A 223,970-nucleotide genomic window follows, 5' to 3' on the forward strand; every position below is an offset into this window, starting at 1 on the left:
GCGTCGTCGGCTCGCGCCGCGCCTACGCGTCGTCGTTCTCGAGCTCTGCCTGGACCTCGGCCGACAGATCGAAGTTGCTGAAGACGTTCTGCACATCCTCGCTGTCCTCGAGCGCATCGATGAGGCGGAACACCTTGCGGGCGGTCTCGGCGTCGATCTCGACCTTGAGGTTCGGCACGAACTCGACGTCGGCCGACTCGTACTCGATCCCGGCGTCCTGCAGGGCGGAGCGGACGGCCACCAGGTCGCTCGCCTCGGTGATGACCTCGAAGCCCTCGGCGTGCGGTTCGATCTCCTCGGCGCCGGCCTCCAGCGCCGCCATCATGACGTCGTCCTCGGTCGTGCCCTCGGAACCGACGACGATGACGCCTTTGCGGCTGAAGTTGTACGCGACGCTGCCCGGATCGGCGAGGGTGCCGCCGTTGCGGCTGAGCGCGGTGCGTACCTCGGCCGCTGCACGGTTCTTGTTGTCGGTCAGACACTCGATCATGAGGGCGACGCCGTTAGGACCGTAGCCCTCGTACATGATCGAGGTGTACTCGACGGCCTCACCGCCGATGCCGGCGCCGCGCTTGATGGCGCGGTCGATGTTGTCCTTGGGGACCGAGGTCTTCTTCGCCTTGAGCACCGCGTCGAAGAGCGTCGGGTTGCCCTGCAGGTCGGCGCCGCCCAGCTTGGCCGCGACCTCGATGTTCTTGATGAGCTTGGCCCAGGACTTCGCACGGCGCGCGTCGATGACGGCCTTCTTGTGCTTGGTCGTGGCCCACTTGGAATGCCCGGACATAAGTCTCCGCTCGTCGTCTGCGCCCCGGAACGCCGCCCAGGGCGTCGTCCAGTCTATCGAACCGTGCCGCGGCACCGCTGTCGCCCCGCTCGCGCAGGCGTTCGCGCGAGGTCAGGCACCTGCGTGCGCACGCGCCTGAACTCGCGCCGATGCCTGAACCCACGACACCGTCAGCGGCGGGCGACCCGGTCGAGGAAGCGCCGGTGGAACCGCGTCTCGTTCGTGATCTCCGGGTGGAAGCTGAGCCCGAGCAGCCCGTCCTGCTCCACTCCGACCACGCGGCCGTCCGGCAGCGTCGCGAGCACCGAGGCCCTCGGCCCGACCGCCTCCACGACGGGTCCGCGGATGAAGGCCGCCGTCACTGGCTCGTCGAACGCGGGCACGGTCAGCTCGGCCTCGAACGATTCGGCCTGACGCCCGAACGCGTTGCGCCGCACGACGGCATCGAGTCCGCCGAAACTCTGCTGTCCTTCGATCGCGTCGACGACCTCGTCGGCCAGCAGGATCAGCCCCGCGCAGGTGCCGAGCATCGGCATCCCGTCGGCGATCGCGTCGCGGATCGGCTGCTGCAAACCGAACAGTCGGGACAGCTTGTCGATCACGGTCGATTCGCCACCGGGGAGCACGAGACCGTCGACGCGCGCAAGCTCCTCGGCCCTACGGACCAGGGTGACGTCGGCGCCGAGCACTTCCAGGAGCGCGGCGTGCTCCCGCACATCGCCCTGCAGGGCGAGGACGCCGACGCGCGGGCTACCAGCCACGCTCGGCGAGGCGGTGCGGCGCAGGCAGGTCGCTCACGTTGATGCCGACCATAGCCTCGCCCAGCCCGCGGGACACCTCGGCGATCACCTTCGGGTCGTCGAAGAACGTGGTGGCCTTGACGATGGCCTTCGCGCGCTCGGCCGGGTTTCCGGACTTGAAGATGCCGGAGCCGACAAACACGCCGTCGGCGCCGAGCTGCATCATCATCGCCGCATCGGCCGGGGTCGCGACGCCTCCGGCGACGAAGAGCACCACGGGGAGCTTCCCGGTCTCGGCGATCTCCGCGACGAGCTCGTACGGTGCCTGCAGCTCCTTCGCGGCGACGAACAGCTCATCCTTCGGCAGCGCGGTCAGCGCGGCGATCTCTCCCCGGATCTTCCGGATGTGCTTCATGGCCTCGGAGACGTCCCCCGTGCCGGCCTCACCCTTGGAGCGGATCATCGCAGCGCCCTCGTTGATGCGGCGGAGCGCCTCCCCCAGGTTCGTGGCGCCGCAGACGAACGGCACGGTGAAGCCGAACTTGTCGATGTGGTTCACGTAGTCGGCGGGCGAGAGCACCTCGGACTCGTCGATGTAGTCGACGCCGAGTTCCTGCAGCACCTGCGCCTCGACGAAGTGGCCGATCCGCGCCTTCGCCATGACGGGGATGGAGACCGCGTCGATGATGCTGTCGATCATGTCGGGGTCGCTCATCCGGGAGACACCGCCCTGCGCGCGGATGTCCGCGGGGACCCGCTCCAGCGCCATCACGGCGACGGCACCGGCGTCCTCGGCGATCTTCGCCTGCTCGGCGGTGACGACGTCCATGATGACGCCGCCCTTGAGCATCTCGGCGAGACCGCGCTTCACGCGTGCGGATCCGGTGGTGGGCTGCTCGGTCATGGGGGTCTCCTGTCGGATGATCCGAAATCGGTTTTGATCTAGATCAAAGGTAGCACTGTCCGATCCACCTAGAATCTCGGAGGAGGATCATGAGCGAGCAGATCAGGGGAACCACCGCGGCGGAGATCGCGGACAGCGTGCGCGCCCTCCGGGACCGCGGCACGCTCCGGCCCGGCGAGGTCCTTCCTCCCGTGCGCGAGCTCGCGGCGACCCTCGGGGTCAACCGCAACACGGCGGTCGCCGCCTACCGCCAGCTCGCGCAGGCGGGACTCGTGCATTCGCGCGGGCGCGCGGGCACGGTCGTCGCCGGCGTCGACGTCGTGCCGCAGGAGGGCTACGCACCGGACACCGTGCTCCGCGACATCGGCACCGGCAACCCTGACCCGGCCCGCATCCCCGACCCGTCGCAGGCGCTCGGCACGATCGGTCGTCGTCCCGTGCTCTACGGGGAGCCGGTGATCGACCGCGGTCTCGAAGCGTGGGCGCGGGAGTGGATGGGTGCCGACCTCCCCGGTCACGACTTCCGGGTCACCGTGACCAGCGGTGCGGTGGATGCCGTCGAACGCCTGCTCGCGCAGGCGCTCATGCGTGACGACGCCGTGGCACTCGAGGACCCCTGCTTCCTCGCGAGCATCCACACCGTGCGGCTCGGCGGGTATCGCGCCATCACAGTCCCGGTGGACAGCGAGGGCATGACGGTCGACGGTCTCCGCGCCGCTCTGGACGCGGGCGTCCGCGCCGTGATCTGCACCCCGCGCGCGCAGAATCCGACGGGGGTGAGCCTCTCCCCCGCCCGCGCGGAGGCGCTGCGCGGCGTGCTCGCCGACCACCCGTATGTGCTCGTCATCGAGGACGACCACTTCTCTCTCCTCTCCCAGCGTCCCTACGAATCGCTGATCGGCCCCGGCCACCAGCGGTTCGCCCTGGTGCGCTCGGTGTCGAAGTTCCTCGGGCCTGACATGTGCCTGGCGCTCGCGGCGACCGACCCGGAAACCGCAGAGCGCCTGGCGATGCGGCTCAGCCCCGGCACCACGTGGGTGAGCCACCTGCTGCAGCGCCTCACGCTCGCCCAGCTCACCGACCCCGACGTCCGCGAGGAGATCGCGGAGGCGGGCCGGCACTACGCCGCGCGGAACGCCGCGTTCGCGGGACGCCTGCGCGCGGAGGGGATCGACGCGCCCGACCCGGACGGCCTGAGCCTGTGGGTCGGATTCGAGAAGCCCGCGCGCACGGTCGCCGACCACCTCATGCGGCGCGGCTGGCTCGCGCGCACCGGCGACGACTTCGCGCTCGACGAGCGCGCCGAGCCCTCGCATCACCTCCGACTCACCGTGCACGACCTCGCCGAGGACGACACGGAGACCCTCATCGCCGACCTCGTCGCCGCCGGACGATGATCACCCGACGCGGGCATCGACCCGCCCAGAATGAAAGGGACCGGGTATGAAGATCCTGTCCATCCAGTCCGCCGTCGCATACGGTCACGTCGGCAACTCCGCCGCCGTCTTCCCGCTGCAGCGCATCGGCGTCGAGGTGCTGCCGGTCTATACCGTGACGTTCTCGAACCACACCGGCTACGGCGCCTGGCGCGGCCCGCTGATCGACCCGGCCGACGTCGGCGAGGTCATCACCGGCATCGAGGAACGCGGCGTGTTCGGTTCCATCGACGCCGTGCTCAGCGGCTATCAGGGCAGCGAAGGCATCGGCGACGTCATCATCGACGCGGTCGCCAGGGTGAAGGCGGCCAACCCCGATGCGCTGTACGCGTGCGACCCGGTCATGGGCAATGCCAAGTCCGGCTGCTTCGTGGCTCCGGCCATCCCGATCCTGCTCCGCGAACGCGTGGTTCCCGTGGCCGACATCATCACGCCGAACCAGTTCGAGCTCGGCTTCCTCACCGAGACCGAGCCCGACACGCTCGAGTCCACCCTCGCGTCGGTCGACCTCGCGCGGGCGATGGGGCCGCGCACGGTGCTCGTCACGAGCGTCGAGCGGCCCGACCGGGAAGAGGGCACGATCGAGATGCTCGCCGTCGACGATGCGGGCGCCTGGCTCGTGCAGACCCCGCACCTGCCGATGAAGGCCAACGGCTCCGGAGACGTGACGGCCGCGCTGTTCACCGCGCACTACGTCGCGACCGGCAGCGCGCAGACCGCTCTGGAGCGCACCGCCTCGAGCGTCTACGACCTGCTTCAGGCCACGCTCGACTCGGGCGAGCGCGAGCTGCAGCTCGTCGAGGCGCAGGAGTTCTACGCGAACCCGCGGATGCAGTTCACCGCCCGCCAGGTGCGCTGACTCCTCCCCGACCCTGGGTCCCTGAGCCTGTCGAAGGGCCGGGTCACGACGCTTCGACAGGCTCAGCGACCCAGAGGCGGCTCAGCGACCCAGAGGCGGCTCAGCGATCGGCGGCGGGCCAGGCCTCCGCGACGGCCTCCCGCACCTCACCGAGGAGCTGCGGGAGCGCCTTCGTCTTGGCGATGATCGGGAAGAAGTTCGCATCCGAGCGCCACCGCGGCACCACGTGCTGGTGCAGATGCGCGTCCACGCCCGCTCCGGCCACCGCGCCCTGGTTCATCCCGAGGTTGAAGCCGTCGCAGCCGGAGACCTCGCGGAGCACGCGCATCGCGGTCTGCGTGAGCGCGCCGATCTCCGCGACCTCCTCGGGCGTCGCCTGGTCGTAGGTGGCGATGTGCCGGTACGGGCACACGAGCAGATGCCCCGAGTTGTACGGGAAGAGGTTCAGCAGCACGTACGCGGTCTCCCCGCGCGCCACGATGAGCCGCTCGGCGTCCGGGTACTTCGGCGCCTCGCAGAACGGGCATTCCTCGCGCAGCGGTTCCGGCCCGGCCTGGATGTACGCCATCCGATGCGGGGTCCACAGCCGCTGGAACTCGTCGGGCACCCCGACGAGACGGGAGGCGTCCTCGAGGTCCGCCTCACCGCCCGTCATGCGAGGTCTCCCGCCTTCAACACCAGCGCGTGCGACGCGATGGCGGCGCTGATCCGGCGCACGGCGTCGGCGACCGGCACGCCGTTCTCCTGCGTGCCGTCGCGGAAGCGGAACGACACGGTGCCCGCGGCGCGATCCTGCTCCCCCACGATGAGGATCAGCGGGACCTTCGCGGTGGTGTGATTCCGGATCTTCTTCTGCATGCGGTCGTCGGAGTGATCGACGTCGGCCCGCACGCCCGCCGCGCGCAGCTGCGCGATGACGTCGTCCAGGTAGTCGCCGTACTGCTCGGCCACCGGCACACCCACCACCTGGCTGGGCGCGAGCCAGAGCGGGAAGTCGCCGGCGTAGTGCTCGAGGAGGATCGCGAAGAAGCGCTCGACGGAGCCGAGGAGCGCCCGGTGGATCATCACGGGGCGGTGCTTCTGCCCGTCGGGACCGGTGTACTCCAGCTCGAAGCGGTCGGGCTGGTTGAAGTCGAGCTGGATGGTCGACATCTGCCAGGTGCGGCCGATGGCGTCGCGGGCCTGCACCGAGATCTTCGGGCCGTAGAAGGCGGCGCCGCCCGGGTCGGCCACGAGCTCGAGACCGGACTCTATCGCGACCTCGCGCAGCGTGTCGATCGCCGTCGACCACTGCTCGGGCTCGCCCAGGAACTTCGGGTTGCCCTCCTCGTTCGTCGAGAGCTCGAGGTAGAAGTCGTTGAGGCCGTAGTCGCGGAGCAGGTCGAGCACGAGGTTCAGGTTGGTGGTGAGCTCCTCTTTGACCTGGTCCTGGGCGACGTAGATGTGCGCGTCGTCCTGGGTCAGGCCGCGCACGCGGGTGAGCCCTGACAGCGTTCCGCTCTTCTCGTAGCGATAGACCGTGCCGAACTCGGCCAGACGCAGCGGCAGCTCCCGGTAGGAGCGCCCGCGCGAACGGAAGATGAGATTGTGGAACGGGCAGTTCATCGGCTTCAGGTAGTAGTCCTGGCCCTGGCGGGTGACGTTGCCCTCGTCGTCGACGACCTCGTCGAGGTGCATCGGGGGGAACATGCCGTCCGCGTAGGTCTGCAGGTGCCCCGACGTCATGAAGAGATCCTTCTTCGTGATGTGCGGGCTGTTGACGAGGTCGTAGCCGTTGCGCAGCAGGTGCTTGCGCAGGTTCTCCTCGATCTCGTAGCGGATGATGCCGCCCTTGGGGTGGAACACCGCCAGTCCCGAGCCGATCTCGTCCGGGAAGGAGAAGAGGTCCATCTCGGCGCCGAGCTTGCGGTGGTCGCGGCGCTCGGCCTCGGCGATGCGCTCCTGGTAGGCACGGAGCTCGTCCTTCGTCGGCCATGCGGTGCCGTAGATGCGCTGGAGCTGCGGGTTCTTCTCACTCCCCCGCCAGTACGCGGCGGCGATGCGGGTGAGGTCCCAGCCGTTGCCGATCATGCGCGTGTTGGGCAGGTGCGGACCGCGGCAGAGGTCCTTCCAGACGACCTCGCCGTCGCGGGTGGTGTTGTCATAGATCGTGAGCTCGCCCTCGCCCACCTCGACGGAGGCCCCCTCCGCGATCTCGGCAGCACCCTGGGTCCCTGAGCCTGTCGAAGGGCCCTTGAGCCCGATGAGCTCAAGCTTGAACGGCTCGTCCGCCAGCTCCGCACGAGCCTCCTCATCCGTCACGACGCGACGGACGAAGCGCTGGCCCTCACGGACGATGCGCTGCATCTCCTTGGAGATCGCCTTGATGTCCTCCGGCGTGAACGGGGTGTCGACACCGAAGTCGTAGTAGAAGCCGTCGGTGATGGGCGGACCGATGCCGAGGTTCGCCTGCGGGTTGATCCGCTGCACCGCCTGCGCGAGCACGTGCGCGGTCGAGTGACGCAGGATGTTCAGGCCGTCGGGGCTGTCGATCGTGACGGGCTCGACGTCGTCGGTCTCGGTGACCGTCGCAGCGAGGTCCTTGAGGACGCCGCCGACGCGCATGGCGACGACGTTTCGGTCAGAGAACAGGGCGAAGCCGTCGGTCGGCTGGGCGTTTTCAGGCACTGATCACTCCATCTGGGTCTGGATCTAGGCTACTCGTCCGCTCGCGGGTCGCCGACCGTCACGCGGCGGTCTCCGACAGCGGATCCGCGGCCACCGGCGCGAAGATGATGATCGCCGCCCCGGCCAGCGCCACCACGGAGCCGATGACGTCCCACGAGGTGGGGCGGAATCCGTCGACGATGACGCCCCAGGCGAGGGATCCGGCGATGAAGATCCCGCCGTACGCAGCCAGGACGCGGCCGAAGTTCGCATCCGGCTGCAGAGCGGCGATGAACCCGTACGCACCGAGCGCCATGACCCCGAGGACCGCGAACAACCACCCGCGGTCTTCCTTCACCGCGTGCCAGATGAGCCAGGCACCGCCGATCTCGGCGACGGCGGCGAGGAGGAAGAGGACGGCGATGCGCAGCACGGTCATCGCCTCAGTGTGACAGCCGCGGCGTCCGACGGGGACGGTAGCGTGGGCGCATGACACGGACGATCGCCCGCTGGCTCCTCGCGCTCGCCCTCGGGGCGATGGGCGTGCTGCACTTCACCCAGACCCGCGGGTTCCGGGTCGTCGTGCCCGACTGGGCGACCCACCTGACCCGGATGGACAAGGACACGATCGTCCTGGCGTCGGGTGCGGCCGAGGTCGCGCTCGCCGCGGGGCTGGTGGCACTGCCGCGAGAAAGACGGAAGATGGGGTGGGCGACAGCGGGGTTCTTCGCCGCGGTCTTCCCCGGCAACTGGCACCAGTGGCGCACCGGGCGATCGACGCCGGGACTCGATACGGACCGACGGCGGTTTGGCCGCCTGTTCCTGCAACCTCTGCTGATCGCCTGGGCCCTGTGGGCGACCCGATGACCTCGCCTTCGATCGTCTGGTTCCGCGACGATCTCCGCCTGGCCGACAACCCCGCGCTGCGTGCCGCCGTCGAGCGCGACGAACCAATCATCGCGCTCTTCGTCCTCGACGAGGAGTCCCCCGGCATCCGTCCGCTGGGCGGCGCGGCGCGCTGGTGGCTGCACCATTCGCTGGCCTCGCTCGCCGAGCGGCTGCAGGAGAAGGGGGCGACGCTGGTGCTGCGGTGCGGGCCCGCCGACCGGATCGTGCGGGAGCTGGTTGCGGAGTCGGGCGCCGGAGCGATCTTCTGGAACCGCCGCTACGGGGCGGCCGGGCGCGAGATCGACGCGGGGCTGAAGGCGGCGCTGCGCGACGACGGTCTCCAGGTGGCGTCTTTCGCGGCGTCGCTTCTGCACGAGCCGTGGACGGTCACCACCGGGAGCGGCACGCACTACTCGGTCTTCACGCCGTTCTGGCGGGCCTGCCTGGCCCTCCCGGCCCCGCGCGCCCCGCTCCCTGAGCCTCGAGAGCTCCGCGGCGACGGCAGGCGGCTCCGCTCCGACGCGCTGGACGACTGGAGGCTCCTGCCCACCGCCCCAGACTGGGCGGGCGGTCTGCGCGATACCTGGGAGCCCGGCGAGCCCGCCGCGCGCCGCCGATTGCGGAATTTCCTCGCCGAAGACCTCCGCACGTACGACCACGCTCGCGACGCGCCGGCTGCCGGTGCCACCTCCCGGTTGTCCCCGCGTCTGCGCTGGGGCGAGCTCAGTCCGTTCACCGTGTGGCACGAGGCGATCGAGGTCGACGGGGCCGGCGGATTCCTCTCGGAACTCGGCTGGCGCGAGTTCGCCTGGCACACGCTGTTCCACTTCCCGGATCTCGCGACGAAGAACCTGCGGCGCGAGTTCGACGCGTTCCCGTGGCCTCCCCTGGACCCCGCGCGGCTGGAGCTCTGGCAGCACGGCGAGACCGGAGTCCCCCTCGTCGACGCGGGCATGCGCGAACTCTGGCACACGGGGTACATGCACAACCGGGTGCGGATGGTCACGGCATCGTTCCTCGTCAAGAACCTCCTCATCGACTGGCGGCTCGGCGAGGAGTGGTTCTGGGACACGCTGGTGGACGCCGACGACGCGAGTAATCCGTTCAACTGGCAGTGGGTCGCGGGCTCCGGTGCCGACGCCGCCCCGTACTTCCGTGTGTTCAACCCGGAGCTGCAGGCCAAGAAGTTCGACGGCGAGGGGCAGTACATCGGCCGCTGGGCTGCGGGCGCCCCCGCCGAGCCGATCGTCGACCTCGGTGAGACTCGGAAGGCAGCGCTCGCGGCCTACGACGTCGTGAAGCGCTCCGGCGCACCGCGGAGCTGACGCCTGGCTCACGCCCGCGGCCACCGCCGGCGCATGGCAGACTGGTGCCCGTGAGCCCGTCCCGCAAGCCCGCCGTCGTGCGGGGCTTCGCGACCTCGTCGCTCGCGATCTTCGTGGCCCTGGCGGGTCACGTGAGCGGCGGCGGAGAGATGCCGGGCCCTCTGGGCATCCTGGTGCCCTGGCTGTTCGCCTTCATGGTGAGCGTGCTCCTCGCCGGACGAAGGCTCTCCCTCACCCGGCTCACGCTCTCGGTGGTCGTGAGCCAGTTCCTCTTCCACGTCCTCTTCGTGCTCGGCACGGTCAATCCGTCCGGCGCGGCGATCCGTCACGTGCACGGCGCTCCGCTCGTGCTCCCCGCAGCCGAAGGCTCTGCGGTCGTCGCGAGCGGGGATGCCGCGATGTGGCTCGGACATGCCCTCGCCGCGGTCGTCACGGTGACGGCGCTCCACCGCGGGGAGCGGCTGCTGCTCACCCTGCGCGCTCTCGCCGTCCGTCTGGTCCGCTGGGTGCGTCGGCGTGCGGACGCGACGCTCGCCCCGCGCGCCGCTGCTTCTCCGTTCCGCCTCGCCGGGCTCTTCCTCGTGCCGGCGGGCCGTGGTCTTCGCCTCCTCACTCCGCTTCTCGGGCGCGCCCCGCCCTCTCTCCCCGCGCTCTGATCCGCGCCCGCGGCCTCCCGCCGTGCGGTGCGTCCTCGCGCCGTCCGCTGTGACGCGCGTCCGAACGCAGGTACCCGCGTCGCTCGGCGACGTCTGAAGAGAGGCTCTTCCATGTCCCCTGTCCGCAGATTCGCGGCCGGGGCGGTGCTGGCGGCTGTCGCGATCCTCGCGACGGCAGCGCCGGCGACCGCCCATGACCAACTCATCGAGAGCAGCCCCGCCGACGGGGAACGGCTCGACACCGCGCCCGTCAGCGTCACGATGACGTTCTCGGGTGAACTCCTCGTCCTCGACGAGTCGACCGCCGGGGCCGTCGTCCTCGTCGTCGACGCGGAGGGCGAGGACTGGGCGACGGGCGAGGTGGAGGTGCGCGGACGGAACGTCACCGCTGCCCTCCTGCCCGACATGCCGGACGGCGGGTACCAGGTGCGCTGGCAGGTCGTCTCCGAGGACGGACATCCGATCGCGGGGGTCATCCCCTTCGCGATCGGTGACGCCGTCCCGCTGGCATCGACAGGGAACCCGGAGTCGAGCGCGTCCGCCACGGGCGGATCGTCGACCGCATCGGATCAGAACGCAGACGAGACGGGCGGCCCGATCCGGGTCCTGCTCGTCGGCGGGGCAGGCGCGGCACTCGCCGTCGCCGCCTTCGCCCTCCTCCTCATCCTCCGCCGCCGCCGCGCGGCGGCCGTGCCGCCGGAATCCGGCGACGACACGGCAGAGAACTCCTGAAAGGCATCATCATGAACACTCGCACTTCTCTCCCCCGCTTTGGCGCGGCGATCCTCCTCTCGCTGGTCGCGCTCACCGGGTGCACCGCGCCCACAGAAACCGAGACCCCGACCAGCACCCCCGCCAGCGACGCTCTCCGGATCGACGACGCCTGGGTCAAGGCGGCCGACGAAGGCATGTCCGCGGCTTTCGGCGTGCTCGTCAACGAGGGCGAGGAGGACGTGACGGTGACATCGGTCACCTCCGCCGCCTCGCCGATGATCGAGCTCCACGAGACCGTGGAGAACGAGGCCGGGGAGATGGTCATGCGGGAGATCGCCGGGGGCTTCGTCGTCCCCGCCGGCGGCAGCCTCGCCCTCGAGCCCGGGGGTAACCACATCATGATGATGGACCTCTCCGAGCCTCTGAGAGCCGGTGACGAGGTCGCTTTCACCGTCACCCTGTCGGACGACTCCACGTTCGAGTTCGCCGCACCGGTGAAGGACTACTCCGGCGCGAACGAGAACTACGACGGCGCCGACGACCACGAGGGCATGGACCACTGATGTCCGCGCGCGTCTCGGGCGCGCGCACCGGCCGCACCGGCTCGACCCGGCGGCAGTTCCTCCTCGGAGGGGCTGTCGCCGGTGTCGGCGCCGCCGTCGCGGTCGGGGCCGACCTCGCCCTCACGCGGGCGGACACGGAGGCTCCCGCGGCCCCCGCACCGCTCAACGGCTCCCTCACCGTCCCGTTCCACGGTGTCCATCAGGCCGGGATCGACACCCCTGCCCAGGCGCACGGCTCCTTCGTGGCGCTCGACCTCCGGCCGGAGGTCGACCGCGACGCGCTCCGCCGGCTCCTGCGGATCCTCACGGACGACGCAGCGCGGCTCACCCAGGGACGCGGGGCGCTGGCGGACTCCGAGTCGGAGCTCGCCGTCGCCCCTGCCCGGTTGACCGTCACGTTCGGCTTCGGCCCGGCGCTCGTGGCACGAGCGGGCGGCAATACCCCCGCGTGGCTCGCTCCGCTGCCCGCGTTCCGCGTTGACCGCCTGCAGCCGGAGTTCTCGGACGGAGACCTGCTCCTGCAGATCGCCGCCGACGACCCCCTGACCGTCGCGCACGCGCAGCGCATGCTCCTGAAGGACGCGCGCGGCTTCGCGACCGTCCGATGGATCCAGCAGGGCTTCCGCCGGGCACACGGCACTGAGCGACCGGGCACGACCATGCGCAACCTCTTCGGCCAGGTCGACGGCACGAGCAATCCGCAGCCGGGGACCGCGGACTTCGACCAGGTGGTGTGGAGCGATGACGGCTGGCTGGCCGGCGGCACAGGCATGGTCCTGCGCCGCATCCGCATGGACCTCGACGCCTGGGACCGCCTGGATCGCGGAGGCCGCGAGGCCTCGGTGGGGCGGACGCTCCGCGACGGTGCGCCGCTCACGGGGACGTCGGAGTTCGACGAGCCGGACTTCGACGCGACGACGGCCATCGGGTTCCCCGTCATCCCGGCGTTCGCGCACATCCGGCGCGCACGCGGGGACGGGACGGAGCGCATCTTCCGACGGGCGTACAACTACGACGAGCGCCCGGCCGGAGACGGCGTCTCCGAATCCGGGCTGCTCTTCGCCGCGTTCCAGGCCGACGTCGCGCGGCAGTTCGTCCCGATGCAGCAACGGCTCGACGAGCTCGACCTGCTCAACGAGTGGACGGTCCCGATCGGATCCGCCGTGTTCGCGGTGCCCCCGGGGTGCGCGGAGGGCGGCTACATCGGGGAGACGCTGCTCGACTGAGGTCGAGGACTCAGTGGGGTCCGCGTCGCCGGGCGGCGGCGACCGCGGGCCCCACACCGTCCAGGACGGGCTCTCCGTGGCCCGTCAGGACGACCCGCGCGCTCGTGCGCGCCAGGGTGTCCAGCGAATCCATCGCCTCCGCGGTGTCGGCCGTGGCCGCCCTGGCGACGATCTGGGGTCCGGTCTCGCCGGTGTACGGGTCGAGCGTCACGAGGGCGTCGCCGGCGATGAGCACCCCGGACTCCTCGAACAGGTATGCGCAGTGCCCTTCCGTGTGCCCGGGAGTCCACAGCGCGAGGGGGGTCCCAGGGGCGTCGATCGGATGCTCGTGTCTCACGCGCGGCTGCGCCTCGACGCCGCGGACGTTCAGGGCTCCGGCGAGTGCCATCCGGGTGATGGTCGGGATCCCCCGCGGATGGGTGAGCACGTAGGGGACGCGCGGTGAGGCCGGACGGTAGCTGTAGGGATGACGGGCCAGTTGTGCGTCGCGAGGGTGGACGAACACGGAGACCCCTTCCTCGTGCAACGCGCACGCGACACCGACGTGGTCGAAATGCCCGTGCGTCAGGACGACCGCATCGATGTCGGACTCCGTCGCCCCGAGGTGGCTGAGCAGGTCGCGCAGCACGCCCCTGCTCCGCGGCAGTCCCGCATCGAACAGCGTCAGCCCGTCCGCGGTCTGCACGAGGTAGCAGTTGACGTCCGCCACGCTGATGCCGAAGAAACCGGGAACGACCTCCGTCCACTGCCGCCCTCTGCTCATCCCCGGTCCTCCTCGTCGTCGGCGGGTCCGCGACCCGCATCGAAGTTGCGCTCGTACCGCTCCCTGGCCTCGAGCAGCACGTGTGCGCCGATCACGGCGATGGGTTCCACCTCCCGCAGCAGCGGCTCGCAGTCGGGCCCCCGGCCGCAGTGCTCGCCTCGCAGGACCCAGGCGATGCGCTGCGGATCCTTCTCGGCGAGGTGTCGGTACTGACAGAGCTGGCGCGCGAGCCAGTCCTCCAGCGGACGCGTCCACCAGCGCTCGGCATCCAAGGGATTGACGGAGAGGCCGGGAAGCTCGAGTCCGCTCTCGGTGTCGACGCTGGAACGGCGTGCATCCGCATCCGGCCCCTCCGAGTAGCGGACGTGCAGGCCGGGGCATGCGCGGACGACGGCGGCCAGCTGCGCCAGATGGTCGATGCGTCGCAGCCCGGTCGCCGCGTCGCGATCGGGAGCAGAGACGGGCCCGCAGGTGCGGTCGAGAGCAGCATCGGTCATGGCCCGAGCGTAAGAAGCGGCCGTGACGACGCCGAGGGGGATTGACAATCCGGGCATCGAGCGCATTATCGCCGGAGCGCTCGCGGACGCGGGGGAAGCTACCGCGCCGCTTCCGCCGCGTCAATGCCCTCTCAGCCCGTACCCCGGGGTTCTACCTTCGGGCAACCGCACCCACCTTGGAGGGATCATGAGCGACACCACCCACACCACCCGCTACGCCGAGACACCGATCCAGAAGACGGCGCTGATCGTCGGCATCGTCTTCCTCATCGTCGGCATCGCCGGCTTCATCCCGGGCCTGACCCACTCGGCCGAACACCTGCACGGTGCCGGAGCAGCATCGGAGGCCCTGCTCCTCGGCCTCTTCCAGGTCTCGGTCCTGCACAACGTCGTGCACCTGCTGTTCGCCGTCGCGGGCATCGCGCTCGCCGCCTCGCCGCGCGCCTCCCGCCTCTACCTCATCATCGGCGGGCTCGCGTACCTCGTCGTCTGGCTGTACGGCCTCATCGCGGTCGGCAACGAGCAGCTGAACTTCCTGCCGGTGAACAACGCCGACAACTGGCTCCACCTCGGTCTCGCGATCGGCATGGTGCTGCTGGGCATCTTCGTCAGTCGAGAGCCGCGCGTCCCGCGGAACGGCGCCGGCACCGCGCGCGTCTGACGCTCGGTGCACCACGTCGCGACGCCTCCTCCTCGCCTCGCGGAGGGGGCGTCCGTGCTGTCGCCGTCCCGTGCCCTACGCCCCGTCGAGGTTCCCGGTGACGGCGCTCCCGGCGGGCTCCGGCACGAGATACAGACCACCGGGCGAGTTCGCCGTGTACGCCAGCGCGTCGACCCAGGCCCGGTTGATCTCCGGCTGGCGGCTGCCGACGTACTTGAACACCATGGAGCTCCCGGCGTGGAGCCAGACGGTGATCCGTCCGCCCCCGATGCTGGCGTCCTCCTTCCAGGTGTACGGGAAGGGCTCGCCCCGCCGCAGCTTCGCGGTCATCACCAGCTGCAGATGCCGCAGCGCGCGGTCCTCGACCTCGACCTTGGTGCTTCCGTCGTAGATGAATCTGCCCATGTCCGCCCTTCCTGAGATGATCGCCACGAGATCTCGTCCCACGGAGGTGCGATCGTCGACCGCTGGTGGTGATGTCCGTCCACCCTGTCACCGGCACCGCACCCGGGAAGACGAAGACACCGTTGTGCGGACAGGAAACGAACAGTTCGTGCGAGCGGTGTCCACTCCCCGGTTATGCCTCCACCGGCTGCACGGCGTTCCCCCAGACCCAGCAGCGGTAGGTGCGCTCGCCGGCACGGAACTCGATGCCCGCCGCGAGCGGAGTGGAGCGGACGACCTTGGCCTCCACGCGGATCGCCTCCGGGCCGAACCGCACCCACGCCCGCACCCGCCGCTGGAGCGCGTGCGGATAGACGGTGATGGCGGATTCGCGCAAGGCGAGCTCGCGATCGGACAGGGACTGCAGGGGGCCGCGGCGTGCGGCGGCCTCGATGGCCTGATGCTGCGACCGCATGTCGTTGTACGCGGAGAGCGCGCGACCCGAGTTCCCCACACCGGCTCCTTCCTCCGGCCTCTTCCAGGATACCGATATTCGAACACATATTCGAACTCGATCCCGGCGGCGCCGACTCGGAAATTCGCGCCGAGGTCGCAGGGCTCCGCCGTGAGGCTGCGACCTCGCGCAGATCTGCGACGTCGCGCGCGGGCAAGAAAAAACCCCCGGCAGAACCGGGGGTTTCAGGTGGTGCGCGATACTGGGATCGAACCAGTGACCTCTTCCGTGTCAGGGAAGCGCGCTACCGCTGCGCCAATCGCGCCCGTTGGGGCTATTCAGTTTTCCCGTGAGGTGGCGACGGGATTCGAACCCGTGTAAACGGCTTTGCAGGCCGGTGCCTAGCCGCTCGGCCACGCCACCGTGTGGATTGACCCCACGTGCCGCCGATCTTCGAGAAGATCTACTGCACTCGAGCGGATGACGAGACTCGAACTCGCGACCCCAACCTTGGCAAGGTTGTGCGCTACCAACTGCGCTACATCCGCATTTTGTTCCCGGTTGCCCCGGGCACTTATGAAACATTAGCCGATGATCCGCGCTCCGCCAAACCCGTGGCGAATCTCGCGCGTGTCTCCCCGACTGGTCATCGGGGCACTCGCGGGTCGGGTAGTATCGGTTGACGTACCCCGCGGGTATGGGCGATTGGCGCAGTTGGTAGCGCGCTTCCTTCACACGGAAGAGGTCATCGGTTCGAGTCCGGTATCGCCCACAGAATCCCTCCGAAGGCCCCGGTCACCCGGGGCCTTCGGTGTTTCCAGCGGTCACAGGACCCTGCCGTCCCCCGGGCGCGAGACACGCAGCCACCGGTAGCCGTAGGCAGGAAGCTCCAGCTCCACCCCGCCGTCGTCGTCGAGGGGCACGCGCCGCGCGTCGAGGAGGTCGACCAGGGTCGTGCCCGCGGGCTCCTCCCCCAGCCGGAACCGCGTCGTCGCCGGCCGTTCCGCGAAGTTGTGGACGGCGATCGTGCGTCCCACATCCGCCTCCAGGGAGTGCACCAGCAGCGCCTCCTGCGGCTGGTCGATGACGCCGAACGTGCCCCACCCGAGCTCGGGCGACACCCGGTAGCGCGCGATCAGGTCGCGGACGAAGTGCAGCAACGATCCCCTGTCCTCGAGCTGCGCGGCGGCGTTCACGTGCGCCGGGGCATAGCCGTCCGCGGGAAGCGGCGCCACCAGACGCGAGGGGCGGGCGTCGGAGAAGCCGCCATTGCGATCCGCCGACCACTGCATCGGGGTGCGTACGGCCTGCCGCCCCTCGATGGCGATGTTCTCGCCCATCCCGATCTCCTCGCCGTAGAACAGCACCGGCGTCCCGGGGAGGGTGAAGAGAAGGCTGTAGGCCATCCGGATCCTCCGGGGATCGCCTTCCAGCATCGGCGGCAGCCGTCGGGTGATCCCGCGCCCGAACACCCGCTGCCGCTCGTCCGGGGCGAAGGCCTCGAAGACCTCCTGGCGCTCGGCGTCGCTCAGCTTGTCGAGGGTGAGCTCGTCGTGGTTCCGGAGGAAGTTCGCCCACTGCACCTCCGGCCCGAGAACCGGGCGGGCCGTGAGCGCCTCGACGAGCGGCGCGGGATCGCGGCGGGCGAGCGACAGATAGAGCGCCTGCATCGCCACGAAGTCGAACTGCATGGTCAGCTCATCGCCGTCCGCGCCCCCGAAGTACGCCCGCTGCTCCTCGTACGGGAGATTGACCTCGCCGAGCAGGATCGCCTCGCTGGACCGACGCTGGAGGAAGCGTCGCATGTCCCGCAGCAGCTCGTGCGGGTCGGGGAGGTCGGCCGTCTTCGGGACTTCGAGGAGGAACGGCACGGCGTCCACCCGGAAACCCGAGATGCCGAGCTGCAGCCAGAATCCGATCACCTTCGCGATCTCATCCCTGACCACGGGATTGGCGATGTTGAGGTCGGGCTGGTGCTCGTAGAAGCTGTGCTGGTACCACTGCCCCGACTTCTCGTCCTTCGTCCAGATCCCGTCGGCCTGCCCGGGGAACACCGTGTTCTTCTGGCCCTTCGGCGGCGCCTCGTCGCGCCACACGTAGTAGTCGCGATAGGGCGAGTCGACACTCCGGAGCGCCGCGCGGAACCACGGGTGGCGGTCGGAGGTGTGGTTGACGACGAGGTCGACGATCACCCGGATGCCGCGGTCGCGGGCCGTGCGGATCACCTCCACGAGGTCGCCGTGGGTGCCCAGACGAGGGTCCACGCCGTAGAAGTCGCTGACGTCGTAGCCGTCGTCGAGGTCGGGCGAGGGATAGAACGGCATGAGCCACAGGCACGTCACGCCCAGCTGCGACAGGTAGTCGATCCGCTGCGCGAGGCCGCGGAGGTCGCCGACGCCGTCGCCGTCCGCGTCCAGGAAGGTCTCCACGTCGAGGCAGTAGACGACGGCCGTCTTCCACCAGAGGTCGCTCGTATCGGTGATCTTCATGTGCGCTCCCTCAGGGCGGGCAGGATCTCGGCGGCGGCCGCCTTCAGGAATCCGGTCTGCTCCCGACCGACGTGGTGCAGGTAGATCCGGTCGAAGCCGATGCCCACGAGCTCCGCCAGTCGTCCCGCGAGGGAACGGGCGTCATGATCGACGAGGACCGCTCGTCGCAGGGCTGTCTCGTCGACCTCGCCGACGGCAGCATCGAAGTCCTCCGGCTGTTCGATGTTCCACGCCAGCGGCGGCGTGACGATCCCCTGCCGCCACTGCTCCTTCGCGACCGTGTACGCCTCGGCATCGTCGGCGCCCCAGCTCACGTGCGTCTGCAGGATGCACGGCCCCTGTCCTCCGGCCGAGCGGTAGGCCTCGACCACCCTCCGAAGCGCGGACGGCTCCTGGGCGACGGTCGCGAGCCCGTCCGCCCACCCGGCCGCCCACTCCGCGGTCTCGGGGCTGACCGCGGTGGCGAAGAGGGGCGGCGGCTGCGCCGGCCGGGTCCAGACCCGGGCGCGGTGCACGCGCACGAGACCGTCGTGGTCGACCTCCTCTCCGGCCAGCAGTCGACGGATCACGTCCACGCTCTCACCCAACCGCGCGTTCCGGACGTCCTTGGCCGGCCAGACGTCGCCCGTCACGTGCTCGTTCATGGCTTCCCCGCTGCCGAGCGCGGCCCAGAACCGTCCGGGGAACATCTCCTCCAGTGTCCCGAATGCCTGCGCGACGATCGCGGGGTGGTACCGCTGTCCCGGCGCGTTGACCATGCCGATCGGGAAGCGGGTGCGGGCCAGCGCCGCGGCGATCCAGCTGAACGCGAATCCCGACTCCCCCTGCTCGGGCAGCCACGGGGCCAGGTGATCGGAGCACATCGCCCCGTCGAAGCCGGCCCACTCCGCGCTGACGACCGCGTCGAGCAAGGCGCTGGGCGGGATCTGCTCATGGGAGGCGTGGAATCCGATGAAGACCATAGGCCGAGTCTGGCAAGGGACGACGCTCCGCGGCAGTGGTTGACAGGAGCGCCGGCTGCTGCCAAGTGGCAGCGATGTCCGAGGGACGACGTACGCTGCTCCGGTGCCGAAACCCTGCCTTCTCCCCGGACCCTGCCCGCTGTGCGGCGGTCTCACCGGGCTGCGGACGGACGATGCGTGGCACTGCGCGCTCTGCGACTGGCGCTACGGGGACTCCCCCGACCCCGACCTGCCGTTCCCGCGGATCGACGTCGTGTACTACCTCCGTTACGACCGCAGGGTGAAGATCGGCACGAGCAGGCAGCCACGGCGCCGCCTCGCGAGCATCCGTCATGACGAGCTCCTCGCCTTCGAGCAGGGCGACCGGGTGCGCGAACAGCAGCGGCATCGCGAGTTCGCCTCCGCCCGCGAAGGCGGCGAGTGGTTCACTCTGACGCCCGAGATCCGCGCTCACATCGCCCGCTTGCAGCAGGGCGGCGACCCCTGGCACCAGTACGCCCGCTGGATCAGCGCCGCTCTCCGGGGCTGAGCCGCCTATCACCACGCGTCCGATCGCACCAGGGGATCCCGACCTTCGTGGACGGCAGGCAGACTCGCCCATGAAAGGGCGCACCCGGCGCCCCGCGTGAGAGGACAGACATGAACGGACGAGAGAACATCCCCGCCGACGACGTCAGCGCGCAGGATCCGCTCGCCGGCGACGGGAGCGGCGACCCGAACAGCGACCGCCAGTTCCTCCAGGACCTGCCTCCGGCCCAGGTCGACACCGAGCAGCAGCAGGAGCATCAGGCCGAGGCCGACGACGAGGAGTAGTCCTCGCGACGACGAGGGGCGACCGGATCGGCATCCGGTCGCCCCTCGTCGTGTCCGGCGTCAGGCGGTCGCCGCGCGTCCGCGCGTGCTCTGCGGCTGGGGCTGGGAGAACAGCACGACGACGATGACGGCGGCACCGACGACGACGTGCGGGAGCCAGACGTTCAGCGCCTCGTCCGCGAAGCCGAACAGCCACGGCGACAGGGCGAGGAAGAGGCTTGCGACGATGTCGAAGACGAGGTGCACGGGCATGGGGATCAGCCCGAACGGACCCCACTCGTACTTCGTGAAGAGGCTGTAGACGATGAGACCGATGCCGAGGACGATCGGGATGACGACGGGGGCTCCGCCCATGCCGGCGAAGCCGAAGAGCCAGGGCGCGGCGATCAGGGCGATTCCGACGACGTAGTCGAGAACTCCATGGACCTTGGTCGGGATGAAACGCATGATTCCTCCTTGGGTGCCGCCGGCGGCGACTCACAGGAAGGTTCGGAGCCCTGCCCCCATCGGATGGGAACGTGGCGTCCGCCTCAGCTCTGTGCCCACCCGTATCGCCGTTGGAGCGCCGCGGCGACCCGGGCGTACCGGGTACGGTCCAGGGCCGCCGCCTCCCGGCGCAGACCACGCTCGTGGACGCTGTAGAGCTGTTCGATGTCGACCCAGGACTCGCGGCCCTGCCCGTCCCACTCCCCGCTCCCGATCGAGAGGTAGTCACGGTCGCCGTCGTGCGGCCTGCTGGTCATCCGCACCGCGTACACCCGCTCGGACGACTGCCGTCCGATCACCAGCACCGGTCGGTCCTTGCCTCGGCCGTCGTTCTCCTCGTACGGCACCCAGGTCCAGACGACCTCGCCCGCATCCGGGGCCCCGTCCCGCTGCGGCGCGTAGGACACGCGGACGGCCGGCATGCGCCCGGCATCGAGCCGCACGGTCTCGGTCCCGCGGGCGCGTCCCGGCTCGACGCCGGCATCCGATGCCGACCGCCGCTCGCGCTCCTCGGCCGTCCGCAGACGCGCGTCCGGGCGCCGCGGACCGGGAGAGGTCCGCGACGCCCGGGGGGAGCCCACTGCTCGGCGCAGGAGATCCGCGAGTGTCTTCAGGATGCCGTTGCTGGTCGTGCCCACACGGTCACCCTAACCGTCGTCACGCGTTCGCGAGAGCGTAGCCCTCCTCGCCGTGGACGACCTGGTCGACACCGGCGATCTCGTCCTCGTTCGTGATGCGGAACCCGATCGTCTTCTGGATCACGAAGCCGATCACCCAGGCGACCACGAAGGAGTAGATCAGCACGCCGGCGGCGGCGATCACCTGGACGGCGAGCTGGCGGGCGTCGCCGCCGACGAACAGGCCGGTGCCGGTCGCGAAGAAGCCGAGGTACACGGTGCCGATGAGACCGCCGACGAGGTGGATGCCGACCACGTCGAGCGAGTCGTCGAAGCCGAGGCGGAACTTCAGCTCCACGGCGAGGGCGCAGACGATGCCGGCGACCGCGCCGAGCAGGAGGGACCACCCGGGGGTGAGGTTGGCGCACGCCGGGGTGATCGCCACGAGACCCGCCACCGCGCCGGAGGCGGCACCGACGGACGTGGGCTTGCCGTCCTTGATGCGCTCGATGAGGATCCAGCCGAGGATCGCGGCCGCGGTTGCACCGAGCGTGTTCAGACCGATGAGGCCGACGCCGCCCATGTCCTCGGCGAGCCACTCCGCACCGGCGTTGAAGCCGAACCAGCCGAACCACAGCAGCGCGGCACCCAGCAGGGTCAGCGGCACGTTGTGCGGCTTGAGGATGCCCTTCTGGAAGCCGATGCGCTTGCCCAGCACGAGAGCGAGGGCGAGGGCTGCGGCACCCGCGTTGATGTGCACGGCGGTGCCGCCGGCGTAGTCGATCACGCCGATGCCGCTGTCCTCGCCGAACAGGGTGGTGCCGAGGTTCATGATCCAGCCACCGCCCCAGACCCAGGCGGCGACCGGGAAGTAGCCGACCGTGGCGAAGACGCCCGCGAAGATCAGCCAGCTGCCGAACTTCGCCCGATCGGCGATCGCCCCGGAGATGAGGGCGACGGTGATGATCGCGAAGGTGGCGCCGTACGCGACGCTGAGGAGGGCGACGTTCGATCCCTCACCCGAGGCGAGACTGGACAGGCCGATGTCCGCGAACGGGTTGCCCGCGAAGGCCGTCGGGCTGTCGACGGCGCTCATCGAGAAGCCGAACAGAATCCACAGCACGGCGACGAGTCCGATCGAGCCGAAGCTCATCATCATCATGCTGACGACGCTCTTCGCCTTGACGAGACCGCCGTAGAAGAACGCGACGCCGGGCGTCATGAGCAGCACCAGTGCCGTCGCGGTGATCGCCCACGAGATGTTGCCGGGAGCATCCATAGGAAAACCTCACATCCGAAGTAGTTGAGAGCTTCAGTGTGACCACGGGCGATTTCGCCCATGCGTGAGGTTTGTTTCCCCGCGGTTACAGCCGGGCTCCGGGTGTGAACATCGCGTTACGCCGGCCTGCGGGCTTACGCAGAATGCGTGAGTGCGTTGAGCCGGGAGATGGCGCGCAGGTACTTCTTGCGGTAGCCGCCGGCGAGCATCTCGTCGGAGAACACGGCGTCGAGCCCGAGGCCCGTCGCGAGGATCGGGATCTGGGCGTCGTAGACGCGGTCGACGAAGGCGACGAACCGCAGGGCCTCGGACTGGTCGGTGAGCTGGCGCACGCCCCGCAGCCCCACCCGGTGCAGGCCGTCGATGAGCCGGATGTAGCGCGAGGGATGCACCTGCGCCAGGTGCCGGATGAGGTCATCGAACGCGTCGTCCGAGACGGCGCCGTCCGCCGCGGCGGCGTCCACGGCGCTGCTGTAGGCGGCATCGTCCAGCGCCACGGCGTGACCGTCGATCGCGCGCTGCCGGAAGTCGACGCCGTCGATGCGCAGGGTCTGGAAGCTGTCCGACATCGCGTGGATCTCGCGGAGGAAGTCCTGCGCGGCGAAGCGCCCCTCGCCGAGCGCGTTCGGCGGCGTGTTGGACGTGGCCGCGAGCCGGGTGCCGGTGGGCACGAGCTCCCCCAGCAGGCGCGTCATGACCATGGTGTCGCCCGGGTCGTCGAGCTCGAACTCGTCGATGCAGAGGAGGTCGGCGCCCTTGAGGAGGTCGACGGTGTTCTTGTAGCCGAGGGCACCCACCAGGGCGGTGTACTCGATGAACGAGCCGAAGTACTTCCGTCGAGCCGGCATCGCGTGGTAGATCGAGGCGAGCAGATGGGTCTTGCCCACGCCGAAGCCGCCGTCGAGGTAGACGCCGGGCTTGAGCTCCGGCTCCTTCTTGGCCCGGCTGAACAGACCGCCGCGCTTGACGGGAGCACCGCGTCCTGCGAAGCGGAGCAGCGTCTGCTTCGCCTCCTCCTGGGACGGGTAGGCGGGGTCCGCCCGATAGCTGTCGAACGTGGCGTCGTCGAACTGCGGCGGCGGCACGAGGCTCGCGAGCATCTCGGGTCCGCTGACCGTCGGCGTGCGCTCGGTGAGGTGGACGGTTCCGGTGCGGGTGGTCGGGTCGGTCATCACGGTCCTGAATCAGGCAACGGCCTGTGTCGAAGTCTTACGGATCGGGTCCCGGGGGCGCGCGGAGGATCTATCGTCGAAGGGACGGATCCACACTACGCCGTCCGCACCGCCCGCTCGCCCGCTCACCGCTACGGAGACCCCATGGCCATCGAGTTCGACTCCTCCTCCCCCAAGTTCGCCGAGTACGCCGAGCCCGGCCGCCTGGTGACGACCGAGTGGCTCGCCGCCCACCTGGGAGAGCCCGGCCTCGTGGTCGTCGAGTCGGACGAGGACGTCCTCCTCTACGAGACGGGCCACGTTCCCGGAGCGGTGAAGGTGGACTGGCACACCGAGCTCAACGACCCGGTGGTGCGGGACTACGTCGACGGTGAGGGCTTCGCCGAGCTGCTCAGCCGCAAGGGCATCGCCCGCGACGACACGGTCGTGATCTACGGCGACAAGAACAACTGGTGGGCCGCCTACGCGCTGTGGGTGTTCTCCCTCTTCGGCCACGAGGACGTGCGCCTCCTCGACGGCGGTCGTGACCGCTGGATCGCGGAGGGCCGCGAGCTGACCCGGGAGGCGACGAACCGTCCCGCCACGGAGTACCCGGTGGTGGAGCGCGACGACTCGGTCATCCGCGCCTACAAGGAGGACGTGCTCGCCCACCTCGGCAATCCGCTCATCGACGTCCGTTCGCCGGAGGAGTACAGCGGCGAGCGGACCACGGCTCCGGCCTACCCGGAGGAGGGGACGCTGCGGGCCGGCCACATCCCCACCGCGCAGAGCGTGCCGTGGGCGAAGGCCGTCGCCGAGGACGGCGGCTTCAAGAGCCGTGCCGAGCTCGACGCCATCTACCGCGACGGCGCCGGGCTGCAGGACGGCGACGACGTCGTGGCCTACTGCCGCATCGGGGAGCGCTCGAGCCACACCTGGTTCGTGCTCAAGCACCTCCTCGGCTTCGAGAACGTCCGCAACTACGACGGCTCGTGGACGGAGTGGGGCAGCGCCGTGCGCGTCCCGATCGTGACGGGCACAGAGCCCGGGACCGTCTGAGGTGGGAGAATGGCGGGGATGAACGCCTCCGCCCTGCCTGACACTCTCGCCGAGATCCGCGACGGATTCCTGGAGACCCCGGAATCGGACCGCTTGCTGCTACTCCTGGAGTATGCGGACGAGCTGCCCGCCGTCTCCGATGAGGTGGCGGCGCATCCGGAGATGTGCGAGCGCGTCGCGGAGTGTCAATCGCCGGTCTACATCTACGTCGAAGTCCACGACGACGTCGTGACCATGCACGCCACGGCTCCGGAAGAGGCGCCGACGACCCGGGGGTTCGCGAGCATCCTGGTGCAGGGCCTCACCGGACTGACGGCGGACGAGGTCCTGGCGATCCCCGAGGACTACCCGCAGTCGATCGGGCTCACGAAGGCGGTGTCACCGCTGCGGATCGGCGGCATGACCGGCATGCTGATGCGCGCCAAGAACCAGGTCAGGCAGAAGCGCTGAGCCCCTGCGCCGCCAGCCACTCCGTGATCGCGGTGGTCCAGCCCTTCTCGTCGTAGTTCCAGAGCTTGGTGTGCCTCGCGACCGTGAAGCGCGGCATGGTGACGAGTTCCGGCCGCGCCTCCTGCAGGGCGTGTGAGGCGTCCGCGGGGACGAAGCCGTCGTCGTCGCTGTGCAGGATGAGGATCGTCGCGTGCAGTTCGTCGGCACGGGCGACCATATCCAGGCGGTCGAACAGGATGGGTTCGTCCGCGCCGCTGAGCTTCGCCGTGAGCGGCAGCTGCAGCGCCCCCATCGCGAGGGCGGGAAGGGGTTCACGCACCCGGGCGACCCGAGCCTGGAAGCGCAGCACGGTGCGCCAATCCACGACCGGCGACTCCAGAATGATGCCCGCGATGCGGTCGCGATAGCCGGAGTTGACCGCGGCCTGCAACGACACGGCGCCGCCCATGGACCAGCCCATCAGCACGACCCGCTCCGCGCCGTGACGCAACGCATAGGCGATCCCGGCGTCCACGTCCCGCCACTCCGACGCCCCGAGGGCGTAGGCGCCCGCCTTGGTCCGCGGCGCCTCGCCGTCGTTGCGGTACGACACGACGAGCGTGGGCAGCCCCGCCGCATGCAGCACCGGCACGGCACGGAGGCATTCCGCCCGCGTCGTGCCGCGACCGTGCACCTGGATGACCCAGGTCGAGGAGTCCCCCGGGAAGAACCACGCGGGGCACGGTCCGGCCGGAGAGCCGATGAGCACGTTCTCCCATCGCAGGTGCAACTCGCTCGGCGACGTGTAGTAGCTGCCGCTGAACGAGGCTCCGCGGTCCACCCGGGCTCCGGGTTCGATCTTCGTGAGGAGCTTGCGCCGCACGGTGGTGCTGTCCGCGCTGAGCACCGCGCCGAGCTTGACGTAGCCGTACGTGCCCGTGGTGAAGAGGCCGTATCGCCCCGGCAGCTCGGTGTCGAGGGTGCGGCGGAGTTCGATGGTCTGCGCCCCGGTGTCGATCGCGAGGATCTCCGTGTCCTGGACGCGGCTTCGCAACGGGGTGACGACCCGACGCGCCACCGCGATCACGAGGATCCCGACGGTGGCGCCCAGGGCGAGGAGCGCGGGGACAACGATCGCAACGGCGTGCCTGAGACTCTTCATCGCCTTCCGACTCTAGCCTGTTGCCGTGACCGCACACCCCGAGGCCGGGACGCCCTTCGACGCCGCCGTCGCCGAACTGCGCGCGACCGCGTTCCGCGACGACATCGCGGTCCGCGAGATCCCCACGCCGCAGAACCTCGCGCCCTTCGCGATCGCCCTGTCCGCCGACGTCCGCCCGGGCGAGGACGGCGACTCCGTATACGGGACCGGACGGTTCATCCTCCTGCACGATCCCGACGAACCGGATGCCTGGGGCGGCGCCTGGCGCATCGTGATCTTCGCCCAGGCTCCGCTGGAGACCGAGATCGGCACAGACCCCCTGCTCGCCGACGTCACCTGGTCGTGGCTCGTCGACGCGCTGGATTCTCGAGACGCGATCTACCACTCCCCGTCCGGCACGTCGACGAAGACGCTGTCGAAGGGATTCGGCGGCCTCGCCGACGAGGGAGACGGTGCACAGATAGAATTGCGGGCGTCCTGGACTCCGGAGGGCCCGTTCCGACCGCACGTCGAAGCATGGGCCGAGCTGGTCGGAATGCTGGCGGGGCTTCCGCCGGGTTCCGAGGGCATCGCCGTGATCGGCGCGCGAAAGGCTGTACGTGACTGAATACTCCGTGATCTCCGAAACCGAGGAGTTCCGCGCCGCCTGTGCTGCGCTCGCCGCAGGCACCGGCCCGGTCGCCGTCGATGTCGAGCGGGCGTCCGGCTTCCGCTACTCGCAGCGGGCCTATCTGGTTCAGGTGTTCCGGCGCGAGGCCGGGGTGTTCCTGTTCGACCCGCCCGCGATCGGCAACTTCGCTCCCCTGCAGGAGGCCATCGGCGACGTCGAGTGGGTGCTCCACGCGGCCAGCCAGGACCTCCCGTCGCTGCGCGAGCTGCACCTGGAGCCGAAAGAGATCTTCGACACCGAGCTCGCGTCCCGCCTGCTGGGTCACGACCGGGTGGGTCTGGCCGCCGTCGTCGAAGACACGCTCGGCATCACCCTGAAGAAGGAGCACTCAGCAGCCGACTGGTCGACCCGTCCGCTGCCCGACTCCTGGCTGGACTATGCCGCGCTGGACGTGCTGCACCTCGTCGACGTCCGTGACGCCCTCGTCGCCGAGCTCGAAGAACAGGGCAAGACCGCGTTCGCCGCGCAGGAGTTCGCCGCCACCCTGGCGCGCGCCCCGAAGGCCCCGCGCGAAGACCCCTGGCGGCGGCTGAGCGGGCTCCACCAGGTGCGCGGCGCCCGCAACCTCGCCGTCGCCCGCGCCCTGTGGGAGGCGCGCGAGATGTACGCGCAGCAGCAGGACATCTCGCCCGGGCGCCTCGTGCCCGACCGCTCCCTCGTCGCCGCCGTCCTCGCCAACCCCGCCTCCAAGCAGGCTCTCGCGGGAGTCAAGGAGTTCCAGGGTCGCGCGAGTCGCACCCAGCTCGACCGCTGGTGGCAGGCGATCGTCGACGGCCGTGCCGCCGAGACGCTGCCGCGCGAGCGTGTGCCCAGCGACGCGCTCCCGCCGCCCCGCGCCTGGGGCGACCGCAACCCGGAGGCGGACGCCCGCCTGAAGGCCGCCCGTCCCGCCGTCGAGGCCGTCGCGGAGGAGCTGGGTATGCCCACCGAGAACCTCCTCACGCCCGAGTACCTCCGCCGGGTCGCGTGGGACGGCCCGGGCACGACGGCGGAAGAGATCGGCGCCGCACTGTCCGCACTCGGGGCCCGCCCCTGGCAGGTTGAACAGACTGCACAGAAGATCGCCGACGCCTTTGTAGAGGCGGCGCAATCGCCGGACACCACGTCCGCGACGGCTTCGTAGGTTCGATCCAACCGATTCCTCCCGGTTTCCGGCCGTTCATAGACTGAGGCCACCGCACTAACTTGGAGGCAGAGTGGCCGAGATCTCGGACGTCTTCTTCGTCGATGGAGTGCGCACCCCCTTCGGGCGCGCCGGCGAAAAGGGCATGTACTGGAACACCCGCGCGGATGACCTCGCCGTGAAGGCGACCATCGGCCTGATGGAGCGCAACGCGGCCGTGCCGGCGGACCGCATTGACGATGTCGCCATCGCCGCGACGAGCCAGACCGGCGACCAGGGGCTCACCCTCGGGCGGTCGGTGGCGATCCTCGCCGGACTCCCCCAGACCGTCCCCGGACTCGCGGTGGAGCGCATGTGCGCCGGCGCGATGACGAGCGTGACGACCATGGGCGCCTCGATCGGGGTGGGCATGTACGACCTCGCCCTCGCAGGCGGCGTGGAGCACATGGGCCACCACCCGATCGGCGCGAACGCCGACCCCAACCCGCGTTTCGTGGCGGAGAAGATGGTCGACCCTGGCGCCCTCAACATGGGCGTCACCGCGGAGCGCATCTTCGACCGCTTCCCGCACCTCACCAAGGAGCGCTCCGACCGCTACGGCATGCGCAGCCAGCAGAAGGTGCAGGCGGCGTACGACGCCGGCAAGATCCAGCCGGACCTCGTGTCCGTCGCGATCAAGGGTGCCGACGGTGCCTGGGGCCTCGCCACCGAGGATGAGGGCCGCCGTCCGCAGACCACGATGGAGGACCTCGCCGGCCTCAAGACTCCCTTCCGCCCGCACGGTCGCGTGACCGCCGGAACCTCGTCGCCGCTCACCGACGGCGCGACGATGTCGCTGCTCGCCGGCGGCAGCGCGGTCAAGGAGCTCGGACTCGCGCCGAAGATGCGGATGGTCTCGTTCGCCTTCGCCGGGGTGCAGCCCGAGATCATGGGCATCGGCCCGATCCCGTCGACCGAGAAGGCGCTGAAGAAGGCCGGCCTCGACATCTCCGACATCGGGCTGTTCGAGCTCAATGAGGCGTTCGCCATCCAGGTGATCTCCCTCCTCGACCACTTCGGCATCGACGACGACGACCCCCGGGTGAATCCGTGGGGCGGCGCGATCGCGGTCGGCCACCCGCTGGCCGCTTCCGGCGTCCGCCTCATGATCCAGCTCGCGGCGCAGTTCGCGGAGCGCCCCGACGTGCGATACGGCCTGACGGCGATGTGCGTCGGTCTCGGCCAGGGCGGCTCGGTCATCTGGGAGAACCCGCACTACGACGGAAAGAAGAAGAAGTGAGCTACGACGACGTCGACTTCTCGCCCATCCAGGCGCTCACCGAGGGAGAGGTCGTCACGCACTCCCCCGTGCGCGACATCCGCCTCGCGTCGGGCAAGGTCCTCGCCCTGATCACGCTGGACAACGGTCGTGACCACACCCGTCCGAACACCCTGGGTCCTGCCACCCTCACCGAACTCGGCGCGACGCTGGACGGCCTCAAGGCCCGCGCGGCGGCCGGCGAGATCCAGGCGGTCGGCATCACCGGCAAGCAGTACATCATGGCCGCCGGCGCCGACCTCTCGGACATCAGCAAGGTCGGCTCGCGCGACAACGCGCGTCTGATCGCCCAGCTCGGCCACAAGGTCCTCGGGAAGCTGAGCGAGCTCGGCGTGCCGTCGTTCGCGTTCGTGAACGGCCTCGCGCTCGGCGGCGGCCTGGAGATCGCCCTGAACTCCACGTACCGCACGGTCGACGCCTCGGCCGCGGCCGTGGCGCTGCCCGAGGTCTTCCTCGGCATCATCCCCGGGTGGGGCGGCGCCTACCTGCTGCCGAACCTCATCGGCATCGAGAACGCCCTCGAGGTGGTCATCTCCAACCCGCTCAAGCAGAACCGCATGCTGAAGCCGCAGCAGGCCTTCGACCTGGGCATCTTCGACGCCATCTTCCCCGCGGCGAACTACCTCGAGAACTCGCTCGCCTGGGCGGACGCGGTCCTCGCCGGCACGAAGGTCGTGCGCAAGAACGAGCCGGGCAAGATCGAGCGCCTCACCAAGTGGCCGATCGCCATCAAGATGGCGCGGGGCATGCTGGAGTCCAAGATCGGCACCGTGCCGAAGTCGCCGTACGCGGCTCTCGAGCTGCTCGACAAGGCGAAGAGCGGCACCAAGGCGGAGGGCTTCGCCCGCGAGGACGAGGCTCTGGCGGAACTGGTGACCGGCGATCAGTTCGCCGCGTCGATGTACGCCTTCGACCTCGTGCAGAAGCGCGCGAAGCGTCCGGTCGGCGCCCCCGACAAGGAGCTCGCGAAGAAGGTCACCAAGGTCGGCATCATCGGTGCGGGTCTCATGGCCAGCCAGTTCGCGCTGCTGTTCGTGCGCAAGCTCCAGGTGCCCGTGCTGATCACCGACCTCGACCAGGCGCGCGTCGACAAGGGCGTCGCCTACATCCACGAGGAGATCGGCAAGCTGGAGGCCAAGGGCCGGGTGGACGCGGACACCGCGAACAAGCTGCGCGGTCTCGTCACGGGCACCACCGACAAGAGCCTCTACGCGGACTGCGACTTCGTCATCGAGGCGGTCTTCGAAGAGGTCGGCGTCAAGCAGCAGGTCTTCGGCGAGATCGAGAAGATCATCGCGGAGGACGCGGTGCTCGCCACGAACACCTCGTCGCTCTCGGTCGAGGAGATCGGCGCGAAGCTCGCCCACCCGGAGCGGCTCGTCGGCTTCCACTTCTTCAACCCGGTCGCGGTCATGCCGCTGATCGAGATCGTGAAGACGCCGACGACCGCCGACACCGCCCTGTCGACGGCGTTCGTCGTCGCCAAGAACCTCGGCAAGAACGCGGTGCTCACCGCCGATGCCCCGGGCTTCGTGGTGAACCGTCTGCTCGCGAAGGTCATGGGCGAGGCGGCGCGCGCCGTCTACGAGGGCACCCCGATCGCCGACGTCGAGAAGGCGTTCGCGCCGCTCGGCCTGCCGATGGGCCCCTTCCAGCTCATCGACCTCGTCGGCTGGAAGGTCGCCGCGCACGTGCAGGACACCATGGTGCGCGCGTTCCCCGACCGGTTCTACGCCAACGAGAACTTCCATGCCCTGGCCGAGCTCGACCAGGTCGTCGAGAAGGACAAGGGCGGCCGGGTGGTCGGCTGGACGAAGCAGGCCGAGAAGGTCCTGGCGCCCGCCGTCGGCAAGAGCCCGGCGTCGGCGGCCACGATCCTGCAGCGCGTGCAGGACGGACTCGCGACCGAGATCAAGCTGATGCTCGACGAGGGCGTGGTGCCGGAGGTCGAGGACATCGACCTGTGCCTCATCCTCGGCGCCGGCTGGCCGTTCATCGATGGTGGGGCGTCGCCGTACCTCGACCGCGAGGGGGCCTCCGAGCGCGCGTTCGGCGGCTCGTTCCACACGCCGCAGATCCGCGGTATCGAGAACCGCTGATCAGCTCTCCGCAGGGGGTCGCGCCATGGGCGCGGCCCCCTGCGTCGTCCCCGATGCCGGCCGAGTATCCGGCTCGCCGCGTCGTGGCCAGTGCGACAGGGCGTGCTCCGCGAGGGCGGTGATGGTCAGGGACGGGTTCACCCCCGGATTCGCGGGTACGGCGGCTCCATCGACGACGTGCAGCCCCGGGTGTCCCCAGACGCGCTGATACTCGTCCACGACCCCCTCCTCCGGCGAGCCGGAGATCACCGCCCCGCCGAGGAAGTGCGCGGTGAGCGGGATCCCGAAGACCTCCGGCCAGGAGCCGCGCGGCTCGGTGGGCACTCCGCCCTCGCGCTGCAGGCGGGCAGCGATGGCACGGGCGGCACGATGCGCCTCGGGGAGGTGGCTGGGGTTCGGTGCGCCGTGCCCCTGGGCGCTCGTGAGCTGCACGCGCCCGAAGCGCCGCGGCAGCGACAGCGTGAGCGAGTTGTCGGCGGTCTGCATGACGAGCGCGATGATCCCCCGCTCGCTCCAGCGCCGGAGGGAGGCGAGGTGGAGGGCCCGCGCGGGACGGCGCAGCACCTGCCCCGCGAGCGCGACCAGGCGACCCGGCAGGGCGCGGTCACCGGGGACCAGCACGGTGGCGAGAGCGCCCATCAGGTTCGATCCCGGACCGTAGCGGACGTTCTCGACATGGGTGCGGTCGTCCACGTGGAAAGAGGTGGTGATCGCCACGCCCCGCGCCAGCTCCACCCGCTCCGGCACGCGAACCGCGACGGCGCCGTCCAACGCTTCCGAGTTCGTCCGGGTGAGCCGGCCCACGGCATCGGAGATCCGCGGGAGCGCGCCAGACGCCTTCATCCGATGGAGGAGCTGCTGGGTGCCCCAGGTCCCCGCCGCCAGCACGACCTCTCGCGCGGTGACGGTCTGCTCACGCCGCCGGAACCAGGCACCACTCCGTCGTGTCGTGACGGAGAAGCCGCCGTCCGGCAGCTCACGCACCTCGGTGACGGTGCGCAGCGGCTCGATGACCGCCCCGCGGCGCTCGGCCAGGGCGAGGTAGTTCTTCACGAGGGTGTTCTTCGCGCCGACGCGGCAGCCGACCATGCAGTTCCCACAGAGCGTGCAGCCCGTGCGCTCCGGCCCCTCGCCGCCGAAGAACGGATCGGCGACCCGCTGCCCCGGCTCCCCGAACCACACGCCGACCGGGGCTCGGCGAAAGGTCGCACCCACCCCGAGGTCCTCCGCGGCTCCCGCCATGATCCGCTCCACAGGACCCTCGTGCGGATAGCGCTCCACCACGCCGAGCATGCGCTTGGCCATGGCGTAGTGCGGGGCCAAGGCCGCCCGCCAGTCTCGGATCGACGCCCACTGGGAGTCGGCGAAGAATGCCGCGCCCGGTTCGTACAGCGTATTCGCGTAGTTGAGCGACCCACCGCCCACGCCCGCCCCCGCGAGGATCATGACGTGCGGGAGCCGGTGGATGCGCTGCACCCCGAAGCACCCGAGCGCCGGTGCCCAGAGGTAGCGACGGACGTCCCAGCTCGTCTTCGCGAAGTCCTCGTCGGCGAAGCGCCGCCCGGCCTCGAACACACGCACGCGGTAGCCCTTCTCCGTGAGCCGGAGGGCCGCGACGGAGCCGCCGAAGCCCGACCCGACGATGACGACGTCCTCATCGAACATGCGCGTCCCTCCGCTCCGCCCGGGTCATGACGGTCAGTGCCCCCGCCCAGACCGAGATCGTGCAGGAATCCTCCCCCACGCGCTCGCCGTCCGCGTAGGCCACGAGGCCCGGAGCGGAGACCGTGACGGTGCGGGCGCGGAGGTGCTGCACCTCGGGCCGCGCGAGGTGCATCCCGCGCAGGAGGAGGGGGAACAGGCGCAGCAGCCGGAGGCGGCCGAGGGGGCCCACGGCGACGACGTCGAGGGCGCCGTCGTCCGGGGCCGCGCCCACGCAGACCGGCATCCCCCCGCCGTAGCTGGCCGTGTTCCCGACCGCCACGAGGGTGCCGCGGGCCGGGGTCATCGGGCCGTCATCGGCACGGATCGTGAAATCGAGGGGACGCAGCCGGATGAGCTCGATCAGCAGCGCGAGGTAGTAGCGCAGCGCGCCGGAGGGCCAGCGGAGACGGTTGGTGCGATCGCTCACCCGGGCGTCGAAACCCAGAGCCGCCACGGTGAGGAACAGCGAGGTGCCCGTCGCAGTCCGCACCTCGCCGACGTCGAAGGCACGGGGCACGCCGGTCAGCGCGAGCTCGACCGCCTCCGCCACGTCCGCGCGCGGCAGCCCGAGAGCGCGCGCCAGATCGTTCCCCGTGCCGGCGGGGACGACCGTGACCGGGACGCCCGAGGCACACACGAGCTCGAGGATGCCGGAGAGGGTGCCGTCGCCGCCGACCACGACGAGTCCGTCGGGTGCCGCGTCCAGCGCGGCCCCGGCCAGTCGCCTCGTGTCCGCAGCCGACTCTCCGACGTAGACGCGGACGACCGCGCCCCGCTGCCGCAGATGATCGAGCGCCTCCTGCGCGACGCGCTGTCCGCGGCCCTTGCCGGACAGCGGGTTCGACAGCACCGCGATGTGACCCATGTCAGACGGTCGCCCTGTGCCCGCCGTCGACGAGGACGGCGCCCGGGTTCATGATGCCGCGAGGATCGAGTTCCCGCTTCACGGCCGTGAGGATCCGCACACCGGCGTCCCCGATCTCCTGTGCGAGCCAGGGGGCGTGATCGCGACCCACGGCGTGGTGATGACTGATCGTCCCGCCGTTCGCGAGGATCGCGTCGTTCACCCTGCCCTTCACGACGGTCCAGGCGCCGAGCGGATCCTGTCGCAGCCCGGCGAGCACCGTGAAGTAGAGGGACGCGCCGGTCGGGTACACGTGCGAGACATGACACATGACGTACGAGCGGGCGTCCGCCGCGTCGAAGCCGTCCCGCAGCGCCCCCTCGACCGCTTCCTTCAGAGTGCGCAGGTTCGACCAGGTGGTCGCGGTCTCCAGCGTCTCGCAGAACACCCCGGCATCGAGCAGTGCGTCACGCAGGTATGGACCGTCGAAGCGTCCCGCCGCCCATTCCTCCGCGTCGCCGGTGCCCGCAGACCGTCCACCCGCCGCGGCGAGGATCTCCGCGGTCCGGTCCCGGCGTGCCGCGGCGTCGTCGCCCTCGAACACCGTCACGACGCTCGCCCCCTTCGCAAGAGCCTTCCCGATCCGGCCGACCTGGGCGAGGCTCACGGCGGTTTCGGCTTCATCCGAGAGCCGGATGACCGTGGGGCCGGCCCCCTGCTGGACGACCCGGCGGAGCGCATCGGCGCCGCGGTCGAAGTCCGGAAAGGTCCACGACTCGAAGATCCGCGCCGTCGGTACCGGGTGCACGCGGACGCGGACCTCCGTGATCACGCCGAAGATCCCCTCGGAGCCCAGGAAGAGGCGGAGGAGATCCGGCCCGGCCGCCGATCCCGGCGCGCGGCCGAGGTCGAGATCCCCCGTGGGCGTCGCGACGCGGATCCCGGTCACCATCGCGTCGAAGCGCCCGTTGCCCGCCGAGTTCTGTCCGGACGACCGAGCGGCGGCGAAACCGCCGATGGTCGCATACCGGAAGCTCTGCGGGAAGTGCCCCAGCTCGAACCCGTGCGCCGACAGCAGCGCTTCGGCCTCGGGTCCGGTCGTGCCTGCTGCGAGGGTCGCCTCGCCGCTCACTTCGTCGAGCCGGAGCAGCCCGGAAAGCCGGCGCAGGTCCAGGCTGAGCACCGCACGATGTCGGCCGGTCTCCGGGTCCAGCGCCCCGACGACGCTCGTTCCCCCGCCGAAGGGGATCACGGCGATCCCGCGCTCCCCCGCCAGCGCGAGGCAGGCGCGGACGGCGTCGTGGTCCGCGGGGAACACGACGGCATCGGGGGCGTCCTGCTCGACAGCCCGCCGCCGCAGGAGATCGGGCGTGGAGCGCCCCCCGGCATGCCGAAGGCGCATCGACGTCGTGGCATCGACTGCGTCGGGACCGACCGCGGCCACCAGCGCGTCGAGATCATCGACCGTCAGCCGGGAGGGCCGTACACGCACGTCGTCCAGCGCGGGCGGACGCGGCGGGCGGGGAACACGGCCCAGCAGCAGGGGCAGCAGGCCCCGGACCGCGAGAGGGAGGTCCTTCGCCCTTTCCGGGTCGCCCCAGCCGTTCCAGCGCATCTCGGGCCTGTCGGCTCCTCTGCCGTTCCGCTGCTCCATGGGTTACAGTGTGACACATCATGGAAGAACGTCAACCTCCGGATGTTCCCTCGGAAGCCTTCACTCCCGCCTGGGATGCCACGCAACGCCGAGTCCTCGACGCGGCGGACGACCTGCTCGTCCGCAGCGGTGTCCACGGTGTGACCATCGCCGCACTCGCCCGGCGCTCCGGCCTCAGCCGTCCCACCATCTACCGAACCTGGCGCGACGCCGACGACGTCGTCCGGTCCGCGCTCCTGCGGCGGGTCGCGGACCTCCTCCAGGAGTTCCCGGCGAAGGTCGAGTCCCGGGATGCGCTCGTCGCCGATGTGCTGCGGTTCACCTCCCTCTTCCGGGCTGACCCGGTGTACGGCCGTCTCCTCGAGGAGGAAGCCGAGGCGTTCACGCGCTACACGCTGCACCGGGTGGGCTCCAGCCAGCGGCTCATCCTCCGGTGGCTGGCCGACGCGATCGCAGCGGCACAGGCCCAGGGTTCGGTGCGCGCGGGCGAACCCGGCGAGATCGCCGTCATGCTCCTGCTGATCGCCCAGTCCGCCGTGCTGTCGCACGGCACGGTGGCCGACCTCATCGACGAGCAGGCCTGGGAACGCGAGCTCCGCGCCGCGCTGGACGGCCACCTGCGGCCATGACCTCAGCCTCGACCGCTCTCCACGCGGCGCGCCGCCGAAGCGAGCTCGCGGCCGCGGCCGACGACACGTGCGACCTCCTCGTGGTCGGTGGCGGGATCACCGGGACGGGCGTGGCCCTGGACGCCGCGTCGCGCGGTCTCCGTGTGACCCTCATCGAGGCGGAGGACCTCGCCTTCGGGACAAGCCGATTCAGCTCGAAGCTCGTCCACGGCGGCCTGCGGTACCTCGCGACGGGCGACGTGGCGACGGCGCGCGAGAGTGCGCGGGAGCGGCATCTGCTGATGTCGGTGATCGCACCCCACCTCATCCGTCCGCTCGGACAGCTGCTCCCGTTCGCCCCCGGTGTCAGCGGCCGCCAGCGGGGGGCCGGGGCGGCGGGGATGGCCATGGGGGACCTCCTCCGCCTGCAGGCGCGCACGAGCGCGAAGACCCTCCCGGGGCCGCACCCCGTCGGGACGGCGAGGGCCCTGCGCCTGTTCCCCGCCCTGAACCCCCGCGGACTGCGCGGCGGCATGGTCACATACGACGGCCAGCTGTCCGATGACGCCGCCCTCGTCGTGGCTGTCGCCCGCACGGCTGCCGGTCTCGGCGCGCGGATCCTCACGCGAGTGCGCGCCGAGCGGCTGCACGCCGACGGGGCCACGGCGACGGACATGCTCACCGGGGAACGCATCTATATCCGGGCACGGGCGGTCGTCAACGCCACCGGGGTGTGGGCGGCGACCCTCGACGACGGCCTCACTCTGCGCCCGAGCCGCGGCACCCACATCGTCCTGGACGCCGCGGATCTCGGCGATCCGGCCGCTGCGCTGACCATCCCGCTGGAAGGTTCCATCAGCCGCTACGTGTTCGCCCTGCCACAGCGCGGCGGGCGTCTCATCGTCGGTCTCACCGATGTCGACGCGCCGGGCCCTATCCCCTCCGTCGCCGAGCCCACCGAGGCCGAGATCAGCTTCCTCCTGGAGACGCTGAACCGCCTGCTCGCGGTGCCAGTGGCGCGGGACCGCGTCCGTGGGGCCTTCGCCGGCCTCCGCCCGCTCGTAGACACCGGAGCAGCCGAGACCGCGGACGTCTCCCGTCGTCACCTCGTGCGCGCCTCCGAGTCCGGCATCATCTCCGTCCTCGGCGGCAAGCTGACGACCTACCGCCGGATGGCGGAAGATACCGTGGACCTGGCGGTGCAGCAGCGAGGCCTCCTGGCCGGTCCCAGCAGCACCGCGACGCTGCGCCTGATCGACGATCCCGCACCGGGTGACGGCTCGCAGGACGGCATCGCCGAGGGCACCACTCTCTCCCGCGCCGCCGTCGAGCACGCCGTCCGATTCCAGGGCGCGCTCACGGCAGCCGATGTGCTGGACCGCCGCACGCGGATCGGACTCATCCCCGACGAGCGCGCCCGCGCCCTTACCGTAGTGGAACAGATCGTCGCCGAGACGGTGGCCGACCTCGGCTGACCGACGGGGAGTCCTGCTCGGGAAACGCGTCAGTGGCGCTCGTGGAGCGGGAGCTCGATTGCGCCGGTCTCGCCGGCGTGGCGGGCCTTCGGGATGCGGGTGCCCAGCACCTGTGCCACGACGTCCTGGGCGATCTTCGAGGCCGTGAGCCCGGCGTCGGCGAGGATCTGATCACGCGAGGCGTGGTCGATGAACTCATCGGGAAGACCCAGCTCGTCCACCGCCGTGTCGATGCCCGCCTCGCGGAGCACCTGCCGCACGCGCGTGCCGATGCCGCCCACGCGGATGCCGTCCTCCAGCGTGATCACCAGGCGATGCCGCGCCGCGAGCTCGACGACCGAGGGCTGCACCGGGATCGCCCACCGCGGGTCGATCACGGTGGCGCCGATGCCCTGGGCGCGCAGCCGCTCCGCCACGTCGACGGCCAGGGAGGCGAAGGGGCCGATGGCGACGATGAGGACGTCTTCGCCCTCGCCGCGCGCCAGCACGTCCACGCCGTCCGAGAGGCGCTCGAGCGCCGGCAGATCGGCGGAGACGTCGCCCTTCGGGAAGCGGATGACGGTCGGAGCGTCCTCGACGGCGACCGCTTCGTCCAGCGCCTCGGTCAGTCGTGCACCGTCACGGGGTGCGGCGATGCGGATATGCGGGACGATCTGCAGCATGGCGAGATCCCACATGCCGTGGTGGCTGGGACCGTCGGGACCCGTGACGCCGGCCCGATCGAGCACGAAGGTGACGCCCGCGCGGTGCAGCGCGACGTCCATGAGCACCTGGTCGAACGCACGTCCCATGAACGTGGCGTACACGGCGACGACCGGGTGCAGGCCGCCGTAGGCGAGTCCGGCGGCCGAGGCCACCGCGTGCTGCTCGGCGATGCCGACGTCGTAGACACGGTCGGGGAAGCGCTCCGCGAAGGGAGCGAGACCGGTGGGCCGGAGCATCGCCGCAGTGATGGCGATCACGTCCGAGCGGCGTTCCCCGACCTTCACGAGGGCGTCGGAGAAGACGTCGGTCCACCCGCGGCCGCCCGAGGACAGCGTCTCCCCCGTCGTCGGGTCGATCTTTCCGACCGCGTGGAACTGGTCGGCCTCATCGTCACGGGCCGGCTGGTAGCCGCGGCCCTTCTCGGTGATCGCGTGCACGATGACCGGAGCGCCGTACGACTTCGCCAGTTCCAAAGTCTCCAGCAGGGCCGGAAGGTCGTGACCGTCGACCGGACCGAGGTACTTGATGTCGAGGTTGGAGTACAGCGCCTCGTTGTTCGTGAACCGGGAGAGGAAGCCGTGAGTGCCGCCCCGCACGCCGCGGAACACCGCGCGGCCCACCGGCCCGAACGCGCGGAACAGGCGATCGGACTTGTGATGGAGGTCCTTGTAGGCCGCCGCGGTGCGGACCCGGTTGAGGAAGCGGGACATGCCGCCGATGGTCGGCGCGTAGGAGCGGCCGTTGTCGTTGACGACGATCACGAGGTTGCGGTCGTTGTCGTCGGAGATGTTGTTCAGCGCCTCCCACGTCATGCCGCCGGTCAGCGCACCGTCGCCGACGACCGCGACGACGTGTCGGTCCGCGCGACCCGTCGCGGTGAGCGCCCGGGACACACCATCGGCCCAGCTCAGCGAGCTGGAGGCGTGGGACGACTCGACGACGTCGTGGGGGCTCTCCGCACGCTGCGGGTAACCGGCGAGACCCTCCCGGACGCGGAGCTTCGAGAAGTCCTGACGGCCGGTGAGGATCTTGTGGACGTAGGACTGGTGGCCGGTGTCGAAGATGAAAGGATCGTCCGGAGACGAGAACACGCGGTGCAGGGCGATCGTCAGCTCGACGACGCCGAGGTTCGGACCGAGGTGACCGCCCGTCTGCGAGACGTTCTCGACGAGGAAAGCCCGGATCTCCGCAGCGAGTTCTTCCAGTTGCTCCGGCGAGAGTCGATCAAGATCACGCGGTCCAGAGATGCTCGGAAGAATGGGCATCTGCGCCTCCTCACAGGCCTCGGCAGAGCGTCCGAACGGGTGCGGACGTCTTCCCGATCCTACCGCTCGGAGCCGGGAATCCCCCGAGGGCGGGAGACCCTTGACACGCCGAAGGGGCCCGTGTCCGTGGACACGGGCCCCTTCGTCGTCGCGGCTCAGACGAGCGAGCGCAGCACGTACTGCAGGATGCCGCCGTTGCGGTAGTAGTCCGCCTCACCGGGGGTGTCGATGCGGACGACCGCGTCGAACTCCACCGGCTGCTTGCCCTCGGGCGAGTGCTCGCTCGGGGTGGCGGTGACCTTGACCGTCTTCGGGGTGACGCCGTTGTTGAGCTCCTCGAGTCCCGTGATCGAGACGATCTCGGTGCCGTCGAGACCCAGCGACTCCCAGCTCTCGCCGGCGGGGAACTGCAGCGGGACGACGCCCATGCCGATGAGGTTGGAGCGGTGGATACGCTCGAAGCTCTCCGTGATCACGGCCTTGACGCCCAGGAGGCTCGTGCCCTTGGCCGCCCAGTCACGGGACGAGCCGGAGCCGTACTCCTTGCCGCCGAAGACGACGAGCGGGGTGCCCTGCTCGGCGTAGTTCATGCACGCGTCGTAGATGTACGACTGCGGGCCGCCCGGCTGCGTGAAGTCGCGGGTGTAGCCACCCTCGACGACCTGTCCGTCGTTCACGGCCGAGACCATGAGGTTCTTCAGGCGGATGTTCGCGAAGGTGCCGCGGATCATGACCTCGTGGTTGCCGCGACGCGAGCCGAAGGAGTTGAAGTCCTTGCGGTCGACGCCGTGCTCCGTGAGGTACTGGGCCGCGGGGGTGCCCGGCTTGATGTTTCCGGCGGGCGAGATGTGGTCGGTGGTGACCGAGTCGCCGAGCGTCGCCATGACGCGCGCACCCTCGATGTCCTTCACCGGGGTGAGCTCCATCGTCATGCCGTCGAAGTACGGGGCCTTGCGCACGTAGGTCGAGTTCTCGTCCCACTGGAACGTGTCGTCGTCCGGCGTGGGCAGGTTGCGCCAGCGCTCGTCACCGTCGAACACGGTGGCGTACTGCTTGATGAACTGGTCGCGCGAGATCGACGAGTCGACGATCTCCTGCACCTCGTCCGGCGAAGGCCAGATGTCCTTGAGGAACACGTCGTTGCCGTCCGCGTCCTTGCCGAGCGCGTCGGTCTCGAAGTCGAAGTGCATCGAGCCGGCGAGGGCGTACGCGATGACCAGCGGCGGGCTGGCCAGGTAGTTCATCTTCACGTCCGGGCTGATGCGACCCTCGAAGTTGCGGTTGCCCGAGAGGACGGCCGTGACCGCGAGGTCGTGCGAGTTGATCGCTTCGGAGACCTCTTCGATCAGCGGACCGGAGTTTCCGATGCAGATGGTGCAGCCGTAGCCGACGGTGTAGAAGCCGAGACCCTCGAGGTCCTTGTCCAGACCCGACTTCTCGTAGTAGTCCGTGACGACCTTCGAACCGGGGCCGAGCGTGGTCTTGACCCACGGCTTCTGCTTGAGGCCCTTCTCCCGCGCCTTGCGGGCGAGGAGACCGGCGGCGATCATGACCGACGGGTTGGACGTGTTGGTGCACGACGTGATGGCGGCCAGCGTCACGGCGCCGTTGTCGAGGGTGTACTTCTCGCCCTCGGGAGTCGTGACCGGCACGGGGTTCGACACGTTGGCCGGCGCACCGCTGCTGATGTGCACGGGACGCGTGGTCGGCTCCTCCTCGCCGGGGACCTGACCGGGGTCGGACGCCGGGAAGGAGTGCTTGGACTCGAGGTCGACGATGTCGTCGCTGGTCGAGGCCGTGGCGTAGTTCAGAATGTCCTGCTCGAACTGCGTCTTCGCCTCCGAGAGGAGGATGCGGTCCTGCGGGCGCTTCGGGCCGGCGATCGACGGGACGACCGTGCTCAGGTCGAGCTCCATGTACTCGCTGAAGACCGGCTCGTGGGAGGCGTCGTGCCAGAGCTTCTGCTCCTTGGCGTAGGCCTCCACGAGCGCGACGGCCTCGTCGCTGCGGCCGGTGAGGCGCAGGTAGTCGAGGGTGACGTCGTCGATCGGGAAGATCGCGGCGGTCGAGCCGAACTCGGGCGACATGTTGCCGATCGTCGCGCGGTTCGCGAGCGGCACCGAGGCGACGCCCTCGCCGTAGAACTCGACGAACTTGCCGACGACGCCGTGCTTGCGCAGCATGTCGGTGATGGTCAGCACCACGTCGGTCGCGGTCACGCCGGCGGGGATCTCACCCGAGAGCTTGAAGCCGACGACGCGCGGGATGAGCATCGACACGGGCTGGCCGAGCATCGCGGCCTCGGCCTCGATGCCGCCGACGCCCCAGCCGAGCACGCCCAGTCCGTTGACCATCGTGGTGTGCGAGTCGGTGCCGACACAGGTGTCGGGGTAGGCCTGGAGGACGCCGCCGTTGGTGCGGTCGTAGATGACCTTCGCCAGGTGCTCGATGTTCACCTGGTGGACGATGCCGGTGCCGGGGGGCACGACCTTGAAGTCCTGGAACGCGGTCTGGCCCCAGCGCAGGAACTGGTACCGCTCGCCGTTGCGCTCGTACTCGATCTCGACGTTGCGCTCGAGGGCGTTCTCGGTGCCGAACAGGTCGGCGATGACGGAGTGGTCGATGACCATCTCGGCCGGCGAGAGCGGGTTGATCTTGTTCGGGTCGCCGCCGAGCGCCGTCACGGCCTCCCGCATGGTGGCGAGGTCGACGATGCAGGGCACACCGGTGAAGTCCTGCATGACCACACGCGCCGGCGTGAACTGGATCTCGGTGTTGGGCTCCGCGTTGGCGTCCCACGACCCGAGCGCCTCGATCTGCGCCTTCGTGACGTTCGCGCCGTCCTCGGTGCGGAGCAGGTTCTCCAGGAGGACCTTGAGGCTGAAGGGGAGCTTGTCGAAACCGGGCACCGTGTCGATGCGGAAGATCTCGTAGTCGGTGCTGCCGACCGTCAGGGTGCTCTTGGCACCGAAGCTGTTCACCGTGGACACGAATCCGTCTCCTTCTATTCGGATGGGAGCGACAGGCGCCTCCATCTTGCTCGCCGGTGCGGCCGCGCGGCTAGCAAGGGGGACCTAACCAGTCTGCTCCGCGCAGGTCACCGGCGAAAGCCCGTGATTTATCTTGATGTCGAGATAAATCTATCACGCCGCCGCGGGGTCGTCGTGCGACGACGCGCGGGGATAGAGCGCGCGGACGACCAGCCAGGTCACGGCGATCAGGGGCGCGAACAACGGCAGTCCCATCACGAGCTTGAGGGTCCCGAGGGCGGTGACGTCACCGGCCAGGTACAGCGGGAACTGCACGATCAGCCGCGCGAAGAACAGCGTGGCCCAGGCGATGCCGAGCCAGAAGAAGGCCCGCCGCTTGCGACGATCCGCACGCCAAGCGGTGCCCTCCCCCATGAGGAAGCCGACCGCGAGACCGATGACCGACCAGCCGACGAGAGCCGAGACGAGGATCGCCGAGCCGTAGACCGCGTTGGTGATGAGGCCGGGAACGAAGTTGTCCTCGCCGCGGCCCGTCCACAGCGCCAGACCGGCGGCGGCCACGGCCGCGATCAGTCCGCCGAGGGCGGCCGACGGCGGCGACTTCTGCACCAGCCGGACGACGGTGAACACGGCCGCCAGACCGACGGACACTCCGAGCGGCAGCAGCAGGGGCTCAGGCCGAAGGGTGAACAGGATCACGAACGCGAGGCTCGGCAGCACCGACTCCAGGATCCCGCGCCAGCCGCCCATGGCCGACCAGACCACCTTGTGCGTGCTCGCGCTTTCGGACGGGTCGAGCCCGGCCTTGCGCGCGGCGCCGCCGAGTGCTGCTCCGAGGATCTCCGACGCGCTCTGCGTGCGTGGCTCCTCGGCGTCCGGCGTGGTCACGCGGAGCCCGGCGTCGCCGGCATCTTCAGGGGAATGAGGTCGCGCGGCGGCATGGGCGCTCCCCCGCGGACGACGACGATCGAGCGGAAGAGGTCCTCGACCTTCGCCGCCGCCTCCGGGTCGGAAGCCGCCGCGCCGCCGATCACACCGCGCAGGAACCAGCGCGGGCCGTCGATGCCGATGAAGCGCGCGAGGCGCAGGCCGGAGCCTTCACTGGCGGTCGCGGGCACCTCCGCGAGGAGCTCCTTGCCGAGCGGACCCTCCCGCTCCTCGACACGACCGCCCTGCGCCTTCACCTGGTCGCGGAGCTGGACCCGCGTCTCATCCCACAGACCGCCACTCCGCGGAGCCGCGAACGGCTGCACCTGGAGCGACGACTCGGCGTAGTCGAGCCCGACCGCGACGATGCGCTTGCTCTGCTCCTCGACCTCGAGCCGCAGGTTCAGTCCCTCGCGCGGCAGGATCTTGATCCCGCCGAGGTCGATGTACGGGCGGACGGGGTTCGCCTCGGAGTCGTCGAACGGGCCCTCGGTGGCGCGGTTCTCGGGCGCCGACTTGGAAGGGGTGTCGTTGCTGTCGGTCATTTCGCCTGTCCTGCTTCGTTCTCGGGAGTCTGTGCCTGGTAGCCGGTCGAGCCGAATCCGCCGGCGCCGCGGACGCTGTCCGGAAGCTCGTCGACCGGGAGGAACCGGGCGCGGGTGACGGGCATCACGATGAGCTGTGCGATGCGATCGCCGACGGCGACATCGTACGCGCTGTGGATGTCCGTGTTGATCAGACTGACCTTGATCTCGCCCCGGTAGCCGGCGTCGACGGTGCCGGGCGAGTTCACGATCGAGATGCCGTGCTTCGCCGCGAGACCGCTCCGGGGCACCACGAAGGCCGCATAGCCGTCCGGCAGCGCGAGACGCACGCCCGTGGGCACGAGAGCCCGCTCCCCCGGCTCGAGCCGTACGGCCTCGGCGGCCACGAGATCGGCTCCGGCGTCGCCCGGATGCGCATAGCCGGGGACCACTGCGGCGATAATGGGGACATCAACGGAATCGGTCACCCCATGAGGCTAATGCAGAACCCCGCAACGGACGCACGTCCCCGCTACCACGAACGCCTGGCCCCCAGCCTGTGGCTGCTGGTCACGATCGCCCTGGCGGGACCGATGGTGTCCCTCATCTTCGTGCCGGTCGGCTCGACCTTCGCGCTGCTGCTCGGCGGAGCGGTGTCCGCGCTGCTCGTGGTGGCGGCCATCGCCCTGGCTCCGGTCGTCTCGGTGCAGGACGACGTACTCCGCGCCGGGCCTGCTCACATCGACGTGCGCTATCTCGGCGAGCCGATGGCGTTGACCGGCGAGGACGCGCGCAGCGCCAGAGGACCCGAGCTCCCCGCACGCGGCTGGCACCTCATCCGCGGCGGCATCGATGGAGTCGTCGTGGTGCCGAACACCGACGAGGCGGACCCCGTCGTCGCCTGGACGATCTCGACCCGCACCCCGGACCGTCTCGCCGCGGCCATCCGCGCCGCACGGGACTGACCGCACCCGCAGACGACAGCGCGCCCCTGACCTGGATGGTCGGGGGCGCGTGGGGCGTCGCTCAGAGGGCTGCTCAGGCAGCGCACTCCTTGCAGATGGGGCCATCGGGTCCCTCGTGGTCGAGCTGCGAGCGGTGCTTCACGAGGAAGCAGCTCATGCAGGTGAACTCGTCCTGCTGCGCGGGCAGCACGACGACATCCAGCTCGAGGTCGGAGAGGTCCGCGCCAGGGAGGTCGAAGCTCGACGGGTTGTCGGAGTCCTCGTCTCCGGTCGTGCCGGACAGCTTGTCCGGCACACGCTCCTTGAGGGCTTCGATCGACTCGGAGTCGTCTTCACTCTTTCGGGGAGCGTCGTAATCGGTTGCCATGCGGTGAATCTCCACTTTCATGGTGCGAGTGGGCGGGTGCGCCGTCGGGTAATCGGCGGCCATAGTTTGCATGACCGGCGGGCGTTTCGCAAATGCCCTCCCATGCGACAGGGCAAACTCACGGCACGCCCGCCGTATTCCCCGTTCCGGCCAGCCCGGCGTGACACCATGAACGCACACCCATCAGAGGGGCATTCGCATGGAAAACGTCACCATCGTCGGCACAGAGGCAGGAGTGCTCGTCCTCGCTACCGAAGCGGGCGAGCGGTTCGCGCTGCCCATCGACGCCGTGCTGCAGCGGGAGATCCGCCGCGCGACGCGCCAGGCCGAGCCGGCCGCCCAGAAGCTCGCTGCGAGTCCACGCGACATCCAGGCACAGATCCGCGCCGGTCTCACCGCCGCGGAGGTCGCGGAGCTCCTCGGGATCAGCGTCGACGACGTCGCCCGGTTCGAGGGCCCCGTCCTCGCCGAGCGCGAGCACATCATCGGCCAGGCGCTCGCCGTGCCCGTCCTCATCGGCAGCGAAGTCGAGCCGGATGCGCAGCCCACCTTCGGAGCCGCGGTCCGCGCCAAGCTCGCCGAGGTGGCCGCGTCGTCCGAACGCTGGGCCAGCTGGAAGGAGGAGTCCGGTTGGATCATCAAGCTGGAGTTCTCCGCCAACGACGTCGAGCATGACGCCCGCTGGAGCTTCGATCCGCGGCGCAGCGCCCTCTCCCCCCTGAACGCCGACGCCACGCAGCTCTCCCGCCAGGGTTCGCTCCCGGAGGGCCTCATCCCGCGCCTGCGGGCGGTGGAGGCGGACCGTGCCGCTTCCCCCTACAAGGACGACAGCCGCTTCGACTCCGGTGCCTTCGGTCCTCGTCTGGTCCCGGCTCCGGTTGCAGAGGCCGACGAGCCGGCCCAGCCCGAGCGGTCGGCGCCGGCGGTCCAGGACGCCGCGATCAACCGCGCACCCGACTCCGCCTCGACGAGTCCGGAGACCGCCGACCTCCTCGAAGCCCTGCGCCGCCGTCGCGGCCAGCGGGAACCGTCGCCGATCGAGCACGAGATCGAGGAGACTCCGGAAGAGTCCGACCCCATCGCTCTGTTCGCCGCCCTGGAGGAGCCGGACGACGAGCCCGAGGCCCCCGAGCCCGCGCCGCGTCAGCCTGCTTCCGGGGACAGCGACGGCAGCGGGCGTCGGCGCCGCCGGAACGCGATGCCGTCGTGGGACGAGATCGTCTTCGGAGCGCGCACCGACGAGTGATCGGTTCCCGGTCGAGCCTCAGGAGGCGAACGATCCGAACCGCAGGAAGGGAACCCGCGTCTCATCCGGCGTAAGCGCCCCGTGCTGCCCCACCATGCCGCGATTGCGCTGGTCGTCGGCAGTACCGTCGTAGAGTGCCCGGACTCCCGTGGCGATGACCAGGACGTCGCCGATGCGATCCAGGACCTCGTCTCGCACGACCGGACCGAAGAGCCCGGCCTCCACCGCCTCCGCGCGGGTGACGACATCGGCCGCGCCCTCGAGGTCGCGGCGAAGCCGCGTCGCAACCAGAGCGGCATCGGCGTCCGGCTCAGAGTAGAGGTGCAGCATGCGGGGTTCTCCGCCCACGTGACGGATTCCCGCGAGATGCGACTCCTCGAGCACTACCTGACGGTGGAACGGCACATCGACCATCCCGTGATCCGAGGTCACGACCACGCCGACCCGCGGGGGGACGCGGAGCGACAGCGCCCCGTCGATCCGCTCCAACGCGGCCACCCACTCGGCGGACGCGACACCGTGCTTGTGCCCCGCCTTGTCGACCTCGGGGAGGTAGCAGTACACCAGCGAGCCCGGATGGTCCGCGGCCAGCGTGTAGGCGACCTCGACCCGCTCCTCCGGCGTCGCGGCAGACACGAAGGTCGCTCCCCGCAACGTCGCCCGCGTGAAGCCGCTGTGCGCGTAGGTCGCGAGTCCGACGGCGAACGTCTCCTGTCCGACCGACGCCGCGCGCTCGAACACGGTGGGCGTCCCCTGCCAGGTGAGGGGATCCAGGCCGTCCGTCTCCCACCCGCTGAGCTGGTTCACGAGCACGTCCCGTTCCGGATCCCTGACCCGGTACCCGACGAGGCCGTGCTCCCCCGGCCAGGCACCCGTGGTGAGACTGGTCAGCGCCGCCGCCGTCGTCGTCGGGAACACCGTCTGGGCGACGTCCTTCTTGGTCATGGATGCGGTGAGCGACCGGGCATGACCGGCGTGGCCCCTGAGGCTGATCGCCCCGAGGCCGTCGATCACCACGAGCACGGCCGAATCGGCGCTCGGCAGCGTGGCGGATTCGCCTCGGAGAGCGGCGCACAGGTCGTCCGCCACCCCGACGACGCTCCGGGCGCCGGGCGGCACGGACGGTAGCATGAAGGACATCCGAGCCAGTCTGACACACGCTCCCGTACGCCCTCAGGAAGTCCATGCCGAAAACCCCGCCGCCCGAGCCCGTCGAGGAACGCATCCAGGACATCGATCTCTCTCACGAGATGCAGGGATCCTTCCTGGAGTACGCGTACTCCGTCATCTACTCGCGGGCACTCCCCGACGCCAGAGACGGCCTCAAGCCGGTGCAGCGCCGCATCCTGTTCCAGATGGCCGAGATGGGCCTGCGCCCGGACCGCGGTCATGTGAAGAGCGCCCGCGTCGTGGGCGAGGTCATGGGAAAGCTGCACCCCCACGGCGACTCGGCCATCTACGACGCGCTCGTCCGCCTCGCGCAGGAGTGGGCCCTCCGGGTGCCGCTCGTCGACGGTCACGGCAACTTCGGCTCCTTGGACGACGGCCCCGCCGCCGCCCGGTACACCGAGGCGCGCCTCGCCGCACCCGCGCTGTCGCTCACCGAGAACCTCGACGAGGACGTCGTCGACTTCATCCCGAACTACGACGGCCAGTTCCAGCAGCCGGCCGTGCTGCCCGCGGCGTTCCCCAACCTGCTCGTCAACGGTGCCAGCGGCATCGCGGTGGGCATGGCGACCAACATGGCGCCGCACAACCTCATCGAGGTCGTCGCCGCGGCGACCCACCTGCTCGAGAACCCGGACGCCACCACCGAGGATCTCATGGAGTACGTCCCCGGTCCCGACTTCCCGTCGGGCGGGATCCTCATGGGGCTCGATGGCGTGAAGGACGCCTATACGACCGGGCGCGGTGCCCTCAAGGTCCGCGGGCGGACGTCGATCGAGCCGCTGGGCCCCCGGCGCACGGGCATCATCGTGTCGGAGCTGCCCTACATGGTCGGCCCGGAGCGTCTCATCGAGAAGATCCGCGACGCGGTGCAGGCGAAGAAGCTGCAGGGCATCAGCGACGTCACCGACCTCACCGACCGGAACCACGGCCTGCGCGTCGCGATCGGGATCAAGACCGGATTCGACCCGAACGCCGTCCTGGAGCAGCTGTACCGGCTCACTCCGCTGGAGGACTCCTTCAGCATCAACAACGTCGCCCTCGTCGACGGTCAGCCCCGCACGCTCGGGCTCAAGGAGATGCTCAGCGTCTACGTGGGGCACCGCATCGAGGTCATCACCCGCCGCAGCCGGTACCGGCTCGCGCGCCGGGAGGAGCGCCTGCACCTGGTGGAGGGGCTCCTCATCGCGATCCTCGACATCGACGAGGTCATCCAGGTCATCCGCTCCTCGGACGACACGGAGCAGGCCCGCACCCGACTCCGGTCGGTGTTCGACCTCAGCGAGCCGCAGGCCGAGTACATCCTCGAACTGCGACTGCGCCGCCTGACCAAGTTCTCCCGCATCGAGCTCGAAGCGGAGCGGGACGCCCTCCTCGCGGAGATCGCGTCGCTGCGCGAACTGCTCGCCAGCCCGGCGCTGCTGCGCGCCGCCGTCGCCCAGGAGCTGGACGCCGTGGCGGAGGCCTACGGCACGCCGCGCCGCACGCTGCTGATGAACGCCGCCCCGCCGAAGCCCCGCGCGACGAAGGGCGCGGTGGATCTGCAGATCGCCGATGCTCCGACCACCGTGGTCCTGTCGACGACGGGCCGCGCCGTGCGCGTGGACCTCGGCGAAGGACAGGAGCTCACCGCCCCGGCCCGGCGGAGCAAGCACGACGCCATCCTCGCGACAGTCGAGACGACGGTCCGGGGCGAGGTCGGGGCGCTCACCAGCACGGGACGCGTCGTCCGCTTCTCCCCCGTCGACCTGCCCTCGGTGCCCGGCACCTCGGTGCAGCTCGCCGCGGGGACTCCGCTGCGCGACTACCTCGGGATCACGACCAAGGGCGAGCGCATCCTCGGGTTCGTCCGTTTCGACAGCGAGACCCCCGTCGCCCTCGGCACCGCTCAGGGCATCGTGAAGCGCATCGTGCCGTCGACCCTGCCCGTGCGGCCCGACCTGGAGGTCATCGGCCTCAAGGCCGGCGACGCCGTGGTCGGTGCGGCTGACGCTGCGGATGACGCCGACCTCGTGTTCCTCACCACCGACGCGCAGCTCCTCCGGTTCTCGGCTTCGACGGTCCGCCCCCAGGGCGCCCCGGCGGGCGGCATGGCGGGCATCAAGCTCGGCTCCGGCGCCTCTGTCCTCTTCTTCGGCACCGTCCGCCCGGACACGGAGGCCGTCGTCGCCACGGTGTCCGGCGCGGAGAGCATCCTGCCAGGCACCGATCCCGGCCGCGCGAAGGTCTCGGCCTTCACGGAGTACCCGTCGAAGGGCCGCGCGACTGGCGGCGTCCGCGCCCACGCCTTCCTGAAGGGCGAGGACCGCCTCACCGTCGCCTGGGTCGGCCCGAGTCCGGCACTGGCCGTCGACCCCACCGGCGCGGTGCGCAAGCTCCCGGACGTGGGGGCACGACGCGACGCCTCCGGTCAGCCGATCGACGGCGTCATCGGCAGCATCGGCCGCACGCTCGTCTGATCCGTTCCACGAAGAAGGGGACCCGGCCACGCCGGGTCCCCTTCTTCGTGACCTCTGCACTCAGGCGTCGATGGACTCGCGGGAGAGCTGGTCGGCGGAGTCGATGATGAACTCCCGCCGCGGGGCGACCTCGTTGCCCATGAGGAGTTCGAAGACGCGGCCCGCCGCCTCGGCGTCCTCCATCCGGACGCGGCGGAGCAGACGACCGGAGCGGTCCATCGTCGTGTTCGCGAGCTGCTCGGCGTCCATCTCGCCGAGACCCTTGTAGCGCTGGATCGGCTCGTGCCAGCGCTTGCCGGCCTTGCGGAGCTTCGCGAGCAGCGCGTGCAGCTCCTGCTCGCTGTAGGTGTAGATCGTCTCGTTCGGCTTGGATCCCGGATTGATGACGATGATCCGATGCAGCGGCGGCACGGCGGCGAACACCCGTCCGTTCTCGATGAGGGGCCGCATGTAGCGGAAGAAGAGCGTGAGCAGCAGAGTGCGGATGTGCGCGCCGTCGACGTCGGCGTCGCTCATGAGGATGATCTTCCCGTAGCGCGCGGCGTCGATGTCGAACGTCCGACCGGAGCCGGCCCCGATCACCTGGATGATGGACGCGCACTCGGCGTTGGACAGCATGTCGCCGACCGACGCCTTCTGCACGTTGAGGATCTTCCCGCGGATCGGCAGCAGCGCCTGGAACTCGCTGTTGCGCGCGTTCTTCGCCGTGCCGAGGGCCGAGTCGCCCTCGACGATGAAGAGCTCGCTGCGCTCCACGTCGTTCGTCCGGCAGTCGACGAGCTTGGTCGGCAGGGTGGACGACTCGAGCGCGTTCTTCCGGCGCTGCGTCTCCTTGTGGGCGCGTGCCGACACGCGGGCCTTCATCTCGGAGACGATCTTGTCGAGCAGCTGCGTGGCCTGGCTCTTGTCGTCGCGCTTGGTGGAGGTGAAACGCTGCTGAAGGTCCTTGCGCATCACCTGGGCCACGATCTGGCGCACGGCGGGCGTGCCGAGCACCTCCTTCGTCTGACCCTCGAACTGCGGCTCCGGTACGTTGACCGTGAGGACCGCGGTGAGGCCGGCGAGGACGTCGTCCTTCTCGAGCTTGTCGTTGCCGACCTTGAGCCGGCGGGCGTTCTGCTCGACCTGGCTGCGGAGCACCTTCAGCAGCTCCTGCTCGAAGCCCTGCTGATGCGTGCCGCCCTTCGGCGTGGAGATGATGTTCACGAAGGAGCGGATGCGGGTGTCGTAGCCGGTGCCCCAGCGCAGGGCGATGTCGACGGCGCAGACGCGCTCGACCTCGGTCGCCACCATGTGCCCGTCCGGCTGCAGGACCGGGACGGTCTCGGTGAACGTGCCCTCCCCCTGGATGCGCCAGGTGTCGGTCACCGGCGGGTCGACCGCGAGGTAGTCCACGAACTCGGAGATGCCGCCCTCGTAGAGGTACGAGGTCTCCACGGGGCCGGTCGGCGCACCGTCCTCCCCCACCCCGGCGCTCGCGGCGCGCTCGTCGCGCACCACGATCTCGAGCCCGGGGACCAGGAAGGCCGTCTGACGCGCCCGCGTCTCGAGCTCGGCGAGCTGGAACGCGGCGTCCTTGGTGAAGATCTGGCGGTCGGCCCAGTACCGCACCCGCGTGCCGGTGACGCCGCGCGGCGCCTTGCCGACGACGCGCAGCTCGCTGTTCTCCTCGAACGGGGTGAACGGCGCATCGGGCCGCTTCTCCCCCGAGTCCTGGAAGATGCCGGGCTCACCGCGGTGGAAGGACATCGCGTAGGTCTTGCCGCCGCGGTCGACCTCGACGTCGAGGCGCTCGGAGAGGGCGTTCACGACCGAGGCGCCGACGCCGTGCAGACCGCCCGATGCCGCATAGGAGCCACCGCCGAACTTCCCTCCGGCGTGCAGCTTCGTGTACACGACCTCGACGCCGGTCAGACCGGTCCGGGGCTCGACGTCGACGGGGATGCCGCGACCGCGGTCGTGCACCTCGACGCTGCCGTCGTCGTGGAGGATGACGTCGATCCGGGAACCGTTGCCGGCGACGGCCTCGTCCACGGAGTTGTCGATGATCTCCCAGAGGCAGTGCATGAGCCCGGGCGAACCGTTCGAGCCGATGTACATACCGGGGCGCTTGCGGACCGCTTCGAGTCCTTCGAGCACCTGGAGATGATGGGCGGAGTACTCGGCATTCACAATCTCCGAGTCTATTCGCGGGAGGGAGCCGCCCCTCGCAGACACTCCCCGGGGCGCCGCCTTCGCGGGTGCGCGCGTACGCGCTGAGCGAAACACGCCGTCGACCGGGCATGCCCCCAGGTGCAGCGTGGTTGTATTGAGCACGACCAACAAGGACGCCGACACCCGAGGAGGCCCCGAGATGAATGCAACGACCGAACGTGAGACCTCCGCTGTCGAGTACCGCCTGACCGCGATGGACCGCTGCGACTCGTGTGGAGCGCAGGCCTACATCGCCGCCGAGGTCAACGGTTCCGAGCTGCTCTTCTGCGCCCACCACGGCCGCAAGTACGAAGAGAAGCTGCGCAGCGTGGCCACGAGCTGGCACGACGAGACCGCCCGTCTCATCGAGACGGTCTGATCAGCGCCTGACCCGGCCGGGCCGGTTCAGTCCACGACCCTCCGCCGAATCCGCGGACCGAGGCGGGTGAGGATCTCCTCGCCCACCGTATCGATCCGCTCGGCGAGGGTCGTTGCTGTCTCCTCCCCCTGTGCGCCGGGGCCGAAGATCGTCACCTCGTCGCCGACCGCCATCCCCGGCCAGCCTTCGACCGTCATCGTGGCGACATCGATGGTCGACACCGCACGCGAGCCGGCGGGGGTGCCCACCGTCATCCCGGCCAGCGTGGAGGGGACGCCGTCCAGGCTCCCGACAGCGACGATCGCGTTCTCGCCCTCCAGCCGCACGACCGGCGCGACGAGACGCGCCGCGGGACGGATCCCGTCGAGGTCCGGGCCGTCCGCCGAGCGGACGCCGTAGCAGAACGCGCCGATCCGCGACACGGTCCCGCGCAGCTCGGGTCGCCACCAGGACGCGGCCGAGGCCGTGAGGTGCACAGACGCCGGCTGCGGCCCGGTCAGGCCGACCTGCCGGACGGCGTCGAGGAACACGGCCTGCGCCTCGTCGTCCTCGGCATCGCTCGCCTCGGCGATGTGGCTCCAGACGCCGACGAGGGCGAGTGCGCCGGAGCGCTCGGCGTCTCGGGCTTCGGCGACCGCGGCCGCCCAGTCCTCCGGGCGCACGCCGTTGCGATGTAGCCCGGTGTCGATCTTGAGGTGGATCCGTGCGCGCAAGCCGAGGACCTCCGCCCGCGCGGCGATGCGCCGGAGATACTCGACCGTGCCGACGCCGAGCTCGATGTCCTGCAGGAGCGCCTCGTCGATCTCCTCATCGGTCGAGGTCGCCCAGGCGAACACCGTCACCTCCCCGCCCGCGATGCGCCGGACCTCGACGCCTCCGCGCACGTCATAGCTGCCGAACGAGGTCACCCCGGCCTCGAGGGCCGTCTCGACCGCCCAGCGGAGCCCGTGGCCGTAGGCGTCGTCCTTGAGGACCAGCATCAGCGTGGAGTCGCCGAGGCGGTCACGGACCGCCGCGATGTTCGTGCGGAAGACGGCGCTGTCCAGACGCAGTTCGGGGCGCATCGGGCCTCCCATCATGCCTCCCATCCGCGCACGGCGTGCGCTCCCGGGACCGCGACGAGCTCGGCCGGGGTCATCCGAGTGAGCTCCGCCCAGCGCGCGATGGCGCCGGAGGCGGGTCCGGTCCCTCCGAAGTAGGTCACCGCGTCGCCCACCTCCGCGGGGGCGCCCTGGAGGTCGATGACGCAGACGTCCATCGCGACACGCCCGACGATGGGGTGCAGCGCGCCGTCGATCTCCACGTCCGCGTGGTTGCCCAGGGCCCGGACGACGCCCTGAGCGTAGCCGCCCGTCACGAGCGCGACCGTGGTGTCCGCCGCCGCCCGGAAGGTGTAGCCGTACGAGACGGCCTCTCCCGCCCGCAGGCGCTTGGTGGACATGACACGGCCGACCAGACGCATGACCGGAGGCGTCGTCGGGAGGCCCTCCGCGGACGGCAGCCCATAGAGGAGACGGGGATCGAGGTCCGGCTCTCCAGTGGTCGTGGCGGTGATGCCTTCGAGACGGAGCGCCTCGACCTCTCCGGGGGAGTCGACGAGGACCTCCTTCGCTCCTGCCGCGGTCACCGCCTGGGCGACGGCGAGCAGACCGTGACCCCACGCATCGCGCCGCAAGTCGGCCCGACGACCTCCCGCCTGGATCGCCGCGGACGCGCCGGCAGCGAGGGCCGAACGCGAGATCATCGCCTGCGGAAGCGCACTCGAACTCGTGTCACACACGTGCTCCAGCCTAGCTTCCGCGCTCCCAGGAGCCTGGGGGCTCCCCGCGTAGACTGGGACGTCGATCCCTAGACCCGGAGCTTCATGTCTCGTCTTTCTCTCGCGCCCCGCATCCGCTACCTCCTCGGCCGTGCCCGCCGCATCGACGTCGGTTCGGTGTTCGAACGCGCCAAGGAGGCCTCGGCCCAGCATCACCGGCCCGTGCCCACGATCGTCGCCGACATGCTCTGGTCGGCGGCCCGTCACAACGTCGGCTTCCAGGACTACATCGACTACGACTTCGCGATGCTGAACCGGGCCGAGCGTGAGACGTACATGACGCACCCCGTGTCCAACCAGCTCTCGCAGAAGTACGACCACCCCGACTTCCGCTGGATCTTCCAGGACAAGATCGAGTTCAACCGCAAGTTCTCCGCGCACCTGCACCGTGAGTGGATGGTGGTCGAGGAGGGGAACGCCGACGAGGTCCGCGCCCTGACGGAGCGCCTCGGCACGATCGTCACGAAGGAGCCGGTCGGCCAGGCCGGGACCGGTGTGCACCGGTATCACGCGGCCGACATCACGGACTGGACCGAGTTCCACCGCGGCCTCCTCGATCGCGGCGAGCTGCTGATCGAAGAGGTCATCCGCCAGCACGACGACCTCGCAGCCGTGTGCCCCGGGACCGTGAACACCACGCGCATCACCGCGTTCTTCGACGGCGAGAAGGCGCACATCCTCGCGATGGCGCAGAAGTTCGGACGCGGCGCGGTGAGCGACCAGATGACCTTCGGCGGCTTCTACACGATGCTCGACGAGAACGGGCACGCGGTGGGCGCCGGCTACGACTCGCACGGCCACGTCCACGAGACGCACCCGGACTCCGGGTTCCGTATCGCCGACTTCCAGCTGCCCTATATGGACGAGGTGCGGGCGTTCATCGATCAGGTCGCCCGCGTCGTGCCGCAGGTGCAGTACGTCGGCTGGGACGTCGTCGTGACCCCTGACGGCCCCGTGCTCGTCGAGGGCAACTGGGGCGCAGGCGTGTACGAGAACAAGCCCAGCATCACCGGCATCCGTACCGGGCACAAGCCGCGGTATCGCGAGGTCATCGGCTTCTGAGCCTGTCGAAGCGTCGACCCGGCCCCTTACGAACGAACCGGCCCCTTGCGTTCAAACGCAAGGGGCCGGTTCGTATGTGAAGGGGTGGTTCGACCCGCTCAGACCGCGCGGACGATGCCGAGCGGGGTGGACTCGAGGCCCTGCCCCAGCGGGTTGTCACCGAGGATCTTCACCAGCCGCAGCTCCCCCGCCTTGTCCAGCGTGGAGCCGAGGATGTTGCCGCCGAGATCGTTGATGTCGACCACGGCCACCTCCGCCTGACCGCCGATCAGCGTCTTCAGGTGCGCCGCGACCCGGTCCGGATCCTTCGGCCCGAGCACCACAGCCTCGTTGTACGGAGGGATGGTGTGCTTCGTCGGTCCGTCGATCGCGCGCGCCTTGTCCCCCGCGATGCGGTAGAAGTCGCCCTTGCGCCCGAACGCCTTGGTGATCGCCGAGACGGCCGCCGCGAAGAGGATGCGCGGCGTACCGCACTCACGCAGCGCCATCTCCATCGTCTCGGGCATGCCGAGACCGATGCCGTACGGCGTGCGCGTGACGTACTTCGACAGGAACAGCGCGAGCTTCCGCGGCTTGATCTCGTCCAGGCGGTAGGACCGCCCCTGCGTGATCGCGACGATCTTCTCGGTCACGAAGAGGAGGTCGCCCGGCTGGACGGCATCTTTGGCGTACTCCGTGATGATGGCGTCGAGATCGTCGTCCGGCATCACGACGCGGGTGCGCAGCGGGATCCGCGCGTAGCTCTTTCCGTCGACGCTCGTCTCGAGCGCCTTGCCCTCGTTCGCCTGCATCACTCGAGGTAGTCCCGCAGCGACTGCGAGCGGCTCGGGTGGCGCAGCTTGGCCATCGTCTTGGACTCGATCTGGCGGATGCGCTCACGCGTCACCCCGAACGTGTCACCGATCTGGTCGAGCGTCTTCGGCTGACCGTCGCCCAGGCCGAAGCGCATCCGGATCACGCCGGCCTCGCGCTCGGAGAGCGAGTCGAGGAGCTGCTCGAGCTGACGCTGCAGCATCGTGAAGCCCACGGCATCGGCGGGGACCACGGCCTCGGTGTCCTCGATGAGGTCGCCGAACTCGCTGTCGCCGTCTTCGCCGAGCGGCGTGTGCAGGGAGATCGGCTCGCGGCCGTACTTCTGTACCTCCACGACCTTCTCGGGGGTCATGTCGAGCTCGCGGCTCAGCTCTTCCGGGGTGGGCTCGCGACCGAGATCCTGGAGCATCTGGCGCTGCACGCGGGCGAGCTTGTTGATGACCTCGACCATGTGCACGGGGATGCGGATCGTGCGGGCCTGGTCGGCCATGGCACGCGTGATCGCCTGACGGATCCACCAGGTGGCATAGGTCGAGAACTTGAAGCCCTTGGTGTAGTCGAACTTCTCGACGGCGCGGATCAGGCCGAGGTTGCCCTCCTGGATCAGGTCCAGGAACTGCATCCCGCGTCCGGTGTAGCGCTTGGCAAGGGAGACGACGAGACGGAGGTTCGCGCCGAGGAGGTGGCTCTTCGCGCGCTGACCGTCACGGGCGACCCACTGCAGGTCGAGTCCGAGCTGGCTCGTCTTCTCGGCGGGAGACATCGCGGAGAGCTTCTCCTCCGCGAACAGACCCGCCTCGATGCGCATCGCGAGCTCGACCTCTTCGGCCGCGTTCAGCAGCGCGACCTTTCCGATCTGCTTCAGGTAGTCCTTGACCGGGTCGGCCGTCGCGCCGGTGATCTGGGTCGAGTAGACCGGGACCTCTTCGTCGTCCTTGGAGGAGATGACGATCGCACCGGTCGGCAGCGGCTCGGTGAAGGCCGGCTTCGCGTCGTCCTCCTCCTCGTCGCCCGCGGCGTCTTCGGAGCCCTCGGCCGCAGCGGCGTCGTCTTCCTCGACGACGTCGTCCGACTTCTTCTTCTTCGCGGGGGCGCGCTTGGCCGCGGCGCGCTTGGGCGCGGGAGCCGCTTCGGTCGCTTCGACGTCCTCGACCTCGGGATCCGCGGTGATCTGATCGGCCTTCTTCGTCCGCGTGTTCTTCGTCGTGGCAGGAGTCACGTTTCGCCTTTCACGGGGCCGCTGGGAGACCCCGGGACATTTCGGACACTAGTAAGACCCTTGTCAAGTCCAGCGCTCGAAAACACTGATTGACAACGGGTCGGACTCCTAGTATCGCACACGTATGGCGATGAGGACGCATTCGAGGGCGATCCGCTGCGAGAGATTCAGCCGCGCCCCGGCTTGTCCTCGTCGCCGGACGGACGCGAGGCGAGGTAGCGCTCGAGCTCGGCCGCAAGTTCATCGGCGCTGGGCAGGTCGCGTTCGCTGAACCCGCCCTCGTCGTACGAGTCGTCTTCGGGGTCGCGACCGGCCATGTAGGCGTCGTAACGACGTTCGAGGTTGTGCACCATCTGCTGCAGCTCGTCGTTCGCCGCGACCTGCTCGTCGACCCGGGCGATGTAGTCCGCGCGCCGCTCCTGCACCGCGTCGAGCATGAGCACGAGACCGGTCGACGCCATGAGCTTCTCTGCCGCCGCGCTGACCGCCTCCGGATTCTCCGTCTCGGCGAGGTAATGCGGCACCAGCAGCACGAAGCCGACGACGCGCTCGCCCCGCTCCGCGAACCGGAACTCGAGCAGGTGGCCGGCGGTGGCGGGCACCTGCGTGCGCGGACGCCATACGGAGTGTGACACCACGAGATCGCGCCGATTACCGCTCACCGTCGTCCCGATGGGACGCGTGTGCGGCACGGGCATGGCGATCGAGTGGACCCAGTGCAGTCCTGAGGCCTCGAATTCCGCAGCGAGATCCAGAACGGTCTCCGCGAAGGCGTTCCATGCGAAGTCGGGCTCATACCCCGTGAGCAGCAGGAACGGGCGTCCCAGCGCATCCGTGGCGAGGGAGAGCTCGAGGCGGGGCGGGCGGAACTCGGCGAGGTGGTCCTGGTCGAACGAGATGACCGGGCGGCGCGCGCGGTAGTCGAGGAGCACATCGTTGTCGAAGATCGCGAGCGGCTGCGGCGACGTCGTCTCCCGCAGGTGATCGATGAGCCCGGACACCGCACTGCCGGCGTCGGTGAACCCGGTGAGCAGCATCACGAGAGGCAGGCCGTGGGGCACCGCGGGGGCGTTCGCGACGCGTTCGTGGATCTCTCCGGAGAAGGGCATGTCTCCATGCTACGAGCCGCACCCGGAGCCGGGCTCTGACGTGTCTCGCTGAGAGCGAACACACCCCGGCCGCCGGACCGACGACCCCGGTGCGGAGATCCTAGGATGGAGAGCATGACGCTTCCCGTGCTCTCGCACACCACCGATCAGTTCCCCGGAAGCGCTGCCGATGCCGCAGTGCTCGTCGTCCCCGATCTCTCCGAGTCGGCCGAGTCGCTGGTGGCTCACCCCGGTCTCGCCGACGTCCTGGCGGGCATCGGCTTCACCGGCGCCGCCGGAGCGTTCGCGCGGGTCTACGCCCCCGAGGTGACGACCCTCCCCTTCGCGGTCGTCGGCGTCGGCTCTACCATCGACGACGCGTCGGTGCGGAGCGCCGCGGGCACGGCTCTTCGCTCTCTCACCGGCTTCGACACCGTCGCGCTCGGCCTCGCCTCCGGGCTCGAGGCGCACGCGGCCGCCGCGGCGGAGGGCGCCGTCCTCGGTGGCTACCGCTTCGATGACTACCGCGCCGAGAACGGCAGGAAGAAGCGGGCGACGGCGGTCGTCGTCCACGCCCCGCTCGACGACGCGACCGTCGCTCGCGCCCAGGCCACGGGCGAGGCTGTCGCCCTCATCAAGGACCTCGTGAACGTGCCCGCGGAGTGGCAGAGCCCCGCACAGCTCGCGCAGAGCGCCGCCGACAGCGTCGCCGACCTCGACGTGACCGTGCAGATCCTCGACGAGACCGCTCTCGCGGAACAGGGTTTCGGCGGCATCCTCGGCGTCGGCCAGGGCTCCGACCGCCCACCGCGTCTCGTCCGCCTCGACTACGCGCCGGCGGACGCGCAGCGCCACATCGCCCTCGTCGGCAAGGGGATCACGTTCGACACCGGTGGGCTCTCCCTGAAGCCGGCCGCGTCGATGGTCGGCATGAAGTTCGACATGGCGGGCGCCGCCACCTCTCTCGCCGCGCTCCGCGCCATCGCAGCCCTGCGACTTCCCGTGCACGTGACCGCCTGGCTCTGCATCACCGACAACATGCCGTCCGGCCGCGCCCTCCGCCCCGGCGACGTCATCCGCATCCTCGACGGCACCACCGTCGAGGTGCTGAACACCGACGCGGAAGGGCGCCTCGTCCTCGCCGACGGCCTGGTCGCCGCGAGCCGGGAGAACCCCGACGTCATCATCGACGTCGCGACCCTGACCGGCGCGATCGTCGCGGCCCTCGGCCACCGCCACACGGGTGTCTTCGGCGACAACGAGACGGTCGCGGAGTTCCTCGCCGCCGCTGCGCGCACGGGAGAGCCGGCGTGGCACATGCCCCTGCCCGCCTACATGGAGGAGACGCTGGACTCCCCCATCGCCGACATGATCAACGCCAACATGGGAGATCGGATGGGCGGCGCGTCCTTCGCCGGCCTCTTCCTGCGACGCTTCGTCGGCCGCACCTCGGACGCGGACGACGCGCCGCGCATCCCCTGGGTGCACCTGGACATCGCGGGCTCCGGTGAACACGCCGGCGCCCCCTACGGCTTCACCGAGAAGGGCCCCACGGGGGCGATGGTCCGATCGATCATCGCCTTCGCCGAAGCAGCATCCCACCCGGAGGCATGACACCCATGACAACCCACACCTTCGACATCGTCGTCCTGGGCGGCGGCAGCGGCGGGTACGCCGCGGCACTGCGAGCGAGCGAGCTCGGCAAGTCCGTCGCACTGATCGAGAAGGACAAGGTGGGAGGCACATGCCTCCACCGCGGGTGCATCCCCACCAAGGCGCTGCTGCACGCCGCCGAGGTGGCGGACCACGTGCGCGACGCCTCCTCCGTGGGAGTCACGGCCTCGTTCGGCGGGATCGACGTCGCCGGGGTGCGCACGTACCGCGAGGGCATCGTCGCCAAGAAGTACAAAGGCCTCGAGGGGCTCGTGAAGGCGCGCGGGATCACGACGGTCCCCGGGCTCGGCCGCCTGAACACGGACCGGAGCATCAGCGTGGGCGACGACGTCTACGTCGGCACCGACGTGATCCTCGCCACGGGCTCCTACAGCCGCTCGCTGCCGGGGCTCGAGATCGGCGGACGGATCCTGACCAGCGAGCAGGCCCTCGCCCTGGACGTCATCCCCGAGCGCGTGCTCATCCTGGGCGGCGGCGTGATCGGCGTCGAGTTCGCGAGCGTATGGCGCTCCTTCGGCGCCGAGGTCACCATCGTGGAGGCCCTGCCCCACCTCGTCCCGAACGAGGACATCGCGATGAGCAAGGGCCTCGAACGCGCGTTCCGCCGGCGTGGCATCCAGTACTCGCTCGGCGTGCGCTTCCAGACCGCCACGCAGGACGACTCGTCCGTGACTGTCACCCTGGAGGACGGCAAGGAGCTCACTGCCGACTACCTCCTCGTCGCCGTCGGCCGCGGCCCCGCCACCGCCGACCTGGGATTCGAGGAGGCCGGCGTGCGCCTTGACCGGGGGTTCGTGACGGTGGACGACGAGCTCCGCACCGGCGTCCCCGGCGTGTGGGCGGTCGGCGACATCGTCCCGGGTCTCCAGCTCGCCCACCGCGGGTTCCAGCAGGGCATCGCGGTCGCCGAGCGCATCGCGGGCCTCACCCCCGTGAACGTCCCTGACGTGCAGATCCCCAAGGTGACCTACTCCAGCCCCGAGGTCGCCTCGGTCGGTCTCACCGAAGAGGCGGCGATCGCGGCACATGGCGCCGACGCCGTCCACTCCTACGAGTACAACCTCGCGGGGAACGGGAAGAGCGAGATCATCGGCACGGGCGGCCTCGTCAAGGTCGTCCGCCTCAAGGACGGTCCCGTCCTCGGCGTGCATCTCCTCGGCGACCGCGTCGGCGAGCTCATCACCGAGGGGCAGCTCGCGGTCGCGTGGGAAGCCCACCCGGAGGACATCGCGCCGCTCATCCACGCCCACCCGACCCAGAGCGAGGCCCTCGGCGAAGCCTTCCTCGCGCTGGCCGGAAAGCCCCTGCACGCCCTCTGAGCACCAACCGGTGCCCGAGTCACTAAGCTAGACAAGCGTCATACAACTTCTGAAGGAGACTCAGTCATGAGCACATCCGTGGTCCTCCCCGCTCTCGGTGAGAGCGTCACAGAGGGTACGGTCACCCGCTGGCTCAAGCAGGTGGGAGACACCGTCCAGGCGGACGAGGGCCTGCTCGAGATCTCGACCGACAAGGTCGACACCGAGATCCCCTCTCCCGTCACCGGCGTCATCGAGGAGATCCTCGTCGCCGAGGACGAGACCGTCGAGGTCGGTGCTCTGCTGGCCCGCATCGGTGACGGCAGCGGCGCGGCCCCTGCCGGCGATGCCGCTGCCGCCGCCGAGGCCGCTCCGGCCGAAGCCGCCGCCCCCGCCGCTCCGGAGCCCGAGGCGGCTCCCGCAGCGGAGCAGCAGGCTCCCGCCGAGTCCGCTCCCGCCGAGGCCGCCCCTGCGGCTCCGTCCGGCGACGCGACCGACATCGTGCTCCCCGAGCTCGGCGAGAGCGTCACCGAGGGCACGGTCACCCGCTGGCTCAAGCAGGTCGGCGACTCGGTCGAGGTCGACGAGGCGCTCCTCGAGATCTCCACCGACAAGGTCGACACCGAGATCCCATCGCCGGTCGCCGGCGTGCTGCAGGAGATCGTCGCCGGCGAGGACGAGACCGTCGAGGTCGGCGCCGTGCTGGCACGTGTCGGTTCCGGTGCTGCTCCCGCGGCTCAGGCCGAGGCTCCCGCCGCGCCGCAGGCCGAGGCTCCCGCCGCGCCGGCTCCGCAGGCCGAGGCTCCCGCCGCGCCGGCTCCGCAGGCCGAGACTCCGGCTGCACAGCCCGAGGCTCCGGCTGCTCCTGCCCCGCAGGCCGCTGCTCCCGCCGCGCCGGCCCAGCCCGCTGCTCCCGCACAGCCCGCTGCTCCGGCACAGCCCGCGCAGGCCGAGGCTCCCAAGCTGTCGCTGCCGACCGAGAGCGACAACCTGTACGTGACCCCGCTCGTCCGCCGTCTGGCTGCGCAGCAGGGTGTCGACCTCGCCACGGTCAAGGGCACCGGCGTCGGAGGCCGTATCCGCAAGGAGGACGTCCTCAAGGCGGCCGAGACGGCGACCGCCGCACCGGCGGCCGCCGCGGCACCGGCTCCGGCACCCCTCGAGGTGTCGCCGCTGCGCGGGACCACTCAGCCGATGTCGCGCCTGCGCAAGGTCCTCGCCAAGCGCGCGGTCGAGTCGATGCAGCAGACCGCTCAGCTCACCACCGTGGTCGAGGTCGACGTCACCGCTCTCGCCGAGTACCGCGACAGCGTCAAGGCGTCCTTCCTCGAGAAGACGGGCGACAAGCTCTCCTTCCTGCCGTTCTTCGCGCTGGCGGCGGCGGAAGCCCTGCAGGCCTTCCCGATCATCAACGCGACGGTCGACGGCGAGCAGATCGTCTACCCGGCCTCCGAGAACGTCTCGATCGCGGTCGACACCGAGCGCGGTCTGCTCACGCCGGTGCTCCGCGACGCGGCGTCGAAGAACATCGCCGAGATCGCCCACGAGATCGCCGACCTCGCGGCGCGCACGCGCGACAACAAGCTGAAGCCCGACGAGCTCGCGGGCGGCACGTTCACGCTGACCAACACCGGTTCGCGCGGCGCGCTGTTCGACACCCCCGTGGTGTTCCTGCCGCAGTCGGCGATCCTCGGCACCGGCACGGTCGTCAAGCGCCCTGGCCTGGTCAAGGTCGGCGGCACGGACGCGATCGCGGTGCGCTCCTATGTGTACCTGGCCCTGTCGTACGACCACCGCATCATCGACGGTGCCGACGCGGCCCGCTTCCTCGGCGCTGTCAAGGCTCGCCTGGAGGCCGCGCAGTTCAGCGGTCAGCTCGGCGCCTGACTCGACGGCTTCGTCTCACCTCGGCTGGTCCGCGACGCGATATGCGTCGCGGACCAGCCATTTCTCTTCTATGCGCGCGAGAACGAGAGTGATCGCACCCTCCGTCCCCTCCTCGTCAGCGGACGATGACGGCACTTCCAGCACGGCGATGTCTCCATACCGATCGATGAGAGCGGCGTCCTGGACGTCGGCGGCTCCGGAGACGAGCGGGATGACCTCCGACGGGCTCGCCGCGACCGCGGAAGCGCACACCCGGTCCTCCTGAGCTTCGCACTCCTCGATCTGGGCCACGAGCCCCGGCAGGGCGAGCACCGGATCGTCGCCCGTCGGCGCCACCGGTGTGCGGGCCGCGGGAGCCGGCGACGGGGAGTCTACGTCCGCAGAGTCGGCCCCCGCTCGATGGGGCGAGGCCGAGGGCCGGCTCTCCGGGGGCCCGTCCGCCGGATCATCTCGCTCGTTAGGCCACAGCAAGCCGGCAAGCAGCACCACCACCGCGCCGGCACCGGCCACGGCGAGAACCCGCGGCCGTCGGGATCCGGTCCCCCGCTCCGGTGCGGCCCGGCGCGGCCTGCCGGCCTGCTGGCCGATGAGGGCTCGCGTCCTGCCGACGAGGCGGTCACGCAGAACGAGAATGTCGGCAACGATCCGTGTCGAGCGCGGTCCGCCCGCTCCTTCCACCCGCGCCCGGCGGTGCCGCAGTCGCGCACGGGCAACCGGCTCGACCCGGACGCGCCGCAGCGCCCCGGCAACCCCCGTCTCCACGGGAGGGCCTGCCCGGTCTTCGGCCGCCTCTTCCAAAGGTCGCGGCGCCGCCATCTCCAGGAGCTCGCTCTCCACCTCCTCGAGCAGCCGCCGTGGCACCCTGCGCTGTGCCGCGGCCGTGTCGATTCGATCCCGGGCGCGGTCGAGAGCCCGAGCCAGCATCTTGTCCATACACTCCGCGCGCAGCCGGCCTACGATCTCGGAGACGGCAGACGCCGCCTCCTGGCCGGGCCCGACCACGAAGAGCGGCCGGCCACCCTCGGTGAGCCACCATGTTCCCTGCGCCTCGACAGCCGGCGCCGGACCCAGTTCCGCCAGTCCGCGCAGCAGACTCACGACCACCGTGCCGATCTCCCCGGGCGGCAGCCCACCCTGTGTCCGGAGCCGTCGGTCCAGGTACGACTCCAGCCGCTCCGTGCACCAGGGAAGCAACACGTCATGCCCGTCCAGCCGTCGGGCGATGTCGACCGGAGCCGCGATGTGCTGAAAGCCCGCGTACCGCCAGCCCGCCCAGCCGGCGAAGCTCTCAGCGTCGGCGCGCACGAGCGGCCCGTCCGGTGAGGTCACGAGCGCACCGTGGAAGGGCCCTTCGGAGCGGTCGAGGAGACGGATCGTGCGGTGCGCCTGGGCGAGCACGGCCGGTTCCTGCAACGGAGTCTCACGCGCTGGTGTCATGTGGTCCATCCCACCCGACCCGCCGGACCCGCCGTGGCTGTTCGGTGCCGCCGGGAGGGGATCCGGTCGCGGTCCGAATTGTGCAGGAACGGTCACCCTCTGCTCTCCGCTGCACGCGAACGGCGGCATCGCAAGGCGCTCGGACTCGGTAGGCTGGTCTCCATGGCAAAGCGTGCTCCCGAACCCGAGAAGCGTCCTGGGTTCTTCTCCCAGATCAAGTCCCTCTTCCGGTTCACGCGCGAGGCCTACCCCTGGCTCCCCTGGGCGCAGGCCGCGATCCTCATCGGCGGCGTGCTCCTCGGTCTCCTGGCCGGCTACCTGATCCCGCCGTTCCAGGTGTGGACGCTCGTCCTCTGGGCGATCACCGGCCTCATGCTCGGCGTGCTCGGCGCCCTCTTCCTCATGACCAGGCTCTCGACCTCGGCCATGTACACGAAGATCGACGGCATGCCCGGTGCGACGGGTCACGTGCTCAGCACCAGCCTGGGTCGCCAGTGGCAGGCTTCCGAGACCCCGGTGGGCATCAACCCGAAGACGCAGGAGGCCGTGTACCGAACGGTCGGCCGCGGCGGCATCGTCGTCGTCGGCGAAGGCGCCCGCGGACGTCTCACGCGGCTGGTGAACGAGGAGCGCAGCCGGGCGCAGCGCGTCGCCCATGGCGTGCCGATCACGGTGCTCTACGTCGGGCACGGCGAGGACGAGGTCCCCATCGCCGACCTCGCGAAGACCATCAAGAAGCTCCCGAAGGCCATCGACAAGGCCACGATGGCGGCCGTCATCCGCCGCATCGACTCGGTCTCGCAGTCGCTGTCGTCGCTTCCCATCCCGAAGGGGATCGACCCGACGAAGGTGCGGGCGCAGCGTCCGCGCTGACCCGCTCCCCCGAACCGCGAAGCGCGGCCGTCCTCACCGAGGGCGGCCGCGCTTCTCTTATTCCGAGAGCGGCTGTTTGGGGAGACGGCGCACCTTCGCCCGGCGGCGACGACGCTCGGGGATCATGGAGCGCATCTCATCGAGCTTGCCGAAGCAGAACAGGCGGTCGTCGGGTTCGAGGACCACGTGCTTGCGCGGGTTCGGGATCACGCTCACCCCGCGGTGCAGCGTGAGGACGGTGATGTCGCGTTCCCACAGACCCGCCTCCCCCAGCGTCTTGCCGACGAGGTCGGCGGCGCCGTGGACCATGAGCTCGGCGACGCCGTATCCCGTGGAGACCGTGAGGCGCTGCCGCACGTCGATCTCCGGGAAGGCCACCTGACCGGCGATGTAGTCGATGATCGCGCCCGCGACGTCGAGCTTGGTCGCGGTCTCGATGCCCTGCAGGCCCGGGGAGGAGTTGACCTCCATCACCAGGGGTCCCTCGTCCCCCTCCAGCATGTCCACGCCGGCGACGCGGAGTCCCATGATCTGGGCCGATCGCACGGCGGCCCGCTCGTAGACCGGGTCGAGCTCGATCGCCTCGACCGAGCCGCCACGGTGCACGTTCGAGCGGAACTCGTCTCCGGCCGCCGAGCGCCGCATCGCCGCGACCACGCGGTCCCCGACGACGAGCGCGCGGATGTCGCGCCCCCGGCTCTCGGCGATGAACTTCTGGATGAGCACGTTCTGCTTGGTGGAGTGGAGCGTCTCGATGATGGCCTCGGCCACCTTCACCTGAGGCGCGAGGATGACGCCGATGCCCTGGGTGCCCTCGAGCAGCTTGATCACCACGGGAGCACCCCCGACGCGCTCGATCGCCGGTCGCACGTCGGCGCGGTTGCGCACGAAGGCCGTCGGAGGCATAGCGATGTTGTGCCGGGAGAGGATCTGGTTCGCCCGCAGCTTGTCGCGCGCGCTGGAGATGCCGTTCGCCGTGTTGGGGGTGTAGACGTCCATCTGCTCGAACTGCCGCACCACGGCGGTGCCGAAATACGTGATCGAGTTGCCGATGCGGGGCAGGATCGCGTCGTAGTCGCTGAGCTGCCGGCCCCGGTAGTGCAGGTCGGGCTCATCGGAGGTCAGGTCGATCGCGAAGCGCAGCGTGTTGAGCACCTTCACGTTGTGGCCCCGCTGCAGTGCGGCCGCGCGGAGGCGTTGGGTGGAGTACGCCTGCGGCGCACGGGACAGCACTGCGATCTTCACGGGGGATTTCCTGCCAGGATGTATCAGGTGAGTAGGTCTACCCATTCAAACACCCTTACGGGGTGGCGCGAGTGGGTGAGCCTGCCCGATCTCGGCGTCGACTGGATCAAAGCCAAGATCGACACCGGCGCCCGCACCTCGTCCCTGCACGCGTTCGACATCCAGGAGTTCGAGCGCGACGGCGAGGCGTGGGTGCGTTTCCGCGTGAAGCCCTGGCAGGACAGCCAGGAGGACGCGGTCGTCGTGGAGTCCCCCATCCACGACCGCCGAGCCGTCCGGAGCTCGTCCGGACACGCGCAGGAGCGTCTCGTCGTGCAGCTGATGATCCGGCTCGTCGACCGCGAGGTGATGGCCGAGGTCACGTTGAGCAACCGGGACGAGATGGGTTTCCGCATGTTGATCGGCCGCGAAGCGCTGCGTCGCGGTTACGTCGTCGATGCGGCGCGTTCCTTCCTCGGCGGCCGCGCACCCCGTGAGGCACGCCGGCGCAACCGCGGCCGCGCCTGAGCGTCAGGCGCGGATGAGGACCGTTCCCACGGCCTTGTCGTGCAGACCGCGCTGATCCGGGTCCCACACCACGGCCGGAATCACGATCAGCAGCAGCAGCGTGCGTACGATCGGGCGCCATAGGCCGACCCAGCCGCCGTCGAGACGGACGACGCGCATGCCGAGGATGCGGTGCCCGGGGCTGCCGCCCGCGGTCGGGATGAAGAGGATCTGCACGACGCCGAAGATGAGCAGCGTGGCGAACGGGTCGTACTGGAAGAACGCGACGGAGAGGATGACGGCTGCCGTCCAGTCGATCGCGAGGGCGCCGATCCGGCGACCGGGGCGGCCGATGCTTCCCGGTCCGGACTCCGGGAGTCCGAGTCGCTCACCGGGGTACGTGTTCACAGCATCCGTCACCCCTCCAGCCTACCGAGGCTGTGGATGCCCTCCGATCCTGCTCACGCTGTAACACGGACGAAACAAAGCGGATACCGTGGAGAAATCCCCCGTCCGTACTGTGCAAAGTGGCCCCGAAGCCATCGATCCGCATCACAGGAGTCGTACATGTTCAAAGATTCGTCCGAGGTACTGGCCTACATCAAGGAGAACGACGTCAAATTCCTTGACATCCGTTTCACCGACCTCCCTGGTGTGCAGCAGCACTTCAACATCCCTGCGGCGACGGTCGACGAGGCCTTCTTCACGGACGGACAGCTGTTCGACGGCTCCTCCATCCGCGGCTTCGCCAGCATCCACGAGTCGGACATGCAGCTCATCCCGGATGTGACGACGGCGTACATCGACCCCTTCCGCGAGGCGAGCACCCTCGTGATGATCTTCGACATCTACAACCCGCGCACCGGCGAGATCTACTCGAAGGACCCGCGTCAGGTCGCGAAGAAGGCGGAGAAGTACCTCACCTCCACCGGCATCGCCGACACCGCGTTCTTCGCTCCCGAGGCCGAGTTCTACATCTTCGACGACGTGCGCTACTCCGTGACCGCCGGCGAGAGCTTCTACAAGGTCGACTCCGAGGAGGCCGCGTGGAACACCGGCCGCGAGGAGGAGGGCGGGAACCTCGCCAACAAGACCCCCTACAAGGGCGGCTACTTCCCCGTCAGCCCGGTCGACAAGACGGCCGACCTGCGCGACGACATCACCCTCAAGCTCATCGATGCGGGCTTCATCCTCGAGCGCTCCCACCACGAGGTGGGCACGGCCGGCCAGCAGGAGATCAACTACCGCTTCGACACCATGGTGCACGCGGCCGACGACATCCTGAAGTTCAAGTACATCGTCAAGAACACCGCCGAGGAGTGGGGCAAGGTCGCCACCTTCATGCCGAAGCCGCTGTACGGCGACAACGGCTCGGGTATGCACACCCACCAGTCGCTGTGGAACGACGGCAAGCCGCTGTTCTACGACGAGGCCGGCTACGGTCAGCTCAGCGACATCGCGCGGTGGTACATCGGCGGCATCCTGGCGCACGCGCCGGCCCTGCTCGCCTTCACCAACCCGACGCTGAACAGCTACCACCGTCTGGTCAAGGGCTTCGAGGCTCCGGTCAATCTGGTCTACTCGGCCGGCAACCGCTCCGCCGCGATCCGCATCCCGATCACGGGCTCGAACCCGAAGGCCAAGCGCATCGAGTTCCGCGCCCCCGACGCCTCGGGCAACCCGTACCTCGCCTTCGCCGCGCAGCTCATGGCGGGCCTCGACGGCATCAAGAACCGCATCGAGCCGCACGAGCCCGTCGACAAGGACCTCTACGAGCTCCCGCCCGAGGAGGCCAAGAACATCCCGCAGGTGCCGAACTCCCTGCTGGACTCGCTCGAGGCGCTCCGCGCCGACCACCAGTTCCTCCTCGAGGGCGGCGTGTTCACCGAGGAGCTCATCGAGACCTGGATCTCCTACAAGTACGAGAACGAGATCCTGCCGATCGCTCAGCGCCCGCACCCGTTCGAGTACGAGCTGTACTTCGGAGTCTGAGCCGAACGCAGATCGCGAAAGAGTCCGTCCCCATCCGGGGGCGGGCTCTTTCGCTGTCCAGGGCCGGGCGATGACGGCAGCCTTATCCCTCCGTACTCATCCGAGGTTACTTCCTACGCATACACAGACATTTCGCTATCCTCTGACCACGTCTTCGCCTATGCTCGATCCCGCAGCCGGGGGGGCTCGCAGGAAGAGGGCGGCATGTCGCAGGACTACGAGGTCGACACGGACGTGTTGCGGACGATGGCGGCGAAGACGCGACGCATCATCTCAGACGTCGGGGCGACCGACCTCACCCCGCCGACGAGCGCCGGCCACGAGTGGGTGGTCGCGGCCTCTGAGCGGTTCGCCGAAGCCTGGTCTGCGGGCCTCGCGGCCCGGGTGACGGACTCCGACGCTTTCACCGAACGTTTGGCGACGACGGCCCGGATCTTCGACGAGGGGACGGATGCCGCGAAGGCCGAGGTCGACGCGATGATCTGGGAAGAGTGATGGAGCTCGGGCAGACCCGCTCCGCCGCCGCCCTCATTCCCGGCTCCCCCGGCGAGGTCCGGCAGACAGCCGAGGCGTGGAAGGCACACGGCTCGGCTGCAGCACGGGTGCACGACAAGCTCGCGACGCTCGACGATGAGGGCACCTGGACCGGCGAGGCCTACGACGCGTACTTGGCGCGCTTCGACCGTCAGCTGCTGCACTGGTCGAACGCCGGCGACGGGCTCCGCGAGGGCGCTCACGCCCTGTTCACCTGGGCGGATGCGCTGGAGTGGGCGCAGGAGGAAGCCGCGCGCGCCATCACCCTGTGGGACGAGGCCGAGCAGCAGGCCGCCACGGCGTTAGCCGCGCACCGCGCGTACGTCCGCGAGCTTCGGGTCGGGCAGGGTCTACGGCACCCGGACGTGGAGGTGCCGTTCGTCGACCCGTCCGGTCCGGCGCATGAACAGGCCAGAGAGGTGCTGTTCACCGCCCGGGCGACGCTGGAGGTCTTCGCCCGGGACTGCGCTGTCCGATTGGAGCAGGCTGCAGAGGCCGCGCGCATGCCGCTCACCGAGGCTGAGGCCGCGACCGCAGCCCAGCATGCCGTCACCGAGGCGGTGTTCACCCTTGCTGTCGTGCAGCCGTTCCAGGCCACGACGGACATGCTCGCCGTCTCCGCGCAGACGCTGTGGGAGCACCCGGACATCATCCTCGAACTCCTCGGCGGGGCTGCGACCTTCATCGGAGGCGCGGCACTCGCTGTCGGTGGCGGAGGTCTGACCATCACCGGAGCCGGCGCACTCGCCGGCGCACCCGCCATCGCCGCCGCAGGCCTCGGCGTCGCCGGCGTCGGTGCGGGACTCATCGGGGATGCAACCGGGCGGTGGTTCCGCGAAACCGACAGAGCCGCCGACTCCCGCAAGGGTGTCGATCGCGGGGATGGACGAGACTACGAGGGCAAATACGCAAACGGTCAGGAGGAAAAGCCGTGGGTCGACAAAGAGAAGATCGGACTCGACAAGTTCGCCGCTGAGGAGCAAGTGGAAGTGATCCGTATCAAAGCCAAGGTGGGCTACGACGGCGCGCCACAGGACGGCCGATACTATGACGGCCTCGTCCGAAACCCTGACGGGACGTTCACAGCCATCGAGGTCAAGTCCGGTGGTGCTTATGACGCGTATTTCCGGCCGGGGAGCACACAGCGCCAGTTCGACGCGCAAGTGAACGATGGGGCCGTCGCGAGAGGGCGGCTCAATGGTGAGAGTATCGAGATTTCTAGGGTGATTGTGAGAAGGGAACCATGAGCAGCTACGGACCGTTCGCAGAGAGAACCCCACGCGGCCAGGAAGGGTGGATTGAAGAGGTCTTTCGTCCGGTCCCGGATACTCTTCGGCTGAGGCTCGAAGCACTGGACGGCCTGGAGACATTCACCTACATCATCTGGCGGGGCAGCGACCCGACGAGCATCGTGGGGTTCGACTCCAAGCCTGGTGGATCCTTCATGCAGGCGGCGGGTTCAGCCGATCAGATGACCGTGGAGGTCCGGTTGGCAGGGCCTGACGGTCAGACCCGCCTGTACACGGTCGGTCGTCCCGAGCCTGCCGATGGGACGACGCTGATCCCGATCAGTCAGACCCGTGCGGTGCGCGTGTTCTCGAACGAGGTGTTCACCGCCGACGAAGCCGCGGTCATCTTCTACACCTACTACCTCACCGACGCCGTCGCTCAGCCGTACGTCCTCCGCGAGCTCGACCTCAGCCAAGAACTGTCGGAGCAACGATGAGAGTAGCGGTCCGTCACGACGCCATTAGCGACACGGTCGCGCGTCTCGCCCTCACCGTCCGGCAGTTCCAGGAGCGGCTCGACGCCCTCGACGCGGAGGCCGCTCGACTTCGATCCTCATGGTCCGGTGAGGCGCAGGCGGCATACGACCGCGCCCACCACGACTGGGACACCGCCATCCGCCGGATGAAGGCCGCCCTCGCCGAAGCCAACCGCCGACTCATCACCGCCAACGCCATCTCCATGGAGACCGCCAGCACCGCCGCCCGCCTCTGGCGGTAACGGTGCTCCGGGCATGGCCCGCGTCAGAACTCGTCGGCGACGATCTCGGCCTTGAAGCCCGCGGAGTTCTCCAGCCATCCGGCGTAGTGATCCGGCCCGCCCGCGTGCGGGTAGCGCTCCGCGTACAAAGGCCGCCAGCCGTGTTCTGGCGCCGCCGCCATGATCGCGTCCACACGGTCCCGCGGGCCCGCAGCGAAGGCGAGATGGTTCACGCCCGGGGCACGACGATCGTGTTCACTGCTGCTGAGGTTCGGGGATGTCGTGAGGGTGACATACGCGCCACCCGCCTCCCAGGACTCGCCCTCGGGCCATGCACCGGCGCGGACGAAACCCACCGCACCGAGCAGCCACCCCCACTCCGCTCGCGACGACACGAGGTCGGCGACCCAGACCTCCACGTGGTGAATCCCTGCCATCCGTCCAGTCTCTCAGCTCCCCGTGGATCCGCCATTGCAGGTGTCGGGCTCTACGTCAACCCCAACGCGTCGCTTTTTTTGCGCGGATACGGTGAATACATCGTCGGGATACCCGGTCCCGCCAGTGGAGGACGCCGTGATCACCCAGGAAGCCCCGCCCACCGCCGCGCTTCTGGACGGCCGCTACCGCCTGGCGGAGGCTGTCGGCATGGGCGGGATGGCGACCGTGTATCGCGCGGAGGACATCGCCCTCGAACGCACCGTCGCGGTGAAGATGTTCCGCGAGTCAGACGATGCCGTCGTGTCCGTGGAGCGGGTGCATTCGGAGAAGGCGCTCCTCGCGGGCCTCAACCACCCGGGCCTGGTCACACTCCTCGACGCGCACCTCGAGCCCGGACGACCGAAGTACCTCGTGATGGAGTACGTGCCGGGACCGACGCTGAGCAAGCGCATGGCCCGCGCGACGGTCCCACCGCGGGAGATCGCCACGATCGGGGCGGACATCGCCTCCGCCCTCCACGCCGTGCACAGCGCCGGCATCGTGCACCGCGACATCAAGCCCTCGAATGTCCTCCTCACGCCGCCCCTCGACACGAACGGCCGCTGGAGCGCGAAGCTGGCCGACTTCGGGATCGCCTGCGCCATCGACATGTCCCGCGTCACCACTCCCGGCATCGTCCTCGGGACGCTGACCTACATGGCACCGGAGCAGTTGCGCAACGGCGACATCCGTCCCGCGGTCGACGTCTACGCGCTCGGGCTCGTCCTGTTGGAGGCGCTCACCGGTAAGCCCGGCTTCGCTCCCACCCTCAGCGTCGAATCCGCCCTCGCCCGTCTCCACATCGCGCCGGAGATCCCGGCGGAACTGGGATCGGAGTGGGCCGCTCTGCTCAGCGCGATGACGGCGATCGACCCCGACGCACGGCCGCACGCTCTGGAGGTCGAGAGCGAACTTCGCCGGCTGATCGACCTCCCTTCGACCGAGGAGGTCGCCACGGACGTCACCGTGCCGCTTCCCGCGCCGACGGCAGGCACCCTCCCCCGCACCCGCGCCGAGGCCCGCGCCCGCCGTCGCGCCGCCTCGGCGCACCCCGCCGCGTCCCCGGCCGGGCGCACGCGCCGTCGTCGCGAGTCCCTGCTCATCGCTGCGGTGGTCGTACTCGGCGCGGTGACCACCGCCTCCGCAGCACTGCTCGGACACGGCGAGCAGGCCCTCGCCAGTTCGGGTGCCGTCTCCGACGGTGCCTCGAGGATCGTCGAGGACCTCCCGCCGGTCGAGCCGACTCCCGCGGACGCCGTCGTCGACTCGGAGCAATCAGAGACCGTCGCCGTGGAGCCGGTGGCCGCGACCCCGGTGACACGGACGGCACCGGTCACCGAGTCGGTCGCCGAGGATAGCCTGCCCGAGAACGCCGCACCGCAGGCGCAGGAGAACCGAGGCAAGAGCCCCGGCCGCGACCGCAACAACGGCAAGGGCAATAGCAGCCACTGATCCGACGCTTCCGACGCCCGCCGGGCCGGCGGGTGTCGCTGAGCAGCGCGCGGGACCGGGTGGAGGATGATCGAGTGTCGAGTATCGACAGAGGGAGGGGACCATGCGTCGCAGGAAGTTGATCGCACCGCCGGATCAGGCACCCAGCGTGTCCGCGCAGCGACGGTCGCCGTCGAGCGTGGTCGCCGGCGCCAGGGCGAACCCGTTCATGTTCGGTCTCCTCGGTGCCCTCGGGGTTCTCGTCGCGCTCATGATCGGCGGCATCGTCGGCCAGCTCGCCACCGTGCTGGTCTACATCGGCGTCGCGCTCTTCCTGGCGCTCGGCCTCGATCCGATCGTGCGGTTCATCGAGCGTAAGCTCCCCCGTCCCGCGGCGGTCGCCGTGGTCGTGATCGGCGTCCTCCTCGCCTTCGCCGGGATCATCCTCGCCATCGTCCCCACCCTCGTGGAGCAGATCGGGAACCTGATCAAAGACGGTCCGAAGATGATCAAGGACTTCACGAACAGCGCCTGGTTCCAGGACGTCAGCGGACAGTTCGGCGGCACGATCAAGGACGCGGTCGACGGTGTACTCGGCTTCGTGCAGAACCCGGACAACTTCCTCGACATCGGCGGCGGTGTCTTCGCCGTGGGCGCCGGGATCGCCGGCGGCCTGACGGGCATCACGATCGTTGTGATCCTCACGCTGTACTTCATGGCGTCGCTGCGCAGCATGAAGCGGGTGGCTGCCCGGTTCGTCCCGGCGTACCAGCGCGACACGTTCAGCGAGCTCCTGGAGGACGTCTCGAGTGCCGTCGGGCGCTACGTCATCGGTCAGGCGAGCCTCGCGCTCACCAACGGCATCCTGAGCCTCATCTTCCTCACCATCATCGGAGCGCCGGTGCCGGCGCTGCTCGCACTGATCGCCTTCATCGGATCGATGATCCCGCTCGTCGGAACCCTCTCGGCGTCGATCATCATCTCGCTCATCTGCCTGTTCGTCTCGCCGACGACCGCGCTGATCGCGATCATCTACTACCTGATATACATGCAGATCGAGGCGTACGTACTCTCTCCGCGGATCATGAACAAGGCCGTTGACGTCCCGGGCGCGCTGGTCGTCATCGCCGCAGTGGCCGGTGGCGCGCTCGGCGGGATCCTGGGTGCGCTCGTCGCGATCCCGGTGGCCGCGAGCATCATCATCATCGTGCAGAAGGTCGTCTTCCCCAACCAGGACAGGAAGAAGACGCCGCCCGCGGTGACCGTCGCCTGATCAGCGGACGAGGACGGCGCCCGGCTGCACACGGACGGTGAAGGCGTCGATCTCGCCGACCTCCTCGCCGTCGATCTCGAACATCTGCGGCGCGGCGAGCTGCACCCGGATCCGCTCCGCCGAGACATGGGTCGTGGAGTCGGTGCTGACCGCCTGATCGACGTTCCCGATCATGCGACGGATCCCGTTGTCCCAGACGACCGAGCGGACGGTGTCGAGCCACTGCAGCGCGCCGTCGGAGCTGATGAGCAGCATGTCGAGGAGGCCGTCGTCGAGGACGGCGTCCGGCAACAGGCGGATGCCGCCCTGGAGCATGCCGCAGTTGCCGACGAGCAGCGTGTGCCCGCGCACCTCCTCCGGCTCGTGGTCGTCGAGCTGCAGCGTGATGTCCGTCATCTCGGTGCCGGCGAGTGCCCGCCCCATCGCCTCCACGTAGGCGAGCCAGCCGGCGCGATCCTTGAGGTCGTCGTTGGTCTCCACGAGCATCTGCGCGTCGACCCCGAAGCCGACCATGACGGAGAAGGCGTGCTCCTCGCCGTCGAACTCCACCCAGCCGAGGTCGATGCGGTGGGGCTCCGAGTCGCGGATGTGCTCGAGCGCCGGCAGCACGCCCTCGAGCGGCACGCCGAGGTTGCGCGCCAGGAGATTGCCGGTGCCCTGCGGCACGATGCCGAGGGCGACATCGGTGCCGACCAGAGCCTCCGCGACCGCGCGGATCGTGCCGTCACCGCCGACTGCGATGACGAGGGCGCAGCCCTCCTCCACGGCCTTCGCCGCGACGCCGCGACCGGGGTCGTCCGGGGTGGTCTCCCCCCAGCGCACATCGGCTTCCTCGCCGAACGCGAGGGTCACCGCTTCCCCGAGGACATCCCGGTCGGACTTCGTCGGGTTCCAGATCACGCCGATGCGAGGAGAGGTCATACGCTCACTCTGAGCGACGGAGGACGATCGTGCAACTCGACCGGCCGTCTAGCCGTAGAAGAGCTGCTCGAAGGTCCGCCGGGCGCGCCGCGTAACCGCCAGATAGTCCTCCTCGAGCGGTGTCGCGGACCGGGGTGGATAGCCGAGCAGACGGGCCAGGGCATCCAGCTGACGGCGGTCAGCGGGGAGGACGTCGCTCGTCTGCCCCGTGAGCAGCGTGATGCCCGAACGGAGACGGCTCGACAGCAGCCAGGCGGCCCGCAGGCGCTCGGCGTCGTCCTCCCCGACGAGCCCGGCTCCGACCGCGGCGTCGAGCGCGTGCAGCGTGGACGTGGTCCGGAGACCCGGAACGTCGGTCGCATGCTGCAGCTGGAGGAGCTGCACGAGCCACTCCACGTCGCTGAGAGTCCCCGGCCCGAGCTTGAGGTGACGACGCGGGTCGGTGCCCTGCGGCAGCCGCTCCCCCTCCACGCGCGCCTTGATCCGCTTGATCTCCCGGAGGCCCTGAAGATCGACCGCCTCCGGGTACCGGATGCTGTCCGCGAGCTCCATGAACCGCCCGATGAGCTTCGTGCTCCCCGCGACACCACGCGCCCGCAGCAGCGCTTGCGCCTCCCACGACAGCGACCAGCGGCGGTAGTAGGCCGCGTAGGCGTCGAGGGACCGCACGATCGGACCGTTGCGCCCCTCGGGCCGCAGACCCGCGTCGAGGTCGAGAGGGAGGCGATGATCGGTGAGGTGCTCACGGAGTCCCGCCACGATCCTCGTCGCGAGCTTCTCCGCTCTGCCGGGGTCGACGCCGTTCGCGTCGTACACGTACAGCACGTCCGCATCGGACCCGAAGCCGAGCTCTGCGCCGCCGAACCGCCCCATGCCGATGACCGCGAAGTCGAGCGCTGCGTCCTCAGGCGGCACGACCTCGCGGACGACGGCGCGGAGGCCCGCCTGGATCGTCGCGTCCGTGATGTCGGTGAGCGCGGTGGCTACCTCCTCGATGGTGACGACGTCGAGGACGGCCGCCATCGCAGTGCGCAGGAGCTCGCGACGCCGCAGGGCCCGGACGGCCCGCAACGCGTCGGCGACCGTCTCATGGCGCGTCTGGATCGCTCGGGCCTCGTCGTCGAGCGCCTGCGCGCTCCGCGGACGCAGCCGCTCGGCGCTGTCCAGCCACGCCACCGATTCCGGGATCCACTCCAGCAGCTCGCCGATGTACCGCGACGACGACAGCAGTCGAGTGAGGCTCTCCGCCGCGCCGGAGGAGTCCCGCAGCATGCGCAGGAACCACGAGGTGTCCCCCAGCCGCTCGCTGATGCGGCGGAACGCGAGGAGGCCGTAGTCAGGATCGCTGCCGTCCGCGAACCAGCGCACCATGACGGGCATGAGGTGCCGCTGGATCGTCGCCTTGCGGCTGAGTCCGCGTGTCAGCGCGCCGATGTGGCGCAGCGCTCCCGCCGGGTCGCGGAACCCGATCGCGGCGAGCCGGTCGTGAGCCTGCTCCGCGGAGAGGGTGCGCTCCTCCTCGGGCAGTCCGGCCACAGCGCTCAGCAGCGGCCGGTAGAAGAGGCGGGTGTGGATGTCGCGCACCTCGCGGCGGACGCTCTCCCACCGCGCCCAGACGCCCTCTCCCGTCTCCGCCAGCTTCGTGCTGCGCGCCAGGATGCGCAGGCCGGCCGGCGTCTTGGGCATGAGGTGGGTGCGGCTGAGGTCGCGCAGCTGCAGACGGTGCTCCATGAGGCGCAGCACCCGATAGTCGTCCGCGAAGGTCCCCGCATCCGCGCGACCGATGTAGCCGCCGGCGACCAGGGCGTCCAGGCTCTCCAGCGTGCCACGCGTGCGCAGCGACTCGTCGGTGAGACCGTGCACGAGCTGCAGCAGCTGCACCGTGAACTCTATGTCGCGCAGCCCGCCCGCGCCGAGCTTGAGCTGGTACGGGGCGTCCTCCGGGTCGATGTGCTCCATGACCCGCTCGCGCATACGCTGGACGCTCTCGACGAACTCCTCTCTGGCGGCACTCGACCACACGCGCGGCTGCACCGCATCGATGTAGGCGGCGCCCAGGTCGGGGTCGCCCGCCAGCGGACGAGCCTTCAACAGAGCCTGGAACTCCCAGCTCTTCGCCCACCGGTCGTAGTACGCGACGTGCGACGCGAGGGAGCGCACGAGGGCGCCCTGCTTGCCCTCCGGGCGCAGCGCCGCGTCGACCTCCCAGAGCGGCGGCTCGACCTCGATGGCGCTGAGGTGGCGCATGGTGTCCCTGGCCAGACGCGTGGCGATGTCGATCGCCTGCGGCTCGGAAAGCGCCTCCTCATCCGTCGTGCCGCCGACGAAGATGACGTCGACGTCGCTGACGTAGTTGAGCTCCCTCGCGCCGGCCTTCCCCATGCCGATCACGGCCAGCTGGGTGGCAGCGACGACATCGCGACCGGCGGACGGCGCCTGGCGGGTGCGGGCGATCGCGAGCGAGGCCTCAAGGGCGGCGCCGGCGAGATCCGCGAGGGAAGCGGCCACCGCGGCGACGACCTCTTCGGGGCGCGAGTGGCCGAGATCGAAGGCGGCGATCTCCGCGAGGTTCCGCCGATACGCGACGCGGAGCGCCACGAGCGTCCCGTCGTCCGCCGAGTCCGCGAACCCGTCCTCCGCCCCGACGGCAGCGAGGAGGCGATCGCGCCACACGTCCGCCGAGGGGAGCACGTCGATCGGTGCCGCCAGCACGTCCAGCTCGTCGGGATGCCGCAGGAAGAACTCCGCCAGTCCTACGGAGGCTCCGAAGACGCGCCAGACGCGCCGGCGCGTCTCCTCGTCGTCCACGAGCGCCCGCAGCGGGGCAGGGTGTCGTCGAGCGACCCGCAGCATCCCGCGAACGGCCGCATCCGGGTCCGCCGCGACGGCCGCCTCGAGCAGCATCGCGCGCGGCACGCCGAGCAGGCTCTCGAGCTCCGCCAGCGACGCCGCGGCCTCGCTCAGCTCAGCGAACCCGAGCCGGGCGAGGGCCGAGAGCGAGACGGAGGCGTCGGGGCGAGCCATGCCGCGCTCAGAGGAGCTCGAGGTTGTTCTTCAGCTCCAGCGGCGTGACCTGGCCGCGGTACGCCTCCCACTCCTTGCGCTTGTTGAGCAGCACGTAGTTGAACACCTGCTCCCCCAGCGTCTCCGCGACGAGCTCGGAGGCCTCCATGTACTCCAGGGCGTGGTCGAGGCTGGCGGGCAGGGCGGAGTAGCCCAGCGCCCGGCGCTCGGCGTCGCTCAGCGCCCAGACGTTGTCCTCCGCCTCCGGCGGAAGCTCGTACTCCTCCTCGATGCCCTTGAGACCGGCGGCGAGCATGAGCGCGTACGCGAGGTAGGGGTTCGCCGCGGAATCGAGAGCGCGGTACTCGACGCGCGACGACTGCCCCTTGTTCGGCTTGTACATCGGGACGCGGACCAGCGCGGACCGGTTGTTGTGGCCCCACGTGATGAAGCTCGGCGCCTCGTCGCCGCCCCAGAGCCTCTTGTACGAGTTGACGAACTGGTTCGTCACGGCGGAGATCTCGTTGGCGTGCTTGAGTAGGCCCGCGATGAAGTGGCGTCCGGTCTTGGAGAGCTGGTACTTCGCACCCTCCTCGTAGAACGCGTTCTGATCGCCCTCGAACAGCGACATGTGCGTGTGCATGCCGCTGCCGGGCTGGCCGCTGAGCGGCTTCGGCATGAACGTGGCGTACACGCCCTGCTCGATCGCGACCTCCTTGATGACCGTGCGGAAGGTCATCACGTTGTCCGCGGTGGTGAGGGCGTCGGCGTAGCGCAGATCGATCTCGTTCTGGCCGGGGCCGCCCTCGTGGTGGCTGAACTCCACGGAGATGCCGAGGTCTTCCAGCATGCGGACCGAACGGCGACGGAAGTCGTGCGCCGTACCCCCGGGGACGTTGTCGAAGTAGCCGGCGGAGTCGACGGGTACGGGCCCCTCAGGACCGAACGACGACGACTTGAGCAGGTAGAACTCGATCTCCGGGTGCGTGTAGAACGTGAAGCCCGCATCGGCGGCCTTCGCGAGCGTCCGCTTCAGCACGTGACGGGGATCGGCCACCGCGGGCTGTCCGTCGGGCGTGGTGAGGTCGCAGAACATGCGCGCGGTCGGGTCGATCTCCCCGCGCCACGGCAGCGTCTGGAAGGTCGTCGGGTCGGGCTGGGCGAGCAGATCGGACTCGTACGTGCGGGTCAGCCCCTCGATCGCGGAGCCGTCGAACCCGATGCCCTCGGCGAAGGCGCCCTCGACCTCGGCCGGCGCGATGGCGACGGACTTGAGCGTGCCGATCACGTCGGTGAACCACAGGCGCACGAACTTGACGCCGCGCTCCTCGATCGTCCGGAGGACGAAGTCCCTCTGCTTGTCCATGGCTACTCTGCGCCCTGGCCCTTCTCTGCGCCGAAACCACTGGACGGCTTCGCATCCCAGCCCTGCTCCGCGGCCTCTTCCTCGGCCCAGGCGCGCGACCTCTCCTTAAGCACCTCGGGGGCGCGGCGCGCCTCGGCCTCGGTGTCGAACGGACCGATGCGGTCGATGGACGGCGACAGCATGCCGAACTCGACCTCGCCCGTGACGGAGTTGTACCAGTACTTGTGATCGCCGTCGGTCATGGCTGCTCCTTCTTCCCGCGAGCGGTTGGGTGATGTCATCGATCCTACTGGCGCGCACCGTGGTCGCTAAGCTATCGGCCATGGCAAAAGCGATCGGCGTCGACATCGGCGGCACGGGCATCAAAGCGGGAATCGTCGACCTCGAACACGGCACCATGGCCTCGGATCGGGTGCGCGTGCCCACTCCGGCCGGCGCGGCGCCGGAAGACGTCCTCGTCGCGGTGCAGACCGTCCTGAAGACGCTCGACGTGCACGAGTCGACCCTGCCGCTCGGCGTGGCGTTCCCCGCGATCGTCAAACGCGGCAAGACCCTCTCCGCGGCCAACGTCTCGAAGGAGTGGATCGACTTCGACGCCGAGCGCTTCTTCCGCGACGGCCTCGGCCGCAACATCGTCTTCGTGAACGACGCCGACGCCGCGGGCGTCGCGGAGGCTCGCCACGGAGCCGCCCGCGATGTGCTCGGCTTCACGCTCCTGACCACGCTCGGCACCGGGATCGGCTCCGCGTTCCTGTACGACGGCGTGCTGCTCCCGAACACGGAGCTCGGCCACCTGAACTTCCGCGAGTACGAGTCCGTCGAGACCTACGCGGCCACCTCGGCGCGCGAGCGCGAGGGCCTGAGCTGGGAGGAGTGGGCCGAGCGCCTGCAGGCGTTCTACTCCCACATCGAGTTCCTGTTCAGCCCCGACCTGTTCGTGGTCGGCGGCGGCGTGTCGAAGAACGCGGGCGACTTCCTGCCCCTGCTCGACCTGAAGACGCCGATCGTCCCGGCGATCCACCGCAACAACTCCGGCATCATCGGCGCGGCCTCGCTCGCCGGCGACTGACCCTTCGGCAGGCTCAGGGACCCAAACGAGAGAAGGCCCCGATGACGGGAGTCATCGGGGCCTTCGGCGTTCGAGGCGAATGGGCCGACCTGTACGCCGGGTTCTGTTCCGGGGTTCTTCGCCCCTTCGACGGCCATCTCTCTCGGCGACACGTTGCCGTGCCGCTCCAGCGGTCTACCCGAGGACTCGGCGGGCCGCGTCATCATCCTCTGTCTGACCTTGCTCCGGGCGAGGTTTACCTGGCGGGCCGTGTCACCACGACCCCCGGTGGTCTCTTACACCACCCTTTCACCCTTACCCCTCGCGGGGCGGTCTGCTCTCTGTGGCACTGTCTCGCGGATCACTCCGGGTGGGTGTTACCCACCGCCCTGCCCTGTGGAGCCCGGACGTTCCTCGGTGCGGTTGCCCGCCACGCGACCGTCCAGTCGACCCATTCGCCCCTCCAGTCTACGGGGCCTCACTTCTCTGCGGAGTCCGCGATGCGCAGGTCGAGCGGAACATCGATCGGGAAGGTGCCGAACAGGCGGGTGGTGGCGACGGCAGCGGCCTCGCGGACGGCGTCGGCCGCGGCCTCCGCGTGCTCCTGCGGCGTGTGCAGGATCACCTCGTCGTGCAGGAAGAACGCCAGGTGCGGTTCCCGGGCGAACGGCCCCGATGCCTCGGCCGCGCCGAAGACCTCGGGGAGCTGTGCCAGGCGGTGACGGATCTCGGCGAGCCAGATGAGCGACCACTCCGCCGCGGTGCCCTGGACGACGAAGTTCCGGGTGAAGCGCCCCCACTCCCGTGCGCGGCGGCGGGCGTGGGAGACCACGGCGGGATCGGCGTCGGCGCCCGTGGCATCGGCCTGCAGCCGCATCCACTCCGCGGACGGACGCGGCGAGGAGCGACCGAGCCAGGTCGAGACGATGCCGCCATCCTCCCCGACACGCGCCGCGTCGTCGACGAGCGCCATCGCACGCGGGTACACCTTCCGCAGCCGGGGAACGAGTCGCCCGCTGTCGCCGCTGGTGGCGCCGTACATCGCACCAAGCACCGCGTACTTCGCCTCCTCGCGGGTCGCGACGGCACCCGACGCGACGACCCCCGCGTAGAGGTCGCCGCCGCGCGCCGCGGCCGCCATCGCCTCATCGGACGCCATGGCCGCGAGCATCCGCGGCTCCAGCTGGGCCACGTCCGCGACGACGAGCGCCCAGCCCGGATCCGCACGCACCGCGGGGCGGAGGTTGCGCGGCAGTTGGAGGGCACCGCCGCCGGCCGACGCCCACCGTCCGGTGACGACGCCTCCGGGGATGTACACCGGACGGAAGCGGCCGTCCTGCACCCACTCCGACAGCCAGCTCCAGCCGTTCGCGCTGAGCAGTCGAGACAGCTTCTTGTAGGCGAGGAGCGGTTCGATCACCGGGTGCTCGTGGGCGGACAGCTCCCACTTGCTCGTCGACTCCACCGACACGCCCACGCGGTGCAGCGCCCGCAGCAGCTTCGGCTGGCTGTCCAGGTGCAGCGTGGGGTCGTCGAGCAGGGCCCGCACCTCGTCGCCGCGCTCCACCATCCGTCGGGGCAGCCCGCCCGCGGCCGGACGAGCCCCCAAGGTCTCGGTGAGGATCGCATCGTGCACCCCTGCGTCCCACGGGAGCCCCGCGACGCGCATCTCCTCCGCGATCAGCCCGCCGGCCGACTCCGCGGCGCACAGCAGCGTCAGGCGCCCGTCGGCCGCCTCCGCCATCACCGTCCGCTGTGCGCGGTACTGCTCGAGTGCCGCAGCGATCGCGTCCTCGCCGGACTCCTCGTCGAGGACGTCGAACAGGGACGGGGTGGTGTCGACCGGGTCGCGGCGCTCCCACGCCGCCGCGGGTACCAGCGGCGTGGACGCCATGGCCGTGTCGCGCAGGATCGCGTGGCAGAGCACGAGATCATGGCTGCGCGTGATCCTGACGCCTTCGCTCAGGAGCAGCGCGTAGATCTCGGCCGCGCTACGGATGATCCACCGCGGGGCGTCGGCGGCTTCGACCGCGGCCACCCATCCGGCGAGTTCCGCCGCGGGCAGGAGCGTGCGCTGCTGCTCCTCGTCGTGTTCGTCGAGCTCGATCGCGGCGTACTCCCCCGCACCGAGGCCGACCAGCGCGAGGCGTCGCTCCGGGCCCGACGCCGGCGCCGTCACGGGCGGTGCAGGCCGGATGCGCTCATGAAGAGAGTCCCGACTCCTCGGTGCGCACGAGGATGCAGCCGCACTCGGGGCACGAGACGACCTCGTCCTCGGGCGCGCGACGGATCTCGTTGAGATCGGTGCCGGGGAGCATCATGCGGCAGCCTTCACAGGTTCCGCGGGTGAGGAGCGCAGCTCCGGCGCTGTTCGCGGCGCGACGATCGTACTCCGCGAGCAGAGGAGCGGGAACGGTGGCGGCGACGGCCTCCCGGTCCCGGGCGAGCTGGGCGCCGAGCTCGGCCGCCGCAGCGACATCGGCCTTGCCCTGGGCGGTGAGCGCGCTGCCCTCCGCGGTCGTCGCATCCAGCAGCGCCTGCTGCGCGGCCACGGCGGCGTCGGCTTCCTCGACCCGGCCCATGACGTCGAGTTCCGCGTCCTCCAGGTCACTCAGACGCTTGGCGAGGCTGGCGAGCTCGTGCTCCAGGGCCTGCGCCTCCTTCGGGTTGGTGGCCGCCGCGAGGCGCTGGGCGTCGCGGTCGCGCCGCTGCTCCGCCAGCGCGACATCCGATTCCAGCCGCGAGAGCTCGGTGCGGGCGTCGTCCCTGGCGCCGGTCAGGACCGTGAGCTCGCGGAGCTGCTCCTGACGGATGGCGACGAGCTCGGCGATCCGGCCCGCCTGGCTCGGCTGCGTGCGGGCACGCTCCGCCTGCGCGATGCGCCGGTCGAGGTCCGCGATGTCGAGCAGGGTGCGCTGGTTCTCCGGGGTGGCGTTCACGCTCTCAAATCTAGTCGCTGCCGGGCCGAGCGCCGCATCATCGGATGTCGCCGTCCACGTAGAGCCACGTCCGGTTCTCGCGGACGAAGCGGCTGCGCTCGTGCAACGATCCACGCGTGCCGCCCTGCCGCCAGAAGGCCTCGAACTCGACCACGCCCTCCGTGTCGAACGGGCCGCCGGCCACGCGATCCACGATCACCAGCCGACGCCACTCGAGGTCGTCCTCGAAGGCGATCGTCTCCGGTCGCGTCTCCGGGTGCCAGGTACGGAGCAGGTACGCCCCGTCCTCCCGCCCGAAAGCCGTGTAGCGCGAGCGCATCAGTCGCTCGGCGGTCGGCGCGGATGCCCCGTCGAGGAGCGGTCCGCAGCAAGCGGCGAACGTATCCCCCGAGGCGCAGGGGCAGCGGAAGGACGCCGTCATGGGAGCGCGACGATCAGGGTCATGCCTGCCAGCATCGCGCGGAGGGCCGTGATGCGCCAACTCGCCCTACGCTGGAGGCACGCCAACGCCAGGAGCATCGATGACCACTGTCCCCACCTTCCGCGCCCACAACGGCTTCGCCCTGCCGGCCCTCGGTCTTGGCACGTATCGGCTGAACGGTGACGCCGGGGCGGAGGCGGTCGCCCAGGCGCTCCGTGCGGGTTACCGACTCGTGGACTCGGCGTTCAACTACGAGAACGAGGGCTCCGTCGGGCGCGGCGTCGCGGCCTCCGGCGTCCCCCGCTCCGAGGTCATCGTGACGACGAAGCTCCCCGGACGGCACCATGCCCGCGCGACGGCGACCGCCAGCATCGAGGAGAGCCGATCCCGCCTCGGCCTCGACGCGACCGACCTGCACCTCATCCACTGGCCGAACCCGAGCCAGGACGAGTACGTCGAGGCATGGGCGGCTCTCGTGGACGCCCAGTCGCGCGGCGTCGTCCGCCAGATCGGCGTCTCGAACTTCCTCCCCGAGCATCTCGAGCGCATCGAACGGGAGACCGGGGTCCGGCCGGTCGTGAACCAGATCGAGGTGCACCCGTACTTCCCGCAGGAGGAGCAGCTGGCCTATCACCGGGAGCGCGGCATCCTCACCGAGGCCTGGAGCCCCCTGGGGCGTGCGCAGGCCCTCCTCGACGAGGATGTCGTCCGCGAGGTGGCCACCGCTCACGACATCACGCCCGCGCAGACCGTCCTCGCCTGGCACGTGGCCAGGGAGACGGTCGCGATCCCGAAGGCGTCGTCCGCAGAGCACCAGGCCGCGAACCTCGCCGCCGCCGCGGTCGTGCTCGACGACGCGGAGGTCGCCGCGATCACCGCACTCGGACGCGCGGACGGGCGCCTGTTCGACGGCGATCCCGCCGTGCACGAGGAGTCCTGAGCCGCGAAGGCTCAGACGCTCTGCGTGCCGAGTACGCGCAGGAACTCCAGCTTTTCAGCCGCCTCGCTCCCGGGCTGCGCCGTGAGGACGATGAGCGCCTGCGACTCGTCCTCCGTGAACAGCGCCTGACAGTCCACCTCGATCTCCCCCAGCTCGGGATGAACGATCACCTTGTGCTGCTCGAAGCGACGGGCGACCTCGTGAGCCGCCCAGAGCTGCACGAACTCGGGGCTCCGTTCCGACAGATCCGCCACGATCTCCCCCGCCCGCGACCGCGCGCCCATCGTCCCGTACGCCGCGCGCAACGCCGCCACCAGCGCCCGTGACTGCCGGGGGTGATCGACTTCCCGGTATCGCCGCCGTTCCTCCCCCGGGCGCGCGAACCAGCGGTGGATGCCGCTCCGGTCGAGCCCGGTCAGCCCGCTCGCGTCTCCGATCAGCGCGCGCGAGGCGTCGTTCTGCACCAGCACCTCGTCGAGTGCCGAGACCACGAACGCCGGGGTGTCGTGCAGACGGTCGAGCACCCGGAGGATTCCGGGACGGACGTAGTCGGTGATCACCGCCCGATCGGGAGCGCTGAGCCCGCTGAGCCGGTAGAGGTAGTCACGCTCGTCCGAGGACAGCCGCAGCGCGCGGGCGAGGGCGGCGAGGATCTGCGCGCTCGGCTGCGGGCCCCGACGCTGCTCGAGACGCGTGTAGTAGTCCGTCGACATGGTCGCCAGCTGTGCGACCTCCTCGCGGCGCAGTCCGGCCGTCCGTCGCCGAGTCCCCTCGGGCAGGCCCACGTCGGCAGGACGCAGCGCCTCCCGACGGCGCAGGAGGAAGTCGGCCAGGGCATCGCGATCCATCCGTGCAGTATCCCCCGGACGCGGGACGGGATCCAGGGACCGCCGATCCCCCGATCAGCCGTCTCTGGAACGGGGCCGGTACAGCGCCGAGGCTGAGGTCATGGACATCACCGGAAACACCATCTTCATCCCCGGCGCGACGAGCGGGATCGGTCTGGCGCTGGCGCTCCGGCTGCAGGAGCGCGGCAACACCGTGATCGTCGGGGGACGCCGCGAGGACCGGCTGACCGCGATCGCTGCCGCGCATCCCGGGCTCCACACCGTCCGCATCGACATCGCGGACTCGGCGAGCATCGACGAGGCCGCGGCCGCGGTCCTCGCCGCACATCCGACGCTGAACGTGCTGATCACGATGGCAGGCATCATGCGCACGGAGGACTGGACCACGCCGGCCGGCTTCCTGTCCACCGCGGAGGAGACCGTCACGACGAACATCCTCGGCCCGATCCGTCTCATCGCCGCCTTCATCGAGCACCTGCGGGCCCAGCCGTCGGCGACCATCATGACCGTCTCCTCCGGTCTCGCGTTCGCGCCCCTGAAGGTCACGCCCACGTACAACGCGAGCAAGGCGGCGATCCACATGCTCAGCGAGTCGCTGCGGCTGCAGCTCGCGGGTACGACCGTCGCGGTGCAGGAGCTCGAGCCGCCCGCCGTGCGCACGGACCTCATGCCCGGGCATGCGGAGAACGAGGCCGCTCTGCCGCTCGACGCGTTCGTCGACGAGGTCATGACGCTCATCGAGACCCAGCCCGACGCGACCGAGATCCAGGTCGAGCGGGTGAAGTTCCTCCGCTACGGCGAGGCGCGGGGCGACTACGACGAGGTCGTCACGGTCCTCAACCGCACGGATCCGCACGGCCGGTGAACCCCGGTGGGGCGGACCGCCGCCCCACCGGCGTCACTCCTGCAGGGATGCGGCGACCGCGGTGAGCGCGTCGGCGGACTGCCGCAGCAGGTCGAGCTCCCGATCCGAGAACGCCGTCGTGCGGATCGGCACGGCCCCGGCGGCGCTGACGATCGACGGCACGGACAGGGCGACGCCGTCGATCCCGTGGAAGTCGCGGAGAACCGTGCTCACGGGCATCACCGCATGCTCGTCCCGGAGGATCGCCTCCACGATGCGCGCGCTGGAGAGCCCGATCGCGTAGTTCGTGGCGCCCTTCCCCTGGATCACCTTGTAGGCGGCGTCGCGGACGTCGACGGCGATCTCGTCCAGCTCCTCCAGTGTGAAGCGCGGGTGCTCCGGCGTCTCCCAGTCGAGGATCGGGACCGTGCCGATCGTCGCCCGCGACCAGAGCGGGAACTCGGTGTCGCCGTGCTCCCCGATGATGTGGGCGTGCACACTCGCCGTGGACACTCCCGCCCGCTCCCCCAGCTTCCAGCGCAGCCGGGAGGTGTCGAGGACCGTTCCGGAGGCGAAGATGCGCTCCGAGGGCAGGCCCGTCTCCTGCTGAGCGATGACGGTGAGCACATCGCACGGGTTCGTGACGATGACGTAGACCGCGTTCGGCGCGACGGACAGCAGCTCCGGCATCATGCGCCGGATGATGCCGGCGTTCACCCCGGCGAGCTCGGTGCGCGTCTGTCCCGGGTTCTGCTTCGCTCCCGCCGTGATGACCACGACATGGGAACCGGCCGCCACCGAGATGTCGCTGCCCCCGATGATGTCGCTGCTGCCGGTGAACTGCGTCCCGTGCGCGAGGTCCAGCACCTCCGCCTCGACCTTCTCGGTCGCGATGTCGTAGAGGGCGACGTGGCGGGCCGAGCCGCGGATCAGAGCCGCGTAGGCGACGCTCGATCCGACGCTTCCGGCGCCGACGACGGTGAGCTTCGAGTTCTCGATGATCTCCATGCGCCCATCCTGACAGCGCGAGCGCCGCGACGGCAGGGGTGTCGCCGGGAGAATCGCGGACTCGTCAGATCGCGGCGGCGACCGCTTCGGCTGCTGTGCGATGGGTGAACCGGAAGCAGGACTGCTGCAGCGCCTCGGGCCGCACATCGGCATCCGGGAGCAGCAAGGATTCGGCGGCGTCGCCGAGAGCGAGGCGCAGGGCCCACCGGGGGGCGGGCACCCAGAACGGCCGGTGCATCCGCTGCGCGAGCGCGCGACCGATGTCGTTCGCGGACGCCCGGGTGGGCCCGGTGAGGTTGACCGGCCCCGCGAGCTTCTCATCGAGGACATGGCGGATACCGCGCACCTCGTCGTCCAAGGAGATCCACGGCCAGATCTGCGTACCCGGCCCCAGCGGGCCGGCGACGCCGAGCTTCGTCAGCGTGATCATCGGCCGGAGCACACCCCGGCGGTGGATGACGGGTGCCGTCCGCAGCAGGGCGACCCGCGTGTGGTCCTCGGCCCGCCGCGCCGCGGTCTCCCAGCGCACCGTGAGGTCGGCGAGGAAGGTGCTCCCGGGGCCGGAGTGCTCGGTGAGCACCTCGCCGGGCGCCGATCCGTAGTAGCCCACGGCGGAGGCGGAGAGGAAGGCGGGCGCGTCGGTGCGCAGGGCGCGCAGAGCGGTGGTGAGCGTGTTCGTCGCGTCGAGCCGCGATTCGACGAGCTGGCGACGGTACCCACGCGTCCACGGCAGCCGGCCGACGCTCGCACCCCCGAGGGCGACGACGGCCTCCGCCCCGGCGAGTACGTCGGGATCCAGGGACGCCTCCCCCGGAGCCCACTCGATCTCGCCCTCCGCCTGCGGGGGACGTCGCACGAGGGTGCTCACCTCGATGCCGTCCGCCCGCAGGGAGGCGGCGAGAGCGGAACCGATGAGGCCTGATGCCCCGCTGATGACGATGCGTCGCGTCATTGCGCTCCCCGCTGCAAACGTTACGGGTGGGCCCTGCCGGGATCGAACCGACGACATCCACGGTGTAAACGTGGCGCTCTACCAGCTGAGCTAAAGGCCCTGGTGCGCTCAGTCTATCCGGGTGCGGATGCGCACCCGTGTCGTGGAAGAGGGATAGGCTGAGGTCGGCGCGCGTTGTGCACGGCCGACAAGGCTGCCCGTGTCGCTTCCCGTTTCCTTGGCATGACCTGCCAGCTTGACGAAAGGTTCCCCCGTGACCGTCCACGACCAGGATCCGTACTCTCAGGGCCCCCTCGACAGCGATCCGGAAGAGACCGGTGAGTGGCAGCAGTCGCTCGACGAGCTGGTGGACGCCAAGGGCCACGGCCGCGGGCGCGAGATCATGCTCAGCCTGCTCAAGCGCTCCAAGGAACTGCACCTGAACGTGCCGATGGTTCCGACCACCGACTACATCAACACCATCGCCCCGGAGAACGAGCCCGAGTTCCCCGGCGACGAGGAGATCGAGCGGCGTTACCGCGCCTGGATCCGTTGGAACGCCGCCATCACGGTGCACCGCGCCCAGCGCCCCGGGATCGGCGTCGGCGGTCACATCTCCACCTACGCGTCCTCCGCGGCGCTGTATGAGGTGGGCTTCAACCACTTCTTCAAGGGCGCGGACCACCCCGGTGGCGCCGACCAGATCTTCATCCAGGGTCACGCCTCCCCCGGCACCTACGCCCGCTCCTTCCTCGAGGGTCGCCTCACCGAGGACCAGCTCGACGGCTTCCGCCAGGAGAAGTCGCACGCGCCGAACGGCATCCCGTCGTACCCGCACCCGCGCCTGATGCCGGAGTACTGGCAGTTCCCGACGGTGTCTATGGGTCTCGGCCCGATCAACGCCATCTACCAGGCGATGTCGAACAAGTACCTCGAGAACCGCGGGATCAAGGACACCTCGCAGTCCCACGTCTGGGCGTTCCTCGGCGACGGCGAGATGGACGAGGTCGAGAGCCGCGGCCAGCTCCAGGTCGCCGCGAACGAGGGCCTCGACAACCTCACCTTCGTCGTCAACTGCAACCTGCAGCGTCTCGACGGCCCGGTGCGCGGCAACGGCAAGATCGTCCAGGAGCTCGAGTCGTTCTTCCGCGGCGCGGGCTGGAACGTCATCAAGGTGGTCTGGGGCCGTGAGTGGGACGACCTGCTCGCCCGCGACACCGAGGGTGCACTGCTCAACCTCATGAACGTCACGCCCGACGGCGACTACCAGACGTACAAGGCCGAGTCCGGGGCCTACATCCGCGAGCACTTCTTCGGCCGCGACGAGCGCGCCGCCGCGCTCGTCAAGGACTACTCCGACGACGACATCTGGAACCTCAAGCGGGGTGGCCACGACTACCGCAAGGTGTACGCCGCGTTCAAGGCCGCGACCGAGCACAAGGGCAAGCCGACCGTCATCCTCGCGAAGACCGTCAAGGGCTACGGGCTCGGCCCGCAGTTCGAGGGCCGGAACGCGACCCACCAGATGAAGAAGATGACGCTGGACAACCTCAAGACGTTCCGCGACGCGATGCACATCCCGATCACGGACGCGCAGCTCGAGGAGAACCCGTACCTGCCCCCGTACTACAACCCGGGACCGCAGGACGAGACGATCCAGTACATGCTCGAGCGCCGCAAGGCCCTCGGCGGCTTCCTCCCGGAGCGCCGCTCGACGCACGTCGGCCTCTCCCTTCCCGAGGAGAACGCCTACGCGCTGCCGAAGAAGGGCTCCGGCACGCAGGAGATCGCCACGACCATGGCGTTCGTCCGCCTGTTGAAGGACCTGCTGCGCTCGAAGGAGTTCGGCCACCGCATCGTGCCGATCATCCCCGACGAGGCGCGCACGTTCGGCATGGACGCGTACTTCCCGACCGCGAAGATCTACAACCCCAACGGCCAGCACTACACGTCGGTCGACCGGGAGCTGCTGCTCGCCTACAAGGAGAGCCCGCAGGGACAGATCGTCCACGTCGGCATCAACGAGGCCGGTGCTCTCGCGGCATTCACCGCCGCGGGCACGTCGTACGCGACGCACGGCGAGCCGCTCATCCCGATCTACATCTTCTACTCGATGTTCGGCTTCCAGCGCACCGGCGACGCCCAGTGGGCCGCCGGCGACCAGATGGCCCGCGGCTTCATCATCGGCGCCACCGCCGGGCGCACCACCCTCACGGGTGAGGGCCTCCAGCACGCCGACGGGCACTCGCACCTGCTCTCCTCGACCAACCCGGCGACGGTCTCCTACGACCCGGCGTACGGCTATGAGATCGCGCACATCATGCGCTCCGGTCTCGAGCGCATGTACGGCGGGCAGCACGAAGACCCGAACGTCATGTACTACCTCACGGTGTACAACGAGCCGATGGTCCAGCCCGCGGAGCCGGCCGACGTGGATGTGGACGGCATCGTCCGCGGCATCCACCGCGTCTCCGTCGGCGAGGGCGACGGCCCCCGCGCCCAGCTCTTCGCCTCCGGCGTCGGCCTGCCGTGGGCGCTCGAGGCCCAGGAGCTGCTGAAGAAGGACTGGGGTGTCGTCGCCGACGTGTGGTCGGTCACCTCGTGGACCGAGCTGCGCCGCGACGGCCTCGCCGCCGACGAGCACAACTTCCTCCACCCGGACCAGGAGCCGCGCACCGCGTACCTCACGCAGAAGCTCCAGGGCGCCGAGGGTCCCGTCGTCGCGGTCAGTGACTTCATGCACGCCGTGCAGGACCAGATCCGCCCGTGGGTCCCGAACCGCTTCGCCACGCTCGGCGCCGACGGCTTCGGCTTCTCGGATACCCGTGCCGCGGCCCGCCGCTTCTTCAAGATCGACGGACCGTCGATCGTCGTGCGCACGCTGCAGGCGCTGGCCGAGGAGGGCAAGGTCGAGCGCGGCCTCTCCGCCCAGGCCATCGAGAAGTACCGCCTGCACGACGTGAACGCCGGCACGAGCGGCAACGCAGGCGGCGAAAGCTGAGCCCTCGGTGACAGCTGCCTCCGCCGCCGGCATGGACAAGGCCGCCACGCTCACCTGGCTGCGCCGGATCTCCGGCGACATCGCCACGGTGACGATCAAGCGGCTGGAGGACACCCTCCCCTGGTACGCCGACATGCCACCGGCCCGCCGCTCCGCGGTCGGGCTGGTGGCGCAGGCGGGCATCACCTCGTTCATCCAGTGGTACGACGACCCGACGTCCACCCCGTGGATCGCCGCGGACATCTTCGCCGCCGCTCCCCGTGAGCTGCTGCGGAGCGTGAGTCTGCAGCAGACCCTCCAGCTCATCCGCGTCACGGTCGAGGTGACCGAGGAACGGGTGGCGGGCAAGGGCGAGCACCTTCGCGAGGCCATCCTGCTCTACTCGCGGGACGTGGCCTTCGCCGCCGCCGACGTCTACGCGCGCGCCGCCGAGGCCCGCGGCCTCTGGGACGCGCGGCTCGAGGCGCTCGTCGTCGACTCGATCCTCACGGGCGAGGCCGACGAGGAGCTTCCCAGCCGCATCGCCGCTCTCGGGTGGCACGGCCACGGAGAGGTCGCGGTCCTCGTGGGCACCACGCCTCCGCAGTTCGACGTCGACCTCGTGCGTCGCACTGCGCGGAAGCTCGCGGTCGACGTCCTGATCGGCGTGCAGGGCTCGCGCCTCGTGCTCGTGCTCGGACGCGCGCGCGTCGAGGGTCAGGAGGGCGAGGACGAGGAGCTCGGGTTCCAGGAGATCGCGGCCCGTCTGGAGCCGTCGTTCGGCCCGGGGTTCGTCGTGCTGGGGCCGGCTGTGGCTGCCCTCGTCGACGCCAGCCAGAGCGCGCGTGCGGCGCTGGCCGGATTCGCGGTGGCCCGCGCCTGGCGGAGCGCACCGCGGCCCGTCGAAGCCGACGACCTGCTCCCGGAGCGCGCCCTCGCCGGCGACCCTCTCGCGAAGCAGACCCTCATCGAGCGCATCTACCGCCCGCTGCAGGCACACTCGACCGACCTCGTCACGACGCTCTGGAGCTATCTCGACAACGGCCGTTCCCTCGAGGCGACGGCCCGCGAGCTCTTCGTGCATCCGAACACCGTCCGCTACCGCCTGAAGCGGGTGAGCGAGGTCATCGGGTGGGACGCGACCGGGCCCCGCGAGGCGCTCATCCTGCAGACGGCGCTCATCCTCGGCTCCATCGGGGCCGCGGAGCAGGTACGCCGCCGTCCGCCGCTGCGCCGCCCTCCGCGCTGACCCACCCGGTGCATTCTGTGCGCCACACACAAGGGTTCCGCGCAATCTTGTGATGGATCATCCACCGTTCTGCCGCGATCGTTGGCAGACTGGGTGGGTGATTGTCGTCGTCTGCCCTGGACAGGGCTCGCAGACCCCCGGATTCCTCGCCCCCTGGCTCGAGCTCGACGGAGTGGAGGAGCGTCTCGCCGCCTACTCCGAGGCCGCGCAGCTCGATCTCCGCGCGCACGGCACCGAGTCGGACGCGGACACCATCCGCGACACCCGGGTCGCCCAGCCGCTGATCGTGGCCGCCTCCCTCGTCGCCGGTGACGCCCTCGTGGCCGCCGCCGGTCGCCGCGCGGACGGCATCGCCGGGCACTCCGTCGGGGAGATCGCGGCGCTCGTCGGCAGCGGCGTGCTGGACGCCGAGACGGGCATGCGCCTCGTCGGCATCCGCGGGCGGGCGATGGCCGATGCCGCCGCCCAGACCCCGACGGGGATGAGCGCGGTGCTCGGCGGCGATGAGGAGGTGCTCCTCGCCCGCCTCGCCGAACTCGGCCTCGCCCCGGCGAACTTCAACGGCGGCGGGCAGATCGTCGTCGCCGGTCCCCTTCCGGCCCTGGCCGCTCTCGCCGAGGAGCCGGTCAAGGGCACGCGCGTGGTGCCGCTCCAGGTGGCCGGCGCGTTCCACACCGACTACATGGCCTCCGCCGTCTCGACCCTCCGCGACGCGGTCGCCGACGTGCAGCCGTCCGACCCCGAGATCACGCTCTGGACCAACCGTGACGGCTCGGTCGTGACCGACGGAGCGACGGCGCTCGACTACCTCGTCGACCAGGTCTCCTCCCCCGTCCGGTGGGACCTCTGCATGACCTCGTTCGCCGACGCCGGGGTGACCGGCGTCATCGAGCTCGCCCCCGCGGGCGCCCTCGTCGGCCTCGCCAAGCGCGGCCTGCGCGGCGTACCCACGGTCGCCGTGAAGACCCCCGAAGACCTCGAAGCCGCCGTCGCGCTGCTGAACGGAGAAGCCGCATGACCGCCTCCCTCGCCCAGATCGCCGGGCCCGCCTACACCCGCATCTACGCGTTCGGCGCGGCTCGCGGCGAGAACGCGGTGCCCAACGAAGACCTCATCGGGCCGATCGACTCGAGCGACGAGTGGATCCGTCAGCGCACCGGCATCATCACGCGCGCCCGGGCCGACAAGGGGACGGACGCCATCGACCTCGCGACCGCGGCGGCAGCCGAGGCCATCGAGAAGTCGGGGGTTCCCGCCGACCAGGTCGACCTCGTGATCGTCGCGACCATCAGCAACCCGAAGCAGACGCCGTCCGTCTCCGCGATCGTCGCGGACCGCGTCGGGGCCAACCCGGCCGCGGCCTACGACATCAACGCGGCCTGCGCGGGCTACGCCTACGCCGTGGCGCAGGCCGACGCCCTCATCAAGGCCGGGGCCGCGCGCCACGCCCTCGTGATCGGCACGGAGAAGCTCTCCGACGTCGTCGACCCGACCGACCGCAGCATCTCGTTCCTCCTCGGCGACGGCGCCGGCGCCGCTCTCATCGGCCCGAGCGACACGCCGGGCATCGCCCCCGCGGTCTGGGGCAGCGACGGTTCCAAGGCCGACGCCGTGGGCATGAACGGCACCCTCCCGGACTTCCGCGACGGCGTGGTGCCGTGGCCGACACTCCGTCAGGAGGGCCCGACGGTCTTCCGCTGGGCCGTGTGGGAGATGGCCAAGGTCGCCCGCGAGGCACTGGACAAGGCCGGGATCGAGGCCTCCGACCTCGCCGCCTTCATCCCGCATCAGGCCAACATGCGCATCATCGACGAGTTCGCCAAGCAGCTCGGCCTGCCGGAGACCACCGTCATCGCCCGCGACATCGAGACCACCGGTAACACGTCTGCCGCCTCGATCCCGCTCGCCAGCCACCGCCTCATGGCCGAGCACCCGGAACTCTCCGGCGGCCTCGCCCTGCAGATCGGCTTCGGCGCCGGCCTCGTGTTCGCGGCCCAGGTCGTCGTCCTCCCCTGAACACGCGTCGACCTTCCCTAGACTGTTCCACGGTTCCGAATACAACCCGTAAGAAAGAGGAAGACCACCATGGCTTTCACCAACGATGAGGTCCTCGCCGGCCTCGCAGAGCTGATCACCGACGAGACCGGCATCAACGCCAGCGAGGTCGCCCTGGAGAAGTCGTTCACGGACGACCTCGACATCGACTCGATCTCGATGATGACGATCGTCGTCAACGCCGAGGAGAAGTTCGGCGTCACCATCCCCGACGACGAGGTCAAGAACCTGAAGACCGTCGGCGACGCCGTCAACTTCATCGTCGCGGGCCAGGAGTAATCCCGGCAGGATGCCACCCTCGCCCCTGGCGGGGCGTGGCATCCTCCCGCCCTGCCCATCCCCCGCACGAACTCGTTTCGACAAGGAACCACACCTCATGACCAAGCGCATCGTCGTCACCGGCATCGGCGCCACCTCCGCCATCGGCGGGACGGCCCCGGAGAACTGGGACAACCTTCTCGCCGGTGCCTCCGGCGCCCGCACGATCGAGCACGACTGGGTGCAGGAGTACGACCTGCCCGTCACGTTCGCCGCCTCCGCGAGCGTCCGCCCGGAAGAGGTGCTGCCCCGCCACGAGGCGAAGCGTCTCGACCCCTCTTCGCAGTTCGCCCTCATCGCGGCTCGCGAAGCCTGGGCGGACGCGGGCTCGCCCGAGGTCGCTCCCGAGCGCCTCGGCGTCGACTTCGCGACGGGGATCGGCGGCCTCTGGACGCTGCTCGACGCCTGGGACACGCTGCGCGAGAAGGGCCCCCGCCGGGTCATGCCGCTGACCGTGCCGATGCTGATGCCGAACGCGGCCGCCGGCAACCTGTCGCTGCAGTTCGAGGCCCGCGCCTACGCACAGACCGTCGTCAGCGCGTGCGCCTCCAGCACCGAGTCGATCATCCACGCCTTCCACCACCTGCAGGAGGGGCTGGCCGACGTCGTCATCGCCGGCGGCACCGAGTCGGCGATCCACCCGATCACGATGGCCGCGTTCGCGTCCGCGCAGGCGCTGTCGCGCCGCAACGACGACCCTGCCCACGCCTCCCGACCCGGCGCGATCGACCGCGACGGCTTCGTGATGGGCGAGGGTGCCGCGGCCCTCATCCTCGAGACCGAGGAGCACGCCAAGGCCCGCGGCGCGAAGATCTACGGCTACGTCCTCGGCGGTGGAGTGACCGCCGACGCGTACCACATCACCGGCAACGACCCCGAGGGCAAGGGTGCGGCCCGCGCCGTCGTCCAGGCACTCGAGGAGGCCGGCATCACCCCCGACCAGGTGACGCACATCAATGCCCACGCGACCTCGACGCCGGTCGGCGACCCCAACGAGTACGTCGCGCTGAAGAACGTCTTCGGCGACCGGATCGACGAGATCCCGGTTTCGGCGACCAAGGCGTCGACCGGACACCTCCTGGGCGGGACCGGCGCGCTGGAGGCGATCTTCTCCCTCCTCGCGCTGCGGGACCGCGTGGCCCCGCCGACGATCAACATGACCGAGCCCGACCCGGAGGTGCCGTTCCGTCTGTCCGGAGAGGCGGCTCCGCTCGGCGACGGCCCGCAGATCGCCATCAGCAACTCGTTCGGCTTCGGCGGACACAACGCGGTGCTCGTGCTCGGCGGCGTCGACTGACCGCTTCCGCATTCACGACGAAGGCCCCCGGGATCCGATCCCGGGGGCCTTCGTCGTGCGAGGTCCGCTCTGGCCCTTCGACAGGCTCAGGGACCCAGGGGCGCGCTCGCCCGGACGGCAAGGCGCTGCGAACGCTCCCGACGGCGGCGCTCGATCCGCGGGAGGAACCATCCGATCAACGGGCCGACGCCGAACGCGAACAGCACGGTGCCGACGCCCACCGGACCGCCGAGGAGGAAGCCGACGAGCAGCACGGACCCCTCGATGACCGTCCGCGCCAGCCAGACCGGCCATCGGGTCACCCGGACGAGCCCCGTCATGAGTCCGTCGCGCGGTCCGGGGCCGAAGTCCGCCGCGATGTAGAGGCCGGTGGCGAACGCCAGCAGCACGAGACCGAAGGCGAACATGGGCGCCCCCACCCAGACTGACCCCGGTGCCGGCAGCACGAGGAGCGTGAGATCGGCGAACGGGCCGATGAGCAGCGCGTTGAGCAGGGTGCCGAGGCCCACCCGTTGACGGAGCGGGACCCACAGCAGCAGGACGACGATCGAGATCAGCACCGTGACGACGCCGTACCCGAGTCCCGTCCAGCGCGCGACACCCAACGAGAGCACGTCCCAGGGCGCGACGCCGATGCCGCCTCGCACCATGAAGCCGAGGGCGACGCCGTAGAGGAAGAGCCCGCCCACGAGCTGCACCAGCCGCTCGACCAGGTCTCGACGGCTGGTCGCGGTGAACGGCAGGAAGACGGCACGGAAGAGCATCTCTCCATCGTGGCCCGTGCGAAGGCGTCACGAGGCCAACCACTGAGCGAAAAGTGGTCTGCACATGGAAGGCCACTTTGCGGCAGGCTGGAGGCATGGCCTCCCGTCTCGTCACCCAGCTCGGTACGCAGGACATCGACGACGCCTCGGCGTCGGGCCTGGCCGACCGCATCAGGGCCCTCATCCTCGATGGAAGGCTCACGGTCGGCGAGCGACTGCCGAGCGAACGGGCCCTCGCGCTCGAGCTGCGGCGGTCACGCTCGACCATCACCCGCGCGTACGGCGTTCTCGAAGCCGGGGGCTACGTGAACCGGCGACACGGCGGAAGCACCAGAGTGGCTCTGCCGCATGGCCCGTCCGCGCCCGCGCCCGACCGGGACGACGAGGCGATCGACCTGTCGATCGCCTCGATGGATTCCACACCGGGCCTGTACGACGCGACCGTGCGGTCCCTCCCCCGGCTGGCGGCGCTGCGGGGCACGAGCGGCTACTCGCTGCAGGGCCTTCCCGAGCTCCGAGAAGCCGTGGCCCGCCGGTTCACCGAACGTGGCGCGGCGACCTCGGCCGACGAGATCATGATCACCTCCGGCGCCCTCAACGCCGTCAACCTCATCCTCACGGCGATCGGCCGCCGGGGCGAACGCGCCCTCGTGGAGCAGCCGACCTTCCCGCACGCGCTCGAGGCTCTGCACCGGCACGGCTACCGGCTGCTCCCGACGCCGGTCGACACCGACGGCTGGGACACCCGGCACCTCACCGACACCCTGCTGACGGCACGCCCGCACGTCGCGTACCTCATCCCCGACTTCCACAACCCCACCGGAGCGACGCTGCCGCAGGAGGAGCGGTCTCGGATCGCGACGACGGCCCGCAACACCGGCACGCACCTGATCGTCGACGAGACGACGGCAGAGCTCGACATCGACCGAGGATGGGCACCGGCGCCGATGGCGGCCGATGGCCCGAACGTGATCACGGTGGGATCGATGTCGAAGATCGCGTGGGGAGGCATGCGCATCGGCTGGATCCGCGCCGAGCGCTCGGTCATCGCCCGGCTGCTGGCCGTCCGTCCCTCGTTCGAGCTCGGCACCGCCCTCCTCGAGCAGTGCATCGCCGTGGAGTTGCTCGACGACGTCTCGGCACTGACCCAGCACGTCCGGCGACGTCTCACTGCCGGGCGGGAAGCCGTGGCCACGGGAATCGCCGGGATCCCGGGGATGCGGATGCCGGAGACACCCGGCGGGCTCTCCGCCTGGATCGATCTCGGCGCTCCCCTGTCGACGACCCTCTCGCTCGCCGCACGCGAACGGGGACTCATCCTGCCGCCCGGGCCGCGCTTCACGACCGGCGGGGTGTTGGAGCGGCGACTCCGGGTCCCGATCACGCTCCCGCCCGAGCGTGCGGCGGAGGCGATGACGCGCCTGGCGCAGGCCTGGGCGGACGTGCGCGGCGGTGGTGTGAACACCGTCGACGACCTCGCGCACGCGGCCGTGATCTGATCTGCGCAGACGAAGACCCCGCCCAGTCTGCCGGGGCGGGGTCTTCGTCGAGCGGAGCGGGGATTCGTCTTCTCAGCCTCCGGGATCACTCACCGGCATCCGATACTCACGCCTCCGCGCTCCCGGTATCGACGGTCGGTCAGCCGACCTTGTGGAGCCAGACGACGCGCGCGTCGTCGCTGGCGTGGCGGAAGGGCTCCAGCTCCTCGTCCCAGGCGGAGCCCAGGGCGATGTCGAGCTCGCGCTGCAGCTCGACGGCGTTGCCCGCGGCGATCTCCATCGCGTAGCGGATGCGGTCCTCGCCGATGACGATGTTGCCGGCGGCATCGGTCTGGGCGTAGTGGATGCCGAGGTCGGGCGTGTGCAGCCACCGACCGCCGTCACTGCGCGGCGTGGGATCCTCAGTCACCTCGAACCGGAGGTGCTCCCAGCCCCGGATCGCGGTAGCGAGGGCAGCACCGGTACCGACGGGACCGTCCCAGTAGAACTCGGCGCGGCGCGCGCCGGTCAGCACGGGCTGCTCGGTCCAGTCGAAGTTCACCGCACGCCCGATAGCGCGACCCACCGCCCATTCCAGGTGCGGGCAGAGCGCGCGAGGCGCCGAGTGGATGAAAACCACTCCGCGTGCGTAAGCCGTCGCCATGATCTCTCCGTTTCATCAGGTGCGTCTTCCCCTACGACCTGAACCACGAAGTGGCGAGAGTATGCGGTTGTGCGCCCATTCTCGCCGAGTTCCCGCGAAATCACAAGCATGTGATTCGACGACGAAGGCCCCGGTCCGCGGACCGGGGCCTTCGGGCGCTTCGACGAGCTCAGCGACCCAGTACGGGGACGCTCAGCGACCCAGTACGGGGACGCTCAGCGACGCGGCATGGGGACGCTCAGGCCTCGCTCATGGCCTGCTTGACCTGCTGGCCCTTCGCCGCGTAGTAGGCCGCGCGAGCGGCGTCCTTGCGGGCCTGCTCGGCGTAGCCGAACTCGAGCACGTCCTGCGGGACCTCGACGTTCGGGACGTCGTCGGTGCCGTGGTACTTCTCGATGTAGGCGTCGAGCTCGGGACCGGAGGTCCACGAGGTGATGAGGCAGTAGCGCGGGTCGGTGCCGTTGTGGGTGGCCGCGTGCCACAGACGCTGGGTGTCGACGATGAGCTGCGCACCGGCCGGGAGGGCGATGCGGTACTCGATGCTGGGGTCCGTGCGGTTCTCACGCAGGACGAAGTAGCTGTCCTTGTCGTCCGTCAGGTTGAAGAACCCGCGCACGACCCAGCCGGTGCCGTCCGGGTTCAGGCGGTTGTTGTCGTCCTGGTGGAGGTTGTAGAGGCAGTCGCCGTACGGGGTCGGCTGCAGCTCGATGACGCGGCAGCGGCCGACGTTCGCGCCGGGCTCCTGCGCACGGCGCGTGAGGTTCGGGGCCTTGGCGGTCTGCTCGTCGATCCAGACGCCGTCCTTGTCGGTGCGCGGCGGCTTGTGGTTCCAGAAGCCGTTGCACTCGATGTCGCCGAAGGCGCTGGCGAGGGGCGCGAACCGGGTGTCGCCCGAGGACTTCCAGTCGACGTACTCGATGTCGAGCCACTCCTTGGGGTCGGCCTCCTGGTCGTAGCTGTCGAGGACGACGAAGCCCTTCTCCTCCAGCGCTGCGGACTTGATGTATCCCATGATCGAGTCATGTTCCTTTCATCGGGGGCCAGCACGTTTTAACAGGCCCTGATAAGGCAAGGCTAACAGCGGGACCTGGCCCTCCCCCGGAGGGTCGCCGTGGATAAGCGAATAGACTGGGCGGGGCACCCGGCGCGTCCGTGGCGCCTGTCGCTACGGGAGGACGAGACACCAGCATGAGCACCGCGACCAACGTCGAGGCGACGGCAGTCAACACGATCGAATGGCTCGCGGCGGGACGCACGACCATCGTCGTCCCGGTCTACCAGCGGCAGTACCGTTGGGACATCGGCGGCTGCGAGCGGCTCCTCTCCGACGTCAGGGCGGTGGCCGCGGAAGACGACGCGCATCGCCACTTCATCGGTTCGATCCTCTCCGCCGAGGACGGCTCCGGTCCGGACGCCGACCTCATCCTCATCGACGGGCAGCAGCGCCTCACCACGCTCATGCTCCTCGTCGCCGCGCTGCATCACTCGGTGCGCGACCGCGATCCGGAGCTCGCCGCCGACCTGGCCCGCGTGCTGGTCCGCCCCGACGATCCCGAGCGCACGAAGCTCCGTCCGCACGACGCCTGGGCCGATCTCTACGAGTCGGTCGTGCTCGATCGCCGCGACGACCTCGACCGGGAGTCGCGCTTCGACGACAACTACGCATTCTTCCGCAGCCAGATCCATGCCGACGAGGTGCCGTTCATCTGGCAGGGGCTGCAGCGACTGGAGCACGTCTCGATCACGCTCGGCGCCCAGGCCAACGCGCAGCAGATCTTCGAGAGCCTGAACTCCACCGGCGAGCCGCTGCGGGATCACGAGCTGATCCACAACTACATCCTCATGGGCCTGAACCATGCCGAGCAGCTGGACGTGGAAGCCCGGTTCTGGCTGCCGATCGAGCAGCACACGGGCGAGGCGATCGGCGCGTTCTGGCGCCACTATCTCGTACTCGTGACGGGGCGGGAGGTGGCGGCGAACGGAGAGCACGGCGTGTACAGCGCCTTCCGCCAGTCGTTCCCGCGCGTCGACGTCGCCCACCTCCAGGCCGACGCCGAGACGTGGCGGCACTATGCGGAGATCTACGGCATCCTCCTCGATCCGACGAAGGAGCAGGACCCGGAGATCGCGCGGCAGCTGGGGTACGTGAACACGTTCGGACGCTCCTCGTACCCGCTGATCATGAGCGCCTACAGCGATCACGCGCGCGGGCTGATCGACCGAGCTCAGCTCATCGAGACGCTCGAGTGGCTGCAGGCGATGTTCCTGCGCCGCGCGCTCGTGAATCTCCCTGCCGAGCGACTCATCGCCCGGCTCTGTCGTGCCCGTCGCGACGGACACGACGCCCTCGCCCGTGCCATCGCGCGGATCACCCCCTCCGACGAGCGGGTCAGCGCCGTGCTCAAATACAGCGAGCTGCCGTATCCGGCCTACGTGCTCGGCCGGCTCGAGGGCGTCGACGACGTGGACGGCTTCGACGTCGAGCACATCGTGCCCGCCGTGCCCGGCGACGCCTGGTCCGGCGACGGCGTGCGTCCCTGGAGCGAGTACTCCGAGGACGAGCAGAACAGCCACCGTGCCCTCGCACCCACCCTCGGCAACCTCACGCTCCTGGAGCAGGGGCTGACGGAGCGGGTGTTCGGCGCTTCCTTCCCCGCCAAACGCGATGAGGCCTACGCCCGCAGCGCGGTGCCGGCAACCCGCGCCCTCGCCGCACAGGAATCCTGGGGCACGGCGGCCATCACCGCACGCACGGTGGCGCTGACGGCCGACCTCGTCCGCGTGTGGGCACGACCCGCACTGCCCGAGATCGACGACGACGGCCTCACCCCGATCCTCGACGCCGTCCGCCGCCGCGGCTGGCCCGCGGGGTGGGAGCGCGAGTTCGACTACGTGGAATACCGCGGCGAGCGGTGGGAGGTGTACGACGTCAAGCACCTGTTCAATCGCGTGTTCCGTCGGGCTTGGACCGACACGACCGAGGCCGCTCTGGCCTACTGCGCGACCCACGGCGGACCGATCTACCGCGACAAGGCGTGGAAGGGGCAGTGGGACGACCTCGACGACACGCACTTCCTCTACATGGGTTGGGACTCGAACTACATGATGACGGCCGTCCAGGGAGTCCTCGACGAGTCCGGCATCGCCGCCGAGGTCTTCGTGAAGTACTCCTACATCGGGAATGTGATGTGACCATGACCACTGTCATCCGCCGCCGCCTGCTCGACCTTGTGCTCGAGGACCACACGCTCACGGTCCCCCTCGTGTGGGACGACCCGGCAGACACGCGCACGATCGACGTGTTCGCCCGCGTGGTGGCACGCGAGGGCGGCGAGGCCCTCCCCTATCTGGTCTTCCTGCAGGGCGGGCCGGGCCACGAGGCGCCGCGCCCCTTCCACGCCTCCACGGCACCGGCGTGGCTGGATCAGGCCCTCGCGCACTATCGGCTCGTACTCCTGGACCAGCGCGGCACCGGCCTCTCCTCCCCCGTCGGCGACGGCGACCTCGCGCAGGGCGCCGAAGCCGTCGCCGAGCACCTGACGCACCTGCGTGCGGATGCCATCGTGCGCGACTGCGAGGCACTGCGGGAGCATCTGGGGGCATCGACCTGGAGCGTCCTCGGTCAGTCGTTCGGCGGCTTCACGACGCTGGCCTACCTGTCCACCCACGCGGATTCCCTCGACGACGTCTTCATCACCGGCGGTCTCAGCACGGTCGAGCGCGATCCGGACGAGGTGTACGCGCTCTGCTTCGACAAGATGCGCACGGCCTCCGAGCGGTACTACCGGCGCTTCCCGGAGCACCGCGACGTCATGCGACGCCTGGTCGATCTCGCGGACGCCGGTGAGCTCGTCCTTCCCGACGGCGAGGTCGTGTCGCCTTCGCGCCTGCGCTCCGTCGGCTCCGCGCTCGGCACCGACGACGGCTGGCAGACGGTCTGGTCCTTGCTGGAGCGGGATCCCGCGTCCAACGCCTTCCGGCACGACCTCCAGCACGCCATGCCCTTCGGCGGCCGCAACCCGCTGTACTACGCGTTCCATGAGTCGAGCTATGCGAACGGGCACACCACGCGGTGGTCCGCCGAGCGCGTCGAGCCGACGGACTTCCGCGACGATCCGACCCTCTTCACGGGCGAGCACATCCGCCGCGAGTGGGCCGACACCGTCCCGGCGCTGCAGCCCTGGCGCGAGGTGACGTCCATCCTGGCGGAGCACCCCTGGCCGCGGATCTACGACACCGCCGCCCTCGCCGCCTCCGGGGCGACGGGCGCCGCCGCCGTGTACGTGAACGACGTGTATGTGCCCCTGGAGTTCTCGTTGGAGACCGCCCGCCTCCTCCCCGGTGTGACCCCGTGGGTGACGAGCGAGCATGAGCACAACGGCCTGCGGACGGGGCCCGTGCTGGAGCGGTTGATCGACCTCGCCCACGGACGCCGCCTCCGCTGACCTCCGCCGCGCGACGGATGTCACCGCCGCGCTCCGCGATCTATCCTGGGGCCATGGAGCATCTGCTCGGGTGGACCACGATCGTCCTTGTGCTCGGCACGGGGCCAGTGCTGTTCTTCGTGGGCATCCGGCATTCCCTCTCCCGTCGTCCCGTCGAGGAGAAGTACGAGCAGGCCGGGTCCGGAGGGCTGGTCGGCGTCTTCGACGCGGTGTGGTCCCCCACCGCGCACGAGGCGGGCCAGGAGCGAGACCGGCAGACCCGGCGCACGGCCCCGGCGCCGACCCCCGGAGATCCGCCGGGCCGCATCGAGCGCGGACGCATCGTCATCGACGTCTGAGCGACTCGCCCACCCCGCGCATGACGAAGGCCCCACACTCCGAGGAGTACGGGGCCTTCGTGGGCGGTCTTACTTGGAGGAGCCGCCGAAGCCCTTGAAGCGCTGGTTGAACTTCTCGACGCGGCCGGCCGAGTCCATGATGCGCTGCTTGCCCGTGTAGAAGGGGTGCGAGGCCGACGAGATCTCGACGTCGATCACCGGGTACTCCACGCCGTCCAGCTCGATCGTCTTGTCGCTCGTGACGGTGGAGCGGGTGAGGAAGGTCTCGCCCGAACCCAGGTCGCGGAACACGACAGCCTTGTACTCGGGGTGAATGTCAGTCTTCATGGGATTCCTTTGTTGCTGCCCTGGATTGTGCCAGGGACGAGGGAAGTCTGTGGTGCCGAACGCACCAAGGATCGATTCTACCAGTACTTCGACAAGCTCAGTAACCCATCGGAACCGAGCTCAGTAACCCAGCGGGGACCGAACTCAGTGACCCACGGGGACCGAGGTCAGGAGGCGGCGCGGGCGGAGTAGCGCCCGTCCTCGCTGCTGAGCGCGATCGGCATCCCGAAGGTCTCGCCCAGGGCATCCGCGGTGAGCGTCTCGGCGATCGGGCCCGCGGCGACCACGGCACCGTCGCGGATCAGCAGCACGTGCGTGAACCCGACGGGGATCTCCTCGACGTGATGCGTCACCATGAGCATCGCGGGCGTCGTCGGCGCCGACGCATAGCCGCCGAGCAGAGCCAGCAGCTCCTCGCGCGACCCGAGGTCGAGCGAGGCGGTCGGCTCGTCGAGCAGCAGGAGCTCCGGGTCCGTCATGACCGCCCTGGCGATCTGCACGCGCTTCTGCTCGCCGTCGCTCAGCGTGCCGAAGGTGCGGTCGGCGAGGTGCGCGAGACGCCAGTCGCCCAGCACGCGCAGCGCACGCCGCTCGTCGATGTCCTCGTAGCTCTCGTTCCAGCGCCCGAGCACGGAGTACGCCGCCGTCAGGACGGTGTTGAGCACCGTCTCGTCGCGCGGGATGCGCTTGGCCATGGCGGACGACGCGAACCCGATCCGCGGACGGATCTCGAAGACGTCGGCGCGTCCGAGTGTCTCGCCGAGGACGGTGACCGTGCCCGAGGTGGGGTGCATCAGCGTGTCGGCGAGCTGCAGCAGGGTCGTCTTCCCCGCACCGTTCGGCCCGAGGATCACCCATCGCTGATCGTCCGAGACCTGCCAGGTCACGTGATCGATGATGTTGCGCCCCTCTCGGCGCACGACGACGTCGGTGAACTCCAGAGCGATCGGCATACCGAAAGCCTATCGGCTCAGGCGGACAGCTCTGCGTAGAGCGCGCGCGTCTCGTCGGCGATCGCGCCCCAGCTGAACTTCGCGCGGGCCCTCTCCCGACCGGCCTCCCCGTACTCCCGCGCCCGCGCCGGATCCGTGGCGACCTCGGTGAGGACTGCCGCGAGATCGGCGATGAAGCGGTCGGGGTCGGTCGGTGTGCCCGTACCGTCCTGCACCTGCTCGATGGGGACCAGCCGGCCCGTCACGCCGTCGTCGACGACCTCGGGGATGCCGCCGGTCGCCGTTCCCACGACGGCCGCTCCGCAGGCCATGGCCTCGAGGTTCACGATCCCGAGCGGCTCGTAGACGGACGGGCAGACGAAGGTGCTCGCTGCGGCCAGGATCGCCGACAGCTCGTCCCGCGGCAGCATCCGCTCGATCCACACCACGCCCTCTCGGGTCTGCTGCAGCAGCCGCACCCCCTCCTGGACCTCCGCCATGATCTCCGGCGTGTCCGGAGCACCGGCGCAGAGGATGAGCTGGACCTCGGGCGGCAGCAGCCGTGCCGCCTGCAGGAGGTAGGGCAGACCCTTCTGCCGCGTGATGCGTCCGACGAAGACCACCGAGGGTCGGTCAGGATCCATGCCGATCGAGGAGAGGAAAGCTCGATCCTGGACCGGACGCCAGCGCTCCACATCGATCCCGTTGTGGATCACCCGGACCCGCGCGGGGTCGACCTGCGGATAGCTGCGGAGGATGTCCGCGCGCATGCCGGCACTCACCGCGATCACCGCGGCGGCGTTCTCGTAGGCGAGCTTCTCGATACCGCTCGACACGGCGTAGCCGCCCCCGAGTTGCTCGGCCTTCCACGGCCGCAGCGGCTCGAGGCTGTGCGCCGTGAGCACGTGCGGGATCCCATGGAGCTGGGAGGCGAGGTGTCCTGCGAAGTTCGCGTACCAGGTATGGCTGTGCACGACGTCGGCGCCCGCGATGGCCGACACGATCTCCAGGTCCGTTCCGAGCGTCTGCAGCGCCGGGTTGGCGGCGGAGAGGCTCTCGGGAGCGCGGTAGGCGAAGGTGCCCTCCTCGTCGCGCGGCGCGCCGAACGCACGCACCGTCACATCGATGTCCCGACGCAGTGCGGAGACGAGTTCGGCGACGTGCACACCCGCGCCTCCGTAGATCTCCGGCGGATACTCCTTGGTGATCATCTCGACTCGCATGCCTAGACGCTATCGAGCGGGTTGTCCAGATGCTAGTTCCCCGCGCCGGACGGGATCTATGGTGGACCCATGTCCGCTCCAAAGAAGGTCTTCGGGATCATCCTCGCTGGCGGCGAGGGCAAGCGACTCATGCCGCTGACGGCCGACCGCGCAAAACCCGCCGTCCCGTTCGGCGGCCAGTACCGCCTGATCGACTTCGCCATCTCGAACCTCATCAACTCCGGGCTGAGACAGATCGTCGTGCTCACGCAGTACAAGTCGCACAGCCTCGACCGGCACATCTCCCAGACCTGGCGCATGTCGGCCCTGCTCGATTCGTACGTGACCTCGGTCCCGGCCCAGCAGCGCCTGGGCAAGCGCTGGTTCTCCGGCTCCGCCGACGCGATCCTGCAGAGCATGAACCTGATCAACGACGAGAAGCCCGACATCGTCGTCGTGATCGGTGCCGACCACGTCTATCGGATGGACTTCCGGCAGATGCTCGAGGCGCACATCGAGTCCGGCGCGAAGGCGACGGTCGCCGGCATCCGTCAGCCGCTCGCTCTGGCGTCCCAGTTCGGGGTCATCGACGCCGACCCGGAATCCGGGCGGATCCGCCAGTTCCTGGAGAAGCCGACCGACGCCACGGGTCTCGCGGACTCCCCGCACGAGGTCCTGGCCTCGATGGGCAACTACATCTTCGACACCGACGCCCTGATCGCGGCCGTCGAGGCCGACGGGGAGCTGCCCACGTCGAGCCACGACATGGGCGGCGACATCGTCCCGTACTTCGTCGACCGCGGCGAGGCCGGCTACTACGACATGAAGCAGAACGAGGTCCCGGGGTCGTCGCCGCGCGACCGCTCCTACTGGCGCGACGTGGGGACGATCGACTCGTTCTTCGACGCGCACCGGGACCTGATCTCGACGCTCCCGATCTTCAACCTCTACAACATGGAGTGGCCGATCCACTCGCAGGCGGTCAACTCCCCGCCGGCGAAGTTCGTCCGCGACTCGGTGGGGCGGATCGGCAACGCCATCGACTCGATCGTCTCGCTGGGGTCGGTGCTCTCCGGCACGCACCTCGAACGCAGCGTCGTGGGGCCGTGGACCCTGGCCGGCGGCGGCTCGACCATCACGGACTCCGTGGTGTTCGATCACGTGCACGTCGGACAGGGTGCCCGCGTGCACCGCGCGATCCTCGACAAGAACGTGGTCCTCGCCGACGGCGCGACGGTCGGAGTCGACCGTGAACGCGATCTCGCCCGCGGGTTCACGGTCACGGAGTCGGGGATCACGGTCGTGGGCAAGGGCGTGTTCATCGAACGCTGACGCGTCATGCGGCACGGGCTCCGGTCCCCCGGGTCGCTAGGCTCGGGGGGTGACCACCGCGCGATTCCTCGTCGTCCTCGATGCCGATTCCACGCTCATCCGGAACGAGGTGATCGAGCTCCTCGCAGAGGAGGCCGGGCGTCGGGCCGAGGTGCAGGCGGCCACCGAAGCCGCGATGCGCGGGGAGATCGACTTCGCGACGAGCCTCCGCTCCCGGGTCGCTGCTCTCGCGGGCGTTCCCGTCGAGGCGTTCGCCCGCGTTCGCGCCCGCGTGGAGCCGACCCCGGGCGTCCGCGACCTCACCGCCGCCGTGCACGCACGGGGCGGAGTCGTCGGCGTGGTCTCGGGCGGGTTCCACGAGATCCTCGACGAGGTCGCACCGGGACTCGGCGTGGACCGCTGGCGCGCGAACCGCCTCGAGGTCGCCGACGGCGCGCTCACGGGCCGGGTGGACGGTGACATCGTGGACGGCACGGCCAAGGCCTTCTGGCTGCGCACCTGGGCCGAGGAGCTCCGCGTGGCGCCGCATGCGACCATCGCGATCGGCGACGGCGCCAACGACCTCCCGATGATGGCGGTCGCCGGCCTGGGCCTCGCCTTCAACGCCAAGCCCGCCGTCCGCGAGTCCGCGAGCCTTGTCATCGGCCCGATCGACCTCGGGACGGTCATCCCTCTGCTCCCCTGACCCTGGCCGATGTCCGGGGCCGGGTCTACGGTCGGATCATGGACATCATCCTCATCCCCGGCCTCTGGCTCGACGCCTCCAGCTGGGACGACGTCGTGCCCGCCCTCGAGCGCGCCGGCCACCGCCCTCGCCCGCTGACCCATCGGTATCGAGGACTGGGTCGCCGCCGCGGTAGCCGCCGTCGATGCCGCGGAGGGCGATGTGGTGGTCGTCGGGCACAGTGGCGGAGGCAATGTCGCCTGGGGAGTCGCCGACGCACGACCTGACCGCGTGGCCAGGGTCGTCTTCGTCGACACCGTGCCCCCCACCCCCGGGCTCGGGCATCAGCGAGTTCCCGGTGCAGGACGGCGTCGTCCCGTTCCCGGGCTGGGGCTTCTTCCCCGACGAGGACGTGCACGATCTGGACGACGAGACCCGCGCGAGGACGGCCCCGCTCACCCACAGCGTGCCCGCGCGCGTGCCGACGGACGAGCTCGCTCTGAGCGACCCGGCGCGGTACCGCATCCCGGTCACCCTGCTGATGGGAGGGCTGGATCAGGACGCCTTCGATGCCGTGATCAGCCAGTGGGGTCCGTACGCGGAAGAGTACGGGGCGATCGACGACGCCGAGGTCGTCCGGATCGGCTCCGCGCACTGGCCCCAGTTCTCGGCGCCCGAGCGTTTCGCCGAGCTCCTCGTGCGCGCGATCGATCGTTGACGGGAAGAGCCGGGCTCAGTGCCCCATGCCGAGACCGCCGTCGACCGGGATGACGGCGCCCGAGATGTAGCCGGCGTCGTCGCTCGCCAGCCAGGTCACGACGCCTGCGACCTCATCCGGCGTCGCGAAACGTCCGGCGGGGATGTTCGCCTTGTACTGCTTCTGCGTCTCCTCGGGGAGTTCCGCGGTCATGTCGGTCTCGATGAAGCCGGGTGCCACCACGTTGGCGGTGATGCCGCGTCCGCCGAGCTCGCGCGTGAGCGAGCGGGCGAAACCGACCAGCGCGCTCTTCGAGGCGGCGTAGTTCGTCTGCCCCGCGGAGCCGTAGAGGCCCACGACGCTGGAGATGAGGATGACCCGTCCGAACCGCGCTCGCAGCATCCCCTTCGAGGCCCGCTTGACGACGCGGAACGTGCCGCCGAGGTTCGTCGCCACGACGCTGTCGAAGTCGTCCTCGCTCATGCGCATGAGCAGGGTGTCCTTGGTGATGCCCGCGTTGGCGACGACGATCTCCACCGGGCCGAGCTGCTGCTCCACCTCGGTGAAGGCCGCGTCGAGAGCGGCGGCGTCCGTGACGTCGGCGCGCACCGTCAGGGTGCCCTCCGGACCCTCGCCACTGCGAGCGGTCACCGCCACCCGGTAGCCCTCCCGCACGAAGCGCTCGGCGATGGCGCGGCCGATGCCGCGGTTGCCTCCGGTGACGAGGACGACGCGCTCCGCGCTCATGGGACACTCCTGGGTCTGGGGTCGAGGGCCGGGAATCCGAACCGTGATCGATCCTAGCGACGTTGCTCTCTCGCCTTCACGACGGCCGTTTGACAGACGAGGGGCGGGCTGGGACTCTGAGGGCGACGAAAGGCATCAGAGTGAGCGATCCCCGTATCTCCGGTCCGTCGGGTGAGCAGCCCCCGGCCCTCCCATCGGCCCCCGGCTCCTCGCCTGCGTACCCGGGATTCCCGCAGACTCCCCCGGCGCATGCCGCGCCGCAGCAGTACTCGCCCCCTCAGCAGTATTCGGCCCCTCAGCAGTACGCGGCCCCGCAGCCGTATGGGGCTGCGCCTGCCCGCCCGACCAGCGGCCTCGCGATCACCTCCCTCGTCTGCGGCATCGCCGGTGTCGTGCTGTTCTGGGCAATCGTGCCGATGCTCGCCTCGATCGCGGCCGTGATCACCGGTCACATGGCGCTCGGGCAGATCCGTCGCACCCCCGGTCTCGGAGGCCGCGGCATGGCGATCGCCGGGCTCATCCTCGGCTACGTCATGATCGGCGTGCTGGTCTTCACCATCGTGTCGACGATCATCGGCCTCGTCGTCTTCGGCGCCTTCACCCTGCCGTTCGTCTTCGCGAGCTGACGCCTCGCCCGGGCATGCCGATGTCGCCACGGCGGCGTAGGCTGGAACCATCGTGAAGAGCGCACGTCGAGTCCCGGCCGTCACCTCACTGCCGCAGTCCCCGCGGGATGAGGGTGACCACCGTGTGCGCCGGTACGCCCTCACGATGACGATCCGCATCGTCTGCTTCGGGCTGATGTTCTTCGTGCAGCCCTTCGGCTGGTGGACATGGGTCTTCGCGCTGGCCGCCGCTGTCCTCCCGTACATCGCGGTCGTCTTCGCCAACGCGGGCAGCGACAGCACGGAGACCGCCGCCGAGTCGCCGCTGCGCGAGATCGACGCGCCGCCCGCACCGTCGCTCGCTCCGGAGACCGCCCCCGACGTCATCACCATCCGCGAAGGCCGCACGGACCGATGAGCGAGCTCATCTGCTCGCGCGCCGGATGCCGGAGCGCGGCCACGAAGCAGGTCGTCTGGCGCAACCCGCGCATCCACGCCGCCGACCGCGAGAAGATCTGGCTGGCGTGCGATGAGCACGTCGGCTTCCTCCACGACTACCTGGCCGCGCGGGACTTCCCGGTGACGGTTCGAGACGGGGTGCCCTCCTCATGAGCAACCGCCTGACCCGCTGGGGCGTGTACGTCCTCATCGCCATCGGCTTCGCGATCGCCTGCGTCTTCCTGTCGAACTGGCAGTTCGAGCGGAACGAGTCCAGGGCCGAGCAGATCGCGCTCGTGGAGCAGAACTACGACGCACCGGCCGTCCCCCTCGCCGACGTGGTCGCCGACGACGAGCTCGACCCCGCAGACGAATGGCGCCCCGTCACGCTGCAGGGCGAGTACCTCGCCGACGAGCAGCTTCTGGTCCGCAACCGTCCCCACGGCGGAACGAGCGCGTTCGAGGTGCTGGTCCCTTTCCGTGACGCGGACGGCCGTGTGCTCATCGTCGACCGCGGCTGGGTGCCCCCGGGCGAGGGGCAGCTCCCGGACGCCGTTCCGTCGCCGCCGTCCGGCGAGGTCACGGTGACCGTCCGCCTGCGTCCCGGCGAGCCGCTTCCCGGGTCCGGACGCGGGGCTCCGGAGGGCCAGGTGCCCACGATCCACCTCCCGTCCATCGCCGACCTCGTCGGGGACGACGTGATCACCGGAACCTACGGACGCCTGGTCGAGGAGCAGCCCGCCGCCGACACGGCACTGGGTGGCTTCGAGTCCCCCACCGACGACCCGGGTCCGCACCTGTCCTATGCGATCCAGTGGATCCTGTTCGCCATCATGGGCTTCATCTTCATCGGATACATCATCCGCACGGAGATCGTGAAGCACCGCGAAGAGGTCGAGGGGAAGCCGGCACCGGTGAAGGCGCCGAAACGCCGCGACCGCGACGCGGACGCCGAGGACGAACTGCTCGACGCCCGCTGAGCGGGCCGGGGATCGTCAGCCCGGACCCCGCCGGCGCCGCGCCGTCATCGCCACGATCCCCGTGGCGAACAGGAGGGCCCCGAGGAGCAACGTGCCCCACGGGTCCCCACCGGTGCGGGGAAGACGACCACCGCCAGGGTCCGTTCCGGAGCCGTTCGACGGCGGAGTGGGCGTCGGCGGCACGGGGGCGTCCTCCCAGACGGCGTAGAGGACGAGGTCGGCGGTGAGCGTCGAGATGCTGAGCCGGTCGAACGCGGGATCGGCGACCGTCGCGTCCGCGGACGCCGACCACCCGAGGAACGTGGTCCCGGGACCTCGGAAGAGCAGGTCGAATGCTCCGGGATACGTGATGGACGCCTCCGGAGGCCCATCCCAGGTGACGGTGCCGTCGGCACCGCCGTTCTCCCGGAAGGTCACGGCGAACGAGGGAGACGGATCGGAGTACACGGCGGTGAGCGTGATGTCTCGTCCTGCGAAGCGCAACGTGTGTCCCGCCTGGAAGAGTCCGTCAGCCGCCACGGGGCTCGTGATGATGCGCGCCGCCGCGATCGTCGCGATGCGCCAGCCGACGAAGACCTCGTCACCCCGGGTCAGTCCCGCTCCGTCCACGACGATCGCGCTCGATCCGGCGTCGTAGCCGAGCGGATCCGTCGGCACGGTGCCGCCGGTGTTGCCGTCCCCGTCGTAGTGGAGGGTGAAGGGAGCGGCCTCCGGCTGCTGCCACCGGGCGTAGAGCTCGAGGTCGGCGCCGACCGGCGTGTCGAAGTCATACGGCACGAAGAAGCCGGCTGTCGTCCGCTGGTACCAGCCGAGGAACGTCTGGCCGTCCGGTTGCGGGGGCAACGGATCCGGAGTGGTCGCCATCCCCTGGTCCTCGACCGTCTGCGTCAGCTCGTCGATGGGCTCCGGGCTGGAGGGATGGTCGTAGAACCGGACCGTGTGCGGATCCGTCAACCACCGCGCGTAGAGCACCAGGTTGCTGGCCGGCATCGTCGCTCCGTCGAACGTGAACGGCACGTTGAACTGGGAGTCGGTGTACCAGCCGAGGAAGACATCGCGACCCCGGGTGGGGTCGGCAGGCGCCGACGCCTCGAGCGAGGTCTCGAAGGGGATGCCCGTGACGGCGGGGATCGCTGTGCCGCCACCCGTCACGAAGCTGAGCGCATACGTGTTGCGGCTGTAGAACTGGTACCGGTATCTGTCGTTGACGTTCCCGCTGTTGTTGAGCTGATAGAGCCGTCCGGACGGCTGGTCGAGCTGGAAGTAGTTGCCCTGGGCGTTCGTTCCGGTGCCGTACCCGACGTACGACGTGAAGCCGTCGATGACGCTCGCCACCTGCCGATCGCCGGTCGACGCCCAGTACCAGGCGCTCCGGTACTGCTGGAAGACCTGGTGACCGGCGGGGACGGCGGCGCGCACGGCGGTCTTGTTGTTGGCGTAGAGCGTCTCCACCCGCAGCGGGTCGTTCGGGGTGCCGTCCGGCCCGAGGACGACGTCCGGCGCCGACTGGCCCTGGTCGAGAGCCTCGGCGTACTCGAACCGCTGGGTGAGGTTCTGCGTGGACGCGGCCGCCATCTTGCCGGTCATGGTCGTGGTGCGTCCGGCGAGATCGACGGACCCGACATCCGCACCCGCACCGGTGTAGACCGCGGTGAAGATCAGCGGCGTGAACTGCTGGGGTCCCCAACCGCGGAGGACGCAGCTCTGATTCTCCGTCCCGGCGTCGTAGACGGTGATCATCCCGGACCCGTCGGTCTGCGACAACGGCACCGGTGCCACGCCCGCGGCCTGCATGTCGAAACCGATCTTCTCGCGCACCGAGAACGTGCCGAGCAGCTGCGCGCCACCGGACACGGTTGAGGCGAAGTAGGTGGTGCCGCCGACATCCATGGTGATGTCGTAGGTGCCCGCGGCGGCGCACGCGGCGGGCACATTGGCCGAGCTCCCCGGGGCGATGAGCCGGAAGTCCGTGCGCCACAGCGCCCGCGTCAGATAGACGTTCACCACCGTCGACCCGTCGCCCTGCACCGTGACGTCCTGTTGACTCACCGCCAGGTCGGCGAAGGTGAGCGGATCGGACTGCACGACGGCGGGGTCGAGCTGCGCGCGCACGAGCTCCTTGATGAGCGTCGGGAGGTCGTCCTTCGCGGTCGGGCCCCCGACGGTGGAACCCGCGGTCGCCGAGGAGGCGATGTCATCGAGGAAGAGGAAGTTCGCCGGATCCGCCAACTGGGCGTCGCTGAGCCTCCCGTCGTCGTCGGTCCACGCCGGGGGTGCGGCGCCCGCCGCGGTGAACACCGGGGACGGGTAGGACTCGGGAACGACGTTCGGCTTCTCCAGCCAATAGCTCACGTGGTACTCGACGTCCTGCCCCTGCCACCCCGCGTAGAGCGTGGTGGTGTCCGTCAGCGGGAGGTCGACGGGCTGCGATCGCGCGGCATCCGCCCACCACTGCGTGAACGTGTAGCCCGTGCGGGTCGGGGGTGGGACAGCCGCGAGATCCGCCGCGGTGAAGGCCGTGTCGGGCTCGACGACGAACTCCGGGGTCACCGCGGTACCGTCCGTCACGAAGGACACCGCGAAACCGGAGACGAGGATCGGCACCAGCCGGAAGTTCTCGGTGACCGGGGTCGCGAAGTCGTACGGGCTCCGGGTCGGGTCGTCCTCGCGGTACCACTCCCCCGTGAAGACCTTTCCGTCCGGCACCTCGGCGACATCGGGAGCGATCTCGCCCAAGGGCTCGCCGTCCCGCACTTCATCGGCGTCGATGATGCGTTCCGCGTCCTCTCCCGCAGGACCGGCGAGGAACTGCACGACCCGCGTGTCCGCGAAGGTGGCTCGGACGACGAGGTCCGTCGTGATGACCGTGCTCTCGAACCGGAAGGGCTCCTCGGCACCGGCGGGTCCCGTGACCCAGCCGTCGAACGGTCCCTCCGCGGACGTCGGTGCCGGCTGCCGCGGCGCCAGCCCTCCGTCGGCGACGGCGACCTGTGCGACGGTGCTGCCGAGGGACTCGAACGTGACGGTGTGATACCCCCAGATGCCCGGCGTCGTCGGTCCGCCGACGGGGGCGGCCGCGAGAGCCGGAGCCGCGGTGGCCACCGCTCCGGCGACTCCGAGGACCAGCGCAAGCGCGGCGACGAGAGTCCGACGTCGTGCCCTGCGCATGTGGTCGTCCCCCTCCGGCGAGCAGATCGCTACAGTGTGCCACCCCGCCACTCTCCGTTCCACCCCCTCTCACCCCGGGTCTCACCCTCCCCTCCCTCCCCTCCGCCCGCCCTGCCGAGCTCAAAAAGTCCCCTCACCTCGAGCTCCCGTGACCGTTTTCCATCCCGCATCCGCGTGCGCCGCGGTTGCGGGATCAGAAACGGGCGTGCGGCAGCGCCGGGACGCCCCTTTTTGATCCCGCGCGGGACGACCGTGCGGGATCGGAAACGGGCCGCCCGCGTGGGGAAAGGGGGCGTTAACGCACCAGGGAGCCGGGGACGGCGGCGGAGGAAGGGGCGGAGGGGGAATCGGGGACGGGGGCGGCGAGCTGCCAGCGGCCGTCGACACGACGGTAGACGATCCGGGTGTGGTTCCGGTCGGACGCCCCCTGCCAGAACTCGACCCGCGTCGGAACCACCCGCCACAGCACCCAGTCCCCCGGTCGCAGACCCCCGCGTGCGCTCGCGGAGCGGGCCGCGAGGTCGGCGTCGCTCTCGGTCGCCGACGCCTCCTCCACGGTTCCTCGGACTCGGACCGCGCGCCGCTGCGGCTGCCACCAGTGGTTCAGCGCCGCCACCGGACGCGCACCGAGCTGCGCGGCCTTCCGGGAGGACCGGGCCCCGGCGAACGCCCAGCCGCGCGCGTCGACGTCTTTGAGGATCAGCGTGCGCGCGTCAGGGATGCCGTCGGCGTCCACGGTCGCCAGCGTCGCCGCGTGCGGTTCGGGGACGCCGGCCGCCGCCGCCGCGCGGAGCCACTCCCGGAAGAGCAGCACCGGATCGTCCGGAAGGTCGTCGAGGTGCAACGGCGGAGCCGTCCCGGTGAGGGTGGGCTGCACGCGCAACCACGTCGCGAGTTCCGAGGGAGGAAGGATCGGGTGCGCCGCCATCCTCCGACTATGCCACGACCCGCTACGCGAGCTCGATGAGGTCCTGGTACTCCTGGCTCCAGATGTCCTCGACGCCGTCGGGCAGGATGAGGACCCGCTCGGGGTTCAGCGACTGCACTGCGCCGGGGTCGTGCGACACGAGCACCACCGCACCCTCGTAGTGGGCCAGCGCCCCGAGGATCTCCTCGCGCGAGGCCGGATCGAGGTTGTTCGTGGGCTCATCGAGCAGGAGGAGGTTCGCGGACGACACGACGAGCGTCGCCAGCGACAGCCGGGTCTTCTCGCCACCGGACAGCACACCCGCCGGCTTGAGGACGTCGTCGCCGGTGAACAGGAAGGAGCCGAGGACCTTGCGGGCCTCCGTCTCCGTGATGTGCGGAGCGGCCGACACCATGTTCTCCAGGACCGAGCGGCTGACGTCGAGGTTCTCGTGCTCCTGCGCGTAGTACCCGACCTTGAGGCCGTGTCCGGGCTCGAGCTGGCCGGTGTCCGGCTGGTCGACCCCCGCGAGCATGCGCAGCAGCGTCGTCTTGCCCGCACCGTTGAGACCGAGCACGACGACCTTGGAACCGCGGTCGATCGCGAGGTCGACGTCGGTGAAGATCTCCAGCGAGCCGTACGACTTCGACAGCCCGGAGGCCATGAGCGGGGTCTTGCCGCAGGGGGCGGGTTTCGGGAACCGCAGCTTCGCGACGCGGTCCTCCTGACGCACGTCCTCCAGCCCGGAGAGGAGCTTCTCGGCACGCGCGAGCATCTGGTGCGCTGCTGCCGCCTTCGACGCCTTCGCCCCGAAGCGCGCCGCCTGCTGCTGCAGCGTCGTCGCCTTCTTCTCGGCGTTGGCCCGCTCCTTCTTGCGACGCTCCTCGTCCGCAGCGCGCTGCCGCAGATAGTTCTTCCAGTTCATGTTGTAGATGTCGATGACCTGGCGGTTGGCGTCGAGGTAGAACACCCGGTTGACGGTCTCGCCCACGAGCTCGACATCGTGGCTGATGACGATCAGCCCGCCCTTGTAGTTCTTGAGGAACTCGCGCAGCCACACCACGCTGTCCGCGTCGAGGTGGTTGGTGGGCTCGTCGAGGATCATCGTCTGCGCGTCGGAGAAGAGGATGCGGGCGAGCTCGATGCGCCGGCGCTGGCCTCCGGAGAGGGTCGACAGCGGCTGGTCGAGGATGCGGTCCGGCAGCGAGAGGTTGTGCGCGATCGAGGCCGCCTCCGCCTCGGCCGCGTAGCCGCCCTGCGCCTCGAACTTCTCGGTGAGCGCGGCGTAGCGCTTCATCGCCTTGGCAGCGACCGCGGGGTCGTCGGACCCCATCGCGAGCGAGGCCTCCGTCATGCCGAGGTTGAGCTGGCCGAGGCCGCGGGCGTCGAGGATCCGGGTACGGGCGAGGTCTTCCGGATTGCCCGAACGGGGATCCTGCGGCAGGTAGCCGAGCTCGCCGGAACGGGTGACGGTGCCACCCGAGGGCAGCACGTCGCCGGCGAGCACCTTGGTGAGCGTCGTCTTGCCCGCACCGTTGCGTCCGACGAGGCCGATCTTGTCGCCATCGGACACACGGAACGAGACGTTCTCCATCAGCAGGCGCGCGCCAACGCGGATCTCGAGGTCGTGCACGGCAAGCACAGCGGACGTCCGTTCGTTCGGGAGGAGGTGATGGCCGAGCGGCCAGCCAACCAGTATATGCCGCCCTGCCTGTGGCGACGCCCGGCACGGATATCCCTCTCCAGGGTGACCGAGGCGATACCCCGGAGTGATGCTCCTCTCCCCACCCCCTGCTTACGGTGCCGGAGTGGACATCCTCAACGACCTCATCCTGCAGGCGATCGCCTCCCCCTGGCTGTACGCCGTGCTGTTCGCGGTGACCGTGATCGACGGGTTCTTCCCGCCGGTCCCGAGCGAGACGGTCCTCGTCGCCGCGGCGGCCGTCGCCGCGTCCACCGGCGACGGCGACATCGTGCTGCTGGGTGCCGTCGCCGCCCTGGGCGCCGCGATCGGCGACAACATCGCGTTCCTCATCGGGCGCCGACTGGGCACGACGCGGTTCGCCTGGATGCGGCGCCCCCGCGTCGCCGCCGCCTTCGCCTACGCGCAGCGTGCGCTGGACCGTCGCAGCGCCACGCTGATCCTGGGCGCCCGCTACATCCCGATCGGACGCGTCGCGGTGAACATGTCCGCCGGAGCGCTCGGATTCCCGTGGCGACGGTTCCTCCCGCTGAGCCTCATCGCCGGTGTGAGCTGGAGCGTGTTCAGTCTCGCGATCGGGCTGCTCGCGGGCGCGTGGCTGCACGACCAGCCCCTCCTCAGCGCCGCCATCGGCGTCGTCATCGCCCTGATGGTCGGCGTCGTCATCGACCGGATCGCGGCGCTCCGCCGACGCCGTACGCCGGTCGCGCACCTGGCAGGATGAGACGCATGGCACGCCGCCGAGAGCGCACCCCGCGCCCGCCACGGATCAGCCGTCGCACCGGCGCCCTCGTGGCGCTGACTGCGGCGGTCGTCGTGCTGTACGCGCTCCTCGTCTCCCTTCAGACGGTGCTCTCCGGCACGCCGCTGCCCCTGTCCTTCCTGCTCGGCGCCGCCGTGTGCGGCGCTCCCCTCCTCGTCCCCTCCCGGCCGCGGACGGCGATCGTCGTCTTCGCCGCCGGCGCCTTCCTGCTGCCGCTCCTCGTCGAGCCGGCGCGCGCGATCCACTCCCCCTGGCCCTGGTCGGTACCGGCCCTCCTGTCCTTCGTCCTCCTCGTGGGCGTGATGTCCTTCGTGCAGGGAGCCCGCCTCGGAGGCCTCACCCTCGTGATCGGCGCACTGACCTCGCTGACGGCGCCGCTGCTGCGCCCGGACATGGTCGCGACGCCGGCGAGCTCCGGCAGCGCCACCGCCAATCTCATCGTGACGACCTCGGTCGCTGCCGCGATGCTGCTCATCGCCGTCCTCGTCGCCGGTCGTGTGCGTGTCGCGGCGGAGCTCACGAGGGAGAAGGAGCACAGCGCGCTGGAGGAATCCCGGCGCGCTCTCGTGGAGGAGCGCACCCGGATCGCCAGGGAGCTGCACGACGTCGTGGCGCACAGCATGTCGGTGATCCAGGTGCAGGCGTCGACCGCGCGCTACCGGATCGCGGACCTCGACGCCGAGGCCGCCGCCGAGTTCGACGACATCGCCGCCACCGCGCGCACGTCGCTCACCGAGATGCGGCGCATGCTGGGAGTGCTCCGCACCGAGGACCAGCACGCCGAGCTCGCACCGCAGCAGGGACTGGACGACGTCCCGGCCCTCGTCGACACGATCCGCCGGGCAGGGGTGGAGGTCGGCCTCGTGCTGGAGGGGATGGAAGCGGCCTCCGCGGCGGGACCCGGCGTGCAGATCGCCGCCTTCCGCATCGTGCAGGAGGCTCTGAGCAACGCCGTCCGCCACGCGCCCGGTGCCCGCGTCACCGTCCGGCTCCATGCCGACGTCGATGCCCTGCACATCCGTGTGCACAACGCCGCACCACCGCAGCCGACCGAGAGCCCCTCCGGCGGCTACGGCCTCCGGGGAATGCGCGAGCGCGCCGAACTGCTCGGCGGAAGCCTCGCCGCCGGGCCGTCCGACGACGGCGGCTGGACCGTCGAGGCCACCCTGCCGCTGTCTGCAACGGCCGTACCGCCGACCCCGACCGCCTCGGCGGAAGACAAGGAGAACCCGTGACGATCAGCGTGCTCATTGCCGACGACCAGGCGATGGTCCGCGCCGGTTTCGCCGCCCTGCTGGACGCGCACGAGGGGATCCGGGTGGTGGGCCAGGCGGCCGACGGCGCGGACGCTGTGACGCTCGCCGCGCGGCTCGATCCCGACGTCATCCTCATGGACGTCCGCATGCCGGAGCTCGACGGCATCGAGGCCACCCGCCGCATCCTCGGTCCGTCGTATCCTGCCGCGCACGTGCCGCGGGTCCTCATGCTCACCACCTTCGACATCGACGACTACGTCTACGACGCCCTCGCCGCCGGGGCCAGCGGGTTCCTCCTCAAAGACGCTCTGCCGGAGGAGCTCGTGCACGCCGTGCGCGTGGTGGCGGGCGACGATGCGCTCCTCGCCCCCAGCGTGACCCGGCGCATGATCGAGCAGTTCGCCGGCCGGCGGCCGGCATCGCGCAGGTCCGCGACCGCCCTGGCCGAGCTCACCGACCGGGAGCGCGAGGTGCTTGTCCTCATCGGCAAGGGCCGCTCCAACACCGAGATCGCCGGCGACCTGTTCATCGCCGAACAGACCGTGAAGACCCATGTCGGCAAGGTGCTCGCGAAGCTCGGTCTCCGCGATCGTGTGCACGCCGTCATCCTCGCGTACGACACCGGTCTGGTCGAGCCCTCCGCCTGAGTCACCCCTGCGTAGGGGTCAGGACGGCACCACGGAGTGATGTCCCGTCCCCTACCGCCTCCATAGCCTCCGAGGACACCGTTCCCAGGAGGACTCATGGTCATCGCCGCGGCTCCACGCCTCAGCACCCCCGCCCCCGCCGTATCCGCCCCCACCGGCCACCGCGACACCGGAATCGACTTGGTGCGCGCGCTGTGCGTGCTCGGCGTCGTCCTGCTGCACGCGGTCATGGTCGGGGTCACCATGTCGGAGACCGGACCGGTGTTCGAGAACGCGAGCGACGGCACGAGCTGGATCGCGCCGCTGAGCTGGCTGCTGCAGGTGATGCCGCTCTTCTTCGTGATCGGAGGGTTCTCCGGGCTCCTCGCGTACCGCCGCCTCCGCGCCCGCGGCGGGAGCGCGACCGCCTTCGTGGCCGGTCGGGTGCACCGGCTCCTGCGCCCGGCCCTGTTCACGGTCGGCGCGGTCGGGGTCGCGCTCGCGGTGCTCACCGTCGTCGGCGTCGCACCGGATCTCATCGCGGTCGCCGGCTTCCGATACGGACAGCCGCTCTGGTTCCTCGGGGTCTTCCTGCTGTGCCAGGCGTTGCTCCCCGCGCTCGTCGCCCTGCACGAGCGCGCGCCCCTGCGCACGATCACCGTCCTCGCCACCGCGGCCGTGGCGGTCGATGTCCTGCGGGCCGTGACCGGGAACGACGCCGTGGGGTTCCTCAACCTCGCCTTCGTGTGGTTGACGATGCAGCAGCTCGGATTCCTCCTTGCCGACGGCCGCGTGGACGCCCTTCGTCGCCGGACCCGCGTCACGATCGGCATCGGCGCCCTCGGGGTGCTCGTCGTCCTGTTCCTCATCGGCGCGTACTCCCCCGACCTCATCGCCAACATCAACCCGCCGACGTCCGCTCTGCTGCTGGTCGGGCTGATCCACACGACGCTTTTCTCCCTGTACCGGGCGCACATCGGGCGCCTCAGTCGTCGCCGTCCGGTGGCCGCGTTCACCGCCTTCGTCACCCGGCGGACGATGACGATCTACCTCTGGCACATGCCGGTGCTGCTGGCGATGGCCGGGGCGACGGCGCTGGTCGCCCTCCTCGGCGGATTCACTCTGCCCGCGCTCGACAGCGCGGAGTGGTGGGCCGCCCGCCCGCTGTGGCTCCTGACCGCTGTCGTCCTCACCGCGATGGTCGCGGTCCGCGTCGATCGGTTCGAGAATCACCCCTCGCCGGAGGCGACGGCGTCGCACCGCCGCCTGGCGCTGGCAACGGTGCTGGGTCTCGGCGGAGTGGTGCTCCTCCTGGTGCTCGGCACGACGGTCGCCACCGCGGCGCTCGCCGTCCTGCTGCTGGTCGCGGCGCTGCGGCTGGCGGGACACCCCGGCAGCGCCGTCCCCGGCACCGCCGTCCTGGCCTGACCGTCAGCCGACCCCGCGGGCGGCGAGGGCATCGCCGACCTGATCCGCGTGGCGCAGCGCCAGCACGAGCAGCGGCACCACGCCGCGCACGCCCAGGCGGACTCCTCGTGCGCGCTCCGCGTCCCGCACCCGCTGCGCGAGTCCGGCCACGACGGGAACCATGGTCAGCGTGAGCGACACCGCCATCGACACCGCCCCCGGATCGACCCCGATGCGCCGCAGCGGACACAGGAGGCGCTGCAGCACGGCCAGGAGATCGGCCATGCGCGTGGTCAGGGTGAGGAGGGCGGCGAGCAGCAGCAGCACGGCGACCCGCCCGGTGCTCACCCAGGCGGCGACGGGAGACACGAAGACGGCGAGGGCGATCGCGAGCACGAGCAGGACCGCACGCAGCCGCCACAGCTCCGTCACCGCGGCGGAGAGCGGCACCCCCGCGATCGGGTAGAGCGCGAGCACGGTCGCGAGGCAGACCGCGATGCTGAGCGGCCCGTGCGGGAACAGCGTCAACGCGAGCGCCGCGACGGCGAGCCCGGCGAGCTTCGGACCGGCCGGCACCCGATGCAGCAGTCCCGCACCGACCGGGGACGGCAGGATCATGCGCACAGCCGCCGGTAGCGTGCGATGACCCTCTCGGGCTCTCCCTGTTCGACGACGCGCCCGCCGTCGAACAGGACGGCGGTGTCGCAGCGGGCCGCGAGCTCGAGATCGTGGGTGACGATCAGCACCTGCGCCTCCTGCGACAGAAGGAGGTCTCCGATCCGCCGCGCGTTGCGCAGGTCGAGGAGTGTCGTCGGCTCGTCCGCCACGATCAGCGCCGGCTCGGCGAGGAGCACCGCGGCGAGGGCCAGCATCTGCTTCTGTCCTCCCGAGAGCGACGACGCCGGGATGTCGGCGTGGGCACCGAGACCGTGGCGCTCCAGGGTCTCCTGCACGCGGGCGGCGATCTCGTCACGGGCCCGCCCTCGGAGCGACAGCGCGAGATCCTCCGCCGGTGTCGGCATCAGGATCTGGGCATCCGGATCGGTGAAGACGAAGCCCACCCGGCGGCGCACGGCGGCCCGCTCTCGGAGCGCGTCGAGGCCGTGGACGCTGACCGATCCCGCGGTGGGTGTCATGAGGCCGTTCAGCAGCCGCGCGAACGTCGACTTCCCGGAGCCGTTCGCTCCGATCACGGCGATGCGCGGTGCGGTGAGCTCCAGCGTCACGTCGTCGAGGAGCACGCGGCCGTCGACGGTCACTCCCACGCCGTCGAGACGCAGAGTCCCCGGCTCCGCGATCGTCGCCGTGTCCCGCTCCCGCCAGCGCACGCATCCTCCTGAACACCGTTCACCTGAACGCCGTTCACTATAGTGGGGGCATGAGTCCCGAGACGAATCCCGCCCGTCACGATCGGGAGAGCGTCGCGCGGACCGCCCTCGCCCTTCTCGACGAGGTGGGGCTGGCCGATCTCTCCATGCGCCGCATCGCGGCCCGGCTCGACGTGCAGCCGAGCGCTCTCTACTGGCACGTGGCGAACAAGCAGGAGCTCCTCGCCGACCTCGCCGATCGGATCACCGCGACCGTCCCGGACGGAGCGGAGGGAGTCCTCGCGACCGCCCGCGCGCTCCGCGACGCCCTCTTCGCCTTCCGGGACGGCGCCGAGCTCGTCCTCAGCACGTACGCGCTCCAGCTCGGCTCCGCGCATGCCCGCGACGCCCTGGTCGCCGCCCTCCACGCCGAGGGCGCCACGGACGCCGAGGATCGCGGGGCGGCGATCCTGCACTTCGTGCTCGGCCATGCCACCCTCGTCCAACAGCGGATGCACGCCGACAGCCATGGCGCACTCCCGGCCTCCGGCGAGGTCGACGTCACCGCGGGCCTGGACCGGGTGTTCGACCTCGGCGTCCTCGCCCTGGCCGGTGAGCTCAGCGCACCGATGACTCCGCGGCGTGCCCGAGCCTGAGCCCGGGGATCACCGCGAGCAGCACCAGCCCGACACCGAGGACGAACACGACGGCGAACGCGTCCGCGCCGCCGCCGAGGGTGGCGACGGCGAGCCCCGCCAGCGCGATGGCCACCGCCGAACCCGTGGCATCCGAGATCGACAGCGCCGAGGAGTTGAATCCCTGGTTCGTCTCGTCCGAGTAGGCCAGCGTCAGCACTGTGAGCCGCGGATACAGCAGCCCCATGCCGCCCCCGGCGAACGCCCACCCGACGATCACGAAGACCGGGGAGGCATCGAACGCCGCTGCGGCCAGGACGCAGAGCATCGCCACGAGCAGTGCGCCGAGGCTGAGCGCCGTGATGCGGTGATTGCCCAGCCGCTCACCGTAGCGGCCCTGCGCAGCCGACGCCCCGGCCCAGGCGAAGGCCGCGAGCATCAAGGCGACTCCGGCCCAGGTCGCGGAGAAGTCGAACTTCCGCATCAGCAGGTACGGGATGTAGGCCTCCGCGGCGAAGAACGCGCCGGCCGCCACGCCACGCATGAGCACGACGCTGGGAAGCCCGGCACCGGCTCGGAGGGTCCGTCGTGGCAGGAGCGGGAGCACGACGACGCCGATCGCGAGCACGGCCCCCAGTGCCACCGGCCACCCGATCGCCGGATCGAGCTCGGCGGACAGTCCGATCACCACCGCGAGCACCGCCACGACGACGGCCAGCAGCAGACGGGTGAGCAGCGCGCGGCGGTCCTGCGGTTCCCCGCGGCCGAGATCGACACCTCGCAGACGGATCGCGATCATCGAGAACGCGATCGCGGTCAGGACCGCCACGCCGAGGAACGCCCAGCGCCAATCGAGGTACTCCGCCACCGCTCCCGCGAGGAAGGGCCCGATCATCGACGGGACCACCCAGGCGGCGGCGAACGCCGCGAACACCCGGCCGTGCAGGTGCGGCGGATACAGCCGCGCGACCACGACGTACAGGGCCACCGTCTGCCCACCCGCGCCCAGCCCCTGCACCAGTCGTCCGATCAGGAACTGGGGCATCGTCGTCGCGAACCCGGAGATCAGCAGCCCCAGGATGAAGAGGGTGACGGCGGCGTACAGCGCGCCGCGCGGACCACGCGCGTCCGACCAGGACCCCGCCGCGACCATCCCGATCACGCTGGTCGCGAGCGTACCGGCGAAGGCGACGGCATACAGCGATTGGCCGTTCAGGGCATCGCTGACGATCGGCATGACCGTGGTCACCGCCAGGGCCTCGATCGCGGCGAGGAAGATCAGGGCGACAGCGCCCAGAGTCACCCAGACGCGGCTGCGGTCCCAGATCGTTGCCGTCGGCTCCGCCGCCGTCATCGCTCGACGAGCGCGGCGATGCGTTCGATCGCCTCGGTGAGGATCTCGGGGCTCGTGCCGAAGTTGAGTCGCACGTGCCCGGCCCCCTCGTCGCCGAAGGCCGGGCCGAAGTGCAGCGCCACCTTCGCCTCACGGAGGATCTTCCGGGCGGGGTTGTCTCCCCAGCCGAGGGCGGAGAGGTCGATCCACGCGAGGTACCCCGCGTCCGGAAGGCGATAGCGGGCGGCGGGGAGGTGACGGGCCAGCAGGTCCTCGAGCAGGACGCGGTTCTCGTCGAGCGTGCGCAGGAGGCCGTCGAGCCACGCGTCGCTCTCCTCCGAGAACGCGGCGACGGCGGCGAGCAGACCGAACTGCCCCGTCCGCCACTCCACCTCGACGGGCAGGTCGCGCACGACCGCGGACGTCTCTTCTGCGGCGGTGACCATGAGCGCGCACTTCAGCCCCGCGAGGTTGAACGCCTTGCTCGCGCTGACGACGGCATAGCCCACCCGCGCCGCCGCGTCACTCGCGGCGAGGAACGGCGTGAAGCCCGTGCCCGGCTGGGTGAGCGGCGCATGGATCTCGTCGGAGACGATCGTCGCGCCGTACTCCTCGGCCAGTTCGGCCAGCGCGGACAGCGTCTCCCGATCGTGCACGGTGCCGGTCGGGTTGTGCGGGTTGCAGAGGAGCATGGCCGTCGCGCCGTCCTCGAAGGCGGCGCGGATCCCGTCGAGGTCGAGCTCCCAGCCGGTCCCCGTGTCGCGCAGCGGGACACGCTGCACCTCGGCACCGGCCTCGGCGACGAGGTCATAGAAGGGCGGGTAGACCGGCGGCGTGACGACGACGCGCTCCCCCGGCTGCGTGACGCGACGGAGGATCTCGACGATGCCCATGCTCACGTCCGCCGTGCTGCGCATCCGCGCCGGGTCGGGGCGCCAGCCGAAGCGGCGCTCCGCGAAACCCGCGTACGCCTCCGCCAGCGGCGTCCGCGAGGCGATGTACCCGGTGTCCCCGAGATCCAGCGCCCGCTGCAGTGCGGCCGTGATCGCCGGGGCGAGCGGGAAGTCCATCTCCGCGACGAAGAGGGGCAGCACGTCTTCGGGATACTCCCGCCACTTCTCGCTGGTCCGCTCGCGCAGCTCCGACAGCGACAGGGCCTTCACCGACAGCATTCGTCCTCCGATTCTCCCCGCGTCGATGCGGAGACGTCGAAGCGGGCGTGCCCGGCACGCCCGCTTCGTCTGGTGGTCAGGTGACCGGAACCTCAGATCGCGAAACCGAGCGCACGCATCATGTCGCGCCCGTCGTCCGTGATCCGCTCGGGCCCCCACGGCGGCATCCACACCCAGTTGATGCGGAAGCGGTCCACGACGTTGTCGAGGGCCTGCGCCGTCTGGTCTTCGAGGACGTCCGTGAGCGGGCAGCCCGCGCTGGTCAGCGTCATGTGGATGACGAGAGCGTCGTTCTCGTCATCCCAGGCGAGGTCGTAGATGAGTCCGAGGTCGACGACGTTGATCCCGAGCTCAGGATCCATCACGTCCTTGAGAGCCTCGGTGACCGCGTCGTACTTCTCGTCCGTCAGGGTCGCTGTCATGCGATCAGCCTACGCCTCGATGGGAGCGGAGGGGTCGAGGAACCGGTCGTAGCCCTCGTTCTCCAGGCGGTCGGCGAGCTCGGGGCCGCCCTCCTCGACGATCTTGCCCGCGACGACCACGTGCACGTAGTCGGGGCGGATGTAGCGGAGGATCCGGGTGTAGTGCGTGATGAGCAGCACACCGAGGCCGGTGGACTCCTTCGCGCGGTTGACACCCTCGGAGACGATCTTCAGCGCGTCCACGTCGAGGCCGGAATCGGTCTCGTCGAGCACGGCGAACTTCGGCTTGAGCACCTCGAGCTGGAGGATCTCGTGGCGCTTCTTCTCGCCGCCCGAGAAGCCCTCGTTGACGTTGCGCTGCGCGAACTTGGGGTCCATGCGGAGGTTGGCCATGGACTCCTTGACGTCCTTGGTCCACTGCCGGATCGAGGGCGCCTCGCCGTCGAGCGCGGTCTTCGCGGTGCGCAGGAAGTTCGTCACGGTCACGCCGGGGATCTCGACCGGGTACTGCATGGCGAGGAACAGACCGGCGCGGGCACGCTCGTCGACGCTCATCGCCAGGACGTCCTCACCGTCGAAGGTGATGGAGCCGGAGGTGACCGTGTACTTCGGGTGGCCGGCGATCGTGTAGGCCAGGGTGGACTTGCCGGAGCCGTTGGGGCCCATGATGGCGTGGGTCTCACCGGTGTTCATGGTGAGGGTGATTCCGTTGAGGATCGGGGTGGTCCCCGCCTCGGTCTCGACCGTCACATGCAGGTCGCGGATCTCGAGAACAGACATTCTTCAGACTTCCTTCGTCACAGCGGGATCGATGAGCACGTCGTCGCCGTCGATCTCGACGACGTAGACCGGGACGGGCTCATATGCGGGGAGATTCTGGGGCTTGCCGGTGATCAGGGAGAACGCCGAGCCATGGGCCCAGCACTCCACCGTGTCACCTTCCACGAAGCCCTCGGACAGCGAGATGTCGCCGTGGGTGCAGGTGTCGCCGATGGCGTGGATGACGCCCTCGCCGTCCTTGATGACCGTGATCGGCACACCGTCCGGCTCGACGCGCAGCGGCGTGTCCTGCTCCAGCTCGGAGACGCCGCAGACGCGCTGCGCGGTCACGCGTCCACCTCGGCGAGCTCGGCCTCGATGGCGGCCAGCAGCTCCGACTCCAGGTCGGGGATGCCGAGGCGCAGCACGATGTCGGTGAGGAAGCCGAGCACCACCAGTCGGCGGGCCTCGTCCTCCGGGATGCCGCGGGCCTGGAGATAGAAGAGCTGCTCGTCGTCGAAGCGGCCGGTGGCACTCGCGTGCCCGGCGCCGACGATGTCGCCCGTCTCGATCTCGAGGTTCGGGATGGAATCCGCGCGTGCGCCCTCCGTGAGCACCAGGTTGCGGTTGGCCTCGTAGGAGTCGGTGCCGGTGGCCTCCGCCCCGATCAGCACGTCGCCGATCCACACGCTGTGGGCGCTCTCGCCCTGCAGCGCGCCCTTGTAGAGCACGTCGCCGGTCGTGTGCGGGCCCTTGTGGTGCAGGTACACCTGGCTCTCCAGGTGCTGACCGGAGTCGGCGTAGGACAGCCCGTAGAGGTAGCCCTCGGAGCCGGCACCGGCGAGCTCGACGCTCGGGTTCACGCGCACCACGCCGCCGCCGAAGCTCACGACGAAGTGCTTGAGGGTGGCGTCGGCCGCGACCCGCGCCTGGTGGGCGGCCGCGTGCAGGGCGTCGTCATCCCACTGCTGCACGGAGACGACGGTGAGCTTCGCTCCATCGCGGACGATGATCTCGACGTTCTGGGCGTACTGCGCCGAGCCCTTGTGCTGCAGCACCACCGTGGCGGCGCTGTGCTCGAGGGCCTCGATCACGATGTGGGCGTCCGCCCGGCGGTCGGCTCCGGTGCCCGTGAGCGACAGGAAGATCGGCGATGCGACCTCCTCCTCGCGCGGGATGCGGATGTGCAGGGCCTCGGAGGCGCCCTGCCACGCGACGGCCGCGGTGATGTCCTCGGCGAGGAAGACCTCGCCGCGCGGAGCGGTTCCCGCCGGGAGCGGCGCGGCGACGTACTGCTCGCCGGACGTGAAGGAGTACTGCACGCCCTCGTCGCCCTCGGCCGGGCGGAACAGCGGCGCGAGCGCGGCCACCGGCGTGTGCTTCCAGTTCACCTCGCGACCGGTCGGCGTGCCGAAGTCGTCCGGGTCGAACGAGTGCGGACGCTCGGAGCGGGTCTGCACCGGGACGAATCCGGCGTCCGCCACCTGGGCGGCCGGGTCGATGTGCGCGTTCGTGTGCTGCGCCTCGCTGGGCGCTGTCGTCGAGGCCGCCATTTAGCCGACCGATCCTTCCATGCCCATCTCGATGAGCTTGTTCAGTTCCATCGCGTACTCCATCGGCAGCTCGCGCGCGATCGGCTCGATGAAGCCGCGCACGATCATCGCCATCGCCTCGTCCTCGGGCATGCCACGGGACTGCAGGTAGAAGAGCTGCTCCTCGCTGACCTTGGAGACCGTGGCCTCGTGGCCGAGCTGCACGTCGTCGACACGGATGTCGATCGCCGGGTAGGTGTCGGAACGGGACTTCGTGTCGACGAGGAGGGCGTCACAGCGGACGGTGTTCGCCGAGTGATGGGCGGCGGCGTCGACGCGCACCTCGCCGCGGTAGCCGGCACGGCCACCGCCGCGGGCGATCGACTTCGAGACGATCGACGACTGCGTGTACGGCGCCATGTGGATCATCTTCGCGCCGGCGTCCTGGTGCTGACCGGGGCCGGCGAACGCGACGGAGAGGGTCTCGCCCTTGGCGTGCTCACCCATCAGGTAGATCGACGGGTACTTCATCGTCACCTTGGAGCCGATGTTGCCGTCGACCCACTCCATGGTCGCGCCCTCGTGTGCCACGGCGCGCTTGGTGACCAGGTTGTAGACGTTGTTCGACCAGTTCTGGATCGTCGTGTAGCGCACGCGGGCGTTCTTCTTCACGATGATCTCGACGACGGCCGAGTGCAGGGAGTCCGACTTGTAGATCGGGGCGGTGCAGCCCTCGATGTAGTGGACGTAGCTGTCCTCGTCGGCGATGATCAGGGTCCGCTCGAACTGGCCCATGTTCTCGGTGTTGATCCGGAAGTAGGCCTGCAGGGGGATCTCGACGTGCACGCCCTTGGGGACGTAGACGAACGAACCGCCCGACCAGACGGCGGTGTTCAGCGCGGCGAACTTGTTGTCGCCCGCGGGGATGACGGTGCCGAAGTACTCCTCGAAGAACTCGGGGTGCTCGCGCAGGGCGGTGTCGGTGTCCATGAAGATGACGCCCTGGGCCTCCAGGTCCTCGCGGATCTGGTGGTATACGACCTCGGACTCGTACTGCGCGGCGACGCCGGCGACGAGACGCTGACGCTCGGCCTCGGGGATGCCCAGGCGCTCGTACGTCTCGCGGATCTCCTCGGGGAGGTCTTCCCAGCTCTGCGCCTGCTTCTCGGTGGAGCGGACGAAGTACTTGATGTTGTCGAAGTCGATGTCGCTGAGGTCGGCGCCCCAGGTCGGCATCGGCTTGCGGCCGAAGAGCTGATAGCCCTTGAGACGGGTCTTCAGCATCCATTCCGGCTCGTTCTTGAGGGCCGAGATCCCGCGGACGACCTCTTCCGAGATCCCGCGTTTCGCGACGGCACCCGCGGCATCCTCATCGTGCCAGCCGAATTCGTACACCCCCAGACCATCGAGCTCCGGGCGGTCGATCAGCACATCCGACATGCAACACTCTCCTCACAGGTCCCAAACGGTGTCATCCGCCCCGACACACCTGATCCCCGTCGAGTCTGCGGGAGCGGGTGCCGTTGGTGGGGCCCTCATCACGGGCGCTTCCATCGCGCCTAAACTGTTGACGATGCTTCAGCGCTGTCAGCGCTCATCGCAACAATCCGATTCTACAGGTTCCGCCTGACGGACGGGCCGTGCGCCACGTCTTCGACGGGCCGGAGGACTTATGCCCGAGACGACCATCCCCGCCCCCTCGACGACCAGGGCGACCGCCTCCCCCCGCTCCGCGGTGTGGGGTCGCGCGCTCACCGTCTTCGCGTGGCTGTCGTTCCTCAGCGAGACGATCATCATCGGCACCGGCGGCGCCGTGCGGCTGACCGGCTCCGGCCTCGGCTGCACCGAGTGGCCGCTGTGCACGCCCGAGTCGCTCGTCCCGATCGTCGAGGTGCAGGGCATCCACGGGATGATCGAGTTCGGCAACCGGCTGATGACCGGCGTCGTCGGGATCATCGCGATCGCGGTCGTCCTGCTCGTCCTGCACACCATCAGCGGCCGCCGGGCGCTCATCGACGCCCTGTGGTTCGCCGTCGGCGGTCTCGCCGGCGCGGCCGTCGCCTTCGTCCTGGTCTCGCTCACCGACTTCCCGGCGTTCCCCGTCGCCTCCGCCGTGCTCCTGATCGCGGTGATCGCGGCGGCGGTCCACTCGGTGCGCACGACGCCCGCCCGACGGGATCTCGTCCTCCTCGCCTGGCTCGTGCTGATCGGCGTCGTCGCGCAGGCCCTGGTCGGCGGCATCACCGTGCTCACGGGCCTGAACCCCTTCATCGTCGGGTTCCACTACACGTCGTCGCTCCTGCTCGTCTGCATCACCGCCGCGTTCCTCGTGCGGCTGGCGACTCCGGAAGGACCGCGCGAGCGGGCCGTCCCCACCTGGTTCGCGATCGTGACGCACGTCACCGGCCTCGCCCTCGCCGTGACCATCCTGTTCGGCGTGCTGACGACCGGATCGGGCCCGCACTCGGGCGACGCCGACGTGCTGCGCCGCGGCTTCGACGCCACGGTCCTCGCCCACGTCCACTCCTGGCCGGGCTACATCCTGGCCGCCCTCGTGCTCTTCCTGACGGTGTCCGCCTGGGTCCTGCGCCTCGAGCCCCGCCGGTGGCTGCTCGTCCTCGTCATCGCGATCCTCGTGCAGGTGGCCGTCGGCGTCTGGCAGGCGCGGGAGGGGCTGCCGCCCGTGCTCGTGGGCATCCACATGGTCCTGGCATCGCTGTCGGCCGCGACCTACACGGTCGTCGTGCTGCACCTCAAGCGCACCGCGTCCGTCGCACCCGCCCCCGTCGACTGACCTGCCGCACAGACGATCCATAGCGCGCGCACCGGGCGCTCATCACCGCATCGACCATCGTGGTCGACATGAACAAGACACTCACCCGCAGCGCCGGGTTCTGGCTCCTCATCGTCGTCTCCCTCGCCGCGGTCGGGGTCGGCGGCTGGATGATCGCCGGACAGATCGGCACGATGACGACCACCCTGATGGACGGCACCGCCACCGGTGTCGAGGTGTACGTCGGTCAGTCGCTCGTCGTCGTCGGCGCGGTCGTCCTCGGTGCGGGCCTGGTGGGCCTGCTCCTGTCGCTCGGCCTCGTCGCCGCGCGCACGCTGGTCGCCTCCCCGATCGCCCCCGCGCCGATCGTCGAGCGCGAGGAGCCGATCATCCAGGACGAGGCGGTCGAGACGGTCTCAGTCCCGCGCGACGAGCCCGCTCTCCGGACCGCCGATGCAGAGCCGCAGGTCGATGCGGAGCCTCAGGCCGACGAGCCCCAGGCCGACGAGGATCAGAAGGGCAGCAGCGGGTCGATCGCCACGGCGACGAACAGCAGCGTCAGGTAAGTGATCGAGGCGTGGAAGACTCGCATCGGCCGCGCCTCGGTCCCCCGGACCGCCTGGTTGTACAGGCGGTGCGACTCATAGATGAACCAGCCGCCGAACACCAGGGCGGAGACGGTGTAGACGAGGCCCATGCCGGCGATCGGCACGAGCAGCAGCGAGCAGGCGACCGTGGCCCACGCGTACAGGATGACCTGCAGGCCGACCTGCGACGCGTTGCGGGTGACGCCGAGCATGGGCACGTCGACATCGTCGTAGTCGTCCTTGTACTTCATGGACAGCGGCCAGTAGTGCGGCGGCGTCCAGAGGAAGACGAGCAGGAAGAGGATGAAGGCGGGCCAGTCGAGCGACCCGGTGACGGCGGACCAGCCGATGAGGACCGGGAAGCACCCCGCGATGCCGCCCCAGATGATGTTCTGCTCGGTGCGGCGCTTGAGGATCATCGTGTAGATCACGACGTAGAAGAAGATCGCGGAGGCCGACAGGATCGCCGTGAGCGGGTTCGTGGTGAACCAGAGCCACACGGTCGACACGATCGCGAGCGTCCACGAGAAGATCAGGGCGCCGCGCGGACTGACCTCGCCGGTCACGAGCGGCCGGTTCTCCGTGCGGTGCATGTGCGCGTCGATGTCGCGGTCGAGGTACATGTTGAACGCGCCGGCCGAACCGGCGCTCATCGATCCGCCGATGACCGTCGCGAGGACCAGCCAGAGATCGGGCAGTCCGCCCTGCGCGAGGAACATGACCGGAACGGTCGAGACGAGGAGGAGTTCGAGGACCCGGGGCTTCGTCAGAGTGACGTAGGCGCTCACCGTGCGGCCGATGGACGACTTCCGTACGGTCTGATCAGACATCGTCGAGATCTCGATCGCCTCCTCCGCGCGCGTTACCGGACAACCTCTCCAGTGTATGACACGCCGTGACGCGTTCCGCGCCTTCTACCCCTCAGCCGCCGGGACCGTCCCCGCTATGCTGAGAGCACTCGCGCGCCCGGTGCTGCGCACAACCCCGCCCGTCTCCTGGACGATGCGGGATGCGCCAGGGAAGTTGCGGATGCGCCAGGGAATACCGGCGCCCTCGAAACTGTCGGAAAGGGCATGAACGTGTCGGAATTGCAGTGGGACGAGATCGATCGACGCGCGGTGGACACCGCCCGGATCCTGGCGGCCGATGCGGTCGAGAAGGTCGGCAACGGTCATCCCGGCACGGCGATGAGTCTGGCTCCCGCCGCCTATCTGCTCTACCAGCGGGTGCTGCGGCATGACCCGACCGACACCGACTGGCTCGGCCGTGACCGCTTCATCCTGTCGGTCGGCCACTCGTCGCTGACGCAGTACGTGCAGCTCTACCTCGGCGGGTTCGGGCTCGAGCTCGACGACCTCAAGGCGCTCCGCACCTGGGGCTCGAAGACCCCCGGACACCCCGAGTACGGCCACACCAAGGGCGTCGAGATCACCACGGGCCCGCTGGGCCAGGGCCTCGCGTCGGCGGTCGGCTTCGCGTACGCCGCCCGGTACGAGCGCGGCCTCTTCGACCCCGAGGCCGCAGCGGGCACGAGCCCGTTCGACCATTTCGTCTACGTGATCGCGGGCGACGGCGACCTGCAGGAGGGCGTCACCAGCGAGGCCTCCTCGCTCGCCGGCCACCAGCAGCTCGGCAACCTCATCGCGATCTACGACTCCAACCAGATCTCCATCGAGGACGACACGAACGTCGCCTTCACCGAGGATGTCGCCGCTCGCTACCAGGCCTACGGCTGGCACGTGCAGACCGTGGACTGGAAGAAGACCGGCGAGTACGTGGAGGACGTCGCCGAGCTCCACACCGCGATCGAGGCGGCCAAGGGCGAGACCGACAAGCCGTCGCTCATCATCCTCAAGACCATCATCGGCTGGCCGGCCCCCGGCAAGCAGAACACCGGGAAGATCCACGGATCGGCACTCGGAGCCGACGAGCTCGCCGCCACCAAGAAGGTCCTCGGGTTCGACCCGGAGCAGACCTTCGTGGTCGCCGATGAGGTGCTGGAGCGCACGCGCGGCCTCGCGGAGCGCGCCGCCGAGGCCCGCGCCGCCTGGCAGGAGTCGTTCGATGACTGGGCGGCCGCCAACCCCGAGCGCAAGGCCCTGCTCGACCGCGTCGAGGCCCACGAGCTCCCCGCCGACATCGCCGACGCACTCCCCGTCTTCGAGGCCGGCAAGGACGTCTCCACCCGCGCCGCGTCCGGCCAGGTCATCAACGCGCTGGCCGCGCAGCTCCCCGAGCTCTGGGGCGGCTCCGCCGACCTCGCCGAGTCGAACCTCACGACGATCAAGGACGCGCCGTCCTTCATCCCGGCCGAGTGGTCGACGCACGAGTGGTCGGGCACCCCGTACGGCCGGGTGCTGCACTTCGGCATCCGCGAGCACGCGATGGGTGCGATCGTCAACGGCATCGTGCTGCACGGGCCCACGCGCGCCTTCGGGGGCACGTTCCTCATCTTCAGCGACTACATGCGTCCGGCCGTGCGCCTGGCCGCGCTGATGAACGTGCCGAGCGTCTTCGTCTGGACGCACGACTCCGTCGCCCTCGGCGAGGACGGCCCGACGCACCAGCCGATCGAGCAGCTCGCGACGCTGCGCGCGATCCCGAACCTGGCCGTCGTCCGTCCGGCGGACGCCAACGAGACCGCCGCCGTGTGGCTCGAGATCCTCCGGCGCCACGAGGGCCCGGCCGGCATCGCGCTGACCCGCCAGAACATCCCGGTGTTCCCGCGCGGCGAGGGCGAGGCTTCGGGCGACACGTTCGCGTCCGCCGCCCAGGCCGCCAAGGGCGCTTACGTCCTGGCCGAGGCGCCGAACGGCACGCCGGACGTCATCATCGTGGCCACCGGCTCCGAGGTGCAGCTCGCGGTGAACGCCCGCGAGGTGCTCGCCGGCGAGGGCGTGAACGTCCGCGTCGTCTCCGCCCCCTCGCTGGAGTGGTTCGCGGAGCAGGACGAGGCCTACCGCGAGAGCGTGCTGCCGGCGTCCGTCACCGCCCGCGTCTCGGTCGAGGCCGGTTCCGTGCTCACGTGGCGCGGTATCGTCGGCGACCGCGGTCGCTCGGTCGGCATCGACCACTTCGGCGCCTCCGCCGACTACAAGACCCTCTTCGAGAAGTTCGGCATCACCACCGAGGCCGTCGTCGCGGCCGCCCGCGAGACCATCAAGGAGAACGCATGAGCACCCCCACCGCCCAGCTCGCCGCCGCCGGCGTCAGCATCTGGCTCGACGACCTCTCGCGCACCCGCATCTCCTCCGGCAACCTCGCCGAGCTGATCGCGTCGCGCAACGTCGTGGGCGTCACCACGAACCCGACCATCTTCGCGAACGCGATCACGGACAAGAAAGACACGTCCTACGACGCGCAGGTCACCGAGCTCGCCGCATCCGGAGCCTCCGCCGAGGACGCGGTGTTCGCCGCGACGACCCAGGACGTCCGTGCCGCGCTCGACGTCTTCCGCCCGGTGTGGGAGGAGTCCGGTCACGTCGACGGACGCGTCTCGATCGAGGTCTCCCCCGACCTCGCCCACGACACCGACGGCACCGTGGCGCAGGCCAAGGAGCTGTGGGACCGGATCGACCGGCCCAACCTCCTCGTGAAGATCCCGGCGACCAAGGCCGGCCTCCCGGCCATCACCGAGGCCATCGCGAACGGCATCAGCGTCAACGTGACCCTCATCTTCAGCCTGGAGCGCTACGCCGAGGTCATCGAGGCGTACCTCACCGGCCTCGAGCGTGCCAAGGAGGCGGGCATCGATCTGTCCACCATCCACTCGGTGGCCTCGTTCTTCGTCTCCCGGGTGGACACGGAGACGGACAAGCGCCTGACCGCGATCGGCACGGACGCCGCCGCCGCGCTGAAGAGCAAGGCGGGACTCGCGAACGCCCGACTCGCGTACGAGCTCTTCGAGAAGACGTTCGCCGAGAAGCGCGCGCAGGATCTCCTCGCCGCCGGCGCCAACGTCCAGCGCCCGCTGTGGGCGTCCACTGGCGTGAAGGACCCGGCGCTGCCGGACACCCTCTACGTCACGGAGCTCGTCGCGGACGGCGTCGTGAACACGATGCCGGAGAAGACCCTCGAGGCGACGTTCGACCACGCCGTCGTCACGGGAGACACCATCACCGGCGGCTACGAGGAGGCCCGCGAGGTCTTCGCCGGGCTCGCCGAGGTGGGCGTCGACTTCGACGCCGTCACCGAGGTGCTCGAGGAGGAGGGGGTCGCGAAGTTCATCGACTCCTGGCACGATCTGCTCGCGCAGGTCACCGAGGCTCTGGAGGCGCAGCGATGACCTTCGCCATCCACGCATCGGGCGCGGCGCGCGTCGCGATCGAGGAGACCGTGCCCGCCCTGGTCCACGACCTCGTCGCCTCCCGCATCACCGGTGGCGACGCCACGCTCTGGGGTCCGGCCGCCGAGGCCGAGGCTTCGGTCCGCCTCGGCTGGGTCGAGGCCGTCTCGGTCTCCCGCCCGCTGGTCGCGGAGATCGTCGCGCTGCGCGAGGAACTCGCGGCGAAGGGCGTCACCCGCGTGGTGCTGGCCGGAATGGGCGGCTCGTCGCTCGCTCCCGAGGTCATCGCGCAGACGTCCGGCGTCCCGCTCACGATCCTCGACTCCACCGCCCCGGGGCAGGTGCTCGCCGCGCTCGACGAGGGTCTCGCCGAGACGGTCCTCGTCGTGTCGTCGAAGTCGGGCTCCACGGTCGAGACCGACTCGCAGCGCCGGACCTTCGAGGCCGCCTTCCGCGACCTCGGCATCGATCCCACCGAGCGGATCGTCGTAGTCACCGACCCCGGCTCCCCGCTCGACGCCTCGGCGCGCGAGGCCGGCTACCGGGTCTTCAACGCCGACCCGAACGTGGGCGGCCGCTACTCGGCGCTGACCGCCTTCGGCCTCGTCCCGTCTGGACTCGCCGGCGTCGACATCGACGAGCTGTTGGACGAGGCCGAGGCCTCGCTGCTCGAGGTGGCCGTGGACTCCGCCGACAACCCCGCCCTCTGTCTCGGGGCGGCGATCGCCGCCACCAACCCCCGCCGCGACAAGCTGGGTCTGATCACCGACGGCACGCACATCAAGGGGCTGCCGGACTGGATCGAGCAGCTGATTGCCGAGTCCACGGGCAAGGAGGGCACGGGCATCCTCCCGGTCGTCCTGCTCCCGGTCTCGCCGGAGCTCGACCCGGTCCCCGCCGATCTCCAGATCGCGCGTCTCGTCGACGACGCCAACGAGTTCCACCTGCACGAGCGGCACGAGGGCGAGATCCTCGTCAGCGGCACGCTCGGCGCACAGTTCATCGTCTGGGAGTACGCGACGGCCGTCGCCGGGCACCTCCTCGGCATCAACCCGTTCGACCAGCCCGACGTGGAGTCGGCCAAGGTCGCCGCCCGGGGCCTGCTCGACGCGCGCCCGGAGCCCACGGCGCCCGCGTTCGTCGAGAACGGCGTCGAGGTGCGGGTCTCCGATCCCGCCCTCGCCGTGTCGGGAACCGTCGAAGGCGTGCTGGACGCCCTCTGGGCCCAGCTCCCCGCCGACGGCTACGTGTCGATCCAGGCCTACGTCAACCGCCTCGAGGTACCGCAGCTCCAGGGCCTGCGCGAGCTCATCGCCGCCGACTCGGGGCGTCCGACCACGTTCGGCTGGGGACCGCGCTTCTTGCACTCCACGGGCCAGTACCACAAGGGCGGCCCCGCCCAGGGCGTGTTCCTGCAGATCCTGGAGCGCACGGACGTGGATCTCGAGATCCCCGACCGCCCGTTCACGTTCGGGCAGCTCATCCAGGCGCAGGCGGCCGGTGACGCGGGTGTGCTCGCGGAGCACGGACGGCCCGTCGTCTCGCTGACGATCACCGAGTCCTCGGACGACGTGCTCGCCCTCTTCGAAGCCGCACAGAAGTAACCGCAGGAGAGCCCCCACCGATGTCTGTACCCATCTCGCGCGGGCACAACCCGCTGCGCGACCCCGACGATCGTCGTCTCAACAGGATCGCGGGGCCCAGCGCCCTCGTGATCTTCGGCGTGACGGGTGATCTGTCCCGCAAGAAGCTCATGCCGGCGGTCTACGACCTCGCGAACCGGGGGCTCCTGCCTCCGGGGTTCGCGCTCGTGGGCTTCGCCCGCCGCGACTGGGAGGACCAGGACTTCGCCCAGGTCGTCTACGACGCGGTGAAGCAGCATGCCCGCACGCCGTTCCGCGAGGAGACCTGGACGCAGCTGCTCCAGGGCATCCGGTTCGTCTCCGGCGAGTTCGACAACCCCGACTCCTTCCGCAAGCTGCGGGAGACCGTCGAGAAGCTCGACGTGGAACGCGGGACCATGGGCAACCACGCCTACTATCTCTCGATCCCGCCGAAGGACTTCCCGCTCGTCGCGAAGCAGCTCAAGGACTCGGGGCTCGTGGGCGAGGACGCGGACGACGACGAGCGCTGGCGGCGCGTCGTCATCGAGAAGCCGTTCGGGCACGACCTCGAGTCGGCGCGCGCTCTCAACGCAGCCCTCGAGGTGGCGTTCCCCGCCGACTCGATCTTCCGCATCGACCACTACCTCGGCAAGGAGACGGTGCAGAACATCCTCGCGCTGCGCTTCGCGAACGAGCTGTACGAGCCGATCTGGAACCGCAACTACGTCGACCACGTGCAGATCACGATGGCCGAGGACATCGGCGTCGGCGGTCGTGCCGGGTACTACGACGGGATCGGCGCCGCACGCGACGTCATCCAGAACCACCTGCTCCAGCTCCTCGCGCTCACGGCGATGGAGGAGCCCATCAGCCTCTCCGCCGAGCATCTGCGGGCCGAGAAGGAGAAGGTCCTCGCGGCGGTGCACGTGCCGGAGGATCTCTCCCTCGCCACGGCGCGCGGACAGTACGCCGGCGGCTGGCAGGGCGGCGAGAAGGTCACCGGCTTCCTCGACGAGGAGGGGATGAACCCCGAGTCGACGACGGAGACCTACGCGGCCATCAAGCTGGAGATCGACACCCGACGCTGGGCCGGCGTGCCGTTCTACCTGCGGACGGGCAAGCGCCTCGGCCGTCGCGTGACGGAGATCGCCGTGGTGTTCAACCGTGCGCCGCAGCACCTGTTCGGCCGCGGCAACGCCTCGGAGCTCGGGCAGAACGCCCTCGTGATCCGCGTCCAGCCCGACGAGGGCGTGACGATCCGCTTCGGCTCGAAGGTGCCGGGCAACGGCACGAACGTCCGCGACGTGACGATGGACTTCGGCTACGGCCACGCGTTCACGGAAGCGAGCCCGGAGGCGTACGAGCGTCTGATCCTCGACGTCCTCCTGGGCGACCCGCCGCTGTTCCCGCGGCATGAGGAGGTCGAGCTCTCCTGGAAGATCCTCGACCCGGTGGAGAAGTACTGGGCCGCCCAGGGCGGTCCGGTGGAGCAGTACGCGCCCGGCTCGTGGGGACCGGCCTCGGCCGACGACCTGCTGGCCCGCGACGGACGAGTCTGGAGACGCCCGTGATCATCGACCTTCCCGACACGACCGTCAGCCAGGTCGCCAAGCAGCTCGTCAAGGTGCGCGAGGAGGGTGGCGCCGTCGCCCTCGGCCGCGTCCTCACCCTGGTCATCGCGGCCCGCAAGGGCGTCGCGGAGGCCGCGATCGACGCGGCGAACGATGCGTCGCGCGAGCACCCGATGCGTGTGATCGTGCTGACCACCGGCGACGGCGAGTCCCGCCTCGACGCGCAGATCCGCGTGGGCGGAGACGCCGGGGCCAGCGAGGTCGTCGTGCTGCACGCGCACGGCGCCGCCGCGAGCAACGAGGAGAGCCTGCTCACCGGACTGCTCCTGCCGGACGCCCCGGTGGTGGCGTGGTGGCCGGACGAGGCCCCCACCTCTCCAGCGACGTCGCCGCTCGGCCGCATCGCCCAGCGCCGGATCACCGACGCCGCCACGTCCCCGGATGTGCGCGACCGCCTCGCCCTCCTCGGGCGCACGCACGCTCCCGGCGACACAGACCTCGCCTGGACGCGCCTCACGCACTGGCGCGAGCAGCTCGCCGCGGTGCTGGACCAGCCGCCGTACGAGACCATCACCGCCGTCGAGGTCCGGGGGGGGAGCGCCTCGCCCTCCACCGCGCTGCTCGCCGCGTGGCTGCAGATGGCACTGGATGTGCCGGTGCGGTGGTCGTACGAGGACCCGGAGCACTGGCAGGAGGGCATCAAGTCGGTGCGCCTCACCCGGGAGTCCGGCGACATCCTCCTCGAGCGCCCGTCGCCCGGCGTCGCCGTCCTCACCCAGCCGAACCAACCCGACCACGATCTCCACCTGCCGCGGCGGACGCTGCGCGAGTGCCTCGCGGAGGAGCTGCGCAGGCTCGACCCCGACGTCCTGTACGGTCGAGTGATCACGGAGGGCTGGGAGAAGCTCGGTCCGCCCGAGACAGGAGAGTGACCTCGATGCCGGGATCGTCCGCAGAGAAGCGGGTCGTGGTCGAGGCCACCCCCGCCGCCCTCGCCCTCCGGGTCGCCGATCGCTTCCTCACCCGTGTCCGCGCGCGGACACGCAACGGCCGTCTGGCTCACGTCGCCCTGACGGGCGGCTCGATGGGCGGTGCCGTCCTGCGCGCCGTCCGGGACAACCCGCGGTCCGCTGAGATCGACTGGTCCCTCGTGCACTTCTGGTGGGGTGACGAGCGCTTCGTCCCGCAGGAGGACGCGGACCGGAACGCCCTCCAGTCGCGGGAGGCGCTGCTCGACCACATCGATGTCCCCGCGGAGAACGTGCACGAGGTCGCCGCCGCGGACAGCGGTCTCGACCTCGATGAGGCCGCCGCCGCGTACGCCGCCGAGCTCGCCCGCTTCGGCACCGAGGACCACCCGTGGCCGTCGTTCGCGGTGTGCTTCCTCGGCGTCGGCCCCGACGGACACATCGCTTCGCTCTTCCCGGACCGGGAAGAGGTCACCGTGACCGATGCCGCGGCGCTGCCCGTGCGGGACTCCCCCAAGCCCCCGCCCGAGCGGGTCACCCTCACCCGCCCGGTCCTGAACGCCTCCAAGCGCGTCTGGCTCGTGCTCACGGGTGCCGACAAGGCATCGGCGCTCGGCCTCGCTCTCGCCGGCGCCAGCTACACGAGCGTTCCCGCAGCCGGGGCGAAGGGCCGCAAGCGGACGGTCTTTTTCGTCGACGAGGCCGCGGCATCCGAGGTCTCCCCCGACCTCATCGACCAGGCCTACTGAGCGTCCGGGCCGCGTGTCTCACGCGGGTCCGGCTGCTCCGGCGCACCCGATGCGGGAGCAGCTGGCGGGGTGGCGGGATCGCTCCCCCGGGTGATGCCGAGCTCCTGGCTCTCGCTGAGGACCTGCGGGTGGAACCGGGCGAGCCCGACGACGCCCCAGACGGCGATGCTGCCGGCGACGCCGAAGATGATGAAGACCCACCACGGAGCCGCCGCGGCCTCACCGAGTACGAGCATGCCGATGAGCACGGCCACCATGGGGTCGACCACCGTCAGACCGGCGATGACGAGGTCCGGCGGACCGGAGCTGTAGGCGGTCTGCACGAAGTACGCGCCGACGGCACCCGCCGAGAGCAACGCGAGCAGGCAGACCGCGGTGATCCATTCGAACTGGCCGGCCTCGATGCGCTTGATGATGACCTTCGCGAGGGTGGCGACGAAACCGTAGAGGATGCCGGCGCCGATGATGTAGAACAGCGCCCGCATCCGGTGCCGGAGGATGAGCCAGCACGCCCCGAGCACGATGATCACGACGAGCAGGATCGCGAGGATGACGAACAGCTCGCGGTCCGTGACCTCCTTCTCCGTGGCGTAGATCGCGGCGAAGAACACGAAGAGGAAGATGCCGCCGACACAGGCGATGATCGCGGTGAGCGACTGCCGCGTGGGGGCGTGACCGGAGACGCGGGCGTTGAGCAGCGTGGTGATGACGAGGGCGATGGCGCCGAGCGGCTGCACCACGATCAGCGGCGCTTTCACGAGCGCCGCGAGCTGGCAGACGATCGCGAGGCCCAGCATGAGCGTCCCGACCACCCAGGACGGGCGCGTGAACAGGCGCTTGAGCTGATCGAAGCTGAGGCCGGCGGCGCCGTCGGAGCCGCTGAGCCGCTCGACCTTCTCCACGCCCCGGTGCTGGTACTGCGCGCCGAGCGACATGAACACGGCACCGGCGAGAGCCAGCGGGATCCCCAGGAGCAGGCCGGGGTTCTGGAACGCTCCGACCAGCTGGTCGCCGACGTCCTCGACCGTCCCCATCCACACCCCTGCGCTCACAGTACGACCCTACCCGGAGAGTGCCGCGGACTAGGGTTGTGACGTGGCTGTCCTTCCGATTCGCATCATGGGCGATCCCGTCCTGCACTCCCCCGCCTCCCCCGTCGAGGCGATCACCGATGAGATCCGCACCCTCGTCGCCGACATGTTCGAGACCATGGACGCCGCGCCCGGCGTCGGCCTCGCCGCCCCTCAGGTGGGGGTGCCGCTGCGGATCTACACGTACTCCTACGTCGACGACGACGACCAGCCGTGGCGCGGTGTGCTCATCAACCCCGAACTGTGGATGACGCCGACGGAACCGGGCGCGCCGGACCCCGAGCTGGAGTCCGAGGGCTGCCTGTCCTTCCCGGGCGAGCGGTTCCCCCTGCGCCGGTCCGACCGCGTGCGGGTGACGGCGACGGATCTGGACGGCAGCCCGGTCACGCTGGACGTGGACGGCTGGCGCGCTCGCATCATGCAGCACGAGTTCGACCACCTCGACGGCGTGCTCTACATAGACCGCCTCTCGGACTCCGACTGGAAGACGACGCAGAAGATCGCTCGCAAGCGCGGCTGGGGACGCCCGGGGGCCAGCTGGCTCCCCGGAGTGGATGACCTCGAGGGCTGATCCCATTCAGCCCACGCACAGCATCCTTCAAGTTGCGTCATAGACTCCGGGCACTATAGCGTGTTCGCGGCGGGGATACTCAGCATGCCCCGCGTCACGCTCTGAAGGGGAAATCCATGATGAAGTCGCGCACCCGTCGCGCACTCGTGCTCACCGGTTCGGCTGTCGCCGTCTCGCTCGCCCTCACCGGCTGCAGCGCGATCAACAGCATCCTCGGCGGCGGTCGCGCCGACGCCGACCGCGACGAGGAGACCGGTCAGGTCACCGAGAGCGCGAACATCGACGTGTTCTCCGTGAAGCTCGGCGACTGCATGCTCGAGACCGGCTCCGGGATGCTCACCGACGCGAACGTCGTGCCGTGCTCCGAGCCGCACGACGAAGAGGTCTTCTACGAGATCAAGATGGACGACGGCGAGTACTCGGAGGACGCCATCAGCGCCGCGTCCGAGGAGTGCATCGGCGACGCGTACACGTCCTTCGTCGGCGTCTCGTACCAGGAGTCCGCCCTGGACGTGACCACGCTCACCCCCAGCAAGGACTCGTGGGAGCAGGCCAACGACCGCGTGATCCAGTGCATCATCATCGACCCGGCCGGACAGGTCGAGGGATCGCTCAAGGGCGCCGCTCGCTGATCAGACCGCACCTTCACGAAGGGCTCCGCCGCGAGGCGGGGCCCTTCGTCGTCCGTGCCACGGCTCAGCCGTCCGCGGCACGGAGAGCGAGCCACGCCGCGACGCGGTCGTCCGGATCGGACAGCGAGAGGCCCGTGAGGTCCTCGATCCGTCGGACGCGGGTCGTCAGCGTCTGCCGGTGGATGCGCAGTCGCGCCGCGCTCTCGCTCCACGCCCCGTTGCACGTGAGGAACACCCGGAGCGTGTCGAGGAGCTCGGCCGGCCGCTCGGCTGCGCGCAGCGGGTCGAGCAGACGCGCAAGGCGCGTGGTCTGATCGGGGTCCAGCGCCCCGAGCACGAACGACACCGTCGGAATGGCCTCGTAGCGGACCACGCGTTCGCCGCCGGTGCGCGCGGCCTCGCAGGCGTGCCGCGCCTCGTCGATGCTGCGGGCGAGGGCATCCGTACCCGCCGGTCGGCCGAGACCGAGGTAGAGCGTCGAGGCGAACGCCCTGGCGCGATGCGCGATCTGGTCGGCATGGTCCTCGCGCACGACGCCCTGCACGATTCCCCGTTGCGACGTGAAGACGTGCTCGGCGCCGAGCTCGTCGAGCCAGAGACCGAGCAGATGCTCGACGTCGACACCGCTGGTGCGGGACACGAGCGCGAAACCCACCAGCACGCGCTCGTGCACGCCCCAGCGGCGGAGCAGACGAGTGGCCTCCTCCCCTCCCTCGCGGACGGTCTCGAACATCATCGAGCGGCCGAGGCGCTCCAGCTGGCTGCTGTCCCGGGTGCGCATCAGGAGATCGAGCAGCGCCGCGGCCTGCGAGCTCAGTTCGCGACCGCGGCCGGAGCTGTCGTTGCGCGGAGCGGTCACGAGCTGCGCGGTGATGTCCTGGCCAGGACCGACCGGGTGCACCTGCAGGGCGCGATGGCGCACCCGCACCGGTCGGCCGACGGCGACGGCGATCGCATCGTCGATGTGCAGGCTTCCTGCTCCTGCGGTCGTGATGACCTCGCCATGCCGATCCAGGAGCACCGCCCACCCGTCGATGCGGTGCGCCAGCTCCGCGATGACGCCGGTGATGCCGCTGCGCCGCGCCGCCAGCGTGAGCACCCGCATCGCCGAGGTGATGGCGCGAGCCTCCGCCGCCTGATCGACGGCGAGGAGCGAGGTCAGCGTCGGTACCACCAGCGGCGGTGACAGGGGGACCCCGACGATGGCCGTGAACCCCGCGTCCCGCACGGCTTCGCGAAGACGGGGGCTGTCGTCGCTCGTGACCACCACGGTCTCCCCCAGCGCGGCACGGCGGTCGCCGCCGACGCCGAGGAGCGCGGCCTCTTCGGCTACGACGAGCGTCGCGTGGAGCGGATCCACCGGCGGACCGAAGTCGTCGAGGGGAAGGACCGCGTTGACCGGCCGCGCTCCGGGGACAGCGCCCGGCAGCAGTTCCGCCCGGAGATACCTGGCCACGGAGGCGACGTCACGAGCCACCCTCCGATCATACAGATTGTCGAAGAGCAGCCGCTCTGTTCACGCTTCTGTCGGATGCCGAGGGCTTCCGCTCTCTCCTAGCATCGTGCGCATCCCCACTTCCCGAAGGATGTCATGAAAGCTGTTGTCTTCCGCGACCCCCAGTCGCCCATCGAGTTCGTCGACGTCGACCTCGCTCCGCCCCGCGCCGGTGAGGTGCGCGTACGCATCGCCGCCGCCGGTGTCTGCCACTCCGACCTGCACGTCAAGCGCGGCGAGTGGGACGCCGCCGCTCCCCTGGTCATGGGCCACGAGGGCTCCGGCGTCGTCACCGAACTGGGCGAGGGCGTCACCACGCTTGCTGTCGGCGACCACGTCGTGCTGAGCTGGGTGCCGCCGTGCGGCGAGTGCCGCTACTGCCGCGCCGGTCACGAGGCCCGCTGCCAGAAGGTCGCCACCGTGGTCGCTCCCCTCGGCGTGCTCTTCGACGGCACGTCGCGGCTGAGCCGCGACGGCGAGCAGCTGCACCACTACCTGGGTGTGTCGTCCTTCGCGGAGGAGGTCGTCGTCCCCGCATCCGGAGCCGTGAAGGTCCGCGACGACGCGCCCCTCGACGTCATCGCCGTGGTCGGCTGCGCTGTCGCGACCGGTGTCGGCGCCGTCCTGAACACCGCCGCCGTGGAACCCGGATCGACCGTCGCCGTGATCGGCTGCGGGGGCGTGGGCCTCAACGTCGTCCAGGGCGCCCGACTCGCCGGTGCCGAGCGCATCGTCGCGATCGACGTGCGGCCGGAGAAGACGCAGATGGCCCTGCAGTTCGGGGCCACGGACCGCATCGACGCCTCCCAGGGCGACGCCGTGGCGCAGCTGCGGGAGCTCATCCCGGACGGCGTCGACTACGCCTTCGACGCGATCGGACGCACCTCCACGACCGAGCAGTCCATCCAGATGCTCGGACTCGGCGGCGCCGCGGTCATCGTCGGGCTGCCGCCCACGGGAGCACGCGCCTCGTTCGAGCCGCTCGTCCTCGCCGAGGCCGACCAGCGCATCCTCGGCTCGAACTACGGCTCGGTGCGGCCGTCGATCGACGTCCCCGCGCTCGTGGACCGCTACATGGACGGGCAGCTCAAGATCGATCCGCTGATCTCCGGTCGCCGTCCGCTCTCCGAGGCCGCCGCCGCCCTGGACGACCTCGACGGCGGCTCGGCACTGCGCACCCTCCTCATCCCCTGACCGCCACGCGCGGCTCCCATCCCTGAAACCCGAATCCAGGAGAACCATGTCAGACACCGTCGTCGCCCCGCCCGGCGCCCCGCAGGATGCCGGGCTCCGCACCGGCGTCATGAGCGGACCCGAGCTCGCCGCCCAGGCCATCGCCAACATCGCCCCCAGCGCCGTCATCGCCTTCACGGCCGCCGCCATCTTCCTCGGCGCCGGGAACGGCACCATCTACGCCTTCGCACTGGCCACCATCGTGATCCTCTGCGTCGGCTACTGCGTCGTGGTGTTCGCCCGCAAGCACGCCTCCGCGGGCTCGCTGTACACCTACGTGTCGAAGGGCCTCGGCCCGTTCGGCGCCTTCCTCGCCGGCGTGACGTTGCTGATCGGCTGCTTCGGCATCGCGGCCGCCTCCCTCAGCGGCTCGGTCAGCTACATGGGACAGTTCCTGAGCATGCTGGGCCTGCCCGCCCAGGGGCTCGGCTGGGACATCGGCCTGGCGATCCTGCTCGGCGGCCTGGCGACGCTGTTCACCATCCGCGGCATCCGCCTGTCCGCCCGGGTCTCACTCGTCCTCGAGCTGCTCTCCGTCGGCATCATCCTCGTGCTGCTCATCGCGGCGCTCGCGTGGGCGGGCCCCTCCGCGTGGGACCCCGCGCAGGTGCTCGCGACCGGCTCGTCGTTCCAGGGCATCGCGTCCGGCATGGTGCTGGGCATCCTGGGCTTCGTCGGCTTCTCCTCTGCGGACGCCCTCGGTCGCGAGGCCAAGGAGCCGTACAAGGCGATCCCTCGCGCGATCATGTGGAGCGCCCTCGGCGTCGGCGTGCTCTACGTCTTCGCCGCCTACACGCAGATCGCGGTCCTCGGCGACGACCTCGCCACCGCCGCGAGCCCGCTGGAGAGCATGTCCGCCCTCATCGGCATGCCGGGCTGGTTCGCGGCCGTGCTCACGTTCGGTGTCTCGGCGTCCTTCTTCGCGGTCGTCGTCGCCCCGCTCAACGTGATCGGCCGCATCGTCTACGTGATGGGCAAGGAAGGCGTCGTCGCGGAACGCTTCGGCCGCACGCACGAGCAGCACCTCACGCCGCACCGCGTGCTCATCCTCGCCGGTGCCGCGGCGATCACGGTCGACATCGTGCTGCTGGTGGCGGGAGCGGCCACGGGCGACATCCTCGTCTGGGTCAACACCTGGGGCACCTACGGCTACATGGTCGCCTACGCCCTCGTCGCCATCGCGTGCGTGGTCTACACGCAGCGGGCGAAGATGCGGAACGGTCTCGTGAAAGTGTGCGCCACGGTCGCAGTCGTGACGATGGCGTACGTCTTCTTCGCGAACGTGTGGCCCGTGCCGGCCTTCCCGTACAACGTGATCCCCTACGTGTTCCTCGTGACCGTCGCTCTCGCGCTCACCCGGTACGCCTACCTCGCCCGTCGTCGCCCTGACGTCATCGCCCGGATCGGCAACACCGAGACGAGCGCTATGGAGGGCGTCGGCTGAACCGTCCTCTTCGACAGGAAGAGCCCCTCCGCGAGGAGGGGCTCTTCCTGTGTCCGGGCGTGCCGCCGAGCGGTCCGGGAACGGAAGAAGCCCCCTCCGTGGAGGGGGCTTCTCTCGTTGGCTCCCCGGCTTGGACTCGAACCAAGAACCTGCCGGTTAACAGCCGGCTGCTCTGCCAATTGAGCTACCGAGGAATGTGCGCCGCGGTGCGGGCAACTCGTCAAGCTTAGCAAACTCGAGACGCTGTTCGTGACACCGGGCCGCCTTCCGCGCCCCTCGGGCGTGTCGCGCTCAGCGGCGGGAATCCGACTCCGCATTCGGCACCCAGAGCAGGTCCTTGCCGACGCCCCGCGCGACGACGTGGCCCCCGCGCAGCATGAGCGTCTCGGCGTTCAGCTCCCGGATGAAGTCCGCGTCGTTGGTGACGAGGAGAGCCGCCATCCCCTCCTCCTTGCGGCGCCGGGTGATGGCGTCGAAGACGACCGGTCGCACCTCCAGATCGAGGTTCGCGAGGATCTCGTCGGCGATGAGCACCCGCGGCTCCAGCACGAAGGAACGGGCGATCGCGACCCGCTGGCGCATGCCCGCGCTGAGCTCATAGGGGAACTTCGCGGCGGTCCCGAGCGGCAGGTGGAGCTCATCCAGGAGCGTCGCCACCCGGATGGAGAGCGCCCGGGTGTTGACGCGCTTCTCCCGGATGAGGATCGGCTCGGCGATGACCTCGTTGACCGTCAGCTGCGGCGGCAGATCCGCCCCGGCACCTTGCGGCACGAAGCCCGTGCGGTAGGTGAGGATGCGATGCTTGCGACCCGGACGACGGATGTCGATGCCGCAGACCTGCGCCCGTCCGCCGACGACGCGCACCGAGGGATCCGTGGAACCCGCAAGTGCGGCGACGAGCGTCGACTTGCCCGAGCCGGTCGGTCCCGCGACGCAGATGAGCCCGCCGGGGGCGAGCGAGAACGTCACGCCGTCGACCGCGCGATTGGGCGTGCCGTGACCGATCCGGTCGATGACCAGATCGGAGCACTCGATCGCGTTCGAGGATTCGGGCGTACGGGGCATATCTCCATCCTGCCGTCTCGTCCGGGACCGGTCCGGTTACGACTCGGCGAAGAACCGCTGGCGCTCCACATCGATGTCCCGCAGCCGCACCCGCAGCGCGCGTCCGCCGTCGGAGTCCGCGGGGACGCGCTGGACTGCGCCCAGCAGCTCCTGCTTCTCGTGCTCGAGCTGCCGCACCACCAGCCGTCGGGCGAGATCCGTCGCCGACGCCACCGCGCCGGCCTCGTCCCGCGCCGGGAACGGCGTCATCAACAGCTCGCCCGCGAGCGAGCGGTACGGCTCGCGCACGCTGTTCACCGCGTCCGTCACCCAGCCGGGACGGCTGCGATCGGGGGCGGCGGCGACCGCCTCGCGCACGGCATCGAGGCCGGGCGTGCGGAACGGCTCCGCGAGGGCTCGCGTCAGCAGCGCCGCATCGATCTGGTGCCCGTACTGCAGGGCTCCCATGAGCGCATCGCGCTCCACGGCGACGTCGGGTGAACGGGGCAGGCTGGCGAGCGTCACGGCCGCGACGACCGGCCCGCCCGTGGCGGGATCGACCCGCGGACCGGTCTCCCGACGCGCCTGAGGAGCGGCCGCCTGCGCACCGCGCGCGGCGCGCTCGACCTCCCCATGCACCTCGGTCGGGTCCATGCCGAGTCGGCGCGCGAGCACCCGCTCGTAGCCGGGGCGCAGCAGGCGGTCGCGGATCTCCGCCACGATCGGGGCCGCGGCACGGAGGGCGCCGACCCGGCCCTCGACCGTGGAGAGGTCGAAACCCGCGAGCTTGCGGTCGATGGCGAACTCGAACATCGGCTGCTTCGCGTCCATGAGGCCGCGCACCGCCGCGTCCCCGCGCTGCAGCCGGAGATCGCACGGATCGAGGCCGTCCGGTGCGACCGCGACGAATGTCTGCGCGTTGAACCGGTCGTCCTCGGTGAACGCCCGCAGGGCGGCCTTCTGCCCCGCCTCGTCGCCGTCGAAGGTGAACACCACCTCCCCGGACGCGTTGTCGTCGCCCATGACCCGGCGCAGCACCTTGATGTGCTCGGCGCCGAACGCGGTGCCGCAGGTCGCGACCGCGGTCGTGAGCCCGGCGAGGTGGCAGGCCATCACATCGGTGTAGCCCTCGACGACGACGACCCGGCGCGGGTCGCCACGGGCGATGTCGCGCTTGGCGAGGTCGAGCCCGTAGAGCACCTGGGCCTTCTTGTAGATCGGGGTCTCGGGGGTGTTGAGGTACTTGGGGCCCTGGTCGTCGTCGAAGAGCTTGCGGGCGCCGAAGCCGATCGTCTGCCCGGACACGTCCCGGATCGGCCAGACGAGGCGGCCGCGGAAGCGGTCGTACACGCCCCGCTGTCCCGTCGAGACGAGGCCTGCGGTGCTCAGCTCTTCACGCGTGAACCCCTGCGCGGTCAGCGCCTTGAGCATGCCGTCCCAGCCGCGGGGGGCGAAGCCGACGCCGAAGTGCGCCGCCGCCCCGGCGTCGAAGCCGCGCTCCCCGAGGAAACGGCGGGCGGCCTCCGCATCCGGCGACAGCAGCTGGGAGCGGAAGAACTCCGCGGCCGCCGTGTTCGCCGCGTACAGGCGGCTGCGGCCACTGGTCTCCGGCGCCGCACCTCCGTCCTCGTAATGCAGGGTGTAGCCGATGCGGCCCGCGAGCCGCTCGACCGCCTCCGTGAAGCTCACGTGGTCCATCGCGCGGAGGAAGGAGTACACATCGCCCGACTCCCCGCAGCCGAAGCAGTGGTAGTAGCCGACCTGCTGACGCACGTGGAAGCTGGGGCTCTTCTCGTCGTGGAACGGGCACAGTCCCTTGAGAGAACCGACCCCCGCCGATTTGAGGGCGACGCGCTCCCCCACGATGTCCGCGATGTTGGTGCGGGCCTTGACCTCGTCGACGTCCGCCTGCCGGATGCGGGGCATCAGCGGGCGCCTTCTGCGACGGGCCGCCTCTCGACAGGCGTGCGCGCGCCGGGGCGCGCATGACGCGGCGTCCAGATGCCGACCTCCGCCGGGTCGATCTCCCCGACCAGGCGGTTATGCCAGTCGATCGCACTCTGATCGGTCAGGCTCGCGATCTGATCCACGACGACCCGCGCCCGCTCCGCGTCGCTCTCGGCGGCGACGAAGTCGGCGGCGAACGCGGGCTCCAGCACATCCGCGCCGGCCGACCACAGGGTGTCGGTCGACCACAGGGCGTCGGCCAGCCGCTTGAGGACCCTCCGCTGCTCCTTGTAGACGCCCTTCCTGGCATCGATCGTGACGATCGCCTGACCCATGATCCCCTTGAGCACCGCGATCTCGACCTCCACGACGCGAGGCACGATCACGTGCGCGTTGTAGCGGACCAGGTGCGTGCCCCCGAAGGCCTCCCGGGTGGCCGAGACCGCCGCGCGCGCGAACCGGCCGATGAGGTCGCTGGTGAGGTTCTTGAGCCGGGCGAGATCCTGTCGGGAACGATCGAAGGACGCGAGCCACATCGGCTGCGAGGCGAGCCGGTAGAGGGCGTCGGCGAGTTCGTCGCGCGTGAAGTCGTAGCCGACCCACTGCTGGATCCGGCTGAGCAGGGCCTCGTGGGCCGTGGGGTCGGCGAGCTGAGCGACGTCGACGTAGCCGTTGACGATCGCGTCCTCGAAGTCGTGCACGGAGTAGGCGATGTCGTCGGAGAGGTCCATGATCTCGGCCTCGATGCAGCGCAGACGGCCAGGGGCCCCCTCGCGCATCCACCGGAACACGGCCTCATCCTCCGGATACACGCCGAACTTCAGTCGACCACCCGGGTCGGGGACGGGGCTGTCGACGGTCCACGGATACTTGCAGGTCGCGTCGAGACTCGCCCGCGTGAGGTTCAGACCGACGGAGGAGCCGTCGGCGTCGAGCACCTTCGCCTCGAGCCGGGTGAGGATGCGGAGCGACTGGGCGTTGCCCTCGAAGCCGCCGATGGCCTCAGCCCACTCGTTCAGTGCCCGCTCGCCGTTGTGGCCGAAGGGCGGGTGACCGAGGTCGTGGCTCAGGCACGCGGTGTCCACCACGTCCGCGGAGACCCCGAGGGCCGCGGCGAGCTCTCGACCGACCTGGGCGACCTCGAGAGAGTGGGTCAGTCGGTTGCGGGCGAAGTCGGCCGTGCTGGCGGGGCTGAGCACCTGCGTCTTCGCGGCGAGCCGCCGCAGAGCCGCGGAGTGCAGCACCCGGGCGCGGTCGCGGGCGAAGTCGTCCCGCTCGGAACGGTGGGTCTCCGCGATGAAGCGCTCCGCGTCGCGCGGGTCGTAGCCGTCGGCGCGTGCGCCGGCCCTGGGGTCATCCGCCACTGTTCTCGATCTCCGCTCCACGCATCATCTCCGAGGCCGACGAGGCGAGCTCGCGCGACTCCAGCCACTTCTCCGGAAGGGCGGTCTTCTTCGGATGCCCCGCGCGGCCGCGCTGCCCTTCGGCGTCCGCACCCGGATACGGTGCCGCGCGGTCGAGCCGTCCGAGGAGGTCGTCGATCTCCTGCAGGCTCGAGGCCGTCGCGAGACCGGTGCGGATGTCTCCGCCCACCGGGTAGCCCTTGAAGTACCAGGAGACGTGCTTGCGGATGTCGCGGCAGCCGCGGTCCTCGTCCTCGAAGAACTCGACGAGCAGCTCCGCGTGCCGACGGAAGGCGTCGGCGACGAAACCGAGCGTCGCATCGACCGTCTTGCCCTCTCCCCCGAACGCGAGGGCGAGCTGCCCGAACAGCCACGGCCGTCCCAGGCACCCGCGGCCGACGACCACGCCGTCGCAGTCGGTCTCCGCCATCATGCGCACGGCGTCGTCCGCCGACCAGATGTCGCCGTTGCCCAGCACGGGAATGCTGGTCATGGCCTGCTTGAGCTCGCCGATCGCGCTCCAGTCTGCGTGACCGGAGTAGAACTCGCTCGCGGTCCTGGCGTGCAGCGCCACGGCAGCGGCTCCAGCGTCCTCGGCGGCCCGCCCGGCGTCGAGGAACGTGAGGTGGTCGCGGTCGATGCCCTTGCGCATCTTCACCGTCAACGGGATGTCGCCGGCGGCCTTCACGGCCTGATCGACGATGTCGGCGAAGAGCTTCGACTTCCACGGCAGCGCCGCTCCGCCGCCCTTGCGCGTCACCTTCGGGACCGGGCAGCCGAAGTTGAGGTCGATGTGGTCGGCGTGGTCTTCCGCGACGATGATGCGGACGGCCTCGGCGATGGTCTTCGGATCGACGCCGTAGAGCTGGATGGACCGCGGTGTCTCCGACTCGTGGTGCCGGATCAGTCGCATGGTCGTCTCGTTGCGTTCGACCAGCGCGCGCGAGGTGATCATCTCGCTGACATAGAGGCCGGCCCCGTACTCCCGGCACAGGCGTCGGAAGGCCGTGTTCGTGATCCCGGCCATCGGCGCGAGGACGACCGGCACGTCGAGGTCGATCGGGCCGATGCGGAGGGGGCGGGCGGGGGCGGTGGCGAGAGTCATGGCGTGTCCATTCTCCCAGACCCGGAGCCGGTGGGGATGCGGCGACCTAAGCTGTGCATATGACCGATTCCGCACTCCGTTCCATCCCCTTCACCGACGCCCAGGGGCAGGAGAAGACTCTGGACGATCTGGGTGCCGACGTGGTGCTCGTGGTGAACGTGGCCTCCAAGTGCGGCCTCACTCCGCAGTACGAGCAGCTGGAGGAGCTGCAGCGGCGCTTCGGAGACCGCGGCTTCACCGTGGTCGGCTTCCCCTGCAATCAGTTCTTCGGGCAGGAGCCCGGTTCTGTCGACGAGATCCTCGAGTTCTGCTCCACGACGTACGGCGTCTCCTTCCCGGTGAACGACAAGATCAAGGTCAACGGCAAGAACGCCGCCGAGCTCTACAAGGCGCTCAAGGAGACGCCGGATGCGGGGGGCAAGGCCGGCCGCGTCGAGTGGAACTTCGAGAAGTTCCTCGTGCTGCCGGACGGCGACGTGCTGCGCTTCCGCCCGAAGCAGAAGCCGGACGCTCCCGAGATCGTCGAGGCGATCGAGGCCGCACTCCCCCGCTGAGCGTCGTTCACCTCTGCGTCACGCGCGCACCGCGCCGTGACGCCCGACGTGGCCGCCCTCGTTCACCTTCCGGTCTCCCCGTCGACATGTGGCGTCCCTAGTCTCACCGCGGCGACACGCGCCGAAGACGAAGGAGACCACGCATGCCCGACCGACTGCCCCTCAGCCGGCGAACTGTCCTCACCGCGGGAGCGCTCGGTGCGCTCGGTACCGCCCTCCCCCTCGGCACCGGACCTGCCGCAGCGACGATCGCCCCGGCGTCGCCGGGTGGTGGGCAGGCGCGGAACCTGCGCTTCCGCGCGGACGGCACCTTCAAGGTCGTGCAGTTCAACGACACGCAGGACGACGAGCTCACCGACCGCCGCACCGTCGAGCTGATGGAGAAGGTGCTCGACCAGGAGAAGCCGGACTTCGTGGTCATCAACGGCGATGTGATCACGGGCGGGTGCGAGACGCGGCTGGCGGTGAAGCAGGCGATCAACAACGTCGTCATGCCGATGGAGTCCCGTCGCATCCCGTGGGCGGTCACCTACGGCAACCACGACGAGGACTCGCTGCCGCAGTCCGGCGTCGATGAGGCAGGGATGCTGCAGATCTACCGGTCGTACGAGTACAACGTGAACGCCGAGAACACGCGCGGCGTGACGGGCACGAGCAACACGATCGTGACGATCGGCTCCGCCGCGAAGAAGAACCGGGAGGCCTTCGCGCTCTGGCTGATGGACTCGGGCCGCTACGCGCCGGACGCCATCGACGGCCAGGACTTCGCCGGCTACCCGGCATGGGATTGGCTGCGCATGGACCAGGTCGCCTGGTACCGCGACCAGTCGCAGCGGCTGGAGCAGCGCCGAGGGCGCAAGGTCCCGGACCTCATGTTCCTCCACATCGCCCTGTGGGAGCACCGCTTCATGTGGTGGGGCGGTGTGGACACCCGCACGGCAGCCGATGCCGCCCGCGGCAGGGCCCGCCACGGCATCGTCGGGGAGCGCAACGAGGACGAGTGCCCCGGACCGTTCAACTCGGGGATGTTCAACGCGATCCTCGAGCGCGGCGACGTGAAGGGCGTGTTCGTCGGCCACGACCACGTCAACGACTACATGGGCGACTACTACGGCGTGATGCTCGGATACGCTCCCGGCACCGGCTTCGGCGCCTACGGTCTGGCCGGCGCGGAGCGCAATCGTCTCCGGGGCGGCCGGGTGTTCGAGCTGACGGAGGCCGGCGACGAGGTCACGATCGCCACGCGCGTCGTCTATGCGCGGGACCTCGGCATCGACCTGACGGCGAACGATCAGCCGATGGAGCCGCTCCCCCTCGGACCGCGCCAGCAGCGCCTCTGAGCCCGGGCAGAAGAACGGCGGGGACCCCCGACCCGGGGTCCCCGCCGTCGTCTGTCGATGCGGGTCAGGCCTCGACGGCCGTGCTGCGCTGCGCCCAGAGGTCGCGGATCACGTTCTCGAACGCCGCCGGCGGCTGCGCGCCGCTGATGCCGTACTGACCGTCGACCACGAAGAACGGCACCCCCTGGATCCCGTAGGCGCGAGCCTGCGCCTGGTCCTGGCGGACGTCGGCGAGGTACTGCTCGCTCTCGAGTGCGGCGCGGGCGCGATCGGCATCGAGGCCCACCTCGGCGGCGAGGGCGACGAGGTCGTCGATGCGTCCCACGTGCTTGCCCTCGGTGAAGTAGGCGGACATGAGCCGCTCCTCCATCTCGTGCTGGCGTCCCTCGGCCTTCGCGAAGTGCAGCAGCTCGTGCGCCTTCACCGTGTTCGTGTGCTGCAGCAGGTCGAACCGGTACTGCAGGCCCGCGTTCGCGGCGACGTTCGTGACGTTGGCCAGCATCTGCTCGACCTGCGTCCGCGGCATCCCCTTGTGCCCGGAGAGGAAGTCGATCTCGTCACCGTCGAAGTCGACCGGGGTGTCCGGGGAGAGCTCGAACGAGTGGAAGGTGACCGTGACCTGCGGAGCGTCCTCGTCGGCTGCGACCGCCTCCAGCCCCTTCTCGAGGTTGCGCTTGCCGATGTAGCACCAGGGGCAGGCGATGTCGGACCAGATGTCGATGGAGATGGGTTCAGTCACACCGTGGTCAACCGTCCGCGCGTCCGACGTATTCCGTCAGTAGAATCCTCGGATGCTCTCCGCCGATGATCCCCTGCCGTTCCGGCCCGCACGGGTGCTCGTCGCGGGCGTCACCGGGTCGGGGAAGACGACTCTGTCCCGACGGCTCGCCGCCCTCTGGGACCTCCGTCACGTGGAGATCGACGGCCTGTTCCACGGCCCGGACTGGACCCCGCGGGCGGAGTTCCTCGACGACGTGCGCGCCTTCGCCGCGGAGGAGCGCTGGGTGACCGAGTGGCAGTACACGAGCAAGGGCACCGACGAGATCCTGACCCCGAGAGCGCAGCTCGCGCTCTGGCTCGACTACCCGTACCGCGTGGTGCGGTCGCGTCTGCTCCGGCGCACCCTCAGCCGCAGCATCCTCCGCACCCGGATGTGGAACGGCAACGTCGAGAAGCCGATCTGGCGGATGCTGGGGGCCCCGCCGGAGGAGAGCATCCTGGCCTGGCAGACGAAGACGCTGCGAACCTGGTCCGAGCGCTTTCCCGCGGTGCAGGAGCGCTTCCCCCACCTCACGATCGTGCGGCTGACGCATCCGCGGGAGACGGAGCGCTGGCTGCGGGCTCAGGCCGAGGTCGGGGTGTCCACGGCGCCGCCGAAGCGTCGGTCGCGGGAGAGGTAGACCCCGATCGCGCGCCAGAGCTCCTCGCGCGAGAAGTCCGGCCACAGCGTGTCGAGGAACACCATCTCGGCGTAGGCCGACTGCCACAGCAGGAAGTTGGAGGTGCGCTGCTCCCCCGAGCTGCGCAGGAACAGGTCCACGTCCGGCATGTCCGGGACGTAGAGGTGACGACGGATCATCTTCTCGCTGATCGCGTTCGGCTTCACCCGCCCGGCCGCGACATCGGCTGCGATGGCCCGCATCGCGTCGACGAGCTCGACCCGACCGCCGTAGTTCACGCACATGGTGAGGGTGAGCACGTCGTTGTCGCGGGTGAGCTGCTCGGCGTACTGCAGCTCCTTGATGACGCTCCCCCACAGGCGCGGCTTGCGCCCCGCCCACCGCACGCGCACACCCCACTCGTTGAGCTGATCGCGGCGCCGGTGCAGCACATCGCGGTTGTACCCCATGAGGAAGCGGACCTCCTCGGGGGAACGGGCCCAGTTCTCGGTGGAGAACGCATAGACGGAGAGGTGCTTCACGCCGGCCTGGATCGCGCCGGCGACGACGTCGAGCAGCACCTCCTCCCCGGCCTTGTGGCCCTCGATGCGGTTGAGGCCCCGGCGGTTCGCCCAGCGCCCGTTGCCGTCCATGACGATGGCGACGTGCTCCGGGACGGCCGGGAACGCGGGCGGGTACACGCCGGTCCAGTCGATCGGCCGATACGGCACGGCGTCCTTGTGCGTGTAGGGCTTCGGGCTCACCGTGCTCCTTCTCCGGGGGTGGACGACACGTGCGCGAGCGAGCGGATGCCCCGCTCCAGGTGCCACTGGGCGTATGCCGCGACGAGCCCCGAGGCGGCGGCGGTGTCGGCGTGCGGGGCCGCGTCGATGAGGTCCCAGTCGCCGCGGATCAGCGCGCGCAGCAGTGTCAGGGTCTTCTCGGCGATCCGCGGGCTCCCGGCGGGTGCATCGGCGTGGCAGACCAGGCCGCCCAGCTGCGCGACGAAGACGGAGTGCGGCCCCGGAGCCCCGCAGCGCGCGCAGTCCTCGAGGGACGGTGCCCACCCCGAGAGGGACATGACCCGCAGCAGGTACGAATCGAGGATGCTGCGCGGAGCGTGCTCGCCGCGGGACAGCGCCCGCAGCCCGCCGACGAGCAGGAGGTACTGTTCCGGGGTGGCCTCGGCGTCGCTGAGCCGATCCGCCGTCTCGACCATGGCGTTCGCGGCGGTGAACCGGTCGTAGTGTGCGGCGATGTCCGTGCCGTAGGCTCCGAGCGACTCGGCCTGCTGCACGATGTCGAGCGAGCGGCCTTCGTAGAGCTGCACGTCGGCGACCATGAACGGCTCGAGGCGGGAGCCGAACTTCGACGAGGTGCGCCGCACGCCCTTGGCCACCGCGCGCACCTTGCCGTGCCGCCGGGACAGCATCGTGACGATGCGATCCGCCTCGCCCAGCTTGTGGGTGCGCAGGATCACCGCTTCGTCTCGGTAGGTGGGCACCCTTCGATTATCCTCCGTGCGCGACAATGGACGCGTGACCGAACCGCTCTTCACCATTCCGCTGTGGGCGGACCTCCTCGGCGTCGGCCTCGGCGGAGTGCAGGGCGCGATGTTCGCCGCCGGATTCCAGGGGCAGCGCCGGCTCGACTGGCTGGGCGTCGCGATCATCGGGATCATGATCGGCATGGGCGGCGGTCTCATCCGCGACATCCTGCTCGGACAGACGCCCGCCACCCTGCAGAACCAGTGGTACCTGGTCACGGCCGCGGGTGCCGCCCTGCTCGGCATGCTGCTGGCCGGACTCTTCACGCGGCTCAACACCGCGATCGTGGTGCTGGACGCCGTCGTGATCGGCATGTTCGGCGCCTTCGGGACGAGCAAGGCGCTCGCCTTCGGCATCCCGGAAGTGCCCGCGGTCTTCATCGGGGTCTGCGCCGCAGTCGGCGGGAGTGTGCTCCGCGACATGCTGATGGGCCTGCCGACGGCGATCATGCACGTCGGCTCTCTGTATGCGGTGGCTGCGGCCGCCGGATGCACGTTCATCGTCGTGGCGAACGCCGTCGGGATGCCCATCCCCCTCGCGGCCGTCATCGGCATCGTCGTGACCGCCGTGATCCGGATCCTCGCCGTGACGTTCGACGTCTCGCTTCCGGAGCAGCGCCGTCTCTACCGCCGCAAGGTCGCCGCCGAGACCGGTGCCATCCCGATCGTGAAGCCCCAGGACTGACTTCGAATCGCGCGATTGGCTCCATACGGCGGCCGAATACGACCAATCGCGCGATTCGAAAACGAGTCAGGTGGCGGCGAGCCCATCGACCACGCGCGCGAGGCCGAACTCCCACGCCGTCCGGGCGTCGCAGGGCGCACCCATGGATTCCCCGGCAGCCTGGCCCACCGACCGGGCGAGCGGCATCTCGTCGCCCAGGTAGGTCGCCAGACGCGGAGCCGCCTCCGCCCACGAGTCGGCGAACGACTCCGCCCTATGCTGCTCGCGCATGCGCGCCGCCGCGGAGAGGGTGAAGTCCAGCACGAAACTCAACGCCGCGTCGCGCTCCACGGCGCCGAGACCGAGGCCGTCGAAGGCGTGGAGTTCCCGGTCGTACTTGGCGATGGTGCCCGGGCCGAGCGCGACCCGCGGATCGTGGATGTCGATGAGCCACGGGTGGTCCCGGAAGAGGCGCAAGTTGTCCTCGGCGACTGCCCGGACCGCCGCGCGCCACTCGGATGCCTGCACAGGCGCGACGAGCATCCTGGCATTCATCGCGTCCGCCATCAGGACGAGCAGGTCGGCGCGGCTGTTGACGTGGGTGTAGATCGACATCGGCGTCAGGTCGAGGCTCTGCGCGAGAGACCGGATGGTCACCCCCGCGAGGCCATCGACGTCAGCCAACGCGACAGCGCGGTCGACCACGTCATCCGTCGAATGACGCGCCTTCGGTCCTCGCTGTGGCGTCGCGGGAGCCACAGGGCTGTGCCGCCAGAGCAGATCGACGAGGTTCTTGGTCATCGGGAATAGCCTAGACCGCTCGCGCCTTAACCCTATACGCTGTACAGCCTTTAGGAATGGAGAACCGTGAACATCACGCAGACCGCTCTCTCGCTCAACGTCCCCGACGTCGCAGCCTCCGCAGCCTTCGCCATGACGCACTTCGGTTTCGAGGAGGCGATGTCCGCGGAGGGCTTCGTCTCGTTGCAGCACCCGGGGCCCGTGCCGAATGTCATCTTCCTCGAGACGGGGCTGTCGACGTTCCGCCCGCAGGAGATCGCCGGATCCGCCGGTCAGGGAACTCTGATCGTCTTCGTCGTCGACGATATCGACGACGAGTTCGCCCGGATCGCGGCCGCGGGCGCTCGCGTGGTCACCCCTCCCGAGACCGAGCCCTGGGGCGAGCGATACTGCCAGTTCGCCGACCCCAACGGCCTCATCTGGCAGCTGGTGCAGTGGGTGGACTGATCCCCCGCTTCGAATCGCGCGATTGGTCGCATCCGGCGGCCGAATACGACCAATCGCGCGATTCGAAAGAAGGTCAGACGGCGGCCAGCTCCTGCTGACGGCTGCGGATCGACCGGTTCACACCGGACACGATCGCCTTGAGCGACGCGGTCGAGATGTCGCCGTCGATGCCGACTCCCCACAGGCGCTGGTCTCCCACCTGCAGCTCGACATACGCGGCGGCCTGCGCGTCCCCGCCGGCGCTGAGAGCGTGCTCGACGTAGTCGTAGACCGTGATGTCGAAGCCCTGACCCCGCAGCACCTCCACGAACGCGGCGACCGGACCGTTGCCGTTGCCCGACACGGAGACCTCCTGGTCGTCGTCCCGCAGCACGACGTCGAGCACGACGTCACCGGACATGTCGCTCCGGGTCTGCGTGGCGAGCAGCTCGAACCGGCCCCACTTCGCCTCGGTGTCGGCGGCCGGCAGGTACTCGTCGGTGAAGATCGACCAGATCTGGTCGCTGGTGACCTCGCCGCCCTCGGCGTCCGTCTTGGCCTGCACGACCCCGGAGAACTCGATCTGGAGCTTGCGCGGCAGATCGATCGCATGGTCGGACTTCAGCAGGTACGCGACGCCGCCCTTGCCGGACTGGGAGTTCACGCGGATGACGGCCTCGTAGGAGCGACCGAGGTCCTTCGGGTCCACGGGCAGGTACGGCACGGCCCACTCGATCTCATCGACCGTGACACCCTGCGCCTCGGCCTCGGCGGCCATGGCCTCGAAGCCCTTCTTGATGGCGTCCTGGTGCGAGCCACTGAACGCCGTGAAGACGAGGTCCCCGGCCCACGGGCTGCGCTCCGGAACCGGCAGCTGGTTGCAGTACTCGACCGTGCGCTTGACCTGGTCGATGTCGCTGAAGTCGATCTGCGGGTCGATGCCCTGCGTGAACATGTTGATGCCGAGGGCGACGAGGTCGACGTTGCCCGTGCGCTCCCCGTTGCCGAAGAGGCACCCCTCGATGCGGTCGGCTCCGGCCATGTACCCCAGCTCGGCCGCGGCGATCGCGGTGCCGCGGTCGTTGTGCGGGTGCAGCGACAGGATCACGTTCTCGCGGTGGTTCAGGTGACGGCTCATCCATTCGATCGAGTCGGCGTAGACGTTCGGCGTCGCCATCTCCACGGTCGCGGGGAGGTTGATGATGACCTTGCGGTCCGGCGTGGGTTCGAAGATCTCGATGACCTGGTTGCAGACGTCGACCGCGAACTCCAGCTCGGTGCCGGTGTAGCTCTCCGGGGAGTACTCGTAGTACACCTGCGTGTCCGGGATCGTCTTCTCGAACCGACGGCACAGCCGAGCGCCCTCGAGCGCGATGTCGATGATGCCCTGCTTGTCGGTGCGGAACACGACCTCGCGCTGCAGCACGCTCGTGGAGTTGTACAGGTGCACGATGGCCTGCTTGGCACCGGCGATGGCCTCGTAGGTGCGCGCGATCAGATGCTCGCGTGCCTGCGTCAGGACCTGGATCGTGACGTCATCCGGGATGAGGTTCTCCTCGATCAGCTGACGCACGAAGTCGAAGTCGGTCTGACTCGCAGAGGGGAAGCCGACCTCGATCTCCTTGTACCCCATGCTGACGAGCAGCTCGAACATGACGCGCTTGCGCTCGGGCGACATGGGGTCGATGAGGGCCTGGTTGCCGTCGCGGAGGTCGACGGCGCACCAGCGGGGCGCCTCGGTGATGCGGGCATCGGGCCAGGTGCGGTCAGGCAGGTGGACGTTGATCTGCTCGTGGAACGGCCGGTACTTGTGGATCGGCATCGCGGACGGGCGCTGGGTGTTCTGCATGATGGGGCTTCTTCTCTTCGTCAAGATGTACGGGCCAACACAAGCGCCGCGACGAGGAAGGCCCTAGCTTTAGGACTCGTCGCGGCAGCTAAGAAGAAGCAGACCGCCGAAAGGCATGTGGTCATGCTAGCAGGGAAGCCGCGGGCGTTTCGACGTCTGAGACGATGCGTGCCCGCGCGACACTGGTCGGTATGAGCATCCTCCGCGACCGCCCTGTCACCGCCGTCGGCGTCGCGACGGCAGTGCTGTTGCTGCTGGCCGGCTGTGCCACCGCGCCGGGAGCGTCCGCTCCGCCGACAACCACGACCGTCCCCTCGGACATGCTCCTGGAGGAGGCGGAACCCGCACCACCGAAGGGGCGCGTCGTCGCCACGGGGACCGTGCTCGACGAGTCCGGGGACGTGCGGCTGTGTCTCGGCGCGATCCGCGAGTCGTATCCGCCGCAGTGCGACGGCGTCCCGCTCGACGAGTGGAGCTGGGAGGGTCTGGACGGTCGCGAGTCGTCCGGGGAGACGCGGTGGGGGGCCTACGCGGTGACCGGAACCTGGGACGGCGAGCGATTCACGGTGGCCGGTCCCCCGGCGCTCCTCGCGCTCTACGATCCGATGGCTCCGGAGGATCCGACGGCCGGCATCGACGGTACGAGCTCGGCGGACGAGCTGGATCGGGTGCAGAACGACATCACCGGACGCCTCGGCGCGGACGCGCTCGCCGTGTCGGCGGACCGCGGCTACGTGTGGCTCCAGGTCGTCTGGGACGACGGGACGCTGCAGGACGCGGTGGACGCCGAGTACGGCGAGGACGTGGTCGTCGTCACGTCTGCGCTCCGCGAGATCGGCTAGGCGTCCGTGACCAGGGCGAGCTTGCCGCCCGGGTGACCGGTGGCGAGGAGCCGATGGGCCTCGGGCGCCTCGGCGAGCGGGAACGTGCGTGCGAGCGGCACCACCAGGTCACCGTTCTGCGCCAAGGCGATGAGCTCGCTGCGCACCTCGTCGCGGAACCGGGCGCTGTCGGGCATCGACCCCGCGATCGCGAGGAACCCGTCGGCCGACGCTCGCGCGAAGTTCGCGATCGTGACGATCCGGCGGCGATCGGACACCAGGGCGAGGGACACGTCGACGGCCTCGTCCGTGCCCACCGCGTCCAGAGCCGCCGCGATCGGCCCGTCGGCCAGCGCGCGCACCCGATCAGCGAGTCCGGAGCCGTAGGCCACCGGGATCCCACCGAAACGGCGGACCTCGCCGAAGCGTTCGGGGCTGGCGGTGCCGATGACCCGGACATCCCGGAGCCGCGCCTGCTGCAGCACGCTGACACCGACCGCGCCCGACGCCCCGTGCAGCAGGACCGTCTCCCCCGGCGTCGCCCCGGTGACGGCGAGCATCTCCGCGGCCGTCGTGCCGACGAGCAGGAGGTTGGCCGCTTCCGGGTGGGTGAGCGTGGACGGCTTCGCGAACACCTTCGCCGCGGGCACCGTGACCTCGGTCGCGTAACCGCCCCGCACGCGGAACGCCACGACCTCATCGCCGGCCTCGGCCTCACCGGAACCGATGCGGGTCTCGGGGCCGATCGCCGCGAGCTCACCCGAGACCTCGTAGCCGATGGGCACCGGGAATTCGATCCCCGGCCGGGCGGCGGCGACGTGCTTCGCGTCGGCCGGATTCACCCCCGCGGCCCGGACCCGGATCGTGACCTCGCCCTCGCGCGGCGCCGCGGGCTCATACTCCTCGAACTCCCACGAATCGGGAGATCCCGCCACCCGCGCCACCCAGTGCCTCGCCATGCTTCCACCCTTCATCCTGGCTTCCATCATGCGCCCGCGGGAGCATGACGGCGCGTTGCGTTCGGCACAGAACCTGCTCCGCCGCAGGGCTCAGTGGTCACCTCCCCGGAGTGGCCGACGTAAGAACCTTCGACGAGGCCATCCACAGCGACGTTCTTGAACGACATCTCCGTGCGGTGGTCGACCCCGGAGAGTATGACGTACACGGTGACGGGCCCTTCCAGGCTCGACACGGGATACGCACGGCTGCTGGTCACGGAGAAGTCGGGAAAGGTGCCGGGGAGAATCGGTTCACCGGCTCCAGGAAGACGGGGCGTGTGGGCACGCACCCCGCCGACGCCGCCACACCCAGCACTGTCAGTCCGGTGGCCGCAGCGCGGAGAAAGCCCCGCTTCACTCGAACGGTCCTCCGTCGGCATCGGCTACATGCAGCATGCGACAGCAACGCGGCCACGACTCATCGACCGATCCCTCGATCCGACCTTCTCGCCCGCATCGCCGCTACGCACGCTCAGAGGAAGCAGCGGATGTTGGTCGCCGAGCCGGAGATGTTGCTCCACGCATTGGCGGAGACCGTCGCCAGGACCGTGCTCCCGTTCCGGACCTGCATGTAACCGGAGGCGCGGGCGTTCGCCGCCGACTTCGTCGCGAAGGAGGACGGGATCGCGATGGTCGTACAGCTTCCCCAGCTCAGCATGGCGCCGACGCGATTGAGCTCCCGGTACGCGCAGATGCGACCGGTCGCACAGTTCCCGACCGCTCGCGCCATCGTGCGGACGGTCGCCATGTTCGAGGTGTACTCCATGTCGAGCTTCGGCCATACGGCGCTGCCGGCGTCGATCACCACGCCACCGGGCACCTCGTCGAGGATGCGCACCATCAGCGGGTCGAGCGGCGGCTCCTCAGCAGTGGCCGCGACGACAGGGCCGCCCGCTCCGGTCAGGACCAGGGCCAGTCCGAGCACGACGGCGATGCGCAGTCGTGTCATCGCAGCATCTCCTCGTCGATGTCCCACATCCGGTAGTCGACGATCGCCCCCGCGGGGAACACCCCGTCGTCCTTGAGCACAGTCCGTTCGAGACCCACGATGCGGCCGGTGTCGAGCGATACGAGCACGTCGTCACGGACGACGCCGTCGGCGGAGACGACCCGGATCCCGGAGACCGGGCGGCCGAGCCGATCGTTCGTCGTCCCCAGAGCCTCCGCGCCCCCGGACTCCTCGATCAGGGTCAGCAGCTCGGCGTGCTGCGCGTTCGTGAGCGTCCACTGCCCGAAGACGGAGGTGATCGCCGTCACCACCTCGAACGCGGTGGGCTGCTCGGGCATGTCGAAGGCGACCAGCAGTGCCCGGACGTCCTCGGCGGAATCGCCCGGGACATCGACGACGGGAGTGACGAACTCACCCGGAGCGAGGACGACACGGGATGCCACCTCGCCCGTGCTCTTCACCTCGGCCTGTCCGTTCGCCACCGCATCCGTCGGCGCGTACGGCTCACCGTTGATGGCGACGGCCTCTCCCGAGAGATCCTCCTCCCAGGTGAAGGTCGCGAACTGCGGCACGACCTCGGCCCGTTCGGTGTCGACCTCGACGTTGTACGACCAGAAGGCCGTGCGTGTCGAGCGCTCCGGTTCCGTGGGTGGACTGAAGACCTCGAGATCCGCCTCCGCCGCGGCCACCGTGTCGCCCAGGGAACCGGCATCCTCGAACACGAGCGGAGACGGCGCTCCCGCCACGGCGGCTCCCTGCGGGAGGAGGACGCCGATCGCCACAGCGGCGGACGCGGCGACAGCCGTCAGCCCTGCCGCCCAGCCGATCGTCCTGGCTCGCCGTCGTCGCGGGGCACGCGCGGACCGGATGATGCGGTCGCGCGCGGCGATCGCGCGCGCATCCGGCTCGGCATCGCGCGGCGTGCGCGCAGGATCGGCCTCGACGAGCACGCGCTCGAGCAGGGCATTGTCAGACATCACGCGCTCCCCGTCCCCTCCAGTCCCAGCGTCTCTCGCAGCCGATCTTCGGCACGAGCCAACGTCTTCCGTACCCGGGACTCAGAAGTGCGCAGCAGCTCCGCGATCTCCCCCACCGCGAGTCCATCCCAGTACGTGAGCATGATGATACGCCGTTGCCCCGGAGTGAGGACACCCAAAGCTCTGAGCACTTCGCTGCGCCCGAACCCGCCGAGGGTCTCGGGATCGCCGGAGAGTCCCGCGTGCACGGCGTCGATCGCGCCGTGCGCAGTGGACGAACGCCGAGCCCGCGCGCGGAGCTGCCGGTCGGTCTGACGGAGCAGCCAGACCTTCCCCGGCGGCCGCGAGGGCCGCAGTCGCGACCACGCCACGAGGAACACCTCGGACACGATCTCGCTGACCTCGTCGTCATCCGGGACGACGCCCTCGATGTGGTGGCGCACCGTCGCCCAGTGCTCATCGAACACTCGTGTGAAGACCTCGTTCCGCAGCGAGCTCGGGTCTTCGCCGCGGCCGATCATGTCGGTGGGGTCGGCGGTCGGCCCGCCGCCTCCGACGTCCTGCTGCCCGGCATGTCAGAACCCGAGCCGCCCGAGCTGCTTCGGATCGCGCTGCCACTCCTTCGCGACCTTGACATGGAGCCCGAGGAAGACGCGGGTCCCGAGCAGTTCCTCGATGCCGGCGCGGGCGCGCGCTCCCACGTCGCGGAGGCGCTTGCCCTTGTGGCCGATGATGATCGCCTTCTGGCTGTCCCGCTCCACGACGATGGAGGCATGCACGTCGGTGAGGTCGCTGTCTTCGCGCGGGGCGATGTCATCGACGACGACGGCGATCGAGTGCGGGAGCTCGTCGCGCACGCCGTCGAGGGCGGCCTCGCGGATGATCTCCGCGATCCGGTCCTCGGCGGACTCGTCGGTGGTGACGCCCTCGGGGTAGAGCGCGGGCCCCTCCGGCATGAGCTGCAGGATCTCGTCCGCCAGCACCTCGAGCTGATCCCGCGTCAGCGCCGACAGCGGGATCACCGCCGCCCAGTCCTCGCGGAGGGAGTCGACCTCCATCAGCCGCTCGGTGATCTCGTCGCGACCCGCGGCGTCGGTCTTGGTGACGATCGCGATCTTCTGCGCACGCGGGTAACCGTCCAGCGAGGCGGCGATGCGGCGGTCGCCGGGACCGACCTTCTCGGTCGCGGGCACGCAGAAGCCGATCACGTCGACGTCGCCCAGGACCTGCTCCACGAGATCGTTCAGCCGCTCGCCGAGGAGTGTGCGCGGCTTGTGGATGCCGGGAGTGTCGACGATGACGAGCTGCCCGTCCGGCCGGTTGAGGATGCCGCGGATCGCGCGGCGCGTGGTCTGCGGCTTCTCGCTGGTGATGGCGATCTTCTCGCCGACCAGGGCGTTGGTGAGCGTGGACTTGCCCACGTTCGGCCGCCCGACGAAAGTCACGAACCCGCTCCGGGTGTCTTCAGTCATCGCGCCGCTCTCCTTCATCCTGCACTTCTTCGGGCTCTGCCGCCCGTTCCACGAACACCGTCGCGATCCCGCGCCCCCGCCCGCGGGACGCGCCCCCGGTGAGCACGAGCCCGTGGACTGTCGCCGTCGCACCGGGCTGCGGCACCTGGCCGAGCGTCTTGCCGAGCAGGCCGCCGATGGAGTCGACGTCCTCGTCCTCGAGCTCCAGACCGAACAGATCGCCCACGTCCTCCAGTGAGAGCCGGGAGCTCACCCGATAGCGGCCGTCGCCCAGGTCGACGAACTCGGCGGACACCTGATCGTACTCGTCCGAGATCTCCCCCACGAGCTCCTCGATGAGGTCCTCCAGCGTCACCAGGCCGGAGATCCCGCCATGCTCGTCGATCACGAGACAGACGTGCACGGCGTCGCGCTTCATCTGCTGCAGCAGCGTCTCCGCGCGCATCGACTCGGGGACGAACGTGGCCGGCCGAGCGATCGGACGGATGGATGCTGCGCGCCAGGCGCTGTCGTCCCGGTACGCGAACTGCACGAGGTCCTTGAGATACAGCACCCCGACGACGTCGTCGGCCTCATCGTCGACGACGGGCATGCGGGACACCCCGCGATGAAGGAAGAGCGACATGGCCTCGTCGGTCGTCGCCTCCGCGCCCACGGTGACCATCTCGGTGCGCGGCACCATCACCGCCCGGACGAACTGGTCGGTGAAGTCGAACACCGAGTGGATGAGATCGCGGTCGTCCTCCTCGATGAGGTCGTTGGACGCGGCCTCATCGACCATGCTGAGCAACTGGTCCTCGCTGGAGAACGAACTGCGTCCGGTCCCCGGGGTGACACGGTTGCCCAGGACGACGAGCCCCTGGGCGATGGGACCCAGGATGATCCGGAGTCCGCGCACGATGGCCGCGCTCCCGCGGATCATGCTCTCGGCGTGCTGGTGACCGAACGTCCGCGGACTCGCCCCGACGAGGACGAAGGTGATTCCGGTCATCAGGATGGCGGCGGCGAGCATCGCCCACCAGATGTTCTCGAAGACGATCGTGAACGCCACGGTGACGAGCACGGCGGCCGTCACCTCCGCGAGAACACGGATGAAGGCGACGGCGTTGACGTGCGCGTCCAGGTCGGCGGCGATGCGCCCGAGGGCCTTCGCACGGCGTCCCTCGGTCGCCATGTCCTCGAGTCCGGCGCGCGAGGTCACGCCGTATGCCGCGTCGATCGCGGCCATGAGGCCGCCGAACGCCACCAGCAGCACCGCGGCGACGAGCAGCAGCAGCTCCGTCATCGCCGGCGGCGCTCGGACGCGGCGAAGCCCTGGATGAGCTGCTTCTGCAGCCCGAACATCTCCCGCTCCTCATCCGGCTCGGCGTGGTCGAACCCGAGCAGGTGCAGCAGCCCGTGCGTGGTGAGCAGGATGAGCTCGTCCATGAGGGTGTGGCCGGCGGCCTGCGCCTGCGTCTCCGCGACCTGCGGGCAGAGGACGATGTCGCCGAGCAGCCCGGGAGGCGTCGGACGGTCCTCGGTGCCGGGCCGGAGCTCGTCCATCGGGAAGCTCAGGACGTCGGTCGGCCCCGGCTCGTCCATCCACTGCACGTGCAGCGCCTCCATGGCGCCCTCGTCGACGAGCACGATGGCCACCTCGGCGTCCGGGCTGACGTGGAGCTGCGCGAGGTTGAAGTCCGTCAGCCGCTGCAGCACGGTCTCGTCGACATCGATGGCCGACTCGTTGTTGATCTCGATCATGAGAGCCCTCGTTTCGGCATGCGGTCACGTGGTCCTGGTCGCTGGGCGCCGCGGCGCTCGGCGCGGTTGGCGAACTCGTGCGCCTGCTCGCGCTCGGCCCGCTGCGCCACGCGCCGCTCGTCGTACTCGCTGTAGGCGTCGACGATGCGCCCCACCAGGGAGTGCCGGACCACGTCGTCACTGGTGAGACGGGAGAAGTGGATGTCGTCGATGCCGTCGAGCACCCGGGTGACCAGGCGGAGGCCGGAAGCGCCCTGCGGGAGGTCGACCTGGGTGATGTCGCCGGTGACGACCATCTTCGTGCCGAACCCGAGACGGGTGAGGAACATCTTCATCTGCTCGGGCGTGGTGTTCTGCGCCTCGTCGAGCACGACGAAGGAGTCGTTGAGGGTGCGTCCGCGCATGTACGCGAGGGGCGCGACCTCGATGGTGCCCGTCGCCATCAGGCGCGGCACGATCTCCGGATCCATCATCTCGTTGAGCGCGTCGTAGAGCGGCCGCAGGTACGGATCGATCTTGTCGGTGAGCGTGCCGGGAAGGAACCCGAGGCGCTCCCCCGCCTCGACCGCTGGACGGGTGAGGATGATGCGGGTGACCTCCTTGCGCTGCAGCGCCTGGACGGCCTTGGCCATCGCCAGGTAGGTCTTGCCCGTTCCGGCCGGACCGATGCCGAACACGATCGTGTTCTCCTCGATCGCGTCGACGTACTCCTTCTGACCGAGGGTCTTCGGCCGGATCACCTTGCCGCGCGTGGAGAGGATCGCCTCGCCCAGCACCTCGCTGGGCCGCGGGCCGCCGTCCTGACGCAGCATGCGTGCCGAGCTGGACACGTCGCTCGGGGCGAGATCGTGCCCCGCCTTGGTCATCGTGAGGAGCTCGTCGACGAGGGTCTTGGCCTTGGCGACGGCCTCGCGCGCGCCCGTGAGGGTGATCTCGTTGCCGCGGACGAGCACCTGCACGTCGCGGTGCTCGCGCTCGAGCATCCGCAGCAGCCGGTCCTGCGGACCGAGCAGCTGCACCATCGCGACGCCGTCGGCATAGAGCCGTTCGGTGACGTTTTCCTGATCGTCAGAAGCCAACGAGCTTGTTCTCCTCGAGGTTGCCGAGCACATGGGCGTGCACGTGGAAGACGGACTGCGCGACACTCGCGCCGTTGTTGAAGATGAGGCGGTACTCGCCGTTGGCGTGTTCCTCCGCGATGCGCTTGGCGGCGGCGACCATCTCGGCCAGCAGGGCGGGATCCCCGGCCGCGAGCTCGGTCACGTCGCGGTACTCCTCGGTCTTGGGGATGACGAGCACATGGAGCGGCGCCTGCGGATCGATGTCGCGGATCGCGAAGACGCGGCCCGTGTCGAGCAGGATCTCCCCGGGGATGTCCCCGGTGAGGATGCGCGTGAAGATCGAGGGTTCGCTCATGCTCTCAGCTTACTGGGGGGACGCGCGGCGCGGCCGGTCACCAGCGCCCGAGGGCCGCGGACAGCACGGCGATGGCCGCGGGGCCCGCCGTGGACGTGCGCAGCACGGTGTCGCCGAGCAGCACGCGTTCGGCGCCCGCGGCCGTGAGCTTCTCGAGCTCCTCCGGAGCGATCCCGCCCTCCGGACCCACCACGAGCACGAGGTCACGGTCGTCCGGCACCAGCGCGGAGAGCCGCGCGGGCGCGGTCGGGTCGAGCAGGAGCACGCGCTGCGTCGCCGCGCGGCTCGCGAGCTGTGCGGTCGTCTCCGGGGCGGCCACCTCGGGTACCCAGGCACGGTGCGCCTGCTTCGCGGCCTCACGGACGATCGTCGCCCAGCGCTCGCGCCCCTTCACCGCCTTCGGTCCCTCCCAGCGCGACACGCTGCGACCCGCCTGCCACGGCACGACCTCGTCGACACCCAGTTCGCACGCGGCCTGCACGGCGAGCTCGTCGCGGTCGCCCTTCGCGAGCGCCTGCACGAGCACGAGGCGCGGACTCGCCGGCTCGTGCTCGACGCGCTCGGTGATCCGGACGTCGACGCGCGACGGCGACACCTCTTCGGCGACGCCGGTCAGCCAGACGCCCCGGCCGTCGCCGACCGTGACGGCCTCGCCGACGCGAAGCCGCCGGACGACGGCCGCATGCTTCGCCTCGGCACCGGTCAGCGAGACGAGGCCGCCCGCCGCAGCGTCACCCGCGGATTCGACGAGGAAGTGCAGGGCCACGATCAGTGGGTGCGGAAGCGGTCGCGCAGCTTGGAGAACAGACCCTGCTGGAACTGCGCGAGCTGCGGGCCCGGCGCCTTGTTCTTCTTGGCGAAGTCCTCGATGAGCTTGCGCTGTGCGGAGTCGAGCTTGGTGGGGGTGACCACCTGCACGCCGACGCGGAGGTCGCCGCGCTGGGTGCCGCGCAGCGGCGTGATGCCTCGCCCCTTGATGGTCAGCACGTCACCGGACTGCACACCGGCGCGGATCTCCAGGTCGACCTCCCCGTCGAGACCCTCGATCGAGGTCTCGGTGCCGAGGATGGCATCGGTCATGGACACCTCGAGCGTGGCGAGCAGGTCGTCGCCGTCACGGCTGAACGCGGGGTGCGGGTTGACCGTGACCTCCACGTAGAGGTCGCCGTTCGGGCCGCCCGCGCGGCCGACCTCGCCGGAGCCAGGGAGCTGCAGCCGCAGTCCGGTCTCGACGCCCGCCGGGATGTCGAGGGACACCGTGCGGCGCGAGCGGACGCGTCCCTGCCCGCCACAGGTTCCGCAGGGGTACGGGATGGTCGTGCCGTAGCCCTCGCAGGTGCCGCACGGCTGGGAGGTGACGACGTTGCCGAGAAGGCTCCGCACCTGACGCTGCACATGCCCCGTGCCGCCGCAGATGTCGCAGGTGACCGGCGACGTGCCTTCCTGGCAGCACGAGCCCTGACAGGTCTCGCAGAGCACGGCCGTGTCGACCTCGATGTCGCGGTGTGCGCCGAAGACGACGTCGCCGAGGTCGAGGGTGACCCGGACGAGCGCGTCCTGACCGCGCTCTCGCCGCGATCGCGGACGGGCGCCGCGTCCGCCGCCCTGTGACGCACCGAAGAACGTCTCGAAGATGTCGCCGAAGCCGCCGAAGCCGCCGAAGTTGTTCGCGCCGTCACCGCCGCCCATGTCGTAGCGTCGGCGTGACTCCTCGTCGCTGAGCACGTCGTAGGCGTGCGTGACGAGCTTGAACTTCTCCGCGGCTTCCTCGCCCGGATTCACGTCCGGGTGGAGCTGCCGTGCCAGGCGCCGATACGCCTTCTTGATCTCATCGGTGGAAGCGTCCCGGGACACCCCGAGAACCTCGTAGTGGTCCGCCACAATCGCCCTTCTGCGTGTGTTTCCGTGGGGGCCGCCTCAGCGGCCGGCCTCGTCGTCGTCGAGCATCCGCGACAGGTAGCGGGCGACCGCCCGTGCCGCCGCGAGGTTGCTCGGATAGTCCATCCGGGTGGGCCCCATGACACCGACCCGCGCGGTCCCCGAGGGCGCCGCGTAGTTGCTGGCGACGATCGACGCCTCGCCGAGCCCGAAGGAGGCGTTCTCGGTGCCGATGCTCGCCGCGAGGCCGTGCTCGTCGGGCACCATCTCGCTCATCAGCCGCAGCAGCGTGACCTGCTCCTCGATGGCCTCGAGGAGGGGGTGGATGCTGCCGCGGAAGTCTTGTTCCCGCCGCGCCAGGGTCGCGGCTCCGGCCATCACGAGCCGCTCCTGCCGGAAGCCGCCGAGTTCGTCGATCACGACGCCGGCCACCGCGCGGAGCACACGATCATGGGGCGTCTCCTCCGTGGCGAGGAGCGCTTGAAGTCGGTCGGAAGCCGACGCGATCGCCTGCCCGGTGATGAGGGCGGACAGTCTCGCGCGAAGCACCGCGAGGTCCGCTTCGTCGATCGTGTCCGGCAGTGCGGTGATCCGCTGGGACACCCCGCCCGCGTCCGTCACGAGGACGATGAGGAGCCGGTTGGGGGCCAGCGTGACGAGCTCCACGTGGGTCACGTGCGCTCTCGCGAACGACGGATACTGCGCCAACGCGACCTGTCCGGTGAGTTGCGTGAGCACGCGCACCGTCCGGACCATCAGATCGTCGAGGTCGGCCGGGTCGGCGAGGAACGACTCGATGGCGGAACGCTGCGCGGTGGAGAGCGGGCGGAGCTGGGCGAGGTGGTTGACGAACACCCGGTAGCCCTTGTCCGTCGGCACGCGTCCGGATGACGTGTGCGGAGCCGTGATCAGCTCCTCGTCCTCCAGCTGCGCCATGTCGTTGCGGATGGTCGCCGCCGAGACGCCGAAGGAATGACGGTCGACGATGGAACGACTGCCCACGGGCTCGTGCGTCTCGACGTAGTCCTGCACGATCGCGCGGAGGACCTGCAGCCCTCGCTCTGTGACCATGGCTTCCCCTTCCCGCCGATCGGATGCTGGCACTCTGCCGCCCTGAGTGCCAATCCTACCTCCTGCGATCGGGAGATCTCCGAAGGCGGACAGCCCGGCGTCGCGGCTCAGTCCGTCAGCTCGCGCACCACGGCATCGGCGAGGAGGCGGCCGCGGAGCGTGAGCTGGACGCGCCCGCGGATCGCCGCCGCCGCGTCGATCAGGCCGTCGGCGATGAGCCCGGCCACCCGATCCCTGTTCTGCTCCGGGACGTCTGTCACCGCGATCCCCTCGCGGATGCGACTGAGGAGGAGGATGCGCTCGAGCGTCTGCGCGTCCGGGTCCGGCCTCTCGCGCCCTGCCGCCGGCGACGACGAGGCCGCCAGCCGCTGCGCGTAGGCGGCGGGATGCTTGACGTTCCACCACCGGAGTCCGGCGACGTGGCTGTGGGCGCCGGGGCCGAAGCCCCACCAGTCGCTCCCCCGCCAGTACGCGAGGTTGTGGCGCGACCGCTGCCCCTCGCTGCGGGCCCAGTTGCTGACCTCGTACCACTCGAACCCGGCGGCGGCGAGGCGCTCGTCCGCCAGCTCGTACATGTCCGCCTGCAGGTCGTCGTCCGGAGTCGGCACCTCACCGCGACGGATCTGTCGCGCGAGCTTGGTGCCGTCCTCGATGATGAGGGCATACGCGGAGACGTGGTCCGACTCCAGGGCGAGGGCGGCGTCGAGCGAGGCCTCCCAGTCGGCGAGGCTCTCCCCCGGTGCGCCGTAGATGAGGTCGACGCTGACCGCGAGTCCTGCATCCTTCGCCGCGGCGACGGCGGTGCGCACGTTCTCGGGCCGGTGCGTCCGGTCGAGCGCGGCGAGGACGTGCGGAACGGCGGACTGCATGCCGATGGACAGCCTCGTGACGCCCGCCTCGGCGAGGATGCGCGCGACCTCCGGCGTCACGGTGTCGGGATTGGCCTCGACCGTGACCTCGGCGCCCGGTGCGAGTCCGAACGCCGCGGTGGCCGCTCCCAGCATGCGAGCGAGGTCTCCCGCGGGAAGCAGCGTGGGCGTGCCGCCGCCGAAGAAGACCGTGTCCATCGGGCGCAGCGCTCCGGCCTCATCCAGGACGGTACGCGCCAGGGCGATCTCGCCGATGAGGGTGGACGCGTAGTCCTCCTGCTTCGCTCCACGCAGCTCGCCGGACGTGTACGTGTTGAAGTCGCAGTAGCCGCAGCGCACGCGGCAGAACGGGATGTGCAGGTAGGCGGAGAACGGCGTCTCGGCGGAGATCGGAAGGTCTGCGGGGAGCCGCCCGTCCGCGGGCGCCGGATCCCCGAGTGGAAGTGGTCCCGCCATCACACCGGGGTCGCGTAGAGCGGGGAGATCGCGCGGAGGTAGCGCGCGAAGAGCTCGCGACGGCGGCGCTTCATCAGTGCGGGAACGAGACGGTAGAGCAGCGTGTTCGGGGCGTCGAAGGCGCGGACCGTGAACCAGACCTCGTCGTTGTCCTCTCGCCAGTCCACGTCGAACGACTCCTCGCCGCTCACGACGGAGCCCCCGACCGTGCCCAGCACGAAGCCGATCCGCCGGGTCTCCTCGGTGACGGAGATCACGCGCAGCTCGGAGTCAGCGCGCATCCCACCCACTCGGCCGCTCAGGTGCAGCGTCATGCCCGCGCCCACGAAGGGCACCCCCTCCGCGTCATACCGCGGCTCCACGTCGCGCTTGCTCGGTGCGATGGGGTTGCCCTCGGCATCGAAGCTCACGCCGGCGTACGCGGGGCCGGGAGCAGGACGGACGTCTTCCACCGACAGCCCGGCCGCACGCTGGGCCGTCCAGGACAGCAGGGCTTCGCCGGCCGTCTGGAAACGCTCCTCGCCGCTCCCGATCCGCCAGGATTCCTCCGCCGGGATGCTGCGCTCCGGCGGGTACTGCATCAGATCGGGGGCGTGGGTCGCACCCACGGCCGCATAGTCCACCGTGTCGTCTCGGAAAGTCCCGCGCCGCATGAGTTCCAGCCTACTTCGGGTTCCCTGAGCGAACACCCCCCGCGCCGCACGCCGTCACATCCCCGGCGTCGACCGGGTCCCTGAGCCTGTCGAAGGGTGGGTCCCTGAGCCTGTCGAAGGGTGGGTCCCTGCGCTTGTCGAAGGGCTCCTCCACAGCGCTGGGTCCCTGAGCTTGTCGAAGGGATCCCCCACGCCCCGGGAAACCCGCACACCCCTCGCCCAGGATGGCCCAATGCCATGGACCTACATCCTCGAATGCCGTGACGGCAGCTTCTACACGGGCAGCACGAACGGCGACCTCGAAGCCCGCATCTGGGAGCACAACCACGACGACGCGTTCGCCGCCATCCATACGCGCCACCGGAGACCGGTCTCGCTGGTCTACGCGGAGCACTTCGACACCGTCGACGCGGCCTTCTTCCGGGAGAAGCAGATCCAGGGGTGGAGTCGTCGGAAGAAGATGGCGTTGATCGAGAATCGGTGGGAGGACCTTCCGTCGTTGTCGAGGTCGTACAGTGCGCTTCGACAGCTCAGCGACCCAGCGCGGACGGACCCGCTTCGACAAGCTCAGCGACCCAGCGTGGACCGACCGGCTCAGCGGCGGTGGGCTACTTCTTGTCCTTGGTCTCGACGTCGCCGGAGAGCGCGGCGATGAACGCCTCCTGCGGAACCTCGACGCGGCCCACCATCTTCATGCGCTTCTTGCCCTCCTTCTGCTTCTCGAGGAGCTTGCGCTTTCGGGTGATGTCACCGCCGTAGCACTTGGCGAGCACGTCCTTGCGGATCGCGCGTATCGTCTCGCGGGCGATGATGCGGGCACCGATCGCCGCCTGGATCGGCACCTCGAACTGCTGGCGAGGGATGAGCTTGCGCAGCCGCTCCGCCATCATCGTGCCGTAGGCGTAGGCCTTGTCCCGGTGCACGATCGAGCTGAACGCGTCGACCTTCTCGCCCTGCAGGAGGATGTCGACCTTGACCAGGTCGGCCTCCTGCTGCCCCGACGGCTCGTAGTCCAGGGACGCGTAGCCCTGCGTCTTGGACTTGAGCTGGTCGAAGAAGTCGAACACGATCTCGCCGAGCGGCATGTTGTAGCGCAGCTCGACGCGCTCCTCGGAGAAGTACTCCATGCCCAGCAGCGTGCCGCGCCGCGACTGGCACAGCTCCATGACGGTGCCGACGTAGTCCTTGGGCAGCAGGATCGCCGCCTTCACCATCGGCTCCGACACCGAGCCGATACGGCCGTCGGGGTACTCGCTCGGGTTCGTCACGGTCACCGTCTCGCCGGTGTCGCTCGTCACGACCTCGTAGATCACGCTCGGGGCGGTGGTGATGAGGTCGAGGCCGAACTCCCGCGAAAGACGCTCGGTCACGATCTCCAGGTGCAGCAGGCCGAGGAAGCCGCAGCGGAACCCGAAGCCGAGCGCCACGGAGGTCTCCGGCTCGTACTGCAGCGAGGCGTCGGAGAGCTTGAGCTTGTCCAGCGCCTCGCGCAGTTCGGCGTAGTCGCTGCCGTCGATCGGGTAGATGCCCGAGAAGACCATCGGCTTGGGGTCCGTGTAGCCGGGGAGCGCCTCCGCCGCGGGCTTGCGAGCGTTCGTGATCGTGTCGCCGACCTTCGACTGCCGCACGTCCTTCACTCCGGTGATGAGGTAGCCCACCTCGCCGACGCCGAGTCCCTTGGTCGGAGTGGGCTCCGGGCTCGACACGCCGACCTCGAGGGCCTCGTGGTTCGCGCCGGTGGACATCATCTGGATCCGCTCGCGGGGCGAGAGGCTGCCGTCGACCATCCGCACGTAGGTGACCACGCCGCGGTAGGCGTCGTACACGGAGTCGAAGATCATGGCCCGCGCGGGTGCGTCCGCGTCGCCCACCGGTGCCGGGATCTCCTCGACGATCCGGTCGAGGAGATCCTCGACGCCCATGCCGGTCTTCCCCGAGACACGCAGCACGTCCTCCGGCTTGCCCCCGATGAGAGAGGCCAGCTCCTTCGCGTACTTCTCGGGGTCGGCGGCGGGCAGGTCGATCTTGTTGAGGACGGGGATGATGTGGAGGTCGTTCTCCAGCGCGAGGTAGAGGTTGGCCAGCGTCTGGGCCTCGATGCCCTGCGCCGCGTCGACGAGCAGGATGGCACCCTCGCACGCGGCCAGCGACCGGGAGACCTCGTACGTGAAGTCGACGTGACCGGGGGTGTCGATCATGTTGAGCGCGAACACCTCGTCCGGGCCCTGCGCCTGCCCCAGAGCCCACGGCATCCGCACCGCCTGGCTCTTGATCGTGATGCCGCGCTCCCGCTCGATGTCCATCCGGTCGAGGTACTGGGCGCGCATGTCCCGCTCCGCGACCACGCCGGTGATCTGGAGCATGCGGTCGGCCAGGGTCGACTTGCCGTGGTCGATGTGGGCGATGATGCAGAAGTTACGGATCTGCGCAGCCGGCGTCGCGGCAGGCTGAAGCGGGGTGAGAGCGCGTGGGGACATGTCCCGTCGATTCTACGGTGAGGGTCCTCATAATCCCCATTCGTGCGTATCGGTGACAGTCTCCCGAAGTTGCCCGGGATCAATCCGTGACACCGGATCCCGTAAGCGATACGACTCCGTCACAGACTCCGTGAGGGCTGTCGCGTCGCGCGGAACGGCGGATGAAACCCGATCATCCGCCCGGCTCAGCGTTGCGTCGGCAGACCCCGAGCGCGTCTGGAGAAGAGAAAGACAAATCCCCCTTGATCAAGTACCTCGCGCGCCGTGCCCTCGGCTGGCTGCTCATGATCGTGGTCGCGACGAACCTCACCTACTTCCTCGCGTGGGGCTTCCTCGATCCGCGCAGCAACTATGTGGGTCGGCGCCCTCCGCTCAGTCCTGAGCAGATCGACAACGTCCTCATCCCCCGCAACCTGAGCGACACAGTCCCGCTGATCGAACGGTGGTGGAACTGGTTCTCGGGGATTCTGCTGCGATGGGACTGGGGCGTCAGCCCGACGGGGCAGTCGGTGAACGAGCAGGTCGCCTATCGCATGTGGGTCAGCGCCGAGCTCGTCCTCGGCGCCACGATCATCGCCGCCGTGCTCGGCGTCTGGCTGGGCGTGTACACCGCCTCCCGTCAGTACAAGCTCGCCGACCGCATCGGCCAGGCGACCTCGATCATCACGATGAACATCAACATCATCGTGGCGGGTCTCGCCGTTGTACTCCTCGCCATCGCCCTCAACGAAGCGACCGGCGTGCGCATCTTCTACGTCACCGGCTCCTCCAGTCCCGGGGTCACCGGCTTCTTCCCCACGATCGTCGATGCGCTCCAGCACGTCACCCTGCCGACCATCGCTCTGGTGCTGGTCGGTTACGCCCAGTATCACTTCCTTCAGCGCTCCCTGCTGCTCGACAACATCAACGCCGATTACGTCCGCACGGCTCGCGCCAAGGGGCTCACGAAGGCCCAGGCGATCCGGAAGCACGCGCTCCGCACGTCCCTCATCCCCGTCGCCACCCAGGTCGCCTTCACGATCCCGACGATCTTCACCGGCGCGATCCTGACGGAGACGATCTTCGCCTGGCAGGGCATGGGGCGCTACTTCCTCGACACCATCAACCAGAACGACATCAACGGTGTCGTGGCGGTCGCCGCGTTCGGCGCCGTTCTGACCGCGATCGGCGCCGTGCTGGCGGACATCATCGTGGTCATCCTCGACCCGCGAGTGAGGGTGAGCTGAAAATGACCACGGAAATGATCGATCCCCTCGTCGAGCCGCCCGTCGGGCCTCCGCAGCCCGCCGACAAGTCGCTCTCGAAGTGGACGTTGTACACGCGCCGGTTCCTGCGCAACAAGCCCGCTGTCGGCGGCATCATCGTGCTGTTCGTCCTGATCCTCTTCGCGACGCTCGGACCGTTGCTGTCGCGCTACGCGGTGAATGACATGGACTTCCTGGCATTGAGCTCGCCCCCGTCGGCCGGGCACTGGTTCGGGACCAACGGCGCCGGGAACGACACGTACACGCAGACCGCTGTCGGTCTGCAGCGCTCGCTCATGATCGCCATCACCGTCTCGCTCGGCACGACGATCCTCTCGGCACTCGTCGGCACGGCCGCCGCCTACTTCGGCGGCTGGTTCGAGCGCATCGCTCTTCTGGTGATCCACTTCATGATGGTCGTCCCGACCTTCCTCATCCTGTCGGTCGTCTCGAATGACTCCGGCGGCGTCTGGTGGGTCATCGCCCTGGTGATGATCTTCGTCGGATGGTTCTTCCCCGCGCGCATCATCTGGACGATGGCGCTGTCGCTCCGCGAACGCGAGTACGTGCAGGCCGCGCGCTACATGGGGGTCCGTGGCGGACGCATCGTCCTGCGGCACCTGGTCCCCAACATCGGATCACTGCTGGTGATCAACTTCACCCTGGGCATCGTCGCCGCCGTGACCACCGAGACCGGTCTGTCGTTCATCGGCTTCGGCGTCAAGATCCCCGATGTCTCCCTCGGCTCCCTGATCGGCGAGGGCAGCACGACCATCACGAGCTCGCCGTGGCTGTTCTACTTCCCGGCCCTCGTCCTCACACTGCTCACCGTGTCGATGGCACTCATCGCCGACGGTCTGCGTGATGCCCTCGATCCCACCTCGGCTGCTGGAGGCCGCGCATGAGCCCCATCCTCTCCGTCCGCGACCTCAACGTCAGCTTCGCCTCTGAGGCCGGCCGTGTCCACGCCGTCCGCGGCGTCTCCTTCGACCTCGAGGCCGGGAAGACCCTCGGCATCGTCGGAGAGTCCGGGTCGGGCAAGTCGGTCACCTCCCTGGCGGTGATGGGCCTGCTCGACGAGAACGCCAAGGTGTCGGGCTCGATCATGTTCGACGGCCAGGAGCTGATCGGCAAGACGGACGCGCAGCTCTCCACGATCCGCGGCAACGGCCTGTCGATGATCTTCCAGGACCCGCTGACCTCGCTGACCCCCGTGTACACGATCGGCACGCAGCTGATCGAGGCATTGACGGTGCACCGCAACATGAGCGGCAAAGAGGCCAACGCCCGGGCCATCGACCTCCTCAAGCTCGTCGGGATCCCGGAGCCGGAGAAGCGCATGAAGGCCTTCCCCCACGAGTTCTCCGGAGGCATGCGCCAGCGCGTCGTCATCGCCATCGCGATGGCGAACGACCCCAAGCTGATCATCGCCGACGAGCCGACCACTGCTCTGGACGTGACGATTCAGGCACAGATCCTCGACCTCATCGAGAAGGCACAGGACGAGACCGGCGCGGCCGTGATGATGATCACGCATGACATGGGTGTCGTGGCCCGCACCGCCGACGACGTCATGGTCATGTACGCGGGCAAGCCCGTCGAGCAGGCCCCGGTCAGGGAGCTGTTCCACAAGACCCGGATGCCCTACTCGATCGGACTCCTCGGCGCCATCCCGCGCGTGGACAAGGCCGAGAAGGAGCCTCTGACCCCGATCAAGGGCAACCCGCCCCTGCTCATCGACCTGCCCGATGCGTGCCCGTTCGCGGACCGCTGCCCCATCGTGATCGACGCCTGCCGCGCGAAGGAGCCGGAGCTTCTCCCCGTTCACACGGGAGGCGTGTCAGAACACCGTGCGGCCTGCATCCGGGCGGACGAAATCGAGGATGGCGGCATGCTCGGCGGGCTACCGGTCTACCCCGTGCGCGAGGTCCCCGAGAGCGACCTCACGCGCCTTCCCCGCGAGGAGCGGCCGATCACGCTCGAGGTGAAGAACCTCACCAAGACGTTCCCCCTTCTGAAGGGGGCGTTCCTCAAGCGCAAGGTCGGTGAGGTCCACGCGATCAAGGGGATCAGCTTCGACGTGCGCGAGGGCGAGACGATGGCCATCGTCGGCGAGTCCGGTTCCGGCAAGACGACGACGCTGCTCCAGATCATGGACATGGTCAAGCAGACCGAGGGCGACATCGTGATCGCCGGCACGAGTGTCAACGACATCCGCAGCCACAAGGTCGAGCGCGCACTGCGTCGCGACATCCAGATCGTTTTCCAGGACCCGATGGGTGCTCTGGATCCTCGCCTGACCGTCGCCGACATCATCGCAGAGCCGCTTCTCGCGATCGGAACGCCGAGCGCCGAGGTGCACCGTCGTGTCGGTGAGCTGATGGATCTCGTCGGCCTCAATCCGGCGCATCGCGATCGCTTCCCCCAGGCGTTCTCGGGTGGTCAGCGACAGCGCATCGGCATCGCCCGCGCGCTGTCGACGAACCCCAAGATCGTGGTTCTCGACGAGCCGGTCTCCGCGCTCGACGTGTCGATCCAGGCCGGCGTGATCAATCTCCTCGATGAGCTCAAGGTCAAGCTCGGGCTGTCGTACCTCTTCGTGGCGCACGACCTCTCCGTCGTCCGCCACATCGCCGATCGGGTCGCCGTGATGTACCTCGGTGATTTCGTCGAGCACGGCGATGTCGACGAGGTGTTCGACAATCCGCAGCACCCGTACACCAAGGCTCTGCTCTCGGCGATCCCGGTCCCCGACCCGGACATCGAGCGCACGCGGCAGCGCGTCGTGTTCGATCCCGACACGGTCAGCACGAAGCCGGCGACGGTCTGACACGGGCACGGCCGGGGCCGAGAGTGGTCACCGTCCGATAACGGTTAGGCGCCATTCACCGCACGGCGGCGTACCGGTATGAGGCTCGAACTATTCTTCCCTTTATGACACGCCGTAAGGCGAAAGGAGCACCATGAAGCAGTACAAGCTGATGGGAGCGCTGGCATTCACCGGCGTTCTCGCACTCGCGATCAGCGGGTGCGCTGCCGGAAACGGCGGCAGTGGCAACAGCGGCGACAACGGCGAAGCTGCCGAAGTCGAGATGGCGAACTACAACCCGCAGCCCCGCGAGAACCTGAAGGAAGGCGGCGAGGTCAACTTCGCCATCCGCGAGGTCCCCGACCAGCTCAACGCATTCAACAGCGACGGCAGCGCGGACACCGCCCGCATCGCCGCGTGGTACACGCCGCAGCTGATCCTGATGGAGCCGGACGGCACGCAGTACAAGAACGACAACTACCTGTCGGAGTGGAAGAACGAGGTCAAGGACGGCAAGACGGTCCTGACGTTCACGTTCACCGACGAGGCCCACTGGAACGACGGCACCGACATGGACTGGACCGCCATCGATGCCACGTGGAAGGCCAACCGCTCCTACGACGAGGGCTTCAACCCGAACGCGACCGACGGCTACAAGGAGATCGAGTCCGTCGAGCAGGGCGACTCCCCCAAGACGGCCATCGTGACCTTCAAGGGCGAGTTCGCCTGGCCGCAGATGCCGTTCAACGGCGGCGTGATCCACCCGGCCCTCGCCGACCCGGACGTCTTCAACGAGGCGATGATCGACAACCCGCACCCGGAGTGGGGTGCCGGCCCGTACACCGTCGACGAGTTCGACGCGAACAAGGGCTACATCTCCTTCAAGCCGAACCCCGAGTGGTGGGGCGACGCTCCGCTGCTCGACAAGGTCACCATGACGGGCATGGACGGCCAGGCCGGCGTCAACGCCTTCAAGAACGGCGAGGTCGACATGGTGGAGACGGGCTCTCAGGAGCTCATCGACCAGGTCAAGGACGTCGACGGTGCGGTCGTCTACCGCGCACAGCAGACGGCGAACACCATCCTGCAGGTCGACGCGACGAAGCCGCAGTTCGAGGACGTCAAGGTCCGTGAGGCGTTCTTCAAGGCCATCAACATCGACCAGCAGAAGCAGATCGCCTGGAACGGCCTCGGCTACGAGGAGGACCCGGCCGGTTCGCTCACCCTGTTCTCCTTCCAGCCCGGCTACACCGACTCGATGAAGGCCGCCGGCTGGGAGTTCGACGTCGAGGGCGCCAAGAAGCTCCTCGACGAGGCCGGCTGGACCGAAGGCTCGGACGGCATCCGCGAGAAGGACGGCGTCAAGCTCTCCGTCGTCTACCCCATCTGGAACGACACCGCGACCGCCAAGGCGCTCGCGCAGTCGCTGCAGGCGCAGGAGAAGGAGATCGGCATCGACGTCAAGGTCGATGTGCGTCCCGCCAGCCAGTTCTCCGACGACTACACCTCGAAGAACTGGGACGTCTCCGGACTCCGCTTCACCTCGTCCGACCCGTTCGGTGCCGCCTGGTTCTGCCAGCTCTACTGCTCGGACTCCGGTCTGAACCTGTCGGGTGTCGGTGACGCCGAGCTCGACGCGGAGATCAAGGACAAGGTCGAGTCGCAGAGCGACCCCGAGGCGCAGACCAAGGCCGCCATGGAGCTCGAGCCCGAGATCTACAAGCGCTGGGGTCTCATCCCGCTGTACAACGGCCCGCAGATCTACACGGTTCAGGAGGGTCTGGCTAACCTGACCCCGGAGCCTTACGTGGGTCTCGACCTGTTCGGCATCACGCCGGTCGAGAACGTCGGCTGGGAGAAGTAACATCCTCTGACACATCTCGTGTCGAAGCGGGGTCGGTGGTCCATCCACCGGCCCCGCTTCGTGTATCGTCGTCGCGCGAAAGGTATGGTCTCCGTTTCGGCGGGGAGGTCCCGGCTCCGCCGGGGGCTTCCGAAACGAGTGGCCGGAAACGAGATCGGAGGATCGATGAAGAACAAGATTCGCGCGGGAGTGCTCGCCCTCGGCGTTGCGGCCGTCATGGTGTTGGGGTCTGGTGTCTCGGCAGGCGCGGTCGTGAAGCCCATACCGCAGGGCGACGGCGGCGGCGGGAAGATGGGCACCAAGACGTGCTTCATCGGAGGTATGCGCGCGATCTGCCTGAAGTAAAGGCCCTCTTGTGTCGAAGCGGGGTCGGTGGTTCATCCACCGGCCGCGCTTTCCTTATGCTGAAGGCGTGACCGTCCAGACCGTCCTCGTGCACGGCATCCGCACGTCGGCCACCATGTGGCGGTCGCAGATCGAGTACCTGGAGGCACGCGAGCTCCCCGTCACCGCCGTCGACCTCCCCGGCCACGGCAGCCGGATGGAGGAGGACTTCACCCTCCACGAGGCGCTGCACACGATCGACGCCGCCGTCCGCGCCGCCGCAGAGCGGGGCCCCGTCCTGCTGGTCGGGCACTCGATGGGCGGGCTGCTCTCCCTCGCGTACACCGGTGGCGCGGAGCCTCCCCCCGTCGACGGACTCGTCGCCGCGGCGTGCACCTCGCTGCCCCGCGGCGCGGGGCTGCGTGCATACCGACTGTTCGCCAGGGCGGTCGACTCCCTGCCCGACCGTGGCATGTGGCTGACGCAGCGGATGCTCGCTGCGACGATCCCCGAGGAGAATCGCGGTGATTTCGCCGCCGGCGGCTATGCGCTCGACATCCAGGACCAGACGCTCCGCAGCCTCGCCGCTCTGGACGTCGCCGCCGCTGTCCCCCGCATCGACGTACCCCTGTGGTTCGTGAACGGCCAGTACGATCAGCTCCGCTTGAACGAGCCCCTGTTCCGGCGTCTGGCCCCCGAGGCCGAGCTCATCGTCGTGCCGCGGACCACGCACCTTCTCACGGCCATGCGCCCGCGGGTGTTCAATGCCGTCCTCGCGCTCGCGATCGCGACGATCGAGCAGCGCACGGCGTCAGGCTGAGAGCACTCGGGGCCGCGCGGCGGCGGTGAGAGCTCCGCCGACGAGCGATAGGACGGCCGCCGCGAGGAAGACGAGCCAGAACCCGCCGGCCAGCGCGACGAGGCCGGCTCCGAGGACGGGCCCGATGAGTTGGCCGAGGGCGGCGATCACGTTCACGATGCCGAGGTCGCGCGCGTGGTCCTGCTCATCCGGGAGCAGATCGGCCGCGAACGCGAGTCCCACGGTCGAGAAGGCACCATAGCCGACGCCCATGAGCGCGGCGGCGATCATCGTCATCTCGAAGGTGGGCATGGCCACGATCACCACGCCCGATGCCGCCTGCACGACCGTGGCCGCCACCGCGAGTCGACGCCGCTCGCCGGTGCGGTCGGAGATGATCCCGGTGATCACCGAGGCGAGCACGACGAAGACGGTGTAGACGACGATGAGAAGCAGGAGGTTGTCCTGTGCGGTCGCGCTCTCCTGGCCGAGGCCGTGGAGGAGGAAGAAGAGGAACAGGGCCGTCCCGAGAGCGTTGCCGATGTTGGTGACGAGCCGGCCGGAGAGCATCCAGGCGAAGTCGCGGTCGCGGAGCGACGCCAGGCGGGGACGCCCGATGCGCTGGGGACGGAGCGCTTCGGTGCTCGGCGGGTCCGGCAGCAGCAGCGCCGCGGCGATGCCCACCGCCGCGATGATGCCGGCGAGGAGCAGATACCCGGCGAGGATGTCGAGGCCCAGCAGCACCACCAGCCCGACCCCTAGAACGATGCCGACCGCCTGGCTCGAACCGACCGCGGCGGAGGCGGCGCCGCGCTGCGTCGTCGGGAGCTGGTCGGCGATGAGAGCGGTGAACGCGGCGGAGGAGACGGCGACACCGATCGAGACGCCGATCCAGCCGGCGCCGACCGCCCCCGGTCCCTCGGCGAATCCGGTGAGCACGAGACACGCGGCGGTGAGCACGACACCGCCGAGAGCCCACGGGCGACGCCGGTGCGCGCCGGCACGGGCGCGGTCCGAGAGCGCTCCGGCGAGCGGCCCGGCGACGACACCGGCGAGGCCACCCACTCCGAGCACGATCCCGGAGGAGACGACGCCACGGACCCAGTCGTCCTCCGGAGTGTCGAGCTGCAGCGGGAGGAGGAGCTGGACCGGGGTGAGCTGGACGGTCCAGATGGCGAGCCAGGCGAGGGTGAACAACGACATCCAGCGCAGGCCCGCCCTGCGGGTGGCGACGCCCGAGGTACCGCTCACGCTCGTGCCGCCTCGGCGTCGCGGGCCGCACGAGCGCCCCCGATGAGCTCGCGATACCAGCCGTAGGAGCCCTTCGGGGTGCGCTCCCCCGTCGAGAAGTCCACGTGAACGAGACCGAACCGTTGCGTGTAGCCGTCCGTCCACTCCCAGTTGTCGAGCAGCGACCAGACCGTGTACTCCTCGACGGGGACGCCGGCGTCGATGGCCTCGCCCACCGCGTCGATGTGCGCGGAGAGGTAGGCGATCCGGTCGATGTCCTCCACAGGACCGGCGACCTCGGGTTCCGGGAAGGAAGCTCCGTTCTCTCCGATGACGATCGGTGGCATGTCCGGGTGGCGGCGGTGCAGGTCGATCAGGAGAGCACGCAGCGCGGACGGCATGATCGGCCACTCGGGACCGAACCCGGTGACGGGGACTCCGGGCGTCGGCACGATCTCGAACGGGATGTCGTTCCCGGAAGCGGCGGCGGTGACGGTCGTCGGGTTGTAGAAGTTCACGCCGTAGAAGTCGATCGATCCCGCGATGCGTGCGAGGTCATCACCGAGGATGGGCAGCGGCGGAAGCCCGAGCGCCTCCAGGTCCGGTGTCGTCCCGGAGAGCAGCGGCTCGCTGAACAGCCGGTTGTGCAGGAGGTCGTAGACCGCGGCTGCGGCATGATCCTCCTCGGTGTCCCGCAGCGGCAGGACCCAGGTGTGGTTGTTGACGAGCCCCACGCTCTCCGCACCCTGGTGTCGCAGCGCGTCAGCGGCTCGGGAATGGGCGAGCAGCTGATGGTGGGCGGTCGGGAGCGCACCGTAGAGGAGCTGCCTGCCGGGTGCGAGCGCGCCGACGGCGTAGCCCTGCAGGGTGGTCATGGCGGGCTCGTTCAGGGTGTACCAGGACGACACCCGGTCTCCGAGGCGGGCGGCGACGAGGGCGACGTACTCCCCGAAGCGTTCGGCGGTGTCGCGAGCGAGCCAGCCGCCGTCGGCCTCGACCGGGCTCGGCAGCTCCCAGTGATAGAGCGTCGGGAACGGCGTGACTCCGGCCTCCAGCAGAGCATCGATGACGCGGGCGTAATGGTCCAGCGCCGCGACGTTCCCGGGCCCGCGTCCGTCCGGCTGCACGCGCGCCCAGGGAATCGAGAACCGGTACCGATCGAGTCCGAGACCGGCCACCAGGTCGACGTCATCCGCCACACGGCGATAGCTGTCGCAGGCTGGCTCCGCCGTCGAGCCGTCGCGGATGCGTCCGGGTTTCGCGATCTCGTCGTCCCAGATCGACCGGCCCGCTCCGTCGGCACGGCGGGAACCCTCGATCTGGATGGCTGAGGTGGCGGCGGACCAGCGGAGCCGCGCACGCGCGGTCGGGTCGGTGCTGAGGGGGGTCATCGGGCTCCTTGACGTCGTCGTCGTTGAGGATGATTCTGCACCCGGTCCCACCCTCCGCGCGACGGCGTCTCGTCCGGTCGGTGTCGTTTCGCACGATCCCATCCGGTGCTGGTAGACTCGACTCTTGGCTTGCGTGTGGGTTCTTCCCTCACGACCGCCGTGCAGCAGCCCTCTTCTGCTGCCGGCACTCCGAATAACTCCTGTACAGAAAGCGTCCACACGTGGCAAACATCAAGTCGCAGATCAAGCGCAACAAGACCAACGAGAAGGCTCACGCGCGCAACAAGGCCGTGAAGAGCGAGCTGAAGACGCTCGTCCGCCAGACCCGCGCGGCCGTCGCCGCCGGCGACAAGGCCGCAGCAGAGAAGAGCCTGAAGAAGGCCTCGGTCAAGCTCGACAAGGCCGTCAGCAAGGGTGTGCTGCACAAGAACCAGGCATCGAACCGCAAGTCGGCGATCGCCAAGCAGGTCGCGGCTCTCTGAGCTTCTGACTTCCGGAAAGCCCGTCTCCTCATGAGGCGGGCTTTCTGCTTTCCGGGAGGCGAGAGCCCTAGCCCCCGAACGGTTCACGGGTGGCGATGACCGTCACCATGCGCTCGAGCGCGAAGATCGGGTCGCGCGCCGCACCCTTGACCTCGGCGTCGGCGCGCGCGGTCGCCTGGATCGCCATTCCCAGGGAGCGCTCGTTCCAGCCCGCCAGGTCTCGCCGCGCGCGGTCCACCTGCCAGTCCTTCATCCCGAGGCGCTGGGCGAGCTGCCTGCTGGGTTCACGATTGCCGGCGACGCGCGCCATGGTGCGCAGCTTCATCGCGAACGCGGCGACCATCGGCACCGGGTCCGCACCGGAGGACAGGGCATGGCGGAGCGCCACGAGAGCCTCCCCGTAGCGACCGGCGATGGCGGTGTCGGCGACGACGAACGCCGACACCTCGACCCGGCCGCCGTAGTACTTGGTGACGACCTCTTCGGTGATGTCACCGTCGACATCGCCGATGAGCTGCTGACATGCAGCGGCGAGCTCGGTGAGGTCGTCGGCGAATGCCGAGACGAGCGCTCGGAGTGCCGGCGGAGCGATGCGCTTCTTGGCCGCCTTGAACTCCCCCGCCGCGAAGTCGACCCGGTCGCCGTCGCGCTTGATGGCGGGGCAGGCGATCTCGATCCCACCGCCGGTCCCCGCGCGGAGGGCGTCGAGGAGCTTCTTCCCGCGGACACTGGCTCCGGTATGCCGCAGAACGACGGTCGCGCCCTCCTGCGGGTTCTCCAGATACCCGATGGCCTCTTGGAGGAACGCGTCGGAGCACTTCTCCACGCCGGACACGCGGACCAGTCGCGGCTCTCCGAACAGCGACGGCGAGGTCAGGGAGAGCAGCGTGCCGGGAGCGTAGTCGTCGGCACGCACGTCGCTGACCTCGAGCGCCGGATCCTCGGCACGGAGGTAGTCGCGCACCCCGGCGATCGCGCGCTCGGCGCAGACTTCTTCCGGCCCGGATACGAGCACCAACGGCGCGGGATGAGGCTCCCGCCACGACACCTGCGGGATCTTCGTGGCCTTCGCGCCGCCGCGGGAGGGAGGACGGGAAGCTGCCATGGGACCAGCCTACCGGCGGCGTCGGACACCCGCCTCAGGGCGGCGCGACGTCGGTCCAGACGCGGAGGGCATGGTCCTCGATGCCGAGCAGGGTGCGGCCGTCGTGGTCGGTGCGGTAGACGTGCGCGCCGAGAGCCGACAGCATCTCCAGGGTCTCCCGACGCGGGTGCCCGTAGTCGTTTCCCGCGCCGACCGTGATGAGCGCCACGCTCGGCTGCAGAGCCTCGTAGAGGGCGGGCTCCTGGTCAGCGCTCCCGTGATGGGCGACCTTCACCACGTCGTATCGTGTCAACGGCGTACCGCGGAACAGCGCGCGTTGCGGGACCGCGGAGAGATCGCCGAGGAACAGGGCACGGGGCACGCCTCCCCCGGCGAACTCGGTGACGACGCTCGCATCGTTGCCCGACGGGAAGGCGACGCTGCCCTTCCGCGGCCAGAGCACTCGCCATGACGCTTCGCCGAGAGCGCTCCGGTCTCCGGCGCCGGCTGCCCGGAGGGCAGCGCCCGCCCGCGCCAGGTCGTCGAGCACGCGCGCATCGGCGTCATCGGCGGGCGGTCCGTGCAGCACGGTGTCCACTCGCCCTTCGAGCACAGCCGCACCCCCGACGTGGTCCGTGTCGAAGTGCGTGAGCACGAGCAGGTCGATGCGATCGACGCTCAGCGAGCGGAGGCATGCGTCGAGCGCCGCCGGGTCCGGACCTGTGTCGATGAGGGCGATCGCGTCCTGCGAACGCACCAGGATCGCGTCGCCCTGGCCCACGTCGCACGCGGCGATCGCCCACCCGTGCGGCGTCACGAGCGGAGCGAGCGGACCGTCGACCAACGCGCGGGAGGTGCCGACGGACGCCACGACGATGAGAACGCCGGCCGCCACGCATCGGACGATGGTGAGGACGCCGCCGGACGTCGATGTCCCCCGCGGACGAGAGCGCACCGTCACGACGTCCGGGCGCGGTCTTCCGCGGCAGCACACGATGGCGATCGCGACGCTCACCAGCGCGACCAGGGCAGCGCTCCCGAGACCCGCGGGGAGGAGCACCTGAGCGCCGGGGAGCCCGGAAGTGACATGCGCGACGGTCGCGATCCACGCCGACGGCAGCCAGGCGCACGCGGCGAGCAGATCCGCGACGGGTGGGAGAGGCGCAGCGAGACAGGCGAGCAGCCCGATCACCGTGGCGATCGGCGCAGCCGGCTCGGCGAGGAGGTTCGCGACGACCGAGACGAGCGATTGCTGTTCCGCGAACAACGCGATCACGGGCGCGCACGCGAGCTGCGCCGCCAGAGGCACGGCGATCGCCAGGGCGAGCGGACCGGGCAGCCAGCGCCCGATCCCGTTCGCCAGCGCCGGGGCGAGCAGGATGAGGGCCCCGGAGGCCACGGCGGACAGCGCGAATCCCGGGGTCGACGCCAGCCAGGGATCGGCGACGAGGAGTACGGCCACACACAGGGCCAGGATTCCGGCGCCTGCGCTCGGCCGCCCGACGAGGATCGACAGCATGCCCGCCGCGGCCATCGTGGCGGCCCGGATGACGCTCGGCTCCGGTGTCACGAGTACGACGAAGGCCGCCAGGGCGAGGGCGGCGAGCACGACCCGCAGCGCTCGCGTCCCGCCGCTCAGCGCCGCGATCGCGAACACCGCGGCGACCACGATCGCGCAGTTCGCCCCGGACACGGCGGTGAGGTGGCTGAGGCCGCTCGTACGCATGTCGGCGTCGACGGCGGCAGGCACAGCGGTCGTGTCGCCCACCGCCAACCCCGGAAGGAGCCCGGCGCCGGGTTCCGGGAGCCGCGTCGCGCGCTCGACGAACGACCGGCGGAGGTCTGCAGCGAATCCGAAGACGCCCGGTGCGGACCGTTCCACCGTTCCCGCGGCGACGAAGACGACGAGGGCCGCCCGCTCCCCCGCATCCGTTTCCGCACTCTCTCCGGTCACCCGCACCTGCGCACCGAGGACGAACCCCTCCCCTTCGTCGATGCCGATGCGCACCGGACCGGCCGCCGGCGCCACGGCCCCGGGCGCACCGATGCCGCTCAGCTGCACGTCCATCCACAGACGCCCATCGCGTCCCACGGACGCCGAGGACGAGACTTCACCGACCGCTTCGACGGCTCTGCCTCCCCACGCGTGCACGGCGTCACGGCCCGCGGACTGTGCGAACACGGTGAACGCCACGGCCGCCGCCGTCGCGAGAACCACGATGACCAGTCCCCCGATCGTCGCGACTGCGCGGCGCCGGATCGCCAGAGCGGCGCCGATGATCCCCGCGGCCGCCAGGCATCCACCCGCCACCCACGCCGCCGCTCCCGGCACGAACACGCAGACCAGGGCCACACCCCAGGCACCGACCGCCACCGGCAGCAGGCGCAGATCGCGCGTCACGCCGATCCCTCCTCGGACCCCAGGGACGAACGCTGCCTCTCATGCATCGGATCACCCTAGAGTCGCGCCGGTGCCCGCTCCGCCCGCCGCGACCACCGCCGCACGAGCAGAGGACAACGACCCTGGAGGTCAGGGTGTGGAGGAGCACTTCTCTGATGGAGGAGACCGCCGGCGTCGGACGCGGTGACGACCTCGTCGGAAGCGATTGAGTAGCCTGGGTACTCGCGCGCGGCGGACGCTGCCGCGACGAGGAGGAGAGCGCATGAGTGTCCCGGCTGGGTGGTACGACGATGGTTCCGGGCGCCAGCGGTGGTGGGACGGAGCACGGTGGACCGACGCCTACGCTCCCCCTTCGGCTCCGACGAATCCCTCGCCGCCTCATCCCGAGGCGCCGACATACGGGTCGGCCGCCCCTGCGCAACAGGTCCCTGACGCTGCTTCTCGGCCGACGCCGGTCCTCGGGTTCATCGGGCTGGGCCTGGCCGTCCTCGGCGCCGTTCTCGCCTTCATCCCGGTGTTGTTCGTGGTCGGCGCGGTGATCCTGTTCGCCGGGTTCGTCGTGTCGCTGATCGGGTTGTTCACGAAGAATGCCGCGAAGTGGCCGTCGATCGTCGGCATGGTCGTGTCGGTCGTCGGCGCCGTGATCGGGGTCATCGTGCTCATCGTGTCGCTCGTGCTGGCCTCGTCGGCGCTGAACGACTCGTTGCCCGCCGAAAGCGCGCCCCCAGCCAGCGCCCAGCCATCGGACGCGCCGAGCAGCGCCAGTGAGAGCCGTCCGACACCTGAGGAGATCGGCGCGTCCGCGGAGGAGATCAACCGGTCGAACGGCCTGACCACCTATGACGACGTGCCGGACTTCTACCCCTGCGTCGGGCAGTACGTCTACGACTCCGCGTTGTCCGATGAGAGCGTCCAGCTCCTGGTCGACGGACGCGATCCGCTCGAGTCCGAGCGGGAGCTGGCGACCCAGGTGATCACGGATGCCACGCTGACCTGCGATCCCCAGGGGTAAGCGACTGTCACACGCGCACCCCGTCGCGCAGCCCCTCCAAGACCTTCTCCCCGATCCCGGGCACCGCCAGGAGATCGTCCACCGTGCGGAACCGACCGTTCTCCTCGCGCCACGCGACGATACGCTCGGCCAGCGCCGGTCCGATTCCCGGGAGCTCCTCCAGAGCCGCCTGATCCGCGGTGTTCAGATCGATGGTCCCGTCTCCGGATGGCGGCGCCGACGGATCGGCGACGGCACCCACGACCGGGACCAGGATCTGCTCCCCGTCCTCGACCCGTCGGGCGAGGTTGACACCCACGAGGTCGGCGGCATCCGTCGACCCGCCGGCGGCCGCGAGGGCATCGACGACCCGGGAGTCGGTGCGCAGGACATACAGGCCCGGGTGCTCGACCGCGCCGAGCACGTGCACGTAGATCTCCGCGGGCGCGGACTCGACCGACGCCGAGCTCTCCGCGAACGGAACGGCCTCGACGGACGACGGTTGCCCCTGCACCAGGCCGAGGCCGACGGCGGTGGAGAGCGCGACGATCGTCAGCACGACCGCCGCGCCGAGCCCGAGGCGGAGCCCCCGACGGGGCGGAGGAGGTGGAGGCGGGGACGAGGTCATCCGGACACCCTAAGCTCCGCGCCCACCGCCTCCCGGAGCCGGACACAGCGACCGTGGAGAGACGCTCAGAAGGGACTCGTCGTGGAGGACGGCCGTTCTCGGTCGCAACCCGGTCCGGGGATCACCGCTTCGCGCCGGGGTCGGCGAAACCGCGGAGCACGCCGGGGACTCAGCCCTTGACGACGATGCTGACGATCTTCGGGGCCCGCACGACGACCTTGACGACCTCGCGATCGCCGATCGAGCGGATGACCCGCTCGTCGGCTCGCGCCAGCGCCTCGAGCTCGGCCTCGCCGATGCGTGCCGGCACCTCGAGCTGCGCGCGCACCTTGCCGCCGATCTGCACGACCGCAGTGACGGTGTCCTCGACAAGGAGCGCCGGATCGGCGGAGCGCCACGACACGAGTCCGACGGACGGCTCGTGCCCCAGGATCTCCCACATCTCCTCCGCGGTGTGCGGGGCGATGAGGTCGAGCATGACGGCGATGGTCTCCGCCGCCTCACGGACGGCGGGGTCGGCAGCACCGGCAGCACCGTCGATCGTCTTGCGGGTCACGTTGACCAGCTCCATCAGACGGGCGACGAGCACGTTGAACTTCGTCTGCTCGACCAGAGCGGGCGCCTCGGCGAGCAGCTTGTGCGTCGCACGGCGCAGCGCCGCGTCGCCGCCGTCGAAGACCACGTCGACCGGGCTGGCGACCTCATGCGCGATCCGCAGGGCGCGCGCGAGGAACTTCTGCGCACCGGTGGTCGACACGTCCGCCCAGTCCTTGTCATCCTCCACCGGACCGGCGAAGGCCAGACCGACGCGGAGCGCATCGGCACCGTGGGCGTCGAGCTCCTCCTGGAACAGCACCAGGTTGCCCTTGCTCTTCGACATCTTCTGGCCGTCCAGCAGCACCATGCCCTGGTTGATCAGGTTGGAGAACGGCTCGGTGAAGTCGATCAGCCCCATGTCGAAGAGGACCTTGGTGATGAAGCGGGCGTACAGCAGGTGCAGGATCGCGTGCTCGACACCGCCGATGTACGAGTCCACCGGGGCCCAGCGCGCCGCCTGGGCCGGGTCGAACGCCTGCGTGTCGCTGTTCGGCGACAGGAACCGGAGGAAGTACCAGGAGCTGTCGACGAAGGTGTCCATCGTGTCGGGATCGCGGAGTACCGGGTCGCCCGTCTCCGGGTCGGTCGTGCGCACCCAGCTCTCCGCGCCGCCCAGCGGCGAGGTCCCCTTCGGCTTGAGGTCCAGGCCCTCGACGCTCGGCAGCTTCACCGGCAGCCGGTCCTCGGGCACAGGGATGATCCGGCCGTCCTCGGCGTGCAGCATGGGGATCGGGGTCCCCCAGAACCGCTGACGCGAGATCAGCCAGTCACGCAGGCGGTAGTTCTTCGCCGCCCGCCCCGTCCCCGTGGCCTCCAGCTGCTCGATGGCGCGGGCGATCGCGTTGCGCTTGGACAGTCCGTTCAGCGGACCGGAGTTGATCATGCGCCCCTCGCCGGTGAGCGCGACGCCGGTCTTCGCCGGGTTCTGCTCGTCGAGCGCGGCATCGGCGTCGATCGGGACGCCGTCCTCGTCCACCTCGATGACCGGCATGGCACCGGTGACCGGAGCGGTGGTGTCGACGACGACCTTGACCGGCAGGTCGAACGCGCGTGCGAAGTCCAGGTCGCGCTGGTCGTGCGCCGGGACCGCCATGACCGCGCCGTGCCCGTAGTCGGCCAGCACGTAGTCGGCAGCCCAGATCGGGAGCTTCTCGCCGTTGACCGGGTTGATCGCGTAGCGGCCCAGGAACACGCCTGTCTTGGGACGGTCGGTGGACTGCCGATCGATGTCCGTCGTCTTCTGCACCTCGGCCAGGTAGGCCTGGAAGCGCTCACGCACCTCGGGCTCGGCGTCGGCGGCGAGCTCGGCGGCCAGGTCGCCGTCGGGCGCCACGACGAAGAACGTCGCGCCGTGCAGGGTGTCCGGTCGGGTCGAGAACACCGTCACCGGCTCCTCGCGCCCCTCGATGCGGAAGTCGACGTCGGCGCCGACGGAACGGCCGATCCAGTTGCGCTGCATCTGCAGCACCTTGTGCGGCCAGAACCCCTCGAGCTGGTTCAGGTCGTCGAGCAGGCGGTCCGCATAGTCGGTGATGCGGAAGTACCACTGGGTGAGCTTCTTCTTGACGACCTCGTAGCCGCAGCGCTCGCAGCGCCCATCGACGACCTGCTCGTTGGCCAGAACGGTCTGGTCGTTCGGGCACCAGTTGACCGGGCTCTTCTTCCGGTACGCCAGGCCGCGCTCGTACATCTTCAGGAACAGCCACTGGTTCCAGCGGTAGTACTCGGGGTCGGACGTGTGCAGCACCCGGCTCCAGTCGAAGGAGACGCCGTACTGCTGGAAGCCCACCTTCTGCTGCGCGATGTTCTGGTACGTCCACTCGCGCGGGTCAGCACCCTGGCGGATCGCGGCGTTCTCCGCCGGCAGCCCGAAGGAGTCCCACCCGATCGGGTTCAGGACGTTGTGGCCCCGGTGACGCCAGAAGCGGGCGACGATGTCGGAGTACAGGTAGTTCTCCGCGTGCCCCATGTGCAGGTCGCCAGAGGGGTAAGGGAACATGGCCAGCACATAGCGCCGCGGCCGGGTGTCGTCGTCTCCGCCCGTGAGGAACGTCTCGTGCTCCGCCCAGTACTTCTGCCACTTGGCCTGGATGGCGTGCGGCGAGGAGAACTCCTCGTCGACGGGAGCGGTGGACATGTTCTCGGACAACGAACGCACGACCAATCTGAAGGGAAAAACGGGATCAGTTCAGGATATCGGAACGCCAGGTGGCGGGCATTTCCGCGCCGAGCGCCGCGAGAGGGGCGCGGGCCTTCGTGGCGACCTCACGCACTTCGGCCGCGGGCACCGATCCCCACGTGATCCCGCCACCGGCGCCGACGAACGCAGCCTCCTCGTCCACGACGATGCTGCGGATCACCATCGCGAGGTCGAGCGCACCGTCCACGCCGATATAGCCGAAGCAGCCGGCATAGATGTCGCGCGGGCCGCCTTCGAGCTCGTGCAGCTGCGTCATCGCCGACAGCTTCGGCGCTCCGGTCATGCTTCCGGCGGGGAATGCGGCCTCCAGCAGCGCCCCGACCGTGGTCCCCTCCGCGGCCGTGCCGCTGACGGTGCTGACCAGCTGATGCACGGCGGGATAGCTCTCGACCTCCCAGAGCCCCTCGACCCGGATCGACCCCGGCACGCACACCCGGGAGAGGTCGTTGCGCATGAGGTCGACGATCATCACGTTCTCGGCCCGCTCCTTCGGATCCGCGGCGAGCTCTGCGGCGAGCGCGGCATCGGTCACGGCGTCGGCGCCTCGAGGGCGGGTCCCCTTGATGGGACGGGTGCGGATGACGCCACCGGCGGCGTGGAGGAACTGCTCGGGGCTGGCACTGAGGAGCGCACGTCCCCCGATGCGCAGGAATCCGCCATGGTGGGCGGGAGTCGCCGCCCGCAGCCGCTCGTACACGGCGACGGGGTCATGGGTCCCTGGCACGGTGAACCGCGTCGTGAGGCAGAGCTGGTACGCGATGCCCGCGTGGATGAGGTCGCGGCAGCGGTCGATGAGCTGCTCGTATGCGGCAGGGGTGTGGCGGGCCTCGGCGGCGTGACGATCCTCCACCACCCGCGGCGTCAGCGCTTCGGGGCCGGCGTCGCTCAGAAGGGACTGCAGCCAGCGCTCCCCCTCACGCGACTCCCCCTCCGGGGACAGCAGCCACAGGCGGTGCGCGGCATGATCGAACGCCACGGCCATGGTCACGCGCAGCCACGTCCGGGCTTCCGGCTCCGGGTCGGTGGCGACCGGAGCCCCCGCGCGGACGGCTCCGCTCTCGTAGTCGCGCCAGCCCACCCATCCCCCGCGGAACGGCGGCATCCCCGCCTCGACGGGCCCGGCATCCAGGCGCACGTCCTCCGGGAGCTGTTCGGCGACCCCGGTGCCGAGGAAGCTCCATCCCTCGGCGGCGTCAGCGCCCGCATCGAGCCAGAACACATCCGCCAGCTGCTGCGCGATCACCGCGAAAACACGCTCCGGAGCCACCCAGGACGGCAGCGGTCGGGGGGTCAGGCGGTCGGGCACCTTTCCAGCCTAGGACCGGGCCGCTCCCGTATCCTCATGGGGTGGACGACCTCCTGCTCTGGCTCCTCGACACCGTGCAGTCGATCGATCCGGTCACGCGCACTCTGGTCGCGGGTCTCGCCGTCATGCTGGAGACGAGCATCCTCATCGGCCTCATCGTCCCGGGCGACACGATCGTCATCATCGCCTCGATGGGCGTCGCTACTCCCCTGGAGGGCATCGCGATGGGTGTGGCCGTCGTCGTCGGCGCCCTCATCGGAGAGAGCATCGGCTTCTGGCTCGGCCGCTGGCTCGGCCCCTACATCCGTGCTTCCTGGCTCGGGCGGCGGATCGGGGAGCACAACTGGGTCCGCGCGGAGAACTACCTTGCACGCCGCGGCGGCATCGCCATCTTCCTCTCCCGCTTCCTCCCGGTCCTCCACTCCCTCGTCCCTCTCACAGTGGGGATGAGCGAGTACCCCTACCGGCGCTTCCTGGCCTGGACGACCCCGGCCTGCATCATCTGGGCCTCGGCGTACGTGAGCGTGACCTCGCTGGCGGCCGGGAGCTTCCGTGAGCTCGTCGACCGCGTGCACTTCGCGGGCTACCTGTTCGTCGGGGTCATCGCCCTGTTCCTCGTGCTCGCCTACCTGGGCAAGCGGCTGCTGCACCGCCTGGAGGCGCGTCATCTGGAGGCCCCGGCGGCGGAGTCCGACGCCGACGTGAAAGACTGAGGCAATGGCCCCCGCACCCCCGGCGCCCAGGATCCACTGGTTCGCCCGTCTCGAGCACCGCCTGCACGTGTGGCGCGAGGGACGAGCGCGCCGCCGCGGCCGGAACGCCACCGTGCTGCCCTTCCCGGGCTATGGCGGCCCCGGATGGGTCCGTGTGCTCGGTCGTGTGCTCATCGTCCCGCCGCAGCGCCGCGGTCGCGACGGGGAACCGGCGAGCATCCGCGGCTGGCGCAGCTTCGTCGGCATCCCTGTCGGCTTCGCCTCCGTCGACGTGCATGTCGGCGACAGCACGCATCGGGTGGTCGCCGACCGCGGCGGGGTCATCGACACCGTCATCCGCGCCGATCTCGAGCCCGGCTGGCAGACCTTCACGATCACTGTCGAGGGGCAGGAGCCCATCGAGGCCCGGGCCTTCATCGTCGCGGAGACCACCCGGTTCGGCGTCGTCTCGGACGTCGACGACACCGTCATGGTCACCGCGCTCCCCCGCCCCTTCATCGCCTTCTGGAACTCGTTCGTCGTCGACGAGCACGCACGCATTCCTGTGCCGGGGATGGCGGTTCTGCTCGATCAGCTTCTCCGGCAGCACCCCGGTGCCCCCATGATCTATCTCTCCACCGGCGCCTGGAACGTCGCGCCCACCCTGTCACGGTTCCTCGGTCGGCACCTCTTCCCCGCAGGCTCGCTGCTGCTGACCGACTGGGGTCCTACGCACGATCGCTGGTTCCGCAGCGGCCGCGAGCACAAGCTCACGAACCTCCGTCGGCTGGCGACCGAGTTCCCGGACGTCAAATGGCTGCTGATCGGCGACGACGGCCAGCACGACGAGGCCATCTACACGCAGTTCCAGGAGGAGTACCCGGATTCCGTCGCGGGTGTCGCGATCCGACGGCTGCTGCCCGCGGAGGCGGTGCTCGCCGGCGGTCGCGCCGAGATGGAATCGCATGACGCTGACGAGGCTCCTTGGGTGAGTGCAGAGGACGGCGCCGGCCTCCGCGACCAGCTCGGCGATGCCGGCATCCTGCACTGACATGATCCTCACCCGTGACGAGTGGCTCCGGCGCGAGGACGCGCATCGGGAGCGGGCCGACGGGCTGACCGCCTCGCACCGAGACCGTGTGGCGCGCGGCGAGAAGCACCCGGTGTGGGACTTCCTCTTCACCTACTACGGCTATAAGCCCGCGCAGCTGCGCCGCTGGCACCCCGGAGCGGGTGTGGAGCTGGCGGACGCGTCCGAGCGAGTGACATGGCGCTGGTACTCCCCCGGGATGTCACCTGGCGGCGCGATCCCCGACGCCCAGCGCTTCGCCGCCGAGAAGCCGGAGCTCGCTCGCCTCGTCTCGCTGATGCTGCGCCGTACCGGCTCCCGTCCCGGGCAGTTCGGCTGCTTCGGCCTGCACGAGTGGGCGATGGTCTATCGCGCCGCAGAGCATCGGCATGCCGTCCCCCTGCGGCTCGGGCAGGAGGGCACGGACGCGGTGGTCGAGGATCACGATCTCCGCTGCACGCACTTCGACGCCTTCCGGTTCTTCACTCCGGAGGCGGTGCCTCGCAACCGGGCGACGTTGACGAGAGAGGATCAGCCCCTCCTCGAACAGCCCGGCTGCCTGCACGCCGGCATGGACCTGTACAAGTGGGCGATGAAGCTCGGTCCGCTCGTTCCCGGAGAGCTGCTGCTGGACGCGTTCGAGCTGGCGCGCGACATCCGGCTGCTCGACATGCAGGCCGCCCCGTACGACCTGTCGGCGTGGGACGTCGAACCGGTACGCATCGAGACGCCGGAGGGCAAGGCCGAGTACGTCCGGCGCCAGCGTGGTTTCGCAGACCGCGGCGCCGCCCTCCGCGCCTCCCTCCTCACCGCCTGGCTCGGCCCGGACGAGCGCGCCGCAGCCTGAGCGTCAGCGGGCAGTGCAGTCCCCACAGACGGCCCACGACGACGACGCTGCGGCAAGCTCCAGACGCAGGGTGAGCACACGGGTCGCCGCGTCCTCCAGACGCTCGGCGGGGAGCGTCCCGGCGTCGACGGCGGCGGCGATCCCCGCGGCCATCTCGGTCGCGGTCTGCGCCGTGGACCCCGCGATCGTGAGCACGAGGTCGTTGCCGGCCGCGACCGCGGCGACGCCGTTCGCGACGGGGTCGGCGTATGCCGGATCCCCCGAGGACAGCAGCATGCCGAGGTCGTCCGTCACGGCCACACCCTCGAAGCCGAGCTCCTCCCGCGCGATGCGATGCCACTCCGCGGAGAGCGACGCCGGACGGGAGTCCACGGCGGTGTACGCGAGATGGCCGTACATGAGCAACGAGGCGCCGGCTTCGATGCCGGCGGCGAACGGGACGCCGTCCGCTTCACGCCACGCGGCCTTCGTCATGCCGGTGCTCGGGATCGCGTGATGGGAGTCTCCCGGTGCCGCTCCGTGCCCGGGGAAGTGCTTGAGCGTGGACGCGACGAAGTGCTCCTGGGCCGCGGTCGCCGCCGCGGTGCGGTCGGCGGCACTCTCCGGATCGGTGCCGAGGGCACGCCCGAAGATGAACGAGCCGCGGTCCGCCGGGACGTCGGCGACGGTGCCGAAGTCGACGGTGATCCCGGCGCGGGCGACGAGCGCGCCGCGGGCCGCGAAGGCCGCCGAGGTCTCGGCGACCGGACGGCTCTTCAGGGTCGTCGACGCTGGGAAGGCGTCCCAGGGCAGTCGCGAGACGATGCCGCCCTCCTGGTCCACGGCGATCAGCGGCGGGAGGGCCGGGTCGATCGTCAGCGCGGCCGTCAGTGCGCGGAGTTCTTCCTCCGTCGCCGGGATGTTCCCACCCATGAGGATGAAGCCTCCGAGCCCCGACTTCATGTAGTCGCGTAGCGCCGCCGGATCGGTCCCGCCGATGTGTCCCATCACGATGGATGACGCCTGATCCGCCGTGCTCATGTCCGCGACGAGGGCGGCGGCCTGCTCCCGGATCGCGTCAGGTTCTGCAGCGTGCACCGACACCGCCTCGGCAGCCGGCTCCGGGCTGGACTGTGCAGCCGCCGACACCCAGGCACCTCCCGTGAGGGCGAGCAGGACGAGCGCGGCGCCTACGCCTCGCCGCACCCGTGACCAGCCCCGGTTCATCGCTCTCAGCGCGCGAGCGCCACGGCGATCGGCACCGAGGTCTCCTCGTCGCCGTTGCCGAAGCGGATGGTGCGCCCGATCGTGCCCGGATCCTCCAGGGTCGCGACGATGACCGCCGCGACGTCGGCGCGGGAGACCTCGCCGCGCCCTTCCGGGTCGATGCGGATGCGTCCGGTCGGGTCGTCGAAGGTCAGCGTGCCAGGGCCGAGGATGGTCCCGTCGAGGCCGGAAGCGCGGAGGTGCTCGTCTGCGGCCCACTTCGCATCGGCGTACGGGAAGAAGGAGTCGTCCTCCGGCACGCCGTGATCGGCCGTGGAGCCGATCCACGACACCATGACGTAGCGTCGCACACCCGCGCGCTCCGCCGCGTCCATGGTCCGCTCCGCCGCGTCCCGGTCGACGGCGTAGGTGCGCTCGGGGCTCCCGCCCCCGGCACCGGCCGACCACACCACCGCGTCGTGCCCGCGGATGATCTCGGTGAGGGCGTCGACGTCCATGGTCTCGATGTCGGCGACGAGAGCGATCGCGCCGCTCTCCTCCACCTCGGACACGTGATCGGGGTTCCGGATCACCCCCGTGACCTCGTGACCGCGGGCCACGAGGAGCGGGGCGAGCAGCAGGGCGATGCGGCCGTGGCCGCCGAAGACGAGGATGCGCGACATGTCTTCACCCTACGCGCCCTCGCCGACGTCAGTCCGGGATCTGCGAACTGTCGATGACGAAGGCCTGCGGATGCGAGGGCAGGTATCGGACGACCACCGGTGCCCCACTCGGGAGCCACGCGTCACGGTCCGGGTACACGGCCGGAGTGAAGAAGTCGCTCTCCAGCGTGTATTCGGTGCCGTCCGCGGCCGTGAACGTCACCCAGTCCCCGTCCACCGTGCCGGTGGTGGGACGACCGTTCTCGAAGATGTACGCGCGGGTCACCGGGACACCGGTCAGGCTCAGGATGCCGATGATGAGGGAGCCGAGCATCACGAAGGCCAGGACGCGGAAGAACACGCGGACCACGGAGCCGCCGATGCTGCCGCGGGATCGCGTGCCCGCCGGAACAAGCCCTTCCCGCTCGCGGACAGCCCGCAGCGAGCCGCCTCCGGTCGTTCCCCGCGCGGACACCGCGAACAGCCCGAGGATCGAGAACGCCGCGATGAAGACCATCGCGTATCCGTGCGCGGCCGGGAAGTTCACCAGCCACATCAGCGTGTCGAGGGGGTTCATCGTGCCGGCTCCTTCTCGATGGTGACGGCGACCGTGTGCGGATCCTCACGCCGGTAGAACGCCCAGATCGGTGCCCCCACCTGCAGGCGCGATACGGCCTGCGGGTAGACGAACACGGTGGTGTCGGCCTCCCACGGCTCTGCTCCTTCGGGGGCCACGAGCACCTTCAGCGCGAGCTCGCTCTGCCCCTCGCGGCGCCGTCCGGTCGGACGCACCTCGACGACGGACGCGGGCACCTGGGTCCCCGTCGTACGAGCGCGGACCTGGGACGGGTCGATGAGGCCGCGGTCGATGCGCCACTGCAGCATCGCCTCTCGGACGCTCGGGTCGCTGAGGTCAGCGAGCTCGACGGTGTCGGGGTCGTCCACGTTGTAGCGGACGGGGACGGGCTGCCCCACCTGCAGCGCTCCGACGTCACCGGCGTCGAGCAGCATGCGCAGCTGTCCGATGAAGTCGTCGCCGACGCTGGGGCTGACCCGGATGAAGAGGTCGTACTGGGGCACGTCGTTCACGGTCACGCCGGTGCGCGACATCTCGACGACGGTGCCGACGCCGATCTGCGCCGGCCCGCGGACCTTCTTGCGCCGCGCCAGACCCGACATCGATCCGCCGAAGGTGAGCAGCAAGCCCCAGGCGACGCCGATCACGATCGGTCCGCCCAGGCCGTCATCGCTCGCGAAGGGGAGGATCGACTCGCGCTGGTTCACACCGAACAGGCCTTCCCCCACCCACACCACGAGCCACGCGGAGAGCAGCAGCCAGACGACGGTCAGGATGATGCGCAGCATGCCTCCCAGCGTATCCACAGGAGGCGCCGGACGACGAAACGGTCACGAGGAGACCGCGGCGCCCTCCTTCGCGAGCGCGCGGACGACGCCGGTCGCAGCCGCTCGCCCCGCTCTGTTCGCGCCGATGGTGCTCGCGGACGGGCCGTAGCCGACGAGCTGCACCCGGGGATCCGCGACGGCCGTCGTGCCGCGGCCGCCGCGGTCGAGCTGGATCCCGCCCGCGGCACTGCGCAGGTGGAGCGGGGCGAGGTGGCCGATGGCCGGCCGGAACCCCGTCGCCCACAGGATCACGTCGACGCGCTCGAACGCTCCGTCGGACCAGCGCACGCCGTCGGGCTCGATGCGCTGGAAGAGCGGTCGACGGTCGGCGTACGCTCCGAGACGCTCCGCTTCCCTCTCTTGCGGTCGGAGCATGAGCCCCGTGACGCTGACCACGCTCTCCGGGGGCAATCCGGCCGCCACGCGCTTCTCGACGAGCGCGACCGCGGCGGCACCGGCCTCCGGCGTGAAGTCGTCGTCCCGCCAGACGGGCGGGCGTCGGGTGACCCACAGCGTCTCGGTGAGAGGAGCGAGGGCACCGAGGAACTGCACGGCGGATGCACCGCCGCCCACGACCAGCACCCGCTTGCCGAGGAAGTGCTCCGGGCCGGGGTAGTCGACGGTGTGGAACTGCTCCCCGAGGAACGTCTCCATCCCCGGATAATGCGGGAGGAAGGGTTGCGTCCAGGTGCCCGTCGCGTTGACGAGAGTGCGGGTGCGCCACTCCCCCTCGTCGGCCTCGACGACCAGGACGCCCTCGTCGTCATGGACCCGGCGGACGTGCACCGGCCGCAGCACCGGAAGATCATGGGCCTTCTCGTACGCGGCGAAGTACTCCGGCACCGCGATGTTCGCCCGGCGCTCGTCCCGCGGCGGCGCACTGTCTCCCGGGAGCTCGGCGACCCCGTGCACGTCGCGCATCGTGAGGGCGTCCCACCGGTGCTGCCAGGCTCCCCCGGCCCGCGCATCGGCGTCCAGCACGACGTGCTCGATCCCGCGGCGACGCAGGTGGAACGACGCGGACAGCCCGGCCTGGCCGGCGCCGATCACGATGCTGTCGAGAGTGCTCACGATGGATCGAACGCCGTCGCTCCTCCGGATGTTCCTCGCGCCTCGACGCGCCCGGGCGGCCCGCGCCGATTGGTGCAGATGCGGATTCGTGTAGTAGTGTTTTCACGTTGCCCGGAGCACTCCGAAGCAGCGTCTGGGCCTGTGGCGCAGCTGGTAGCGCACCTGCATGGCATGCAGGGGGTCAGGGGTTCGAGTCCCCTCAGGTCCACGAAAAACCCTCGGTTCGCCGGGGGTTTTCGTGTTTCTGGAGCCAGTGGCATCTCGCGATGTCAGGCCCTCGCGCCGCATCAGGCAATCTCCGCCCTCCCTGCCTGATGCCGCGCGATCGCCTGACACGAAGCATACGAAAACGAAACAGTCGCTTCAGTAGCGTGTTACATATGCATGCTTCCGTCGCTCGACGCCGTCGCCGCTTCGCCCCCGTGATCCTCGGGATTCTCGCCGTCGTCGCGCTCGGGATCGGCGGGGTGGTCGCGTGGCGTCTCTTCGCCCCCACCCCGTCGGACTACGAGGGCCTCGACGCCACCGACCGGGAGATGCTCACCCAGTTGTCGGAGGAGTACGACGTCACGGCGGCACATCCGGCGGAGATCTGGACGGACGTCTACCGGTATGAGGAGCAACCGCTGGTGCTGCTGCGCACGGTCGGGGAGAAGAGCTCCTTCTGGTCGCACGCGATCCTCGTCAACATGAGCGGCGTCACGGACACCTCCGGCATGACGAAGATCGACGTTCCCGGGGCCACTCACCTCGATGACGTCCGCATCAGCCGGACGTTCGGTGTCGGGGATGGGATGCTGTACGCCCCCTCGAACTTCGGTGTGATCGAGGTGGATGGCGACGACGTCCTCGCGTTCAAGTACAACCAGGCGATGCTCGACACCGAGACCACGACGTCGCAGGGTTTCGCGCGCTTCTCCCTGCACGAGAACTTCCACGTCACGAAACAGGGGATCGATCCCGAGGCGCCCGGCGCCTGGCCGTGGGAGGCCGGCGGCACGATTCCGGACTACCCGCATACGGCGGCGCAATACGAGTTGCTGCGCGTGGAGGCGCGGATCTTCGACCGGGTCGAGACCGAGACCGATCCGCAGGTGCTGGCCGCCCTCGCGTCCGACCTCGCCGCTGTGCGCATGGCCCGCTATACGACGTGGCCGACTCTGGAGTTGGAGATCGAGCTGGAGGCCATCGAGGGGACGGCGACCTACGTCGAGCGGGCTTTCGACAGAGCACGAGGCCTCACTCCCGTTCAGAACACCTTCACCGACGGTCTCGAAGCACTGATCGAGGATCCGGATCAGCAGGCTGTCCTGGAACGCGACTATTCGTACTTCACGGGTGCCCAGCTCGGGCTGCTTCTCGACCACATCGCCCCGGACTGGAAGACGCAGCTCGAGCCCGCTCCCACCGGGTCGGCGTCGACTCCTTTCGCGACGCTGCAGCGCGTGACCGGCGTCAGCACGGCACCCGACGAGGCACAGCTCCGCACGATTGTGGACCGCTACCTCCCTAGCCCCCTCAGGCTTTCGCGCGACAACAGGCCTCGACGGGAGGGGACGCCTGTTGCTGCGCGAATGCCTGAGACAATGCGGGCCGGCCGGTTCACTCGAGGGCCCCCGACAGGCGACAGAGCCTGTTCTCGATGACGACTCCTGACCATCGAGTCCCCCGATCACCGCCCCCGCTGCGTGGGAGACATCAGAGACAACACGGATGGCCCAGGGCTCATAGGAATCACATCGACGGCACAAAGGATCACCACCGGTCGCGTTCCTAGCCTGATGCCATGAACACGACATCCTCTCCCGCACAGAAACGCCTCGCCTGGCTCTCCGGCCTCGTCCTCGCGGGCGGCCTCGTCTTGAGCGGCTGCGCGGCCGCCACGACCGCCGAACCGACGACCTCTGCTTCGTCGTCCGCCTCGGCTTCCGCCGCCGCGTCGACGGAAGCCGGAACGACCGCGGGGACGATCGCCGACACGTCCGCCGCTGCCGCGGCCTTCCTCGCGACGCTGACCGACGAACAGAAGGAGACCGTTCTCTACGACTTCGACGACGAGACGAAGACGACGTCGTGGTCGAACTTCCCGGTGACCTTCGTGCAGCGGGCCGGTCTGAACCTCACCGACCTGACCGAGGAGCAGCGGACCGCGGCGCTCGCCGTGCTGGAGGCTCTCCTCAGCGACGAGGCCTACGCCACCGTGACCGGGATCATGGGCGGCGACGAGTACCTCGCCGAGAACAGCAGCAGCACCGAGGAGTCCCTCGGGCAGTACTACATCGCCTTCTTCGGCGATCCGACAGCGACCGACGGCGCCTTCGAGGTGCAGTTCGGCGGGCACCACCTCGGGATCAACGCCACGCTCGACGGCAGCACCGACGCGATCACCTTCGCGCCCACGCACCTCGGCGTCCAGCCCGCCGTCTACACGAACGAGGACGGCGAGGAGGTGCAGCCGTTCGATGGCATCTACACGGACGCCTTCGCGTTCTTCGACAGCCTCACCGCCGACCAGCAGGCCACCCTGACCTCCGGCGATGTGAGCATGTGCGCACCGGGCGACACCTGCGATTTCGCCACCGGCGCGGGCCTGTCCGGAGCCGACCTCTCCGACGAGCAGCGGGACCTGCTTCTCCAGCTCATCGCGAACTGGGCCGGGATGAGCGACGAGGAGACCACGGCCTCCACGCTGGCCGAGATCGAGCAGACACTGGATGACACCGTGATCGCCTGGTCCGGGGCGACGACGTACGACATGAGCACCGGAGACGGCATCGACTTCTCCATCTCCGGGCCGAAGGTCTACGTCGCGTTCCAGGCGCAGCAGGGCTCCGCGGGCGCCGACGTCGAGGGCGTGACGACGTCGGGCTGGGGTCACGTGCACACCATCTACCGCGACCCGACGAACGACTACGCGAACAGCGTCACCCAGCAGGCCGCGTCCGGCATGAGCGGTGGCCCGGGTGGTGGGAGCACACCTCCCGCTTCCTGACCGCGGAGCAGGCCCGTAGCCCCCCGTGCTGCCATGCGTCAACCGCCTCGTCTGCGTCGGCGGCCCCGCGTAGAAAGGCATCCGACGAAAGGAGACGACATGTCCAACACGACTCCCCCGATCCCGCCTCTCCCGCCGATCGCCGATGGCGACGCGGAGGACGTCCCGACGCGCGAGGTCGACGGCGAAGAGGTTCTCGACGAGGACGCCGACGACGCTCAGATCGACAGCGCGGAGGCCGACCGCGCCGCTGTCGTCGGCGACGACGACTGACCGGTAAAGCACGAAAGGGCACCCCTCACGGCGGGGTGCCCTTGGTGCGTTCTCGCAGCTCAGGTGGCCAGCAGCGGCGGGCGAGAGGGGATCGCGATGGGTCGCGTGGCCCGGCTGGCACCCTGCATCCGCTCGACCTCCTCCAACACCTCGAACGCCGTGCCGTAGCGGATCGCCAGCGGAAGGTCGCGCAGCCACGTGACCTCGACCTCGGTATCGGCGAGCTCATAGACGCAGGCGACGACATGCCGCGGGTCGTTCTGGGGATAGCGCAGGTCGTTGATCACCCACTCCGACGGCGTGATGCGGTGAAGCACGAAACGGGGATCAGGAACTTCTGACATCAGTCGGCCCTCCAGGACTCTCTGATGACGAGCCTCTGATACCCCGCGGGGGAAGGGAAGGGCCTTGACACCCTCTCGCTGAGGTGCAGGAGAATGGAAGGATCGACTCGCTCAGCCCTGCGGACGCACGGTGAGATCCGTGAGATGCGCGTCCCGCGGGAGGTCCAGCGCCGCGAGGATCGTCGTCGCCACGGCTTCCGGTGTGATGAACCGGGCTGCGTCGTACTCCTGACCTTCCTGCTGGTGCACGCGTTCTTGCATGGGCGTCGCCGTGCGCCCTGGATAGACCGATGTCACCCGGAGGCCGTGCTCGGCTTCCTCCTGCCGGAGCGCATCCGCGAGGGCCCGCAGGCCGTGCTTCGAGGCCGCGTACGCCGACCACCCAGGGCTCGCCCGGAGTCCGGCTCCGGAGTTCACGAACACCACATGACCCCGCGAGACGCGGAGGACGGGAAGCAGGAGCCGCGTGAGCTCCGCCGGGGCGACGAGATTGACGGCGAGCTGCTGGTCCCAGAGCGCCGGAGTGAGATCTCCCACCGTTCCGAGGTCGACGACCCCGGCCGCGTGCACCAGGGAATCGATGCGATCGGGCAGGCTCTGCTTCGAGAGCGCCCAGGAGAGGCGTCCCGGCTGCGCGAGGTCGCCGACCAGCGCCGAGACCCCTGGCAGCTGCTCGGCGATCTGCCGCGCCCGTCCCGCATCGCGTGCGAGCACCACGACGTCGTCGCCACGCTCCACGAGTCGTCGGGCGAGGACCGCGCCGATCCCCGACCCCGCACCGGTCAGCAGGTGCGTGGCCATGTCAGGCGTTGTCAGCCGACGCTTCGGCGACCTCGAGCGGGATCACCGGGCAGTCCTTCCACAGACGCTCCAGGCCGTAGTAGACCCGCTCCTCCTGGTGGAAGACGTGGACGATGAGGTCGCCGAAGTCCAGCAGCACCCACCGTGCCTCGGCTCGCCCCTCCCGGCGCACGCGCTTGTGCCCGGACTCGACGAGACGGTCCTCGATCTCGTCGGCGATGGCGGCGACGTTCCGCTCGCTGTTGCCGGTCACGAGCAGGAAGATGTCGACGAGCGGGAGCGGTTCGGAGACGTTCAGCGCGACGAGATCCTCACCCCCCTTGGCCACGGCGGCTTCAGCGGCGATGCGCAGCATCTCTTCGGCGGTTTCGGGTGATTGCATCAGAAGACGTTTCCTGTGAAGGCGATGACCAGGGCCGTGCCCAGACCCAGCGCGAGGGCGCCCGCGACGATGGCGGCGATCAGCATCAGCCGGTTGCCCTTCTCGGGTGCCGGCGGACGGATCACCTCGCCGGCGGGCTTGATGGTGCTGACGGCGGAACTCGCCGCGATCGGAGTGGGGGAAGACGCGGGCGGCAGCTCGCCGTCGATGAGGACGGCGTCGACCTCTTTGCCGTCCGTCGTTCCGTGGGCGTGGCCCTGCGAGCCGAGCCCCTTCGGCAGCTCGTACGACCCCGTGACGAGGATCTCGCCGGTGGAGGCGACCGGACCGGAGAGAGAGCCCTCGCCGGGGGACGGGGTGAAGATCAGCGCGTTCGGGGCCGAGTGCTGGGTGCCCCCGGAGTCGTTCGAGGTGAGCAGCTCATCGAAGGAGGGGCGGAAGGGTGCCTGCTCGGCGGGCGTCTCGTCCTGCAGCACGCCCTGGCCGAAGGTCGGACTGACCGTCGGACGCTCGCCCTGGTCGACATCCTCCTCGGCGTCCTCGTCGAGGAGGTCCTCCCCCTCGGCGGTGTCCTCCTGGCTGACACCGAGTGCGACCGCGGGATCCTCAGGCTCGGACTCCGGCGTCTGCGCGTGCTCGTCGGCGAGTGGCACCTCTCCGACCGTGTCGGCGGCCTGGGCCGCACTGACGGGCTCCGCGACGACCTCGTCGTTATCGATGTCGTCGTCGCCGGAGGCATCCGGCTGCACCGCCGGCTCTTCCAGCGCCTCCTGCTCCGGCGCGCCGGCGGCGGGAACCGGGACGGTCTTGATCTTCTCCTGCTCCCGCGCCTGACGCCGGGTGAGCGGCGCGGCCTCAGGATCGACAGGAGTGCCGGCGACCGGGGCGGGCGGAATGACCACGGGCTCGGCGGCACGCGGCAACGGCTGCGAGGGAGCCGCGGCTTCCGCGGCGGCGTTGGCCTGCTCCTCGCTGATGATCGGGGTGGATCCCGTCAACCGGATCTCCCGCAGCTGCTTCCGCGTCAGCGGACCTCGCTGATCCGATGTGCTCATGCCTTGCTCCGATACAGATGATGCTTCGCGATGTACTGGACGACCCCGTCGGGGACGAGGTACCAGACCGGTTGATCGTCGCGGACGCGGTCTCGACAGTCCGTCGACGATATGGACAGCGCCGGCACCTCGAGCTGGCTGACGTCGTCGCTCGGGAGGCCGTCGATGCTCAGAACGTGTCCTGGGCGGGAGACCGCGACGAAGTGGGCCAGTTCCCACAATTCATCATGGTCTCTCCAACTGAGAATTTGCGCCACGGCGTCCGCCCCGCTGATGAAGAACAGCTCGGCGTCCGGGCGCTGCTCCTTGAGGTCGCGGAGCGTGTCGATCGTGTACGTCGGACCCGCGCGGTCGATGTCCACGCGGCTCACCGTGAACTGCGGGTTGGAGGCCGTTGCGATGACCGTCATCAGATAGCGATGCTCACTCGGCGTGACGTCGGCCTTCTGCCAGGGACGACCCGTCGGGACGAACACCACCTCGTCGAGATCGAACGAGTGCGCGACCTCGCTGGCGGCGACCAGATGGCCGTGATGGATCGGATCGAAAGTCCCGCCCATCACGCCGATGCGCGGTGCGCGCGTGGTCGCGGTGCTCATGAGGGCCTAGTGGCCGTGTCCCGCCTCGTGGTCCTTGCCGTGCTTCGCCGCCCAGGCCTCCGCCTTCGCCGAGTGGCGGTTCGCGACGTTCTTGTACGACAGCGTCACGAGACCGAGAGCGGCGAACACGATCGCGGCGATGGCTCCGAAGATCACCGTGTCGAGAGCCACGTTGCCGTGGTGCTCGGTCTCTGCGGCGGCCATCGCGATCTGTGCGACGAGGTTCATCCTGACTCCGTTCGTGGCGTGCTGTCTCGGGGGTCCTGTGGGGATACAGCGTCCCCCAGTCTAGCCCTCACCCGCGGGTCTGACCTGTCCCACGCGCGAGCCATTTCGTACTGGTCAGCTCGGAGAGCCCCATCGGACCCCGCGCATGCAGCTTCTGCGTCGAGATCCCCACCTCGGCGCCGAAGCCGAACTCGGCCCCGTCCGTGAACCGCGTGGAGGCGTTCACCATCACCACGGCGGAGTCCACCTCGGCCAGGAACCGCTCCGCGCTGCGGGAGTCGGTGGTGACGATGGACTCCGTGTGCCCCGTGCTGTAGCGCCGGATGTGGTCGAGAGCGTCGTCGAGGCTGTCGACGACCTTCATCGCGACGTCCAGGCTCAGGTACTCGGTCGCCCAGTCCTCCTCGGTCGCCGGAATGATGTTGGCCACGAGTCCTGCGACCACGTCGTCGCCGTGGATCGCCACCCCCTCACTCATGAGCGCGCTCGCGACGAGCGGGATCAGCCGCGGGGCGGCCTGTCGGTGGACGAGAACGGTCTCGACCGCGTTGCACACGCTCGGGCGCTGCACCTTGGCGTTCACGACGATGTCGGACGCCCAGTCGTCCGGGGCGCTCTCGTCGAGCAGGATGTGCACGTTCCCGGCGCCCGTCTCGATGACAGGCACCGTCGACTCCGTCACGACGGTCTCGATGAGACCGGCGCTGCCGCGGGGCACGAGCACGTCGATGAAGCCGCGGCCGTGCATGAGTGCCTTCGCCCCGTCGCGGCCGAAGTCGTCGACGGTCTGGATCGCCTCCGGCGTCACGCCCGCGGTACCGAGGGCGGAGCGCATCACGTCGACGAGCACCGTGTTCGAATCGCGTGCGGCGCTGCCTCCGCGCAGGACGACCGCATTGCCCGAGCGCAGGGCGAGGGCGGCGATGTCGACGGTGACGTTGGGTCGCGCCTCATAGATGGCCCCGACCACGCCGAACGGCACGCGCACCTGTTCGAGAGCCACGCCGTTCGGCATCCGGTGCCCACCGACCACGCGACCCACCGGGTCGGGCAGAGCCGCCACATCGCGGACGGCGGCTGCGAGGGCGGAGACCCTCTTCTCGTCCAGACGGAGGCGGTCGACGAGGGATTCGCCGATGCCGTCCTCACGACCGCGCTCGACATCCCGCTGGTTCGCCTCGATGATCCGGGCGGCATCCGCCTCGAGGGCGACGGCGATGGCTTCGAGTGCCCGCGCCTTGTCGTCGCTCGTGAGGGCGGCGGTCGCTCGCGAGGCCTCCTTGGCCCGCTCCAGGCGCGTCTGAGGGGTGAGGTCGGTCATCCGCCCAGTCTAGGAGGTGGCGGGCTCGAACCAGGTCCCGATGTCGGCGCCCGCCAGGGCCTGGGAGACGAGGTCAGCACTGGTGACCAGGACCCCGATGCCCGAGGCCGCCGCGAGTCGGGCGGCGGAGACCTTCGTAGCCGCTCCCCCGGTGCCGACGCTGTTGACGACCGTGGCGCCGAACTCCAGCCCGGAGAGGTCCGCGTCCGGAGCGACGACGTCGATGGGCTCGGCGGCGGGGTCGCTCGGCGGCCGCGTGTACAGCGACTCGATGTCGCTGAGGAGGATGAGGGCGTCGGCCTCGATGAGCTGCGCGACGAGAGCACCCAGCCTGTCATTGTCGCCGAACCGGATCTCCTGCGTCGCGACCGTGTCGTTCTCGTTCACGATCGGAAGGGTTCGCAGCCCCAGCAGGCGCTCCATGGCCCGCCGTGCGTTCGAGCGCGACGTCGGGTTCTCGAGGTCTCCGGTGGTGAGCAGCACCTGACCGGCGACGATGTCGAAGGGGCGCAGTGCCTCCTGGTACCGGTAGACGAGGATGTTCTGCCCGACCGCGGCCGCGGCCTGCTGCGTGGCGAGGTCGGTGGGCCGCGCGTCCAGGCGGAGGAAGGGGATACCGGAGGCGATCGCTCCCGACGACACGAGCACGACCTCGGCTCCGCGGGCATGCGCCGCGGCCAGCGCCTCGACGAGCACCGGGATGCGCCAGGAGGACTCGCCGCTGATGGACGACGAGCCCACCTTCACGACGATCCGCGTCGCCGTCGCGAGGTCGGCGCGCGTGCGTGCGCTCACGCCTCGTCCTCGCGGTACGTGGCGAGCCGCTCCGCCTCCAGCTCGGCGCGCGCCTGCGCCTTCGCGTCCATGCGCTCGTAGTACTGCTCGCGCCGCTCGGACGTGGTACGGCGGGCGTTCGGCGCCAGACGCGGGTCGGTGCCGCGGGGTGCCGTCATGAGCTCGGCCGCGGAGCTCATCGTCGGCTCCCAGTCGAAGACGATGCTGTCGCCCTCGCCGATCACGACCGTCGAACCCTGCACGGCGCCGAGACGGAAGAGCTCGTCCTCGACGCCCAGCTTCTCCAGACGGTCGGCGAGGTAGCCCACGGCCTCCTCGTTCTGGAAGTCGGTCTGCTGCACCCAGCGCACCGGCTTCTCGCCCAGGATGCGGTAGATGTTGCCATAGGTGCCGCCCTCGACCCGGATGGTGAACGGCTTCACCGAGCCCTTCGGGCGGATGACGACGCGCTCGCGCGGCGCCTCGACCGCGGTCTCCTTGCGGTGCTGCTCGACCAGCTCGCCGAGAGCCAGCGTGAGGGGGCGCAGCCCCTCGTGCGAGACCGTGGAGATCTCGAACACCCGGAAACCGCGAGCCTCCAGGTCGGGCCGCACGAGATCGGCGAGGTCACGCGCCTCCGGCACGTCGACCTTGTTCAACGCCACGAACTGCGGGCGCTCCAGCAGAGGAGTCTGGCCCTCCGGCACCTCGTACGCGGCCAGCTCGGCGAGGATGACGTCGAGGTCGGAGACGGGGTCGCGGTTCGGCTCCAGCGTCGCGCAGTCGAGCACGTGCAGCAGGGCGGAGCAGCGCTCCACGTGCCGCAGGAACTCGAGTCCGAGCCCGCGGCCCTCGCTGGCGCCCTCGATGAGGCCGGGCACATCCGCGACGGTGTAGCGGAAGTCCTCCACCTGGACCACGCCGAGGTTCGGGTGCAGCGTCGTGAAGGGGTAGTCGGCGATCTTGGGTCGTGCGGCCGAGATCGCGCCGATGAGGCTCGACTTGCCCGCGGACGGGTAGCCGACGAGCGCCACGTCGGCGACGGTCTTGAGCTCGAGGACGACGTCGCCCTCGAAGCCCGGGGTGCCGAGCAGAGCGAACCCCGGAGCCTTGCGCTTGGGGGTCGCCAGGGCCGCGTTGCCCAGTCCGCCCTGACCGCCCGCAGCCACGACGAAGCGCTCCCCCGGCTCGATCATGTCGATCAGGACGTCGCCGTTCGGGTTCTTGACCACGGTGCCGACCGGGACGGGGAGCTCCAGGGTCTCGCCGTCGAAGCCGGAGCGGTGATCGCCCATGCCCGGTCCGCCGTTGCCCGACGAGCGGTGCGGCGAGTGGTGGTACGACAGCAGCGTGCCGGTCTGCGTGTCGGCGACGAGCACGATGTCGCCGCCGTCGCCGCCGTTGCCGCCGTCCGGACCGCCGAGGGGCTTGAACTTCTCCCGGTGCACGGAGACGCAGCCGTTGCCGCCCTTGCCTGCACGCAGGTGCAGTGTGACGGTGTCGACGAACGTGACCATGTGCGAGTCCTTCGGTTGCTCAGGGTGCCTGACGGCAGATACACGGACGGGGCGAGCCGAAGCCCGCCCCGAACCGGATGTTTAGCGTGGTGCTGTGATCACTCAGCAGCAGCGACGATGTTGACGACCTTGCGGCCGCCCTTCGCGCCGAACTCGACCGCACCGGCGGCCAGAGCGAACAGCGTGTCGTCGCCACCACGGCCGACGTTGGCGCCGGGGTGGAAGTGGGTGCCGCGCTGGCGGACGATGATCTCGCCGGCGAGGACCTGCTGACCGCCGAAGCGCTTCACGCCGAGGCGCTGTGCGTTGGAGTCACGACCGTTACGGGTGGAGCTTGCGCCCTTTTTGTGTGCCATGTCCTGGTCTCCTCGGTCTTACTTGATGCCGGTGATCTTGACGCGCGTGAGCTCCTGGCGGTGGCCCTGACGCTTCTTGTAGCCGGTCTTGTTCTTGTACTTCTGGATGACGATCTTCGGGCCGCGGAGGTTGCCGACGACCTCAGCCGTGACGGTGACCTTCGCCAGCGCGTCGGCGTCGGTGGTCACCGTGGAGCCGTCGACGAGCAGCACGGCGGGCAGCTGGATCTTGTCGCCCTGGGCAGCCTGAACACGGTCGAGCTGAACGATGGTGCCGACCTCGACCTTCTCCTGCCGGCCACCGGCGCGCACTACTGCGTAAACCACTTCATACCTGTTTCGTTGGGGAGCACGCGGCTCCGAGAATCTCACGGGAAGACTGTTGCTTGCATGCGTCGCTGGTACGACGGGCGCGAATGCAAGACTCTCCGCTTCGGCCGTCGAGGACGACGCGGCATGCGCACCAAGGGACTACTTTACCGGATGCCGGCTGACCTCGCAAAGTGAGCCGGGCGACGGGGCCGGTCGTAGGCTGACGGAGTGACCGTACTCGTCGACGACCCCCGCTGGCCCGCCCACGGACGCCTGTGGGCGCACCTGGTCAGCGACGACAACCTCGACGAGCTGCACGCGTTCGCCCGCGCGCACGGCATCCCCGCCCGGGCCTTCGACCTCGACCACTACGACGTCCCGGAGGACGCCGTCCCCCGGCTCATCGCCGGCGGTGCACAGCACGTCTCCGGCAAGGAGCTCGTCCGGCGCCTGATCGCCTCAGGCCTCCGGGTCCGCGGACGCGACCGGCGGCACTGAGGCCTCCGAGTTCACGGACACGGGCGTGCCGGAGAGCGCGGCGGTGGTGACCCGACGCCGTCCACGGCCCTGACCCGGCGCTTTGGGCTCCGGAAGCGCGTCCAGCACCGAGTCGAGCAGCTCCTCGGTCGGGGTCTTCGGCCCCTTGCGGTCGCCGCGCTTCTTCCGGGCCTTCTTCGGGCGCTCGGATGCGGGCGCCGGAGCGGACTCGACGACCGGCACCTCGGCGGCCGGTTCACCGGCCGGCGCAATGGTGGAGGCAGCGATCTGCGCGAGGGCGGACTTCGCCCCCTCGGTGATGGCGTGGGTCACAGGCGGTGCGGCGGGCGCGGGGTGATTGTTGCCGCCGCCGTTGCCGTTGCCGTTCCCGCGCTGCCGGCGTCCGCCGTTGCCGTTACCGCCGTTGTTGTTGCCGTTGCCGTTCGCGCGGTGCTTCACGACCGGGTCGTGGTGCACGATCACGCCGCGGCCGGCGCAGACCTCGCACGCCTCGCTGAAGGTCTCCAGCAGGCCGAGCCCCAGCTTCTTGCGCGTCATCTGCACGAGCCCGAGCGAGGTGACCTCGGCGACCTGGTGCTTGGTCCGGTCGCGGCTCAGGCATTCGATCAGGCGCCGAAGCACGAGATCGCGGTTGGACTCCAGGACCATGTCGATGAAGTCGACGACGATGATGCCGCCGATGTCGCGCAAGCGGAGCTGGCGGACGATCTCCTCCGCGGCCTCGAGGTTGTTCTTGGTGACGGTCTCCTCGAGGTTTCCGCCCGAGCCGACGAACTTGCCGGTGTTGACGTCGACGACCGTCATGGCCTCGGTGCGGTCGATCACGAGCGAGCCGCCGGAGGGCAGCCACACCTTGCGGTCCAGCGCCTTCTCGATCTGCTCGGTGATGCGGAACGCGTCGAACGGGTCGACGTCGTCCTCATAGGCCTCGACGCGCTCGAGCAGGTCGGGCGCGACGCTCTCCAGATACGCCCGGATCGTGCGCTGCGACTCCTCGCCCTGGATGAGCATCTTCGTGAAGTCCTCGTTGAAGACGTCACGGACGATCTTCACGAGCAGGTCGGGCTCGGCGTGCAGGAGCGCCGGCGCCTGCTGGCTCTCGACCTGCTTCTGGATGTGCTCCCACTGCGAGGTGAGGCGCTGCACGTCGCGGGTCAGCTGCTCCTCGGTGGCGCCCTCGGCCGCCGTGCGGACGATCACGCCGGACGACTCCGGCAGCACCTCCTTGAGGATGCGCTTGAGACGCGCGCGCTCGTTGTCGGGCAGCTTGCGGCTGATGCCGTTCATCGAGCCGCCGGGCACGTACACGAGGTAGCGGCCGGGCAGCGAGATCTGGCTCGTGAGGCGGGCGCCCTTGTGGCCCACCGGGTCCTTGGTGACCTGCACGAGCACGCGATCGCCGGGCTTCAGCGCCAGTTCGATGCGACGGGGCTGGTTGCCGGTCTCGACGCCGTCCCAGTCCACCTCGCCCGAGTAGAGCACGGCGTTGCGGCCGCGGCCGATGTCGACGAACGCGGCCTCCATGCTGGGAAGCACGTTCTGCACGCGACCGAGATAGACGTTGCCGATCAGCGAGGCGTCCTGGTTGCGGGCGACGTAGTGCTCCACGAGCACGCCGTCCTCCAGGACTCCGATCTGCGTGCGGCCGTTCTTGGAGCGCACGACCATCTTGCGGTCGACCGACTCGCGACGCGCGAGGAACTCGGCCTCGGTCACGACCGGACGACGACGACCGGCGTCACGGCCGTCACGACGCCGCTGCTTCTTGGCTTCGAGCCTGGTCGAACCCTTGATCGCCTTCGGCTCGGTGATGTACTCGACGACGCGCTGGCGCTGCCGCGGCTCGTCGCGCTGGTCATCGCCCTCGGATCCGCCACGGCGACGGCGCCCGCGGCGCCCTCCTCCGGACTCCTCCTGGTCGCGCTCCGGCGCACGGTCGTCACGACCGGGGCGGGCAGGAAGCGGGACGATCTCCGGTGCATAGAAGTGCAGCTGGGTCGACACCTGCGACACGAAGACCTCGGGCAGCAGTCCGAGCGACACGGCGGTGACGGCCGCGGGCTTCTCCGGCTCGGCCCGGGCCTCGGGCTCAGCCGGACCCTCGGACTCTGCGGGAGCCTCAGGCTCAGCCGGAGCCTCAGTTTCGGCAGGGGCCTCGGGCTCCGCAGGAGCCTCGGGCTCCGCGGGAGCCGCGGACTCCGCGGGAGCCTCAGGCTCAGCCGGAGCCTCGGGCTCCGCGGGAGCCTCGGACTCGGCAGGAGCCTCGGGCTCTGCGGGAGCTTCGGACTCGGCAGGAGCCTCGGGCTCTGCAGGGGCCTCGGGCTCGGCGGCGGCGTCGGACTCCGCAGGGACGTCCTCGGACGGAGCCTGCGCCGCGGAGGTGTCGCTCTCCGCCTCGACGTCTGTGGCGTCGGTGGGCGCCGTCAGCGGCTCCGCGGCATCAGCCGGGGCGTCGAGGGCGGGGGCGTTGTTGTCATTGTTCTCATCGGCCATCTCTGGCGTGCTCCCTGGCACGGTCCACTGCGTGTCCCGTGAAATCTCATGCGGCACCCGCGGGTGCCGCGAACTCAATCGGCCTGCGACCGGCTCACGGCTCTGGTCGCGTGGGGCATGGGCCCCGAAGTCTGCTCGACGCGTGTCGCGGCAACGCCGTTCATCGCATCACAGGTCATTATCGCACCAAGTCGGTCCGATCGCGGCATCCCGTCGGTCCCCGCCCGTTTTCTCCGGGCGGTTCTCGCCCTTTCCATAGCCGTCACTGGGATAATCCTGAGCATGAGCGAGCAGCGCACCCGCCCCGTCGTCTATGCCGTGTGGTTGATCATCGCGAGCGTCATCGGCTGGTACGCCGCCTTCCAGCTCACGGTCGAGAAGTTCGCGCTGCTGGAGAACCCGCAGGAAGCGCTCGGGTGTGACCTCAGCCCGTTCATCCAGTGCAGCACCAACCTGCAGTCGTGGCAGGGCTCGGTCTTCGGCTTCCCGAACCCGATCATCGGCCTCACGGGCTGGATGGCGCCGCTCGTCGTCGGTGTCGCGATCCTCGCCGGCGCACGCTTCCCCCGATGGTTCTGGGCAGCGTTCGGGGTCGGCATCACCTTCGCGTTCGGCCTCGTGTGCTGGCTGATCGCGCAGAGCCTCTACGACCTCTTCGTGCTCTGCCCCTGGTGCATGGTCACCTGGGCGGTGACGATCCCCACCTTCTTCGCCACCATGGTCCACCTGGCCCGCAACGGCACGTTCACGAGCAATGCGAAGGTCCGCGCGGGTGCCGACAAGCTCATGCCGTGGGTGCCGCTGGCGACCGTCGTCGCCTATGCGCTGATCATCTTCCTCGCGCAGCTGCAGGGCCTCGACTTCCTCGGCGAGATGGCGAAGATCCTCTTCTGATCTCTCCATGAGAACGACGAAGCCCGTCCGCCATTTCGGCGGACGGGCTTCGTCGTGAGGATCGGGGTCAGTCGAACCAGATGCCCAGCTCGCGAGTGGCCGACTCGGGGCTGTCCGAGCCGTGCACGAGGTTCTGCTGCACCTTGAGGCCCCAGTCGCGACCGAAGTCACCACGGATGGTGCCCGGCGCGGCGGTCGTGGGGTCGGTCGTGCCGGCGAGGGAGCGGAAGCCCTCGATGACGCGGTTGCCCGCGAGGCGGATCGCCACGGAGGGACCGGACATCATGAACTCGAGAAGGGGCTCGTAGAACGGCTTGCCCTCGTGCTCGGCGTAGTGCGCGGCGAGGAGGTCGCGGTCGGGCTCGACGAGGCGGATGTCGACGAGGGCGTATCCCTTCGCCTCGATGCGGGCGAGGATCGTGCCGGTGAGGCCGCGGGCGACACCGTCCGGCTTGACGAGGACGAGGGTTTCTTCGGTGGCCATGTCATTCACTCTCTGTGTCTGCGTTCTGCGCGGTCGGAGCCCCGCTCGGGCGTCGTGCGTCCAGGCGGGCCCCCATGATGGTCGCATACGCCCACATGCCGCCGAAAATCAGGACGACGAGAAGCACCGCGGGGACGGCGATGGCCGACAGCGCGACCACGATCTGCACGATCCATCCGGCGGGGATCGCCCAGGGCTTCGTGATCATGCCCGCGATGACGACGCAGGCCACGGCCACGACGGCACCGCCCACGATCCCCCACCACTGCTCGATGCCGGCGGGCAGAGCCTTCAAGCCGAAGATGGTGAGACCGACCAGGAAGACGACGATCGCCTCGAAGCCGAGCACCACCGGGGCGAGCTTCTGCACGAGGGTGCGCGGGGCGCGCGGTCGACGCGGGGCGGCGGCGGCACTCATGCGCGCCACCCCGACTTCCAGTCCTCCTCCTCGGAGAGCGCGATCGCCTCACCCGCGAGCACGACGGAGCCGGCGATGACCACGGCCCGACGATCCGACGAGGCCGCCCATTCCCGGGCCGCGTCCGCGGCGTCGGCGAGCGACGGGTGCACGGTGGCGCGGTGTCCGGCCTGTTCGACGAGATCGGCGATGAGGTCGGCATCGCTGGCGCGGTCCGATTCCGGCGCGGTCGCGAAGACGTGCGCAGCGGCCGGCGCGAGCCGCGCGACGATCCCCGCCGCGTCCTTGTCCGCGAGGACGCCGAGCACGAGGCCCCACTCGTCGAAGTCGAAGCTGTCGTCGAGCGCCTGGGCGAGCGCCGCGGCCCCGTGCGGGTTGTGCGCGGCGTCGACGATGACGGTGGGGGCGATGCCGAGGAGCTGCAGCCGGCCGGGAGACGTGCTGCCCTGGAGTCCGTCGGAGATCACGCCGCCGGCGATCGCCTGACCGGCGCCGCCGATGAGCGACTCGACGGCGGCGACGGCCAGGGCGGCGTTGTGACCCTGGTGCGCGCCGTACAGCGGCAGGTACTCCTCCTCGTACTGCCCCGCGAGGCCCCGGATGGTGAGGAGTTGGCCGCCGACCGCGAGCTTCTGCTCGGCGAGCCCGAAGTCCTCGCCTTCGAAGGCGATGGTGGCATGACGCTCCGCGGCCACACGGCGCAGCACCTCGGCGGCCTCGGCGGGCTGCTGGGCGGAGACGACGGCGGCGCCCTCCTTGATGATGCCGGCCTTGACCCGGGCGATCTCGGCGATCGTGCTCCCCAGGCGGTCCGCGTGGTCGATGTCGATCGGAGCGAACACCGCCACGTCGCCGTCGGCGGTGTTCGTGGAGTCCCACTCGCCACCCATGCCGACCTCGAGCACGAGCACGTCGACGGGCGCGTCGGCGACCGCGACGAAGGCGAGGACCGTGAGCAGCTCGAAGAACGTCAGCGGGGCCTCCCCCGCCGCCTCGAGCTCGGCGTCGACGATCCCCACGAACGGTTCGATCTCGTCCCAGGCGTCGGCGACGGCCTCGTCGGCGATCGGCTCGCCGTCGATCATGATGCGCTCGGTGAAGCGCTCCAGGTGCGGACTCGTGAACAGGCCGGTGCGCAGATCATGGGCGCGCAGCAGGCTCTCGATCATCCGCGCGGTCGACGTCTTGCCGTTGGTGCCGGTGATGTGGATGACGCGGTAGGTGCGCTGCGGATCGTCGAGGTACTCGAGGATCCGCGCCGTCCGCTCCTTGCGCGGCTGCACCCAGCGTTCCCCGGCACGGCTCAGCAGCGTCTCGTAGACGGCGTCGGCCCGGTCTCTCGCACTCATGCGCCCACCTTCTCCAGGTTCGTGTCGATCGTGACGAGGAGCGGCGCCTTCCCGGCCCCGAGGGCCTTCGCCCCGCTCCGATGCACGCCGTCTCCGGGGCTGGTGACCTCGTCGACGAGCCGGTCGAGGTCGTCGGTCGGCTGCACGGCGAACGCCACGGCGAGCGTCTCGGCGGCGATGAGGTCGGCATGGGTCTCCAGCGCCGCCGCCTCCGCGGGGGCGGCGTTGAGGGCCAGCACGATCCGGTCGCTGACGTCGAGTCCCGCATTCTTGCGCGCCTCCTGCACGACGCGGATGGCGTCGCGGGCGATGCCCTCCGCCTCCAGCTCCGGCGTCGTGTCGGTGTCGAGAAGGACGAAGCCGCCGGACGGGACGATGGCCAGGGCCTCCCCCTCGGGGCGACCCGTGGTCTCGAGGACGAGGTCGTACTCAGCGGGCTCCAGAGCGATGCCGCCGGCGGTCACGACGCCGTCGGTCTCGGACCAGTCACCCGAGCGCGCGGCCTGGATGGCCTTCTGGACGTCCTTGCCGAGGCGCGGACCCGCAGCGCGGGCGTTCACGCTCAGCCGGTGGCTGATGCCGTACTCCCCCGCCGCCTCGTCGGTCAGCGGGACGAGCTCGACGGTCTTCACGTTGAGCTCCTCGCGGAGGATGTCCTCGAACTGGCCGAGGTCGGCCGCGAGCGGAGAGACCACCGTGAGCCGTGCGAGCGGCAGCCGCACGCGCAGCTTCTCCTTCTTGCGCAGCGCGTTGCCGACGCTCGACAGCTCACGGACGGCATCCATGGCGTCGCGGATCTCGTCGGCGGCGGGGAACTGATCCGCATCGGGCCAGTCCTGCAGGTGCACGCTGCGCCCGCCGGTGAGGCCCTGCCACACGCGCTCGCTGATGAGCGGGACGAGCGGCGCGGCCACGCGGCACAGGGTCTCCAGCACCGTGTAGAGCGTGTCGAAGGCCTCGCGGCTCTTCGGGTCGTGCGTCACGCCCACCCAAAACCGGTCGCGCGAGCGGCGGATGTACCAGTTCGTCAGCACCTCGGCGAAGTCACGCAGTCGCGCGGACGCGGTGGTCGAGTCCAGACCTTCCAGATCGGCCCGGACCTCGCGGACGAGGTCGCCCAGCCGCGCGAGGATGTACCGGTCGAGGACGTCGGTCGAGTCGGTGCGCCACGACGCCTCGTACCCGCCTCCCTGGGTCGCGGAGCCTGCTCCTCCCTGGGTCGCTGAGCCTGCTCCTCCCTGGGCTGCTGAGCCTGTCGAAGCATTCGCATACGTCGCGAAGAAGTACCACGAGTTCCACAGCGGCAGCAGGAATTCGCGCACGCCGGACCGGATGCCCTCCTCGGTGACGATGAGGTTGCCTCCGCGGAGCACTGCGCTGGACATCAGGAACCAGCGCATCGCGTCGGACCCGTCGCGGTCCAGCACCTCCGACACGTCCGGATAGTTCCGCAGCGACTTCGACATCTTGTAGCCGTCGCTGCCGAGCACGATGCCGTGGCAGCTGACGCCCGTGAACGCCGGGCGGTTGAACAGCGCCGTCGAGAGCACGTGCATGACGTAGAACCAGCCGCGCGTCTGGCCGATGTACTCCACGATGAAGTCGGCCGGGGAGTGCGAGTCGAACCACTCCTGGTTCTCGAACGGATAGTGCACCTGGGCGTAGGGCATCGAGCCGGAGTCGAACCACACGTCGAAGACGTCGCCGATGCGCCGCATCGTGCTCTTGCCCGTGGGGTCGTCCGGGTTCGGCCTGGTCAGATCGTC

General features: G+C 69.9%; 217 protein-coding genes, 7 tRNA genes and 1 other RNA gene (1 of these 225 running past the window's edge). 98 read left to right on the forward strand and 127 right to left on the reverse strand.

Translation table 11 applies throughout. From position 1 onward, the window contains the following. Positions 1-22: 22 nt before the first annotated feature. From C6C15_RS08920 to pdxS, 3 genes are all read right to left on the reverse strand, one after another. The gene (locus C6C15_RS08920; RefSeq protein WP_060922277.1) at positions 23-784 is read right to left on the reverse strand and encodes a YebC/PmpR family DNA-binding transcriptional regulator; all 762 of its coding nucleotides are present in this window, start codon (positions 782-784) and stop codon (positions 23-25) included. 170 nt (positions 785-954) lie between these two features. Next, on the reverse strand, positions 955-1,545 hold the full coding sequence (gene pdxT, locus C6C15_RS08925; protein ID WP_105949872.1) for a pyridoxal 5'-phosphate synthase glutaminase subunit PdxT: 591 nt from the start codon (positions 1,543-1,545) through the stop codon (positions 955-957). Further along, positions 1,535-2,428 carry a pyridoxal 5'-phosphate synthase lyase subunit PdxS gene (gene pdxS / locus C6C15_RS08930; RefSeq protein ID WP_025103530.1) on the reverse strand — a complete coding sequence of 298 codons (894 nt, stop codon included), beginning with the start codon at positions 2,426-2,428 and terminating at the stop codon, positions 1,535-1,537. The genes pdxT and pdxS overlap by 11 nt, the downstream gene beginning before the upstream one ends. Positions 2,429-2,517: 89 nt before the next feature. Here pdxS and C6C15_RS08935 point away from each other — a divergent pair, with 89 nt between their 5' ends. Beyond that, entirely contained in the window at positions 2,518-3,825 is a 1,308-nt protein-coding gene (locus C6C15_RS08935; RefSeq protein ID WP_105949873.1) for an aminotransferase class I/II-fold pyridoxal phosphate-dependent enzyme, read from the forward strand. A gap of 46 nt (positions 3,826-3,871) precedes the next feature. Further along, complete coding sequence (gene pdxY, locus C6C15_RS08940; protein ID WP_105949874.1) at positions 3,872-4,723, forward strand: pyridoxal kinase PdxY; 852 nt, start codon at positions 3,872-3,874, stop codon at positions 4,721-4,723. Between the two features lie 100 nt (positions 4,724-4,823). Here the strand turns inward: pdxY and C6C15_RS08945 are convergent, their stop codons facing one another. The 3 genes from C6C15_RS08945 to C6C15_RS08955 all read right to left on the reverse strand — a co-directional run bounded on the left by C6C15_RS08945 (position 4,824) and on the right by C6C15_RS08955 (position 7,808). Next, on the reverse strand, positions 4,824-5,378 hold the full coding sequence (locus tag C6C15_RS08945; RefSeq protein WP_025103533.1) for an HIT family protein: 555 nt from the start codon (positions 5,376-5,378) through the stop codon (positions 4,824-4,826). After that, the gene (gene thrS / locus C6C15_RS08950; RefSeq protein ID WP_231919695.1) at positions 5,375-7,327 is read right to left on the reverse strand and encodes a threonine--tRNA ligase; all 1,953 of its coding nucleotides are present in this window, start codon (positions 7,325-7,327) and stop codon (positions 5,375-5,377) included. Before thrS ends, C6C15_RS08945 begins: the two co-directional genes overlap by 4 nt. A 121-nt stretch (positions 7,328-7,448) precedes the next feature. Beyond that, a complete protein-coding gene (locus C6C15_RS08955; protein WP_105949875.1) occupies positions 7,449-7,808 on the reverse strand; it encodes a YnfA family protein in 360 nt (119 codons plus the stop codon). Positions 7,809-7,858: 50 nt separating this feature from the next. On the opposite strand from C6C15_RS08955, the gene C6C15_RS08960 reads away from it, so the two are divergent. From C6C15_RS08960 to C6C15_RS08985, 6 genes are all read left to right on the forward strand, one after another. Then, complete coding sequence (locus C6C15_RS08960) at positions 7,859-8,236, forward strand: DoxX family protein (RefSeq protein WP_060923166.1); 378 nt, start codon at positions 7,859-7,861, stop codon at positions 8,234-8,236. Beyond that, positions 8,233-9,582 carry a cryptochrome/photolyase family protein gene (locus C6C15_RS08965; RefSeq protein ID WP_105950795.1) on the forward strand — a complete coding sequence of 450 codons (1,350 nt, stop codon included), beginning with the start codon at positions 8,233-8,235 and terminating at the stop codon, positions 9,580-9,582. The genes C6C15_RS08960 and C6C15_RS08965 overlap by 4 nt, the downstream gene beginning before the upstream one ends. 50 nt (positions 9,583-9,632) lie before the next feature. Then, positions 9,633-10,238, forward strand: coding sequence for a hypothetical protein (locus C6C15_RS08970; protein WP_158698537.1), 606 nt, complete (start codon positions 9,633-9,635; stop codon positions 10,236-10,238). Between the two features lie 111 nt (positions 10,239-10,349). After that, positions 10,350-10,970 (forward strand): copper resistance CopC family protein, encoded by a 621-nt coding sequence (locus C6C15_RS08975; RefSeq protein WP_234024108.1) that lies wholly within the window; start codon positions 10,350-10,352, stop codon positions 10,968-10,970. Positions 10,971-10,981: 11 nt separating this feature from the next. Then, on the forward strand, positions 10,982-11,515 hold the full coding sequence (locus C6C15_RS08980; protein WP_105949877.1) for a copper chaperone PCu(A)C: 534 nt from the start codon (positions 10,982-10,984) through the stop codon (positions 11,513-11,515). Next, positions 11,515-12,741, forward strand: coding sequence for a Dyp-type peroxidase (locus tag C6C15_RS08985; RefSeq protein ID WP_105949878.1), 1,227 nt, complete (start codon positions 11,515-11,517; stop codon positions 12,739-12,741). The genes C6C15_RS08980 and C6C15_RS08985 overlap by 1 nt, the downstream gene beginning before the upstream one ends. Positions 12,742-12,751: 10 nt before the next feature. Here the strand turns inward: C6C15_RS08985 and C6C15_RS08990 are convergent, their stop codons facing one another. Together C6C15_RS08990 and C6C15_RS08995 are read right to left on the reverse strand one after the other, a co-directional pair. Next, on the reverse strand, positions 12,752-13,504 hold the full coding sequence (locus C6C15_RS08990; RefSeq protein ID WP_105949879.1) for an MBL fold metallo-hydrolase: 753 nt from the start codon (positions 13,502-13,504) through the stop codon (positions 12,752-12,754). Beyond that, on the reverse strand, positions 13,501-14,001 hold the full coding sequence (locus C6C15_RS08995) for a DUF6098 family protein (protein WP_234024109.1): 501 nt from the start codon (positions 13,999-14,001) through the stop codon (positions 13,501-13,503). Before C6C15_RS08995 ends, C6C15_RS08990 begins: the two co-directional genes overlap by 4 nt. A gap of 187 nt (positions 14,002-14,188) precedes the next feature. Between C6C15_RS08995 and C6C15_RS09000 the strand changes: the two genes are divergently transcribed. After that, entirely contained in the window at positions 14,189-14,662 is a 474-nt protein-coding gene (locus tag C6C15_RS09000; RefSeq protein WP_105949880.1) for a DUF4383 domain-containing protein, read from the forward strand. A 75-nt stretch (positions 14,663-14,737) separates the two neighbouring features. On the opposite strand, the gene C6C15_RS09005 is transcribed toward C6C15_RS09000, so the two are convergent. From C6C15_RS09005 to C6C15_RS09025, 5 genes are all read right to left on the reverse strand, one after another. Beyond that, the gene (locus tag C6C15_RS09005; RefSeq protein WP_105949881.1) at positions 14,738-15,067 is read right to left on the reverse strand and encodes a DUF7882 family protein; all 330 of its coding nucleotides are present in this window, start codon (positions 15,065-15,067) and stop codon (positions 14,738-14,740) included. A gap of 172 nt (positions 15,068-15,239) precedes the next feature. After that, positions 15,240-15,560, reverse strand: a complete 321-nt coding sequence (locus C6C15_RS09010) for a hypothetical protein (protein ID WP_231919620.1) — start codon at positions 15,558-15,560, stop codon at positions 15,240-15,242. A gap of 190 nt (positions 15,561-15,750) precedes the next feature. Next, a tRNA-Val gene (locus tag C6C15_RS09015) sits at positions 15,751-15,825 on the reverse strand. A gap of 27 nt (positions 15,826-15,852) precedes the next feature. After that, positions 15,853-15,923, reverse strand: a tRNA-Cys gene (locus tag C6C15_RS09020). 52 nt (positions 15,924-15,975) lie between these two features. Continuing rightward, positions 15,976-16,048, reverse strand: a tRNA-Gly gene (locus tag C6C15_RS09025). Between the two features lie 151 nt (positions 16,049-16,199). Between C6C15_RS09025 and C6C15_RS09030 the strand changes: the two genes are divergently transcribed. Next, positions 16,200-16,272: transfer RNA gene (locus tag C6C15_RS09030), tRNA-Val, on the forward strand. Positions 16,273-16,324: 52 nt separating this feature from the next. On the opposite strand, the gene C6C15_RS09035 is transcribed toward C6C15_RS09030, so the two are convergent. Beyond that, positions 16,325-17,989, reverse strand: a complete 1,665-nt coding sequence (locus C6C15_RS09035) for an alpha-amylase family protein (RefSeq protein WP_105949882.1) — start codon at positions 17,987-17,989, stop codon at positions 16,325-16,327. Continuing rightward, complete coding sequence (locus tag C6C15_RS09040) at positions 17,986-18,951, reverse strand: TIGR03885 family FMN-dependent LLM class oxidoreductase (RefSeq protein ID WP_105949883.1); 966 nt, start codon at positions 18,949-18,951, stop codon at positions 17,986-17,988. The genes C6C15_RS09035 and C6C15_RS09040 overlap by 4 nt, the downstream gene beginning before the upstream one ends. A 103-nt stretch (positions 18,952-19,054) precedes the next feature. Between C6C15_RS09040 and C6C15_RS09045 the strand changes: the two genes are divergently transcribed. Both C6C15_RS09045 and C6C15_RS17075 read left to right on the forward strand, forming a co-directional pair. Next, on the forward strand, positions 19,055-19,480 hold the full coding sequence (locus C6C15_RS09045; RefSeq protein WP_105949884.1) for a GIY-YIG nuclease family protein: 426 nt from the start codon (positions 19,055-19,057) through the stop codon (positions 19,478-19,480). A gap of 110 nt (positions 19,481-19,590) precedes the next feature. Then, the gene (locus C6C15_RS17075; protein ID WP_153244978.1) at positions 19,591-19,764 is read left to right on the forward strand and encodes a hypothetical protein; all 174 of its coding nucleotides are present in this window, start codon (positions 19,591-19,593) and stop codon (positions 19,762-19,764) included. A gap of 60 nt (positions 19,765-19,824) precedes the next feature. Here the strand turns inward: C6C15_RS17075 and C6C15_RS09050 are convergent, their stop codons facing one another. From C6C15_RS09050 to zapE, 4 genes are all read right to left on the reverse strand, one after another. Beyond that, positions 19,825-20,211: an SPW repeat domain-containing protein gene (locus tag C6C15_RS09050; protein WP_060922080.1), complete on the reverse strand. Its 387-nt coding sequence runs from the start codon at positions 20,209-20,211 to the stop codon at positions 19,825-19,827. Between the two features lie 83 nt (positions 20,212-20,294). After that, a complete protein-coding gene (locus C6C15_RS09055; protein ID WP_025103551.1) occupies positions 20,295-20,888 on the reverse strand; it encodes a type II toxin-antitoxin system PemK/MazF family toxin in 594 nt (197 codons plus the stop codon). Between the two features lie 19 nt (positions 20,889-20,907). Further along, the gene (locus C6C15_RS09060) at positions 20,908-22,146 is read right to left on the reverse strand and encodes an ammonium transporter (RefSeq protein ID WP_025103552.1); all 1,239 of its coding nucleotides are present in this window, start codon (positions 22,144-22,146) and stop codon (positions 20,908-20,910) included. Positions 22,147-22,280: 134 nt separating this feature from the next. Then, a complete protein-coding gene (gene zapE / locus C6C15_RS09065; protein ID WP_105949885.1) occupies positions 22,281-23,318 on the reverse strand; it encodes a cell division protein ZapE in 1,038 nt (345 codons plus the stop codon). 144 nt (positions 23,319-23,462) lie between these two features. On the opposite strand from zapE, the gene C6C15_RS09070 reads away from it, so the two are divergent. Together C6C15_RS09070 and C6C15_RS09075 are read left to right on the forward strand one after the other, a co-directional pair. Next, positions 23,463-24,356: a sulfurtransferase gene (locus C6C15_RS09070; RefSeq protein WP_105949886.1), complete on the forward strand. Its 894-nt coding sequence runs from the start codon at positions 23,463-23,465 to the stop codon at positions 24,354-24,356. Between the two features lie 18 nt (positions 24,357-24,374). Beyond that, a complete protein-coding gene (locus tag C6C15_RS09075) occupies positions 24,375-24,806 on the forward strand; it encodes a SufE family protein (protein ID WP_060922077.1) in 432 nt (143 codons plus the stop codon). Here C6C15_RS09075 and C6C15_RS09080 read toward each other — a convergent pair. Then, positions 24,790-25,947, reverse strand: a complete 1,158-nt coding sequence (locus C6C15_RS09080; RefSeq protein ID WP_105949887.1) for an alpha/beta hydrolase family protein — start codon at positions 25,945-25,947, stop codon at positions 24,790-24,792. The genes C6C15_RS09075 and C6C15_RS09080 overlap by 17 nt on opposite strands. A gap of 25 nt (positions 25,948-25,972) precedes the next feature. On the opposite strand from C6C15_RS09080, the gene C6C15_RS09085 reads away from it, so the two are divergent. The 4 genes from C6C15_RS09085 to C6C15_RS09100 all read left to right on the forward strand — a co-directional run bounded on the left by C6C15_RS09085 (position 25,973) and on the right by C6C15_RS09100 (position 31,157). Then, positions 25,973-26,554, forward strand: a complete 582-nt coding sequence (locus C6C15_RS09085; protein ID WP_025103557.1) for a DUF3000 domain-containing protein — start codon at positions 25,973-25,975, stop codon at positions 26,552-26,554. Beyond that, complete coding sequence (locus C6C15_RS09090) at positions 26,547-27,740, forward strand: ribonuclease D (protein WP_105949888.1); 1,194 nt, start codon at positions 26,547-26,549, stop codon at positions 27,738-27,740. The genes C6C15_RS09085 and C6C15_RS09090 overlap by 8 nt, the downstream gene beginning before the upstream one ends. Before the next feature lie 73 nt (positions 27,741-27,813). Beyond that, positions 27,814-29,019, forward strand: coding sequence for a thiolase family protein (locus tag C6C15_RS09095; protein WP_060921823.1), 1,206 nt, complete (start codon positions 27,814-27,816; stop codon positions 29,017-29,019). Further along, positions 29,016-31,157, forward strand: a complete 2,142-nt coding sequence (locus C6C15_RS09100) for a 3-hydroxyacyl-CoA dehydrogenase NAD-binding domain-containing protein (protein ID WP_105949889.1) — start codon at positions 29,016-29,018, stop codon at positions 31,155-31,157. Before C6C15_RS09095 ends, C6C15_RS09100 begins: the two co-directional genes overlap by 4 nt. On the opposite strand, the gene C6C15_RS09105 is transcribed toward C6C15_RS09100, so the two are convergent. From C6C15_RS09105 to C6C15_RS09115, 3 genes are read right to left on the reverse strand one after another with little or no spacing between them, the layout of a single operon-like run. Continuing rightward, entirely contained in the window at positions 31,158-32,822 is a 1,665-nt protein-coding gene (locus tag C6C15_RS09105; protein WP_105949890.1) for a GMC oxidoreductase, read from the reverse strand. After that, entirely contained in the window at positions 32,812-33,726 is a 915-nt protein-coding gene (locus C6C15_RS09110; RefSeq protein ID WP_105949891.1) for a YegS/Rv2252/BmrU family lipid kinase, read from the reverse strand. The genes C6C15_RS09105 and C6C15_RS09110 overlap by 11 nt, the downstream gene beginning before the upstream one ends. 1 nt (position 33,727) lies before the next feature. Then, complete coding sequence (locus C6C15_RS09115) at positions 33,728-35,359, reverse strand: FAD-binding oxidoreductase (protein ID WP_234024110.1); 1,632 nt, start codon at positions 35,357-35,359, stop codon at positions 33,728-33,730. A gap of 20 nt (positions 35,360-35,379) precedes the next feature. On the opposite strand from C6C15_RS09115, the gene C6C15_RS09120 reads away from it, so the two are divergent. Together C6C15_RS09120 and C6C15_RS09125 are read left to right on the forward strand one after the other, a co-directional pair. Next, the gene (locus C6C15_RS09120; RefSeq protein WP_105949893.1) at positions 35,380-35,988 is read left to right on the forward strand and encodes a TetR/AcrR family transcriptional regulator; all 609 of its coding nucleotides are present in this window, start codon (positions 35,380-35,382) and stop codon (positions 35,986-35,988) included. Next, positions 35,985-37,442, forward strand: coding sequence for a glycerol-3-phosphate dehydrogenase/oxidase (locus C6C15_RS09125; protein ID WP_105949894.1), 1,458 nt, complete (start codon positions 35,985-35,987; stop codon positions 37,440-37,442). Before C6C15_RS09120 ends, C6C15_RS09125 begins: the two co-directional genes overlap by 4 nt. 29 nt (positions 37,443-37,471) lie before the next feature. Here the strand turns inward: C6C15_RS09125 and dxs are convergent, their stop codons facing one another. From dxs to dut, 5 genes are all read right to left on the reverse strand, one after another. Continuing rightward, the gene (dxs, locus tag C6C15_RS09130; protein ID WP_060921816.1) at positions 37,472-39,412 is read right to left on the reverse strand and encodes a 1-deoxy-D-xylulose-5-phosphate synthase; all 1,941 of its coding nucleotides are present in this window, start codon (positions 39,410-39,412) and stop codon (positions 37,472-37,474) included. A 155-nt stretch (positions 39,413-39,567) separates the two neighbouring features. Then, the gene (locus C6C15_RS09135) at positions 39,568-42,447 is read right to left on the reverse strand and encodes an aconitate hydratase (protein ID WP_199787641.1); all 2,880 of its coding nucleotides are present in this window, start codon (positions 42,445-42,447) and stop codon (positions 39,568-39,570) included. A gap of 108 nt (positions 42,448-42,555) precedes the next feature. After that, entirely contained in the window at positions 42,556-43,290 is a 735-nt protein-coding gene (locus tag C6C15_RS09140; RefSeq protein ID WP_105949896.1) for a DUF3159 domain-containing protein, read from the reverse strand. Beyond that, positions 43,287-43,874: a DUF3710 domain-containing protein gene (locus C6C15_RS09145; RefSeq protein ID WP_060921813.1), complete on the reverse strand. Its 588-nt coding sequence runs from the start codon at positions 43,872-43,874 to the stop codon at positions 43,287-43,289. Before C6C15_RS09145 ends, C6C15_RS09140 begins: the two co-directional genes overlap by 4 nt. Then, positions 43,871-44,341 (reverse strand): dUTP diphosphatase, encoded by a 471-nt coding sequence (gene dut / locus C6C15_RS09150; protein ID WP_199787642.1) that lies wholly within the window; start codon positions 44,339-44,341, stop codon positions 43,871-43,873. Before dut ends, C6C15_RS09145 begins: the two co-directional genes overlap by 4 nt. A 12-nt stretch (positions 44,342-44,353) precedes the next feature. Between dut and C6C15_RS09155 the strand changes: the two genes are divergently transcribed. Next, positions 44,354-44,818 (forward strand): DUF3093 domain-containing protein, encoded by a 465-nt coding sequence (locus C6C15_RS09155; protein ID WP_105949898.1) that lies wholly within the window; start codon positions 44,354-44,356, stop codon positions 44,816-44,818. A gap of 73 nt (positions 44,819-44,891) precedes the next feature. Here C6C15_RS09155 and C6C15_RS09160 read toward each other — a convergent pair whose 3' ends face one another. After that, positions 44,892-45,185, reverse strand: a complete 294-nt coding sequence (locus C6C15_RS09160; protein WP_060921810.1) for a DUF4193 domain-containing protein — start codon at positions 45,183-45,185, stop codon at positions 44,892-44,894. A 199-nt stretch (positions 45,186-45,384) separates the two neighbouring features. Here C6C15_RS09160 and sepH point away from each other — a divergent pair, with 199 nt between their 5' ends. Next, the gene (gene sepH, locus C6C15_RS09165) at positions 45,385-46,431 is read left to right on the forward strand and encodes a septation protein SepH (protein ID WP_105949899.1); all 1,047 of its coding nucleotides are present in this window, start codon (positions 45,385-45,387) and stop codon (positions 46,429-46,431) included. 18 nt (positions 46,432-46,449) lie between these two features. Here the strand turns inward: sepH and C6C15_RS09170 are convergent, their stop codons facing one another. Next, positions 46,450-47,571, reverse strand: coding sequence for an alkaline phosphatase family protein (locus C6C15_RS09170; RefSeq protein ID WP_105949900.1), 1,122 nt, complete (start codon positions 47,569-47,571; stop codon positions 46,450-46,452). A 44-nt stretch (positions 47,572-47,615) separates the two neighbouring features. Here C6C15_RS09170 and C6C15_RS09175 point away from each other — a divergent pair, with 44 nt between their 5' ends. Beyond that, the gene (locus C6C15_RS09175; RefSeq protein WP_105949901.1) at positions 47,616-50,057 is read left to right on the forward strand and encodes a DNA gyrase/topoisomerase IV subunit A; all 2,442 of its coding nucleotides are present in this window, start codon (positions 47,616-47,618) and stop codon (positions 50,055-50,057) included. Positions 50,058-50,117: 60 nt separating this feature from the next. Here the strand turns inward: C6C15_RS09175 and C6C15_RS09180 are convergent, their stop codons facing one another. Then, a complete protein-coding gene (locus C6C15_RS09180) occupies positions 50,118-52,229 on the reverse strand; it encodes a DNA gyrase/topoisomerase IV subunit B (protein WP_082750011.1) in 2,112 nt (703 codons plus the stop codon). 181 nt (positions 52,230-52,410) lie between these two features. On the opposite strand from C6C15_RS09180, the gene C6C15_RS09185 reads away from it, so the two are divergent. Beyond that, complete coding sequence (locus C6C15_RS09185; protein WP_025103577.1) at positions 52,411-52,629, forward strand: DUF7455 domain-containing protein; 219 nt, start codon at positions 52,411-52,413, stop codon at positions 52,627-52,629. A gap of 26 nt (positions 52,630-52,655) precedes the next feature. Here the strand turns inward: C6C15_RS09185 and C6C15_RS09190 are convergent, their stop codons facing one another. Further along, a complete protein-coding gene (locus C6C15_RS09190; RefSeq protein WP_105950798.1) occupies positions 52,656-53,693 on the reverse strand; it encodes an alanine racemase in 1,038 nt (345 codons plus the stop codon). A gap of 11 nt (positions 53,694-53,704) precedes the next feature. Continuing rightward, on the reverse strand, positions 53,705-54,409 hold the full coding sequence (locus C6C15_RS09195) for an alanine racemase (protein WP_234024111.1): 705 nt from the start codon (positions 54,407-54,409) through the stop codon (positions 53,705-53,707). Between the two features lie 84 nt (positions 54,410-54,493). Between C6C15_RS09195 and C6C15_RS09200 the strand changes: the two genes are divergently transcribed. Further along, positions 54,494-55,510 (forward strand): sugar-transfer associated ATP-grasp domain-containing protein, encoded by a 1,017-nt coding sequence (locus C6C15_RS09200; RefSeq protein WP_105949903.1) that lies wholly within the window; start codon positions 54,494-54,496, stop codon positions 55,508-55,510. Between the two features lie 98 nt (positions 55,511-55,608). On the opposite strand, the gene C6C15_RS09205 is transcribed toward C6C15_RS09200, so the two are convergent. From C6C15_RS09205 to C6C15_RS09215, 3 genes are all read right to left on the reverse strand, one after another. Continuing rightward, entirely contained in the window at positions 55,609-56,301 is a 693-nt protein-coding gene (locus C6C15_RS09205) for a coenzyme F420-0:L-glutamate ligase (protein ID WP_060921806.1), read from the reverse strand. Further along, positions 56,301-57,494 (reverse strand): RNA polymerase sigma factor, encoded by a 1,194-nt coding sequence (locus C6C15_RS09210; RefSeq protein WP_370670652.1) that lies wholly within the window; start codon positions 57,492-57,494, stop codon positions 56,301-56,303. The genes C6C15_RS09205 and C6C15_RS09210 overlap by 1 nt, the downstream gene beginning before the upstream one ends. A 215-nt stretch (positions 57,495-57,709) precedes the next feature. Continuing rightward, a complete protein-coding gene (locus C6C15_RS09215) occupies positions 57,710-58,651 on the reverse strand; it encodes a proteasome assembly chaperone family protein (protein WP_060921805.1) in 942 nt (313 codons plus the stop codon). A gap of 114 nt (positions 58,652-58,765) precedes the next feature. On the opposite strand from C6C15_RS09215, the gene C6C15_RS09220 reads away from it, so the two are divergent. From C6C15_RS09220 to sucB, 3 genes are all read left to right on the forward strand, one after another. Continuing rightward, positions 58,766-60,244 carry a leucyl aminopeptidase gene (locus tag C6C15_RS09220; RefSeq protein WP_105950799.1) on the forward strand — a complete coding sequence of 493 codons (1,479 nt, stop codon included), beginning with the start codon at positions 58,766-58,768 and terminating at the stop codon, positions 60,242-60,244. Positions 60,245-60,249: 5 nt separating this feature from the next. Beyond that, positions 60,250-61,623 carry a dihydrolipoyl dehydrogenase gene (lpdA, locus tag C6C15_RS09225; protein ID WP_105949904.1) on the forward strand — a complete coding sequence of 458 codons (1,374 nt, stop codon included), beginning with the start codon at positions 60,250-60,252 and terminating at the stop codon, positions 61,621-61,623. 66 nt (positions 61,624-61,689) lie between these two features. After that, positions 61,690-63,489 carry a 2-oxoglutarate dehydrogenase, E2 component, dihydrolipoamide succinyltransferase gene (gene sucB, locus C6C15_RS09230; RefSeq protein WP_105949905.1) on the forward strand — a complete coding sequence of 600 codons (1,800 nt, stop codon included), beginning with the start codon at positions 61,690-61,692 and terminating at the stop codon, positions 63,487-63,489. A 15-nt stretch (positions 63,490-63,504) separates the two neighbouring features. On the opposite strand, the gene C6C15_RS09235 is transcribed toward sucB, so the two are convergent. Continuing rightward, positions 63,505-64,926: a hypothetical protein gene (locus C6C15_RS09235; RefSeq protein ID WP_158698538.1), complete on the reverse strand. Its 1,422-nt coding sequence runs from the start codon at positions 64,924-64,926 to the stop codon at positions 63,505-63,507. A 162-nt stretch (positions 64,927-65,088) separates the two neighbouring features. Between C6C15_RS09235 and C6C15_RS09240 the strand changes: the two genes are divergently transcribed. Next, on the forward strand, positions 65,089-65,799 hold the full coding sequence (locus tag C6C15_RS09240; RefSeq protein WP_025103588.1) for a DUF4191 family protein: 711 nt from the start codon (positions 65,089-65,091) through the stop codon (positions 65,797-65,799). A 57-nt stretch (positions 65,800-65,856) separates the two neighbouring features. Here the strand turns inward: C6C15_RS09240 and C6C15_RS09245 are convergent, their stop codons facing one another. Continuing rightward, a complete protein-coding gene (locus C6C15_RS09245; RefSeq protein ID WP_060923121.1) occupies positions 65,857-67,044 on the reverse strand; it encodes a RimK family alpha-L-glutamate ligase in 1,188 nt (395 codons plus the stop codon). An 18-nt stretch (positions 67,045-67,062) separates the two neighbouring features. Here C6C15_RS09245 and C6C15_RS09250 point away from each other — a divergent pair, with 18 nt between their 5' ends. Beyond that, the gene (locus tag C6C15_RS09250) at positions 67,063-67,551 is read left to right on the forward strand and encodes an ATP-dependent zinc protease family protein (RefSeq protein WP_105949907.1); all 489 of its coding nucleotides are present in this window, start codon (positions 67,063-67,065) and stop codon (positions 67,549-67,551) included. Between the two features lie 3 nt (positions 67,552-67,554). Here C6C15_RS09250 and C6C15_RS09255 read toward each other — a convergent pair whose 3' ends face one another. Then, complete coding sequence (locus C6C15_RS09255) at positions 67,555-67,950, reverse strand: RDD family protein (RefSeq protein ID WP_025103591.1); 396 nt, start codon at positions 67,948-67,950, stop codon at positions 67,555-67,557. A 147-nt stretch (positions 67,951-68,097) separates the two neighbouring features. Between C6C15_RS09255 and glnA (C6C15_RS09260) the strand changes: the two genes are divergently transcribed. From glnA (C6C15_RS09260) to C6C15_RS09280, 5 genes are all read left to right on the forward strand, one after another. Then, positions 68,098-69,522 (forward strand): type I glutamate--ammonia ligase, encoded by a 1,425-nt coding sequence (gene glnA, locus C6C15_RS09260; protein ID WP_025103592.1) that lies wholly within the window; start codon positions 68,098-68,100, stop codon positions 69,520-69,522. 204 nt (positions 69,523-69,726) lie between these two features. Beyond that, positions 69,727-70,017, forward strand: coding sequence for a hypothetical protein (locus tag C6C15_RS09265; protein WP_105949908.1), 291 nt, complete (start codon positions 69,727-69,729; stop codon positions 70,015-70,017). Next, positions 70,017-71,303, forward strand: coding sequence for a putative T7SS-secreted protein (locus C6C15_RS09270; RefSeq protein ID WP_105949909.1), 1,287 nt, complete (start codon positions 70,017-70,019; stop codon positions 71,301-71,303). Before C6C15_RS09265 ends, C6C15_RS09270 begins: the two co-directional genes overlap by 1 nt. After that, positions 71,300-71,782: a hypothetical protein gene (locus tag C6C15_RS09275; RefSeq protein WP_105949910.1), complete on the forward strand. Its 483-nt coding sequence runs from the start codon at positions 71,300-71,302 to the stop codon at positions 71,780-71,782. Before C6C15_RS09270 ends, C6C15_RS09275 begins: the two co-directional genes overlap by 4 nt. Next, complete coding sequence (locus tag C6C15_RS09280) at positions 71,779-72,063, forward strand: WXG100 family type VII secretion target (RefSeq protein WP_105949911.1); 285 nt, start codon at positions 71,779-71,781, stop codon at positions 72,061-72,063. Before C6C15_RS09275 ends, C6C15_RS09280 begins: the two co-directional genes overlap by 4 nt. A gap of 23 nt (positions 72,064-72,086) precedes the next feature. On the opposite strand, the gene C6C15_RS09285 is transcribed toward C6C15_RS09280, so the two are convergent. Then, positions 72,087-72,479, reverse strand: coding sequence for a VOC family protein (locus C6C15_RS09285; RefSeq protein ID WP_105949912.1), 393 nt, complete (start codon positions 72,477-72,479; stop codon positions 72,087-72,089). A gap of 136 nt (positions 72,480-72,615) precedes the next feature. On the opposite strand from C6C15_RS09285, the gene C6C15_RS09290 reads away from it, so the two are divergent. Both C6C15_RS09290 and C6C15_RS09295 read left to right on the forward strand, forming a co-directional pair. Continuing rightward, a complete protein-coding gene (locus tag C6C15_RS09290; protein WP_158698539.1) occupies positions 72,616-73,971 on the forward strand; it encodes a serine/threonine-protein kinase in 1,356 nt (451 codons plus the stop codon). A 103-nt stretch (positions 73,972-74,074) separates the two neighbouring features. After that, positions 74,075-75,223 (forward strand): AI-2E family transporter, encoded by a 1,149-nt coding sequence (locus C6C15_RS09295; RefSeq protein ID WP_105949914.1) that lies wholly within the window; start codon positions 74,075-74,077, stop codon positions 75,221-75,223. Here the strand turns inward: C6C15_RS09295 and C6C15_RS09300 are convergent, their stop codons facing one another. Genes C6C15_RS09300 through C6C15_RS09315 form a run of 4 tightly spaced genes read right to left on the reverse strand, consistent with a single transcriptional unit; the run spans position 75,224 to position 80,755 of the window. Beyond that, positions 75,224-76,144: a diacylglycerol/lipid kinase family protein gene (locus tag C6C15_RS09300; RefSeq protein ID WP_060923238.1), complete on the reverse strand. Its 921-nt coding sequence runs from the start codon at positions 76,142-76,144 to the stop codon at positions 75,224-75,226. It abuts the gene before it with no gap. Positions 76,145-76,192: 48 nt separating this feature from the next. Next, complete coding sequence (locus C6C15_RS09305) at positions 76,193-79,168, reverse strand: bifunctional [glutamine synthetase] adenylyltransferase/[glutamine synthetase]-adenylyl-L-tyrosine phosphorylase (protein ID WP_105949915.1); 2,976 nt, start codon at positions 79,166-79,168, stop codon at positions 76,193-76,195. Positions 79,169-79,175: 7 nt separating this feature from the next. After that, entirely contained in the window at positions 79,176-80,513 is a 1,338-nt protein-coding gene (gene glnA / locus C6C15_RS09310) for a type I glutamate--ammonia ligase (protein ID WP_025103603.1), read from the reverse strand. Between the two features lie 2 nt (positions 80,514-80,515). After that, positions 80,516-80,755, reverse strand: a complete 240-nt coding sequence (locus C6C15_RS09315; protein WP_025103604.1) for a hypothetical protein — start codon at positions 80,753-80,755, stop codon at positions 80,516-80,518. An 80-nt stretch (positions 80,756-80,835) separates the two neighbouring features. On the opposite strand from C6C15_RS09315, the gene ppgK reads away from it, so the two are divergent. Then, positions 80,836-81,582: a polyphosphate--glucose phosphotransferase gene (gene ppgK, locus C6C15_RS09320; RefSeq protein WP_025103605.1), complete on the forward strand. Its 747-nt coding sequence runs from the start codon at positions 80,836-80,838 to the stop codon at positions 81,580-81,582. 76 nt (positions 81,583-81,658) lie between these two features. Here ppgK and rnpB read toward each other — a convergent pair. From rnpB to C6C15_RS09340, 4 genes are all read right to left on the reverse strand, one after another. Then, positions 81,659-82,015, reverse strand: an RNA gene (rnpB, locus tag C6C15_RS09325) — RNase P RNA component class A. A gap of 24 nt (positions 82,016-82,039) precedes the next feature. Further along, complete coding sequence (locus C6C15_RS09330) at positions 82,040-83,740, reverse strand: bifunctional 3'-5' exonuclease/DNA polymerase (protein ID WP_105949916.1); 1,701 nt, start codon at positions 83,738-83,740, stop codon at positions 82,040-82,042. Positions 83,741-83,762: 22 nt separating this feature from the next. Next, positions 83,763-84,500, reverse strand: coding sequence for a zinc ribbon domain-containing protein (locus C6C15_RS09335; protein ID WP_060921830.1), 738 nt, complete (start codon positions 84,498-84,500; stop codon positions 83,763-83,765). Between the two features lie 37 nt (positions 84,501-84,537). Beyond that, complete coding sequence (locus C6C15_RS09340) at positions 84,538-84,921, reverse strand: YchJ family protein (protein WP_105949917.1); 384 nt, start codon at positions 84,919-84,921, stop codon at positions 84,538-84,540. Positions 84,922-85,021: 100 nt separating this feature from the next. Between C6C15_RS09340 and C6C15_RS09345 the strand changes: the two genes are divergently transcribed. Beyond that, the gene (locus tag C6C15_RS09345) at positions 85,022-85,861 is read left to right on the forward strand and encodes an aldo/keto reductase (protein WP_060921832.1); all 840 of its coding nucleotides are present in this window, start codon (positions 85,022-85,024) and stop codon (positions 85,859-85,861) included. 11 nt (positions 85,862-85,872) lie between these two features. Here C6C15_RS09345 and C6C15_RS09350 read toward each other — a convergent pair whose 3' ends face one another. Next, positions 85,873-86,709: a helix-turn-helix transcriptional regulator gene (locus C6C15_RS09350; protein ID WP_105949918.1), complete on the reverse strand. Its 837-nt coding sequence runs from the start codon at positions 86,707-86,709 to the stop codon at positions 85,873-85,875. 100 nt (positions 86,710-86,809) lie between these two features. Between C6C15_RS09350 and C6C15_RS09355 the strand changes: the two genes are divergently transcribed. Next, the gene (locus C6C15_RS09355) at positions 86,810-87,574 is read left to right on the forward strand and encodes an SDR family oxidoreductase (RefSeq protein ID WP_105949919.1); all 765 of its coding nucleotides are present in this window, start codon (positions 86,810-86,812) and stop codon (positions 87,572-87,574) included. A gap of 33 nt (positions 87,575-87,607) precedes the next feature. Here the strand turns inward: C6C15_RS09355 and C6C15_RS09360 are convergent, their stop codons facing one another. From C6C15_RS09360 to C6C15_RS09370, 3 genes are all read right to left on the reverse strand, one after another. Further along, positions 87,608-88,561, reverse strand: coding sequence for an L-lactate dehydrogenase (locus C6C15_RS09360; protein ID WP_105949920.1), 954 nt, complete (start codon positions 88,559-88,561; stop codon positions 87,608-87,610). A gap of 64 nt (positions 88,562-88,625) precedes the next feature. Further along, positions 88,626-89,513, reverse strand: coding sequence for a TIGR01777 family oxidoreductase (locus tag C6C15_RS09365; RefSeq protein WP_105949921.1), 888 nt, complete (start codon positions 89,511-89,513; stop codon positions 88,626-88,628). Between the two features lie 27 nt (positions 89,514-89,540). Next, positions 89,541-89,613, reverse strand: a tRNA-Val gene (locus tag C6C15_RS09370). 153 nt (positions 89,614-89,766) lie between these two features. On the opposite strand from C6C15_RS09370, the gene aceE reads away from it, so the two are divergent. The 6 genes from aceE to C6C15_RS09400 all read left to right on the forward strand — a co-directional run bounded on the left by aceE (position 89,767) and on the right by C6C15_RS09400 (position 97,391). Continuing rightward, the gene (aceE, locus tag C6C15_RS09375) at positions 89,767-92,493 is read left to right on the forward strand and encodes a pyruvate dehydrogenase (acetyl-transferring), homodimeric type (RefSeq protein WP_060921837.1); all 2,727 of its coding nucleotides are present in this window, start codon (positions 89,767-89,769) and stop codon (positions 92,491-92,493) included. Between the two features lie 31 nt (positions 92,494-92,524). Next, complete coding sequence (locus tag C6C15_RS09380) at positions 92,525-93,721, forward strand: PucR family transcriptional regulator (protein WP_025103615.1); 1,197 nt, start codon at positions 92,525-92,527, stop codon at positions 93,719-93,721. Positions 93,722-93,818: 97 nt separating this feature from the next. Then, positions 93,819-94,739 (forward strand): ACP S-malonyltransferase, encoded by a 921-nt coding sequence (locus tag C6C15_RS09385; RefSeq protein WP_105949922.1) that lies wholly within the window; start codon positions 93,819-93,821, stop codon positions 94,737-94,739. Next, positions 94,736-95,737, forward strand: coding sequence for a beta-ketoacyl-ACP synthase III (locus tag C6C15_RS09390; protein WP_105949923.1), 1,002 nt, complete (start codon positions 94,736-94,738; stop codon positions 95,735-95,737). The genes C6C15_RS09385 and C6C15_RS09390 overlap by 4 nt, the downstream gene beginning before the upstream one ends. A 69-nt stretch (positions 95,738-95,806) precedes the next feature. Continuing rightward, positions 95,807-96,055, forward strand: coding sequence for an acyl carrier protein (locus C6C15_RS09395; RefSeq protein WP_017202249.1), 249 nt, complete (start codon positions 95,807-95,809; stop codon positions 96,053-96,055). Between the two features lie 97 nt (positions 96,056-96,152). Next, positions 96,153-97,391, forward strand: a complete 1,239-nt coding sequence (locus C6C15_RS09400; protein ID WP_060921840.1) for a beta-ketoacyl-[acyl-carrier-protein] synthase family protein — start codon at positions 96,153-96,155, stop codon at positions 97,389-97,391. 86 nt (positions 97,392-97,477) lie between these two features. Here C6C15_RS09400 and yczE read toward each other — a convergent pair whose 3' ends face one another. Then, a complete protein-coding gene (yczE, locus tag C6C15_RS09405) occupies positions 97,478-98,155 on the reverse strand; it encodes a membrane protein YczE (protein WP_105949924.1) in 678 nt (225 codons plus the stop codon). Between the two features lie 95 nt (positions 98,156-98,250). Between yczE and yczR the strand changes: the two genes are divergently transcribed. After that, positions 98,251-99,654, forward strand: a complete 1,404-nt coding sequence (gene yczR, locus C6C15_RS09410; RefSeq protein WP_105949925.1) for a MocR-like transcription factor YczR — start codon at positions 98,251-98,253, stop codon at positions 99,652-99,654. Positions 99,655-99,793: 139 nt separating this feature from the next. Here yczR and C6C15_RS09415 read toward each other — a convergent pair whose 3' ends face one another. Beyond that, entirely contained in the window at positions 99,794-100,297 is a 504-nt protein-coding gene (locus C6C15_RS09415; RefSeq protein WP_025103621.1) for a DUF3145 domain-containing protein, read from the reverse strand. Between the two features lie 238 nt (positions 100,298-100,535). Continuing rightward, positions 100,536-101,309 carry a hypothetical protein gene (locus C6C15_RS09420; protein WP_025103622.1) on the reverse strand — a complete coding sequence of 258 codons (774 nt, stop codon included), beginning with the start codon at positions 101,307-101,309 and terminating at the stop codon, positions 100,536-100,538. Positions 101,310-101,485: 176 nt separating this feature from the next. Here C6C15_RS09420 and C6C15_RS09425 point away from each other — a divergent pair, with 176 nt between their 5' ends. The 3 genes from C6C15_RS09425 to C6C15_RS09435 are packed head-to-tail and all read left to right on the forward strand — an operon-like array spanning position 101,486 to position 105,080. After that, positions 101,486-103,489 carry a DUF262 domain-containing protein gene (locus tag C6C15_RS09425; protein WP_105949926.1) on the forward strand — a complete coding sequence of 668 codons (2,004 nt, stop codon included), beginning with the start codon at positions 101,486-101,488 and terminating at the stop codon, positions 103,487-103,489. Continuing rightward, positions 103,486-104,742 (forward strand): alpha/beta fold hydrolase, encoded by a 1,257-nt coding sequence (locus C6C15_RS09430; RefSeq protein ID WP_199787643.1) that lies wholly within the window; start codon positions 103,486-103,488, stop codon positions 104,740-104,742. The genes C6C15_RS09425 and C6C15_RS09430 overlap by 4 nt, the downstream gene beginning before the upstream one ends. Positions 104,743-104,795: 53 nt before the next feature. Then, entirely contained in the window at positions 104,796-105,080 is a 285-nt protein-coding gene (locus C6C15_RS09435) for a hypothetical protein (RefSeq protein ID WP_126893090.1), read from the forward strand. Between the two features lie 69 nt (positions 105,081-105,149). Here the strand turns inward: C6C15_RS09435 and C6C15_RS09440 are convergent, their stop codons facing one another. From C6C15_RS09440 to glgA, 3 genes are all read right to left on the reverse strand, one after another. Beyond that, on the reverse strand, positions 105,150-105,407 hold the full coding sequence (locus tag C6C15_RS09440; protein ID WP_025103626.1) for a type B 50S ribosomal protein L31: 258 nt from the start codon (positions 105,405-105,407) through the stop codon (positions 105,150-105,152). A 167-nt stretch (positions 105,408-105,574) separates the two neighbouring features. After that, a complete protein-coding gene (locus tag C6C15_RS09445) occupies positions 105,575-106,360 on the reverse strand; it encodes an ABC transporter ATP-binding protein (RefSeq protein WP_025103627.1) in 786 nt (261 codons plus the stop codon). 17 nt (positions 106,361-106,377) lie between these two features. Next, a complete protein-coding gene (gene glgA, locus C6C15_RS09450) occupies positions 106,378-107,562 on the reverse strand; it encodes a glycogen synthase (protein WP_105949929.1) in 1,185 nt (394 codons plus the stop codon). Between the two features lie 69 nt (positions 107,563-107,631). On the opposite strand from glgA, the gene C6C15_RS09455 reads away from it, so the two are divergent. The 3 genes from C6C15_RS09455 to C6C15_RS17445 all read left to right on the forward strand — a co-directional run bounded on the left by C6C15_RS09455 (position 107,632) and on the right by C6C15_RS17445 (position 110,255). After that, entirely contained in the window at positions 107,632-108,873 is a 1,242-nt protein-coding gene (locus C6C15_RS09455) for a glucose-1-phosphate adenylyltransferase (protein WP_060921847.1), read from the forward strand. Positions 108,874-108,922: 49 nt separating this feature from the next. Then, positions 108,923-109,558, forward strand: a complete 636-nt coding sequence (gene serB / locus C6C15_RS09460; RefSeq protein ID WP_105949930.1) for a phosphoserine phosphatase SerB — start codon at positions 108,923-108,925, stop codon at positions 109,556-109,558. Between the two features lie 337 nt (positions 109,559-109,895). Beyond that, positions 109,896-110,255, forward strand: coding sequence for an alpha/beta fold hydrolase (locus tag C6C15_RS17445; RefSeq protein ID WP_324970195.1), 360 nt, complete (start codon positions 109,896-109,898; stop codon positions 110,253-110,255). A 15-nt stretch (positions 110,256-110,270) separates the two neighbouring features. Here the strand turns inward: C6C15_RS17445 and C6C15_RS09470 are convergent, their stop codons facing one another. Then, positions 110,271-110,981 (reverse strand): beta-ketoacyl-ACP reductase, encoded by a 711-nt coding sequence (locus C6C15_RS09470; protein ID WP_060921849.1) that lies wholly within the window; start codon positions 110,979-110,981, stop codon positions 110,271-110,273. Positions 110,982-111,121: 140 nt separating this feature from the next. On the opposite strand from C6C15_RS09470, the gene C6C15_RS17225 reads away from it, so the two are divergent. The 4 genes from C6C15_RS17225 to C6C15_RS09490 are packed head-to-tail and all read left to right on the forward strand — an operon-like array spanning position 111,122 to position 113,004. After that, on the forward strand, positions 111,122-111,607 hold the full coding sequence (locus C6C15_RS17225) for a DUF4190 domain-containing protein (RefSeq protein WP_234024112.1): 486 nt from the start codon (positions 111,122-111,124) through the stop codon (positions 111,605-111,607). A gap of 52 nt (positions 111,608-111,659) precedes the next feature. After that, entirely contained in the window at positions 111,660-112,004 is a 345-nt protein-coding gene (locus C6C15_RS09480) for a DUF3099 domain-containing protein (RefSeq protein ID WP_082750016.1), read from the forward strand. After that, positions 112,001-112,198 carry a hypothetical protein gene (locus C6C15_RS09485; protein WP_060921850.1) on the forward strand — a complete coding sequence of 66 codons (198 nt, stop codon included), beginning with the start codon at positions 112,001-112,003 and terminating at the stop codon, positions 112,196-112,198. The genes C6C15_RS09480 and C6C15_RS09485 overlap by 4 nt, the downstream gene beginning before the upstream one ends. Continuing rightward, positions 112,195-113,004, forward strand: coding sequence for an SURF1 family cytochrome oxidase biogenesis protein (locus C6C15_RS09490; RefSeq protein WP_105949931.1), 810 nt, complete (start codon positions 112,195-112,197; stop codon positions 113,002-113,004). The genes C6C15_RS09485 and C6C15_RS09490 overlap by 4 nt, the downstream gene beginning before the upstream one ends. Before the next feature lie 15 nt (positions 113,005-113,019). Here the strand turns inward: C6C15_RS09490 and C6C15_RS09495 are convergent, their stop codons facing one another. From C6C15_RS09495 to C6C15_RS09505, 3 genes are all read right to left on the reverse strand, one after another. Continuing rightward, positions 113,020-116,172 (reverse strand): InlB B-repeat-containing protein, encoded by a 3,153-nt coding sequence (locus tag C6C15_RS09495; protein ID WP_105949932.1) that lies wholly within the window; start codon positions 116,170-116,172, stop codon positions 113,020-113,022. Between the two features lie 295 nt (positions 116,173-116,467). Then, entirely contained in the window at positions 116,468-117,100 is a 633-nt protein-coding gene (locus tag C6C15_RS09500; RefSeq protein ID WP_105949933.1) for a pyridoxine/pyridoxamine 5'-phosphate oxidase, read from the reverse strand. 22 nt (positions 117,101-117,122) lie between these two features. Beyond that, positions 117,123-118,721: an ABC-F family ATP-binding cassette domain-containing protein gene (locus C6C15_RS09505; RefSeq protein ID WP_060921888.1), complete on the reverse strand. Its 1,599-nt coding sequence runs from the start codon at positions 118,719-118,721 to the stop codon at positions 117,123-117,125. Between the two features lie 166 nt (positions 118,722-118,887). On the opposite strand from C6C15_RS09505, the gene C6C15_RS09510 reads away from it, so the two are divergent. From C6C15_RS09510 to C6C15_RS09525, 4 genes are all read left to right on the forward strand, one after another. Beyond that, positions 118,888-119,505: a DedA family protein gene (locus C6C15_RS09510; RefSeq protein ID WP_105949934.1), complete on the forward strand. Its 618-nt coding sequence runs from the start codon at positions 118,888-118,890 to the stop codon at positions 119,503-119,505. Positions 119,506-119,510: 5 nt separating this feature from the next. After that, positions 119,511-120,779, forward strand: a complete 1,269-nt coding sequence (locus tag C6C15_RS09515) for a sensor histidine kinase (RefSeq protein ID WP_105949935.1) — start codon at positions 119,511-119,513, stop codon at positions 120,777-120,779. Then, a complete protein-coding gene (locus C6C15_RS09520) occupies positions 120,776-121,447 on the forward strand; it encodes a response regulator (RefSeq protein ID WP_105949936.1) in 672 nt (223 codons plus the stop codon). Before C6C15_RS09515 ends, C6C15_RS09520 begins: the two co-directional genes overlap by 4 nt. A gap of 96 nt (positions 121,448-121,543) precedes the next feature. Beyond that, complete coding sequence (locus C6C15_RS09525) at positions 121,544-122,854, forward strand: acyltransferase family protein (RefSeq protein WP_105949937.1); 1,311 nt, start codon at positions 121,544-121,546, stop codon at positions 122,852-122,854. A gap of 3 nt (positions 122,855-122,857) precedes the next feature. On the opposite strand, the gene C6C15_RS09530 is transcribed toward C6C15_RS09525, so the two are convergent. Continuing rightward, positions 122,858-123,451 (reverse strand): energy-coupling factor transporter transmembrane component T, encoded by a 594-nt coding sequence (locus tag C6C15_RS09530; protein ID WP_105949938.1) that lies wholly within the window; start codon positions 123,449-123,451, stop codon positions 122,858-122,860. Further along, complete coding sequence (locus tag C6C15_RS09535) at positions 123,448-124,161, reverse strand: energy-coupling factor ABC transporter ATP-binding protein (protein ID WP_234024113.1); 714 nt, start codon at positions 124,159-124,161, stop codon at positions 123,448-123,450. The genes C6C15_RS09530 and C6C15_RS09535 overlap by 4 nt, the downstream gene beginning before the upstream one ends. A 50-nt stretch (positions 124,162-124,211) precedes the next feature. Here C6C15_RS09535 and C6C15_RS09540 point away from each other — a divergent pair, with 50 nt between their 5' ends. Beyond that, positions 124,212-124,796, forward strand: a complete 585-nt coding sequence (locus C6C15_RS09540; protein ID WP_105949939.1) for a TetR family transcriptional regulator — start codon at positions 124,212-124,214, stop codon at positions 124,794-124,796. On the opposite strand, the gene C6C15_RS09545 is transcribed toward C6C15_RS09540, so the two are convergent. From C6C15_RS09545 to sufB, 7 genes are all read right to left on the reverse strand, one after another. Further along, the gene (locus tag C6C15_RS09545) at positions 124,759-126,129 is read right to left on the reverse strand and encodes an MFS transporter (RefSeq protein WP_105949940.1); all 1,371 of its coding nucleotides are present in this window, start codon (positions 126,127-126,129) and stop codon (positions 124,759-124,761) included. The genes C6C15_RS09540 and C6C15_RS09545 overlap by 38 nt on opposite strands. Continuing rightward, positions 126,126-127,280, reverse strand: a complete 1,155-nt coding sequence (locus C6C15_RS09550) for a MalY/PatB family protein (protein ID WP_105949941.1) — start codon at positions 127,278-127,280, stop codon at positions 126,126-126,128. Before C6C15_RS09550 ends, C6C15_RS09545 begins: the two co-directional genes overlap by 4 nt. Before the next feature lie 92 nt (positions 127,281-127,372). Then, positions 127,373-127,702, reverse strand: a complete 330-nt coding sequence (locus C6C15_RS09555) for a metal-sulfur cluster assembly factor (RefSeq protein WP_017202280.1) — start codon at positions 127,700-127,702, stop codon at positions 127,373-127,375. A gap of 9 nt (positions 127,703-127,711) precedes the next feature. After that, positions 127,712-128,482, reverse strand: coding sequence for a Fe-S cluster assembly ATPase SufC (gene sufC / locus C6C15_RS09560; protein WP_025103648.1), 771 nt, complete (start codon positions 128,480-128,482; stop codon positions 127,712-127,714). 3 nt (positions 128,483-128,485) lie between these two features. After that, the gene (locus C6C15_RS09565; protein ID WP_025103649.1) at positions 128,486-128,812 is read right to left on the reverse strand and encodes a non-heme iron oxygenase ferredoxin subunit; all 327 of its coding nucleotides are present in this window, start codon (positions 128,810-128,812) and stop codon (positions 128,486-128,488) included. Continuing rightward, positions 128,809-130,014, reverse strand: a complete 1,206-nt coding sequence (gene sufD / locus C6C15_RS09570) for a Fe-S cluster assembly protein SufD (RefSeq protein WP_105949942.1) — start codon at positions 130,012-130,014, stop codon at positions 128,809-128,811. Before sufD ends, C6C15_RS09565 begins: the two co-directional genes overlap by 4 nt. Further along, the gene (gene sufB / locus C6C15_RS09575; RefSeq protein ID WP_025103651.1) at positions 130,015-131,433 is read right to left on the reverse strand and encodes a Fe-S cluster assembly protein SufB; all 1,419 of its coding nucleotides are present in this window, start codon (positions 131,431-131,433) and stop codon (positions 130,015-130,017) included. A 232-nt stretch (positions 131,434-131,665) separates the two neighbouring features. Between sufB and C6C15_RS09580 the strand changes: the two genes are divergently transcribed. Both C6C15_RS09580 and C6C15_RS17330 read left to right on the forward strand, forming a co-directional pair. Continuing rightward, on the forward strand, positions 131,666-132,787 hold the full coding sequence (locus C6C15_RS09580; RefSeq protein WP_060921900.1) for a COX15/CtaA family protein: 1,122 nt from the start codon (positions 131,666-131,668) through the stop codon (positions 132,785-132,787). Between the two features lie 68 nt (positions 132,788-132,855). After that, positions 132,856-133,332, forward strand: a complete 477-nt coding sequence (locus C6C15_RS17330) for a hypothetical protein (RefSeq protein WP_234024114.1) — start codon at positions 132,856-132,858, stop codon at positions 133,330-133,332. On the opposite strand, the gene C6C15_RS09590 is transcribed toward C6C15_RS17330, so the two are convergent. Next, positions 133,278-134,183, reverse strand: a complete 906-nt coding sequence (locus C6C15_RS09590; protein ID WP_029989291.1) for a heme o synthase — start codon at positions 134,181-134,183, stop codon at positions 133,278-133,280. The two genes, C6C15_RS17330 and C6C15_RS09590, sit on opposite strands and share 55 nt — an antisense overlap. A gap of 249 nt (positions 134,184-134,432) precedes the next feature. On the opposite strand from C6C15_RS09590, the gene tkt reads away from it, so the two are divergent. The 6 genes from tkt to pgl are packed head-to-tail and all read left to right on the forward strand — an operon-like array spanning position 134,433 to position 142,530. Continuing rightward, complete coding sequence (gene tkt / locus C6C15_RS09595) at positions 134,433-136,529, forward strand: transketolase (RefSeq protein ID WP_105950801.1); 2,097 nt, start codon at positions 134,433-134,435, stop codon at positions 136,527-136,529. Beyond that, on the forward strand, positions 136,526-137,638 hold the full coding sequence (gene tal / locus C6C15_RS09600) for a transaldolase (protein ID WP_105949943.1): 1,113 nt from the start codon (positions 136,526-136,528) through the stop codon (positions 137,636-137,638). Before tkt ends, tal begins: the two co-directional genes overlap by 4 nt. Beyond that, complete coding sequence (locus C6C15_RS09605) at positions 137,635-139,242, forward strand: glucose-6-phosphate isomerase (protein WP_105949944.1); 1,608 nt, start codon at positions 137,635-137,637, stop codon at positions 139,240-139,242. Before tal ends, C6C15_RS09605 begins: the two co-directional genes overlap by 4 nt. A 20-nt stretch (positions 139,243-139,262) precedes the next feature. Further along, entirely contained in the window at positions 139,263-140,813 is a 1,551-nt protein-coding gene (gene zwf / locus C6C15_RS09610) for a glucose-6-phosphate dehydrogenase (RefSeq protein WP_025103658.1), read from the forward strand. Further along, positions 140,810-141,745 (forward strand): glucose-6-phosphate dehydrogenase assembly protein OpcA, encoded by a 936-nt coding sequence (locus C6C15_RS09615; RefSeq protein WP_060921903.1) that lies wholly within the window; start codon positions 140,810-140,812, stop codon positions 141,743-141,745. Before zwf ends, C6C15_RS09615 begins: the two co-directional genes overlap by 4 nt. 5 nt (positions 141,746-141,750) lie before the next feature. Further along, positions 141,751-142,530, forward strand: a complete 780-nt coding sequence (pgl, locus tag C6C15_RS09620) for a 6-phosphogluconolactonase (protein WP_199787644.1) — start codon at positions 141,751-141,753, stop codon at positions 142,528-142,530. On the opposite strand, the gene C6C15_RS09625 is transcribed toward pgl, so the two are convergent. Beyond that, positions 142,524-143,564 (reverse strand): DMT family transporter, encoded by a 1,041-nt coding sequence (locus C6C15_RS09625; protein ID WP_105949946.1) that lies wholly within the window; start codon positions 143,562-143,564, stop codon positions 142,524-142,526. The two genes, pgl and C6C15_RS09625, sit on opposite strands and share 7 nt — an antisense overlap. Positions 143,565-143,625: 61 nt before the next feature. On the opposite strand from C6C15_RS09625, the gene def reads away from it, so the two are divergent. Together def and C6C15_RS09635 are read left to right on the forward strand one after the other, a co-directional pair. Continuing rightward, complete coding sequence (gene def / locus C6C15_RS09630; RefSeq protein ID WP_105949947.1) at positions 143,626-144,192, forward strand: peptide deformylase; 567 nt, start codon at positions 143,626-143,628, stop codon at positions 144,190-144,192. A 116-nt stretch (positions 144,193-144,308) separates the two neighbouring features. Continuing rightward, positions 144,309-144,824, forward strand: coding sequence for a septum formation family protein (locus C6C15_RS09635; RefSeq protein WP_060921905.1), 516 nt, complete (start codon positions 144,309-144,311; stop codon positions 144,822-144,824). A gap of 64 nt (positions 144,825-144,888) precedes the next feature. On the opposite strand, the gene C6C15_RS09640 is transcribed toward C6C15_RS09635, so the two are convergent. Beyond that, positions 144,889-146,301, reverse strand: a complete 1,413-nt coding sequence (locus C6C15_RS09640; protein ID WP_105949948.1) for a helix-turn-helix domain-containing protein — start codon at positions 146,299-146,301, stop codon at positions 144,889-144,891. Positions 146,302-146,415: 114 nt separating this feature from the next. Here C6C15_RS09640 and C6C15_RS09645 point away from each other — a divergent pair, with 114 nt between their 5' ends. Further along, positions 146,416-147,513, forward strand: coding sequence for an alcohol dehydrogenase catalytic domain-containing protein (locus C6C15_RS09645; protein WP_025103665.1), 1,098 nt, complete (start codon positions 146,416-146,418; stop codon positions 147,511-147,513). 46 nt (positions 147,514-147,559) lie between these two features. Next, positions 147,560-148,996: an APC family permease gene (locus C6C15_RS09650; RefSeq protein ID WP_105949949.1), complete on the forward strand. Its 1,437-nt coding sequence runs from the start codon at positions 147,560-147,562 to the stop codon at positions 148,994-148,996. Positions 148,997-149,114: 118 nt separating this feature from the next. Here C6C15_RS09650 and C6C15_RS09655 read toward each other — a convergent pair. The 5 genes from C6C15_RS09655 to dusB all read right to left on the reverse strand — a co-directional run bounded on the left by C6C15_RS09655 (position 149,115) and on the right by dusB (position 154,495). After that, positions 149,115-149,190 (reverse strand) — tRNA-Asn (locus tag C6C15_RS09655). A 97-nt stretch (positions 149,191-149,287) separates the two neighbouring features. Further along, positions 149,288-150,061: an ATP-binding cassette domain-containing protein gene (locus C6C15_RS09660; RefSeq protein ID WP_025103667.1), complete on the reverse strand. Its 774-nt coding sequence runs from the start codon at positions 150,059-150,061 to the stop codon at positions 149,288-149,290. 36 nt (positions 150,062-150,097) lie between these two features. Then, the gene (gene dnaG / locus C6C15_RS09665) at positions 150,098-151,966 is read right to left on the reverse strand and encodes a DNA primase (RefSeq protein WP_105949950.1); all 1,869 of its coding nucleotides are present in this window, start codon (positions 151,964-151,966) and stop codon (positions 150,098-150,100) included. Beyond that, positions 151,966-153,351: a deoxyguanosinetriphosphate triphosphohydrolase gene (locus C6C15_RS09670; protein ID WP_105949951.1), complete on the reverse strand. Its 1,386-nt coding sequence runs from the start codon at positions 153,349-153,351 to the stop codon at positions 151,966-151,968. The genes dnaG and C6C15_RS09670 overlap by 1 nt, the downstream gene beginning before the upstream one ends. Then, on the reverse strand, positions 153,341-154,495 hold the full coding sequence (dusB, locus tag C6C15_RS09675; protein ID WP_105949952.1) for a tRNA dihydrouridine synthase DusB: 1,155 nt from the start codon (positions 154,493-154,495) through the stop codon (positions 153,341-153,343). Before dusB ends, C6C15_RS09670 begins: the two co-directional genes overlap by 11 nt. A gap of 59 nt (positions 154,496-154,554) precedes the next feature. Here dusB and C6C15_RS09680 point away from each other — a divergent pair, with 59 nt between their 5' ends. Then, positions 154,555-155,049 (forward strand): glutathione peroxidase, encoded by a 495-nt coding sequence (locus C6C15_RS09680; protein WP_060922173.1) that lies wholly within the window; start codon positions 154,555-154,557, stop codon positions 155,047-155,049. Between the two features lie 143 nt (positions 155,050-155,192). After that, a complete protein-coding gene (locus tag C6C15_RS09685; protein ID WP_199787645.1) occupies positions 155,193-156,389 on the forward strand; it encodes a metallophosphoesterase family protein in 1,197 nt (398 codons plus the stop codon). A 64-nt stretch (positions 156,390-156,453) separates the two neighbouring features. Here the strand turns inward: C6C15_RS09685 and C6C15_RS09690 are convergent, their stop codons facing one another. After that, positions 156,454-157,128 carry a DsbA family oxidoreductase gene (locus C6C15_RS09690; RefSeq protein WP_105949953.1) on the reverse strand — a complete coding sequence of 225 codons (675 nt, stop codon included), beginning with the start codon at positions 157,126-157,128 and terminating at the stop codon, positions 156,454-156,456. A 52-nt stretch (positions 157,129-157,180) separates the two neighbouring features. Here C6C15_RS09690 and C6C15_RS09695 point away from each other — a divergent pair, with 52 nt between their 5' ends. Continuing rightward, a complete protein-coding gene (locus C6C15_RS09695) occupies positions 157,181-157,789 on the forward strand; it encodes an ATPase AAA (RefSeq protein ID WP_025103674.1) in 609 nt (202 codons plus the stop codon). On the opposite strand, the gene C6C15_RS09700 is transcribed toward C6C15_RS09695, so the two are convergent. Both C6C15_RS09700 and recO read right to left on the reverse strand, forming a co-directional pair. After that, entirely contained in the window at positions 157,732-158,532 is an 801-nt protein-coding gene (locus tag C6C15_RS09700; protein ID WP_025103675.1) for an isoprenyl transferase, read from the reverse strand. The genes C6C15_RS09695 and C6C15_RS09700 overlap by 58 nt on opposite strands. Further along, complete coding sequence (gene recO, locus C6C15_RS09705) at positions 158,529-159,272, reverse strand: DNA repair protein RecO (RefSeq protein ID WP_025103676.1); 744 nt, start codon at positions 159,270-159,272, stop codon at positions 158,529-158,531. The genes C6C15_RS09700 and recO overlap by 4 nt, the downstream gene beginning before the upstream one ends. Positions 159,273-159,306: 34 nt before the next feature. Between recO and C6C15_RS09710 the strand changes: the two genes are divergently transcribed. Next, entirely contained in the window at positions 159,307-159,999 is a 693-nt protein-coding gene (locus C6C15_RS09710) for a trimeric intracellular cation channel family protein (protein ID WP_025103677.1), read from the forward strand. A 66-nt stretch (positions 160,000-160,065) separates the two neighbouring features. Here C6C15_RS09710 and C6C15_RS09715 read toward each other — a convergent pair whose 3' ends face one another. Further along, on the reverse strand, positions 160,066-160,779 hold the full coding sequence (locus C6C15_RS09715) for a TetR/AcrR family transcriptional regulator (RefSeq protein WP_105949954.1): 714 nt from the start codon (positions 160,777-160,779) through the stop codon (positions 160,066-160,068). A gap of 66 nt (positions 160,780-160,845) precedes the next feature. On the opposite strand from C6C15_RS09715, the gene C6C15_RS09720 reads away from it, so the two are divergent. Next, complete coding sequence (locus tag C6C15_RS09720; protein WP_105949955.1) at positions 160,846-161,226, forward strand: VOC family protein; 381 nt, start codon at positions 160,846-160,848, stop codon at positions 161,224-161,226. Positions 161,227-161,299: 73 nt separating this feature from the next. Here the strand turns inward: C6C15_RS09720 and leuA are convergent, their stop codons facing one another. After that, positions 161,300-163,054, reverse strand: a complete 1,755-nt coding sequence (gene leuA, locus C6C15_RS09725) for a 2-isopropylmalate synthase (protein ID WP_060922180.1) — start codon at positions 163,052-163,054, stop codon at positions 161,300-161,302. Between the two features lie 191 nt (positions 163,055-163,245). On the opposite strand from leuA, the gene C6C15_RS09730 reads away from it, so the two are divergent. Beyond that, positions 163,246-163,896 (forward strand): hypothetical protein, encoded by a 651-nt coding sequence (locus C6C15_RS09730; protein ID WP_234024115.1) that lies wholly within the window; start codon positions 163,246-163,248, stop codon positions 163,894-163,896. Here the strand turns inward: C6C15_RS09730 and C6C15_RS09735 are convergent. From C6C15_RS09735 to C6C15_RS09800, 14 genes are all read right to left on the reverse strand, one after another. Continuing rightward, a complete protein-coding gene (locus tag C6C15_RS09735; RefSeq protein WP_105949957.1) occupies positions 163,893-164,834 on the reverse strand; it encodes a quinone oxidoreductase family protein in 942 nt (313 codons plus the stop codon). The two genes, C6C15_RS09730 and C6C15_RS09735, sit on opposite strands and share 4 nt — an antisense overlap. Before the next feature lie 511 nt (positions 164,835-165,345). Then, the gene (locus tag C6C15_RS09740) at positions 165,346-165,822 is read right to left on the reverse strand and encodes a hypothetical protein (RefSeq protein ID WP_105949958.1); all 477 of its coding nucleotides are present in this window, start codon (positions 165,820-165,822) and stop codon (positions 165,346-165,348) included. Next, positions 165,819-166,799 (reverse strand): hypothetical protein, encoded by a 981-nt coding sequence (locus C6C15_RS09745; RefSeq protein ID WP_105949959.1) that lies wholly within the window; start codon positions 166,797-166,799, stop codon positions 165,819-165,821. The genes C6C15_RS09740 and C6C15_RS09745 overlap by 4 nt, the downstream gene beginning before the upstream one ends. Continuing rightward, a complete protein-coding gene (locus tag C6C15_RS09750) occupies positions 166,799-167,320 on the reverse strand; it encodes an RNA polymerase sigma factor (RefSeq protein WP_105949960.1) in 522 nt (173 codons plus the stop codon). Before C6C15_RS09750 ends, C6C15_RS09745 begins: the two co-directional genes overlap by 1 nt. A gap of 54 nt (positions 167,321-167,374) precedes the next feature. Beyond that, positions 167,375-168,271 (reverse strand): GTPase Era, encoded by an 897-nt coding sequence (gene era, locus C6C15_RS09755; RefSeq protein WP_062635160.1) that lies wholly within the window; start codon positions 168,269-168,271, stop codon positions 167,375-167,377. Further along, the gene (locus C6C15_RS09760; protein ID WP_025103687.1) at positions 168,264-169,556 is read right to left on the reverse strand and encodes a hemolysin family protein; all 1,293 of its coding nucleotides are present in this window, start codon (positions 169,554-169,556) and stop codon (positions 168,264-168,266) included. The genes era and C6C15_RS09760 overlap by 8 nt, the downstream gene beginning before the upstream one ends. Then, positions 169,553-170,014: an rRNA maturation RNase YbeY gene (gene ybeY, locus C6C15_RS09765; RefSeq protein ID WP_060922186.1), complete on the reverse strand. Its 462-nt coding sequence runs from the start codon at positions 170,012-170,014 to the stop codon at positions 169,553-169,555. Before ybeY ends, C6C15_RS09760 begins: the two co-directional genes overlap by 4 nt. After that, entirely contained in the window at positions 170,011-171,036 is a 1,026-nt protein-coding gene (locus tag C6C15_RS09770; protein ID WP_231919667.1) for a PhoH family protein, read from the reverse strand. The genes ybeY and C6C15_RS09770 overlap by 4 nt, the downstream gene beginning before the upstream one ends. Before the next feature lie 46 nt (positions 171,037-171,082). Then, entirely contained in the window at positions 171,083-171,430 is a 348-nt protein-coding gene (locus C6C15_RS09775) for an HIT domain-containing protein (RefSeq protein WP_060922187.1), read from the reverse strand. 37 nt (positions 171,431-171,467) lie between these two features. Continuing rightward, positions 171,468-172,196, reverse strand: coding sequence for a 16S rRNA (uracil(1498)-N(3))-methyltransferase (locus C6C15_RS09780; protein WP_105949961.1), 729 nt, complete (start codon positions 172,194-172,196; stop codon positions 171,468-171,470). Positions 172,197-172,198: 2 nt separating this feature from the next. After that, positions 172,199-173,311, reverse strand: a complete 1,113-nt coding sequence (gene dnaJ, locus C6C15_RS09785) for a molecular chaperone DnaJ (protein WP_060922189.1) — start codon at positions 173,309-173,311, stop codon at positions 172,199-172,201. Between the two features lie 36 nt (positions 173,312-173,347). After that, positions 173,348-174,379, reverse strand: coding sequence for a heat-inducible transcriptional repressor HrcA (gene hrcA, locus C6C15_RS09790; protein WP_060922190.1), 1,032 nt, complete (start codon positions 174,377-174,379; stop codon positions 173,348-173,350). A gap of 107 nt (positions 174,380-174,486) precedes the next feature. Then, a complete protein-coding gene (gene hemW / locus C6C15_RS09795; RefSeq protein WP_105949962.1) occupies positions 174,487-175,704 on the reverse strand; it encodes a radical SAM family heme chaperone HemW in 1,218 nt (405 codons plus the stop codon). Further along, positions 175,704-176,357 carry a DUF1990 family protein gene (locus tag C6C15_RS09800; protein ID WP_105949963.1) on the reverse strand — a complete coding sequence of 218 codons (654 nt, stop codon included), beginning with the start codon at positions 176,355-176,357 and terminating at the stop codon, positions 175,704-175,706. The genes hemW and C6C15_RS09800 overlap by 1 nt, the downstream gene beginning before the upstream one ends. Positions 176,358-176,589: 232 nt before the next feature. Here C6C15_RS09800 and C6C15_RS09805 point away from each other — a divergent pair, with 232 nt between their 5' ends. Next, complete coding sequence (locus C6C15_RS09805) at positions 176,590-177,012, forward strand: GIY-YIG nuclease family protein (protein WP_105949964.1); 423 nt, start codon at positions 176,590-176,592, stop codon at positions 177,010-177,012. On the opposite strand, the gene lepA is transcribed toward C6C15_RS09805, so the two are convergent. Further along, on the reverse strand, positions 176,966-178,834 hold the full coding sequence (gene lepA, locus C6C15_RS09810; RefSeq protein WP_025103696.1) for a translation elongation factor 4: 1,869 nt from the start codon (positions 178,832-178,834) through the stop codon (positions 176,966-176,968). The two genes, C6C15_RS09805 and lepA, sit on opposite strands and share 47 nt — an antisense overlap. A gap of 242 nt (positions 178,835-179,076) precedes the next feature. On the opposite strand from lepA, the gene C6C15_RS09815 reads away from it, so the two are divergent. The 6 genes from C6C15_RS09815 (at position 179,077) to C6C15_RS09840 (ending at position 185,895) form a co-directional block, all read left to right on the forward strand. Beyond that, entirely contained in the window at positions 179,077-180,060 is a 984-nt protein-coding gene (locus tag C6C15_RS09815) for an ABC transporter permease (protein ID WP_060921467.1), read from the forward strand. A gap of 2 nt (positions 180,061-180,062) precedes the next feature. Then, positions 180,063-180,983: an ABC transporter permease gene (locus tag C6C15_RS09820; protein ID WP_234024116.1), complete on the forward strand. Its 921-nt coding sequence runs from the start codon at positions 180,063-180,065 to the stop codon at positions 180,981-180,983. Then, complete coding sequence (locus C6C15_RS09825; protein ID WP_060921465.1) at positions 180,980-182,908, forward strand: ABC transporter ATP-binding protein; 1,929 nt, start codon at positions 180,980-180,982, stop codon at positions 182,906-182,908. Before C6C15_RS09820 ends, C6C15_RS09825 begins: the two co-directional genes overlap by 4 nt. A 133-nt stretch (positions 182,909-183,041) precedes the next feature. Continuing rightward, positions 183,042-184,751, forward strand: coding sequence for an ABC transporter family substrate-binding protein (locus C6C15_RS09830; protein WP_060921464.1), 1,710 nt, complete (start codon positions 183,042-183,044; stop codon positions 184,749-184,751). A gap of 165 nt (positions 184,752-184,916) precedes the next feature. Continuing rightward, positions 184,917-185,096, forward strand: a complete 180-nt coding sequence (locus C6C15_RS09835; protein WP_060921463.1) for a hypothetical protein — start codon at positions 184,917-184,919, stop codon at positions 185,094-185,096. A gap of 67 nt (positions 185,097-185,163) precedes the next feature. After that, entirely contained in the window at positions 185,164-185,895 is a 732-nt protein-coding gene (locus C6C15_RS09840; RefSeq protein ID WP_105949966.1) for an alpha/beta fold hydrolase, read from the forward strand. Here C6C15_RS09840 and C6C15_RS09845 read toward each other — a convergent pair. After that, entirely contained in the window at positions 185,887-187,125 is a 1,239-nt protein-coding gene (locus C6C15_RS09845) for an MFS transporter (protein WP_234024117.1), read from the reverse strand. The two genes, C6C15_RS09840 and C6C15_RS09845, sit on opposite strands and share 9 nt — an antisense overlap. After that, positions 187,122-188,495, reverse strand: a complete 1,374-nt coding sequence (locus C6C15_RS09850; protein WP_105949967.1) for a glycoside hydrolase family 1 protein — start codon at positions 188,493-188,495, stop codon at positions 187,122-187,124. The genes C6C15_RS09845 and C6C15_RS09850 overlap by 4 nt, the downstream gene beginning before the upstream one ends. 221 nt (positions 188,496-188,716) lie before the next feature. Here C6C15_RS09850 and rpsT point away from each other — a divergent pair, with 221 nt between their 5' ends. Further along, the gene (rpsT, locus tag C6C15_RS09855; protein WP_060921459.1) at positions 188,717-188,977 is read left to right on the forward strand and encodes a 30S ribosomal protein S20; all 261 of its coding nucleotides are present in this window, start codon (positions 188,717-188,719) and stop codon (positions 188,975-188,977) included. 67 nt (positions 188,978-189,044) lie between these two features. Here the strand turns inward: rpsT and holA are convergent, their stop codons facing one another. Then, a complete protein-coding gene (gene holA, locus C6C15_RS09860) occupies positions 189,045-190,082 on the reverse strand; it encodes a DNA polymerase III subunit delta (RefSeq protein ID WP_071329524.1) in 1,038 nt (345 codons plus the stop codon). 34 nt (positions 190,083-190,116) lie between these two features. Then, a complete protein-coding gene (locus tag C6C15_RS09865; RefSeq protein ID WP_234024118.1) occupies positions 190,117-192,462 on the reverse strand; it encodes a ComEC/Rec2 family competence protein in 2,346 nt (781 codons plus the stop codon). A 262-nt stretch (positions 192,463-192,724) separates the two neighbouring features. Here C6C15_RS09865 and C6C15_RS09870 point away from each other — a divergent pair, with 262 nt between their 5' ends. Then, entirely contained in the window at positions 192,725-193,474 is a 750-nt protein-coding gene (locus C6C15_RS09870; protein ID WP_105949968.1) for a DUF2510 domain-containing protein, read from the forward strand. 7 nt (positions 193,475-193,481) lie between these two features. On the opposite strand, the gene C6C15_RS09875 is transcribed toward C6C15_RS09870, so the two are convergent. From C6C15_RS09875 to C6C15_RS09885, 3 genes are all read right to left on the reverse strand, one after another. Then, positions 193,482-194,081 (reverse strand): helix-hairpin-helix domain-containing protein, encoded by a 600-nt coding sequence (locus tag C6C15_RS09875; protein WP_105949969.1) that lies wholly within the window; start codon positions 194,079-194,081, stop codon positions 193,482-193,484. Between the two features lie 169 nt (positions 194,082-194,250). Further along, a complete protein-coding gene (gene leuS, locus C6C15_RS09880; RefSeq protein ID WP_105949970.1) occupies positions 194,251-196,815 on the reverse strand; it encodes a leucine--tRNA ligase in 2,565 nt (854 codons plus the stop codon). A 46-nt stretch (positions 196,816-196,861) separates the two neighbouring features. Continuing rightward, the gene (locus C6C15_RS09885) at positions 196,862-198,184 is read right to left on the reverse strand and encodes an anthranilate synthase component I family protein (RefSeq protein WP_105949971.1); all 1,323 of its coding nucleotides are present in this window, start codon (positions 198,182-198,184) and stop codon (positions 196,862-196,864) included. A gap of 41 nt (positions 198,185-198,225) precedes the next feature. Between C6C15_RS09885 and C6C15_RS09890 the strand changes: the two genes are divergently transcribed. The 3 genes from C6C15_RS09890 to C6C15_RS09900 are packed head-to-tail and all read left to right on the forward strand — an operon-like array spanning position 198,226 to position 200,792. Continuing rightward, positions 198,226-198,897 carry a DedA family protein gene (locus tag C6C15_RS09890; protein WP_025104953.1) on the forward strand — a complete coding sequence of 224 codons (672 nt, stop codon included), beginning with the start codon at positions 198,226-198,228 and terminating at the stop codon, positions 198,895-198,897. 4 nt (positions 198,898-198,901) lie between these two features. Beyond that, the gene (locus C6C15_RS09895) at positions 198,902-199,927 is read left to right on the forward strand and encodes an App1 family protein (RefSeq protein ID WP_060921451.1); all 1,026 of its coding nucleotides are present in this window, start codon (positions 198,902-198,904) and stop codon (positions 199,925-199,927) included. A gap of 1 nt (position 199,928) precedes the next feature. Continuing rightward, on the forward strand, positions 199,929-200,792 hold the full coding sequence (locus C6C15_RS09900; protein WP_105949972.1) for a 3-methyladenine DNA glycosylase: 864 nt from the start codon (positions 199,929-199,931) through the stop codon (positions 200,790-200,792). Between the two features lie 3 nt (positions 200,793-200,795). Here C6C15_RS09900 and C6C15_RS09905 read toward each other — a convergent pair whose 3' ends face one another. Genes C6C15_RS09905 through C6C15_RS09925 form a run of 5 tightly spaced genes read right to left on the reverse strand, consistent with a single transcriptional unit; the run spans position 200,796 to position 205,114 of the window. Beyond that, on the reverse strand, positions 200,796-201,977 hold the full coding sequence (locus C6C15_RS09905) for a glycoside hydrolase family 3 N-terminal domain-containing protein (RefSeq protein WP_234024119.1): 1,182 nt from the start codon (positions 201,975-201,977) through the stop codon (positions 200,796-200,798). Positions 201,978-202,003: 26 nt separating this feature from the next. After that, positions 202,004-202,660, reverse strand: coding sequence for an SDR family oxidoreductase (locus C6C15_RS09910; RefSeq protein ID WP_105949973.1), 657 nt, complete (start codon positions 202,658-202,660; stop codon positions 202,004-202,006). Positions 202,661-202,688: 28 nt separating this feature from the next. After that, a complete protein-coding gene (locus tag C6C15_RS09915) occupies positions 202,689-203,216 on the reverse strand; it encodes a DUF3592 domain-containing protein (RefSeq protein WP_105949974.1) in 528 nt (175 codons plus the stop codon). Further along, on the reverse strand, positions 203,213-204,004 hold the full coding sequence (locus C6C15_RS09920) for a hypothetical protein (RefSeq protein WP_105949975.1): 792 nt from the start codon (positions 204,002-204,004) through the stop codon (positions 203,213-203,215). Before C6C15_RS09920 ends, C6C15_RS09915 begins: the two co-directional genes overlap by 4 nt. A 42-nt stretch (positions 204,005-204,046) precedes the next feature. After that, positions 204,047-205,114 carry a flavin-containing monooxygenase gene (locus C6C15_RS09925; RefSeq protein ID WP_105949976.1) on the reverse strand — a complete coding sequence of 356 codons (1,068 nt, stop codon included), beginning with the start codon at positions 205,112-205,114 and terminating at the stop codon, positions 204,047-204,049. A 135-nt stretch (positions 205,115-205,249) separates the two neighbouring features. On the opposite strand from C6C15_RS09925, the gene C6C15_RS09930 reads away from it, so the two are divergent. From C6C15_RS09930 to C6C15_RS17080, 4 genes are all read left to right on the forward strand, one after another. Next, positions 205,250-205,322, forward strand: a tRNA-Ala gene (locus C6C15_RS09930). A gap of 172 nt (positions 205,323-205,494) precedes the next feature. Further along, a complete protein-coding gene (locus tag C6C15_RS09935; RefSeq protein ID WP_105949977.1) occupies positions 205,495-206,760 on the forward strand; it encodes a hypothetical protein in 1,266 nt (421 codons plus the stop codon). A gap of 140 nt (positions 206,761-206,900) precedes the next feature. Then, a complete protein-coding gene (locus tag C6C15_RS09940; RefSeq protein ID WP_105949978.1) occupies positions 206,901-208,106 on the forward strand; it encodes a DUF3500 domain-containing protein in 1,206 nt (401 codons plus the stop codon). 99 nt (positions 208,107-208,205) lie between these two features. Continuing rightward, positions 208,206-208,379: a hypothetical protein gene (locus C6C15_RS17080; protein WP_158698540.1), complete on the forward strand. Its 174-nt coding sequence runs from the start codon at positions 208,206-208,208 to the stop codon at positions 208,377-208,379. 59 nt (positions 208,380-208,438) lie between these two features. Here C6C15_RS17080 and C6C15_RS09945 read toward each other — a convergent pair whose 3' ends face one another. The 11 genes from C6C15_RS09945 to rplU all read right to left on the reverse strand — a co-directional run bounded on the left by C6C15_RS09945 (position 208,439) and on the right by rplU (position 216,083). Then, positions 208,439-208,696, reverse strand: a complete 258-nt coding sequence (locus C6C15_RS09945; protein WP_231919629.1) for a hypothetical protein — start codon at positions 208,694-208,696, stop codon at positions 208,439-208,441. 138 nt (positions 208,697-208,834) lie between these two features. Beyond that, on the reverse strand, positions 208,835-209,524 hold the full coding sequence (locus C6C15_RS09950; protein WP_060921686.1) for an SDR family oxidoreductase: 690 nt from the start codon (positions 209,522-209,524) through the stop codon (positions 208,835-208,837). A gap of 1 nt (position 209,525) precedes the next feature. Continuing rightward, positions 209,526-209,906, reverse strand: coding sequence for a ribosome silencing factor (gene rsfS / locus C6C15_RS09955; protein WP_105949979.1), 381 nt, complete (start codon positions 209,904-209,906; stop codon positions 209,526-209,528). After that, the gene (locus C6C15_RS09960) at positions 209,906-210,961 is read right to left on the reverse strand and encodes a hypothetical protein (RefSeq protein ID WP_105949980.1); all 1,056 of its coding nucleotides are present in this window, start codon (positions 210,959-210,961) and stop codon (positions 209,906-209,908) included. Before C6C15_RS09960 ends, rsfS begins: the two co-directional genes overlap by 1 nt. Further along, a complete protein-coding gene (gene nadD / locus C6C15_RS09965; protein WP_082749995.1) occupies positions 210,958-211,560 on the reverse strand; it encodes a nicotinate-nucleotide adenylyltransferase in 603 nt (200 codons plus the stop codon). The genes C6C15_RS09960 and nadD overlap by 4 nt, the downstream gene beginning before the upstream one ends. A gap of 6 nt (positions 211,561-211,566) precedes the next feature. Continuing rightward, complete coding sequence (locus tag C6C15_RS09970) at positions 211,567-211,788, reverse strand: hypothetical protein (protein ID WP_060921683.1); 222 nt, start codon at positions 211,786-211,788, stop codon at positions 211,567-211,569. Between the two features lie 67 nt (positions 211,789-211,855). Then, entirely contained in the window at positions 211,856-213,109 is a 1,254-nt protein-coding gene (locus C6C15_RS09975) for a glutamate-5-semialdehyde dehydrogenase (RefSeq protein WP_105949981.1), read from the reverse strand. Positions 213,110-213,118: 9 nt separating this feature from the next. Continuing rightward, positions 213,119-213,904, reverse strand: coding sequence for a glutamate 5-kinase (gene proB, locus C6C15_RS09980; RefSeq protein WP_105949982.1), 786 nt, complete (start codon positions 213,902-213,904; stop codon positions 213,119-213,121). After that, positions 213,901-215,400 carry a GTPase ObgE gene (gene obgE, locus C6C15_RS09985; RefSeq protein WP_105949983.1) on the reverse strand — a complete coding sequence of 500 codons (1,500 nt, stop codon included), beginning with the start codon at positions 215,398-215,400 and terminating at the stop codon, positions 213,901-213,903. The genes proB and obgE overlap by 4 nt, the downstream gene beginning before the upstream one ends. Before the next feature lie 98 nt (positions 215,401-215,498). After that, on the reverse strand, positions 215,499-215,756 hold the full coding sequence (rpmA, locus tag C6C15_RS09990) for a 50S ribosomal protein L27 (protein ID WP_025104972.1): 258 nt from the start codon (positions 215,754-215,756) through the stop codon (positions 215,499-215,501). Between the two features lie 18 nt (positions 215,757-215,774). Beyond that, the gene (gene rplU / locus C6C15_RS09995) at positions 215,775-216,083 is read right to left on the reverse strand and encodes a 50S ribosomal protein L21 (RefSeq protein ID WP_025104973.1); all 309 of its coding nucleotides are present in this window, start codon (positions 216,081-216,083) and stop codon (positions 215,775-215,777) included. A 213-nt stretch (positions 216,084-216,296) separates the two neighbouring features. Here rplU and C6C15_RS10000 point away from each other — a divergent pair, with 213 nt between their 5' ends. Beyond that, positions 216,297-216,566, forward strand: a complete 270-nt coding sequence (locus C6C15_RS10000) for a DUF4031 domain-containing protein (protein ID WP_060921679.1) — start codon at positions 216,297-216,299, stop codon at positions 216,564-216,566. On the opposite strand, the gene C6C15_RS10005 is transcribed toward C6C15_RS10000, so the two are convergent. Then, positions 216,528-219,059 carry an Rne/Rng family ribonuclease gene (locus C6C15_RS10005; protein ID WP_234024120.1) on the reverse strand — a complete coding sequence of 844 codons (2,532 nt, stop codon included), beginning with the start codon at positions 219,057-219,059 and terminating at the stop codon, positions 216,528-216,530. The two genes, C6C15_RS10000 and C6C15_RS10005, sit on opposite strands and share 39 nt — an antisense overlap. Before the next feature lie 282 nt (positions 219,060-219,341). Between C6C15_RS10005 and C6C15_RS10010 the strand changes: the two genes are divergently transcribed. Then, positions 219,342-219,953: a vitamin K epoxide reductase family protein gene (locus C6C15_RS10010; RefSeq protein WP_105949984.1), complete on the forward strand. Its 612-nt coding sequence runs from the start codon at positions 219,342-219,344 to the stop codon at positions 219,951-219,953. Positions 219,954-220,020: 67 nt separating this feature from the next. Here the strand turns inward: C6C15_RS10010 and ndk are convergent, their stop codons facing one another. The 4 genes in view from ndk to ileS are tightly spaced (at most 1 nt apart) and all read right to left on the reverse strand, a layout consistent with a single transcriptional unit that may run on beyond the window. Next, positions 220,021-220,437 (reverse strand): nucleoside-diphosphate kinase, encoded by a 417-nt coding sequence (gene ndk / locus C6C15_RS10015; RefSeq protein ID WP_105949985.1) that lies wholly within the window; start codon positions 220,435-220,437, stop codon positions 220,021-220,023. A 1-nt stretch (position 220,438) separates the two neighbouring features. After that, positions 220,439-220,855: a DUF4233 domain-containing protein gene (locus tag C6C15_RS10020; RefSeq protein ID WP_231919630.1), complete on the reverse strand. Its 417-nt coding sequence runs from the start codon at positions 220,853-220,855 to the stop codon at positions 220,439-220,441. Further along, positions 220,852-222,204, reverse strand: coding sequence for a bifunctional folylpolyglutamate synthase/dihydrofolate synthase (locus C6C15_RS10025; protein WP_105949986.1), 1,353 nt, complete (start codon positions 222,202-222,204; stop codon positions 220,852-220,854). The genes C6C15_RS10020 and C6C15_RS10025 overlap by 4 nt, the downstream gene beginning before the upstream one ends. Further along, positions 222,201-223,970, reverse strand: the 3' portion of a protein-coding gene (ileS, locus tag C6C15_RS10030) for an isoleucine--tRNA ligase (RefSeq protein ID WP_105949987.1). 1,683 nt of this gene lie beyond the right edge of the window; the window shows 1,770 of its 3,453 coding nt (coding positions 1,684-3,453); its start codon lies off the right edge, out of view — the gene reads right to left on this strand; its stop codon occupies positions 222,201-222,203. The genes C6C15_RS10025 and ileS overlap by 4 nt, the downstream gene beginning before the upstream one ends.

It is taken from the genome of Microbacterium sp. str. 'China', assembly GCF_002993305.1.
In the GTDB taxonomy this organism is placed as follows: Bacteria; Actinomycetota; Actinomycetes; order Actinomycetales; family Microbacteriaceae; genus Microbacterium; species Microbacterium paraoxydans.

What these genes read in the sequence shown, in the direction of transcription:
- C6C15_RS08920 (WP_060922277.1), bottom strand. Translation starts at nt 784, where the DNA reads ATGTCCGGGCATTCCAAGTGGGCCACGACCAAGCACAAGAAGGCCGTC.
- pdxS (WP_025103530.1), bottom strand. Translation starts at nt 2,428, where the DNA reads ATGACCGAGCAGCCCACCACCGGATCCGCACGCGTGAAGCGCGGTCTC.
- C6C15_RS08935 (WP_105949873.1), top strand. Translation starts at nt 2,518, where the DNA reads ATGAGCGAGCAGATCAGGGGAACCACCGCGGCGGAGATCGCGGACAGC.
- pdxY (WP_105949874.1), top strand. Translation starts at nt 3,872, where the DNA reads ATGAAGATCCTGTCCATCCAGTCCGCCGTCGCATACGGTCACGTCGGC.
- C6C15_RS08945 (WP_025103533.1), bottom strand. Translation starts at nt 5,378, where the DNA reads ATGACGGGCGGTGAGGCGGACCTCGAGGACGCCTCCCGTCTCGTCGGG.
- thrS (WP_231919695.1), bottom strand. Translation starts at nt 7,327, where the DNA reads ATGCGCGTCGGCGGCGTCCTCAAGGACCTCGCTGCGACGGTCACCGAG.
- C6C15_RS08955 (WP_105949875.1), bottom strand. Translation starts at nt 7,808, where the DNA reads ATGACCGTGCTGCGCATCGCCGTCCTCTTCCTCCTCGCCGCCGTCGCC.
- C6C15_RS08960 (WP_060923166.1), top strand. Translation starts at nt 7,859, where the DNA reads ATGACACGGACGATCGCCCGCTGGCTCCTCGCGCTCGCCCTCGGGGCG.
- C6C15_RS08965 (WP_105950795.1), top strand. Translation starts at nt 8,233, where the DNA reads ATGACCTCGCCTTCGATCGTCTGGTTCCGCGACGATCTCCGCCTGGCC.
- C6C15_RS08975 (WP_234024108.1), top strand. Translation starts at nt 10,350, where the DNA reads ATGTCCCCTGTCCGCAGATTCGCGGCCGGGGCGGTGCTGGCGGCTGTC.
- C6C15_RS08980 (WP_105949877.1), top strand. Translation starts at nt 10,982, where the DNA reads ATGAACACTCGCACTTCTCTCCCCCGCTTTGGCGCGGCGATCCTCCTC.
- C6C15_RS08985 (WP_105949878.1), top strand. Translation starts at nt 11,515, where the DNA reads ATGTCCGCGCGCGTCTCGGGCGCGCGCACCGGCCGCACCGGCTCGACC.
- C6C15_RS08990 (WP_105949879.1), bottom strand. Translation starts at nt 13,504, where the DNA reads ATGAGCAGAGGGCGGCAGTGGACGGAGGTCGTTCCCGGTTTCTTCGGC.
- C6C15_RS08995 (WP_234024109.1), bottom strand. Translation starts at nt 14,001, where the DNA reads ATGACCGATGCTGCTCTCGACCGCACCTGCGGGCCCGTCTCTGCTCCC.
- C6C15_RS09000 (WP_105949880.1), top strand. Translation starts at nt 14,189, where the DNA reads ATGAGCGACACCACCCACACCACCCGCTACGCCGAGACACCGATCCAG.
- C6C15_RS09005 (WP_105949881.1), bottom strand. Translation starts at nt 15,067, where the DNA reads ATGGGCAGATTCATCTACGACGGAAGCACCAAGGTCGAGGTCGAGGAC.
- C6C15_RS09035 (WP_105949882.1), bottom strand. Translation starts at nt 17,989, where the DNA reads ATGAAGATCACCGATACGAGCGACCTCTGGTGGAAGACGGCCGTCGTC.
- C6C15_RS09040 (WP_105949883.1), bottom strand. Translation starts at nt 18,951, where the DNA reads ATGGTCTTCATCGGATTCCACGCCTCCCATGAGCAGATCCCGCCCAGC.
- C6C15_RS17075 (WP_153244978.1), top strand. Translation starts at nt 19,591, where the DNA reads ATGAACGGACGAGAGAACATCCCCGCCGACGACGTCAGCGCGCAGGAT.
- C6C15_RS09050 (WP_060922080.1), bottom strand. Translation starts at nt 20,211, where the DNA reads ATGCGTTTCATCCCGACCAAGGTCCATGGAGTTCTCGACTACGTCGTC.
- C6C15_RS09060 (WP_025103552.1), bottom strand. Translation starts at nt 22,146, where the DNA reads ATGGATGCTCCCGGCAACATCTCGTGGGCGATCACCGCGACGGCACTG.
- zapE (WP_105949885.1), bottom strand. Translation starts at nt 23,318, where the DNA reads ATGACCGACCCGACCACCCGCACCGGAACCGTCCACCTCACCGAGCGC.
- C6C15_RS09070 (WP_105949886.1), top strand. Translation starts at nt 23,463, where the DNA reads ATGGCCATCGAGTTCGACTCCTCCTCCCCCAAGTTCGCCGAGTACGCC.
- C6C15_RS09075 (WP_060922077.1), top strand. Translation starts at nt 24,375, where the DNA reads ATGAACGCCTCCGCCCTGCCTGACACTCTCGCCGAGATCCGCGACGGA.
- C6C15_RS09080 (WP_105949887.1), bottom strand. Translation starts at nt 25,947, where the DNA reads ATGAAGAGTCTCAGGCACGCCGTTGCGATCGTTGTCCCCGCGCTCCTC.
- C6C15_RS09105 (WP_105949890.1), bottom strand. Translation starts at nt 32,822, where the DNA reads ATGTTCGATGAGGACGTCGTCATCGTCGGGTCGGGCTTCGGCGGCTCC.
- C6C15_RS09110 (WP_105949891.1), bottom strand. Translation starts at nt 33,726, where the DNA reads ATGGGTCACATCGCGGTGCTGTCGAACCCGCTGTCCGGCAAGGGCCGC.
- C6C15_RS09115 (WP_234024110.1), bottom strand. Translation starts at nt 35,359, where the DNA reads ATGGAGCAGCGGAACGGCAGAGGAGCCGACAGGCCCGAGATGCGCTGG.
- C6C15_RS09120 (WP_105949893.1), top strand. Translation starts at nt 35,380, where the DNA reads ATGGAAGAACGTCAACCTCCGGATGTTCCCTCGGAAGCCTTCACTCCC.
- C6C15_RS09125 (WP_105949894.1), top strand. Translation starts at nt 35,985, where the DNA reads ATGACCTCAGCCTCGACCGCTCTCCACGCGGCGCGCCGCCGAAGCGAG.
- dxs (WP_060921816.1), bottom strand. Translation starts at nt 39,412, where the DNA reads ATGCCCATTCTTCCGAGCATCTCTGGACCGCGTGATCTTGATCGACTC.
- C6C15_RS09135 (WP_199787641.1), bottom strand. Translation starts at nt 42,447, where the DNA reads ATGGAGGCGCCTGTCGCTCCCATCCGAATAGAAGGAGACGGATTCGTG.
- C6C15_RS09145 (WP_060921813.1), bottom strand. Translation starts at nt 43,874, where the DNA reads ATGACCGACAGCAACGACACCCCTTCCAAGTCGGCGCCCGAGAACCGC.
- C6C15_RS09155 (WP_105949898.1), top strand. Translation starts at nt 44,354, where the DNA reads ATGCAGAACCCCGCAACGGACGCACGTCCCCGCTACCACGAACGCCTG.
- C6C15_RS09160 (WP_060921810.1), bottom strand. Translation starts at nt 45,185, where the DNA reads ATGGCAACCGATTACGACGCTCCCCGAAAGAGTGAAGACGACTCCGAG.
- sepH (WP_105949899.1), top strand. Translation starts at nt 45,385, where the DNA reads ATGGAAAACGTCACCATCGTCGGCACAGAGGCAGGAGTGCTCGTCCTC.
- C6C15_RS09170 (WP_105949900.1), bottom strand. Translation starts at nt 47,571, where the DNA reads ATGTCCTTCATGCTACCGTCCGTGCCGCCCGGCGCCCGGAGCGTCGTC.
- C6C15_RS09175 (WP_105949901.1), top strand. Translation starts at nt 47,616, where the DNA reads ATGCCGAAAACCCCGCCGCCCGAGCCCGTCGAGGAACGCATCCAGGAC.
- C6C15_RS09185 (WP_025103577.1), top strand. Translation starts at nt 52,411, where the DNA reads ATGAATGCAACGACCGAACGTGAGACCTCCGCTGTCGAGTACCGCCTG.
- C6C15_RS09190 (WP_105950798.1), bottom strand. Translation starts at nt 53,693, where the DNA reads ATGCGCCCCGAACTGCGTCTGGACAGCGCCGTCTTCCGCACGAACATC.
- C6C15_RS09200 (WP_105949903.1), top strand. Translation starts at nt 54,494, where the DNA reads ATGTCTCGTCTTTCTCTCGCGCCCCGCATCCGCTACCTCCTCGGCCGT.
- C6C15_RS09205 (WP_060921806.1), bottom strand. Translation starts at nt 56,301, where the DNA reads ATGCAGGCGAACGAGGGCAAGGCGCTCGAGACGAGCGTCGACGGAAAG.
- C6C15_RS09215 (WP_060921805.1), bottom strand. Translation starts at nt 58,651, where the DNA reads ATGCCCTTCTCCGGAGAGATCCACGAACGCGTCGCGAACGCCCCCGCG.
- C6C15_RS09220 (WP_105950799.1), top strand. Translation starts at nt 58,766, where the DNA reads ATGACGCTTCCCGTGCTCTCGCACACCACCGATCAGTTCCCCGGAAGC.
- lpdA (WP_105949904.1), top strand. Translation starts at nt 60,250, where the DNA reads ATGACAACCCACACCTTCGACATCGTCGTCCTGGGCGGCGGCAGCGGC.
- sucB (WP_105949905.1), top strand. Translation starts at nt 61,690, where the DNA reads ATGAGCACATCCGTGGTCCTCCCCGCTCTCGGTGAGAGCGTCACAGAG.
- C6C15_RS09235 (WP_158698538.1), bottom strand. Translation starts at nt 64,926, where the DNA reads ATGACACCAGCGCGTGAGACTCCGTTGCAGGAACCGGCCGTGCTCGCC.
- C6C15_RS09240 (WP_025103588.1), top strand. Translation starts at nt 65,089, where the DNA reads ATGGCAAAGCGTGCTCCCGAACCCGAGAAGCGTCCTGGGTTCTTCTCC.
- C6C15_RS09250 (WP_105949907.1), top strand. Translation starts at nt 67,063, where the DNA reads ATGTATCAGGTGAGTAGGTCTACCCATTCAAACACCCTTACGGGGTGG.
- glnA (WP_025103592.1), top strand. Translation starts at nt 68,098, where the DNA reads ATGTTCAAAGATTCGTCCGAGGTACTGGCCTACATCAAGGAGAACGAC.
- C6C15_RS09265 (WP_105949908.1), top strand. Translation starts at nt 69,727, where the DNA reads ATGTCGCAGGACTACGAGGTCGACACGGACGTGTTGCGGACGATGGCG.
- C6C15_RS09270 (WP_105949909.1), top strand. Translation starts at nt 70,017, where the DNA reads ATGGAGCTCGGGCAGACCCGCTCCGCCGCCGCCCTCATTCCCGGCTCC.
- C6C15_RS09275 (WP_105949910.1), top strand. Translation starts at nt 71,300, where the DNA reads ATGAGCAGCTACGGACCGTTCGCAGAGAGAACCCCACGCGGCCAGGAA.
- C6C15_RS09280 (WP_105949911.1), top strand. Translation starts at nt 71,779, where the DNA reads ATGAGAGTAGCGGTCCGTCACGACGCCATTAGCGACACGGTCGCGCGT.
- C6C15_RS09285 (WP_105949912.1), bottom strand. Translation starts at nt 72,479, where the DNA reads ATGGCAGGGATTCACCACGTGGAGGTCTGGGTCGCCGACCTCGTGTCG.
- C6C15_RS09295 (WP_105949914.1), top strand. Translation starts at nt 74,075, where the DNA reads ATGCGTCGCAGGAAGTTGATCGCACCGCCGGATCAGGCACCCAGCGTG.
- C6C15_RS09300 (WP_060923238.1), bottom strand. Translation starts at nt 76,144, where the DNA reads ATGACCTCTCCTCGCATCGGCGTGATCTGGAACCCGACGAAGTCCGAC.
- C6C15_RS09305 (WP_105949915.1), bottom strand. Translation starts at nt 79,168, where the DNA reads ATGGCTCGCCCCGACGCCTCCGTCTCGCTCTCGGCCCTCGCCCGGCTC.
- glnA (WP_025103603.1), bottom strand. Translation starts at nt 80,513, where the DNA reads ATGGACAAGCAGAGGGACTTCGTCCTCCGGACGATCGAGGAGCGCGGC.
- C6C15_RS09315 (WP_025103604.1), bottom strand. Translation starts at nt 80,755, where the DNA reads ATGACCGACGGCGATCACAAGTACTGGTACAACTCCGTCACGGGCGAG.
- ppgK (WP_025103605.1), top strand. Translation starts at nt 80,836, where the DNA reads ATGGCAAAAGCGATCGGCGTCGACATCGGCGGCACGGGCATCAAAGCG.
- C6C15_RS09340 (WP_105949917.1), bottom strand. Translation starts at nt 84,921, where the DNA reads ATGACGGCGTCCTTCCGCTGCCCCTGCGCCTCGGGGGATACGTTCGCC.
- C6C15_RS09345 (WP_060921832.1), top strand. Translation starts at nt 85,022, where the DNA reads ATGACCACTGTCCCCACCTTCCGCGCCCACAACGGCTTCGCCCTGCCG.
- C6C15_RS09350 (WP_105949918.1), bottom strand. Translation starts at nt 86,709, where the DNA reads ATGGATCGCGATGCCCTGGCCGACTTCCTCCTGCGCCGTCGGGAGGCG.
- C6C15_RS09355 (WP_105949919.1), top strand. Translation starts at nt 86,810, where the DNA reads ATGGACATCACCGGAAACACCATCTTCATCCCCGGCGCGACGAGCGGG.
- C6C15_RS09360 (WP_105949920.1), bottom strand. Translation starts at nt 88,561, where the DNA reads ATGGAGATCATCGAGAACTCGAAGCTCACCGTCGTCGGCGCCGGAAGC.
- C6C15_RS09365 (WP_105949921.1), bottom strand. Translation starts at nt 89,513, where the DNA reads ATGACGCGACGCATCGTCATCAGCGGGGCATCAGGCCTCATCGGTTCC.
- C6C15_RS09380 (WP_025103615.1), top strand. Translation starts at nt 92,525, where the DNA reads ATGGACAAGGCCGCCACGCTCACCTGGCTGCGCCGGATCTCCGGCGAC.
- C6C15_RS09390 (WP_105949923.1), top strand. Translation starts at nt 94,736, where the DNA reads ATGACCGCCTCCCTCGCCCAGATCGCCGGGCCCGCCTACACCCGCATC.
- C6C15_RS09395 (WP_017202249.1), top strand. Translation starts at nt 95,807, where the DNA reads ATGGCTTTCACCAACGATGAGGTCCTCGCCGGCCTCGCAGAGCTGATC.
- C6C15_RS09400 (WP_060921840.1), top strand. Translation starts at nt 96,153, where the DNA reads ATGACCAAGCGCATCGTCGTCACCGGCATCGGCGCCACCTCCGCCATC.
- yczE (WP_105949924.1), bottom strand. Translation starts at nt 98,155, where the DNA reads ATGCTCTTCCGTGCCGTCTTCCTGCCGTTCACCGCGACCAGCCGTCGA.
- yczR (WP_105949925.1), top strand. Translation starts at nt 98,251, where the DNA reads ATGGCCTCCCGTCTCGTCACCCAGCTCGGTACGCAGGACATCGACGAC.
- C6C15_RS09415 (WP_025103621.1), bottom strand. Translation starts at nt 100,297, where the DNA reads ATGGCGACGGCTTACGCACGCGGAGTGGTTTTCATCCACTCGGCGCCT.
- C6C15_RS09420 (WP_025103622.1), bottom strand. Translation starts at nt 101,309, where the DNA reads ATGGGATACATCAAGTCCGCAGCGCTGGAGGAGAAGGGCTTCGTCGTC.
- C6C15_RS09425 (WP_105949926.1), top strand. Translation starts at nt 101,486, where the DNA reads ATGAGCACCGCGACCAACGTCGAGGCGACGGCAGTCAACACGATCGAA.
- C6C15_RS09435 (WP_126893090.1), top strand. Translation starts at nt 104,796, where the DNA reads ATGGAGCATCTGCTCGGGTGGACCACGATCGTCCTTGTGCTCGGCACG.
- C6C15_RS09440 (WP_025103626.1), bottom strand. Translation starts at nt 105,407, where the DNA reads ATGAAGACTGACATTCACCCCGAGTACAAGGCTGTCGTGTTCCGCGAC.
- C6C15_RS09445 (WP_025103627.1), bottom strand. Translation starts at nt 106,360, where the DNA reads ATGCCGATCGCTCTGGAGTTCACCGACGTCGTCGTGCGCCGAGAGGGG.
- glgA (WP_105949929.1), bottom strand. Translation starts at nt 107,562, where the DNA reads ATGCGAGTCGAGATGATCACCAAGGAGTATCCGCCGGAGATCTACGGA.
- C6C15_RS09455 (WP_060921847.1), top strand. Translation starts at nt 107,632, where the DNA reads ATGTCCGCTCCAAAGAAGGTCTTCGGGATCATCCTCGCTGGCGGCGAG.
- C6C15_RS09470 (WP_060921849.1), bottom strand. Translation starts at nt 110,981, where the DNA reads ATGAGCGCGGAGCGCGTCGTCCTCGTCACCGGAGGCAACCGCGGCATC.
- C6C15_RS09485 (WP_060921850.1), top strand. Translation starts at nt 112,001, where the DNA reads ATGAGCGAGCTCATCTGCTCGCGCGCCGGATGCCGGAGCGCGGCCACG.
- C6C15_RS09490 (WP_105949931.1), top strand. Translation starts at nt 112,195, where the DNA reads ATGAGCAACCGCCTGACCCGCTGGGGCGTGTACGTCCTCATCGCCATC.
- C6C15_RS09495 (WP_105949932.1), bottom strand. Translation starts at nt 116,172, where the DNA reads ATGCGCAGGGCACGACGTCGGACTCTCGTCGCCGCGCTTGCGCTGGTC.
- C6C15_RS09500 (WP_105949933.1), bottom strand. Translation starts at nt 117,100, where the DNA reads ATGGCGGCGCACCCGATCCTTCCTCCCTCGGAACTCGCGACGTGGTTG.
- C6C15_RS09515 (WP_105949935.1), top strand. Translation starts at nt 119,511, where the DNA reads ATGGCACGCCGCCGAGAGCGCACCCCGCGCCCGCCACGGATCAGCCGT.
- C6C15_RS09525 (WP_105949937.1), top strand. Translation starts at nt 121,544, where the DNA reads ATGGTCATCGCCGCGGCTCCACGCCTCAGCACCCCCGCCCCCGCCGTA.
- C6C15_RS09530 (WP_105949938.1), bottom strand. Translation starts at nt 123,451, where the DNA reads ATGATCCTGCCGTCCCCGGTCGGTGCGGGACTGCTGCATCGGGTGCCG.
- C6C15_RS09540 (WP_105949939.1), top strand. Translation starts at nt 124,212, where the DNA reads ATGAGTCCCGAGACGAATCCCGCCCGTCACGATCGGGAGAGCGTCGCG.
- C6C15_RS09545 (WP_105949940.1), bottom strand. Translation starts at nt 126,129, where the DNA reads ATGACGGCGGCGGAGCCGACGGCAACGATCTGGGACCGCAGCCGCGTC.
- C6C15_RS09550 (WP_105949941.1), bottom strand. Translation starts at nt 127,280, where the DNA reads ATGCTGTCGGTGAAGGCCCTGTCGCTGTCGGAGCTGCGCGAGCGGACC.
- C6C15_RS09555 (WP_017202280.1), bottom strand. Translation starts at nt 127,702, where the DNA reads ATGACAGCGACCCTGACGGACGAGAAGTACGACGCGGTCACCGAGGCT.
- sufC (WP_025103648.1), bottom strand. Translation starts at nt 128,482, where the DNA reads ATGTCTGTTCTCGAGATCCGCGACCTGCATGTGACGGTCGAGACCGAG.
- sufD (WP_105949942.1), bottom strand. Translation starts at nt 130,014, where the DNA reads ATGGCGGCCTCGACGACAGCGCCCAGCGAGGCGCAGCACACGAACGCG.
- sufB (WP_025103651.1), bottom strand. Translation starts at nt 131,433, where the DNA reads ATGTCGGATGTGCTGATCGACCGCCCGGAGCTCGATGGTCTGGGGGTG.
- C6C15_RS09580 (WP_060921900.1), top strand. Translation starts at nt 131,666, where the DNA reads ATGCCCGAGACGACCATCCCCGCCCCCTCGACGACCAGGGCGACCGCC.
- C6C15_RS17330 (WP_234024114.1), top strand. Translation starts at nt 132,856, where the DNA reads ATGAACAAGACACTCACCCGCAGCGCCGGGTTCTGGCTCCTCATCGTC.
- C6C15_RS09590 (WP_029989291.1), bottom strand. Translation starts at nt 134,183, where the DNA reads ATGTCTGATCAGACCGTACGGAAGTCGTCCATCGGCCGCACGGTGAGC.
- tal (WP_105949943.1), top strand. Translation starts at nt 136,526, where the DNA reads ATGAGCACCCCCACCGCCCAGCTCGCCGCCGCCGGCGTCAGCATCTGG.
- C6C15_RS09605 (WP_105949944.1), top strand. Translation starts at nt 137,635, where the DNA reads ATGACCTTCGCCATCCACGCATCGGGCGCGGCGCGCGTCGCGATCGAG.
- zwf (WP_025103658.1), top strand. Translation starts at nt 139,263, where the DNA reads ATGTCTGTACCCATCTCGCGCGGGCACAACCCGCTGCGCGACCCCGAC.
- pgl (WP_199787644.1), top strand. Translation starts at nt 141,751, where the DNA reads ATGCCGGGATCGTCCGCAGAGAAGCGGGTCGTGGTCGAGGCCACCCCC.
- C6C15_RS09625 (WP_105949946.1), bottom strand. Translation starts at nt 143,564, where the DNA reads ATGGGGACGGTCGAGGACGTCGGCGACCAGCTGGTCGGAGCGTTCCAG.
- C6C15_RS09635 (WP_060921905.1), top strand. Translation starts at nt 144,309, where the DNA reads ATGATGAAGTCGCGCACCCGTCGCGCACTCGTGCTCACCGGTTCGGCT.
- C6C15_RS09645 (WP_025103665.1), top strand. Translation starts at nt 146,416, where the DNA reads ATGAAAGCTGTTGTCTTCCGCGACCCCCAGTCGCCCATCGAGTTCGTC.
- C6C15_RS09650 (WP_105949949.1), top strand. Translation starts at nt 147,560, where the DNA reads ATGTCAGACACCGTCGTCGCCCCGCCCGGCGCCCCGCAGGATGCCGGG.
- C6C15_RS09660 (WP_025103667.1), bottom strand. Translation starts at nt 150,061, where the DNA reads ATGCCCCGTACGCCCGAATCCTCGAACGCGATCGAGTGCTCCGATCTG.
- dnaG (WP_105949950.1), bottom strand. Translation starts at nt 151,966, where the DNA reads ATGCCCCGCATCCGGCAGGCGGACGTCGACGAGGTCAAGGCCCGCACC.
- dusB (WP_105949952.1), bottom strand. Translation starts at nt 154,495, where the DNA reads ATGACTCTCGCCACCGCCCCCGCCCGCCCCCTCCGCATCGGCCCGATC.
- C6C15_RS09680 (WP_060922173.1), top strand. Translation starts at nt 154,555, where the DNA reads ATGACCGATTCCGCACTCCGTTCCATCCCCTTCACCGACGCCCAGGGG.
- C6C15_RS09685 (WP_199787645.1), top strand. Translation starts at nt 155,193, where the DNA reads ATGCCCGACCGACTGCCCCTCAGCCGGCGAACTGTCCTCACCGCGGGA.
- C6C15_RS09695 (WP_025103674.1), top strand. Translation starts at nt 157,181, where the DNA reads ATGCTCTCCGCCGATGATCCCCTGCCGTTCCGGCCCGCACGGGTGCTC.
- C6C15_RS09715 (WP_105949954.1), bottom strand. Translation starts at nt 160,779, where the DNA reads ATGACCAAGAACCTCGTCGATCTGCTCTGGCGGCACAGCCCTGTGGCT.
- leuA (WP_060922180.1), bottom strand. Translation starts at nt 163,054, where the DNA reads ATGCAGAACACCCAGCGCCCGTCCGCGATGCCGATCCACAAGTACCGG.
- C6C15_RS09730 (WP_234024115.1), top strand. Translation starts at nt 163,246, where the DNA reads ATGAGCATCCTCCGCGACCGCCCTGTCACCGCCGTCGGCGTCGCGACG.
- C6C15_RS09735 (WP_105949957.1), bottom strand. Translation starts at nt 164,834, where the DNA reads ATGGCGAGGCACTGGGTGGCGCGGGTGGCGGGATCTCCCGATTCGTGG.
- C6C15_RS09740 (WP_105949958.1), bottom strand. Translation starts at nt 165,822, where the DNA reads ATGACACGACTGCGCATCGCCGTCGTGCTCGGACTGGCCCTGGTCCTG.
- C6C15_RS09745 (WP_105949959.1), bottom strand. Translation starts at nt 166,799, where the DNA reads ATGTCTGACAATGCCCTGCTCGAGCGCGTGCTCGTCGAGGCCGATCCT.
- C6C15_RS09750 (WP_105949960.1), bottom strand. Translation starts at nt 167,320, where the DNA reads ATGATCGGCCGCGGCGAAGACCCGAGCTCGCTGCGGAACGAGGTCTTC.
- era (WP_062635160.1), bottom strand. Translation starts at nt 168,271, where the DNA reads ATGACTGAAGACACCCGGAGCGGGTTCGTGACTTTCGTCGGGCGGCCG.
- C6C15_RS09760 (WP_025103687.1), bottom strand. Translation starts at nt 169,556, where the DNA reads ATGACGGAGCTGCTGCTGCTCGTCGCCGCGGTGCTGCTGGTGGCGTTC.
- ybeY (WP_060922186.1), bottom strand. Translation starts at nt 170,014, where the DNA reads ATGATCGAGATCAACAACGAGTCGGCCATCGATGTCGACGAGACCGTG.
- C6C15_RS09770 (WP_231919667.1), bottom strand. Translation starts at nt 171,036, where the DNA reads ATGGTGCAGCTGCTCGGTCCGCAGGACCGGCTGCTGCGGATGCTCGAG.
- C6C15_RS09775 (WP_060922187.1), bottom strand. Translation starts at nt 171,430, where the DNA reads ATGAGCGAACCCTCGATCTTCACGCGCATCCTCACCGGGGACATCCCC.
- hrcA (WP_060922190.1), bottom strand. Translation starts at nt 174,379, where the DNA reads ATGGTCACAGAGCGAGGGCTGCAGGTCCTCCGCGCGATCGTGCAGGAC.
- hemW (WP_105949962.1), bottom strand. Translation starts at nt 175,704, where the DNA reads ATGGCGGGACCACTTCCACTCGGGGATCCGGCGCCCGCGGACGGGCGG.
- C6C15_RS09800 (WP_105949963.1), bottom strand. Translation starts at nt 176,357, where the DNA reads ATGCGGCGCGGGACTTTCCGAGACGACACGGTGGACTATGCGGCCGTG.
- C6C15_RS09805 (WP_105949964.1), top strand. Translation starts at nt 176,590, where the DNA reads ATGCCATGGACCTACATCCTCGAATGCCGTGACGGCAGCTTCTACACG.
- lepA (WP_025103696.1), bottom strand. Translation starts at nt 178,834, where the DNA reads ATGTCCCCACGCGCTCTCACCCCGCTTCAGCCTGCCGCGACGCCGGCT.
- C6C15_RS09820 (WP_234024116.1), top strand. Translation starts at nt 180,063, where the DNA reads ATGACCACGGAAATGATCGATCCCCTCGTCGAGCCGCCCGTCGGGCCT.
- C6C15_RS09825 (WP_060921465.1), top strand. Translation starts at nt 180,980, where the DNA reads ATGAGCCCCATCCTCTCCGTCCGCGACCTCAACGTCAGCTTCGCCTCT.
- C6C15_RS09830 (WP_060921464.1), top strand. Translation starts at nt 183,042, where the DNA reads ATGAAGCAGTACAAGCTGATGGGAGCGCTGGCATTCACCGGCGTTCTC.
- C6C15_RS09835 (WP_060921463.1), top strand. Translation starts at nt 184,917, where the DNA reads ATGAAGAACAAGATTCGCGCGGGAGTGCTCGCCCTCGGCGTTGCGGCC.
- C6C15_RS09850 (WP_105949967.1), bottom strand. Translation starts at nt 188,495, where the DNA reads ATGACCCCCCTCAGCACCGACCCGACCGCGCGTGCGCGGCTCCGCTGG.
- holA (WP_071329524.1), bottom strand. Translation starts at nt 190,082, where the DNA reads ATGGCAGCTTCCCGTCCTCCCTCCCGCGGCGGCGCGAAGGCCACGAAG.
- C6C15_RS09870 (WP_105949968.1), top strand. Translation starts at nt 192,725, where the DNA reads ATGAGTGTCCCGGCTGGGTGGTACGACGATGGTTCCGGGCGCCAGCGG.
- C6C15_RS09875 (WP_105949969.1), bottom strand. Translation starts at nt 194,081, where the DNA reads ATGACCTCGTCCCCGCCTCCACCTCCTCCGCCCCGTCGGGGGCTCCGC.
- leuS (WP_105949970.1), bottom strand. Translation starts at nt 196,815, where the DNA reads ATGTCCACCGCTCCCGTCGACGAGGAGTTCTCCTCGCCGCACGCCATC.
- C6C15_RS09895 (WP_060921451.1), top strand. Translation starts at nt 198,902, where the DNA reads ATGGCCCCCGCACCCCCGGCGCCCAGGATCCACTGGTTCGCCCGTCTC.
- C6C15_RS09900 (WP_105949972.1), top strand. Translation starts at nt 199,929, where the DNA reads ATGATCCTCACCCGTGACGAGTGGCTCCGGCGCGAGGACGCGCATCGG.
- C6C15_RS09910 (WP_105949973.1), bottom strand. Translation starts at nt 202,660, where the DNA reads ATGTCGCGCATCCTCGTCTTCGGCGGCCACGGCCGCATCGCCCTGCTG.
- C6C15_RS09915 (WP_105949974.1), bottom strand. Translation starts at nt 203,216, where the DNA reads ATGAACCCCCTCGACACGCTGATGTGGCTGGTGAACTTCCCGGCCGCG.
- C6C15_RS09920 (WP_105949975.1), bottom strand. Translation starts at nt 204,004, where the DNA reads ATGCTGCGCATCATCCTGACCGTCGTCTGGCTGCTGCTCTCCGCGTGG.
- C6C15_RS09935 (WP_105949977.1), top strand. Translation starts at nt 205,495, where the DNA reads ATGCATGCTTCCGTCGCTCGACGCCGTCGCCGCTTCGCCCCCGTGATC.
- C6C15_RS09940 (WP_105949978.1), top strand. Translation starts at nt 206,901, where the DNA reads ATGAACACGACATCCTCTCCCGCACAGAAACGCCTCGCCTGGCTCTCC.
- C6C15_RS17080 (WP_158698540.1), top strand. Translation starts at nt 208,206, where the DNA reads ATGTCCAACACGACTCCCCCGATCCCGCCTCTCCCGCCGATCGCCGAT.
- C6C15_RS09950 (WP_060921686.1), bottom strand. Translation starts at nt 209,524, where the DNA reads ATGGCCACGCACCTGCTGACCGGTGCGGGGTCGGGGATCGGCGCGGTC.
- rsfS (WP_105949979.1), bottom strand. Translation starts at nt 209,906, where the DNA reads ATGCAATCACCCGAAACCGCCGAAGAGATGCTGCGCATCGCCGCTGAA.
- C6C15_RS09960 (WP_105949980.1), bottom strand. Translation starts at nt 210,961, where the DNA reads ATGAGCACATCGGATCAGCGAGGTCCGCTGACGCGGAAGCAGCTGCGG.
- nadD (WP_082749995.1), bottom strand. Translation starts at nt 211,560, where the DNA reads ATGAGCACCGCGACCACGCGCGCACCGCGCATCGGCGTGATGGGCGGG.
- C6C15_RS09970 (WP_060921683.1), bottom strand. Translation starts at nt 211,788, where the DNA reads ATGAACCTCGTCGCACAGATCGCGATGGCCGCCGCAGAGACCGAGCAC.
- C6C15_RS09975 (WP_105949981.1), bottom strand. Translation starts at nt 213,109, where the DNA reads ATGACCGACCTCACCCCTCAGACGCGCCTGGAGCGGGCCAAGGAGGCC.
- obgE (WP_105949983.1), bottom strand. Translation starts at nt 215,400, where the DNA reads ATGGTCACGTTCGTCGACACCGTCACACTGCACCTGCGTGCAGGCAAG.
- rpmA (WP_025104972.1), bottom strand. Translation starts at nt 215,756, where the DNA reads ATGGCACACAAAAAGGGCGCAAGCTCCACCCGTAACGGTCGTGACTCC.
- C6C15_RS10005 (WP_234024120.1), bottom strand. Translation starts at nt 219,059, where the DNA reads ATGGCCGATGAGAACAATGACAACAACGCCCCCGCCCTCGACGCCCCG.
- C6C15_RS10010 (WP_105949984.1), top strand. Translation starts at nt 219,342, where the DNA reads ATGAGCGAGCAGCGCACCCGCCCCGTCGTCTATGCCGTGTGGTTGATC.
- ndk (WP_105949985.1), bottom strand. Translation starts at nt 220,437, where the DNA reads ATGGCCACCGAAGAAACCCTCGTCCTCGTCAAGCCGGACGGTGTCGCC.
- C6C15_RS10020 (WP_231919630.1), bottom strand. Translation starts at nt 220,855, where the DNA reads ATGAGTGCCGCCGCCGCCCCGCGTCGACCGCGCGCCCCGCGCACCCTC.
- C6C15_RS10025 (WP_105949986.1), bottom strand. Translation starts at nt 222,204, where the DNA reads ATGAGTGCGAGAGACCGGGCCGACGCCGTCTACGAGACGCTGCTGAGC.